Origin of the sequence: Sphingosinicella ginsenosidimutans, assembly GCF_007995055.1 — a bacterium.
Lineage (GTDB): Bacteria > Pseudomonadota > Alphaproteobacteria > Sphingomonadales > Sphingomonadaceae > Allosphingosinicella > Allosphingosinicella ginsenosidimutans.
In genome coordinates this window covers 55347-272294 of the sequence record NZ_VOQQ01000001.1, presented here as the reverse complement: position 1 = coordinate 272294, position 216948 = coordinate 55347, and the positions used below count along the sequence as shown (strand labels likewise).

Annotated in this window: 231 protein-coding genes, 3 tRNA genes, 2 pseudogenes and 1 riboswitch (2 of these 237 running past the window's edge); of the genes and pseudogenes, 110 read left to right on the top strand and 126 right to left on the bottom strand. The window is 68.2% G+C overall.

Annotated elements, in window-relative coordinates:
• The 4 genes from FRZ32_RS01450 to FRZ32_RS01435 all read right to left on the bottom strand — a co-directional run.
• Positions 1-1977, bottom strand: the 5' portion of a protein-coding gene (locus FRZ32_RS01450) for a membrane-bound PQQ-dependent dehydrogenase, glucose/quinate/shikimate family (RefSeq protein ID WP_147041823.1). 426 nt of this gene lie to the left of the window's left edge; only the first 1977 of its 2403 coding nucleotides appear in the window; the start codon lies at positions 1975-1977; its stop codon lies beyond the left edge, outside the window.
• Between the two features lie 130 nt (positions 1978-2107).
• On the bottom strand, positions 2108-3520 hold the full coding sequence (gene glnA, locus FRZ32_RS01445; protein WP_147041822.1) for a type I glutamate--ammonia ligase: 1413 nt from the start codon (positions 3518-3520) through the stop codon (positions 2108-2110).
• Positions 3521-3672: 152 nt separating this feature from the next.
• Entirely contained in the window at positions 3673-3882 is a 210-nt protein-coding gene (locus FRZ32_RS01440) for a transcriptional regulator (protein WP_147041821.1), read from the bottom strand.
• Between the two features lie 20 nt (positions 3883-3902).
• Entirely contained in the window at positions 3903-4241 is a 339-nt protein-coding gene (locus tag FRZ32_RS01435) for a P-II family nitrogen regulator (protein WP_147041820.1), read from the bottom strand.
• A 146-nt stretch (positions 4242-4387) separates the two neighbouring features.
• Here FRZ32_RS01435 and FRZ32_RS01430 point away from each other — a divergent pair, with 146 nt between their 5' ends.
• Positions 4388-4789: a hypothetical protein gene (locus tag FRZ32_RS01430; RefSeq protein ID WP_147041819.1), complete on the top strand. Its 402-nt coding sequence runs from the start codon at positions 4388-4390 to the stop codon at positions 4787-4789.
• Between the two features lie 103 nt (positions 4790-4892).
• Positions 4893-6170 carry an HD-GYP domain-containing protein gene (locus tag FRZ32_RS01425; RefSeq protein ID WP_147041818.1) on the top strand — a complete coding sequence of 426 codons (1278 nt, stop codon included), beginning with the start codon at positions 4893-4895 and terminating at the stop codon, positions 6168-6170.
• 16 nt (positions 6171-6186) lie between these two features.
• Here the strand turns inward: FRZ32_RS01425 and FRZ32_RS01420 are convergent, their stop codons facing one another.
• Together FRZ32_RS01420 and map are read right to left on the bottom strand one after the other, a co-directional pair.
• Positions 6187-6624 carry a PilZ domain-containing protein gene (locus FRZ32_RS01420; RefSeq protein WP_158635787.1) on the bottom strand — a complete coding sequence of 146 codons (438 nt, stop codon included), beginning with the start codon at positions 6622-6624 and terminating at the stop codon, positions 6187-6189.
• 83 nt (positions 6625-6707) lie between these two features.
• Entirely contained in the window at positions 6708-7532 is an 825-nt protein-coding gene (map, locus tag FRZ32_RS01415) for a type I methionyl aminopeptidase (RefSeq protein ID WP_147041816.1), read from the bottom strand.
• Between the two features lie 143 nt (positions 7533-7675).
• On the opposite strand from map, the gene FRZ32_RS01410 reads away from it, so the two are divergent.
• The 3 genes from FRZ32_RS01410 to FRZ32_RS01400 are packed head-to-tail and all read left to right on the top strand — an operon-like array spanning position 7676 to position 10082.
• Entirely contained in the window at positions 7676-8440 is a 765-nt protein-coding gene (locus FRZ32_RS01410) for a competence/damage-inducible protein A (protein ID WP_243445156.1), read from the top strand.
• Positions 8441-9610, top strand: coding sequence for a glycosyltransferase (locus tag FRZ32_RS01405; RefSeq protein ID WP_147041814.1), 1170 nt, complete (start codon positions 8441-8443; stop codon positions 9608-9610).
• Positions 9611-9665: 55 nt separating this feature from the next.
• A complete protein-coding gene (locus FRZ32_RS01400; protein WP_147041813.1) occupies positions 9666-10082 on the top strand; it encodes a low affinity iron permease family protein in 417 nt (138 codons plus the stop codon).
• Positions 10083-10218: 136 nt separating this feature from the next.
• Here the strand turns inward: FRZ32_RS01400 and FRZ32_RS01395 are convergent, their stop codons facing one another.
• A complete protein-coding gene (locus tag FRZ32_RS01395) occupies positions 10219-10539 on the bottom strand; it encodes a nuclear transport factor 2 family protein (protein ID WP_147041812.1) in 321 nt (106 codons plus the stop codon).
• Positions 10540-10600: 61 nt separating this feature from the next.
• A complete protein-coding gene (locus FRZ32_RS01390) occupies positions 10601-10930 on the bottom strand; it encodes a hypothetical protein (RefSeq protein WP_147041811.1) in 330 nt (109 codons plus the stop codon).
• A gap of 678 nt (positions 10931-11608) precedes the next feature.
• Here FRZ32_RS01390 and FRZ32_RS15630 point away from each other — a divergent pair.
• On the top strand, positions 11609-11737 hold the full coding sequence (locus FRZ32_RS15630) for a hypothetical protein (RefSeq protein ID WP_279379210.1): 129 nt from the start codon (positions 11609-11611) through the stop codon (positions 11735-11737).
• Between the two features lie 162 nt (positions 11738-11899).
• Here FRZ32_RS15630 and FRZ32_RS01380 read toward each other — a convergent pair whose 3' ends face one another.
• Both FRZ32_RS01380 and FRZ32_RS01375 read right to left on the bottom strand, forming a co-directional pair.
• The gene (locus tag FRZ32_RS01380; protein WP_147041810.1) at positions 11900-12895 is read right to left on the bottom strand and encodes an amidohydrolase family protein; all 996 of its coding nucleotides are present in this window, start codon (positions 12893-12895) and stop codon (positions 11900-11902) included.
• A complete protein-coding gene (locus FRZ32_RS01375) occupies positions 12895-13095 on the bottom strand; it encodes an RraA family protein (RefSeq protein ID WP_158635786.1) in 201 nt (66 codons plus the stop codon). Before FRZ32_RS01375 ends, FRZ32_RS01380 begins: the two co-directional genes overlap by 1 nt.
• A gap of 62 nt (positions 13096-13157) precedes the next feature.
• Between FRZ32_RS01375 and FRZ32_RS01370 the strand changes: the two genes are divergently transcribed.
• The gene (locus FRZ32_RS01370; protein WP_158635785.1) at positions 13158-13514 is read left to right on the top strand and encodes an alpha/beta fold hydrolase; all 357 of its coding nucleotides are present in this window, start codon (positions 13158-13160) and stop codon (positions 13512-13514) included.
• A gap of 28 nt (positions 13515-13542) precedes the next feature.
• Here FRZ32_RS01370 and FRZ32_RS01365 read toward each other — a convergent pair whose 3' ends face one another.
• Genes FRZ32_RS01365 through FRZ32_RS01335 form a run of 7 tightly spaced genes read right to left on the bottom strand, consistent with a single transcriptional unit; the run spans position 13543 to position 19917 of the window.
• A complete protein-coding gene (locus FRZ32_RS01365; RefSeq protein WP_147041807.1) occupies positions 13543-14541 on the bottom strand; it encodes an aldo/keto reductase in 999 nt (332 codons plus the stop codon).
• A 1-nt stretch (position 14542) separates the two neighbouring features.
• Positions 14543-15487: a Gfo/Idh/MocA family oxidoreductase gene (locus FRZ32_RS01360; protein WP_147041806.1), complete on the bottom strand. Its 945-nt coding sequence runs from the start codon at positions 15485-15487 to the stop codon at positions 14543-14545.
• A gap of 19 nt (positions 15488-15506) precedes the next feature.
• Entirely contained in the window at positions 15507-16346 is an 840-nt protein-coding gene (locus FRZ32_RS01355; protein ID WP_147041805.1) for a class III extradiol dioxygenase subunit beta, read from the bottom strand.
• Position 16347: 1 nt separating this feature from the next.
• Positions 16348-16758, bottom strand: a complete 411-nt coding sequence (gene ligA / locus FRZ32_RS01350; protein ID WP_147041804.1) for a protocatechuate 4,5-dioxygenase subunit alpha — start codon at positions 16756-16758, stop codon at positions 16348-16350.
• Positions 16755-17774, bottom strand: a complete 1020-nt coding sequence (locus tag FRZ32_RS01345) for an amidohydrolase family protein (RefSeq protein WP_147041803.1) — start codon at positions 17772-17774, stop codon at positions 16755-16757. The genes ligA and FRZ32_RS01345 overlap by 4 nt, the downstream gene beginning before the upstream one ends.
• A gap of 1 nt (position 17775) precedes the next feature.
• Entirely contained in the window at positions 17776-18648 is an 873-nt protein-coding gene (locus FRZ32_RS01340) for an NAD(P)-dependent oxidoreductase (RefSeq protein WP_147044281.1), read from the bottom strand.
• Positions 18649-18684: 36 nt separating this feature from the next.
• A complete protein-coding gene (locus FRZ32_RS01335; protein ID WP_147041802.1) occupies positions 18685-19917 on the bottom strand; it encodes a LysR family transcriptional regulator in 1233 nt (410 codons plus the stop codon).
• Positions 19918-20017: 100 nt separating this feature from the next.
• Between FRZ32_RS01335 and FRZ32_RS01330 the strand changes: the two genes are divergently transcribed.
• The 4 genes from FRZ32_RS01330 (at position 20018) to FRZ32_RS01315 (ending at position 23047) form a co-directional block, all read left to right on the top strand.
• A complete protein-coding gene (locus FRZ32_RS01330; RefSeq protein ID WP_147041801.1) occupies positions 20018-20692 on the top strand; it encodes a 4-carboxy-4-hydroxy-2-oxoadipate aldolase/oxaloacetate decarboxylase in 675 nt (224 codons plus the stop codon).
• Positions 20685-21740, top strand: coding sequence for a 4-oxalomesaconate tautomerase (locus FRZ32_RS01325; protein ID WP_279379209.1), 1056 nt, complete (start codon positions 20685-20687; stop codon positions 21738-21740). Before FRZ32_RS01330 ends, FRZ32_RS01325 begins: the two co-directional genes overlap by 8 nt.
• Positions 21737-22609: an amidohydrolase family protein gene (locus tag FRZ32_RS01320; RefSeq protein ID WP_147041799.1), complete on the top strand. Its 873-nt coding sequence runs from the start codon at positions 21737-21739 to the stop codon at positions 22607-22609. Before FRZ32_RS01325 ends, FRZ32_RS01320 begins: the two co-directional genes overlap by 4 nt.
• Before the next feature lie 72 nt (positions 22610-22681).
• Complete coding sequence (locus tag FRZ32_RS01315; RefSeq protein WP_147041798.1) at positions 22682-23047, top strand: hypothetical protein; 366 nt, start codon at positions 22682-22684, stop codon at positions 23045-23047.
• Here the strand turns inward: FRZ32_RS01315 and FRZ32_RS01310 are convergent.
• From FRZ32_RS01310 to FRZ32_RS01280, 7 genes are all read right to left on the bottom strand, one after another.
• Positions 23013-23086, bottom strand: a tRNA-Gly gene (locus tag FRZ32_RS01310). The two genes, FRZ32_RS01315 and FRZ32_RS01310, sit on opposite strands and share 35 nt — an antisense overlap.
• A 46-nt stretch (positions 23087-23132) precedes the next feature.
• Positions 23133-25832: a putative bifunctional diguanylate cyclase/phosphodiesterase gene (locus tag FRZ32_RS01305; protein ID WP_147041797.1), complete on the bottom strand. Its 2700-nt coding sequence runs from the start codon at positions 25830-25832 to the stop codon at positions 23133-23135.
• Positions 25833-25882: 50 nt separating this feature from the next.
• A complete protein-coding gene (locus FRZ32_RS01300; RefSeq protein WP_147041796.1) occupies positions 25883-26143 on the bottom strand; it encodes a hypothetical protein in 261 nt (86 codons plus the stop codon).
• 180 nt (positions 26144-26323) lie between these two features.
• Positions 26324-26902: a 30S ribosomal protein S9 gene (rpsI, locus tag FRZ32_RS01295; RefSeq protein WP_147041795.1), complete on the bottom strand. Its 579-nt coding sequence runs from the start codon at positions 26900-26902 to the stop codon at positions 26324-26326.
• A complete protein-coding gene (rplM, locus tag FRZ32_RS01290) occupies positions 26902-27381 on the bottom strand; it encodes a 50S ribosomal protein L13 (protein WP_147041794.1) in 480 nt (159 codons plus the stop codon). Before rplM ends, rpsI begins: the two co-directional genes overlap by 1 nt.
• A 114-nt stretch (positions 27382-27495) precedes the next feature.
• Positions 27496-27822, bottom strand: a complete 327-nt coding sequence (cutA, locus tag FRZ32_RS01285) for a divalent-cation tolerance protein CutA (RefSeq protein WP_147041793.1) — start codon at positions 27820-27822, stop codon at positions 27496-27498.
• Positions 27819-28838: a COX15/CtaA family protein gene (locus FRZ32_RS01280; protein WP_147041792.1), complete on the bottom strand. Its 1020-nt coding sequence runs from the start codon at positions 28836-28838 to the stop codon at positions 27819-27821. Before FRZ32_RS01280 ends, cutA begins: the two co-directional genes overlap by 4 nt.
• A gap of 129 nt (positions 28839-28967) precedes the next feature.
• Here FRZ32_RS01280 and FRZ32_RS01275 point away from each other — a divergent pair, with 129 nt between their 5' ends.
• From FRZ32_RS01275 to FRZ32_RS01260, 4 genes are all read left to right on the top strand, one after another.
• Entirely contained in the window at positions 28968-29336 is a 369-nt protein-coding gene (locus tag FRZ32_RS01275; RefSeq protein WP_147041791.1) for a MerC domain-containing protein, read from the top strand.
• A gap of 187 nt (positions 29337-29523) precedes the next feature.
• On the top strand, positions 29524-29985 hold the full coding sequence (locus FRZ32_RS01270) for a Fur family transcriptional regulator (protein WP_147041790.1): 462 nt from the start codon (positions 29524-29526) through the stop codon (positions 29983-29985).
• 124 nt (positions 29986-30109) lie between these two features.
• On the top strand, positions 30110-30679 hold the full coding sequence (gene pnuC / locus FRZ32_RS01265) for a nicotinamide riboside transporter PnuC (RefSeq protein WP_147041789.1): 570 nt from the start codon (positions 30110-30112) through the stop codon (positions 30677-30679).
• The gene (locus FRZ32_RS01260) at positions 30676-31668 is read left to right on the top strand and encodes an AAA family ATPase (protein ID WP_147041788.1); all 993 of its coding nucleotides are present in this window, start codon (positions 30676-30678) and stop codon (positions 31666-31668) included. The genes pnuC and FRZ32_RS01260 overlap by 4 nt, the downstream gene beginning before the upstream one ends.
• A 159-nt stretch (positions 31669-31827) precedes the next feature.
• Here FRZ32_RS01260 and FRZ32_RS01255 read toward each other — a convergent pair whose 3' ends face one another.
• The 5 genes and pseudogenes from FRZ32_RS01255 to FRZ32_RS01235 all read right to left on the bottom strand — a co-directional run bounded on the left by FRZ32_RS01255 (position 31828) and on the right by FRZ32_RS01235 (position 34663).
• Positions 31828-32127, bottom strand: coding sequence for a HigA family addiction module antitoxin (locus FRZ32_RS01255; protein WP_147041787.1), 300 nt, complete (start codon positions 32125-32127; stop codon positions 31828-31830).
• Positions 32128-32140: 13 nt separating this feature from the next.
• Positions 32141-32416, bottom strand: a complete 276-nt coding sequence (locus FRZ32_RS01250; protein ID WP_147041786.1) for a type II toxin-antitoxin system RelE/ParE family toxin — start codon at positions 32414-32416, stop codon at positions 32141-32143.
• A gap of 51 nt (positions 32417-32467) precedes the next feature.
• Positions 32468-34180: pseudogene (locus FRZ32_RS01245) on the bottom strand (thiamine pyrophosphate-dependent enzyme).
• A gap of 97 nt (positions 34181-34277) precedes the next feature.
• Entirely contained in the window at positions 34278-34424 is a 147-nt protein-coding gene (locus FRZ32_RS15390; RefSeq protein WP_192901864.1) for a hypothetical protein, read from the bottom strand.
• On the bottom strand, positions 34421-34663 hold the full coding sequence (locus FRZ32_RS01235; protein WP_147041785.1) for a hypothetical protein: 243 nt from the start codon (positions 34661-34663) through the stop codon (positions 34421-34423). Before FRZ32_RS01235 ends, FRZ32_RS15390 begins: the two co-directional genes overlap by 4 nt.
• Before the next feature lie 146 nt (positions 34664-34809).
• On the opposite strand from FRZ32_RS01235, the gene dxs reads away from it, so the two are divergent.
• The 20 genes from dxs to FRZ32_RS01135 all read left to right on the top strand — a co-directional run bounded on the left by dxs (position 34810) and on the right by FRZ32_RS01135 (position 54762).
• A complete protein-coding gene (gene dxs, locus FRZ32_RS01230; RefSeq protein WP_147041784.1) occupies positions 34810-36738 on the top strand; it encodes a 1-deoxy-D-xylulose-5-phosphate synthase in 1929 nt (642 codons plus the stop codon).
• A gap of 65 nt (positions 36739-36803) precedes the next feature.
• Positions 36804-37208 carry a hypothetical protein gene (locus FRZ32_RS01225; protein WP_147041783.1) on the top strand — a complete coding sequence of 135 codons (405 nt, stop codon included), beginning with the start codon at positions 36804-36806 and terminating at the stop codon, positions 37206-37208.
• Between the two features lie 4 nt (positions 37209-37212).
• Positions 37213-37947: a TlyA family RNA methyltransferase gene (locus tag FRZ32_RS01220; RefSeq protein ID WP_147041782.1), complete on the top strand. Its 735-nt coding sequence runs from the start codon at positions 37213-37215 to the stop codon at positions 37945-37947.
• Between the two features lie 32 nt (positions 37948-37979).
• Positions 37980-38534 (top strand): TspO/MBR family protein, encoded by a 555-nt coding sequence (locus FRZ32_RS01215; protein ID WP_147041781.1) that lies wholly within the window; start codon positions 37980-37982, stop codon positions 38532-38534.
• Between the two features lie 15 nt (positions 38535-38549).
• Entirely contained in the window at positions 38550-38846 is a 297-nt protein-coding gene (locus FRZ32_RS01210; RefSeq protein WP_147041780.1) for an accessory factor UbiK family protein, read from the top strand.
• A gap of 108 nt (positions 38847-38954) precedes the next feature.
• Positions 38955-39464, top strand: a complete 510-nt coding sequence (locus tag FRZ32_RS01205) for a type III secretion system chaperone family protein (protein ID WP_147041779.1) — start codon at positions 38955-38957, stop codon at positions 39462-39464.
• Between the two features lie 9 nt (positions 39465-39473).
• Positions 39474-40292 carry a pyrroline-5-carboxylate reductase family protein gene (locus FRZ32_RS01200; protein WP_147041778.1) on the top strand — a complete coding sequence of 273 codons (819 nt, stop codon included), beginning with the start codon at positions 39474-39476 and terminating at the stop codon, positions 40290-40292.
• Between the two features lie 75 nt (positions 40293-40367).
• Positions 40368-41450, top strand: coding sequence for a branched-chain amino acid aminotransferase (locus FRZ32_RS01195; protein WP_205008231.1), 1083 nt, complete (start codon positions 40368-40370; stop codon positions 41448-41450).
• Between the two features lie 76 nt (positions 41451-41526).
• Positions 41527-41601, top strand: a tRNA-Gln gene (locus FRZ32_RS01190).
• Positions 41602-41726: 125 nt separating this feature from the next.
• Positions 41727-42431 carry a class II aldolase/adducin family protein gene (locus tag FRZ32_RS01185; RefSeq protein ID WP_147041776.1) on the top strand — a complete coding sequence of 235 codons (705 nt, stop codon included), beginning with the start codon at positions 41727-41729 and terminating at the stop codon, positions 42429-42431.
• A 119-nt stretch (positions 42432-42550) separates the two neighbouring features.
• The gene (locus FRZ32_RS01180) at positions 42551-43486 is read left to right on the top strand and encodes a LysR family transcriptional regulator (protein WP_158635784.1); all 936 of its coding nucleotides are present in this window, start codon (positions 42551-42553) and stop codon (positions 43484-43486) included.
• A 109-nt stretch (positions 43487-43595) separates the two neighbouring features.
• Positions 43596-44879: a flavin-dependent oxidoreductase gene (locus FRZ32_RS01175; protein ID WP_243445326.1), complete on the top strand. Its 1284-nt coding sequence runs from the start codon at positions 43596-43598 to the stop codon at positions 44877-44879.
• A gap of 221 nt (positions 44880-45100) precedes the next feature.
• Positions 45101-45724: a TetR/AcrR family transcriptional regulator gene (locus FRZ32_RS01170; RefSeq protein WP_158635783.1), complete on the top strand. Its 624-nt coding sequence runs from the start codon at positions 45101-45103 to the stop codon at positions 45722-45724.
• A 1-nt stretch (position 45725) separates the two neighbouring features.
• Positions 45726-46589 (top strand): fumarylacetoacetate hydrolase family protein, encoded by an 864-nt coding sequence (locus FRZ32_RS01165; RefSeq protein WP_147041773.1) that lies wholly within the window; start codon positions 45726-45728, stop codon positions 46587-46589.
• On the top strand, positions 46573-47562 hold the full coding sequence (locus tag FRZ32_RS01160) for an ornithine cyclodeaminase family protein (RefSeq protein ID WP_147041772.1): 990 nt from the start codon (positions 46573-46575) through the stop codon (positions 47560-47562). The genes FRZ32_RS01165 and FRZ32_RS01160 overlap by 17 nt, the downstream gene beginning before the upstream one ends.
• Positions 47563-47591: 29 nt before the next feature.
• Entirely contained in the window at positions 47592-50585 is a 2994-nt protein-coding gene (locus FRZ32_RS01155; protein WP_158635782.1) for a TonB-dependent receptor domain-containing protein, read from the top strand.
• A gap of 30 nt (positions 50586-50615) precedes the next feature.
• Complete coding sequence (locus FRZ32_RS01150; protein ID WP_147041770.1) at positions 50616-51959, top strand: MFS transporter; 1344 nt, start codon at positions 50616-50618, stop codon at positions 51957-51959.
• A complete protein-coding gene (gene hpaH / locus FRZ32_RS01145; RefSeq protein ID WP_147041769.1) occupies positions 51952-52752 on the top strand; it encodes a 2-oxo-hept-4-ene-1,7-dioate hydratase in 801 nt (266 codons plus the stop codon). The genes FRZ32_RS01150 and hpaH overlap by 8 nt, the downstream gene beginning before the upstream one ends.
• Positions 52749-53555: an HpcH/HpaI aldolase family protein gene (locus FRZ32_RS01140; RefSeq protein ID WP_147041768.1), complete on the top strand. Its 807-nt coding sequence runs from the start codon at positions 52749-52751 to the stop codon at positions 53553-53555. Before hpaH ends, FRZ32_RS01140 begins: the two co-directional genes overlap by 4 nt.
• A gap of 85 nt (positions 53556-53640) precedes the next feature.
• Positions 53641-54762: a cupin domain-containing protein gene (locus FRZ32_RS01135; protein WP_147041767.1), complete on the top strand. Its 1122-nt coding sequence runs from the start codon at positions 53641-53643 to the stop codon at positions 54760-54762.
• A 120-nt stretch (positions 54763-54882) separates the two neighbouring features.
• On the opposite strand, the gene FRZ32_RS01130 is transcribed toward FRZ32_RS01135, so the two are convergent.
• The 3 genes from FRZ32_RS01130 to FRZ32_RS01120 form a co-directional block, all read right to left on the bottom strand.
• Positions 54883-56214: a glycoside hydrolase family 1 protein gene (locus tag FRZ32_RS01130; RefSeq protein WP_243445155.1), complete on the bottom strand. Its 1332-nt coding sequence runs from the start codon at positions 56212-56214 to the stop codon at positions 54883-54885.
• Positions 56211-57104, bottom strand: coding sequence for an SDR family NAD(P)-dependent oxidoreductase (locus tag FRZ32_RS01125; RefSeq protein ID WP_147041766.1), 894 nt, complete (start codon positions 57102-57104; stop codon positions 56211-56213). Before FRZ32_RS01125 ends, FRZ32_RS01130 begins: the two co-directional genes overlap by 4 nt.
• Before the next feature lie 66 nt (positions 57105-57170).
• Positions 57171-57809 carry a TetR/AcrR family transcriptional regulator gene (locus tag FRZ32_RS01120; protein WP_147041765.1) on the bottom strand — a complete coding sequence of 213 codons (639 nt, stop codon included), beginning with the start codon at positions 57807-57809 and terminating at the stop codon, positions 57171-57173.
• A gap of 196 nt (positions 57810-58005) precedes the next feature.
• On the opposite strand from FRZ32_RS01120, the gene FRZ32_RS01115 reads away from it, so the two are divergent.
• On the top strand, positions 58006-59340 hold the full coding sequence (locus FRZ32_RS01115; protein WP_243445154.1) for a spinster family MFS transporter: 1335 nt from the start codon (positions 58006-58008) through the stop codon (positions 59338-59340).
• Positions 59337-60995 carry a carboxylesterase/lipase family protein gene (locus FRZ32_RS01110; protein ID WP_147041764.1) on the top strand — a complete coding sequence of 553 codons (1659 nt, stop codon included), beginning with the start codon at positions 59337-59339 and terminating at the stop codon, positions 60993-60995. The genes FRZ32_RS01115 and FRZ32_RS01110 overlap by 4 nt, the downstream gene beginning before the upstream one ends.
• Here FRZ32_RS01110 and FRZ32_RS01105 read toward each other — a convergent pair.
• From FRZ32_RS01105 to aceA, 5 genes are all read right to left on the bottom strand, one after another.
• A complete protein-coding gene (locus tag FRZ32_RS01105) occupies positions 60992-62581 on the bottom strand; it encodes a long-chain-fatty-acid--CoA ligase (protein WP_147041763.1) in 1590 nt (529 codons plus the stop codon). The two genes, FRZ32_RS01110 and FRZ32_RS01105, sit on opposite strands and share 4 nt — an antisense overlap.
• Before the next feature lie 74 nt (positions 62582-62655).
• Positions 62656-64899, bottom strand: coding sequence for a TonB-dependent receptor (locus tag FRZ32_RS01100; RefSeq protein WP_147041762.1), 2244 nt, complete (start codon positions 64897-64899; stop codon positions 62656-62658).
• 179 nt (positions 64900-65078) lie between these two features.
• A complete protein-coding gene (gene aceB, locus FRZ32_RS01095; protein ID WP_147041761.1) occupies positions 65079-66647 on the bottom strand; it encodes a malate synthase A in 1569 nt (522 codons plus the stop codon).
• Positions 66644-66841 carry a DUF4170 domain-containing protein gene (locus FRZ32_RS01090; RefSeq protein WP_147041760.1) on the bottom strand — a complete coding sequence of 66 codons (198 nt, stop codon included), beginning with the start codon at positions 66839-66841 and terminating at the stop codon, positions 66644-66646. Before FRZ32_RS01090 ends, aceB begins: the two co-directional genes overlap by 4 nt.
• Positions 66842-66852: 11 nt before the next feature.
• Positions 66853-68130 carry an isocitrate lyase gene (gene aceA, locus FRZ32_RS01085; RefSeq protein ID WP_147041759.1) on the bottom strand — a complete coding sequence of 426 codons (1278 nt, stop codon included), beginning with the start codon at positions 68128-68130 and terminating at the stop codon, positions 66853-66855.
• Between the two features lie 126 nt (positions 68131-68256).
• Here aceA and FRZ32_RS01080 point away from each other — a divergent pair, with 126 nt between their 5' ends.
• From FRZ32_RS01080 to FRZ32_RS01065, 4 genes are all read left to right on the top strand, one after another.
• The gene (locus FRZ32_RS01080) at positions 68257-69654 is read left to right on the top strand and encodes a helix-turn-helix domain-containing protein (RefSeq protein ID WP_147041758.1); all 1398 of its coding nucleotides are present in this window, start codon (positions 68257-68259) and stop codon (positions 69652-69654) included.
• Positions 69655-69713: 59 nt separating this feature from the next.
• On the top strand, positions 69714-70508 hold the full coding sequence (locus FRZ32_RS01075) for a DUF72 domain-containing protein (RefSeq protein ID WP_147041757.1): 795 nt from the start codon (positions 69714-69716) through the stop codon (positions 70506-70508).
• Complete coding sequence (amaB, locus tag FRZ32_RS01070) at positions 70505-72004, top strand: L-piperidine-6-carboxylate dehydrogenase (RefSeq protein ID WP_147041756.1); 1500 nt, start codon at positions 70505-70507, stop codon at positions 72002-72004. Before FRZ32_RS01075 ends, amaB begins: the two co-directional genes overlap by 4 nt.
• A gap of 69 nt (positions 72005-72073) precedes the next feature.
• Positions 72074-73612 (top strand): putative bifunctional diguanylate cyclase/phosphodiesterase, encoded by a 1539-nt coding sequence (locus tag FRZ32_RS01065; protein ID WP_147041755.1) that lies wholly within the window; start codon positions 72074-72076, stop codon positions 73610-73612.
• 37 nt (positions 73613-73649) lie between these two features.
• Here FRZ32_RS01065 and FRZ32_RS01060 read toward each other — a convergent pair.
• The 4 genes and pseudogenes from FRZ32_RS01060 to FRZ32_RS01045 all read right to left on the bottom strand — a co-directional run.
• Positions 73650-74309, bottom strand: a pseudogene (locus FRZ32_RS01060) (NnrU family protein); the annotation flags it as partial.
• 1 nt (position 74310) lies between these two features.
• Positions 74311-75678, bottom strand: coding sequence for an amidohydrolase family protein (locus FRZ32_RS01055; RefSeq protein WP_147041754.1), 1368 nt, complete (start codon positions 75676-75678; stop codon positions 74311-74313).
• Positions 75675-77057: an amidohydrolase gene (locus FRZ32_RS01050; protein ID WP_147041753.1), complete on the bottom strand. Its 1383-nt coding sequence runs from the start codon at positions 77055-77057 to the stop codon at positions 75675-75677. The genes FRZ32_RS01055 and FRZ32_RS01050 overlap by 4 nt, the downstream gene beginning before the upstream one ends.
• Before the next feature lie 22 nt (positions 77058-77079).
• A complete protein-coding gene (locus FRZ32_RS01045; protein ID WP_147041752.1) occupies positions 77080-79098 on the bottom strand; it encodes a peptide MFS transporter in 2019 nt (672 codons plus the stop codon).
• Positions 79099-79224: 126 nt separating this feature from the next.
• On the opposite strand from FRZ32_RS01045, the gene FRZ32_RS01040 reads away from it, so the two are divergent.
• From FRZ32_RS01040 to FRZ32_RS01025, 5 genes are all read left to right on the top strand, one after another.
• Positions 79225-79818 (top strand): nitroreductase family protein, encoded by a 594-nt coding sequence (locus FRZ32_RS01040; protein ID WP_147041751.1) that lies wholly within the window; start codon positions 79225-79227, stop codon positions 79816-79818.
• Positions 79819-79850: 32 nt separating this feature from the next.
• The gene (locus FRZ32_RS01035) at positions 79851-80195 is read left to right on the top strand and encodes a GntR family transcriptional regulator (RefSeq protein ID WP_192901863.1); all 345 of its coding nucleotides are present in this window, start codon (positions 79851-79853) and stop codon (positions 80193-80195) included.
• Positions 80196-80295: 100 nt separating this feature from the next.
• Positions 80296-80445, top strand: coding sequence for a hypothetical protein (locus FRZ32_RS15150; protein WP_158635781.1), 150 nt, complete (start codon positions 80296-80298; stop codon positions 80443-80445).
• 52 nt (positions 80446-80497) lie between these two features.
• Positions 80498-80908, top strand: a complete 411-nt coding sequence (locus tag FRZ32_RS01030) for an MliC family protein (protein ID WP_147041750.1) — start codon at positions 80498-80500, stop codon at positions 80906-80908.
• 128 nt (positions 80909-81036) lie between these two features.
• Complete coding sequence (locus FRZ32_RS01025; RefSeq protein ID WP_158635780.1) at positions 81037-82320, top strand: LPXTG cell wall anchor domain-containing protein; 1284 nt, start codon at positions 81037-81039, stop codon at positions 82318-82320.
• Between the two features lie 25 nt (positions 82321-82345).
• On the opposite strand, the gene FRZ32_RS01020 is transcribed toward FRZ32_RS01025, so the two are convergent.
• The gene (locus FRZ32_RS01020) at positions 82346-84052 is read right to left on the bottom strand and encodes an acyl-CoA dehydrogenase family protein (RefSeq protein WP_147041748.1); all 1707 of its coding nucleotides are present in this window, start codon (positions 84050-84052) and stop codon (positions 82346-82348) included.
• A gap of 54 nt (positions 84053-84106) precedes the next feature.
• Here FRZ32_RS01020 and FRZ32_RS01015 point away from each other — a divergent pair, with 54 nt between their 5' ends.
• The 3 genes from FRZ32_RS01015 (at position 84107) to aqpZ (ending at position 87092) form a co-directional block, all read left to right on the top strand.
• Positions 84107-85039, top strand: coding sequence for an L-threonylcarbamoyladenylate synthase (locus FRZ32_RS01015; RefSeq protein ID WP_147041747.1), 933 nt, complete (start codon positions 84107-84109; stop codon positions 85037-85039).
• On the top strand, positions 85036-86277 hold the full coding sequence (locus FRZ32_RS01010) for a threonine synthase (protein WP_147041746.1): 1242 nt from the start codon (positions 85036-85038) through the stop codon (positions 86275-86277). Before FRZ32_RS01015 ends, FRZ32_RS01010 begins: the two co-directional genes overlap by 4 nt.
• A gap of 83 nt (positions 86278-86360) precedes the next feature.
• On the top strand, positions 86361-87092 hold the full coding sequence (aqpZ, locus tag FRZ32_RS01005; protein ID WP_147041745.1) for an aquaporin Z: 732 nt from the start codon (positions 86361-86363) through the stop codon (positions 87090-87092).
• Positions 87093-87174: 82 nt separating this feature from the next.
• On the opposite strand, the gene msrA is transcribed toward aqpZ, so the two are convergent.
• Positions 87175-87720: a peptide-methionine (S)-S-oxide reductase MsrA gene (gene msrA / locus FRZ32_RS01000; RefSeq protein ID WP_147041744.1), complete on the bottom strand. Its 546-nt coding sequence runs from the start codon at positions 87718-87720 to the stop codon at positions 87175-87177.
• Positions 87721-87748: 28 nt separating this feature from the next.
• A complete protein-coding gene (locus FRZ32_RS00995) occupies positions 87749-88417 on the bottom strand; it encodes a response regulator transcription factor (RefSeq protein ID WP_243445152.1) in 669 nt (222 codons plus the stop codon).
• Between the two features lie 284 nt (positions 88418-88701).
• On the opposite strand from FRZ32_RS00995, the gene FRZ32_RS00990 reads away from it, so the two are divergent.
• Positions 88702-89412, top strand: coding sequence for a murein L,D-transpeptidase catalytic domain family protein (locus tag FRZ32_RS00990; RefSeq protein ID WP_158635779.1), 711 nt, complete (start codon positions 88702-88704; stop codon positions 89410-89412).
• A 6-nt stretch (positions 89413-89418) separates the two neighbouring features.
• Here FRZ32_RS00990 and FRZ32_RS00985 read toward each other — a convergent pair whose 3' ends face one another.
• The 4 genes from FRZ32_RS00985 to FRZ32_RS00970 all read right to left on the bottom strand — a co-directional run bounded on the left by FRZ32_RS00985 (position 89419) and on the right by FRZ32_RS00970 (position 93387).
• Positions 89419-90279 (bottom strand): DUF4440 domain-containing protein, encoded by an 861-nt coding sequence (locus FRZ32_RS00985; protein ID WP_158635778.1) that lies wholly within the window; start codon positions 90277-90279, stop codon positions 89419-89421.
• A 98-nt stretch (positions 90280-90377) separates the two neighbouring features.
• Entirely contained in the window at positions 90378-91622 is a 1245-nt protein-coding gene (locus FRZ32_RS00980; protein ID WP_158635777.1) for a L,D-transpeptidase family protein, read from the bottom strand.
• A gap of 77 nt (positions 91623-91699) precedes the next feature.
• The gene (locus FRZ32_RS00975; protein WP_147041739.1) at positions 91700-92134 is read right to left on the bottom strand and encodes a DUF4383 domain-containing protein; all 435 of its coding nucleotides are present in this window, start codon (positions 92132-92134) and stop codon (positions 91700-91702) included.
• Positions 92131-93387, bottom strand: coding sequence for a dicarboxylate/amino acid:cation symporter (locus tag FRZ32_RS00970; RefSeq protein WP_147041738.1), 1257 nt, complete (start codon positions 93385-93387; stop codon positions 92131-92133). Before FRZ32_RS00970 ends, FRZ32_RS00975 begins: the two co-directional genes overlap by 4 nt.
• 118 nt (positions 93388-93505) lie before the next feature.
• On the opposite strand from FRZ32_RS00970, the gene glmM reads away from it, so the two are divergent.
• The 8 genes from glmM to FRZ32_RS00930 all read left to right on the top strand — a co-directional run bounded on the left by glmM (position 93506) and on the right by FRZ32_RS00930 (position 101416).
• A complete protein-coding gene (glmM, locus tag FRZ32_RS00965; RefSeq protein ID WP_147041737.1) occupies positions 93506-94840 on the top strand; it encodes a phosphoglucosamine mutase in 1335 nt (444 codons plus the stop codon).
• The gene (locus FRZ32_RS00960; RefSeq protein ID WP_147041736.1) at positions 94840-95067 is read left to right on the top strand and encodes a DUF1272 domain-containing protein; all 228 of its coding nucleotides are present in this window, start codon (positions 94840-94842) and stop codon (positions 95065-95067) included. Before glmM ends, FRZ32_RS00960 begins: the two co-directional genes overlap by 1 nt.
• Positions 95064-96314 (top strand): bifunctional hydroxymethylpyrimidine kinase/phosphomethylpyrimidine kinase, encoded by a 1251-nt coding sequence (thiD, locus tag FRZ32_RS00955; protein ID WP_243445151.1) that lies wholly within the window; start codon positions 95064-95066, stop codon positions 96312-96314. Before FRZ32_RS00960 ends, thiD begins: the two co-directional genes overlap by 4 nt.
• A gap of 71 nt (positions 96315-96385) precedes the next feature.
• Positions 96386-96988 (top strand): ribonuclease HII, encoded by a 603-nt coding sequence (locus FRZ32_RS00950; protein ID WP_147041735.1) that lies wholly within the window; start codon positions 96386-96388, stop codon positions 96986-96988.
• Between the two features lie 218 nt (positions 96989-97206).
• Positions 97207-98337, top strand: a complete 1131-nt coding sequence (locus tag FRZ32_RS00945; protein ID WP_147041734.1) for a site-specific DNA-methyltransferase — start codon at positions 97207-97209, stop codon at positions 98335-98337.
• A gap of 6 nt (positions 98338-98343) precedes the next feature.
• Positions 98344-99414 (top strand): dihydropteroate synthase, encoded by a 1071-nt coding sequence (gene folP, locus FRZ32_RS00940; protein WP_147041733.1) that lies wholly within the window; start codon positions 98344-98346, stop codon positions 99412-99414.
• Positions 99415-99449: 35 nt separating this feature from the next.
• Entirely contained in the window at positions 99450-100370 is a 921-nt protein-coding gene (locus FRZ32_RS00935; protein ID WP_147041732.1) for an ATP-grasp domain-containing protein, read from the top strand.
• Positions 100367-101416: an LLM class flavin-dependent oxidoreductase gene (locus FRZ32_RS00930; protein ID WP_147041731.1), complete on the top strand. Its 1050-nt coding sequence runs from the start codon at positions 100367-100369 to the stop codon at positions 101414-101416. The genes FRZ32_RS00935 and FRZ32_RS00930 overlap by 4 nt, the downstream gene beginning before the upstream one ends.
• On the opposite strand, the gene FRZ32_RS00925 is transcribed toward FRZ32_RS00930, so the two are convergent.
• The 3 genes from FRZ32_RS00925 to FRZ32_RS00915 all read right to left on the bottom strand — a co-directional run bounded on the left by FRZ32_RS00925 (position 101413) and on the right by FRZ32_RS00915 (position 105033).
• The gene (locus tag FRZ32_RS00925; RefSeq protein ID WP_147041730.1) at positions 101413-102828 is read right to left on the bottom strand and encodes a L,D-transpeptidase family protein; all 1416 of its coding nucleotides are present in this window, start codon (positions 102826-102828) and stop codon (positions 101413-101415) included. The two genes, FRZ32_RS00930 and FRZ32_RS00925, sit on opposite strands and share 4 nt — an antisense overlap.
• A 183-nt stretch (positions 102829-103011) precedes the next feature.
• Positions 103012-104472 (bottom strand): sigma-54-dependent transcriptional regulator, encoded by a 1461-nt coding sequence (locus FRZ32_RS00920; protein ID WP_147041729.1) that lies wholly within the window; start codon positions 104470-104472, stop codon positions 103012-103014.
• Between the two features lie 57 nt (positions 104473-104529).
• Positions 104530-105033: a DUF6456 domain-containing protein gene (locus FRZ32_RS00915; RefSeq protein ID WP_147041728.1), complete on the bottom strand. Its 504-nt coding sequence runs from the start codon at positions 105031-105033 to the stop codon at positions 104530-104532.
• Between the two features lie 95 nt (positions 105034-105128).
• Between FRZ32_RS00915 and FRZ32_RS00910 the strand changes: the two genes are divergently transcribed.
• Complete coding sequence (locus tag FRZ32_RS00910) at positions 105129-105692, top strand: helix-turn-helix domain-containing protein (protein WP_147041727.1); 564 nt, start codon at positions 105129-105131, stop codon at positions 105690-105692.
• Between the two features lie 86 nt (positions 105693-105778).
• Positions 105779-105854: transfer RNA gene (locus FRZ32_RS00905), tRNA-Val, on the top strand.
• A gap of 37 nt (positions 105855-105891) precedes the next feature.
• On the opposite strand, the gene FRZ32_RS00900 is transcribed toward FRZ32_RS00905, so the two are convergent.
• The 14 genes from FRZ32_RS00900 to FRZ32_RS00835 all read right to left on the bottom strand — a co-directional run bounded on the left by FRZ32_RS00900 (position 105892) and on the right by FRZ32_RS00835 (position 117545).
• A complete protein-coding gene (locus FRZ32_RS00900) occupies positions 105892-106797 on the bottom strand; it encodes a helix-turn-helix domain-containing protein (protein ID WP_147041726.1) in 906 nt (301 codons plus the stop codon).
• 327 nt (positions 106798-107124) lie between these two features.
• The gene (locus tag FRZ32_RS00895; protein WP_147041725.1) at positions 107125-108039 is read right to left on the bottom strand and encodes a hypothetical protein; all 915 of its coding nucleotides are present in this window, start codon (positions 108037-108039) and stop codon (positions 107125-107127) included.
• A gap of 7 nt (positions 108040-108046) precedes the next feature.
• Complete coding sequence (locus FRZ32_RS00890; protein WP_147041724.1) at positions 108047-109507, bottom strand: NAD(P)(+) transhydrogenase (Re/Si-specific) subunit beta; 1461 nt, start codon at positions 109505-109507, stop codon at positions 108047-108049.
• Positions 109507-109791 (bottom strand): proton-translocating transhydrogenase family protein, encoded by a 285-nt coding sequence (locus FRZ32_RS00885; RefSeq protein ID WP_147041723.1) that lies wholly within the window; start codon positions 109789-109791, stop codon positions 109507-109509. Before FRZ32_RS00885 ends, FRZ32_RS00890 begins: the two co-directional genes overlap by 1 nt.
• A gap of 91 nt (positions 109792-109882) precedes the next feature.
• On the bottom strand, positions 109883-110311 hold the full coding sequence (locus FRZ32_RS00880; RefSeq protein WP_147041722.1) for a hypothetical protein: 429 nt from the start codon (positions 110309-110311) through the stop codon (positions 109883-109885).
• Positions 110308-110667, bottom strand: coding sequence for a hypothetical protein (locus tag FRZ32_RS00875; protein WP_147041721.1), 360 nt, complete (start codon positions 110665-110667; stop codon positions 110308-110310). Before FRZ32_RS00875 ends, FRZ32_RS00880 begins: the two co-directional genes overlap by 4 nt.
• A gap of 185 nt (positions 110668-110852) precedes the next feature.
• A complete protein-coding gene (locus tag FRZ32_RS00870) occupies positions 110853-111980 on the bottom strand; it encodes an NAD(P) transhydrogenase subunit alpha (protein WP_147041720.1) in 1128 nt (375 codons plus the stop codon).
• 25 nt (positions 111981-112005) lie between these two features.
• Positions 112006-112140, bottom strand: coding sequence for an aa3-type cytochrome c oxidase subunit IV (locus FRZ32_RS00865; RefSeq protein ID WP_147041719.1), 135 nt, complete (start codon positions 112138-112140; stop codon positions 112006-112008).
• An 85-nt stretch (positions 112141-112225) separates the two neighbouring features.
• A complete protein-coding gene (locus FRZ32_RS00860) occupies positions 112226-112486 on the bottom strand; it encodes an ATP synthase F1 subunit epsilon (RefSeq protein ID WP_147041718.1) in 261 nt (86 codons plus the stop codon).
• 118 nt (positions 112487-112604) lie between these two features.
• Complete coding sequence (atpD, locus tag FRZ32_RS00855) at positions 112605-114128, bottom strand: F0F1 ATP synthase subunit beta (protein ID WP_243445150.1); 1524 nt, start codon at positions 114126-114128, stop codon at positions 112605-112607.
• Positions 114129-114189: 61 nt separating this feature from the next.
• A complete protein-coding gene (locus FRZ32_RS00850; protein WP_147041717.1) occupies positions 114190-114483 on the bottom strand; it encodes a hypothetical protein in 294 nt (97 codons plus the stop codon).
• A complete protein-coding gene (locus tag FRZ32_RS00845) occupies positions 114480-115358 on the bottom strand; it encodes a F0F1 ATP synthase subunit gamma (protein ID WP_147041716.1) in 879 nt (292 codons plus the stop codon). The genes FRZ32_RS00850 and FRZ32_RS00845 overlap by 4 nt, the downstream gene beginning before the upstream one ends.
• Positions 115359-115458: 100 nt before the next feature.
• Entirely contained in the window at positions 115459-116988 is a 1530-nt protein-coding gene (atpA, locus tag FRZ32_RS00840; RefSeq protein WP_147041715.1) for a F0F1 ATP synthase subunit alpha, read from the bottom strand.
• A 2-nt stretch (positions 116989-116990) separates the two neighbouring features.
• On the bottom strand, positions 116991-117545 hold the full coding sequence (locus FRZ32_RS00835; RefSeq protein ID WP_147041714.1) for a F0F1 ATP synthase subunit delta: 555 nt from the start codon (positions 117543-117545) through the stop codon (positions 116991-116993).
• A gap of 196 nt (positions 117546-117741) precedes the next feature.
• On the opposite strand from FRZ32_RS00835, the gene FRZ32_RS00830 reads away from it, so the two are divergent.
• The 3 genes from FRZ32_RS00830 (at position 117742) to ada (ending at position 119841) form a co-directional block, all read left to right on the top strand.
• The gene (locus FRZ32_RS00830) at positions 117742-118194 is read left to right on the top strand and encodes a hypothetical protein (protein ID WP_147041713.1); all 453 of its coding nucleotides are present in this window, start codon (positions 117742-117744) and stop codon (positions 118192-118194) included.
• Positions 118195-118285: 91 nt separating this feature from the next.
• A complete protein-coding gene (locus FRZ32_RS00825; protein WP_147041712.1) occupies positions 118286-118753 on the top strand; it encodes a DUF1203 domain-containing protein in 468 nt (155 codons plus the stop codon).
• Between the two features lie 2 nt (positions 118754-118755).
• A complete protein-coding gene (ada, locus tag FRZ32_RS00820) occupies positions 118756-119841 on the top strand; it encodes a bifunctional DNA-binding transcriptional regulator/O6-methylguanine-DNA methyltransferase Ada (protein WP_147041711.1) in 1086 nt (361 codons plus the stop codon).
• On the opposite strand, the gene FRZ32_RS00815 is transcribed toward ada, so the two are convergent.
• From FRZ32_RS00815 to FRZ32_RS00805, 3 genes are all read right to left on the bottom strand, one after another.
• A complete protein-coding gene (locus FRZ32_RS00815; protein WP_192901862.1) occupies positions 119838-121376 on the bottom strand; it encodes a trypsin-like peptidase domain-containing protein in 1539 nt (512 codons plus the stop codon). The genes ada and FRZ32_RS00815 overlap by 4 nt on opposite strands.
• Before the next feature lie 32 nt (positions 121377-121408).
• Positions 121409-122920, bottom strand: coding sequence for a hypothetical protein (locus tag FRZ32_RS00810; RefSeq protein ID WP_147041710.1), 1512 nt, complete (start codon positions 122918-122920; stop codon positions 121409-121411).
• A gap of 110 nt (positions 122921-123030) precedes the next feature.
• Positions 123031-125202, bottom strand: coding sequence for a primosomal protein N' (locus FRZ32_RS00805; protein WP_147041709.1), 2172 nt, complete (start codon positions 125200-125202; stop codon positions 123031-123033).
• Positions 125203-125275: 73 nt separating this feature from the next.
• Here FRZ32_RS00805 and FRZ32_RS00800 point away from each other — a divergent pair, with 73 nt between their 5' ends.
• Entirely contained in the window at positions 125276-126517 is a 1242-nt protein-coding gene (locus FRZ32_RS00800) for a DUF418 domain-containing protein (protein WP_158635776.1), read from the top strand.
• 1 nt (position 126518) lies between these two features.
• Here FRZ32_RS00800 and FRZ32_RS00795 read toward each other — a convergent pair whose 3' ends face one another.
• Both FRZ32_RS00795 and FRZ32_RS00790 read right to left on the bottom strand, forming a co-directional pair.
• Complete coding sequence (locus FRZ32_RS00795) at positions 126519-127025, bottom strand: CcdC protein domain-containing protein (protein ID WP_147041707.1); 507 nt, start codon at positions 127023-127025, stop codon at positions 126519-126521.
• 61 nt (positions 127026-127086) lie between these two features.
• Complete coding sequence (locus tag FRZ32_RS00790; protein WP_205008229.1) at positions 127087-128409, bottom strand: acetamidase/formamidase family protein; 1323 nt, start codon at positions 128407-128409, stop codon at positions 127087-127089.
• A 180-nt stretch (positions 128410-128589) separates the two neighbouring features.
• Here FRZ32_RS00790 and fsa point away from each other — a divergent pair, with 180 nt between their 5' ends.
• The 3 genes from fsa to FRZ32_RS00775 all read left to right on the top strand — a co-directional run bounded on the left by fsa (position 128590) and on the right by FRZ32_RS00775 (position 130832).
• The gene (gene fsa, locus FRZ32_RS00785; protein ID WP_147041706.1) at positions 128590-129243 is read left to right on the top strand and encodes a fructose-6-phosphate aldolase; all 654 of its coding nucleotides are present in this window, start codon (positions 128590-128592) and stop codon (positions 129241-129243) included.
• A gap of 108 nt (positions 129244-129351) precedes the next feature.
• On the top strand, positions 129352-129912 hold the full coding sequence (locus FRZ32_RS00780; protein WP_147041705.1) for a DUF484 family protein: 561 nt from the start codon (positions 129352-129354) through the stop codon (positions 129910-129912).
• Entirely contained in the window at positions 129897-130832 is a 936-nt protein-coding gene (locus FRZ32_RS00775; protein ID WP_147041704.1) for a tyrosine recombinase XerC, read from the top strand. The genes FRZ32_RS00780 and FRZ32_RS00775 overlap by 16 nt, the downstream gene beginning before the upstream one ends.
• A 1-nt stretch (position 130833) precedes the next feature.
• On the opposite strand, the gene FRZ32_RS00770 is transcribed toward FRZ32_RS00775, so the two are convergent.
• From FRZ32_RS00770 to rsmI, 6 genes are all read right to left on the bottom strand, one after another.
• The gene (locus FRZ32_RS00770; RefSeq protein WP_147041703.1) at positions 130834-131232 is read right to left on the bottom strand and encodes a hypothetical protein; all 399 of its coding nucleotides are present in this window, start codon (positions 131230-131232) and stop codon (positions 130834-130836) included.
• On the bottom strand, positions 131183-131575 hold the full coding sequence (locus tag FRZ32_RS00765) for a hypothetical protein (protein ID WP_147041702.1): 393 nt from the start codon (positions 131573-131575) through the stop codon (positions 131183-131185). The genes FRZ32_RS00770 and FRZ32_RS00765 overlap by 50 nt, the downstream gene beginning before the upstream one ends.
• On the bottom strand, positions 131572-132033 hold the full coding sequence (locus FRZ32_RS00760; RefSeq protein ID WP_147041701.1) for a hypothetical protein: 462 nt from the start codon (positions 132031-132033) through the stop codon (positions 131572-131574). Before FRZ32_RS00760 ends, FRZ32_RS00765 begins: the two co-directional genes overlap by 4 nt.
• Positions 132034-132153: 120 nt before the next feature.
• Complete coding sequence (gene gshB / locus FRZ32_RS00755; protein ID WP_147041700.1) at positions 132154-133107, bottom strand: glutathione synthase; 954 nt, start codon at positions 133105-133107, stop codon at positions 132154-132156.
• Positions 133108-133164: 57 nt separating this feature from the next.
• Positions 133165-133515 carry a YraN family protein gene (locus tag FRZ32_RS00750; RefSeq protein WP_147041699.1) on the bottom strand — a complete coding sequence of 117 codons (351 nt, stop codon included), beginning with the start codon at positions 133513-133515 and terminating at the stop codon, positions 133165-133167.
• On the bottom strand, positions 133512-134342 hold the full coding sequence (rsmI, locus tag FRZ32_RS00745; RefSeq protein ID WP_147041698.1) for a 16S rRNA (cytidine(1402)-2'-O)-methyltransferase: 831 nt from the start codon (positions 134340-134342) through the stop codon (positions 133512-133514). The genes FRZ32_RS00750 and rsmI overlap by 4 nt, the downstream gene beginning before the upstream one ends.
• 14 nt (positions 134343-134356) lie before the next feature.
• On the opposite strand from rsmI, the gene FRZ32_RS00740 reads away from it, so the two are divergent.
• On the top strand, positions 134357-135532 hold the full coding sequence (locus FRZ32_RS00740; RefSeq protein ID WP_147041697.1) for a penicillin-binding protein activator: 1176 nt from the start codon (positions 134357-134359) through the stop codon (positions 135530-135532).
• On the opposite strand, the gene hemW is transcribed toward FRZ32_RS00740, so the two are convergent.
• From hemW to rph, 3 genes are read right to left on the bottom strand one after another with little or no spacing between them, the layout of a single operon-like run.
• Positions 135525-136688 carry a radical SAM family heme chaperone HemW gene (hemW, locus tag FRZ32_RS00735; protein ID WP_147041696.1) on the bottom strand — a complete coding sequence of 388 codons (1164 nt, stop codon included), beginning with the start codon at positions 136686-136688 and terminating at the stop codon, positions 135525-135527. The two genes, FRZ32_RS00740 and hemW, sit on opposite strands and share 8 nt — an antisense overlap.
• A gap of 56 nt (positions 136689-136744) precedes the next feature.
• Entirely contained in the window at positions 136745-137395 is a 651-nt protein-coding gene (gene rdgB / locus FRZ32_RS00730) for an RdgB/HAM1 family non-canonical purine NTP pyrophosphatase (RefSeq protein WP_147041695.1), read from the bottom strand.
• Positions 137392-138108, bottom strand: coding sequence for a ribonuclease PH (gene rph, locus FRZ32_RS00725; RefSeq protein WP_147041694.1), 717 nt, complete (start codon positions 138106-138108; stop codon positions 137392-137394). The genes rdgB and rph overlap by 4 nt, the downstream gene beginning before the upstream one ends.
• An 89-nt stretch (positions 138109-138197) precedes the next feature.
• On the opposite strand from rph, the gene FRZ32_RS00720 reads away from it, so the two are divergent.
• From FRZ32_RS00720 to grpE, 4 genes are read left to right on the top strand one after another with little or no spacing between them, the layout of a single operon-like run.
• Positions 138198-138389: a hypothetical protein gene (locus FRZ32_RS00720; protein ID WP_147041693.1), complete on the top strand. Its 192-nt coding sequence runs from the start codon at positions 138198-138200 to the stop codon at positions 138387-138389.
• A gap of 52 nt (positions 138390-138441) precedes the next feature.
• On the top strand, positions 138442-138930 hold the full coding sequence (locus FRZ32_RS00715) for a DUF6438 domain-containing protein (protein ID WP_147041692.1): 489 nt from the start codon (positions 138442-138444) through the stop codon (positions 138928-138930).
• Between the two features lie 14 nt (positions 138931-138944).
• Entirely contained in the window at positions 138945-139985 is a 1041-nt protein-coding gene (hrcA, locus tag FRZ32_RS00710; protein WP_243445149.1) for a heat-inducible transcriptional repressor HrcA, read from the top strand.
• Complete coding sequence (gene grpE, locus FRZ32_RS00705; RefSeq protein WP_147041691.1) at positions 139982-140521, top strand: nucleotide exchange factor GrpE; 540 nt, start codon at positions 139982-139984, stop codon at positions 140519-140521. The genes hrcA and grpE overlap by 4 nt, the downstream gene beginning before the upstream one ends.
• A 36-nt stretch (positions 140522-140557) precedes the next feature.
• On the opposite strand, the gene FRZ32_RS00700 is transcribed toward grpE, so the two are convergent.
• Genes FRZ32_RS00700 through FRZ32_RS00690 form a run of 3 tightly spaced genes read right to left on the bottom strand, consistent with a single transcriptional unit; the run spans position 140558 to position 142568 of the window.
• Positions 140558-141070: a PH domain-containing protein gene (locus FRZ32_RS00700; RefSeq protein WP_147041690.1), complete on the bottom strand. Its 513-nt coding sequence runs from the start codon at positions 141068-141070 to the stop codon at positions 140558-140560.
• Between the two features lie 59 nt (positions 141071-141129).
• Positions 141130-141921 carry an NIPSNAP family protein gene (locus FRZ32_RS00695; protein WP_147041689.1) on the bottom strand — a complete coding sequence of 264 codons (792 nt, stop codon included), beginning with the start codon at positions 141919-141921 and terminating at the stop codon, positions 141130-141132.
• A complete protein-coding gene (locus FRZ32_RS00690) occupies positions 141918-142568 on the bottom strand; it encodes a LysE family translocator (RefSeq protein WP_147041688.1) in 651 nt (216 codons plus the stop codon). Before FRZ32_RS00690 ends, FRZ32_RS00695 begins: the two co-directional genes overlap by 4 nt.
• An 80-nt stretch (positions 142569-142648) precedes the next feature.
• On the opposite strand from FRZ32_RS00690, the gene FRZ32_RS00685 reads away from it, so the two are divergent.
• A complete protein-coding gene (locus FRZ32_RS00685; RefSeq protein WP_147041687.1) occupies positions 142649-143617 on the top strand; it encodes a helix-turn-helix transcriptional regulator in 969 nt (322 codons plus the stop codon).
• Between the two features lie 209 nt (positions 143618-143826).
• On the opposite strand, the gene FRZ32_RS00680 is transcribed toward FRZ32_RS00685, so the two are convergent.
• Positions 143827-144297 (bottom strand): vgr related protein, encoded by a 471-nt coding sequence (locus FRZ32_RS00680; protein WP_147041686.1) that lies wholly within the window; start codon positions 144295-144297, stop codon positions 143827-143829.
• 30 nt (positions 144298-144327) lie between these two features.
• Positions 144328-144774, bottom strand: a complete 447-nt coding sequence (locus FRZ32_RS00675; protein WP_147041685.1) for a copper chaperone PCu(A)C — start codon at positions 144772-144774, stop codon at positions 144328-144330.
• 133 nt (positions 144775-144907) lie between these two features.
• Here FRZ32_RS00675 and dnaK point away from each other — a divergent pair, with 133 nt between their 5' ends.
• Together dnaK and dnaJ are read left to right on the top strand one after the other, a co-directional pair.
• Positions 144908-146836, top strand: coding sequence for a molecular chaperone DnaK (gene dnaK, locus FRZ32_RS00670; RefSeq protein WP_147041684.1), 1929 nt, complete (start codon positions 144908-144910; stop codon positions 146834-146836).
• A 149-nt stretch (positions 146837-146985) separates the two neighbouring features.
• The gene (gene dnaJ, locus FRZ32_RS00665; protein WP_147041683.1) at positions 146986-148110 is read left to right on the top strand and encodes a molecular chaperone DnaJ; all 1125 of its coding nucleotides are present in this window, start codon (positions 146986-146988) and stop codon (positions 148108-148110) included.
• 28 nt (positions 148111-148138) lie between these two features.
• On the opposite strand, the gene FRZ32_RS00660 is transcribed toward dnaJ, so the two are convergent.
• From FRZ32_RS00660 to radC, 5 genes are all read right to left on the bottom strand, one after another.
• Entirely contained in the window at positions 148139-148843 is a 705-nt protein-coding gene (locus FRZ32_RS00660) for a glutathione S-transferase N-terminal domain-containing protein (protein WP_147041682.1), read from the bottom strand.
• A gap of 92 nt (positions 148844-148935) precedes the next feature.
• Positions 148936-151512: an HWE histidine kinase domain-containing protein gene (locus FRZ32_RS00655; protein ID WP_147041681.1), complete on the bottom strand. Its 2577-nt coding sequence runs from the start codon at positions 151510-151512 to the stop codon at positions 148936-148938.
• Positions 151509-152057 (bottom strand): biliverdin-producing heme oxygenase, encoded by a 549-nt coding sequence (locus FRZ32_RS00650; protein ID WP_147041680.1) that lies wholly within the window; start codon positions 152055-152057, stop codon positions 151509-151511. The genes FRZ32_RS00655 and FRZ32_RS00650 overlap by 4 nt, the downstream gene beginning before the upstream one ends.
• Positions 152054-153367 carry an adenylosuccinate lyase gene (purB, locus tag FRZ32_RS00645; protein ID WP_147041679.1) on the bottom strand — a complete coding sequence of 438 codons (1314 nt, stop codon included), beginning with the start codon at positions 153365-153367 and terminating at the stop codon, positions 152054-152056. The genes FRZ32_RS00650 and purB overlap by 4 nt, the downstream gene beginning before the upstream one ends.
• 50 nt (positions 153368-153417) lie before the next feature.
• Positions 153418-154098, bottom strand: a complete 681-nt coding sequence (gene radC / locus FRZ32_RS00640) for a RadC family protein (RefSeq protein WP_147041678.1) — start codon at positions 154096-154098, stop codon at positions 153418-153420.
• Positions 154099-154271: 173 nt separating this feature from the next.
• Between radC and FRZ32_RS00635 the strand changes: the two genes are divergently transcribed.
• The 5 genes from FRZ32_RS00635 to FRZ32_RS00615 are packed head-to-tail and all read left to right on the top strand — an operon-like array spanning position 154272 to position 156734.
• A complete protein-coding gene (locus tag FRZ32_RS00635) occupies positions 154272-154592 on the top strand; it encodes an AtpZ/AtpI family protein (protein WP_147041677.1) in 321 nt (106 codons plus the stop codon).
• A 22-nt stretch (positions 154593-154614) separates the two neighbouring features.
• Entirely contained in the window at positions 154615-155388 is a 774-nt protein-coding gene (locus FRZ32_RS00630) for a F0F1 ATP synthase subunit A (RefSeq protein WP_147041676.1), read from the top strand.
• Positions 155389-155416: 28 nt separating this feature from the next.
• Entirely contained in the window at positions 155417-155647 is a 231-nt protein-coding gene (locus tag FRZ32_RS00625) for a F0F1 ATP synthase subunit C (protein ID WP_147041675.1), read from the top strand.
• A 57-nt stretch (positions 155648-155704) separates the two neighbouring features.
• Complete coding sequence (locus FRZ32_RS00620; RefSeq protein ID WP_147041674.1) at positions 155705-156196, top strand: F0F1 ATP synthase subunit B family protein; 492 nt, start codon at positions 155705-155707, stop codon at positions 156194-156196.
• Positions 156189-156734 carry a F0F1 ATP synthase subunit B family protein gene (locus FRZ32_RS00615; protein ID WP_147041673.1) on the top strand — a complete coding sequence of 182 codons (546 nt, stop codon included), beginning with the start codon at positions 156189-156191 and terminating at the stop codon, positions 156732-156734. The genes FRZ32_RS00620 and FRZ32_RS00615 overlap by 8 nt, the downstream gene beginning before the upstream one ends.
• Before the next feature lie 136 nt (positions 156735-156870).
• Here the strand turns inward: FRZ32_RS00615 and FRZ32_RS00610 are convergent, their stop codons facing one another.
• Positions 156871-157191, bottom strand: a complete 321-nt coding sequence (locus tag FRZ32_RS00610) for an MmcQ/YjbR family DNA-binding protein (protein ID WP_147041672.1) — start codon at positions 157189-157191, stop codon at positions 156871-156873.
• A 6-nt stretch (positions 157192-157197) separates the two neighbouring features.
• A complete protein-coding gene (locus tag FRZ32_RS00605) occupies positions 157198-157920 on the bottom strand; it encodes an SDR family oxidoreductase (RefSeq protein WP_147041671.1) in 723 nt (240 codons plus the stop codon).
• Between the two features lie 228 nt (positions 157921-158148).
• Here FRZ32_RS00605 and uvrC point away from each other — a divergent pair, with 228 nt between their 5' ends.
• Entirely contained in the window at positions 158149-160074 is a 1926-nt protein-coding gene (uvrC, locus tag FRZ32_RS00600) for an excinuclease ABC subunit UvrC (RefSeq protein ID WP_147041670.1), read from the top strand.
• Positions 160075-160256: 182 nt separating this feature from the next.
• Here the strand turns inward: uvrC and FRZ32_RS00595 are convergent, their stop codons facing one another.
• A complete protein-coding gene (locus FRZ32_RS00595) occupies positions 160257-161105 on the bottom strand; it encodes a cupin domain-containing protein (RefSeq protein ID WP_147041669.1) in 849 nt (282 codons plus the stop codon).
• A 129-nt stretch (positions 161106-161234) separates the two neighbouring features.
• On the opposite strand from FRZ32_RS00595, the gene recO reads away from it, so the two are divergent.
• Positions 161235-161870: a DNA repair protein RecO gene (gene recO / locus FRZ32_RS00590; protein ID WP_147041668.1), complete on the top strand. Its 636-nt coding sequence runs from the start codon at positions 161235-161237 to the stop codon at positions 161868-161870.
• A 31-nt stretch (positions 161871-161901) separates the two neighbouring features.
• Positions 161902-162300, top strand: coding sequence for a Co2+/Mg2+ efflux protein ApaG (gene apaG, locus FRZ32_RS00585; protein WP_147041667.1), 399 nt, complete (start codon positions 161902-161904; stop codon positions 162298-162300).
• On the opposite strand, the gene FRZ32_RS00580 is transcribed toward apaG, so the two are convergent.
• From FRZ32_RS00580 to parE, 6 genes are read right to left on the bottom strand one after another with little or no spacing between them, the layout of a single operon-like run.
• The gene (locus FRZ32_RS00580; RefSeq protein ID WP_147041666.1) at positions 162297-162794 is read right to left on the bottom strand and encodes a TM2 domain-containing protein; all 498 of its coding nucleotides are present in this window, start codon (positions 162792-162794) and stop codon (positions 162297-162299) included. The two genes, apaG and FRZ32_RS00580, sit on opposite strands and share 4 nt — an antisense overlap.
• Positions 162795-162828: 34 nt before the next feature.
• A complete protein-coding gene (locus FRZ32_RS00575) occupies positions 162829-164157 on the bottom strand; it encodes a serine hydrolase (protein WP_147041665.1) in 1329 nt (442 codons plus the stop codon).
• Between the two features lie 3 nt (positions 164158-164160).
• Entirely contained in the window at positions 164161-164733 is a 573-nt protein-coding gene (locus FRZ32_RS00570) for a hypothetical protein (protein WP_147041664.1), read from the bottom strand.
• Entirely contained in the window at positions 164730-165251 is a 522-nt protein-coding gene (locus FRZ32_RS00565; protein WP_147041663.1) for an RNA polymerase sigma factor, read from the bottom strand. The genes FRZ32_RS00570 and FRZ32_RS00565 overlap by 4 nt, the downstream gene beginning before the upstream one ends.
• Positions 165252-165295: 44 nt before the next feature.
• Positions 165296-165628, bottom strand: coding sequence for a hypothetical protein (locus tag FRZ32_RS00560; protein ID WP_147041662.1), 333 nt, complete (start codon positions 165626-165628; stop codon positions 165296-165298).
• A 55-nt stretch (positions 165629-165683) separates the two neighbouring features.
• On the bottom strand, positions 165684-167660 hold the full coding sequence (parE, locus tag FRZ32_RS00555; protein WP_147041661.1) for a DNA topoisomerase IV subunit B: 1977 nt from the start codon (positions 167658-167660) through the stop codon (positions 165684-165686).
• 242 nt (positions 167661-167902) lie between these two features.
• On the opposite strand from parE, the gene FRZ32_RS15145 reads away from it, so the two are divergent.
• Positions 167903-168637: a hypothetical protein gene (locus FRZ32_RS15145; RefSeq protein ID WP_158635775.1), complete on the top strand. Its 735-nt coding sequence runs from the start codon at positions 167903-167905 to the stop codon at positions 168635-168637.
• A 30-nt stretch (positions 168638-168667) separates the two neighbouring features.
• Here FRZ32_RS15145 and FRZ32_RS15385 read toward each other — a convergent pair whose 3' ends face one another.
• Both FRZ32_RS15385 and FRZ32_RS00540 read right to left on the bottom strand, forming a co-directional pair.
• A complete protein-coding gene (locus FRZ32_RS15385) occupies positions 168668-168823 on the bottom strand; it encodes a hypothetical protein (RefSeq protein ID WP_192901861.1) in 156 nt (51 codons plus the stop codon).
• Positions 168824-168969: 146 nt separating this feature from the next.
• Positions 168970-169638 (bottom strand): GcrA family cell cycle regulator, encoded by a 669-nt coding sequence (locus FRZ32_RS00540; RefSeq protein ID WP_147044271.1) that lies wholly within the window; start codon positions 169636-169638, stop codon positions 168970-168972.
• Between the two features lie 60 nt (positions 169639-169698).
• Between FRZ32_RS00540 and FRZ32_RS00535 the strand changes: the two genes are divergently transcribed.
• The 7 genes from FRZ32_RS00535 (at position 169699) to queE (ending at position 175291) form a co-directional block, all read left to right on the top strand.
• Complete coding sequence (locus FRZ32_RS00535; RefSeq protein WP_147041658.1) at positions 169699-170526, top strand: ABC transporter permease; 828 nt, start codon at positions 169699-169701, stop codon at positions 170524-170526.
• A gap of 126 nt (positions 170527-170652) precedes the next feature.
• A complete protein-coding gene (locus tag FRZ32_RS00530) occupies positions 170653-171003 on the top strand; it encodes a hypothetical protein (protein ID WP_147041657.1) in 351 nt (116 codons plus the stop codon).
• A gap of 122 nt (positions 171004-171125) precedes the next feature.
• Complete coding sequence (locus FRZ32_RS00525) at positions 171126-172310, top strand: aspartate aminotransferase family protein (RefSeq protein WP_147041656.1); 1185 nt, start codon at positions 171126-171128, stop codon at positions 172308-172310.
• 89 nt (positions 172311-172399) lie between these two features.
• Positions 172400-173317 carry an Hsp33 family molecular chaperone HslO gene (hslO, locus tag FRZ32_RS00520; RefSeq protein ID WP_147041655.1) on the top strand — a complete coding sequence of 306 codons (918 nt, stop codon included), beginning with the start codon at positions 172400-172402 and terminating at the stop codon, positions 173315-173317.
• A 94-nt stretch (positions 173318-173411) separates the two neighbouring features.
• Positions 173412-173813 carry a DUF3617 domain-containing protein gene (locus FRZ32_RS00515; protein ID WP_147041654.1) on the top strand — a complete coding sequence of 134 codons (402 nt, stop codon included), beginning with the start codon at positions 173412-173414 and terminating at the stop codon, positions 173811-173813.
• A gap of 159 nt (positions 173814-173972) precedes the next feature.
• On the top strand, positions 173973-174668 hold the full coding sequence (queC, locus tag FRZ32_RS00510; RefSeq protein WP_147041653.1) for a 7-cyano-7-deazaguanine synthase QueC: 696 nt from the start codon (positions 173973-173975) through the stop codon (positions 174666-174668).
• The gene (gene queE, locus FRZ32_RS00505) at positions 174665-175291 is read left to right on the top strand and encodes a 7-carboxy-7-deazaguanine synthase (protein WP_147041652.1); all 627 of its coding nucleotides are present in this window, start codon (positions 174665-174667) and stop codon (positions 175289-175291) included. The genes queC and queE overlap by 4 nt, the downstream gene beginning before the upstream one ends.
• Positions 175292-175294: 3 nt before the next feature.
• Here queE and FRZ32_RS00500 read toward each other — a convergent pair whose 3' ends face one another.
• The 4 genes from FRZ32_RS00500 to lipB all read right to left on the bottom strand — a co-directional run bounded on the left by FRZ32_RS00500 (position 175295) and on the right by lipB (position 177564).
• Positions 175295-175951, bottom strand: a complete 657-nt coding sequence (locus FRZ32_RS00500) for a hypothetical protein (protein WP_147041651.1) — start codon at positions 175949-175951, stop codon at positions 175295-175297.
• A gap of 122 nt (positions 175952-176073) precedes the next feature.
• On the bottom strand, positions 176074-176364 hold the full coding sequence (locus FRZ32_RS00495) for a hypothetical protein (RefSeq protein ID WP_147041650.1): 291 nt from the start codon (positions 176362-176364) through the stop codon (positions 176074-176076).
• 134 nt (positions 176365-176498) lie between these two features.
• A complete protein-coding gene (locus FRZ32_RS00490) occupies positions 176499-176774 on the bottom strand; it encodes a hypothetical protein (RefSeq protein WP_147041649.1) in 276 nt (91 codons plus the stop codon).
• Positions 176775-176865: 91 nt separating this feature from the next.
• Positions 176866-177564 (bottom strand): lipoyl(octanoyl) transferase LipB, encoded by a 699-nt coding sequence (gene lipB / locus FRZ32_RS00485; RefSeq protein ID WP_147041648.1) that lies wholly within the window; start codon positions 177562-177564, stop codon positions 176866-176868.
• A 46-nt stretch (positions 177565-177610) separates the two neighbouring features.
• On the opposite strand from lipB, the gene FRZ32_RS00480 reads away from it, so the two are divergent.
• Complete coding sequence (locus tag FRZ32_RS00480; protein WP_147041647.1) at positions 177611-178414, top strand: glycerophosphoryl diester phosphodiesterase membrane domain-containing protein; 804 nt, start codon at positions 177611-177613, stop codon at positions 178412-178414.
• On the opposite strand, the gene FRZ32_RS00475 is transcribed toward FRZ32_RS00480, so the two are convergent.
• The 3 genes from FRZ32_RS00475 to FRZ32_RS00465 all read right to left on the bottom strand — a co-directional run bounded on the left by FRZ32_RS00475 (position 178411) and on the right by FRZ32_RS00465 (position 180403).
• Positions 178411-178986 carry a GNAT family N-acetyltransferase gene (locus FRZ32_RS00475; protein WP_147041646.1) on the bottom strand — a complete coding sequence of 192 codons (576 nt, stop codon included), beginning with the start codon at positions 178984-178986 and terminating at the stop codon, positions 178411-178413. The genes FRZ32_RS00480 and FRZ32_RS00475 overlap by 4 nt on opposite strands.
• Complete coding sequence (gene hemF, locus FRZ32_RS00470) at positions 178983-179846, bottom strand: oxygen-dependent coproporphyrinogen oxidase (RefSeq protein WP_147041645.1); 864 nt, start codon at positions 179844-179846, stop codon at positions 178983-178985. Before hemF ends, FRZ32_RS00475 begins: the two co-directional genes overlap by 4 nt.
• A 110-nt stretch (positions 179847-179956) precedes the next feature.
• Positions 179957-180403 carry a tRNA (cytidine(34)-2'-O)-methyltransferase gene (locus FRZ32_RS00465; RefSeq protein WP_147041644.1) on the bottom strand — a complete coding sequence of 149 codons (447 nt, stop codon included), beginning with the start codon at positions 180401-180403 and terminating at the stop codon, positions 179957-179959.
• A gap of 166 nt (positions 180404-180569) precedes the next feature.
• Between FRZ32_RS00465 and petA the strand changes: the two genes are divergently transcribed.
• The 3 genes from petA to FRZ32_RS00450 are packed head-to-tail and all read left to right on the top strand — an operon-like array spanning position 180570 to position 183364.
• Positions 180570-181136: a ubiquinol-cytochrome c reductase iron-sulfur subunit gene (gene petA / locus FRZ32_RS00460; protein ID WP_147041643.1), complete on the top strand. Its 567-nt coding sequence runs from the start codon at positions 180570-180572 to the stop codon at positions 181134-181136.
• Positions 181137-181147: 11 nt separating this feature from the next.
• Positions 181148-182437 (top strand): cytochrome b, encoded by a 1290-nt coding sequence (locus FRZ32_RS00455; RefSeq protein ID WP_147041642.1) that lies wholly within the window; start codon positions 181148-181150, stop codon positions 182435-182437.
• 18 nt (positions 182438-182455) lie between these two features.
• Positions 182456-183364 (top strand): cytochrome c1, encoded by a 909-nt coding sequence (locus tag FRZ32_RS00450; RefSeq protein ID WP_147041641.1) that lies wholly within the window; start codon positions 182456-182458, stop codon positions 183362-183364.
• A gap of 66 nt (positions 183365-183430) precedes the next feature.
• Here FRZ32_RS00450 and FRZ32_RS15490 read toward each other — a convergent pair whose 3' ends face one another.
• From FRZ32_RS15490 to FRZ32_RS00440, 3 genes are read right to left on the bottom strand one after another with little or no spacing between them, the layout of a single operon-like run.
• Entirely contained in the window at positions 183431-183820 is a 390-nt protein-coding gene (locus tag FRZ32_RS15490; protein ID WP_243445148.1) for a glutathione S-transferase C-terminal domain-containing protein, read from the bottom strand.
• Positions 183820-184077: a thioredoxin domain-containing protein gene (locus tag FRZ32_RS15485; protein WP_243445147.1), complete on the bottom strand. Its 258-nt coding sequence runs from the start codon at positions 184075-184077 to the stop codon at positions 183820-183822. The genes FRZ32_RS15490 and FRZ32_RS15485 overlap by 1 nt, the downstream gene beginning before the upstream one ends.
• Before the next feature lie 28 nt (positions 184078-184105).
• On the bottom strand, positions 184106-184552 hold the full coding sequence (locus FRZ32_RS00440; protein ID WP_147041640.1) for a MaoC family dehydratase: 447 nt from the start codon (positions 184550-184552) through the stop codon (positions 184106-184108).
• A gap of 136 nt (positions 184553-184688) precedes the next feature.
• Here FRZ32_RS00440 and FRZ32_RS00435 point away from each other — a divergent pair, with 136 nt between their 5' ends.
• Positions 184689-185048, top strand: a complete 360-nt coding sequence (locus tag FRZ32_RS00435) for a hypothetical protein (RefSeq protein ID WP_147041639.1) — start codon at positions 184689-184691, stop codon at positions 185046-185048.
• Here the strand turns inward: FRZ32_RS00435 and FRZ32_RS00430 are convergent, their stop codons facing one another.
• A complete protein-coding gene (locus FRZ32_RS00430; protein ID WP_147041638.1) occupies positions 185049-186305 on the bottom strand; it encodes an alkaline phosphatase family protein in 1257 nt (418 codons plus the stop codon). It lies immediately after the preceding gene.
• 118 nt (positions 186306-186423) lie between these two features.
• Here FRZ32_RS00430 and FRZ32_RS00425 point away from each other — a divergent pair, with 118 nt between their 5' ends.
• Both FRZ32_RS00425 and FRZ32_RS00420 read left to right on the top strand, forming a co-directional pair.
• Complete coding sequence (locus FRZ32_RS00425; protein WP_158635774.1) at positions 186424-186918, top strand: DUF4019 domain-containing protein; 495 nt, start codon at positions 186424-186426, stop codon at positions 186916-186918.
• A gap of 101 nt (positions 186919-187019) precedes the next feature.
• Entirely contained in the window at positions 187020-187538 is a 519-nt protein-coding gene (locus FRZ32_RS00420; RefSeq protein WP_147041636.1) for a hypothetical protein, read from the top strand.
• On the opposite strand, the gene ychF is transcribed toward FRZ32_RS00420, so the two are convergent.
• Complete coding sequence (gene ychF / locus FRZ32_RS00415) at positions 187528-188628, bottom strand: redox-regulated ATPase YchF (protein WP_147041635.1); 1101 nt, start codon at positions 188626-188628, stop codon at positions 187528-187530. The genes FRZ32_RS00420 and ychF overlap by 11 nt on opposite strands.
• A gap of 119 nt (positions 188629-188747) precedes the next feature.
• Here ychF and FRZ32_RS00410 point away from each other — a divergent pair, with 119 nt between their 5' ends.
• On the top strand, positions 188748-191207 hold the full coding sequence (locus FRZ32_RS00410) for a zinc-dependent metalloprotease (protein WP_147041634.1): 2460 nt from the start codon (positions 188748-188750) through the stop codon (positions 191205-191207).
• 42 nt (positions 191208-191249) lie between these two features.
• Here FRZ32_RS00410 and FRZ32_RS00405 read toward each other — a convergent pair whose 3' ends face one another.
• The 4 genes from FRZ32_RS00405 to FRZ32_RS00390 all read right to left on the bottom strand — a co-directional run bounded on the left by FRZ32_RS00405 (position 191250) and on the right by FRZ32_RS00390 (position 194087).
• A complete protein-coding gene (locus FRZ32_RS00405; protein ID WP_147041633.1) occupies positions 191250-191579 on the bottom strand; it encodes an RcnB family protein in 330 nt (109 codons plus the stop codon).
• A gap of 135 nt (positions 191580-191714) precedes the next feature.
• On the bottom strand, positions 191715-192290 hold the full coding sequence (pth, locus tag FRZ32_RS00400; RefSeq protein WP_147041632.1) for an aminoacyl-tRNA hydrolase: 576 nt from the start codon (positions 192288-192290) through the stop codon (positions 191715-191717).
• A gap of 60 nt (positions 192291-192350) precedes the next feature.
• A complete protein-coding gene (locus tag FRZ32_RS00395; RefSeq protein ID WP_147041631.1) occupies positions 192351-193019 on the bottom strand; it encodes a 50S ribosomal protein L25/general stress protein Ctc in 669 nt (222 codons plus the stop codon).
• 105 nt (positions 193020-193124) lie between these two features.
• Entirely contained in the window at positions 193125-194087 is a 963-nt protein-coding gene (locus FRZ32_RS00390) for a TraB/GumN family protein (protein WP_147041630.1), read from the bottom strand.
• Positions 194088-194164: 77 nt separating this feature from the next.
• Between FRZ32_RS00390 and FRZ32_RS00385 the strand changes: the two genes are divergently transcribed.
• From FRZ32_RS00385 to ppdK, 3 genes are all read left to right on the top strand, one after another.
• A complete protein-coding gene (locus tag FRZ32_RS00385) occupies positions 194165-195034 on the top strand; it encodes a glycine--tRNA ligase subunit alpha (RefSeq protein WP_147041629.1) in 870 nt (289 codons plus the stop codon).
• A gap of 148 nt (positions 195035-195182) precedes the next feature.
• Entirely contained in the window at positions 195183-197627 is a 2445-nt protein-coding gene (gene glyS / locus FRZ32_RS00380) for a glycine--tRNA ligase subunit beta (RefSeq protein ID WP_147041628.1), read from the top strand.
• A 75-nt stretch (positions 197628-197702) separates the two neighbouring features.
• Positions 197703-200369, top strand: a complete 2667-nt coding sequence (gene ppdK / locus FRZ32_RS00375; RefSeq protein WP_147041627.1) for a pyruvate, phosphate dikinase — start codon at positions 197703-197705, stop codon at positions 200367-200369.
• Here the strand turns inward: ppdK and FRZ32_RS00370 are convergent.
• From FRZ32_RS00370 to FRZ32_RS00335, 8 genes are all read right to left on the bottom strand, one after another.
• Positions 200366-200749, bottom strand: coding sequence for a hypothetical protein (locus tag FRZ32_RS00370; protein WP_147041626.1), 384 nt, complete (start codon positions 200747-200749; stop codon positions 200366-200368). The two genes, ppdK and FRZ32_RS00370, sit on opposite strands and share 4 nt — an antisense overlap.
• A 69-nt stretch (positions 200750-200818) precedes the next feature.
• A complete protein-coding gene (locus FRZ32_RS00365) occupies positions 200819-201817 on the bottom strand; it encodes a type II secretion system F family protein (RefSeq protein WP_147041625.1) in 999 nt (332 codons plus the stop codon).
• An 18-nt stretch (positions 201818-201835) separates the two neighbouring features.
• On the bottom strand, positions 201836-202813 hold the full coding sequence (locus FRZ32_RS00360; RefSeq protein WP_147041624.1) for a type II secretion system F family protein: 978 nt from the start codon (positions 202811-202813) through the stop codon (positions 201836-201838).
• 37 nt (positions 202814-202850) lie between these two features.
• The gene (locus FRZ32_RS00355) at positions 202851-204134 is read right to left on the bottom strand and encodes a pilus assembly protein CpaE (protein WP_147041623.1); all 1284 of its coding nucleotides are present in this window, start codon (positions 204132-204134) and stop codon (positions 202851-202853) included.
• 3 nt (positions 204135-204137) lie between these two features.
• Positions 204138-204800 carry a CpaD family pilus assembly protein gene (locus tag FRZ32_RS00350; RefSeq protein ID WP_158635773.1) on the bottom strand — a complete coding sequence of 221 codons (663 nt, stop codon included), beginning with the start codon at positions 204798-204800 and terminating at the stop codon, positions 204138-204140.
• A gap of 29 nt (positions 204801-204829) precedes the next feature.
• On the bottom strand, positions 204830-206428 hold the full coding sequence (locus tag FRZ32_RS00345) for a type II and III secretion system protein family protein (RefSeq protein ID WP_147041621.1): 1599 nt from the start codon (positions 206426-206428) through the stop codon (positions 204830-204832).
• Between the two features lies 1 nt (position 206429).
• Positions 206430-207446 carry a Flp pilus assembly protein CpaB gene (cpaB, locus tag FRZ32_RS00340; RefSeq protein WP_147041620.1) on the bottom strand — a complete coding sequence of 339 codons (1017 nt, stop codon included), beginning with the start codon at positions 207444-207446 and terminating at the stop codon, positions 206430-206432.
• Positions 207447-207498: 52 nt separating this feature from the next.
• Positions 207499-207969: an A24 family peptidase gene (locus tag FRZ32_RS00335; protein ID WP_147041619.1), complete on the bottom strand. Its 471-nt coding sequence runs from the start codon at positions 207967-207969 to the stop codon at positions 207499-207501.
• A 47-nt stretch (positions 207970-208016) separates the two neighbouring features.
• On the opposite strand from FRZ32_RS00335, the gene FRZ32_RS00330 reads away from it, so the two are divergent.
• Entirely contained in the window at positions 208017-208949 is a 933-nt protein-coding gene (locus tag FRZ32_RS00330) for an alpha/beta hydrolase (protein ID WP_147041618.1), read from the top strand.
• The gene (locus FRZ32_RS00325; protein WP_147041617.1) at positions 208946-210055 is read left to right on the top strand and encodes an NAD(P)/FAD-dependent oxidoreductase; all 1110 of its coding nucleotides are present in this window, start codon (positions 208946-208948) and stop codon (positions 210053-210055) included. The genes FRZ32_RS00330 and FRZ32_RS00325 overlap by 4 nt, the downstream gene beginning before the upstream one ends.
• Here the strand turns inward: FRZ32_RS00325 and rnhA are convergent.
• Both rnhA and ispH read right to left on the bottom strand, forming a co-directional pair.
• On the bottom strand, positions 210028-210480 hold the full coding sequence (rnhA, locus tag FRZ32_RS00320) for a ribonuclease HI (protein WP_147041616.1): 453 nt from the start codon (positions 210478-210480) through the stop codon (positions 210028-210030). The genes FRZ32_RS00325 and rnhA overlap by 28 nt on opposite strands.
• Before the next feature lie 10 nt (positions 210481-210490).
• Positions 210491-211438 carry a 4-hydroxy-3-methylbut-2-enyl diphosphate reductase gene (gene ispH, locus FRZ32_RS00315; protein ID WP_147041615.1) on the bottom strand — a complete coding sequence of 316 codons (948 nt, stop codon included), beginning with the start codon at positions 211436-211438 and terminating at the stop codon, positions 210491-210493.
• A 114-nt stretch (positions 211439-211552) separates the two neighbouring features.
• Here ispH and FRZ32_RS00310 point away from each other — a divergent pair, with 114 nt between their 5' ends.
• The 6 genes from FRZ32_RS00310 to gcvPB all read left to right on the top strand — a co-directional run.
• Positions 211553-212200 (top strand): hypothetical protein, encoded by a 648-nt coding sequence (locus FRZ32_RS00310; RefSeq protein WP_147041614.1) that lies wholly within the window; start codon positions 211553-211555, stop codon positions 212198-212200.
• A 74-nt stretch (positions 212201-212274) separates the two neighbouring features.
• Positions 212275-212372: riboswitch (glycine riboswitch) on the top strand.
• Between the two features lie 169 nt (positions 212373-212541).
• Positions 212542-213648, top strand: a complete 1107-nt coding sequence (gene gcvT, locus FRZ32_RS00305; protein WP_147041613.1) for a glycine cleavage system aminomethyltransferase GcvT — start codon at positions 212542-212544, stop codon at positions 213646-213648.
• Complete coding sequence (gene gcvH, locus FRZ32_RS00300) at positions 213645-214016, top strand: glycine cleavage system protein GcvH (RefSeq protein WP_147041612.1); 372 nt, start codon at positions 213645-213647, stop codon at positions 214014-214016. Before gcvT ends, gcvH begins: the two co-directional genes overlap by 4 nt.
• A gap of 40 nt (positions 214017-214056) precedes the next feature.
• Entirely contained in the window at positions 214057-214839 is a 783-nt protein-coding gene (locus tag FRZ32_RS00295) for a class I SAM-dependent methyltransferase (protein WP_147041611.1), read from the top strand.
• Positions 214840-214993: 154 nt separating this feature from the next.
• The gene (gene gcvPA, locus FRZ32_RS00290) at positions 214994-216352 is read left to right on the top strand and encodes an aminomethyl-transferring glycine dehydrogenase subunit GcvPA (protein WP_147041610.1); all 1359 of its coding nucleotides are present in this window, start codon (positions 214994-214996) and stop codon (positions 216350-216352) included.
• On the top strand, positions 216349-216948 hold the beginning of the coding sequence (gcvPB, locus tag FRZ32_RS00285) for an aminomethyl-transferring glycine dehydrogenase subunit GcvPB (RefSeq protein WP_147041609.1). 972 nt of this gene lie beyond the right edge of the window; the window shows 600 of its 1572 coding nt (coding positions 1-600); the start codon lies at positions 216349-216351; the stop codon falls past the right edge of the window. The genes gcvPA and gcvPB overlap by 4 nt, the downstream gene beginning before the upstream one ends.

The window sequence follows — 216948 nt, the reverse complement described above, 5'->3', positions numbered from 1 at the left end:
GCCGGCGTTGACGCTGATCGCATAAGGCGCGCCCCATTGCGGATCGCCGGCGCCTTCCGCCCCGCCGCCCATGCTGCCGCCGCGTTCCTCGCCGCGCGGCGCCCAGCCGCGCCGGTTCGCCTCGGCGCGCGGCACCAGCCGGTTGTAATTGGGCATGTCGTTGTAATTGGCGACGATGATCCCGCGCCGCGGATCGACGGCGATGCCGCCCCAATCGGTGCCGCCATTATAGCCCGGATATTCGATATAGCGCCGGTCCGTCTCGGGCGGCGTGAAATAGCCCCGATAGGCGGCGCGGCGGAACTGGATTCGGCAGATCATCTGATCGATCGGCGACATCCCCCACATCTGCCGCTCGGTGAGATCGGGCCGCCGCAACGTGTGATAGGTCGAAAAAGGCTGCGTCCGGCTGCGCTGCTGCGGCTCGACGCCGCCCTGCGGCACCGGTCGCTCGACGACCGGCACGAGCGGGCGGCCGGTGCGCCGGTCGAGGACGAAGAGGTCGCCCTGCTTGCTCGGCAGGATCAGCGCGGGAACCGCGCCGCCGGCTGTGGGGAAATCGACCAGGGTCGCCTGCGCCCCGAAATCATAGTCCCAGACGTCGCGATGCACCGCCTGGAACCGCCAGCGCGGCCGCCCGGTCGTGACATCCAGCGCGACCAGCGAGGTCGCGAATTCATTCTCGACCGGCCGCCGGCTCGAGCTCCAGTAATCGACCGCCGAATTGCCCATCGGAAGATAGACGAGGCCGAGCTGCTCGTCGCCGCTCGCGGTCGTCCACATGTTCGGCGTGCCGCGCTCATAGGTCTGGCCGGCGGGCGGATCGCCCTGCCAATCAGGGTGCATCATGTCCCAGGCCCAACGCTTCTGGCCGGTCACCGCGTCGAAGCCCTGGATGACGCCCGAGGGCGCATCCCGCCGCTGGCCGTCGAGAATCTCGGCGCCGGTGACGACGACTCCGCGAACGATGGTCGGCGAGGATGAGATGGAGAACATGCCCGGCGCCATCGGGCCGAGGCCGATCTTGGCATCGACCTGGCCGTTGGTTCCGAAATCGGGGCAGGGGCGCCCGCTCGGCGCGTCGACGGCGATCAATCGCCCATCGAGCGTGCCTTCGATGACCCGGGCCGCGCAAAGCTGGTTCCCCGGCGCGTTCGGCACCGCATAATAAGCGACGCCTCGGCAGGCGGCGGTGTAGGGAATCCAGGCGTCGGGAACCTGGGGATCATAACGCCATCTTTGCCGGCCGGAGGCGGCGTCGACCGCGATCATGATGTTGCGCGCCGAACAGAGATAGAGCGTGTTGCCGATCTTCAGCGGCGTCGTCTCGGCGCCATATTGCTTCGCCGCCGCCGCGGTGCGCGGCATGTCGCCGGTGTGGAAGATCCAGGCACGCTGGAGTTGGGCGACATTGTCCGGCGTGATCTGGGCGAGCGGCGAATAGCGCCGCGCGGCGAAGGTGCCGCCATAAGCCGGCCAGTCGGCGCCGGCCTGCAGCGGCGAGGGATCGGCCATGGCGAGCGCGACGGGCGGAAGCGCGCCCGGCGCCGCGTCGCTCGACCGGCCGGCCACGACGCCGAGGCCGACGCCGAGCACCACCAGGACGGCGATGCTCGCGAAGGCGCTGCGCCAGCGGGCGGCGCCGAACGTCGGCAGCACCAGCACGACCAGCAGCAAGAGGACGAACGGACCGACGAGGCGCGGGACGAGGCCCCAGGCATCGAGCCCGACCTCCCAGAATGCCCAGAGCAGGGTCGCGACGAAGATCGCGACATAGAGCCAGGCCCCGGCCGCCCGCCGCAGAATGAGCAGGACGCCAGAGACGATCAGGGCGATGCCGGCGATCAGGTAATAGAGCGAGCCGCCGAGCAGGGCGAGCCAGGCGCCGCCGCCGGCAAGCACCAGGCCGATGAGCGCGATGACGATGCCGAGCGGGACGGCGGCCCAGCCGCCTCCGGGCCGAGAGGACGTCGCCATCGCAAATCTCCCGTTGTTGCGGGAGGTTAACGGCTCCGCCCGGTACCGGTTCCGGCCGGGCGCCCAGAGTTAATGTTGGGAAAATCCTCCCCCCGGGGGAGGGGAGGATCGAACGGCCGGGTGCGCGTCGTCAGGCGCTGTAGTACATGTCGTATTCGACGGGGCTCGGCGTGGTTTCCCAGCGCAGCTGCTCTTCCCACTTCAGCTCCGCATAGGCCTCGATCTGGTCGACGCTGAAGACGTCGCCCTTGGTGAGGAAGTCGTGATCGTGGTGCAGCGCGAGCAGCGCCTCGCGCAGCGAGCCGCAGACGGTCGGAACGTCGGCCAGCTCCTGCGGCGGCAGATCGTAGAGGTTCTTGTCGATCGGATCGCCCGGATGGATGCGGTTCTGGATGCCGTCGAGGCCGGCCATGAGCAGCGCCGAATAAGCGAGATAGGGATTCGCCATCGCGTCCGGGAAGCGGAACTCGACGCGCTTCGCCTTCTCGCCTGCGCCATAGGGGATGCGACACGAGGCGGAGCGGTTGCGGCTCGAATAAGCGAGCAGCACCGGCGCCTCGAAACCCGGCACCAGCCGCTTGTAGCTGTTGGTCGTCGGGTTGGTGAAGGCGTTGAGCGCCTTGGCGTGCTTGATGACGCCGCCGATGAAATAGAGGCAGGTTTCGGACAGGCCCGCATAGCCGTTGCCGGCGAAGAGCGGCTTGCCGCCCTTCCAGATCGACATGTGGGTGTGCATGCCCGATCCGTTATCGGACTTGATCGGCTTGGGCATGAAGGTCGCAGTCTTGCCGTAGGCGTTGGCGACCATGTGGACGACATATTTGTAGATCTGCATCCGGTCGGCGGTCTCGACCAGCTTGCCGTAGGTGAGGCCGAGCTCATGCTGCGCGGCGGCGACCTCGTGATGATGCTTGTCCATCGGCAGGCCCATCTCGATCATGGTCGAGACCATCTCGGCGCGGATGTCGACGGCGCTGTCGACGGGCGCGACCGGGAAGTAGCCGCCCTTGGCGCGCGGGCGGTGGGCGAGATTGCCGCCTTCATATTTGGTGGCGGTGTTGGTCGGCAGCTCGACATCGTCCAGGCTGAAGCCGGAGGCGCTGTAGCCGTCCTCGAAGCGGACATCGTCGAACATGAAGAATTCGGCCTCGGGGCCGACGAAGACGGTGTCGCCGATGCCGGTCGCCTTCAGATAGGCCTCGGCGCGCTTGGCGGTCGAGCGCGGATCGCGCGCATAAAGCTCGCCGGTGCCGGGCTCGACGATGTCACAGAAAAGCACGCCCATCGGCGTCGCGCTGAACGGATCGACATACCAGGCATCGAGATCGGGCTTCAGGATCATGTCCGATTCGTTGATCGCCTTCCACCCGGCGATCGAGGAGCCGTCGAACATCAGCCCGTCGGTGAGCTCGTCCTCCCCGAGGACGCTGGCGCACATCGAAAGGTGCTGCCACTTGCCCTTGGGGTCGGTGAACCTGAGGTCCACCCATTCGATCTCGCCGTCCTTGATGCGCTTCAGGATCGCCGCCGCGTCATTCGCCATCTTTGCTCTAACCCTCGCTCCGCCCGCGGACCGGAATCGCCGCAGTGCACAAATCCGTCATTCCAAGCCGGGCGCGGGCCGTCCAGCATTCGCCCGGCGCATGTGAATATTTCACGCTCTCCGGGCCGGTCGCGGCGGGGAAGGGCAGGGGATCAGAACTGGCGCCGCTGCGCCGCGACCAGCATTCGCAGCAGCATCGCAACAGGGCGTGGCACGCCGACCTTGCCGTCGAGCCAGAGACTGACCGCGGAGCGGCTCACGCCGATCGCATTGGCAACATCGTTCTGGGTCTTGTAGCCGAGCGTCCGCATCGCGGCGCGCAGCTCATCGGGCGACATCGAGGCGAGGCGGGGATCATCCATGGCCCTGTCCCCGCCGCGGCCTAGATCGCGTCCACGCCCCGTTCACCGGTGCGGATGCGAAGCGCCTCGTCGATCGTGGACACGAAAATCTTGCCATCGCCGATCCGCCCGGTCCGCGCCGCGGCCGCGATCGCCTCGACGACTCGTTCCGCGAGATTATCGTCGACCACGACCTCGAGCTTCACCTTGGGCAGGAAATCGACGACATATTCGGCGCCGCGATAGAGCTCGGTATGACCCTTCTGCCGGCCGAACCCCTTGGCCTCGGTCACGGTGATGCCGGAGACGCCGACCTCGTGCAGCGCTTCCTTCACCTCGTCGAGCTTGAACGGCTTGATCACCGCTTCGATCTTCTTCACGGGCCTGGCCTTTCGCTGTTGCGTTGCAGCATATTCGCATCGCGCGCGGTGGCAAGCGCTTAAACTCGCGGTCAAGTCATCCTATATTCAGCACACGGGGCGTAACGTTCCTGCGATTGCGGGAAAGTTGAACGAAAGACGGACCCATGCACAAACTCATCTCACTCATCCTTGCGGGCGCGGCGATCGCCGCGACCCCGGCCGCGGCGGCCGACCGGCGCACCCCGGAGCAGCAGCTTGCCCATGCGCTTGAAGGGCGGGTTGCCGGCGATCCGGTCGATTGCGTCAACCTGCCGCAGGTGCGCTCGACGCAGATCATCCCGGGCACGGCGATCATCTACGACGCCGGCGGCACGCTCTATGTGAACCGTCCGCGCTCGGGCGCCGAGCAGCTCAACAACTGGAACACGCTGGTGACCCGGCTCAGCACGACGCAATTGTGCAGTATCGACACCATCCAGCTTGTCGATCGCAGCAGCCACATGCTGAGCGGCATCGTCTTCCTCGGCGAATTCGTGCCCTATCGGCGGCCGCAGGACGCGCATTAAGGATCCCGCACCGGACGGGGCCGGCCAATTCCCGGCCCCGTTCGTAAGAAATTGACAATATTCGCAACGTTATCGCTGTCGGCGGGGTCAGGGGAACGCGCCGATGCAAAGGTTGACCAAGGACGAAATTCGTCTTGGCATGTATATCCACCGGCTCGAAGGGCCGTGGTTGAAGCACCCGTTCTGGCGGCAAAGCTTTCTTTTGACCGACCCGGACGATCTCGAACTGATCCGGAATGGCGAATTCACCGCCATCGTCATCGACGAGACGAAAAGCCTCAGCCCGACCCCGGTCGGAGTCGCCGAGTCGGCTCCGCTTCCCGAGCCGGTCGAGCGCGCGGAGCCGCCTGCCGCCGCATCGGCGAAGGCGAGGCCGGCGCCGCCGCGCCCGCCCGCGCCGCCCCGGCGGGTCAGTACCGCAGAAGAGATCGACCGCGCCGAAGCGACCGCCGAAAAGGCGAAGCGCACGGTCGCCCAGCTGCTCGCCCAGGCAAGGCTCGGGCGCGCCGTCGACATCGCGCGCGTGATCCCGGTGGTGGAGGATATCGCCGCCTCGGTCGATCGAAACCCGTCGGCGCTCATCAGCATCACGCGGATGCGCGACAAGGACGAATATATCTACGTTCATTCAGTCGCGGTCTGCGCGCTGATGGTCAATCTCGCGCGGCAGCTCGGCTTCGCGGAGCGCGACGTGCGCGAGGCGGGGCTGGCCGGCCTGCTCCTCGATTTCGGCAAGGTCGTGGTGCCAGAGATGCTGCTGCGCAAGCCGAGCAAGCTCAGCGAGGTCGAATTCGGGCTGGTGCGCCAGCATGTCGAGCGCGGCTACCAGATCCTCAAATCCAACGGCTATCCGGATGTGATTGCCGATGCGGCGCTGCATCATCACGAGCGGATCGACGGATCGGGCTATCCGCACCGGTTGAAGGGCGATGAAATCTCGCTGATCGCCAAGATGGCGGCGGTGTGCGACGTCTATGACGCAATCACCTCGCGCCGCCCCTACAGGCCCGCGGCGGCGCCGGCGGATTCGCTTGCGACAATGTTCGGCTGGGCCGGCCAGTTCGACGAGAAGGTGCTCGCCGCCTTTGTCCGCAGCCTCGGCATCTACCCGGTCGGCAGTCTCGTGCGGCTGAAATCCAACCGGCTCGCGCTCGTCATCGATCAGGCGGAGAACGACAGCCTGCGCCCGCTGGTCCGCGTGTTCTATTGCGTTGGCACGCGGCGCCGGGTGCCGGCGTGCGATCTCGATCTGTCGGCCGGGGACGAGGGCGACGCGATCGTCTCGCGCGAGGATCCAGTGAAATGGGGCTTCACCAACTGGGAGAGCCAGTGGACCAATGTGATCCGGGCCGGCCCGGCCTCGACGGCGGCCGCGGCCTGATCGTGCCCACGCCTTTCTAGTTTTTCGACTGGGCGGGCTCGTCCAGTGCGAAGGCGGCCCACATCGCGGCTTCCTCGCGCGCGCGTTCGTTGCGGCTGGCGAGGTGGGAGGCGTGGAGCCGCTCGACCAGCTCGGGCTCGAGCGGGCGATAGAATTCCAGGCCGATCATGAAATTGCGGACCCAACGCACCTCGGCGGCGAAGAAGCGCGGCTTCTTGAGCTGCACGAAGACCGTCGCGCCGACCGCGAACGGCGTGTCGCTGATCCCGGCCGCGCCGTGACGGGAGACGTCCTTGAGGTGGAGCACGGCCTGGGTTCTGCGCGACCGGATCGCGACGTCGCGGCCGATGAAGTCGCACCGCTCGCAGTGCCGGCGATCGGCGAGCGGCGCCTCGTCCTCGGGACCCAACCCGACGACGGACCGAAGCTCGTTCGCCCAATCGCGCAATCCCACCGATCGATGATCCTGCAGCCCAAAGATACGCCGCTACATGCCACGCAGAGTGTTAGCGAAGCCTTAGCGCGCGGCCTTCGGGATCAGGAATAGGGCGGCTTATCAAAGCCTTTGGGGCTCAGGGTGAAGATCTCGCAGCCGTCTTCGGTGATCCCGATTGAATGTTCGAACTGCGCCGACAGGGATCGATCGCGGGTCACGGCCGTCCAGCCGTCCTCCAGGATCTTGCAGTCCGGGCGTCCGATATTGATCATCGGCTCGATGGTGAAGAACATTCCCGGCCGAAGCTCGGGGCCGGTGCCGGGCGCTGCGGCATGGACGATCTCCGGCGCGTCGTGGAAGACCCGGCCGACGCCGTGGCCACAGAAATCGCGCACCACCCCATAGCGATGCTTGCGTGCATGGGCCTGGATCGCCGCGCCGATATCGCCCAGCCGGTTGCCCGGCCTGGCCTGCTCAATGCCCAGCATCATGCATTCCCAGGTGACATCGACCAGCTTGCGCGCCTTCAACGGCACGTCGCCCACCAGATACATGCGGCTCGAATCGCCATGCCAGCCATCGACGATCGGCGTCACGTCCACATTGACGATGTCGCCATCGCGAAGCACGCGGTCGCTCGCCGGGATGCCGTGGCAAACGACGTGGTTGATCGAGGTGCAGCAGCTCTTGGTGTAGCCCCGATAGTTGAGCGTCGCCGGGATCGCGCCGCGCGCCTTGCCCTCGGCGAAGACGATGTCGTCGATCTCCTGCGTGGTGACGCCGGGCACGATATGCGGGACGAGCGCGTCCAGGATCTCGGCGGCAACGCGTCCAGCCGCGCGCATCCCGGCAAATCCGGCGGGGCCATGCAGCTTGATGGCGCCGTGGCGCCCGATCACGGCATCATCGATCATCAGGTCGGTCATGGCCCCCATATAGCGATCGCCCGCCTTCGGAGCAATGAATGCGCGGGCCGCTGGTCGTCGAAGCGCTTCCCTTCTTCGTCCGGTGGGTTAAGTCAGGGGCCCAAAGGGCCTCGCAGGGCCCGGTCCGAGAGGAGGGTCCCGCATTGACTCGCGAGCGCATCTGGACAGCGGCGCTGGTGGTGATCGGCGACGAAATCCTCTCCGGGCGCACGCAGGACCGCAACGTCGCGCAGCTCGCCACCTGGCTCAACCTGCAGGGCATCCGCCTCACGGAAGTCCGCATCGTCGCCGACGATATGGCGCGGATCGGGGAGGCGGTGACCGCGCTGGCAGGCGCCAACGACTATCTCTTCACCACTGGCGGCATCGGGCCGACGCATGACGACATCACCGTCGACGCGATCGCGGCGGCGCTCGGCCTGCCGGTGATCGTCCATCCGCGTGCCCGCGAAATCCTCGAAGCTTATTATGCGACCCGCGGCGGGCTGACGGAGGCGCGGCTGCGCATGGCCCGCACGCCCGAAGGCGCCGAACTGATCGAGAATCGCATGTCCGGCGCGCCGGGCATCCGCGTCGGCAACATCTTCATCCTCGCCGGCATCCCCCATATCGCCGGGATGATGCTCGAAGGCCTGACCGGCCGCATCGAGGGCGGCCGGCCGCTGCTTTCCAGGACGATCGGCTGCTGGACCGCGGAAAGCGAGGTCGCCGATCTGTTGCGCGAGACCGAGGCCGCCCATGCCGGCTGCCAGATCGGGTCGTATCCCTTTTTCAAGGAGGGCCGGGTCGGCGCGAACTTCGTGATCCGCTCGGCTGACCATCGCGCGCTGGAAGCGTGCGTCGACGATCTTGCGCGCCGGCTCGCCGCGGCGGGGCGGGAGACGGTGGCGGGCGGGATATCGACCTAGATGGCGCGCGTCCTGCTCGGCTGGGAGCTCGGCGCCAATCGCGGCCACAGCGTGCGCCTGGCGCGCCTCGCCAGCGCGCTCCGCGCGGCCGGGCATGAGGTGAGCTTCGCGCTCCAGCGTATCGATTCCTTCGCGCCGGACACGGTTCACGAGGACTCCGTCTGGCAGGCACCGGTGACGCCCCGCTTCCTGATCAGTACCGCACGCCCCGTCGCGGCGCCGCCCGTGAGCATGGCGGACGTGCTCGCCCGCGTCGGAATGGACGATCCGGCGTTGATCGCGGCGATGATCCGCGGCTGGGAACGGTTGTTCGATGCGATTCGTCCCGACGTCGTGCTCGGCGATTTCGCGCCGTTCCTCCATCTCGCCGCGCGCGGCCGGGTGCCGATGATCGCGATCGGCACCGGTTACAGCCTTCCGCCCGCGCAGTTGCGCGCCTTTCCGGGGTTCATCGAAGCCACGCAGGGCAGCGACGAAGGCCCCTTGCTGGCCGCAGTCAATTCGGCGCTGAAGCAGGTCGGACGCGCGCCGCTCGACGCGGTGCCGGCGATCTGGAGCGCCGATCGCGCGATCCCGGCGACCCTGGCAGAGCTCGATCCCTATGCCGCCCATCGCGGCGATGATTATGCGTCGCCGCTCGATCCCGGCTTCGACGCGCGCGCCGGCGGCGGCGAAGAAGTCTTCGTCTACGCGCCCGAACGGATGAGCGCGCAGGCGCCGATCTGGCCCGCGCTCGCCGCAAGCGGCCTCAAGGTGCGCGTTCATCTCGCGCGTGCGGGCGCCGATCTGCAGGCGGAACTCGCCCGCTTCGGCTTCATCGTCGAGCCTGATCCGCTGCCCTTCACGCTGATCGCCCAGCGATCGCGGCTCCTCGTGTCGCATGGCGGCCATGGCTTCGTCAGCGCGGGCCTCCAGGCCGGCCTGCCCCAGGTGGTCGTCCACTTCGATCTGGAAAAGCTCCTCCACGGCCTCGCCGTCGCCAGAGCCGGGGTCGGCGGGCACGCCTCGCTTGGCACGCTCGATCGGGAGCGGTTCGGCGCCGATCTCGCGGCGATGCACCGGGACGAGGCGCTCGCATCTCGCGCGCGCGCCCTTGCCGAGGAAATTCGCGCCCGCGGGCAGCCGCCGCTGGATCCGCTCGTTCTCGACGCGGTCGCGGCCCTCTCATGACGCGGAACAAGGATCGCACCGCCGAGGTAGGGCGCGTGCAGCAAGGGAGATGAACATGGATCGGCTGTTCACCGCATTCGCAACGCGGATCGCCTCCATCGTCGGTCAGCCGGCGATGTTCGTAACGGCGGTGTTCGTGGTTGTCGTCTGGGCCGCCTGCGGTCCGATCTTCGCCTTCTCGGACACCTGGCAGCTCGTCATCAATACCTCGACGACGATCGTCACGTTCCTGATGGTGTTCGTGATCCAGAACAGCCAGAATCGCGACGGCGCGGCGATGCAGGCCAAGCTCGACGAACTGCTTCGCGCGGTGGAGAAAGCGCGCGGCCAGTTCATCGGCATCGAGCATCTGACGGATGCCCAGATCGGCCAGATCCGGGCCGCGCTCGAGCGCGAAAGCGGCGGCCACTGCGAGCCGGGCAAGGCCGGGACCACCCACGAGACGGTCGATCGGCTCCTCAGGCGATTCTGATTGCCACGAGAGCCGCAGCGCCCTTCCCGGTTGCCGCGCTAGGGCGCTCCCGATCGCAGCACCCTGAGCTGCCGACGCTGGGTGGCCCGGGAACCTTCGGTGATAGGCTCAGCGGCGTAAAGGTCCCGGCGAGCGCTTACTGTCCCATCGTCAGGTTCGCGATCCGCTCTCCGTCGAGCGTGAATATGAACCGGGTCGGCCCGGTGTAGAAGTTGCTTTCCCACCAGCCGACGATCGTCACCTTCTGGCCGTCGGTCTGAACCTTCTTCGGCGTCAGTCGTCCATTGGCACCGACGAATGCCTGTTCGTTCCAATGCGAGATTTCCTCGCGGCCGACAAATCGCCGTCCGGCATCCACCACGACGCCAGTATCGGGGTCGAAGAATTCCAATATGGCGGAGGCGTCGCCGCGATTGACGGCGTCGATAAATCGCGTGACCAGCGGGGGTGTCTTCATGGCCTGGTGGTCGGGTCCAGAAGATGCAGGGACGCGCTTCCCTTGATGGGGCCATAGGCCTTCAGCAGCTCCTGGTGCACGACTTCCCTGCTGGGCATCGTTGGATCGATGACCTCTGCAAGCAGCACGGCGCCGTGCCGCCGGCCGCGGCGCTCATCAGGATGACGGCTGGGCCGCCAATCAAACCGATGATGCCGCCGATCAGGCCCGCCATCACCGCACTGTGGGCCCCGGGTGTCTTTCCATGATGCTTGGTGATCTCTCCATCCGCATCCTTGGTGATCACCACCGATGATGCGAGCTTGATCACCCCCTGGTCCGCAAAGGCCTCGATCCTGCGCTGCCCCGCCTCGGCAAGAGCCAGATCCCGAAACATCGTTGCGAAAAACATGGTCCTTCCCCTTGTTCATGGTCTGCCCATGCAGGCTGGGCAGACAGCGCGTGGCCGCTTGCTCCAAAAGCCCGCACTGCAGGCGGGGAGGTCGTGCGGACCTTTTCTGTCGTCGGCGGCGCCCTGCCGGATCCGCAAGCAATCAGCGCGAATTTCAGGGGTTCTTCTCCGGTGCCTTCCGATCGCTGGGTTCCGCTGTCCATTCCGACGGGAGCATCACGCCTGCGCCGGAAACGGGCAAATCCGGAAATCCGAAAATCTTGCCTGTTTGTCCAAAACAAGACGCTCAAAGGCAGGGGAAGCGTGACATTCCGGGAGGCGATCCTATGGGGTCCACGCTCGATATCGATTGTGCCGGGTTCGCCGGGCAGCGTCCCCGTTCACCGCGGCTTGTGTGATGCCGGACCGAAGGAAGGAGCCTATGCCGGGAAAGAGTGTCTTGCTCGTAGGTCTTGATCCGACGACCATTGATTATTCGGGTTTGGGATATCAGCCGTTCTCGAAACTGCGGCCGGAGCTCGTCCAGGCCGGCCTTGACGGCGACGTCGAGGAATTGACCCGCAAGGGATATGATGCGGAGCTTTGCCTTGACTCCGCGGCTGACTTGCCCGGGACCCTGGAAAGACGCCTTGGCGACAAGACCTATGATTGCATCTTGGTCGGCGCCGGCGTTCGATTGTGCCGAAGAATTTCCTTCTCTTCGAGAAGGTCGTGAACATCATCCATGGGCGAGCGCCCAAGGCGAGCATCTGCTTCAACACGAGGCCGGATGACAGCACGGAAGCCGTGGAGCGCTGGCTGGCCTGAAAATCGTGACGGGGCGCATCCATGCCGGCCGGACAATGAGCCGGCCGGCGGCGCGGACGCCCTCGGGGCTGGACCCGCGTCGCAATCTAACGCAGCGCGTCTCCGCAATCATTCTGCATGCATTCAGCACGAACCCCGTGAAGGCGCCGTACCTGTGCGGCACTATGGAAGGTTGAAGACTTTTTTTGCGTTGGTTTCGAAGATGGCCTTTTTGTCATCTGGAGTGAGCCACTCGAAATTGTGGATGCACGGGGCGATGTCGTCCATCTGGCGCCCGGTCCCGGGATGGACGTGGGAGCCGACGCCCGGGCATTCGGAGCCGAACAGGCAGCGATCGACGCCGACGGTTTTGATGAGCAGTTCGAGCGCTTCGGGGGTGTAGAGCACGGTGTCGAAATAGAGCTTGCGCATGCGTTCGGCGAAATTGAGCTTCTGACGCAGTGAGCCAGCCTCGAAGCGGCCGAACTGATAGGGCATGGCGCCACCGCCATGGCTGACGACGATCTTGAGGTCTGGGAAATCGTCGAAGACGGGGGACGTGCACAGATTGTGGACGGCGATCGTCTCCTCGTTGATGAAATGGAGTGAATAGGGGACGCGCTCGGACTGCGACCCGGTGGCGTGGATGTGTGCGGGCATGTCAAGCTCGCACAATTTCTCGTAGAGAGGATACCAGTAGCGCTCGCCGAGGCCGGGCGCTTCAACGCCCGAATTCTCATACGGATCAGGGTTGAGCAGGAAGCCCTTGAAGCCGAGCGCGACGCAGCGGTCGATTTCGGCGAAGCTGTTTTCGATCGGCTCGCCGGCGGCCTGAGGGAGACCGGCGATCGGCACGAAGCGGTCGGGGATGAGCTGGCACTGGCGGTGGATGATCGTGTTCACCTCTTCGCAGAACCAGTGGACGAGCCGGGCCGGCTTGGCCGAATGCATCATCTGGAAGGGGCGCGGCGAGATCAGCTGCAGGTCGGTGCCGTGCTGATCGAGCAGCGGGATATGGCCCTTGGGGAATGCCTCCTTCTTCCATGCCGCGGCGATGATCTGCTCGTCGCTGACGCGCACCCCGCCGCGCCCGTGCGAGCCGCGATGCGACAGGATGTTGGCCTTGTAGGCCCACAATTCCGCCGGGGCGCTGACATGGCCGTGGCAATCGATGATCATCAGGCATCCTTCCGGGTCTGGAGACGATGGTACCCAAGCGCGGCGCGCGCCTCGTCGAGGCGCCGGCCGCCGCGGACCGCCGCGCGGATCGATTCCTCCACCGCGTGAATTTCCTCCGCCGCAGCCAGGATGGCTTCCTCGTGCGCGCGCGGCAGGACGAGCACGCCGTCGGCATCGCCGATCATGAGATCGCCTGACATGACGCGCGCCTCGCCGATGGTGACCGGCACATCCGATGCCTCGACCTGGACGCGAGGAGGGCATGGCCGCGCTCGCCAGCGCGTGGCTACCGCCAATGCTGGGCTGCGGAGCTGAAGACGCGGCTCTGGTCGGTGCGTTGACGGCGATGATCGAGCGGCAGACGGCGGAGAGCTTCGCGCGCCAGATCGCGGCCTTGCTGAAACGCCCAGATGCCCGCCCGGCGCTCGCCGGCGTCGCGGTGCCGATCCTGCTGATCAGCGCGGCGCGCGACAATTGGAGTCCGGTCTCCCAGCACGAGGCCATGCGCGCACTGGCGCCGTCGGCGCGGCTCGTGGCGATCCCGGAGGCGGGTCATATGGCGCCGATCGAGGCGCCGAAAGCGATTGCCGACGCGCTGCGGGTCTGGCTGGCCGGTTGAGCCAGGGCCGGGTCTCCGGCGCGCCAACTCATTCCCCTGGAAATCGCTCCGTGTCGATCTGCGCCTGGGCGGCGGCGGAATAGCGGGCGCCGCGGATTGCGTCGCCGGTGAACAGCGCGTCGATCCTCGCGGTCGCTTCGTCGTCGAGCGCGATCGTGGCGGCGACCAGATTCTCCTCCAGATGCGCGATCCGTCGCGTGCCTGGGATCGGCACGATGAAGGGGGCCTTGGCGAGCACCCAGGCAAGCGACAATTGCGCCGGCGTGATCCCGCATTCTTGGGCGATGGCGTTGAAGGCGGCGCCGACGCGCAGATTGTGCGCCAGATTTTCGCCGGTGAAGCGGGGCATCGTGCGGCGCAGGTCGCCCGCCGCCCAAGCATCGTCGCGGATCGCATCGGCGAGCAGGCCCCGCGCCGTCGGCGAAAAGGCGACGAAGCCGATGCCAAGCTCGCGGCATGTATCGAGCACGGCGATCTCGACGTTGCGGGAAAAGGGCGAATATTCGCTCTGCACCGCGGCGATCGGATGCACAGCATGAGCGCGCCGGATCGTCGCTGCCGACATTTCCGACAGGCCGATCGCGCCGATCTTGCCAGCCTCGCGGGCGCGGACGAGCGCGCCGACGGACTCTTCGACCGGCACGTTCGGATCGAGCCTGTGAAGGTAATAGAGGTCGATGAAATCGGTGCACAACCTTGCCAGCGCGGCGTCGAGCGTGCGCGCGATTGCGGCGGGCGATCCGTCGAGGACGCGCTTGCCGTCCACCATGTCCAGCACGCACTTGCTGGCGAGGGTGAATTCACTGCGCCGGTGCATGACCGCGCCCCCGAGCAGCCGCTCGTTTGCGCCGCCGCCATAGAGCGCGGCGGTGTCGAGCATGGTGACGCCGAGGTCGAGCGCGCGATTGAGCAGGCGCGCGCTCTCCTCGGCCGACGGAATCACGTCATATCCGTGGCTCAGTCCCATGCAGCCGAGGCCGACGGCGGAGACCGTGAGCGAACCGAGCCTGCGGGTCGGCAGCGCCATTTCAGGCGCCTTTGAGCTGGCGCTCGAGCCGATCGAGGACCCGATAGCAGGGCATCACCTGGGCGACGCTCGCATTGGGCTCCCGACCCTCGCGGATCGCGGCGATGAACTCACGATCCTGCAACTCTATGCCGTTCATCGAAACGTCGACATTACTGACGTCGACCGGCTCCTCGCGGCCGGTGACGAGGTCGTCATAGCGCGCGACCCAAGTGCCATTGTCGCAGATATAACGGAAGAAGGTGCCCAGCGGCCCGTCATTGTTGAACGACAGCGACAAGGTGCAGATCGCGCCGCTCTCGCTTTTGAGTTGGATCGACATGTCCATCGCGATGCCAAGCTCGGGATGGATCGGCCCCTGGATCGCATTGGCCTCGACGATCGGCCCCGCCTGCCAGGCGAATAGGTCGACGCTGTGGGCGGCGTGGTGCCAAAGCAGGTGATCGGTCCAGGAACGCGGCTCGCCCTTGGCGTTGATGTTGCTGCGCCGGAAGAAATAGGTCTGGACGTCCATCTGCTGCACGGCGAGTTCGCCGGCGGCGATCTTTCTGTGCAGATATTGGTGGCTGGGATTGAAGCGCCGGGTATGGCCGACCATGGCGACGAGGCCGGCTTCCTGCTGCTTCTTCAGGACGGCCTCCCCGTCCGCCAAGCTGTCGCAGAGCGGTATTTCGACCTGGACATGCTTGCCCGCGTCCAGGCATTGCAGGGCCTGCGCGGCGTGCATCTGGGTCGGCGTGCACAGGATCACCGCGTCGAGGCCGGGCTGGCCCAGCGCCTCGGCAAGCTCGGTGGTGGCGTGGCCGATACCGTATTTCTGGGCGACGGCCAGGGTCGGATCGAGCCGGCCGCCTACCAGTGACACGACCTCGACGCCGTCGATGTTCTTGAGGCCGTCGAGATGCTTCTCGCCAAAGGCGCCGGCGCCGGCGAGCGCGATTTTCATCGGTCTTCCTTCCATGGGATCAGCCGTTTTCGAGGACGATGTGGCCGACTGCGGTGTTGCTCGCCGGCACGTGGTAATGGCGATGGAGCTCGCGCGCGCCAGGTCCGAGCGCGCCCCGCATGATCAGCCACATGACCAGTTCGATCCCCTCGCTGCCGGCCTCGCGCAGATATTCGATGTGCGGAATGCCGCGCAGTGCTTCGGGATCGGCGGTCAGCCGGTCGAGGAAGGCGGTGTCCCACGGCTTGTTGATGAGGCCGGCGCGCGAGCCCTGGAGCTGGTGGCTCATCCCGCCTGTCCCCCAGATCTGGACGTTGAGATCCTCGGGGAAGCTGGCAACGGCGCGAGCGATCGCCTCGCCGAGGAGCCAGCAGCGGTTGCCCGACGGCGGCGGATAGGTAACGACGTTTACCGCGAGCGGGATGATCCTGGCCGGCCATTGCGCGGGCTGGCCGAACATGAGGGACAGCGGCACGGTGAGCCCGTGATCCACCGCCATGTCGTTGATGATCGTCATGTCGAATTCGTCGAGGATGCAGCATTGCGCGATGTGCCAGGCGAGATCGGCATGGCCGATCACGTCCGGCACGGGGCGCGGCCCCCAGCCTTCGTCCGCGGAGACGTAGCGCTCCGCGCAGCCGATCGCGAAGGTCGGGATGACGTTCATGTCGAACGCGGAGGCATGGTCGTTATAGACCAGGACGATCACATCGGGCGCTTGCTCGGACTCCCAGCGGCGCGTCCATTCGTAGCCGGCGAAGCAATCGGCCCAATAGGGCTCCCGCGTCTTGCCGAGGTCGATCGCCGCGCCGAGCGCCGGGACATGGCTGGTCGCGACTCCGGCGGTGATCCGCGCCATCTCAGCGGCCCTCCCGGATCGAGCGCTGGCCCTCCGGCGAGCGGCCGCCGGCGATCATCATCGCCTGATAATCGTCCGCGGTCATCCCGGTCATCGTCCCCACCGCCTGAAGGAAACTCTTGCCGTCGGTGAAGAAGAGCTTGGCCAGGAAATAGACGTTCGCGCCGAGATCGATCGCGCGGTTGTAGTCGCGGTCGAGCAGCGCCTGCTTCTGCGCCTCGGTCATCGGCCATTCGTCCAGATAGGCCCGCTCGTCCGCGCGGAATCGGCGGCGGTTCTCGTCCTTCATCAGGCTCATGCAGAACTGGTTCAGCCAATAGCCCTGGCGCGCCCGCGCCGCGGTGAACACTCGCGTTCCGGGGATATCGTCGAACTCCGCGAGATAGGCCTGGATGTCGCGCGGCGCGGTCACAGCCCCCTCGCTTTCAATGCCGCGTCCAGGCGCGGAAAGACGCGCCGCGCGTTGCCCTCGAAGATGGCGGCGCGCTGTTCGGGCGTGATGTCGAGCGCATCGACATAGCGTTTGGTATCGTCGAAATAATGGCCCGTCTGGGGGTCGATGCCACGCACGGCGCCGACCATCTCGCTGCCGAACAGGATATTCTTCGTGTCGATCACCTCGGCGAGCAGGTTCACGCCGGGTTGATGATAGACGCAGGTGTCGAAATAGACATTGTTCATCACATGGCCGTCCAGCGCCGGCTGCTTCAGCATGTCGGCGAGGCCGCGATAGCGCCCCCAGTGATAGGGCACCGCACCGCCGCCATGCGGAACGATGAAGCGCAAGGTCGGGAAATCCCTGAACAGGTCGCCCTGGATCAGCTGCATGAAGGCGATCGTGTCCGCGGCGATATAGTAGGCCCCGGTGGCGTGCAGGCCGGGATTGCATGATCCGGAGACGTGGATCATCGCCGGCACGTCAAGTTCCGCCATCTTCTCGTAGAACGGATACCAGAAGCGGTCGGTGAGCGGCGGCGAGGCGAAATGGCCGCCGCCCGGATCGGGATTGAGATTGCAGCCGACGAAGCCAAGCTCGACCACGCAGCGTTCGAGCTCCTCGATCGACCCCTTCATGTCGGCCTTCGGACTTTGGGGCAGCATGCAGACACCGGCGAAAATCTCGGGATAGAGATCGACGCAGCGTTTGATGAGGTCGTTGTTGACCCGCGCCCAGGCGATCGCGACGGACTCGTCGCCGACATGAGGCGCCATCGCGGAGGCGCGCGGCGAGAAAATCGTCATGTCGGCCCCGCGCTCGCGCAGCAGGCGCAGCTGGTTGGCCTCCAGCGTCTCGCGGATCTCGTCGTCCGAGATAGCGGGGTAGGGCGGCGCCGCCGCGCCGGCCGCGAACGCCGCCTTCTGCGTCTCGCGCCAGTCGGTGTGGGACGGCGGGGCGGTGGTGTAATGGCCGTGGCAGTCGATGATCATCTCACGCGGCCCCTTGCGTGGCGCATCGCGCGATCAGGGCAAGCTTGCCATCGAGCCCGCCCGGCACGGCGCCGCCGATCGCGCCGATGCGGCGCTGGCTGGCGGCGGCGGCGCGGGCCAGCGAGGTTCCCGTCCCGAGTGCGTCCAACGTCTTCACGACTTCGTCCAGTTCCGCCGCACGACGGCGGCCGTGGGCGATCATGCGCCCGAGATTGTAGTCGGCGCTGTCGCGCCACGGCCCGCGCGGCCAGCTCGCGTCGAGCGAGGCGACGACCTCGTCGGTGACCCCGGCGGCTTCGGCCGCAAGCAGGCATTCGGCGGTCAGCGCCTCGATCCCCTTCACCATGACCGAGCGGATCATCTTGATCGCGGACGCCGCGCCGATCCGGTCGCCGACAACCCGCACGCTTTCGAATCCCAGCTCCCGCAGCAGGACTGCGCCGCGCGCCGCTTCCGGTCCGGCCAGCAGCAGCGGCACGGCGCGCTTTGCGGGATGGACCGGCGCCATGACCGCGACGTCGAGAAAATGCGCGCCAGCCGCCTCTACGGCCGCGGCCGCCGCCCGCTTCGTGTCCGGCGCGACGCTGTTCATGTCGAACCAGAAGGCACCGGCGGCGAGGAAGGCCGCATCGTCCTGCGCGGCTGCGAGAGCCTGGTCTGCGGTGACCAATGAGACCGCGATCTTGGCACCGGCGAGCGCCGAGCGGGCGCTTGCCGCTCCTTCGATCCCGGCTTCGGCATAGTCGGCCTCCTTGGCCGCGCGTTCGGCGGGATCGTCCGTCTTGATGTCGTGGGCCCGCGCGCGCCATCCCGCGCCTCGCGCGAAGGCGCTCGCGGCCTCGCCGAAGCCGATGAGGGCGATCGTCCGGTCCATCGCGGCGGGGTGGACCGTCGGCGTCGCGACGGCCAATCAGATTGGTTGCCCGGCTATTGGATTTCCGGAATCCTGGAGAGATTCGGCAACGTCGCGCAGCAACTGGACGAAGCGTGCCTGGAGGAGGGTCGGGCGGCTGTCCCGCCGGGTCGTGACGCCGATAGTGCGTCGACTCGCCGGCACCGGTCCGCCGATCGCCGCGAGCACGCCGCCCTCGACCTCGAGCGCGACCTGATCCGGCGACAACAGCGTCAGAAAATCGGATTCGCACAAGATGCCTCGGATCGTCATCACCGATCCGCATTCGATCGGTGCCCGGGGCAGCGTCCCGCCGTCGAACAGCCGATGCCAGTGGCGCCGCAACGGCGTGCCGCTGCGCGCGACGATCCACGGAAAGCTAGCGAGCCCGCGAGCATCCGGCGCCGGCTCGCGGCTCAACGGATGGCCGGCGCGCGCGATCACGACGAGATGGTCGTCGAACAGCGGAAGCTGATCGAGATCGGCGGGAGTCGGATCGCGCAACGCGCCGATGGTGAGATCGATACGCCCGTCGCGCAGCGGCTCGATCAGCTCGCGCCATGATCCTTCGAGCACCTCGACACGCACGTCCGGCGCCTCCTCGGCGAAGCGGGCGATCGCCATCGGCAGCAACCGCGCGCGGCAGAGCGGCATCGCGCCCACGGCCAGCCGCCCGGTCATCGTACCGGTCGGCGCCGCTTCGGCGATGGCGGCGGCGATCTCCGTTTCGGCGAGGCGCGCGCCCCGCGCCAGGCGTCGGCCGGCGGCGGTCAGGGCGACGCCGCGGCCGCGCCGTTCCAGGAGCGGCGTCGCGCTGAGCTGCTCGAGATCGCGCACGGCGCGATGGATGGCCGGCTGCGAAATCCCGGTCGCCTGCGCGGCGCCGAGAAAGCTGCCGACATTGGCGAGGCCTAGAAAGGCCCGCAATTGCGTCGCCGTCATCAAATGGTCGGGCCGGGCGAAGCCACGCGCGCCATCGCCGGTCATCGGCCGCGACGCGGTTCGCAAATGGGCGAGCGCGGATCGCACACGCCGCGCGACGGTGCGTCCGGCATCGGTCGCCGCCATACCGTCGAACCGCCTGACGAACAGTGTCGTACCCAATTGCCGTTCCAGCTTGGCGAGCCCCTGCGTCAGCGCCGGCTGGGACAGGCTGACCTCCTCGGCCGCCGCGTTGATGCTCCCGTGCCGCATGATCGCAGGTAACGCGCGCAAATGTCTCAGGTTGAGGTCGAACGGCTCGGGACTCATGCCATCTATCGTAAAAACTTATTGCCCGCCCGCAATTGTGAATTGCGCGTCGCCGCCCGCCGCCACACGCAAGGACCGAAGGGAAGCCCGGAGGAACGCCATGTCCGCGATCGTCGTTCAGAATATCGAGCGTGCCGACCGTGCCGTGATCGACGCGCTCGGCGCGTGCGGCGTCGCGACGGTTCACGAGGCGCAGGGCCGGACCGGGCTGATGGCATCCCGGTTGCGACCGGTATGGCCGGGAGCGCGCATCGCCGGGTCCGCCGTTACCGCTTCGGTTCCGCCCGGCGACAACTGGATGGTCCATGTCGCGATCGAGCAGCTTCAGGCCGGCGACATCCTGGTCGTCGCGCCGACATCGCCGTGCGAGGACGGTTATTTCGGTGATCTGCTGGCGACCTCCGCGATGGCGCGCGGATGCCGCGGCCTGGTGATCGACGCCGGCGTGCGCGATGCCCGCGACCTCACCGAAATGGGTTTCCCGGTCTGGTCGAAGGCGATCTTCGCGCAAGGGACGGTCAAGGCAACGCTCGGATCGGTAAACGTGCCGCTGGTCTGCGCGGGCGTGCCGGTCCAGCCCGGCGACGTGATCGTCGCCGATGACGACGGCATTTGCGTGGTCGCGCGCGCCGAGGCCGCCGCCGTGCTCGAAAAATCGCGGGCGCGCGAGGCCAGCGAGGCCGACAAGCGCACCAGGCTCAAGGCGGGAGAGCTCGGGTTGGATCTCTACGACATGCGCGAGAAGCTCGCCGCCGCCGGTCTCAAATATGTCTAGCGGCATCCGCTGCATGTGGATGCGCGGCGGCACGTCCAAGGGCGGCTATTTCCTCGCCGAGGACCTGCCATCGGACAAGGGCGCGCGAGACGCGGCCCTGCTGCGGATCGTGGGGTCGCCCGATCCGCGCCAGATCGACGGCATGGGCGGCGCCGACCCGCTGACCTCGAAGGTCGCTGTCGTCGCCAGGTCGGAACGGCCGGGAATCGATGTCGATTATCTGTTCCTCCAGGTGTTCGTCGACCGTCCGCTGGTCAGCGATCAGCAGAATTGCGGCAATATCCTTGCGGGGGTCGGCCCGTTTGCGATCGAGCGCGGGCTGGTCGCGGCCGAAAATGGTGAGACCCGGGTGGCGATCTTCATGGAGAATACTGGGCAGGTTGCTGTCGCCACCGTGCAGACGCCGAGCGGCAGGGTCACTTATGCCGGCGAGGCGGCGATCGACGGTGTTCCCGGCCTGCACGCGCCTGTCTCCATCGAGTTTCGCGACACCGCCGGATCGAGCTGCGGCGCTCTGCTGCCGAGTGGCAATGCGGTCGACTTCGTGGAGGGGGTGCCGGTGACGCTGATCGACAACGGGATGCCATGCGTCGTGATGAAGGCGCGCGATCTCGGCGTCACCGGCTACGAGGACCGCGAGACGCTGGACGCCGATACGGCGCTCAAGGCGAGGATCGAGGCGATCCGCCTTGCCGTCGGCGAGCGGATGAATCTCGGCGACGTGCGCGAGAAATCGGTACCCAAGATGATGCTGGTCGCGCCGCCGCGACAGGGCGGCGCGATCTGCGTGCGCAGCTTCATCCCGCACCGTGCCCACGCCACGGTCGGCGTGCTCAGCGCGGTCAGTGTCGCCACCGCCTGCCTGATCCCCGGTACTCCGGCGGCCGAGATCGCGATGATTCCGGCTGGGCGACGCAAGACGCTGGCGGTCGAGCATCCGACCGGCGCGCTCAGTTGCGTCGTCGATCTGGACGAGGATGGTGGGGTCGCCTCGGCCGCGCTTGTGCGCACGGCGCGCAAGCTGATGGACGGGGAGGTGTTCGCATGAGCCGGAGCAAGACCTGGGTGGATCGGCCCTCGAAGCCGCGTTGGACGCCGCCGCCGGGCGCCGTCGACGCGCATGTCCACGTCTTCGGCCCGGAAGCGGAATTTCCCTTCAGCCCCAAGGCCAAATATCATCCCGAGGACGCGACGCCGGAAATGCTGTTCGCGCTGCGCGATCATCTCGGTATCTCGCGCAACATCATCGTCCAGGCGAGCTGCCACGGCACGGACAATGCCGCGACGCTGAATGGCATCGCCCGTTCGGCCGGCAAGGCGCGGGGCGTCGCGGTGGTCGATCCCGCGATCGGCGACGCCGAGATCGAACGCCTGCACGAGGGTGGCATCCGCGGCGTTCGGTTCAACTTCCTCAAGCGGCTCGTCGACGATGCACCCAAAGACAAGTTCCTCGACATCGCCCGACGCATCGCGCCGCTCGGCTGGCACGTCGTCGTCTATTTCGAGGCGGACATCCTGGAAGAGCTGGAGCCGTTCCTCGCCGCGATCCCGACCACGATCGTGGTGGATCATCTCGGCCGTCCCGACATCGCGCAGGGGCCGGAAGGGCGCGACATCGCCCGCTTCAAGCGCCTGCTGGACGAGCATCCCAACATCTGGACGAAGGTGTCGGGCGCGGAGCGGCTTTCCGTTTCAGGCCCTCCCTTCGACGATTTCGTGGAGGTGATCCGGCCGGTGGTCGAGAGGTTCCCGGATCGCGTTCTGTGGGGCACGGATTGGCCCCATCCGAACATGGAACACCGCGTTCCCGACGACGGCACGCTGGTCGACGTCATTCCGCGCATCGCCCCGACGCCGGAATTGCAGCGCAAGCTTCTCGTCGACAATCCGATGCGGCTCTATTGGCCCGAGCAATAGGCCGCCGCAGCCGGTTCCGCATCTTCGCATTGTCGATGACCAGCTGCGGGAGAAGGTCCAGTTACAGCCCCAATGTCGAACTCGGGCCGTGGCCGGATTTACGAAGCGAAAGCTGAGATCGAATCGCTCGAGGAGGACCTCGAGGCTCTGGAGGGCGAAAAGGTCATCGCCCTGCACCCAAAGATCGTTGAGGGCATTATGGCGCTCGACGAGACGTTGGCGAAGAATGACATGCCGGAGATGCGGGACGACACGATCGCTCGGGTTCGCGCGCTAATCCACTCGCTCGGCGTCACCCCGGCCACCGGCGGGCGGGGCCTCGAGATCGAGATCACAGGACGTCTCGCCAAGATGATCGAACTGGCCACTGGGAAGCCGCTTTCCGGCCCAGGTAGGTTAACGTTGGAGCGGGTGAAGGGAATCGAACCCTCGTCGTAAGCTTGGGAAGCTTCTGCTCTGCCATTGAGCTACACCCGCCCGGGCGCGCTATCTAGGTCAGCGGCGCGGCCTTGTCGAGGGCTGGTCAGACGCGCTTCGCGGCGGATCGCGTTGGCCGGGCCGCCTCGTCCGCATAGCGGAAGTCGGGGTAGAGCGCCCCCGCCGTGCGCGTGTGCTTTGGCTGCGAAGGCTTGCGTGGGGCGAGGCGGCGCAGGTCGAATTCCTCGTCGAACTGAAGCCCCGTGCGCGATCCTTCGGACCAGCGCACCTGCGCGCCGAGCGGGCCGCAGCCGGGAAGGTCGAGCTGCGCGCTCGCGCCGACCGGAAGCCCGCGCCCGCATTCGACAAGGGCGCCCCCGCTTGAGAGATTGCGGACCTTCACCGGCATGGTCACGCCGTTCCATTGCAGCCGCGCGATCTTGAGCAGCCCCTGGCGCGCGGGCCGGTTGAACTGGAAGCCGTCGGCGGCGACCGCGCCATTCTGGCGGGCGAGCGCGGCGGCCTCGTCGGCGGGCATCGGCCGGCCGAAGATGAAGCCCTGGACGTGCGAGCAGCCGAGCGAACGGATGAGCGCCAGCTCGTCATGCGTCTCCGCGCCCTCCGCCGTGGTGTCCATGCCGAGGCTTTCCGCGAGCGTGACGATGGCGCGGACGATCGCGGCGTTGCGGCTGTCGCGCTTGGCCGCGCCGCGCACGAAGCTCTGGTCGATCTTGATCTTGTCGAACGGTGTCTTCTTCAGATAGCCGAGGCTCGAATAACCGGTGCCGAAATCGTCGAGCGCGAGCCGCACGCCCATTCCCTTCAGCGTGGCGAACATGTCGTCGGTCGCTTCGCTTTCGACCAGGAACACGCCTTCGGTGATTTCGAGCTCGAGCTGGCGCGGGGGCAGCTGGCTCGCGGCGAGCGCGGAGAGGATCGTTCCGGGAAGGCTCGGATCCGTGAACTGGGTCGGCGACAGGTTCACCGCGACGCGGATATTCTCGGGCCAGCGCGCGGCCTCGGCGCAGGCCTGGCGGAGCACCCATTCGCCGATCTGGAGGATCAGCCCCGCCTCTTCGGCCAGGGGGACGAAGAGGGCAGGCGAAATGCTTCCGCGCGTCGGATGGTTCCAGCGGACGAGCGCCTCGAACCCGGCCAGCGCTTCGCTCTGGGCATGGACCACCGGCTGGAAGAACAGCTCGAGCTCGCCGCGACCGATCGCCTTGCGGAGATCGTTCTCGATCAGCTGGCGGTCCTGCGCCTCGCTATGCATCTCCGGCGCGAAGAAGGCGAAGGTGCCGCGGCCGGCGGCCTTGGCGGAATAGAGCGCGAGATCCGCGTTGCGGACCAGCGCGTCGCCGCTTTCGCCGCCGCCGGCCACGGCGATGCCGATCGACGCGCCGATGGAGATATTGTGGCCCTCGATCATGTAGGGCATCGATACCTGCTGAATCAGGCGCTCTGCGAGAAGGGCCAGGCTCGCCTGGTCCTGGCCGAGCAGCACCGCCTTGAACTCGTCGCCGCCGAGCCGGCCGATCTGCCCCCGCTCACCGATCGCGCTCTGCAAGCGGTGGGCCACCTGCTTCAGCAGCCCATCGCCGACCGGATGACCGAGCGTGTCGTTGACGTTCTTGAAGCGGTCGAGGTCGATCAGGAACAACGCGCAATCGTCGGGCCGTGCGACATTGGCGAGGGCCTCGTCAAGCGTCCGGCGCATCAGCGCGCGGTTCGGCAGGCCGGTCAGCGAATCATAGCGAGCAAGACGGTTGATCTCCGCCTCGGTCTGGTGCTGCCGGGTCAGATCCGTGCCGATGCCGCGAAAGCCGAGGAACCGACCGTGATCATCGAAGCTCGGCGTGCCGGACAGCGACCATGCGATTTCGGGAATGCCCGCCGCGCGGACCCGTATATCGGTGAAGGGCAGGCGCGCGGAAAGGTGGAAGCCGAGCGTCCGTTCCGATCCGGCCGCGCCGCTCGCGTCGATAAGATCGGTGAACACTCGACCGATCAACTGGTCCGCCGGCACGCGGAAATCCGCGGCAAGCTGGTCCGAGACATAGGTGAGGGCGCCGCGCGGGCTCGTCTCCCAGAACCACCCGTGGCGCGCCTGCTCAAATTCCTCGACGAAGCGGGTGGCGCGCTGGGCTTGCCACTCGCTCTCAAGCCGGCGACGGATTTGATCGTGCCGCGCTTCGGCGCGCTGGAGGCTCAGGGCGACGAACGCGAGCGAGAGCAGAGCCGCGGCCGCGGCGCTCCCGGCGTCCCCCCAGATGAGGTAGAAGGCGACGACGCAGGAGAGACTGCCGAGCCCGACCAGGGCGGGGAAGCTCAGAAATCCGACCGGCACGGCGAGCGTCCCGCACACGAGGGCCAGATCGATCATCGTCGCCGCGCTTGGATGGCCGCCGCTCGCGAACGTGATCACCGCGCACCATGCGGCATTTGCGAACAGCGCGTAGAGCGCGGCGCAGCGGACCGCGACGTGCGGTCGCCATGTCGAGAAGGGGCGCCGCCTCACCCATGCCCACAGCGCGAGATCGCCGGCAAGGAGGCATCCGAGCGGGGCGAGCAGGCCGAGCGCCGCGGTCGTCCCGGGTCGGAGCGCCGACAACAGCGCGGTCCCGCAAATGAGGTGGACGGCAAGGAAGAAGCCCGGCACCGGATCGAGCGCGCGAACCCGCTCGCGCGCGGCCCCTTCGGCGCGGCCGTCATCGAACCGGGTGAAGTCACGAAACAGCAATTGCCAGAGCGTCGGCCCCGATTCGGCATTCGCGCCCCGGGGCACGCTGGACTTCCATCGCGTCATGCGCGCGATTTAGGGCGCCGGCCCTTAAGAATCGGTTTTATCGGACCGGTTCAGCGCTCGAAATCCGGGGGTGGCGCCGCATCATGCGCGCGTCGCTCCTCGCGCGCGCGGCGCCGGTCCTCGCGGCGCTGGCGTTCCTCCTCCTTGCGCATATGCCGGCCGCGATTGCGGTCCGCCTCGGCCTGGCTGGTCGTCACGGCATCGCCAACCGCGCCGGCGGCGCGCACGGGAAGAGTGGCGACGCTCACGGCGGTGCGGGCGAGGCAGCCGGAGAGGGTGCCCGCCACGGCAAGGAGGACAAGAATGCGCACGAGATTTTCCTTTTGCTCGCGTAGCTTGCTCGTCCTTTTAGCCGGAACGGGCGCGGTCCGCATCCCCCCGCGGGTCCGGCCGCTTCGAGCGCCGGGGAGAGCCGGCGGCACCGTCATGCGAAATGGGCGGCCCGGAGAGATCCGGACCGCCCATCAGATCGCTGGCGAGGATCGCCGGCCTTAGCGCTTCGAGAACTGGAAGCTGCGGCGGGCCTTGGCGCGGCCATATTTCTTGCGCTCGACCACGCGCGGATCGCGGGTGAGGAAGCCGGCCTGCTTGACGACGCTGCGAAGCGCCGGCTCGTAGCGGGTCAGCGCCTGGCTGATGCCGTGCTTGACGGCGCCGGCCTGGCCGGAAAGGCCGCCGCCGGAGACCGTGGCGACGACGTCATACTGGCCCTCGCGGCCGGCGACGCCGAACGGCTGGTTGATGACGAGGCGGAGCGTCGGACGGGCGAAATAGACCTCCTGGTCACGGCCGTTGACGACGATCTTGCCGCTGCCCGGCTTCAGCCAGACGCGGGCGACCGCATCCTTGCGGCGGCCGGTGGCATAAGCGCGGCCCTGCTTGTCGAGCTGCTGCTCGCGAAGCGGCGTCGCGGGCGCCTGCGGCTGAACGGGGGCAGGGGCCTCCGCGGCTTCGGCCGCCTCGGCCGGCGCCGCGGTCTCGGCGACGGTCGCGGTCTCCGCCGCCGGGGCCTGCGCGGCCTCCTCGGTCAGCTTGGCGAGATCGGAAAGGGACTGGCGATTGTCGGACATCAGGCGCCCACCTTGTTCTTGCGGTTCATGCCCGCGATGTCGAGAGGCTCGGGATTCTGGCCGCCATGCGGATGCTCCGAACCCGAATAGAGGTGAAGGGCGCGCATCTGATCGCGCCCGAGCGGGCCGCGCGGGATCATCCGCTCGACCGCCTTTTCAAGCACGCGCTCCGGGAAACGACCCTCGAGCACCTTGCCCGCGGTCACGCCCTTGATGCCGCCCGGATAGCCGGTGTGCTTGTAATAGACCTTGTCGGCGAGCTTGTTGCCGGTGAACTTCACCTTGTCGGCATTGATGATGACGACATGATCGCCGCAATCGACATGCGGGGTGAAGCTCGGCTTGTGCTTGCCGCGCAGGATGTTGGCGACGATCGTGGCGAGCCGCCCGACCACCAGCCCGTCGGCATCGATCAGATGCCATTTCTTCTCCACCTCGGCCGGCTTGACCGACTTGGTGGTCTTCATCAGCGCCTTCATGGCTCGAACCTCTTGAAATGAGCAGCGCCGCCCGGCGAGGAGCGGCGCGATGCGCGGCCAAATGGCGGAGAGGCCCGTGAAAGTCAAGGAAAAGCGCGGGATTCGTGAGTGGTATTATATTACCGTGTCGCGAACCCAGGCCGCATAGTCCGGCCATGCCTCGTCGATCGGGCAGACCGCGATCGCCGGCACCTCATAGCTGTGGAGCTCAGCGATCCGGGCGATGAGGGCGGATGCCGCGTCTGCGCGGGTCTTGAACAGGGCGGGCGCCTCCTCCGCTTCCTCGACGGTTCCGCGCCAGCGGTAGATCGAGCGGCAGGGACCGAGGATGTTGACGCAGGCGGCGAGGCCTTCCTCCACCATCGCCCATCCGATCCGCCGCGCCTCATCCTCGCTGCCGAAGACGGCATAGACGGTGGCGATGGCGGCAGCGCCGGTCATGCGGCGGGTCTTGGCTCGCCGATCCGGTGCGCGGCGGCCAGCATCGCGGCGAGGAGCAGCGCCGCCATGCCCTGGTGCGCGACGGCAATGTCGATCTTCACCCCCGAAAGCAGGGTGAGGATGCCGAGCATGATCTGGATGCAGACCGCGCCGACGAGAGCGGTCGCCTCCAGCCGGAGGCCGCGCAGCCATGCCTTCATTGCGAGCCAGATCGAGAAAATGGCGACGACGAACGCGAGCCAGCGGTGGACGAACTGGACCACGATGGGGTTGTCGACGAGATTGCGGGTGAATGGCTCCATCATCGGCGCGGCCGCCGGAAACCATTCGTCGCCCATCATCGGCCAGGTGTTGAACGCATAGCCGGCGCGCAGACCGGCCACATAGGCGCCGAACATGAGCTGCAGTGCGAGGGCGCACAGCGCCCAGATGCCGACGAGCGGCAGCCGCGCCCGGGCCAGCCTCAGATCGAGCGCCACCCAGATGCACGCCGAATAGATCGCGAGTGCGGTCAGCAGGTGGATGGCGAGCCGGACATGGCTCACCTCCGTGCGATCGACCAGGCCCGAGACGACCATCCACCAGCCGATGACGCCCTGAAGCCCGCCGAGGCAGAGAATGCCGACCAGCTTCCAGCCATAGCCCTGCGGAATCGCCCGTCGCCACCAGAACCAGAGCAGCGGCAGCGCGAAGGCGAGGCCGATCAGCCGCCCGAGCAGCCGGTGGACATATTCCCAGAAGAAGATGGTCTTGAAATCCGCCAGGCTCATGCCGCTGTTGACCTGGGCATATTGCGGGGTCGCGCGATAGGCATCGAATTGCGCCTGCCAGTCGGCCTCGGTCAGCGGCGGGATCGCGCCGGAAATCGGATCCCAGTGTACGATCGACAGGCCCGATTCGGTGAGCCGCGTGATCCCGCCGACCATCACCATCGCCAGGATGAGGAGGGCGACGAAGATCAGCCAGTTGGAAATGGCGCGCGGGCGCGGCGCGGGCGCGGCGGGGCGTTGCAGCATCGCTGCCCTATGGCGAAGCGCGCGGCGAAAGCCAATGGACTCGATGGGATGAGGGGGCGCATCTTTTTCAATGTTATATTGTAACTCCGCAGCCAAATGCTTATAGGAGCGCCACGGCAAGGGAATCGGATGTTCGAAGGCACGGTCAGGAATGGGACGATCGATCGACTGGCCATCGGCCTGTCGGGCCTTTGCCTCGTCCATTGCGTGGCGAGTGCGGTGTTCGTGGCGCTGCTGGCCTCGGCGGGCGGCTTCCTGCTCAACCCTGTCTTCCACGAAGTCGGGCTTACGCTCGCGATCCTGCTCGGCATGATCGGGCTCGGCCGCGGCCTCCTGCAGCATGGCTTCATGCTCCCGGCGGCGATCGGGAGCCTCGGGCTCGGCATGATGGCGGGCGCGCTGACGCTCGGCCATGATGGCGGCGAGGTGCTCTATTCGATCCTCGGGGTGCTCATCCTCGCGCTCGGCCACGATCTCAACCGACGGGCGGTGGTCTAGGCCGTCCCCGACATAGCGCCCCGGACGCGAAGCGGCCCCGATGCTATGCGGGAGTCGGCCAGACCGGCCGACAGGTCGCTCCCAGGGAGCGAACCTGATCGACGTCACGGGACATGGTCCCGCGACGGCCAGGCCTGCCCCCCTCCACCGCTTGTCCGCGCCGTGCCAAAAGCCTACATTCCTGCCCATGGAACATCATCACCACTCGCATTCCGGTGCCGGCCTCGCCGAGGCCGCGCAGGTCGCGATGGAGCGCGCCGGCGAGCAGTGGACGCCGATGCGCGCCGCCGTGTTCGGCGCGCTGGCGAGCTTCGAGAAGCCGGCGTCGGCCTATGACATCGCCGAGAAGGTGAGCCAGGACCAGGGCCGCCGCGTCGCGGCGAACAGCGTCTATCGAATCCTCGATCTCTTCGTCGGATCCAACCTCGCCCGCCGCGTCGAGAGCGCCAACGCCTATGTCGCGAACGACCATCCCGATTGCGTTCACGACTGCATCTTCCTGATCTGCGACGAATGCGGCCAGGCGACGCACATGGATGACGACAGCCTGTCGAAGAACGTCCGCGCCGCGGCGAAGAAGGCCGGCTTCGCGCCGGTCCGCCCGGTGATCGAGGTCCACGGCCGCTGCGAGGATTGCGCGGGGGACTAGCCCGTAGACATCGACAAGAGTTTTTCCTTTTGCCTGCTGGCAGGAAGGGGATTCCGTCCGGGAATGCGGGGTGAATTGATGCGGTCGCTTGGCGTCGCCCGCGCGCTAAGCTAGCCTTCTTTCCATGAACTGGACCGAGCTTGCGGCGGCCGGGCTCGGCCTCGTCAACGTGGCGCTCGTCGTGCGCCGATCGATCTGGAACTATCCGTTCGGCGTCGCGATGGTCGCGCTCTATTTCTTCGTCTTCGCCGAGGCGCGCCTCTACAGCGATGCGCTGCTCCAGATCTTCTTCCTCGTCATCCAGCTCTACGGCTGGTGGAACTGGCACAAGCATGAGAGCGAGGACGGCATCGCGGTCGAGGCGCTGTCGAATCGCCAGCGTCTCGCCTGGCTGATCGGCGCCGGCGCCGCCTCCACGCTGTGGGGCTATGGCATGGCGCGCTACACCAATGCGGCGATGCCGGTCGCCGACGCCTTCATCGCGGGGATGAGCGTTTCGGCGCAGTGCCTTCAATCGCTGCGGAAAGTCGAAAGCTGGGTGCTGTGGATCGCGGTCGACGCCCTGGCGATCGGGGTCTATCTGATCCGCGGGCTCGAGGTGACCGCGGGGCTCTACGCGGTGTTCCTCGTCATGTGCGTCTTCGGCCTCGTCGGATGGCTCAGGAAGCTGCGCGCCGAAGCGCGTCCCGCATGACGACGCGCGGCTTCGTTCTCGGCAAGTTCATGCCGCCCCACGCCGGCCACCAGCTCCTGTGCGGCACCGCGGGGCGCATGGTGGACGAGCTCACCATCCTCGTCTGCTCGCTTCCGGGCGATCCGATCCCCGGCGAACTGCGCCTCGCCTGGATGCGCGCGCTGTTCCCGCACGCCCGGGTGATCGGGCATGACGCCATCGTCCCGCAGGCGGCGGAGGACAGCGCGGACTTCTGGCCGATCTGGCGCGCCATCGTGAAGGCCGCCCATCCCGAGCCGATCGATTACGTCTTCGCCGGGGAAGCCTATGGCCTGCGCCTCGCCGAGGAGGTGGGCGGCACCTTCGTCCCCGTCGGCGCGCGGATCATGGGGCAAGATCCGCGCGGCCTCGGCGGCCTCTCGGGAAGCGCCGTGCGCGCCGATCCCTGGGCGCACTGGCCGCATTTGCCGCCGCCGGTGCGCGGCTATTACGCGAAATCCATCTGCCTTCACGGCGTCGAGAGCACCGGCAAGTCGGTGATGTCCGATCGGCTGGCGCGGCATTTCGGCACGATCTGGGTCCCCGAATATGGCCGCGCCCATTGCGAGACGCACGGGCTGGAGCTGACCGAGGCGGACCTGCTCCTCATCGGCCGCGCCCAGGCAGCGATGGTGGAGGCGGCGCGGCCGCTCTGCGACAGGCGCCTCATCGTCGACACCGACGCCCTGATGACCGCCGCCTGGTGCGAGATGCTGTTCGATCGCATCCCGGAGCCGCTCCTCGCCTACCCCAAGGCCGATCTCTACCTCCTGCTCGAGCCCGATGTCGAATGGGTGGACGACGGCACCCGCTTCTTCGGCACCCCGGATCGCCGCGCCCGCTTCGCCGCCATCTGCCGGCGATTGCTGGAGGAAGCGGGGGTGACGTGGGTGTCGATCGGGGGGAGATGGGAGGACAGGTTCGAACAGGCGGTGGCGGCGATCGAGGGGATGGATGGCGCGCATGTGTGACCGGCGCGACGAAAAGCTGTCAGCCAGGACCTTCCCGGGGCTGAACGCCTTCGAACGATAAGCCGCAACGTTGCGAAACCGCCCGGTTGGCCCGGCTCAGCAGCGCATTACTTTCGCTCGCTCGTCATCCGGCACATTCGACCGGATAGCCCAACATGCTCACGCCGCCTCGCGCGCCGGGATGAGGTCCAGCTCCTCCGGCACCTGCGTCGCGAGATCGTAGCGCATCTGCATCGCCGCCCACAGCTCGGGCGAGGTGCCGGTGAGCTTGCCGATCCGATGCGCCATTTGCGGGGTGACCGGCTTCTTTTCGCCCAGGATGTCGTAAAGCTGCTGGCGCGAGATGCGCAGGTCGCTCGCCGCCTTGGACTTCGAGATGCCGAGCGCGGGCAGCACGTCCTCGCGCAGGATTTCGCCGGGATGGGTGGGCCTCAGGCCCTTGAGCAGCGGGTTGGTCATCTTTCGTCGTCCCTCAATGATAGTCTTCCAGATCGACCTCGATCGCGTCCGGCGCCTCCCATTCCCAGGTGACCCGGTAATTGCCGCTCGCATCGACCGCATAGCGTTTCGGCGACCCCTTGAGGCCGTGGAAGCGATAGCCCGGCAGGTTCATGTCCTCGGGCACCGTCGCCGCGTCCAGCGCCACGAGGATGCGGCGCACGCGGTCGTGATTGCGCACCGGCAATTTCGATCCGTCGCCCTCCTCGGCGAACCTTCGAAGCGGCTTGCTGCGGAATGAGCGGATCATTGAGACATGTAAGCTATTACCATACTATTTGTCAATATATGGCTTACATTCTCACTCGATGGCTCCCTTCACCAATCCCACCACATCGCTCCCGCGCCCGGCCAGCACCGCCTTTACCGAATAGAGCGCCGTCCCGAAGACCTGCCCCGCCTCCACCTTGGGGGGCATCACCAGCTCGAACCTGTCCGTCACCACGTCGAGCAAAGCGGGTCCCGGCGCGTCGAGCCAGTCGCGCACGGCGGCGGGGAGGTCGCTGCTCTACTCCACGCGGCGCGCCCACAGGCCCATTGCTTCGGCGACGCGGGCGAAATCGGGGTTCCTGAGATCGGTATAGGCGTCGAGAAGGCCTTCCACCTTCTGCTCCAGCTCGACGAAGTTGAGCGAGCTGTTGTCGTAGATGCAGACCTTGATCGCGAGATTTTCCTGCACCGCGGTCAGGAGGTCGCCGAGCAGCATCGCGATGCCGCCGTCGCCGGAAAGCGAGATCACCTGCCGCTCCGGGAAGGCGGCCTTGGCGCCCAATGCCTGCGGCATCGCGTTCGCCATCGTGCCGTGGGTCAGCGAGACGATCGTGCGGTTGCGCCCGGTGGAGGCGACATGGCGCAGGGACCAGACCATCGGCGATCCGCCGTCGGCGGTATAGATCGCGTCCGGCTCCGCGGCGGCGGAGATGGTCGCGGTCAGATATTGCGGATGGATGGCGTGATCGTCGTCGGCCACGGCATGCTTGTCCTGCGATTCCTTCGCCTTGCGTCGATGTTCGAGGCATTGGTCGAGAAAGGCGCGCTCGCCGCGCGGCTCGACCAGGGGCAGCAATGCCTCGAGCGTGTCGCGAACGTCGCCGACCGCGCCGATATCGACCGGATGGCGTCGCCCGAGATGGGTGCCGTCGATGTCGATCTGGATGATCGTCGCGTCGTCCGGATAATATTGCCGCCAGGCGAAGTCGCAGCCGAGCAGCAGCAGGGTGTCGCACGCGGTGAGTGCGTGGAATCCGCCCTCCGATCCGAAAATGCCCGTCATCCCGACGTCGAACGGATTGTCATATTCGAGGAAATCCTTGGCGCGCGACGTGTGCGCGACCGGCGCGGCGAGCCTGTCCGCGAGCGCCACCACCTGATCATGCGCGCCCTGGCACCCGGAGCCGCCGTAGATCGCGACCCTCTTGCCCTTGTTCAGCGCCTCGGCGATGCGCGCCAGTTCCCCGTCCGAAGGGCGGATGCGGGGGCTCGCGCGGTGGACGGTGAAGGCCGGCTGGTCCGGCGCCTTCGCCTTCGCGACGTCGGCCGGCACGATCAGCACCGCGACCCCTTTCTTCGCCAGCGCTGCCTGCGCCGCCATTGCGGTGCGTCGGCGCGCCTGCTCGGGCGTCGCGATCTCCTCGCAGAAGACCGAGCAGGCCGAATAGACCGACTTGTAATCCACCTCCTGCGGGAAATCGAAGCCGAGCTCATCGCGCACGATCTGGCTCGCGATCAGCACCACCGGCGCGCGGTTGCGGTGGCTTTCGAACAGGCCGTTGATGAAATGCAGGCTGCCGGGCCCGCACGATCCGGCGCAGGCCGCGAGCTCCCCGGTCAGCAGCGCATCCGCCCCGGCGGCGAACCCGCCCGCCTCCTCATGCCGGACATGGACCCAGCGGATGGAGCTGCGCCGGATAGCGTCGGTGACATGGTTCAGCGTATCGCCCGGCACGCCGTAGCAGCGTTTCACGCCTGCCTGCTCCAGCGTCTCGATGACGATTTCGGCGACGGTCTGGCTCATGGCGTGGCTCCTTGTCCGGCGAAGGCGAAAGCGCCCAACCCTGCCACGGTTCCACGGCGGTATCACCCGGTTTCGCTTTGGCCCCGAATATGAAGGGTCAGGGCGTGGTTCCGGGTGGCGCCGCGATTCCCAGCGCCGGAAGCACCTGATCGGTAATCAGGGAATCGCTGATGCCGTGCGGGTTGCGGACGTTGAAATTCTCGGTCGTGACGACGACGACCAGGTCGAGCGCCGGAAAGATCACCACCTTGTTCCCGCCGGTGCCGGCCATCTGCGCCCCGGCAAAGGTCTGGCCGCCCGCGCGGAAGGCGCGGTGAGATAGGAATCGTCGATCGCGAGCACGATATGCGCCTCCGCGTGGCTGTGCTCCTCGACCAGATCGGGCGGGACGGTCGCCCGGCGAAGGGCAGCGACGAAGCCCTCGCCGCCATGCTCGCGCTTGCGGCTGCCGAGATATTGGCCGGGACCAAGTGTATTGCTCATGCTATACACTAGCCTCGGGACGGGAGGACGATCAACCGTCATTTGGCGCTCTCCGTCGTGAACCGCTTTCATGCTGACTTCGCATCGTTCCATGTTCGACTCCGCGCCGCGCATCCCCTATGTGGGGGAATTGCATTGGGGACTGTATGAACGATCGACCCGAAACGCCGCTTCTCGATCGCGTGGCGACGCCCGAGGATCTGCGCAAACTTGACCGTGGCGAGCTGCGCCAGTTGGCCGATGAGCTCCGCGCCGAGACGATCTCGGCGGTTTCGAGCACCGGGGGGCATCTGGGCGCCGGGCTTGGCGTCGTCGAGCTCACCGTGGCCCTCCATTATGTCTTCGACACCCCCGATGATCGGCTCATCTGGGACGTCGGCCACCAGGCCTATCCGCACAAGATCATCACCGGCCGTCGCGACCGGATCCGCACGCTGCGGCAGGGCGGGGGCCTCTCCGGCTTCACCAAGCGCTCGGAGAGCGAGTACGACCCGTTCGGGGCGGCGCACAGCTCGACGTCGATCTCGGCCGCGCTCGGCTTTGCGGTCGCCAACAAGCTGTCCGGCGCGCCCGGCAAGGCGATCGCGGTCATCGGGGACGGCGCGATGAGCGCCGGCATGGCCTATGAGGCGATGAACAATGCGGCGCAGGCCGGCAACCGCCTGATCGTCATCCTCAACGACAACGACATGTCGATCGCGCCGCCGGTCGGCGGGCTCTCGCACTATCTCGCGCGCCTCGTCAGCTCGAACAAATATCTCTCGGTCCGCCATCTCGCCCAGCGCTTCGCCCGCAAGCTGCCCGAGCCGCTGCACAAGGCGGCGCGCAAGGCCGAGGAATATGCGCGAACGATGGTGACCGGCGGAACGCTGTTCGAGGAACTGGGCTTCTATTATGTCGGCCCCGTGGACGGGCACGATGTCGAGCGGCTCGTCGACATCCTCGAAAATGTCCGCGATGCCGAGGTCGGGCCGATGCTGGTCCATGTCGTCACCAAGAAGGGCAAGGGCTATGCCCCGGCCGAGGCGGCGGCCGACAAATATCACGGCGTCGTCAAGTTCGATGTCGTCACCGGCAAGCAGGACAAGGGCCCGGGCGGCGGCCCGCCGGCCTATCAGAACGTCTTCGGCGAGACGCTGGCGAAACTCGCCGAGAGCGACCCGAAGATCTGCGCGGTCACCGCGGCGATGCCGTCCGGAACCGGGGTGGACAAGTTCGCGGCTGCCCATCCCGACCGCGCCTTCGACGTCGGCATCGCCGAGCAGCATGCCGTCACCTTCGCGGCGGGGCTGGCGGCGCAGGGGATGCGCCCGTTCGTCGCGATCTATTCGACCTTCCTGCAGCGCGCCTATGACCAGGTCGTCCACGACGTCGCGATCCAGAACCTGCCGGTGCGCTTCGCGATGGATCGCGCCGGGCTGGTCGGCGCCGACGGCGCGACCCATGCCGGAAGCTTCGATCTCGCTTATCTGTGCACATTGCCCAATTTCACCGTAATGGCTGCCGCCGATGAGGCCGAGCTCGCCCATATGGTGAAAACCATGGAGGAGCATGACAGCGGCCCGATCGCGGTCCGTTACCCTCGCGGCAATGGCGTCGGGGTCCCCCTGCCAGAGACGCCCGAAGTGCTGGAAATCGGCAAGGGACGTGTCGTCCGCGAGGGCAGACAAGTCGCGATCCTGTCGCTCGGCACCCGCCTTGCCGAGGCGCTCAAGGCGGCCGACCGGCTCGACGCGCAGGGCCTGTCGACCACCGTCGCGGACCTGCGCTTCGCCAAGCCGCTGGACGAGGAGCTGATCCGTCGCCTGCTCGCGACCCACGAGGTCGCCGTGACGATCGAGGAGGCCGCGATCGGCGGCTTCGGCGCCCACGTCCTGACGCTCGCCAGCGACGCCGGCCTGATCGACGCCGGCCTCAAGCTGCGCACGATGCGCCTGCCCGACACGTTCCAGGACCAGGACAAGCCCGAGAAGCAATATGCCGAAGCGGGGCTCGACGCGGACGGCATCGTCGAGACCGTTCTCAAGGCATTGCGGCACAACAGCGCCGGCGTGGTCGAAGGGGCGCGCGCCTGAGCGACGAGGGGGAATTGTCGCCGGACGGTCTCACGCGGGTGCGCTGGGAGGTGAACCCACAGCGGATGAGCCACGAGACCTGGACCCCGACGATCGAGGACGCAGCGACGGGAAAGGCGATCCTGAGCCTCGCCGACAACGGCTTCGACGGGCGACCCGCCTGGACGAAGGGCGGTGGCTTTCGCATGTATCTGCGCCACTATTGGCGCGCCGGCGCGCTTGACCTGACCGTCGATCGCGCCGCCGGGAGCTTCCGTTTCGGCGACGGACCGGCCGAACCGCTCGATATGCTGAGCGCGCGTGTCGAGGCCGAATTCGTCCGGATGGACGCCGAGGCGCGTCGTAACCCGCCGGTGCGCCCCACGATCGGCCCTTCAAGATCGACGCTGCTGTGGCGCTGGATCGCCATCTTCTGCGGAGTCGCGGCCTTTTTCGTTGCTTTTGTGTCTTTCGCTTTCTGGCGGCGGTGATCCCATGGCGAAGGCGCGCGCCGATCAGCTGCTCGTCGATCGCGGCCTCGCCGAGAGCCGCGCGAAGGCGCAGGCGCTGATCCTCGCCGGGCTGGTCTTTTCGGGCGAGCGCAAGATCGAGAAGGCGGGGCAGTCGCTCGCGCCGGATGCGCCGCTGGAGGTGCGCGGTCGCGATCATCCCTGGGTCTCGCGCGGGGGGATCAAGCTGGCGCACGGGCTCGAACATTTCGGTTGGGACGTGACCGGCGCGGTGGCGCTCGATGTCGGCAGCTCGACCGGCGGCTTCACCGACGTCCTGCTCCAGCGCGGCGCTGCGAAGGTGTTCGCGGTCGATGTCGGCACCAATCAGCTCGCCTGGAAGCTCCGCCAGGATTCGCGTGTCGTCGTCCACGAACAGACCAATGCACGCTATCTCACCGATGCGATCGTCACCGAGCCGGTGGATATCATCGTGTGCGACGCGAGCTTCATCAGTCTGGCAAAGGTGCTCGATACCGCACTCGATTTCGCGAAGCCCGGCGGCCGGCTCCTCGCCCTCGTCAAGCCGCAGTTTGAGGCCGAGCGGGGCGAGATCGGCAAGGGCGGCGTGGTCCGCGATCCGGCGGTGCACGAACGGGTCTGCGCCGCCTTCGCCGCCTGGCTGGAGGGACGCGGCTGGTCGGTGGCGGGGGTCACCCCAAGTCCCATCACGGGACCGGAGGGCAATGTCGAATTCCTCATCGCCGCGACGCGCGCTTGATCGCGGTCGCGCGAAGCCCTAGCCCGGGTGTCATGACCGGGATCGCCTCCAAATCGCAGCTGCGGATGAGCTTCCTGCGCTATGCCCTGATCTGCGTGCCGGCGCTCCTGCTGCTCGGCGCGCTTTCGGCGGCGTTCTCGGGGTCGAGCGCCGACAATAGCTGGTACATGGCGCTGCGAAAGCCGCCGCTGACCCCGCCGGGCTGGGTGTTCGGCGTCGTATGGACCTGTCTCTACATCCTGCTCGGCCTCGCCTTTGCGATGCTGCTCCACGCGAGGGGCGCCCACAAGCGCGGCCGGCTGATCGTCCTCTTCGTCGTCGGACTCCTCCTCAATTTCGCCTGGTCGCCGCTCTTCTTCCGTTTCCACGAGGTCACGGCCGCCCTGGTCGTCATCGCCGCGATGATCGTCATCACCATCGTTCTGGCGCATCGGCTCTGGACGATCCGCAAGCTCGCGGCGGCGATGATGCTGGTCTATCTCGCCTGGCTGATGTTCGCCGCGGCGCTCAACGAGGAGCTGCTGCGACTCAATCCCGGCGCGGAGGCGGTTGCGCCGGCGGCCTCGGCCACCAATATCCCGCTTTGAGAAGGAGGGCTTGCGATGCAATCCCAGAACAGGCTGTTCGACGATTTCGTCAAGGTGATGAACGGCGCGGCGGGCACGATCGCCGGCATGACCCGCGAGGCGCAGGCTTCGATGCAGGAGCGCGCGCGCGAGTGGATCGGCGGCCTAGACATGGTGAGCCGCGAGGAGTTCGAGGCGACGAAGGCGATCGCCGTGGCCGCCCGCGAGGAGGCCGAGGCGCTGAAGGCGCGGATCGCCGCACTGGAGGCCGCCGCGCGGGCGCCGTCCGCGCCAGCTGGAAAGGGCCGCGCCCGAAAAGGCGAGGGCGCCTGAAGACGCCCTGATTATCCACAATTTTCTGACCGGCCGTCACGGGCCTTCCTTGCGCTTTTTCCGGCGGAAAGGCAGTTAACGTGAACGAAAGCGGGCCGGGGACGCTTTATGCATATGGACGAATATGAGCTCGAACGGGAGGCCAGCGCCCCCATCGACATGCTCGAAACCTACTACCGGGCGCTCGGTTGGGAATATGAGCGCAGCGGCGAGGACGAGATCGTCTCGACCTTCCAGGGCAGCTGGACCCAGTATGAGCTGCGTAGCATCTGGCGCGCCGAGGATCAGGTGCTCCAGTTCCTCGCCCTTCCCGACATTCGCGTCGCCACGGAGAAGCGCGACGCCATTTACGAGACGATCGGCCTGATCAACGAACAGCTCTGGCTCGGCCATTTCGAGCTCTGGTCGGCCTCTGGCCTCGTCCTCTTCCGTCACGCGGCCCTGCTCGAAGGCGAGGATGGGGCGACGCTGAGCCTTCAGCAGGCGGAAACGCTGGTCGAAGCCGCGATCGAGGAATGCGAGCGCTTCTACCCGGTGTTCCAGTTCGTCCTGTGGGCCGACAAGACGCCGCAGGAAGCAATTGCCGCGGCGCTGATCGAAACCCAGGGCGAGGCTTAGGCCTTTCCGATGGCGGATCCGCTGCTGCCGGGGCCGCTCTGGTTCGTCGGTTGCGGCAATATGGGTTCGGCGATGCTCGACGGCTGGATCGCCGCCGGGATCGATCCGGCGCACGTGACCGTCATCCGGCCGAGCGGCCGGCCCGTCGGCCATGATGTGCGCGTCCTCACTGATTATCCCGAGGACGAGGTGCCGGCGATCGTGCTGCTGGCGATGAAGCCTTACCAGCTCGATGCGGTCGCGCCCGTGCTGACGCCGATCCTCGAGCCCGAGACGCTGCTCCTGTCGATCCTCGCTGGCGTCGAGATCGCGTCGCTGCGGACCCGCTTCGCTGCGCCGCGGACGATCCTTCGCGCGATGCCGAACCTTCCCGTCCGGTTGGGAAAGGGCGTGGTCAACCTCGCGGGGGAGGGCGCCGATCAGACGGCCCGCGCGCTCGCGACCGGGCTGATGGCGGCGCTCGGCCATGCCGAATGGTTCGACGACGAATCGCAGTTCGCGCTCGCCGGTCACCTGACGGGCGCGGGGCCGGCCTTCCTGTTTCGCTTCATCGACGCGCTGGCGGCCGCGGCCGAGACGCTCGGCCTGCCTTATGATCAGGCGGCCCGGCTCGCGCTCAGGATGGTCGAGGGCGCCGCGGCGCTGGCCGCCGCCTCGCCCGACGATCCCGAAGCGCTCGCGCGGCGGGTCGCAAGCCCGGGCGGCACCACCGAGGCGGGATTGAAGGTGCTCGACGAGGATCGCGCGCTCGCGGACCTGATGCTGCGCACGCTCGAGGCTTCGCGGCTTCGCGGGATCGAGATGGCGTTGGCGGCCCGCGAGGGATGACGCCAGGCATTTGACGCGCGCCTCGCGGCTGCCTAGTCGCTCTCGAAAATCTCTCGAATGACGCAGGACGTGACGATGTCGCTGACTTTCGTGGTCGAACCGAATGCCCATCCGCTCTCCGCCGCGCAGCGCGCGGACTTGCTCGTCGATCCCGGTTTCGGGCGGGTCTTCACCGATCATATGGCGATCGTGCGCTACAGCACCGACAAGGGCTGGCACGACGCACGCATCACGGCGCGCAGCCCGGTGACGCTCGAGCCGGCGGCCTCGGTCCTTCATTATGCGCAGGAAATTTTCGAAGGGCTGAAGGCCTATCGGCGCCCACAGGGCGCGGCGCTGTTCCGGCCGGACGCCAATGCGCGCCGCTTCCGTGCCTCGGCGCGCCGCCTGGCGATGCCGGAATTGCCGGAGGAGCTGTTCCTCGAATCGGTTCGTGCGCTCGTCAAGGCGGATATCGACTGGATCCCGCAGGACGAGGACGGCGCTCTCTACCTGCGCCCGTTCATGTTCGCGAGCGAGGTCTTCCTCGGCGTGAAGCCGGCCTCCGAATATCTCTACATCGTCATGGCCTCGTCGGTCGGCCGTTATTTCAAGGGTGGGCCGCGCGCCGTCTCCCTCTGGGTGACGCGCGAATATACCCGCGCGGCGCCGGGCGGGACCGGCGCGGCCAAATGCGGCGGCAATTACGCCGCGAGCCTTGCCGCGCAGGCCGATGCGATCAGCCGCGGCTGCGATCAGGTGGTCTTCCTCGACGCGGCGGAGCGCCGCTGGATCGAGGAACTCGGCGGCATGAACATCTTCTTCGTGTTCGACGACGGATCGATCGCGACACCGCCCCTCGACGGGACGATCCTTCCCGGCGTCACTCGCGATTCGATCCTCACCCTCGCGCGCGACGCCGGCATCGCCGCGCGCGAGGAGCGTTATTCGATTGAACAGTGGCAGGCAGATGCCGCCAGCGGCCGACTGACCGAAGCCTTTGCCTGCGGCACCGCCGCGGTCGTCACGCCGATCGGCAGGGTCCAGGGCGAGGGGATCGATTTCACGATCAACGGCGAGAGGGTGGGGCCGACGACGCAGCGCATTCGCGAGGCTTTGGTCGCGATCCAGCGCGGCACCGCCCCCGATCCGCACGACTGGGTCGAGGAGTTGGCCTGAAACCGCGGACGGAGAGGGGAATCTCCCCCTTCCCAGGATTGCGGGCAAGGCTATAAGCCCGCCCTTCACCGCCTGCTGGGGCGTCGCCAAGTGGTAAGGCACCGGTTTTTGGTACCGGCATTCGCAGGTTCGAATCCTGCCGCCCCAGCCAGCGCGGGTGTCTTGTGATCTTCGGTCGGTGCTGATCGAGGCCGACGCCTTCCCAGCTCAATAAAAAAAGCCTTGGCGGAGACTCGCCATCGGGGAAACGATGGGCCGCAACGAAGGGCATCGCGAATGCATGACGAGTTGGTTCTCGCGAACCGGATTCTGGCCCATGAGGGGATTGTCGATGCCTATGGGCATGTGAGCCTGCGCTGCCCGGGAGAGAGGACTTTCCTCCTCGCCCGCTCGCGCAGTCCGGCTTTGGTCTCTTCCGAGGATTTCATCGAATATGATTTCAACGGGACCCCGCTGAACGGCGACACCCGCGCCGGCTATGTCGAGCGGATGATCCATGCCGCCATCTATGCGGCGCGGGAGGATGTCGGCTCTATCGTCCACAGCCATGCGGCGCAGATCCTGCCCTTCACCATCGTCGACCGGCCTTTGGTGCCGGTGATCCATGTCGCCGGCATGATCGGCCCCAGCGTTCCCAAATGGGATATTGCCGACCGTTTCGGTGAGACCGACCTTCTCGTCCGGACGATCGAACAGGGCGCGGACCTCGCCCGGCGACTGGGCGAAGGGAATTGCGCGCTGATGCGCGGCCATGGCGCGGTGGTCACCGGCCGGTCGCTCAAGGAAGCGGTGCTTCGGTCGATCTTCCTCCACATGAACGCCGCTGCCCAGCTTCAGGCGGCGAGCCTCGGCGCCTGCAAGGCGCTGAGCGAGGCGGAGGCGCGCCTGTCGGAAGAGGCCCATGTGGCCGGGCATGTCCTCGATCGGGCCTGGGACTATTTCGCCGCCCGGGCCCAGGGGGGCGAGGGGACGGCGAGCTAGACGCAAATTGTCTAGCTCGCCGTCGATACGGCCCAAAGTTTCTCTCGATCTTCCGCCGTGGCTGCGCGACAATGGCGGCAGGCCACGGCATCAATGCCGGCCGTGATGGAGAGGCTCTGATGCGCATTCGGGATCTCGAATGCTATATCCGCGTCTGCGAGGTCGGCAGCATCAATCGCGCCGCCAGCGATCTCAACATCGCCCAGCCGGCCCTCGGGCTGATCCTGAAGCGGATGGAACATGAATTCGGCGCGCAGCTCTTCGTGCGCCACGCGCGCGGCGTCACGACCACTGGCCAGGGCGATGAGGTGTGCCGCTGGGCGCGCGAAGTGATCGAGGGCCATCGCCGGATGCGCGAGCGGCTCGCCCATCACTGGCCCCGCGAGCTGCGCATCGGCCTGCCGCCGAGCGCGGCTTCGCTGCTTGCGGTGAACCTGCCCGCGGCCTCGCAGCGCTGGATGCCGGGGACGGAGGTCCACCTGCTCGAGGAATCGAGCCATGTGCTCGTCGAATATGTCGCCTCGAACGCGCTCGATCTCGCGCTCACCTTCCAGACGCCGGGCGGGGAGGGGCTCGAATCGCAGCCGGTGCTCGATCAGGCGCTTTACCTTGTCGGCGGCCCGGACGCCTTCGGCCCGCACGAGACGATCCGCTTCGCCAAGGCGCTCGATCGCGATCTGGTGATGAGCGCGATGCCGGCCTCGGTCCGCTTCGTCGTGGAGCGCGAGGCGGAAAAGATCGGGCTTCGGCCGCGCATCGTTCATGAGCTCAAGAGCCTGTCGCTGCTCAAGGAATTCGTCAGCCACGGCATGGGCGCCGCGATCCTCCCGCTGGGATCGATCGCGGAGGACCTGCGCGCCCGCAAGATTTCCGCCGCGCGCATCATCGATCCGGAGATCAGGCGCACGCTCTCGATCGTCCGCCGCCGCGCCGCCGCGTCCGACGATGCCGTCGAGGTCGCCGAGGCGCCGCTGCTGCGCTGCATCCGCAGCACCCTTCCAAAGGCGCTGCCCGAGGGGCTGATGGCGCCGCGCGCCGGCGACGCCATCCACTGATCCCCGGCGCCGCGCGCGCTCAAACGAAATTGTCTTGGACAGGCCGGGCCCGCCTGCCGATCCTTTCCGCAGATCACGACGGAGTGGAGAGGATCGCGTTTTGAACGGGGTGACGGGCAACGGACTGGATTCGGGCAATGACAACGGCGCGGCCGATGTGGTGATCATCGGCGGCGGCATCGGCGGCCTGACGCTTGCTCTGATGCTCCACCGCGCCGGCATTGCGTTTCGCGTCTATGAAGCCGTTCCCGAGCTTCGCGAGGTCGGCGTCGGCATCAATCTCCTGCCCCACGCCTCGCGCGAACTGATCGCGCTCGGGCTTGAGGCCGATCTGGCCCGGCACGCCATCATCACCCGCGAATCCTGCTTCTTCAATCGCTTCGGCCAGTTCATCCATCGCGAGCCGGTGGGCCGATATGCCGGCTATCCCTGGCCGCAATTCTCGATCCACCGGGCGGACCTGCACGATACGCTGCTGAAGGCGGTGATCGATCGCGTCGGCCCGGATCGCGTGCGCACCGGCTGGGCGTGCACTGGCGTCGAGCAGGACGAGGACGGAGTCACCGTCCATTTCAAGGATCGGCCCTCGCAGCGCGGCGCGATCGCGGTGGCCTGCGACGGCACGAAATCGGTCGTCCGCCGGCAATTCTTCCCCGATGAGGGCGCGCCCCTTTATTCGGGAATCAACATGTGGCGGGGCGTGACCGTCCAGGCGCCGTTCCTGACCGGGGCGAGCATGGTCAGGATCGGCTGGCTCAACACCGCCAAGCTGCTCGTCTATCCGATCCGCGACAATGTGGACGGCCAGGGCAACCAGCTCATCAACTGGGTCATGGACGTTGCCACCGCCGATTATCCGGCCGAGCAGGACTGGAACCAGGCAGGCGAGATCGGCGATTTCATCGACCGCGTCCGCGACTGGCGCTTCGGATGGCTCGACGTGCCGGAGATGTGCCGCAATGCCGAGCGCGTGCTTGAATATCCGATGGTCGACCGCGATCCGCTGCCGCGCTGGAGCCACGGACGGATCAGCCTGCTCGGCGATGCCGCGCATCCAATGTATCCGCGCGGGGCAAACGGATCGGCGCAGGCGATCCTCGATTGCGTCGCTCTTTCTCGCGAGCTCGGCAAGGGCGGCGATCCGGTCCAGGCGCTGGCCCGCTATGAGGCCGAGCGGCTGCCGGCCACGGCCAAGGTCGTCTTGACCAACCGCACCTCGCCGCCCGACGCGATCCTTCGCGAGGTGGCCGTCCGCACCGGCGACGCGCCCTTCCGCCGGATCGGCGACGTCATCAGCGAGCAGGAGATCCTGGAGCTTTCGTCGAGCTACGAGCGCGTCGCCGGCTATGACAAGGACACGCTCCGCGCCAAGGAAGAGGCGCCGACATGGTGAGGCCGGGCCGGGTGATTTCCCGCCAAGGCGTGCGCCTCGCCGCGCCTCTCCGCGTGCCGCCGCGTCGGCGCCGCTGGTCTGGGCAGATACATTCCATCCGGCCTGAACGTGTGGACAGGCAAGCGATTGATTCCTACGCTCTTCTCTTCGGCGGGCCGGACTGCGCGGCACAGTGCATCCCGAACCCCGCCGGGGGGAGAGGGAAGATGGAAAAAACAGGGATGAAGCGCGCTCGCCGCACGCAGGACGAGCGCAGCACCGCAACGCGTGAAGCGCTCGTCGCGGCCGCGATCGAGGTCGTCGCGGAGGTCGGCTATGCGAGCGCCACGACCAGCCTCATCGCTCGCCGCGCCAAGGTCTCGCGCGGGGCGCTCCAATATCATTTCGCATCGAAGGCGGATCTGACGGTCGCGATCATGGAGGCGATCGCGCTCGAGCTCAATTTCCGCTTCGATCTGGAGGCGTTGCGCCAGGCGCCGCTGCGCCGCCGGATCGAGGCGATGATCGAACATTATTGGGATGTGTTCCAGGGCCGGATGTTCCGCGCCGGTCTCAGCATCTGGGTGGTGCTCGCCGGCGATCCGGAGCTCGCCCGGCGGATCGAGGCGAGCATGCGGCTGGTGCGCGAGGGTATCGGATCGGTCTGGCACGACCTGTTCAGCGACGTCCGCTGCGCGCAGCGCGATCTCGACACGATCCTCCACATCGTGATGGCGACGATGCGCGGATCGGCGATCGCCTTCCTCGCCGGTCGTGCGGGCACCGATTTCGGCGCCGAGCGCCGCCAGCTCGCGGACATGGCGCTCCACGCCATGGAACGGCTGGTCGAGACGGAGGCCCGCTGACATGCGTCTTGCGACCATCCTCCACGCCGGAACGCAGCGCTGGGGCGTCGTCGACGGTCAGCAATTGTGGCCGCTCGACCATGTCTGGCCGGACCTTCGGACCGCGCTCGGCGATGGGCTCGATGCGATCCGCGCGGCGCTCGTTCAGGTGTCGGATGCGCTGCCGCTCGAAGAGGCGCGGCTTCTCCCGCCGATCCCGAACCCGGAAAAGATCCTGGCCATCGGCGTCAATTATCGCAGCCACCGCGAGGAAACGGGTCGCGAGGCGACGCCTTATCCGGCGATCTTCGTCCGCTTCCCCGATGCCCAGGTCGGCGACGGCGAGGCGATCGTGAAGCCGTTCCTTTCCGATCGGTTCGATTTCGAGGCCGAGCTTGCCGTGGTGATCGGGCGGGCGGGGCGGCACATTGCCGCTGCCGACGCCCTGGATCATGTCGCCGGCTATTCCTGTTTCGCCGACAATGCGGTCCGCGATTTCCAGCGTCACACCAACCAGGCGACGCCGGGCAAGAATTTCGATCGTAGCGGCGCATTCGGCCCGTGGCTGGTCACTGCCGATGAGATCGGCGATCCGGCGCAGCTTGAGCTGGTCGGCCGACTGAACGGCGAGGAGGTGCAGCGCAGCTCGGTCGGCCTGCTGATCTTCTCGGTGCCCGAGCTCATCGCCTATATCAGCAGCTTCACGACCCTGAAGCCGGGCGACGTGATCGCGACCGGGACGCCGGCGGGCGTCGGCATGAAGCGAACGCCGCCCTTGTTCATGAAGGCCGGCGACGTCTTCCAGGTCGAGATTTCCGGGATCGGCACGCTCACCACCCCCGTCATCGACGAGCAGAAGGGGGGCGCCGATGCTGTGGATCTCTGAGCCCGAAGTCTCCGAGTTGATCGACCTCGAAGATGCGATCGCGGCCGAGGAAAAGATGCTCGCGCTCGAGGCAAAAGGCGAGGCGACGAGCCTCCCCAAGGCGCTCGGCCAGTGGGAACGCCGGTCGATGCACGCGCTCGGATCGTTCGCGCCATCGGCGGGCCGCGCCGGTTTCAAGACATGGCTGCACACGCCCAACGGGGCGGGCACGATCTTCTCGCTGTTCAACACCGAAACCGGGGTGGTCGAGGCGGTGATCGAATCGGCGGTGATGAGCCAGCTGAGGACCGCCGCGATCTCCGGTGTCGCGACGAAGTGGCTGGCGCCCGCGATCGCCGATGAAATGGCGCTGGTCGGCACCGGCAAGCAGGCGATGCTGCAGGTCGCGGCGGTGGCCGCCGTCCGCCCGATCCGGCGGTTGCGGGTGTTCAGCCGGACCGAGGAGAATCGCAGGGCCTTCGTCGAGCGCGCCGCCAGCCTGTTCACCTTCGATGTCGAAGAGGCGCGCAGCATCGAGGCGGCAACCGACGGCGCCCAGATCGTGACCATCGTCACCCGCGCCAGGGAGCCCTTCTTTCCGGCGAGCGCGCTTTCGACCGGCGTCCATGTCAACGCCGTCGGGGCGATCCTTCGCGGCTTCGCGGAATTCCATCAGGACCTGTTCGATCGCGCGGGCCTCGTCGTCGTCGACAACATCGCCAACGCGCAATCGATCTCGACCGAGTTCATCGAGCGCTTCGGGCCCGGGCCGGACGGCTGGGACGAGGTGCGAAGCCTGAGCGACATCGTTGCCGCCGGCCGGCCGCGGCCGGCCGATCTCGACGTGTCGCTGTTCAAGTCGCTCGGCATGGGGGTCGCCGATCTCGCGCTTGCCAGCCTGATTTTCGAGCGCGCCGTGGCGCGCGGCGTTGGCCGTGAGATCGAGCGGATGGGACGCTCGACCGCGCGATGGCGCAGCGCGCGGCGACACTGACAAAAGACAAGAATCCAAGGAGAGGAAGAATGACGATCGCCAAGGGAGATATCCGGACCGGGTTCAGGGCCTGCGCATCCGTGCCCGCGCTTGCGCTCATGCTCGCCGCGACCGCCGCTCATGCGCAGGAGGCGCAGGCTCCGCAGGACGCGCCAGCCGCGCCGCCCGTGGAGGCGAACAGCGAGGATTCCGCCACGGCCATCGTCGTCACCGGCACCCGCATCCAGGCGAACGGCTATACCCAGCCGACCCCGGTCACCACCGTGTCGGGCGATCAGCTTACCCTGTCGTCGCCCGGATCGCTCAGCCAGAGCCTCGCGCCGCTGCCGGCGTTGCGCCTCTCGAGCAATCCGCAGGGCGGGCAGGTCTCGTCCGGCAACCAGGGCGCGATCTCGCAGCTCAACCTGCGCGGCCTCGGCGTCAACCGGACGCTCGTCCTGCTCGACGGGCATCGACTGACCCCGGCCAATACCGGCAGCGCGCCGGACATCAACATGCTGCCGCAAATGCTGATCCAGCGCGTCGACGTCGTCACCGGCGGCGCATCGGCGGCCTATGGATCGGACGCGGTGTCCGGCGTCGTGAACTTCATTCTCAACCGCAATTTCCGCGGCTTCCGGGTGGAAGGCAGCGCCGGTGTCTCCAGCCGAGGCGACGGGGCGAGCCAACGGCTCGGCGCGGCCTTCGGCGTCCACCTGCTCGACAATCGGCTGCACATCATCGGCAGCGCCGAATATTATAATCGCGGCGCGGTCTATCCCTCGCCCCAGCGCGGCTGGACGACCGGCCACTATCTCCCGCTCACCAATCCGGCGGTGAACGCGAACAACCCGGCGTCTCCGGACAACCCGACCTTCATCATCGCGCCCGACGCGACGGTGGCGAGCGGCACGCCCGGCGGCCTCATCACCTCCGGACCGCTCGCCAATACGCAGTTCATCAACGGACAGCCGGTGCCCTTCGTCGGCGGCAACCTGCGCACCGCCGGCTTCATGCAGGGCGGGGACGGCGTGTGGTCCGGCAATATCGCCGCGCTGTCGCTGCCGCTGCGCCGCAACGTCGAATTCCTTCAGGCGAGCTTCGACGTCACCGATCATGTCGAGCTGTTCGTGTCGGGGTCGCACGGCTATCAGGACGCGCCGTCGCTCACCCAGATCACCAGCCAGAACTTCACGATCTTTGCCGGCAATCCATTCATTCCGGCCGGATTGAACGTTGGCGGCCTCGCTTCCTTCCCGCTCAGCAAGTTCAACCTGGATGTCGGCGGATCGCAGATCGACGACACCGGCACGAACTGGGAGTTCACCGCCGGCGCGCGCGGCGACTTCATGGCCGGAAGCCATCGCTGGCGCTGGGACGTGACCTACCAGAACGGCCGTTCCACCTACCAGCGGCGGCTGCTCAACAACATCAACCAGGTCAACGTCTACAATGCGGCAGACTCGGTCACGGTGACGCCGCAGAATGTCGGCAGCTCCGGCTTCGCGATCGGATCGATCGTCTGCCGCACGTCGCTGACCAATCCGACCAACGGCTGCGTGCCGATCAACCCCTTCATCCCGCTGTCGCAGAATTCGCCCGAGGCGCTCGACTACATCTTCTTCGAGGCGTGGTTCAAGCAGGCCATCCGCCAGCAATCGGTCCAGGCCAACATCTCCGGCGATCTGGCCCAGGGCTGGGCGGGACCGATCTCGGTCGCGTTCGGCGCCGAATATCGCCGGATCAACACGACGGTGACGTCCGATCCGCTCTCTCAGACCCTGCCCGCGGATTATATCGCGCAGACCGCGGCCGGCATTCGCGGCCTGCCAAGCTCCGCCAACTCGCCCAATCGCGGGCTCGGCGCCTTCGGCAATTTCCAGCCACTCGACGGCGGCTACAACGTCAAGGAGGTGTTCGCCGAGCTCAACCTGCCGCTGCTCGATCATTCGGCGATCGGCTCGGCCGAGCTCAACGGCGCCTATCGCTATACCGACTACAGCACCAGCGGCGGCGTCAGCAGCTGGAAGGTCGGGCTGGTGTGGGATCCGGTCAACGAACTTCGCCTTCGCGCCACCCGCTCGCGCGACATCCGCGCGCCCAATATCGTCGAGCTCCTCTCCCCCAGCCGGCAGCAGGGGACGACGATCACCGATCCGTTCCTCGGCAACGCCGCCTTCGCGACGGCGCGCTTCGATCAGGGCAATCCGAACCTGACGCCGGAGCGGGCCGACACCTGGACCGCGGGCATCGTCTTCCGCCCGCGCGGATCCAGCGGCTTCAGCGCGTCGATCGATGCCTATGACATCAAGATCCACGATGCGATCGTGCTGCTTGTCGCGCAGGACGTGGTGAACAACTGCTTCAACGGCCTGCAGGATTATTGCAGCCTGATCACCCGCGCCAACAACTCGCCCACCGGGGTCATCACCGGCATCAACACGACCTATTTCAACGGGCAGGAAATCCACCAGCGCGGGATCGATTTCGAGGCGTCCTACCGGACGTCGCTGAGCGCGATCTCATCGGGCCTGAACGGCAATCTCACGCTTCGCGGCCTGCTCAACTATGTCGACAAATATTCGCTGTCGCAGGGCCCCGGCGTGCCTGCGATCGACAAGGCGGGCGAGGTCGGCGCGCCGGCCAGCGGCAGCAGCGGCATCTACGGCATCCCGCACTGGAGCGGCACGATCAGCGCGACCTATGCCAATCGCGGCTTCACCGCCTATCTCCAGGGGCGCTATGTCGGCGGCGGCAATTACGACAACACGTTCAACACCGGCCGATACAACGCGCCGGGCCAGCCGATCACCTATATCAACGACAATCACATCAGCGGCCGGTTCTACACCGATCTCACGCTCCGCCACGATTTCAGCGGGAGCCTGAGCGGGCTTCAGATCTTCGGCACGGTCGAAAATCTGTTCGACGTCGATCCGCCGATCGATCCGAGCCGCGCCTCGACGCTGCCGACGCAGACCAACGGCTATCTCTATGACACGATCGGACGCCGCTTTACGATGGGCGCCAGGATCAACTTCTAGCCCACGCGGCCAGGCAGACAGGAACCGGAAATGAGCTTGCGATCGGGCGCCATGGTCCAGGAGGCCGCAGAGGCCGGCTTCGAAGGCCAGACGCAGTGGCGCATGATCGTGGCGCTCACCATGATCTTCTCGATCAGCAGCATCGATCGAAATATCATCTCGCTGCTGGTCGAGCCGATCCGCCACGATCTCGGGCTCACCGACGTGCAGATGAGCCTCCTGCTCGGCTTCTCGTTCGTGTTCCTGTTCACCGTCTGCGCCTTCCCGGCGGGCTATCTTGCCGACCGGATGAGCCGGCGGTTGCTGATCGCGATCGCGTCGATCTTCTGGTCGATCATGGGCCTCGTGTGCGCGCTCGCGACCGGGTTCTGGCAGCTCTTTCTCGGCCGGCTCGGCCTCGGCGCGGGGGAGGCGGCGCTGCCGCCGTCCGCCTTCGCCCTGATGCGCGACGGCATCCGGCCCGAACACCGCGCCCGCGCCTTCGGCATCTACTATATGTCGCCGATCCTCGGGCGGGGCCTCGGCAATTGGGGCGGCGCGCTGATCCTGTCGCTCGCCGCCGCGGGGACCTTTGCGGGCGTGCCGCTGCTCGGCCGGCTGCATCCCTGGCAGATCGCGATCGCGACGCCGGCGCTCATCGGCATCCCGCTCGCGGCGCTGCTCTTCACCTTCCGCGAACCGAAGCGGCAGGAGCGCACGCCGCAGCGCGGCGCGGCGACCTTCGGCGAGCTTTTCCGCCATATCGGCGCCAACCGGCGAGTCTATCTGCTGATCTACGGCGCGATGTTCCTGGCCCAGATCGGCAATGGCTGGAACCAGTGGCTCCCGGCGGCGATCGGGCGGACCTGGCACCTGACGCCGGGGGAGATCGGCCGGGTGCTCGGGCCGATCGCGCTTGTCACCGGGCCGGTCGTGCTGTTCAGCCTCGGCTACATCATGGACCGGCTCGGCAAGAAATCGCCCGACGCGGTCATGCGCGTCGCCTTCATCGGCACCGCGCTCCATATCCTGCCGACCTTGTTCATCCTGCTCGCGCCGTCCATCCCGGTGATGTGGGGCAGCGTCTTCTTCTCGCTGCTGTTCGACGGTGGCGTGCTGATCGCGACCAGCGCCGCTTTGTCCTTCGTCACGCCGACCCGGCTGATGGGGAAGGCGACCGCCTTCTACGCGGTGGCGACCAACACCGGCTCGGCGATCGGCCCGACGATCTTCGCGCTCGTCGGGAAATATTTCTTCACCGGCCCGCTCGCGCTGCCCTCAGCCATGCTCGCCTGCTATCCGGTCATCATGATCGCGAGCATGGTCGCGCTGTGGTTCGGGGGACGCGAGCTGCTGCGCCGCGCGGCGGTGGAAGCCGAGGCCGCGAATGGATAGGGCGCTCGTCACCGAACTCGCCGGCCGTCTCCACGAGGCGGAGCGCACGCGCACCCAGATCGGCCATTTCTCGCGCGAGCATCCCGGCATGGCGATCGAGGATGCCTATGCGATCCAGCGGGAATGGATGGCGCTGAAGCTCGCCGAGGGGCGCGTGGCGAAAGGCCGCAAGATCGGCCTTACGTCGCGCGCCATGCAGCGCTCCTCGAACATCACCGAGCCCGATTACGGCCTCCTTCTCGACGACATGTTCTTCGCCGACGGCGGGGACATTCCGTTCACGCGCTTCATCGTCCCGCGCGTCGAGGTCGAGATCGCCTTCTTCCTCAAATCGGACCTCGAGGGCCCCGACTGCACGATCCGCGACGTCCTCAACGCGACCGATTTCATCCAGCCGGCGATCGAGATCATCGATGCGCGCATCCGCCAGGTCGATCCGGAGACGGGCCGCACCCGCACCGTCATGGACACCATCTCGGACAATGCCGCCAACGCGGGCATCGTGCTCGGCGGGCGGCCGACGCGGCCCGATCAGACGGACCTGCGCTGGATCTCGGCTCTGCTGTCGCGCAACGGGGTGATCGAGGAATCGGGGGTGGCCGCCGCGGTCCTCAACCACCCCGCCAACGGGCCCGCCTGGCTCGCCAACAAGCTGTTCGCGCATGGCGAGAAGCTGTCGGCTGGCGAGGTGATCCTGGGCGGCTCCTTCACCGCGCCGGTGCCCGCCGGAGAGGGCGACGTGTTCAGTGCGGATTATGGCCCGCTCGGCACGATCGCGTTCCGGTTCGCATGAGCGCGCTCCGCCCCAATCGCATCGCCGAGGCCCTGCGCGCGGGCCGTCCGCAGATCGGGCTGTGGCAGGCGCTGACGAGCCCGGCCGCGGCCGAAATCTGCGCCGGCTGTGGGTTTGACTGGCTGTTGTTCGACGGCGAACATGCGCCGAACACGCTGCAGACCCTGCTCGCGCAGCTCCAGGCGGTCGCCGCCTCCGGCATCGAGTCGGTCGCCCGACCGCCGAGTCAGGACCGCGCGGTCATCGCGCAATATCTCGATCTCGGCGTGCGTACCCTTTTGGTGCCGATGGTGGAAAGCGCGGCCCAGGCCCGGGCGATCGTCGCGGCGACCCGCTACCCGCCCGTGGGAACGCGCGGCGTCGCCAGCAGCACCAGCCGCGCTTCGGGCTTCGGGACGGCGCCCGATTATCTCGCGCGCGCCCATGAACAGATCTGCGTCATTCTCCAGATCGAGAGCCGTCCCGGGCTCGACGCGATCGAGGAGATTGCCGCGGTCGAGGGCGTCGATGCGCTGTTCATCGGGCCGAGCGACCTTGCCGCCTCGCTCGGCCATCTCGGCGATCCGCGCCATGGTGAGGTGCAGGCGGCGATCGCCGACGCGCTTCGCCGGATCGCCGCCTGCGGCAAGCCCGCCGGAATTTTCGCGCTCGATCCCGAGGATGCGCGAGCGCGGCTGGGGCAGGGCGTGCTTTTCGTGTCGGTCGGGACCGATATCGGCCTGCTGCGCGCGGGCGCGACGCGGCTGCTCGCGCAGGTCCGTCCCGACGCTGGCGACCGGCGAACCGACGCCGTGCCGACTTGACGAGCGCCGGAACAAAAACAATCATGTGTGATTGAATGTTGGTGTCCGCACAAGAAGGCGGCACAGGAGTCGAAAGGCAGGACAGGTGACCGAACTCACGCCCCAATTTCTCGATCGCAGCGGCGCACAACCGTCGGGCCCGGAAATCTGGCCCGCGCTCGTCGTTCCGCGCGCCTCGATCGAGCGCGAGATCGAGCGGCTGGCCGATCTCGATCGCCCGGACAACGGCCGTCGCGCCAGCGCGGTCGTCCATCCCTATGCGAAGGCGCCGGGGCTCGGCCTTGCGCCGGGAACCGATGTCACGATCAACGTGCTGAAGCCCGGTGAGGAGAGCGCGCCGATCCGCCGCAACTCCAACCAGCTCGAAATGTGCGTTCGCGGGACCGGCGTGGTCGAAGTGAGCGGCGAGCAGATCCGGCTCGAAAAGTGGGATGTGTGCAACATCCCGTCCATGCAGGTCTATCGCCACCGCAACACCGGCGACGACCTGTTCGTGTGCTTCACCTATTCGAACGCGCCGGTGCTCGAAAAGCTCGGCGTTCATTATGTCGAGGAGGATCCCGACCCCTCCATCATCCGCCGTCCCCGCCCGACCGAGCCGTGGAAGCCACAGGAATCCGCGTTCGAGGTCGATCTGGAAACCGGCGGCGCGAAGATGCGCAGCTACGAATATCTGGTCGATATCGATGTCGTCGAATCGAAGGCGCTGCACTGGCCCTGGGCAAAGGTGCGCGAGAACCTGCCGTTTGCGCCGCGCACCAACAATCGCGGGATCATGCTGCTCTACAATCCGGCGACGGAGCGCCGCAACGGCACCACGCACAGCTTCTTCGCTACCATGTCCGGCGGCACCCGCAGCAACCGGCCGCCCGAGGTCAAGCGGGGCCATCGTCACAGCTCCTCGTCGATCAATTATTATTTCCTGGGCAATGGCGGGAAGAGCGTCGTCGACGGGCAGACCTACGAATGGGGCGTCGGCGATCTCATGCTGTCGGCGCCCGGCTGGTCGGAACATGCCCATTATATGGGTTCGCCGGACGGCTCCCCCGTCGACCAGGGGACGCTGACCGTCCAGGATCACCCGATGCACATCGCGATCGAATCGCTGATCTGGCAGGAGGAGATGGACGGCCGCATCCATGCGCTCGGATCGGAAGCCGGGGTAAAGAACTATATCGGTCCGCGCCGGAAGATCGTGCAGCCCTGAGGGAGCGGCGTCGCGATAAAGAGAGGAGACGCTGATGCTCCTCGCCGTCTATGCTGGGGTTCCCGCCGCCAATACCGGCTTTGCCGAGGCGGCCGAGGAAATCGCGAAGCGCGCCGAGGCCTAGATCCGGTTTGCCCGCGCAAGGGCGCCGAAATGGAGCGCGCTCGGCTTCAGCGTGCGCCGAAACGTGCTGCGGTCGACGGCGACGAGGCCGAAATGGACCCCATATCCCGACGTCCACTCGAAATTGTCGAGCAGCGACCAGTAGAGATAGGAGTGGACCGGAATCCCCTCGTCCAGGCATTGCCGCACGCCGTCGAGCGCGCGATCGATATAGGCGATGCGCCGCCGGTCGTTGTCGGTCGCAATGCCGCTTTCGGTGACGTAGATCGGCTTGCCGATCGTCGCATGGGCCCAGCGGATCGTCGCCGCGAGCGCCTCCGGATAGAATTCATAGCCGCTCGCGGTGAGTTCGGCCCCGGGCGGCGGCGGGACGATGCCGTTCGCATCGACCCGGAAGCGCGTATAGGTCTGGACGCCGAAGAAATCGGCATGGCTGCGCGCGACGCCGGGCCAGCTACCGTACAGGCGGTCGCGGAAGCGGGCGACCGGCGCATCGGGCGTCGCGGCCTGGATGTCCTGCGTGGTGAGCGTGAGGCCGACCGGCAGGTCGGGCCGCGCCGCCTTGATCGCCCGATAGCCTTGCCGGTGCGCCTCCTGCATGATCGGGGTCACGATCTCCGGATCGGCATAAGCGAGGCGCGAGAAGCGGGGCGATCCGGTCGCTCGCGCCGCCGCCTCATTGGCCGCGCGAACCCCGGCGCGCGCCTCGTCGGAGGGGGCGAGGAGGCGGACGAGCAGCTGGATGTTCGCCTCGTTGAAGGTGGTCGCGAGGTGCATCGGCCCGCCCAGATGCTCGGCCGCGCGGCGGCAGTAGCGGGCGAAGAGAGCGGGTGAATCCTCGACCTCGAAGCCGCCGCGCGCGGCGAACCAGAGCGGGGTCGTGAAATGGTTGAACGTGACGACGGGCGCGAGGCCGTGGGCCCGGCACGTCTCCAGCACCCGCGCATAATGATCGAGCTCGGCGTTCGAGAACTGGCCCTCGCTCGGCTCGATCCGCGACCATTCGATGCCGAGCCGGTAGCAGTTGAGGCCAAGCCTCGCGGCGATTTCGATGTCCTCGGCATAGCGATGATAGCTGTCGCAGGCATCGCCCGATCGTTCGCGGAACAGCGTCGGACGGATATTCTCGGCGAGCCAGGCGTCGCTGTTGGTGTTGTTGCCCTCGCTCTGATGAGCCGAGATGGCGGTGCCCCAAAGGAAGCCCGGCGGCGCGGGGCGGCGTCCGCGCGAACCGGTGGAAGGGGAGGCGAGGGCGCTCGCACCGATCGCAGCGCCGGCGCCGGCAAGCAGCGCCCGTCGCGAGATCGGGCCCGCGCCCCCTCGTGTCACCGCGCCGCCGCCATCACCGGCGCGTCCATTCCGGCACTCGCGAGTTCGCGCTCCGCCTGCATGAAGCCGTAAGGGGGGACGATCTCGCCGCTCCGGTCGGAGATCTGGGCCCAGTGCCACATCACCTGCTCGCCGGCATCGTCGCGCGCGCCGACGAAGCGCCCTTCGGTCAGGGTGACGTTCGCCGCCGCGAAATGGCCGGCGCCCGCGGCGAGGATCGCGCGCGTCGGCGCCTCATCGCTGGTGAGCAGCAGCAGGCCGGGGCTGACGAGCGCCGGATCGAGTGCGGCGAGGCTGGCGTCGGAAAGCACGCCCTCGGTCATGCCGGTCGCCGCCGTCGGCGCGAGGCAGTTCACCCTGATCCCGTATTTCTCGCCCTCGATCGCAAGCGTCTGCATCAAGCCGACGAGCGCCATCTTGGCGGCGCCGTAATTGGCCTGACCGAAATTGCCGTAGAGGCCGGAGGAGGAGGTGGTCATGACGATGCGGCCATAGGCCTGCCGACGCATGATCTCCCACACCGCCTTGGTGCAGATCGCAGCGCCCATCAGGTGGACATCGACGATCAGCCTGAAATCGTCCATCGTCATCTTCGCGAAGCTCCGATCGCGAAGAATGCCCGCATTGTTGACGAGGATGTCGATGCGGCCCCAGCGCGCCATCGCCGCATCGACCATCGCCGCCACCGCGGCTTCGTCGGTCACCGAGGCCGCGGCCGCGATCGCCTCGCCACCGGCCACGCGAATCTCCGCGGCGACCCGTTCGGCCGGTTCGGCGGCCAGATCGTTGACGACGACCCGCGCTCCCTGGCGGGCAAGATAGAGGGCGTGGCAACGGCCAAGGCCGCTCCCGGCGCCGGTGACGATCGCGACGCGATCCTGGAGAGTCATTCATCGCTCCTTGCCTGTTTGAGGCAGGCATAACGTGCGAGATATTAACTCACAAGATAGCGAAGGTTATCGGCCGCGTTTCCCGGCGCGTTCCCGGCATACGGCGATGAAGCCGGCGGCCATGAAGGTCGCCATGCGTTCCTTGACCGCGCTGAAATCCTCGGACCGGCACAAGCCGCCCGACAGCTTGTCGATGCGTCCGGTGCGGGCGAGCGTCAGCATCAGCGCGCCGGTGACAAAATGATAGCCCCAGAAAATGTCTTCATCGGCGCATTCGGGGAGCGCCTTGCGAAGCAGATCGATGAGCCGCAGGACGACGGGGTCGAAATTGGTGTCCATCAGCTCCGCGCCCCATTCCGGCGCGTTCGCGACCTGCGCGCCGAGCTGCGCGTAATTCTTCCAGCCCTCGCCGCCCTCGATATAGAGATCGAGATCCGTGTCCAGAAAGGCGCGCAGCGCGCCTTCGACCGTCGGCCGGCCCGCAGTGGCCGCGTCATAATCGTCGAGGGCCTTCATGCGCCGTTCGCTCGTCACGACGGCCCGGCGCGCGAACACGGCGTCGAACAAGGTCTTCTTGTCCGAGAAATAATAGTTGAGAAGGGTATGATGAACGCCGACCTGCTTGGCCACGTCCTTCAGCGTGACTCCGTACAGGCCGTGTTGTGCGAACAGGCCTTCGGCGGCGTCGAGGATCTTCTCGATCATCTCTGCCCGCTGCTCGGCCTTTTTCGATGGTCGGCGGGGGCGGGTGGTCGCGGTCACACAATGGCTTTTGAACGTCGGGCCCCTAACGTCAACCCACTTCCGGGCCGCAAATAATATTCACGCACGTGATAGTGTATGTTGACGCGCTCCCGGCTTCGGCCCATTGTCAGGAGAAAAGATATGGGAGAGCAATGAGGTGAGCGCGACGACCGGCGCCCCCGAATCGGGGAGCGCAGCCGCCGAAGGGATCGCCGCGCAGGCTGCGAAGCCCGCCCGGCAGTGGCTCGTATTGTGGATGCTGTGCGGCATCTATGTGCTCAACTTCCTCGACCGGCAGCTGCTGTCGATCCTTGCCAAGCCGATCCAGGACGAACTGCACATCACCGATGGGCAGCTGGGGCGGATCGGCGGGCTCTATTTCGCCTTGTTCTACTGTTTCATCGCGATCCCGATCGGCTGGCTCGCCGACAAGACCAACCGGGTGACGATCCTTTCGATCGCCTGCGCGATCTGGAGCGCGGCCACGGCCGCCTGCGGGCTTGCCGCCAATTACGGCCAGCTCGTCGCCGCGCGCATGGCGGTGGGCTTCGGCGAGGCGGGCGGGGTTCCGCCCTCCTATGCGATCATCACCGACACCTTCCCGCCGGGGCGGCGCGGCATCGCCTTCGGCATCTACAATCTGGGTCCGCCGCTTGGCGCCGCGGCCGGGATCGCGTTCGGCGCGTCGATCGCGGCGGCCTTCGACTGGCGCGACGCCTTTCTCGTCATCGGGGGCGTCGGAATCGTGGCCGCGATCGCAGTGAAGCTGATCGTTCGCGAACCGCCGCGCGGCGCGTTCGACCGCGCGTCCGGCGAAGCGGCCCCGGGCGCGGGTTTCTGGGAAACGGCCGGCATGTTCTTCTCGCGCCTGCCGCTGATGCTGATGGCGCTCGGATCGGGCGCCACCCAGTTCATCACCTACGGGCTTGGAAATTTCACCGTCCTCTTCCTGATGCGCGAAAAGGGGATGGGCCTCGATCAGGTCGCGATCTGGTATGCCCTCACGGTTCTTGTCGGGATGGGCGGCGGGATGATCGTCTCGGGCCGGCTGATCGACCGGATGACGTCGCGGCGGCGCAGCGCCTATGCCTCGATCCCGGCGGTATCTCTGATCGCCGCCTTGCCGCTCTATCTCGGCTTCCTGCTGGCGCCGTCCTGGCCGGTCGCGCTGGTCTGCCTGACCGGTGCGATGGCGCTCAACTATTTCTATCTCTCCTCCGCCGTCGCCTTCGTCCAGGAGGAGGTGCGGCCGGACCAGCGCGTCATGTCGGGTGCGCTGCTGCTCCTCATCATGAACTTCATCGGTCTTGGCCTCGGCCCGACCTATGTCGGCGCGGCGAGCGACTGGTTCGCGGGGCAGGGGGTCGACCACGCGCTTCAGGTCGCGTTGCTGACGCTGACGCCTTTCTACCTTATCGCCGCCGTCCTTTTCTTCTGGCTGGCGCGGATCCTTGGCCGGGGCCGCGCCGAATCGCACGGAGCCACGCCATGATTCGTCGACTGATTGCCGTTGGAAGCGCCGCCGGGATGCTTGCGGGGGCGCCGGCGCCGGCCGCCGCGCAGCAGCCGCCCGTCGTCGATGCGCCGGCCGGCACCCTCGCCGGCGAGGCCCAGGGCGATCTGCGCGTCTTCCGCGGCATCCCCTACGCGCTCCCGCCCGTCGGAGAGCGGCGCTGGCGGCCGCCCGCGCCGATGCCGCGCTGGCAGGGGACGCGGGCGGCGACCGCGTTCGGCCCCGCCTGCATCCAGCCGCCGCAGGGCTCGCTCCACACCATCTATTCGGTCGACACGCCACTGCCGCAGAGCGAGGATTGCCTGACGCTCAACATCTGGACGCCCGCCCATGCGGAGCATGCGCCGGTGATCGTGTGGATCCATGGCGGCGCGCTGTGGACCGGTTCGAGCCGCGAGACGATGTATGACGGCGCCCGGCTCGCCGAGCGCGGCGTCATCGTGGTGTCGATCAACTACCGGCTCGGCGTGCTGGGCTATCTCGCCCATCCAGGGCTCAGCCGGGAATCGCCGGATCATGTTTCGGGCAATTATGGCCTGCTCGATCAGATCGCGGCGCTGCGCTGGGTCAGGGACAATATCGGCGCGTTCGGCGGCGACGCTTCGAACGTCACCATCGCCGGCGAATCGGCGGGCGCGCTCAGCGTGCTCTACCTGATGGTCGCGCCGGATGCGCGCGGGCTGTTCAGCAAGGCGATCTCAGAAAGCGGCTACATGATTTCGATGCCGGCGCTGAAGCGCGGCGTCCATGGCTGGCCGGCGGCGGAGGAAGCCGGCGCGCTGCTCGGCGCGGCGGTCCAGGCGCCGGATATCGCGGCGCTCAGGCGGATGGACGCGGCGACGCTCAACGCCGCCGCCAGCGCCGCCCATTTCGCGCCGTTCGCCGCGGTCGACGGTCATGTCCTTCCCGAGCAGATGGTCGATGCCTTCAATGCGGGGCGCCAGGCGAACGTGCCCGTCCTCATCGGTTTCAACGCCGGCGAAATCCGCTCGCTACGCGTCCTCGCGCCCGCCCAGCCGCCGGCAAGCGCGGCCGATTATGAGGCGCAGATCCGCCGGACCTACGGCGATCTGGCCGATGCGTTCCTGCGGCTCTATCCGTCGAGCGACATGATGGAATCGATCCTCGCGACGACCCGCGACCAGCTTTACGGCTGGACATCGGAGAAGGTCGCGCGGGCGCAGACGGCGTTGGGCGTGCCCTCCTATCTCTACCTGTTCGATCACGCCTATCCGGCGGCCGACCAGGCTGGCCTCCACGCCTTCCACGCGAGCGAGCTTCCCTTCGTCTTCGGCACGTTCGACGGCACGCCGCCTTATTGGCCGAACCCGCCGCGCACCGCCGGCGAGACCGCGCTTTCCGATGCGATGATCGGCTATTGGACCAGCTTCGCGCGCGATGGCCGCCCGCGCGCCGCCAACGCGCCCGATTGGGCGCCCTATGGCACCGAGCGCGCCTACATGCACTTCACCGACACGCCGCACCTTTCGGCGAACCTCATGCCCGGCATGTACGAGCTGAACGAGGAAGTGGTGTGCCGCCGCAACGCGGCCGGAGGGATCGGCTGGAACTGGAATGTCGGCCTCTGGTCCCCCCGCAACCCGCCGGCGACGGAGGCGTGCCGCCAGCGTTAGCGGGCGAGCGGCTCGCCGTTCAGCCGGCCTTCGGCGAAGTCCTCGCGCAGGCGGTTCTTGTCGATTTTCCCGGACGCGGCGAGCGGCATGGCCGCCACCCGCGCCATCCGGTCCGGAATCCACCAATCCGCGACCTCGCCGCGCAGCGCGTGGACGAGCCGGTCGCGATCGATCTGCTTGCCCTGTCGCGGCTCGACGACCAGGATCGGGCGTTCGCCCCATTTGGGATCGGGCGAGGCGATGACGGCGACCTGGCCGACCGCCGGATCGCGCCCGACGATTGCCTCGATCTCGACCGGGTTGATCCATTCGCCGCCCGACTTGATGAGGTCCTTCGCGCGGCCGCGGATGGACAGGTTCCCCTCGGCGTCGATGGTCGCGAGATCGCCGGTCTCGAACCAGCCGTCGGCATCGAGCGCATCCGATGTCTCGCCGAAATAGCGATCGACCACGCTCGGCCCGCGCACGTAGAGCCGACCGACGACGCCGCGCTGCTCGGGCAGGATGACGCCGTCCTCGTCGGTCAGCTTGAGATCGAGCCCCATCGGCACCTGGCCGGCATCGTCGCCGGGCCGCTGCGTGCCGACCGGCGGCGCGATCGTGCCCACGGGCGACAATTCGGTCATGCCCCAACTGGTCTGGACATGCGCGCCGAGCCGCGATTCCATCCGCCTGATCTGCGCCTCGGGGCAGGGTGATCCGCCGATCAGGACGCGCTCGAGGTCGGGCAGCGTCTCGCCGGTCACGTCGAGATGGTCGACCAGGCCCAGCCACACGGTCTGGACGCCGATGCCCACCGTGACGCGCTCTTCGCGCATCAGCCGCGCCAGGCTCGCCCCGTCGAGGTGACGGCCGGGCAGGACGAGCCTTGCGCCCGCCGCCGGTGCCGCGAAGGGGATGCCCCAGCCATTGGCGTGGAACATCGGCACGGCGGGGAGCACCGTGTCGCGCGCCGTCAGCGCGATCGCGTCCGCCTGAAGCGCGCGCAGCGTGTGCAGGTAGTTTGAGCGGTGGGTATAGACGACGCCCTTGGGCCGCCCGGTCGTCCCCGACGTATAGCACAGGCCCGCTGGCGTCTCCTCCTCGAAGCCGCCCCAATCGACCGGTGCGCCGCGCTCGGCCAGCAGGCTTTCATACTCCAGCGCGCCCGGCAGGTCCGCGTCGGTGCCGCCGTCGAGCAGGATGATGTGATCGAGCGTCGGGCAGAGCGGCGCCAGCTGCGCGGCCAGCGGCGCGAGATCGGCCGAAACCGCGAGGACTCGATCCTCGGCCTCGCCGATGATGGCGGCGAGATGCGCGACCGTCAGCCGCGGATTGAGCGTGTGGCAGACCAGCCCCATGCCCATCGTTGCGTAATAGAGCTCGAAATGGTGCTGGGTGTTCCAGGCGAGGGTGCCGACCCTTTGCCCGAACGCCAGCCCGAGCGAGCGAAGCGCCCCCGACAGGCGCACGGCGCGCTCGCGCAGCGCCGCATAACCGATGCGCGTGGTGCCGCCCCCGGCGGTCGCCTGCACCACCTCGCGATCGCCATGCCATTTTGCGGCATGATCGAGGAACTTGTCGATCGTCAGGGCATAGGCTTGCATGAACTTGTCGGTACGCACTCTAAAAGACGGCGGCCGCCCGATCCGCGGATCGGAGCGGCCCGCCGGAGGGTCGTTCAGAAGAGGCGCAGCACGCTGATACCGTACTGCCGCGGCGGTCCGGCGAAATCGAGGCCGGAGTTGAGTGCGCCGACATAGTGCTGGTTGGTGAGGTTGGTGCCGTAGAGCGTCACCGTCCACGGCCCCTTCGTCCACGCCAGCTGGGCGCCCAGGATGTTGCGATCCTCGAGCCGGTCCCCGAGCGCGGGGTTCTCGAACAAGGTCGCCCATTGTGCGGCGACGTGGCCGAAATTGACCCGCGGCGTCAGCGTGCCCGCATTGCCAAGGTTGAACACATATTGGGCGCCGGCATTGAAGGTGAAGTTCGGCGCATAGGTCTGTTCGCGGCCCTTGAGATTGAGGCAGGTCGCGCTCGCCGGGCCCGTATTCGGATCGCACGGCAGGACGCTGGGGAGGCGCGGGTCGGTGGCGAAGAACTGGCCCAGCGAGCTGTGGATCGCGCTCACCCCGAAATCGAACGAGAAGCGCCCGAGATGCGCCTCGGCCTCGAACTCGGCGCCATAGATGCGGGTGGTATCGGGAACATTCACCTCGATGCCGAAGGTCGGGAACAGCGGATAGCCGATGATCACCTGGAAGTTGCGGTAATTGTTATAGAAGCCGTTGAGCGTCGTGCGGATGTGGCCGCCGAGGAAATTGGCGCGCCAGCCGGCTTCGAAGGAGGTCACCTTCTCAGGCTCGAAGGGATCTGGCAGGCCGAGGCCGACCGGCACGTTGAGCCCGCCGGCGCGGAAGCCGGTCGCCGCGAAGGCGTAGAGATACTGGTTGCGGTTGATCTCCCAGCCGAGCGAGGCCTTCCACGAAAAATCGTTCGCCCGCGCGCTCTGCTGGTCGTCGATCGGGACGCCATATTGGATGACTTGCACGTCGTTGCGCGTGTGGCTCCAGGTGTAGCGGCCGCCAAGTTCGAGCTTGAGCTGCGGGGTGATCCGGAAGCCGACCTGGCCGAAGAAGGCGAGATCGCGCTGCGGATTGGTGCCCTCCAGCCTGTATTCGGTGGCCGGATTGCCCTCGGGGACGCCGATCACGAACTGGAAGGGGCGCCGGAAATAGTAGGTGTTCCACTGGCCATAGGCGCCGAGCAGCCAGGTGAAGCGCTGGTCGTCCGGCGAGATCAGGTTGATTTCCTGCGACCAGATGCGCTCGCCGACATTGTCGAAGAAGGTCTGGTTCGCATTGGGCGTGAAGACGGTCGGCGCGGCGAGGCCGTCGAGATCGGCGCGATATTTGGTGGTGCCGTTCTGGTAGCCGCTGATCGAACGCAGCCGCACGCCGCCATCGAACTCATAGTCGATCCGGAGCGTGGAGCGGACGAACGAGTCCTTCGCGCCCTGTGGCGAATTCAGGCTGATGTCGAACAGGTCGTTATAATAGGGATTGGGCGTGGACGTGCCCGGCAGGACGCGGAACCGCGCATAATAGGGATCGGCCGGATAGGCGCCGTAATCGAGATAATCGACGTCGGTCTTCGACAGGATCGAGAGCCGGTCCGTCGGGCGCCACAGGAAGCTGATCCGGCCCGCGGCCTCGCGCAGGTCGCCGTTGTTGCCGGTATAGGGCGTCCCGCCCGGGCCGGTGATGTCATAGAAGCCCCCGCGGCGCTCGGTGAACCAGGCGATGCGGGCGGCGAAGGTGTCGCTGATCGGCAGGTTGATCGCGCCCTGGAGACCGGCATCCGAATAGGAGCCGAACTGTCCCTGCAAATAGCCGTGGGCGCCGCCGCCGATGATCGGATCGTTGGTGGTGACGAACACCGCGCCGCCGGTCGAGTTCTGGCCGGCGATCGTGCCCTGCGGCCCGCGCAGCACCTCGACCCGGGCGATGTCGAAATAAGGCTCGCCCTGGAAATAGCCGGGGAAGGTGGCAACGCCGTCGCGATACGTGATGACCCCGGTCAGCGTCTGGGTGTTGTGCTCGGCCTTGCCGATGCCGCGGATGTTGAATTCGAGGCCCTGGCCGAAATTGTCCACCGCGACGCTCGGCATCGCGAACTGGAGCTGATCGACATTGACGATATTGCGGTTGGCGAGATCCGCGCCGGTCAGCACCGAGGCGGCGATCGGCGTCGTCTGCAGCCGCTCGTTGCGGCGCTGGGCAGTAACGACGATGTCCTGGCCGGACTGATCCTGGTCGGCATTGCTGCTCTGCGACGTGCCACTGTCGGACGTCGTCTGCGCTCCGGCCTGTCCGCACCATGCGATCGAAATCAGCGACGCGCCAATCAGGACGACACTCTTCATAACCCCTCCCATCTGCGACGTTCTAGGACGTCTTGCATGGGGGAGTGCCGCAAATCGACGCCGATTTCAATACTAATTCACGCGCTAGTGAATATCTTGATCGACTGTGCTTTTCATGCACGACCGATGGGGCCGCGCATCGGCGGCCCCGTGCCGGAGCGGCGGTGCGACTCCTCGGGTCAGAGCAGCCGATAGGCGGGAAGCGTCAGGAACTCCTCCAGCGTCGCGGAGGTGACCAGCTCGGTAAAGATGGTTGCCGCCTCCTCGATATGCGGCTCACCCAGAGCACGCAGTGCCGCAAGCTCATCGGCCAGGATCGCGTCGAACAATTTGTGCCCGAGCGGCCGGCCGTCGTCCAGCGGGGCCTCGAAACGAAGCCAATGCCACAGCTGCGTGCGGCAGATCTCGGCGGTCGCGGCGTCCTCCATCAGATTGTAGAGGGGGACGGCGCCGCGCCCGCCGATCCAGGCGGCGATGTAGCGGATTGCGACGCGGATATTGCCGCGCACGCCAGCCTCGGTGCGCGGCCCCTCATGGAGCCGAAGCATGTCCTCGCGGGTGACGCCGCTGTCGATCCGGCGGTGGAGCTGGTTCGGGCCGGGAAAGGCGTTTTCGAACACCTCCATCGCGACCGGGACGAGGGCCGGGTGCGCGACCCAGGTGCCGTCATGGCCGTTCGCCGCCTCGCGCCTTTTGTCGGCGCGCACCTTGTCGAATGCGGCCTCGTTGGCGGCCTCGTCGCCCTTGACCGGGATCTGCGCGGCCATCCCGCCCATCGCGAAAGCACCGCGCCGGTGGCAGGTTTCGATGAGCTTCAGCGAATAGGCGGCAAGGAAGGCCTTATCCATCTTCATCGCCGCGCGATCGGGGGTCAGCCGCTCCGGCGTCCGGCCGAGCCGCTTGATGTAGGAGAAAATATAGTCCCAGCGGCCGCAATTCAGGCCGACGATATTCTCCTTCAGAGCGTGGAGAATCTCGTCCATCTCGAAGGCGGCGGTGATCGTTTCGATCAGCACCGTCGCCTTGATCGTCCCGCGCGCCAGGCCGAGCTTCTGCTCAGCGAAGGCGAAGACGTCGCTCCACAACGCGGCCTCCTCCATGCTCTCGAGCTTGGGGAGGTAGAAATAGGGGCCTGAGCCCGCCTCGATCGAGGCCGCGGCATTGTGCCAGACGTAAAGGCCGAAATCGAACAGGCCGCCGGCGATCGCGGCGCCGTCCACCGTGAAGTGGCGCTCGTCGAGGTGCCAGCCGCGCGGGCGGACCATCAGCACGGCGGGATCGGGGGCGAGTGCATAATGGCGGCCGGAGGCGGGGTCGTCGAAATCGAGCGATCCGCGCCAGCGATCGCGCAGGTTCGCCTGGCCCGCGAGCATGTTCGCGAAGGTCGGCGCGGTCGCATCCTCGAAATCCGCCATGAAGACGCGCGCGCCGGAATTGAGCGCGTTGACGATCATCTTGCGATCGGTCGGCCCGGTGATCTCGACGCGGCGATCGAGCAGGTCCGGCGGGATCGCGCCAACGCTCCAGTCGGACTCGCGGATGGCGCGCGTGTCGGATCGGAAATCGGGCAGCTCGCCGGCGTCGAAGCGGCGCTGGCGCTCCTGGCGCTCGGCGAGCAGCGCGCGCCGCCGGGCATCGAAGCGGCGGTGAAGCGCCTCCAGGAAGGCGCGCGCTTCCGGGGTGAGGATATCGTCCATGCCGGCCGTTTCAGCCGGCGCGGCCCGCTCGGTCAACGCCAGATCGCTCATCGGCCGCGCCCGTCGGCGACGATGCTGTATTGCATCGTCGCGGGGGCGGTTCCGGGGCGGCAGGTCAGCCGCACCCATTCGTCATGCGCCCGCCGCTCGTCCTCGAATGGTCCCGCGAGCGTCTCGGTGCCGGGGACGAGCCGGCGGAATGCGGCATCCTCATATTCGCCGCCGACGACCCAATAGCGTTTCATCGCTTCTCTCCTCATGCGGCACGTTCGAACTGGGCGGTTTCGGTCGATCCGGCGAGCGCCACTGTCGAGGCTTCGGGGCCCGCGATGGTCTGCGCGACCAGATCGAAATAGCCGGTGCCGACTTCGCGCTGGTGCCGGGTCGCGCTGTAGCCGGCGGCCTCGCTCGCGAATTCGGCCTGCTGGAGATCGGAATAGGCGGCCATGCCGCGGTCCCGATAGCCCCGCGCAAGCTCGAACATCGCGTGGTTGAGGCTGTGGAAGCCCGCCAGGGTGACGAACTGGAACTTGTAGCCCATCGCCCCGAGCTCGCGCTGGAAGCGTGCGATGGTGTCCTTGTCGAGCTTCGCCTCCCAGTTGAAGCTCGGCGAGCAATTATAGGCCATCATCTTGCCCGGGCAGGCCTTCTGCACCGCCTCGGCGAAGCGGCGCGCATCCTCGAGATTGGGATGGCTCGTCTCCCACCACAGGAGATCGGCGTGCGGGGCGAAGGCGATGCCCCGCTTGATGCAATGATCGATGCCGGTGCCGTCCTTCAGCCGGAAGAAGCCTTCGGCCGTGCGCTCGCCGGTGAGGAACTCATGGTCGCGCTCGTCGATGTCGGACGTGATCAGGCGCGCGCTTTCCGCATCGGTTCGCGCGACGAGGATCGTCGGCACGCCGCAGACGTCCGCCGCCAGCCGCGCCGCGTCGAGGTTGCGGATATGCGCCTGGGTCGGGATCAGCACCTTGCCCCCCAGATGCCCGCACTTCTTCTCGCTCGCGAGCTGGTCCTCGAAATGGACGCCGGCCGCGCCCGCCTCGATATAGGCCTTCATGATCTCGAAGCAGTTGAGCGGTCCGCCGAAGCCGGCCTCGGCATCGGCGACAATCGGCACGAACCAGTCGCGCGTCGCGCCGCCCTCCATATGCTCGATCTGGTCGGCGCGCTGGAGCGTGCGGTTGATCCGGCGGCAGAGCTCCGGACCGGCATTGGCGGGATAGAGCGACTGATCCGGGTACATGGCGCCGGCGGTGTTCGCGTCCGCCGCGACCTGCCAGCCGGACAGGTAGATGGCTTCAAGCCCCGCGCGCACCATCTGCATCGCCTGGTTGCCGGTGACGGCGCCGAGCGCGCGCACCGGCTCCTCGCGCTTGAGCATCGCCCACAGCCGCTCGGCGCCGCGCCGCGCGAGGCTGTATTCGACCGGGACGGAGCCGCGCAGGCGGGCCACGTCCTCAGGCGTGTAGGCGCGCGCGATACCGTCGAAGCGGTCGGCGGGGGCGGGGATCAGATCAGCGAAATCGGTCATGGCGGCCTCGCAGCAGGAACGGTGGTGCCATCGAAATCACCGATCCGGGCGTCCCGCATCCCCGAAAAAGGTCGCTGCGTCACGATACGACTTGCGTGTATTGTATAAAGTTGACAGATTTGCAGGATGGCGGAACGCAAACTCCACCTTGGCGGTCGAATGCGCCGGTTGCGCCGCGAGCTCGGCCTCAACCAGGCCGCCATGGCGGCCGAGATCGGCATTTCGCCCTCCTATCTGAACCATATCGAACGCAACCAGCGGCCGGTCACAGCGACCGTGCTGCTGCGCCTCGCCGAAGCCTATGACGTCGATCTGAAGAGCTTTGCGGCCGAGGGCGGCGATGCGGTCGGCCCCGCCCAGCTCGGCGAGATTTTCGCCGATCCGCTGTTCTCCGACCTCGCCGTGCCGCGCTACGAGCTGGTCGAGATCGCCGACAATGCGCCCGCCGCGGCCGAGGGCATCGCACGACTCTATGCCGCGCTCGGCGAACTGCGCCAGCGGCCCGCGGGAGAGAGCGAGGAGAATGCCGCGCTCAGCCCGACCAAATGGGTGCGCGACTATATTCAGTCGCAGCGCAACCATTTCCCGGCGATCGAGGAGGCTGCGGAGACGCTGGCCGGCGCGCTCGGCGATCCACTCGCCATCGCCGAGACGCTGCGGCGCCGGCTCAGGGAGGCATTCGGCATCGACGTGCGCGTCGTTGCGCCCGAGTTGATTGAAGGAGCCAGCCAGCATTACGATATCCATCGCAAGCGGCTGCTCCTCTCCCAGCTGCTCCGGAGCGAGAGCCGGACGTTCGCGCTCGCCTACCAGCTCGTGCTGGTGGAGTTCCGCGCGCTGCTCGACAGGATGGTGGTGTCCGCCGCGCCGCCCGACGCGCCGACCCGCAGGCTGCTTCACATGAGCCTCGCCAATTATGCGGCGGCGGCGGCCATGATGCCCTACCAGTCATTTCTCGAGGCGGCGGAGCGCCATCGCTACGATCTGGACCGGCTGTGCGCCGAGTTCGGCGTCAGCGCGGAGCAGGCGGCGCATCGGCTGACGACGCTCAACCGGGCCGGCGCGCGCGGCGTCCCCTTCTTCATGCTGAGGGTCGATGCCGCGGGCAACGTTTCCAAGCGCTTCGCCGGCGAGAGCTTTCCGTTCAGCCGCTTCGGCGGCACCTGCCCGCGCTGGAACCTCCATTCGGCTTTCCAGACGCCGGGCCGGGTCGTCACGCAGGTTGTCGAGACTCCGGACGGCGAGCGCTATTTCACGATCGGACGAACGGTGTCGCGCGCCATCCGCCTCGATCCGGCGGAGGACAGCCAGCTTGCCATCGGCCTCGGCTGCGATGTTCGCCACGCCGCGCGCATCGCCTATGCCGACGGGCTGGACCTCGCCCATCCGCGGGTCACCCCGATCGGCCCGGCCTGCGCGCTCTGCCCGCGCGCCGGCTGTCCCCAGCGCGCCACCGCCCCCGTGGGTCGCACCCTGGCGGTGAGCGAGCTCAGGAAATCAGTCTCGCCATTCCCGTTCGTGTAAGTCCGCCGGCGCGAACGCGCTTATTGCCCGCCACCGGTGCGAACCTTAGGAAGCGGGGCATGGCATCCATTCATATCGGCGTCGGCGGCTGGGATTATGAGCCGTGGCGGGAGACCTTCTATCCGCCGAAGCTCGCCAAGGCGAAGCAGCTCGAATATGTCGGCGCGCACCTGACTGCGACCGAGGTCAACGCGACCTATTACAGAAGCCAGAAACCGGAAACATTCGCGCGCTGGGCACAGACGGTGCCGGACGGCTTCCGCTTCGCGCTCAAGGCGTCGCGCTTCTGCACCAATCGTCGCGTGCTCGGCGAGGCGGGGGAGTCGATCGCCCGCTTCTGCGGGCAGGGGCTGACCGAGCTCGGTGACAAGCTGGGCCCGATCCTGTGGCAGCTCGCCCCGACCAAGAAATATGATCCCGACGACATCAGCGCGTTTCTCGCCCTCTTGCCGACGCGGCAGGACGGGATCGCGCTCCGGCACGCGATCGAGGTAAGGCACGAGAGCTTCCGGTCGGCGGACTTCGTGGCCCAGGCGCGCGCGGCAGGGGTGGCGATCGTCTTCGCGCATCACGACACCTATCCCGAGATCGCCGATCAGACCGCCGGATTCGTCTATGCGCGGCTCCAGTCCACGCGCGCGGAGGAGCCCACCGGCTATACGTCGGCCGAGCTGGATGGCTGGGCGGAGGTGATCCGCGGCTGGGCGAGCGGCGAACGCCCGGCTGGGCGCGCTTATGCGTCGAACGTGCCGGCGTCGGCAGAACCCCGCGAGGTCTTCGCCTTCATCATCTCCGGCGCCAAGGAGCGCAATCCGGCCGCCGCCATGGCCCTCATCGAACGGACCGCAAGATGAGCTTTTCTTCCGAAGCCGAAGCGGCGCGGTTGTTCGACCGGCTCGGGATCACGCCGGGCGCCGGCGATCTCGGCTCGACCTCGCCGATCGACGGCGGCCTGATCGGCAAGGTGGCCACCGCCTCGCCGGCCGATGTCGCCGCCGCCGTCGGTCGCGCGCAGGCCGCCTTCCAGCACTGGCGCATGGTGCCGGCCCCGCGCCGCGGCGAGCTCGTCCGCAGGTTCGGGGAGGCGCTGCGGGCGCACAAGGAGCCGCTCGGCCGCCTCGTCACGCTCGAATGCGGCAAGATCCTCTCCGAGGGGCTCGGCGAGGTCCAGGAGATGATCGACATCTGCGATTTCGCGGTCGGCCTCTCGCGGCAATTGCACGGCCTGACCATCGCGACCGAGCGGCGTGACCATCGGATGATGGAAACCTGGCATCCGCTCGGGCCGGTCGGCGTGATCTCGGCGTTCAACTTTCCGGTTGCCGTGTGGGCCTGGAACGCCTGCCTCGCCCTGGTGTGCGGCGATACAGTGGTGTGGAAGCCGTCCGAGAAGACTCCGCTCTGCGCGGCGGCGGTCGCCGCGATCTTCGCCGGCGTCGCCATCGAGTTCGAGGAGGCGCCTGAGGGCCTGCTCGAGCTGGTCCAGGGCGGGCGCGAGGCGGGCGAGGCGCTGGCGGACGATCCGCGCGTGCCGCTGGTGTCGGCGACCGGATCGACCCGCATGGGCCGCGCGCTTGCGCCGCGCGTCGCCGTGCGCTTCGGCCGCACCTTGCTTGAGCTTGGCGGCAACAATGCGATGATCGTCGCGCCCTCGGCGGATCTCGCGCTCGCGGAGCGTGCGATCGCCTTCGCCGCGGTCGGCACCGCGGGGCAGCGCTGCACGAGCCTCAGGCGGCTCATCGTCCACGACGATATCTACGATCATCTGGTCGGCCGCCTGAAGGCGATCTGGCCTGGTCTTTCGATCGGCAATCCGTTTGAGAGCGGCACCCTGGTCGGCCCGCTGATCGACGAGGATGCGGTCGCGGCCATGCAGGCGGCGCTCGCGCGGGCGAAAGGGCAGGGGGGCGCCATCCAGGGCGGTGAGCCGATCGGAGGCTGCTATGTCCGGCCGGCGCTCGCGGAAATGCCGGCGCAGTCGGGCGTCGTGATCGAAGAGACGTTCGCGCCGATCCTCTACATCCTGCGCTATCGCACGCTGGACGAGGCGATCGCCCTCCAGAACGGCGTGCCGCAGGGCCTGTCTTCGTCGATCTTCACCACCGATCTGCGCGAGGCGGAGACCTTCCTGTCGGCGGCCGGCTCGGATTGCGGCATCGCCAACGTCAATCTCGGCCCCTCGGGCGCCGAGATCGGCGGGGCGTTCGGCGGCGAGAAGGAGACCGGCGGCGGGCGCGAGAGCGGATCCGATTCCTGGCGCGCCTATATGCGCCGCGCCACGAACGTCGTGAATTACGGCCGCGATCTGCCGCTCGCGCAGGGCGTGGATTTCGATCTGCCGACAGAATGACCCACGAAAATCCAAGCGATTTGTTAACCGCTCCTCCGTTATTTCCGTGTCGCCTCGGGGGAGAGACACGTGGGTTATTCGCGCAGGGTCGGCCCGCCGATCGTTTCGGCAGCGGTGGCGACACTTGTCCTGACCAATTTCGCGACGGTGAGCATCATCCGCGACAGCGCGAGCTCGCGGCTGGAGCTGTTCGCGACGATCTGGCCGATCGCGCTCACCTCCGCGGTCGCGATCATCCTCGTCATGTCCGTCCTCTATCGCTCACTCGTCGACGTGGTTCAGGAGCTGGAGGCGCGGCAGGAAGCCGTGCAGCATCAGGCGCTGCATGACCGGCTGACCGGCCTCGCCAACCGGGCTCTGCTCGAGGATCGACTGGCCCAGGCGCTGACGCGCTACCGCCGAAGCGGCGAGCAGGTCGCGCTGCTCATGCTCGATCTGGACCGGTTCAAGCAGGTGAATGACACGCTCGGCCACAATGCCGGCGACATCCTTGTCGCCGAGGTCGCGGATCGCCTGCGCGGCCTTGCCCGCGAGACCGACACGGTGGCACGCATCGGCGGCGACGAATTCGCGATCGTCCAGGTCGGCGCAAAGGGTGAGGCCGACGTCCGCCGCCTGTGCGAACGGATCATCGCCGTCATCCGCCAGCCCTTCTTCATCGGCGAGCGCGAGGCGCGGGTCGGCGTTTCGATCGGCGCGGTGTTCGCGAGCGCGGAAGTGGCCGAGGCGGCCGAACTGCTCCGCAAGGCGGACATCACCATGTACCGCGCCAAGGCGGCGGGCCGCGACTGTTTCCGAATCTTCACCGAGGCGATGGATGCCGACGTCCAGCGTCGCGACCGGATCGAAAGCGCGCTTCGCGCCGAGCTGCGCGGGACCGGCGACGCGCTGAAGCTCCATTACCAGCCGGTCATCGGGCGCGGCGGCGAGGTGACGGGGCTCGAAGGGCTGCTGCGTTGGGCCCATCCGACCCTCGGCCAGCTCGCCCCGGCCGAGATCGTGCCGATCGCCGAGGAATGCGGACTGATCGACGAAGTGGGCCTGCTCGCCTTTCGCGACGCCTGCCGCATGGCGCGCCGCTGGCCGACCCTGTCGATCTGCGTGAACCTGTCGCCGCTCCAGTTTCGCGATCCGGCCTTCCCCGCGGTGCTCCGCGGCATCGCGGCGGGAGAGGGCGTTGAGCCGCGCCAGTTCGATCTGGAGATCACCGAGACCTTGTTCATCGAGCATGGCGCGCTGTGTGCCCAGGCGATCGAGGAGTTGCGGCGCGACGGCTTCCGCATCGCGCTCGATGATTTCGGCACCGGCTATTCCTCGCTTTCCTGCCTGCGCCGCTTCCCGGTCGACCGGATCAAGCTCGATCGTTCCTTCATCGACGTCGCGGCGCGCGACCAGAGCGTCGCCATCATCCGCGCCGCGGTGACCCTGGGCCACGCCATGAAGGTCGATGTGGTCGCAGAGGGGATTTCGAGCGTCGATGAGGAGCAGATCGCGATCGAGGCGGGGTGCGATGCGCTCCAGGGCCATCTCTATGCGCCGGCGATGACACCGGACCAACTCGCCCTTTTCCTCGCCCAGCACCGGGCCGGGGTGTCGAACGCCGCCTAGCCTGCCAGCCGCCGAGCGGTGACACGATCGGCGCATGCCACGACGTCACCAGCGCCCACAGGACCATCCCGCCGACGACGGCGACCCATCCGGGCGCAGCCGAGCGCCAGGAGGCGCGGCCAGCGATCAGCGCGCCGAACGGGACCACGGAGGTCGCCGCCGCCCAGCCATGCCAGGCAGGGCCGAGCTGGCGCTGCTTGCGCAGGTCCTGTCCGATCGACCCGAACAGGGCGAGCACGAAGATGCCGCCGGCGACGATCAGGTTGCGCGGGCTTCCCGATGTCGACGCATGGACGAACGCCCACAGCATGAAGGCGGTGTTCATCGGGTGGCGGGTGATCGCGAACACGCCCCTGGGCGTGCCGATCGCCGCGGGCCCCGCGCCGGGATGGGGAAAGGCGGGATTGCGCCGGAGCGAGCCGATGAAGAGGATCGAGGCGACAAGCATCAGCGCCGATCCGATCGGCCACCAACCGGCAGGCGCGACCCACAGCGGAGCGAGATCGTCGCCGGCGCGGTAGGCGAGGATCATCCAGATGAAGGTCGCCAGCGAGACGAGCGAATAGAGGCCCAGGAAGCCACGTTCGGTCAGCGCGCGCACCAGGGGCGCGCGCAGCGGGTGGGACATCAGGAAGTGGAGCCCGACGAAGGCGAGCGTCGCGATCGCGAGGCTCGCCAACGGCGTCAGGCTCGCCATCCTATTGCCTCGGATTATAGGCGTGCGGCAGCGCGCCTTCCTGGGGCTGGCGATAGCGGTCGCGAAGCTCGGTCTGATGGTTGGTCAGCGACTGGCGCACCCCGTCGATCCAGACCGCGTCGACTCCGGTCGACAGTTCGAGCGGATCGCCGTCCCAGATGACCACATCGGCCCGGCGGCCCGGACGAAGCGTCCCGATCTGGTCGCCCATCCCGACGATATCGGCGGGACCGCCGCTGATCGATTCGAACGCGGCGTTCCAGTCGAGGCCCGTCGCGCCGGGGATGCGGGTGAGTGCGACGAGGTTGCCCGCATATTGCGTCTCGACCCGGATGTTGCGGCCGTCCTCGTCGTTCAGCATCCCGATCGCGACCTCGACGCCGGCGGCGTGCATCCGGCCGATATTGGATTGGGTCGCGGCGAGCTGCTCGAACGTCGCCGGAAGATCGTTGAGCGCGTTGGCCAGGACCGGGACATGCGCGGCGGCGATCCGGTCGGCCACGCGCCAGCCTTCGGCCGCGCCGACCAGCACGAGCTTCAGGCGCGGGAACTCCTGCTTCAGCGCGAGCACCTGGAGGATGTCGCTGGCGCGCTCGACATGAACGAAGAGCTGCTGCGTGCCATCGAGCACGGGGACCAGGGCGGCGGCGTCGAAGCGGGTCAGCAACACGTCGTCGGGCCGGCCGGTGCTGCCCTGGATATAGGGATTCTCCGGCGATCCGTCGGGGCCGTTCGGCCGGCGTGCGGAGGCCGGCAGGCGAAGGTCGCGCGCCTCGCGAAGGGCGTTGCGGAGCATCACATAAGCAGCCGCGCGGCTGCCGCCGGCATTGCTCGCCCCGTCCTCGCCAAGCTCGATGAACTGGAAGGCGCGGGGGCGGGTGATCGGCTCCATGTCGCCACCGAGGTCGATGATCGCGCCCTGGCCAGCAAAGATCGTGTTGCGGCCGGTGCCGGGCGAAACGATGGCGCGGGTGATGCCGGCGGCACGATTGACCGCGATCGCCGTCGCCAACGGGTTGATCGCTGGCGCGACGTCGATCGCCGCGTTGAACGGTGAATTCGGCGCACGCACGTCGTTGGTCTCGTCGACCGCATCGACCTCGAGCAGGCCGAGCCGCGAGAAGCCGGCGACGAGGCCCGGCGTCACCCATTTTCCGCGGGCGTCGACCGCTGTGGCGCCGGCCGGGACGGGCACATTGGCGCCGGCGGCGACGACACGGCCGTCGCGGATGACGACCGTGCCATTGTCGATCGGGGCGGTGCCGTCGCCGATGACGAGACGGCCGCCGGTGATCGCGACGGTTTCCGCCTGCGCGGGGGCCGCCGCGAGAGCCGCGATGCCGGCAAGGAGGAGGGCGAGCCTCTTCATTTCGTGTCTCCCTCGCCGGGCTGGCCGAGCTCGAAGTCGGTGACCGGCCGCATCCTGGGATTGTTCATGTCATACATCAGCGCGCCATCGATCCACACCTCCTGCGGGCGGGTGTAGACGCTGAACGGATTGCCGTTCCAAAGCACGACGTCGGCGCGCTTGCCGGGGCGCAGCGACCCGGTCTGGTTGTCGATGCCGAGGGCGTGGGCCGGATTGATCGCGAGCCACCGCCAGGCGACCTCGTCGGGAATATTGATTCCCATTCGGCGTCCGTCGGCCAGCGCTTCGGCCGCGGCCTGGTTCAATCGCTGGATGCCGTTGGGATCGTCGGAATGGACGATCGCGCAGGCGCCCGCATTGTGGACCATCGGGATATTCTCGTTGATCGCGTCATAGGCTTCCATCTTGAAGCCCCACCAATCGGCCCACATCGACGCGCAGGTATCGTTCTCGCGCAGGAGGTCGGCGATCTTGTAGGCTTCCACGGCGTGGTGGAAGCTCGCGATGTGGTAGCCGAACTCGCGCGCCATATCGAGCATGTTGGCCATCTCGTCGGCGCGGTAGCAGTGGTTGTGGACGAGGATCCGGCCCTCCAGCACCTCGACCAGCGTGTCGAGCGCGAAGTCGCGCGGGGTGTTGGGATCGCGGGCGCGCCGCTCGCGATATTCGATCGCGCGCTGCCAGGTCTGGCGCGCAAGCGCGATATTGCCCATCCGCGTGGAGGGCATCTGGTTGCGCCGGCCGTACACACGCTTCGGATTTTCGCCGCACGCCATCTTGAGCCCGCGCGGCGCGCCGGGGAAACGCATCGCCTGCACGGTGCGCGCCGGCACGTTGCGAAGCGTCACGCCGCGTCCGCCGAACAGATTGGCCGATCCGGGCAGGATCTGCAGCGTCGTGATGCCGCCATTGACGAGCGCGCGGGTGAAGCCTGGATCCTGCGGCCACACGCTATGTTCGGCCCACACTTCCGGCCGCACCGGGCTGGTCGCCTCGTTGCCGTCGGAAAGCGCATCGACGCCGGGGCTCGGATAGTCGCCGAGATGGGAGTGGACGTCGATCACGCCCGGCGTCACCCACAGTCCGTGGCCGTCGATCCGGGTGGCGCCGTCGGGGATCGGCGTATCGGGCCCGCCGACCGCCTGGATCTGGCCGCCCGCCATGACCACGGTGCCGTTCTCGATCCGTCCGCCCTCGCCATCATAGATGGTCGCGCCGGTGATCGCTGTCGGGACGGACGGATAGGGGCGGTAGGTGGACGGGTAAGGATCCTCCGGCGGCACATAATGCGGCACGGACGCGCGCGACGGCGATGCGGCCGACGCGCTCTGCGGCGGTGCCTGCCCCGCGCAGGCGGCCATCGCCGCCGCGCCGATCATGGTTGCGAATATGGGGCGCAGCTTATTGAACACCGTGCATCCACTTCTTGATGAGCGGGGAAAGGAGAAGGAGGAACAGGCCGATGCCGGCGGCGATCAGGCCGATGTGCCAGAACACCCCGACATAGGTTTCGAGGCTGACCTGTCGGTTGGTGACCTGGCCACCCACCGTCTCGACGCTCGCCACCTGGGCGACGACGCCGGCGACATATTGGGCACAGGAGATCGACAGGAACCACACGCCCATCATCAGGCCGACGATGCGGGTGATCGACAGCTTGGTGATCATCGACAGGCCAACCGGCGAGATGCACAGCTCGGCAAGGCTGTGGAGCAGATAGAGGCCGGCGAGCCACCAGAGGGCGACCCGGAAGTCCGGCCCGGCGAAATTCGTGCCCCAGACCAGAAACAGGAAGCCGGCGCCGACCCCGACCAAGGCGATCGCGAACTTGACCGGGATCGACGGCTCGAGGATCGTCGCCTCCTTCCAGTCCGAAACCTGCTTTGCCCAGGCGAGCGCCGCGACGATGGTGAGGACCGCCAGGATGAGCGCCACGATCAAGCCGCCGACCGGATTCGCGAAGGCGCCGTAGAGGCCCCAGGCGATGTAGAGCCCGGCGAGCGCCAGCACCGCCGTCCAGACATAGCCGAGCGCCTTGAGTCCGGCCCCCGGCGCCACGCTGCGGCGGGCCAGCGCGCTCCACAAGATGCTCATGATCGGCGCGAAGATGACGATGGAGAGCGGGTTGAAATTCTGGGTCTGCGGCGCCGAAAGCGAGAAGAGGCCGAAGACGGACAGGTCGGTGTTGCGATCGGCGAACAGCGTGAGCGAGGAGCCCGCCTGTTCGAACAACGTCCAGAAGACGACGTTGAAGGTGACGAGGATCATCGCCACCACCATCATCTGGAATTCCTGGCGGCTGCCTTTCACGTACGACCAGACGAGGATCGCAGGCACGCCGATCAGGAAGGACCCGAACAGCAATTTGCCCATCAGCGGCAGCGAGGCGACATAGCCGACGATGCCGCTTCCCGGCTCCGGCTCCGGCGCGTTCATCAGGTTGGTGAACAGGAAATAGAGCACCGGCACCGCGACGATCGCGAGCACGTAGATCAGCAGGCCGCGGTCCTTCCCGGCCTGCTCAGGCGTCTCGCCGATGCCGTTCAGGACGCCACCGTCGAAGCGGATCAGGCAATAGGAGAACAGCATGCCGGCGGCGGCGAGGCCGAAGCCGGCCCACCAGCCGAACATGTCGGCAAGGATCGGGCACAGGAGCTGCGAGAAGATCGAGCCGAGGTTGATGCCCATGTAGAAGATGGTGAAGCCGGCGTCGCGGCGGCGGTCGCCCTGCGCGTAGAGCGATCCCACCATCGTCGAGATATTCGGCTTGAAGAAGCCGTTGCCGACCGAAACGAGGCTCAGCGCGATCAGCATCAGCGCCACGTAGAAGGCGTTGCGCTCGCCGCCCGACACGAAATGGCCGGTCGGGACGGTGCGCGCGACGCTCTGGTCGGCGTTGAGCAGCGAGACGCTGCCGTCTTCATTGCCCTTGATCTCGAAGCGCTGGCCGGCGTCGATCAGGAAGCGCTGCTCGTTCGGCTGACTGGTCGGCCCGTCGCTGAAATTGTCGACCTGCACCTCGTATCGTGTGCCGTCGATCATTGCATAAGGTCGCGCGGTCTCGCCGCCGAAGCAGAGGAGGAAATAGCCGAGCGCCATCACGATCGCGCCGAACTTCACCGCCCGTTTCGAGCCGAGATATTGGTCGGCGAGGAAGCCGCCGATCAGCGGCGTCAGATAGACGAGCGCGGTATAGCCGCCGTAGAGGCCGGTCGCCTCGCGATCGCCGAAGACGAAATGCTTGGTGAGATAGAGCGTCAGCAGCGCCCGCATGCCGTAATAGCCGAACCGCTCCCACGCTTCGGTCGAGAACAGCCGGGCCAGCGGCCGCGGATGGCCGAACCAGGTCTTTTCCGCCGCCGGATTGACGTGGCTGATGTCCGGTTCGCGCGGGGAATCCGCGGTGGGCGTGTCTACCATCGAAGCTGCTCCCCCAAACTGGTTCGGCGGTTTGCGCCCGCCGCTATATGACCCGCAGACTAAAGGCAAAATTTCGCGTGTGAAGCCGGATTGTTAGTCAAGGCTTCGCCTGTTAGCGCCTTCGCCATGTTCAACGACACGTCCTCGCTGCCCGCCTATCTCGCGAGCCGCCGATCGGCGCGGCCGCGCGATCTCGTCGCGCCCGGGCCGGACGCGGACCAGCTCGCGCGCATCCTCGAGCTCGCCGCCCGCTCGCCCGATCACGGCAAGCTTCATCCGTGGCGCTTCGTCCATGTCGCGCAGGATCAGCGCGCCGATTTCGCCGTGCTTCTGGAGCGCGCCTATCGCGCAGCCAATCCCGATCCCAAGCGGCTCGAGATCGAGGCGGTGGCGCGCTTCGCCAGTCAGGCGCCGGAGCTTGTGGTCGTGCTGTCGAGCCCGATCCCCGGTCACAAGATCCCGGTGTGGGAGCAGGAATTGTCCTGCGGCGCCGCCTGCATGAATCTGCTCCATGCCGCGACCGCGCTCGGCTTCGCCGGCGGCTGGGTGACGGGCTGGGCGGCCTATTCGGACACGGTTCGCGAGGCCTTTGGAGGGCCGGGTGAGCGGATCGCCGGGTTCATCTTCCTGGGTAGTCTCGGCGCCCCGCTGGAAGAGCGCTTGCGCCCTGTGCCGGACGACGTGGCCTTCGAATGGGTCCCGCCCGCAACTTTTCCTTGACCCCGGGACTGTATTACTTCACCATCACGGCCATGAACAACGAGCGGCCCGTCTATCTCCGCCTGCGCGACACGATCGCGGCGATGATTCTGGAGGGGCGGGTGCGCGACGGCGATCCGTTGCCGTCGGTCCGCAGCCTCGCCGCCGATTTCGGCGCCAATCCGCTGACCGTCGCCAAGGCCTACCAGACCTTTCAGGAGGAGGGGCTGGTGACGGTGAAGCGCGGGGTCGGCATGTTCGTCGCCGCCGGCGCCGCCGATCGGCTGCGCGCGACCGAGCGGCAGGATTTCCTCGATCGCCGCTGGCCGGCCATCGTCACGCACATGCGCCGCCTGGGCCTCGATCCGGCGGATCTGGTCGAGCGCGCCGGCGCCTGACCCTTTTTGCGACGAAGGCGTCGCGCCATCGACGAACATGTCCGATCCTGCGACCGGGATTGTTGCCCCGTAACGATCGCATCCCCATATCGGGCACATCATGACGAACCGCCCGTTTCGCGCCTTCATGTTCTCGTTCGCCGGCAGCCTCGTGCTGCTGTTCGCGGCCTATGGCGTCGCGGCGCAGCTGATGCGCGTCCCCGTCGAAATGCCGCGCGGCCCGCTGCCGTCGCCAAGCGCGCCCGCTTGATTTTGCGCGGCGCGTGCCGCACCATCGCAGCGACTGCGGACGGAGGGGTGTGATGCGCTCTTTTCCACTTCGTGTTCTCATTCTGGGCGGCGGACTTTTCGGGCTTGCCGGCAATGCGCCGGTCCATAGCGGACCCGCGATCGTGCCTTATCAGTGCGGCGACGGGCGCATCGCCAACGTCGTCTATGATTCCGGCAACGATTATGTCCACGCCAGCGCCCGCGTGACCCTGGACGGGCGGACCATCGACATGAAGGCCGCGCCGACGCTCTACGGCGTCCGCTATCGGAGCGAGGCCGCGCCCGGCGCAACGGCGCTCGCCTGGTCGCTGCGCGGCGAGGAGGGCGTGCTGAGCGAGGCGCCGACCGACATGTCCTATGTCTCGGCGGAGCATGAGCTCGCGCGCTGCACACGCGTGCGCGTCGGCGCGGCCGATGACGGCGCCACCGCAGCGCACCGATAGTGTGACCCTTTTGCCGCAGTCGGGCGGCGGTTCGGCGTCGCGGCGTTGACTCGCCGCTGAACTTTTGCGTTTGGCCGCTTATGTGGAGCCGATCGCGGATCGGCGGGCGGGGTTTGAATCGGGTTTACATGACGAAGGGCAGATCGAGCCTGTGGATCGGCGGCGCCGCCGCGCTCCTTTGCGCATCCGCGGCCGGGGCGCAGACTGAGGGCAACAGCACGGCTCCGGTCGTCGCGCCGCAACTCCAGAATTTCCAGCTTCCATCCGGAAACCGGACTGCGGAGCCGACGACGCAGGGCCCGCCCGCGCCTGTCGGAGCGGGAACGACCGGACCGGCGCCGACGACCGAGCGTCCGGACCGCGGGCCGCCGATCGTCGCAGTGCCGGCGGCGCCGGTCATGCCAAGCCTGCGCCTGCCGCCGAATCTCGCGCCGCAGCAGCGCGGCCCGGTTATCCCCGGCGGCCAGCGTCCGGGAGCCCCCCGGCCGGCGACGGGGCCGGCCGCGCCTTCGCAAGCACCGCAGCCGCAGGCCGCCGCTCCAGCACAGGCCGGTCCGGCCGCGTCACCGACGCCCGAGCCGAGCGCCCCGGCGGACACGGCGCCCGAGACCGCGCCGGCGCCGGCCCCCGAATCGACGCCGATCTCAATTCCCGGCGAGCCGATGACTCCGTCTACCGGCGGCACGCTGCCGATCTGGCTGGAAATCGCCGGTGGCGCGGCGCTGGCGCTGCTGCTCGGATTCCTGCTGTGGCGGCGCGGGCGGCCGAAGCGACTGCTTCGCGCGGCGGCGCTGGCGGAGGCGGAGGCCGCGTCCGCCGCCGCTGCGTCCCGACCCTCGCCGCCCCCCGCTCCCGCGCCGGCCGCGCCTGCCGCCGCCCCGGCCCCGAAAGCGGATCCGTCGGCGCGGCCCTGGCTGGAGATCGATCTTCGCGCCGAGCGGGCGACGTTCAACACCGCCGAGGCGCTTGTCCAGTTCGAGCTCGATATCGCCAATGTCGGCGAGGCGCCGGCGCGCAACGTGCGGATCGACGTCAAGCTGTTCAACGCCGGCGCCGAGCAGGACAAGGAGATCGGCGCCTTCTTCCGCACCGCCGGCCGCGAAAGCGCGCGGGTGACGCTGCCGGGGGTCGAGCCCGGCGTCAGCGGCACGATCCGCGGCGAGGTCAGCATCGCGCGCGAGGAGATGAAGGCGCTGCGGCTCGACGAACGGCTGCTCTACATCCCGGTGATCGCCGTCAACGTCCTCTACGATCATGGCGAGGGGCGGACGGGCCAGACCTCGAAATCCTATGTCGTCGGGCGCGAGCTGCAGCAGCCGAGCGAGAAGATGGGCGCCTTCCGCGTCGATCAGGGGCCGCGCGTGTGGCGCACCATCGGCCAGCGCCAGCACAAGCTCGCGCGGCGGCTCTAGGCCGCGGTCCGGGCCTCCGCTCGGGTCACGCCGAAAGCATGTCCTCGTCGACGCTGTAGAGCAGGTCCGCGCCGCCGGTGACATGCGCCTTGAGGCCAAGCGCCTCCGGCACGATCCGGTCGAGATAGTAGCGCGCCGCCGTCCGCTTCATCGCGAGGAAGCGGGGATCGCCCTCGGCCTGCTCCGCGGCGCGGGCCTGGCGCGCCATAAGCCAGCCGGCGGTCGCGACCGAGACCATCGTCAGGAACGGGTAGCTCGCCGCCAGCGCATCGTCGCCGCGCGCGCCGGCCAGACCCTGGCCCAGCGAGAGGATGTCGTCGGCGAGGTCCTTGAGGCCTTCCTCGCCGCGTTCCTGCGCGTCGGCGCGGATGTCCGCGACGAGCCTCGCGAAGACCTGTCCCCCCTCCAGGCCGAGCTTGCGGCCGACCAGGTCGGCGGCCTGGATGCCGTTCGTCCCCTCGTAGATCGGCGAGATACGGGAATCGCGATAATGCTGGGCGGCGCCGGTCTCCTCGATATAGCCCATGCCGCCATGGACCTGGAGCGCGAGGCTGGACACCTCGACGCCGACATCGGTGCCATAGGCCTTGACGAGCGGCGTCAGCAGATCGGCGCGCGCCTGCGCGGCGGCATCGCCAAGGCTCGCCCGGTCGGTCTGCCCCGCGCAATAATAAGCGAGCGCACGCGCCGCCTGGGTCAGCGCCTTCATCCGCAGCAACATCCGCCGCACGTCCGGATGCTCGATAATCCGCGCCGGCTGCCCGGCCCGGCTGCCCTGCACGCGCTCGCGGGCATAATCGATCGCCTGCTGCATCGCACGCTCGGCGATCGAGACGCCCTGCAGGCCGACATTGAGGCGGGCATTGTTCATCATCGTGAACATCGCGCGCATCCCCGCATTCTCGGCGCCGATCAGCCAGCCGGTCGCGCCCCCATTGTCGCCATAGGACATGACGCAGGTCGGCGAGGCGTGGATGCCGAGCTTGTGCTCGATCGACACGCAGCGAAGATCGTTCGGCGTCCCATCGGGCAGGACCTTGGGGACGATGAACAACGAAATTCCCTTCGTGCCGCCCGGCGCGTCGGGGAGGCGGGCGAGGACGAGGTGGACGATATTGTCGGCAAGATCGTGCTCGCCAAAGGTGATGAAGATCTTCTGGCCCCTGATCCGGTAGCTGCCGTCCGCGGCCGGCTCGGCGCGGGTCTTGAGCGCCCCGACATCGGACCCGGCCTGCGGCTCGGTGAGGTTCATCGTCCCGGTCCATTCGCCGGTGACGAGCTTCGGCAGCCACATCTCCTGCTGCGCGCCGGTGCCGTGATGCTTCAGCGCCTCGACCGCCGCCGGGGTCAGCATCATGCACAGCGAAAAGCCCATGTTCGCCGAGCCCAGATCCTCCATGACGACGCTGGCAAGGCTGAGCGGGAGGCCCTGACCGCCGAAGGCGGCCGGCCCCGCGATCGTGCCCCAGCCGCCCTCGACATAGGCGCGATAGGCCTCGCGGAAGCCCGCCGGCATCGTCACCTTGCCGTCGTCCCACCGCGCGCCGACCTCGTCCCCGATCCGGTTGAGCGGGGCGAACTCGCCGGCCGCGAAGGCGCCGGCACCCTCGACGATCGCGTCGACGGTCTCGGGCGTGGCTTCGGCGAAGGCGTCGGAGGTTGCCAGCTCCGCCATGCCGACGACATGGCGCAGCAGGAACTTCTGCTCCTCGACCGGTGGCGCATAGGTCATCTTCGCTAGTCCCCCAATGTTGCGCTGGCGTCGCCGCGGCTATAGCGCGGCAGCGTGCAGCCCGGAAACACCCGCGTCCTTCCTCTCGGTCCCCAAGCGATCGACGAGGCCGCGCGCCTGATCGCCGAAGGTTGGCCGGTCGCGGTGCCGACGGAGACTGTCTACGGCCTCGCGGCCGACGCGACCAGCGGGGCCGCGGTTGCACGCATCTACGAAGCGAAGGGAAGGCCGAGCTTCAACCCGTTGATCGTCCATGTTCCCGGTCTCGATGCAGCGCGCCGGATCGCGCATTTCGATCCGATGGCGGAGCGGCTTGCGGCCGCGCACTGGCCGGGGCCGCTGACGCTGGTCCTGCCGCTGCGCGAGGCGGCGGGGATCGCATCTTTGGTGACCGCCGGGCTTTCGACCGTGGCGCTGCGCGTGCCGGCGCATCGGGCGATGCGCGCGCTGCTCGCGGCGGTCGGGAGGCCGCTCGCGGCGCCTTCGGCCAATGCGAGCGGGCGGATCAGCCCGACGCGCGCCGAGCATGTGCTGGCCAGCCTTGGCGGGCGGATACCGCTGATCCTCGATGGTGGGCTGACCGCGCTCGGCCTCGAATCGACGATCGTGGCGGTCGACGGGGAGGGGCTTCGGCTGCTTCGTCCGGGGCCGATCGATCTCGGGCTCGAACCGACTGCGCGCGGGCGGATCGAGGCGCCGGGACAGCTCGCCAGCCATTACGCCCCGGCCAAGCCGGTCCGCCTCGACGCGACCGAGGCGGCCGCGGATGAATGGCTGATCGGCTTCGGGGAGGTGACCGGCGACGCGAGCCTCAGCCCGTCGGGCGATCTCGTCGAGGCCGCCGCGCGCCTGTTCGACGCGCTCCACCAGGCCGAGGCCGCGCCGCGCGCGCGAATCGCGGTGGCACCCATTCCCGACACCGGCCTGGGGGCCGCGATCAACGACCGACTGCGCCGGGCCGCGGCGCCACGACCGGAGACGACATGAAGACCAACGACAACCTCACTGCGGAGCGCCCTACCTTCGTCACCCATCTCGAATGCTCGATGACCGGCGAGCGTTATGAGGCCGATCGGCTCCACAATCTTTCGGCGGGCGGCTGGCCGCTTCTGGTGCGCTACGATCTCGTCGCCGCCGGCGCAGCGCTCACCAGGGAGGCGCTTGCAGCGCGGCCGATGGACCTGTGGCGTTGGCGCGAGTTGCTGCCGGTGCGCCGCACGGAAAACGTCGTGAGCCTCGGCGAGACCGCCACCCCGATCGTGCCGCTGCCGGCGACCGGCGCGCGAATCGGCATCGGCGATCTTTCGGTGAAGGACGAGGGTCGCCTGCCGACGGGATCGTTCAAGGCGCGCGGGCTGGTCATGGCGCTGTCGATGGCGAAGGAACTCGGCACGACCAAGATCGCGATGCCGACCAACGGCAATGCCGGCGCCGCGCTCGCCGCTTATGCCAGCCGGGCCGGGATCGAGACGGTGGTGCTGTGCCCCGCCGACACGCCCGAGGTGAACGTGCGCGAGATCGCCGCGCAGGGCGCCCGCGTCTATCGGGTGAACGGCCTCATCGACCAATGCGGCGCGATCGTCGCCGAGGGGGCGAAGAAGGGCGAATGGTTCGATTTCTCGACGCTCAAGGAACCCTACCGGATCGAGGGCAAGAAGACGATGGGGCTGGAGCTGATCGAACAGCTCGGCTGGGACGTGCCCGACGTCATCTTCTATCCCACCGGCGGCGGCACCGGCCTCATCGGCATGTGGAAGGCGTTCGACGAGCTGGAGGCGCTCGGCTTCATCGGAACGAAGCGGCCGCGCATGGTCGCGGTGCAGGCAGAAGGCTGCGCGCCGATCGTCCGGGCGTTCGAGGCCGGCGAGGATCACGCGCCGCGCTGGGAAGACGCGCACACGATCGCCTCCGGCATCCGCGTGCCCAAGGCGATCGGCGATTTCCTGATCCTTCGCGCTGTCCGGGACAGCGGCGGCTTTGCCATCGCCGTCTCCGACGCCGAGATCGCGGCGGCGCTGGACGAGTCGGCGACGGCGGACGGGCTGCTGCTCTGCCCAGAAGGCGCCGCGACGCTGGCGGCGGCGAAGAAGGCGCGCGCCGAAGGACGGATCGACGCGAACGACAAGGTCGTCCTGTTCAACTGCGCGACCGGGCTCAAATATCCGCTGCCCGATCTGTCGCGCACGCTCGACCGGACCGGGCCGATCGATCACGCGCTTCTGTAGCAGGCGCGAACTTTACTCGCCCGATCCGTCACTTATCCTTCGTTTCGGCCGCGCGAGTCGCGGTCGAACAGGGAGAATGAGTCATGACGAACACGCAGCGCGGGCTTGCCGAATTCTTCGGCACCTTCTGGCTGGTCTTCGGCGGTTGCGGAAGCGCGGTGCTCGCGGCCGGGGTGCCCGATCTCGGTATCGGCTATGCGGGCGTTGCGCTTGCTTTCGGCCTGACCGTGCTCACCATGTGCTACACGATCGGCCACATTTCCGGCTGCCATCTCAACCCGGCGGTGACGATCGGGCTATGGGCCGGCCGGCGCTTTCCCGCCCGCGACATCCCGCTCTACGTCGTCGCCCAGCTCCTCGGCGCGATCGTCGCCGCGGCGGTGCTATACGAAATCGCGCGCGGCAATCCGGATTGGTCGCTGGCCGCCAACGGCCTCGCCCAGAACGGCTTCGGCGATCATTCGCCGAACGGCTTCTCGCTGGAATCGGGCCTCATCATCGAGGTGGTGCTGACCTTCTTCTTCCTGATGATCATCATGGGCGCCACGGACACGCGCGCGCCGGCCGGTTTCGCGCCGATTGCGATCGGCCTCGCGTTGACGCTGATCCACCTCATCTCGATCCCGGTCACCAACACGTCGGTCAATCCGGCGCGCTCGACCGGGCCGGCGATCATCGCTGGCGGCTGGGCGCTCCAGCAGCTCTGGCTGTTCTGGGTCGCGCCGATCGCCGGCGGGCTCATCGGCGGGATCGTCTATCGCGCGATCGGCGGCGAAGCCGAGGTGCGCCCGCCGATCGAGGGAGAGGCGCTTTAGGGAACGATTCGCTTCGGAAGCGTGACAGGAGCCGTCATCCCGGCGGCGGGGTCGGGATGACGGACATTCGCTGGTCCGGCCTCTAGGCGGCGGTTTCGCTCTTCACGCGGGCGGCGAAGCTCTTGCGGAGCTTCTGGAGCTTGGGCGGGATGACGGCGAGGCAATAGGGGCTGCGCTGTCCTTCGCCTTCCCAATAGGCCTGGTGATAATCCTCCGCCGGCCACCACGTGCCGAGCGGCTCGATCGTCGTCGCGATCGGCGCGGGCCAGTTCGCCTGGTTGCGCGCGATCGCCTGCTTCGCGGCCTCTTCCTGTTCGGGCGAGTTCGGGAAGATGGCGGACCGGTATTGCGTCCCGATATCGTTGCCCTGGCGATTGAGCTGCGTCGGATCGTGGGTCGCGAAGAAGATGTCGAGCAGATCGTCATAGGACAGCTGATCGGGATCGAAGGTCACCCGGATCGCCTCGGCGTGGCCGGTGTCGCCGCCGCAGACCTGGCGGTAGGTCGGGCTCGTCACGGTGCCGCCGGTATAGCCGCTTTCAACCTTCGAGACGCCGATCACGTCGTTGAACACGGCCTCGGTGCACCAGAAGCATCCGCCGGCAAGGATCGCCTGCTGTTCGGCCATTCGCCTTCTCCCGCTATGTTGGAAGCCGTCAGGCGGGCTGCCGGGCGGCTCCTTCCGAAGTGGCGACGGGATCGGCCGGCTTCAAGCCCGCCTCCATCGCCAGCGTCAGCGCCTCCGCAAGATTGGCGACGGCGAGCCGGTCCATCATGTTGCCGCGATGCATCTCGACCGTGCGAAGCGAGATGCCGAGGCGGCCGGCGAGCTGCTTGTTCGATTCGCCCGCGAGCAGGCCTTCGAGAACCTCTGTCTCGCGCGCGGTGAGCTGATCGACCCGTTCGCGGGCGACGCGGCGGCGCTGGCCGGCCTCGAGCCGTTCGGCGAGCAGCTTGAAGCCGGTTTCCAGGCAGCCGCTCAACGCCTCTTCGGCGAACGGCTTCTGGATGAAATCGATCGCGCCCTGCTTCATCGCGCGCACGGCGATCGAAATCTCGCCATGGCCGGTCATCACGATCACCGGCCAGTCGACGCCGCGCCTGGCCAGCGCCTCCATCACCGCGAAGCCGTCCATCACCGGCATGCGAAGATCGAGCAGGATGCAGCCGGGCTGGAGATCGTCGAGCGAGTCGAGGAAATCCTGCCCCGATCCGAACGGCCGGGACGGCGTGTCCGACGCGCTCAACATATAGCTCAATGATCGGCGAACGTCGCGATTGTCGTCGACGACGTAGACGTTGCGTTGGTCGGTCTGTCTGGTCACGGAAATGCTCACCCTCGATGCGCAAAATGGGCGCAGGGGACGCAAAGCGCAACAGCTTTGCCCGCTTTTGACCGCGAGTCGGGGGCAGGAGACCGCAGCGCACGCCTTCGCCGCGCTTGCGGCACGGTTCGTCGCCGACCCCAAAATCTTGTTTACCATTGCGCGCGAGGCTTGCGGCGAACGGCGCCCTCGTCACGGCGAAGCGACCGCGCGGAACCCCCGCTCGGATTGAGGCGAGGGGGCGAAGTTCTTACGTTCCCGTCATGCCGGGGAGGATTGAACCCATGTTGTCGCGAAGGCAGATCGTCGAGGCTGGATGCGCCGCCGGCGTGCTTTCCCTGACGGCGGGATCGCCGCTGATCGCCGCCGTCGTCGATCCATCGACGCTCCGCCGCCGGCCGGATGCCCAGCCGGCCTCGCCCTATGAAAACCCGGTGACGCCCGATGCGGTTCCCGCCCGTCCGCGCGTCCTGGTCGATCCGTCGATAGATCCGCAGCTCGTGACCCGCGCGCGCGCCGCCTTCGATCGGCACCGCGGCGCGCTGACCCGGACGGAGACGGTCGCGATCGTCGACTTCGCCAAGTCATCGAGCGAGCCGCGTTTCTACCTGCTCGACACGAATACGGGCCGGGTGACCCGTCACCTCGTCGCCCATGGCCGCGGTTCGGATCCGGCGCATACCGGCTTCCTGCAGCGCTTTTCGAACGCGATCGGATCGGAGGCGAGCTCCAGCGGCGGCTATGTCGTCAGCACCTATTATGACGGCAAATATGGCCGATCGATGCGGGTGCGCGGGCTCGATCCTTCGAACAGCAATGCCGAGGCACGCTCGATCGTCGTCCACACCGCCTGGTATGCAGAGCCGGGCATCGTCGCCGAAATGGGCCGGCTCGGCCGCAGCGAGGGCTGCTTCGCCTTGCCGCGCGCGAGCCTTCAGGAGGCGATGGCGCGGCTCGGGCCCGGCCATTTTCTCTACGCGGATCGCATCGCCTGAGGCCGATCACTCGGCCGGCGGTTCGCCCTCGGCCTTGAGCTGAAGGTCCGCGACCATCCGCCAGCCGTCCGGCTGCTTCTGCCACATTCGCGCATAATGGCCCCAGCGCGGCGAATCGCCGTCGCGCCAGCGCGCTTCTCCCCAGGTGAAAGCGAGATCGCCGTCGCGGCTGGCGACGCCGCCCTGCCGGCGAAGCGACACCCGCGCCGGCCAGCGCGCAAGCTCGGCCTCGTGATCCGCGGTGCGGGGCAGCGTCGCCACCGGCGATCCCGCGATCAGCGCATCCGCCGCGAGCCACGCGCGATGGGCGGCGGCTGAATCCTCGGCGGCGGCCTCGGCGAGCTGGTTTTCGATCCGCGCGAGTTCGGCGAGCGCCAGCTCCGGCGAGCCCGCGCCCCCGGCGGCCGGAGCGAGGCGGACGACCGGATCGGTCGGGCTTCCGGGCAATGGCGCGGCAAGATCGACGCCGCCGTCATAGACCCAGCGCCAGCGTCCGTCCTCCTGGCGCAGCCAGACGGTGAAGTAGCGGGTCGGCCCGTTGACGCCGCCGCTGGTGAAGCCGAGGTCCCCCGAATTGGCGACGCCAGCATAAAGCGGCCACCAGCGCAGCGGTTCACCGGGCGGAACCGCATCCGGCATCGCCTGAAGACGCGGGCGGATCGGCGTCGGGCCGGGCCGGAAGCTGAATGCCTGATCCGCGGCATAAGCGAGGAAGCCGCGCTTTATGCCGTTCGCGGCGGTATAATCGGCGAAGGCCCGCTCGGCGGCGATCAGGCTGTCCAGGGCCGATGGCGGCTGCGCCCGCGCACCGGCAAGGGCGGCGAGCGACATCGCTGCGCCGAGCATCGACCGCACCATCCATCCCATCGGCAAGCTCCTCATGCACGGACCTGCCACGACGGTGGCGGCGCTGGACGGATTTTCGGCGAAAGGCGCCGGCCGTTCGACCGGCGCCCCCTGAAGGATCAGTTGCGGCTCGCCTGCTGGGTGGCGGCGCTCGCCCGGTTCAGCGCCTGCCGGACCGGCGCGTCGCGCCCGTAAATGTCCGGATAGGTCACGATATTGCCGTCGGTCGTCGCGGCGGCCGTGAAATAGGAGATGTAGACCGGCACCGGCTGGGCGAGGGTGATCGAGCGCGTATCGCCGCGTGCGATCGCCGCATCGATCGCCGCACGATCCCACTGGCCGTTCCCCGGAGCGAGCAGATCGGCCGCGAAATCCCGCACATATTGGGTCCGGATGCAGCCGTGGCTGAACGCACGCACCGGCCGATCGAACAGCGCCTGGGCCGGGGTGTCGTGGAGGTAGATCGCCCATTCGTTGGGCATCTCGATCTTCAATCGGCCGAGCGCATTGCGCGGCCCCGGCGGCTGCCGGATCAACCGCGTGCCGTTGACCTCCCGCACCTGATAGCCGGCGGTGCTCCGCATCGTCGATGCGATGCTCTGCGGTACGTTCCACCAGGGATTGACGGTGACGGCGGAGATGCGCGCGGAAAGCTGCGGCGTCGGGGTCCGCCGGGCGCCGACCACGCCGCGATGGCGCGTCACCACCCGCCCGTCCTGGACGAGCGCGACGGTGAAGGCGGGGACGTTGACGATGACGTGCCGGGCGCCGAGATCGCGCGGCATCCAGCGCCAGCGCTCCATGTTGGCGCGGATGATGTCGCGGCGGGCGATATCGTCGGGCGGCGTGTTGGCAAGCGCCTGCTTAAGCCCGAGATATTGCGGATGGGTGGGCAGCAGCGCGTTCAGCGTCGCGGCAACGTCGCCCTGGCTCGCGCGGACCAGCATCGCCTGCTGGCTCGCGGCATCGATCGTATTCATCGGCATGTGCCAGTCGACGCGTGAATCGCCGCGCACATAGCCGCCGGCAAGATCGCTCGCGAGACGGGTGAAGATCGGCGTCGCGACCGCGCCGAGCATGACGTCGTCGCCGCTGTCGATCGCCGCGCGCAGCCGATCCGGATTGTAGATCGCCGGATCGAGCCCTTCCTGGCCGATCGCCTGAATATATTGGTAGAGCGCCTCGGCGGCGCGGCGTTGCCACACGATCTGGACCGGCGCGGGCGTCGCCGTCGCTGGCGGAGGCGGGAGCAGGTTGACCGGGGGCTGCGCGGCGTTCTGCGCCAGTGCCGCGGACTGGATGGCGCCGGGCATGGTCGGCGAGGCGAGGGCGATCGCGAGAAGCGACAGGCGAGCGTGTCTCATCATGTTTCGCCTTTTAAAGGGCGGGCCGCCCTGACGCTAGAGGATCGCTCAAATTCTCCTCACGAAGAGGATGGCGGTCAGATTTCCCGTTCCGCCTCCGGCGCCGGGGGCGGGGGATTGTGGTGGAGCCAGCCGAAATAGGCGCACAGCAGCCAGAGCAGGCCGTTCAGCCAGATATCGTTGCCGTAGAGCGGCATCAGCCCGAACATCGTGTCGAGATGGGGCACGACGCCGCACAGCATCAGCACGAAGAAGGCGAGGCCCGCGCGGCGGCACCAGCTCACCGCGCCGGTCAGGCTGCGGCTCCCGACGATCCCGGCGACGCCGATCGCGGCATAGACGACATTGTGCAGCGCAGTGGCGCCGAACCAGCCGAACAAGAGAGGGCGCCCGGCATCGAGAGACAGGCCGTGGACGCCTCCGGCCGGGCGGATCAGCTGGGGGACGAAGCCGGCAAGGCCCATCAGGACCAGCAGGACCCCGAGCGCGAGCGCGAAACCGCGGCTCGTCACGCCGTCTCCTCCGGCGTCGGCGCACGGCCGAGATCGCTGTTGCGCGTGACCGTCGCGGTCACCGCGACGTCCATGCTGACATTGCCGAGCGTACGCATGAGATCCGGCAGGGTCTCGACCGCGATCAGCAGGCCCAGCGGCTCGATCGGAACTCCCATGGAGATGCAGATCGGGGCGATCGAGGTGATGAAGCTCGCCTGGCCCGGAATGCCGACCGCGCCCATCGTCGTCACCGCTGCGGCGGCGACCCCGGCGGCAAGGCGCATCGGCGTCAGATCGACGCCGAACCAGTAAGCGACATAGATGGCGACAGCGAGGTTCATCACCGGCCCGGTCGCGCGGAAGATCGCGACCGCCATCGGCAGCACGATGCCGGCAGGCGCGACAGGGATGCCGAGCCGATCCGTCGCCTTCAGCATCGCCGGCAGGGTTGCCAGCGAGCTTTGCGTGGACAGCGCGACCGCCTGGCTCGGCAGCAGGGCGCGGGTGAAGCGGCCGAGAGGGATGCGCGCGCCGAACAAGGCGAGCGGCCAGGCGGCGAGCCAGACGATCGTGCCGGTCGCGGTCACGATGAGGACATAATGGAGCAGGGCGCCGAAGGCGGCGCTGCCGGCACGGACGCCGACGACATAAGCGAGCGCGAGGACGCCGACGGGGCCGATCCACAAGACCCAGTTGATGACGATCAGCATCGCATTTTCGATCGCCTTGAAGAAATCGACGATCAGCCGTCGCTGCGTGGGTCCGAGACGGATGACGGCGAAGGCGAAAACGAGGGTGAATACGATCAGCGGCAGGATCGCGTCGCTCGCGGCCGCGGTCACCGGATTGGTCGGCACGATGCCGCGCACGAAATCCCCGAAACCCGGCACCTGGCCGACCGGCGCGGTCGTCGTCAGCGCCTGGCGAAGCGCCGTCGCGGCGGCGGCGGGCAGCGGGAAGAGATCGAGCAGGAGCGGTGTCATCACCGCCGCGACCAGTGCGGAAGACCAGAGCAGGATCACGAAGAGAACCAGCGCCTTGACCGCCAGCCGACCGGCCTTGGCCGCCTCGGCCGATGCAGCGATGCCGGTGACGAGGAGGGCGACGACCAGCGGCACGATCGTCATCTGGAGCGCATTGAGCCAAAGAGCGCCGATCGGCTCGGCGACCGTGGCTGCGCCCGCCGCGAGGCCGGGCGCCACGCGGGCTGCGACAATGCCGAGCACGAGGCCGGCGACGAGGGCGAAGAGGATGCGTCCGGCCTTTGACATGCGGCTTGCTTAGCCGCCCTCCATCCGGCGGAAAAGCACCCTGTGACGCCGCGCCGCGCGGAACGCGGGCCAGCCGCATACTCGCCCTTAATCATCCATCGCGCTATTGGGCCTTGTCATGACCCGCAAATTCTTCGGCACGGACGGGATCCGCGGCCGCACCAACCAGATGCCGATGACCGCCGAAATGGCGCTGAAGGTCGGCCAGGCCGCCGGCGCGCACTTCCTGCGCGGGAGCCACCGGCACCGAGTCGTCATCGGCAAGGACACGCGCCTGTCCGGCTACATGATGGAAACGGCGCTCGTCGCCGGCTTCACCAGCGTCGGCATGGACGTGGTGATGGTCGGCCCGGTGCCGACGCCGGCGGTGGCGATGCTGACCCAGTCGATGCGCGCGGACATCGGCGTGATGATCTCCGCCAGCCACAACAAGTTCGCGGACAACGGCATCAAGCTTTTCGGCCCCGACGGCTACAAGCTGTCCGACGAGGACGAAGCGGCGATCGAGGCGCTGCTCGAGGCGCAGCCCCTCCTGGTGCCGCCCGAGCAGATCGGTCGCGCCAAGCGCATCGAGGACGCGCGCGGGCGCTACATCCACGCCGCGAAGGCGACCTTTCCGGCCGATCTCAGGCTCGATGGCCTCAAGGTCGTTGTCGATTGCGCGAACGGCGCGGCCTACCAGGTCGCGCCGTCGGCCCTGTGGGAGCTTGGCGCGGAGGTGGTCGCGATCGGGGTCGAGCCCAACGGGCTCAACATCAATGAGGAATGCGGATCGACCGACACGGGCCTGCTGAGGCGAACGGTTGTGGAGACCGGCGCCGATATCGGCATTGCGCTCGATGGCGATGCCGACCGGCTGATCGTCGTGGACGAGACCGGCACGATCATCGACGGCGACCAGCTGATGGCCCTGATCGCCACGGCCTGGCACCAGCGCGGGGCGCTGCGCGGCGGCGGGCTGGTCGCAACGGTGATGTCCAACCTCGGCCTTGAGCGCTACCTTGAGGGGCAGGGGATCGCCCTCGTCCGCGCCCCGGTGGGCGATCGCTATGTGCTGGAGCAGATGCGCGCCGGCGGGTTCAATGTCGGCGGCGAGCAATCGGGGCACATCATCCTTTCCGATTATGGCACCACCGGCGACGGCCTTGTCGCCGCGCTCCAGGTGCTGGCCGAGCTGGTCCAGGCCGGGCGCCCGGCGAGCGAAGTGCTGAACCTGTTCCAGCCTCTGCCGCAGCTGCTGAAGAACGTTCGTTTCGAGGGCGGCGCACCGCTCGAGACCGCCGCGGTCCGGGACGCCATCGCAGCGGGCGAAGCGCGCCTTTCGGGGCGCGGCCGCCTGCTCATCCGCAAGTCGGGAACAGAGCCGGTGATCCGCGTGATGGCCGAAGGCGAGGATGAGGCACTGGTTGCGGACGTGGTCGATTCGATCTGCGCGGCGGTGCAGGCGGCCTGATGCTGGAGCTTCGGCCCGATTGCGAGCGCTGCGGACGCGATCTGCCGCCGGAAAGCGCCGACGCGCGGATCTGCACCTTCGAATGCACCTTCTGCGCCCCCTGCGCCGACGGGCCGCTCGGCGGCATCTGCCCCAATTGCGGCGGCAATTTCGAGCGGCGGCCGATCCGACCGGCGCATCTGCTCGCGAAACATCCCGCCTCCACCCAGCGCAAAGGGCCGGCATGACCCGCTTCCGATCGCTCAGCGACATGGTGCGGCGGACCACGCCCTTCGCTCCGCCGACGGCCGTGCTCGAAGACGGCGCGGCGCTGCTTGAGACGCCCCGAATCCTCGTCATCGCCGGCTCCGATTCCGGCGGCGGGGCGGGCATCCAGGCGGACATCAAGACGGTGACGATGCTCGGCGGCCACGCGATGACCGCGATCACCGCGATCACCGCGCAGAACACGATCGGTGTCCAGCAGGTCGCGACCGTGCCCACCGATCTCGTCGTCGCGCAGATCGATTCGATCGTGAACGACCTCGGCGTCGATGCGGTGAAGATCGGCATGATCGGATCGGCCGAGATCGCCGATGCGGTCGCCGATTATCTGCCCGATGACCGATCGGTTCCGATCGTCTTCGATCCGGTGATGGTCGCGACCAGCGGGGGCGTGCTCGCGGATGCGGGCACAATCGCCGCCTTTCGCCGGCTGATGGACATCGCCACCGTCGTCACGCCCAACCTGCCCGAGCTTCAGCGCCTGTCGCCCGGCGACGATCCGGTGGCATCGGCGCTCCGCCTCGTCTCCGATCATCGCTGCGCCGTGCTGATCAAGGGCGGCCATGACAGCGGCGAGGCGCTGGTCGACGCGCTGATCGAGGAAGACAATATGACAAGCTGGCAGGACCGGCGGATCGCCACGGGCGACACGCACGGCACCGGCTGCACGCTCGCCAGCGCCATTGCCCTGTTCCTCGCCCGCGGCCTGCCGCTCCCCGAGGCGGTCGATCGCGCACGCCGCTTCGTTCGCCTGGCGCTGCGTGACGCGCCGGGGCTCGGCCAGGGGCACGGCCCGATGGGGCAGGGGGCGGTGCGGCTCGACGTCGGCGGCGAGATGCGATTGAACCAGGTCACCCTGGGCCTCGACGATTATGAAGCGAGCTTCGCCTTCTATGAGTCGCTCGGTCTCATGCCGATCGTCGCCAACCCGCCCGATTATGCGCGCTTCGAGGCGCCGGGCGGCGCGACCCTCTCGATCCACCGGGCCGCCGACGATGCCGGGCCGGGGGGCGCGACGGTCTATTTCGAGTGCGACGATCTCGACGGCACGGTGGAGCGGCTGGCCCGCGCGGGCCTGCGCTTCGAACATGGGCCAACCGACCAGCCGTGGATGTGGCGCGAGGCGCGGCTGCGCGATCCGCACGGCAACCTGATCTGCCTCTACCGCGCCGGTGAGAACCGCCGCTACCCGCCGTGGCGGATCGGGTAATCCACAGGAAATGAAGCCTCCTTCCAGCTTTCACTGGAATGGCGAGGGGCGGCGCGGTTAGGCTGGGGCGAATGGCGCGGCCCGATTTCAAGCTTGAGAAGATCCATCCCGAACCGGTCGCCGGCGTCGACGAGGCAGGCTGCGCGCCGCTGGCCGGGCCGGTCGTCGCCGCGGCGGTGGTGCTCGATCGCACCCGCTTCCCGCGCGGCATCGATGATTCGAAGGCGATCCCCGAAAAGGAGCGTGAGGCGATCTATGCCCGGCTCACCCGGGTCTGCGCCTGGGGCGTCGGCATTGCCTCGGTCGAGGAGATTGACGAGCTCAACATCTATTGGGCGCGGATGCTCGCGATGACGCGGGCGGTGGACGCGCTCGGCATCGAACCCGCGATGGTCCTGGTCGACGGCAATCGCTGCCCCAAATGGGATCGCCCGAGCCTGGCCATCGTCGGCGGGGACGCGAAGTGCCGGTCGATCGCGGCCGCCTCGATCATCGCCAAGGTCACGCGCGACCGGATCATGGCCGAACATGCGCGCGCCCATCCCGGCTATGGCTGGGAGCGCAACAAGGGCTACCCGACCCCCGAGCACCAGCGCGCGCTCGCCGAACTCGGCCCGACGCCGCTTCACCGCCGGAGCTTCGCGCCGGTGAGGCAGTTGACTCTGGGCCTCTGATTCCTCGCGCCTGGAGGAGGATTTTGGCGGCTTGAGTCCTCGCGGCCACACCACCTTGGGTTGAGTCCGCCGCGGGCCCCGAGCCACCACATCTAGCAGGGGACTCCTTTCGTTCGCGCGGCGTGACGCGGTCTCAATCCGCGCGGCCAAGGCTTTGAACTTGACCGCGGAGTCCGGCTGACTCACCATGATCGTCCGTCTGGTGGGGGTTATGAAAGATGAACATGGCGACACGGATCGCGACCGCGGAGCGTCGCGCGCAAAGGGCGCTTCCGATCGATCTGCCGGTCGGCCAGATCCTCCAGCGCGACTGTGTCGAGGCGATGGCGGCGCTCCCCGACGCATGTGTCGACATGATCTTCGCCGATCCCCCCTACAATCTCCAGCTCGGCGGCGACCTGTTCAGGCCCGAGGGGAGCCGGGTCGACGCGGTGGACGACGATTGGGACAAGTTCGACACGTTCGAGGCCTATGACCGCTTCACCCGCGCCTGGCTCAGGGAAGCGCGGCGCATCCTGAAGCCGAACGGAACGCTCTGGGTGATCGGTTCCTACCACAACATCTTCCGGGTCGGCGCGGCGCTCCAGGACATCGGCTACTGGATCCTGAACGACATCATCTGGCGCAAGTCGAACCCGATGCCGAACTTTCGCGGCACGCGCTTCACCAACGCGCACGAGACGCTGATCTGGGCGTCGCGCAGCGAGGACAGCCGCTACACGTTCAACTATCGCGCGATGAAGGCGCTCAACGACGAACTCCAGATGCGCTCGGACTGGGTGATCCCGATCTGCTCGGGCGGCGAGCGGGCGAAGGACGGCGAAGGCGGCAAGGCGCATCCGACGCAAAAGCCCGAGGCGCTCCTCTACCGGGTCCTGCTCGCCTGCACGAACAAGGGCGATGTCGTCCTCGATCCCTTTTTCGGCACCGGCACCACCGGCGCGGTGGCCCGGCGGCTGGGGCGGCAGTGGATCGGGATCGAGCGCGAGAGCCGCTACGTGAAGGTCGCCCGCGCGCGGATCGATTCGACGCTCGAGCTCGACGAAAGCGCGATGAAGATCATGCCGTCGCGCGCCGCCCAGCCCAAGGTGCCGTTCGGCGCGCTCGTCGAAAGCGGGCTCATCGTGCCGGGCACCACCGTCACCGACGCCCGCCGCCGCTGGACCGCCCGGGTACGCGCCGATGCGACGATCGATGCGATCGGGCAGCAGGGGTCGATCCACAAGATCGGCGCCGCCGTGCAGGGCGCGCCGAGCTGCAACGGATGGACGTTCTGGCACATGGAGGATGCGGGCCGGCTGGTGCCGCTCGACGCGCTCCGCCAGCAATATCTCGCCGCGCTCGGATAGGCGGCGATGGCCGCCAGGACCTATCTTCGCCCCACCGGCTTCGTCGATGCGCCGTTCGGGCATGACGGCAAGGTCGCGCGGCTCGCCGGCGGCCTGCTCTGGTTCGCGGCGGTCGAGATCGTCCGCGACGATGGGGTCGAGCTTGTGCCGGTCGACGGGTTCGAGGCGCGGCTCGACTCGCTGGGTGAGGATGCGCGCGTCGCCTGGACGAATCTCACCACGTCGCGCGCGCCGCTACGGCTCGGGGAACGGGTGATCCGGCTCGATCAGCCACAGGTCGCCGCCATCCTCAACGTGACGCCCGACAGCTTTTCCGGCGACGGCCAGGGCGGCGATGTCGAGGCGGCGATCGAAGCCGGCTTCGCAATGGCCGCCGCTGGCGCCGCGCTGATCGATGTCGGCGGCGAATCGACCCGCCCCGGATCGCAGACCGTCTGGGAGGGCGACGAGATCGCGCGCATCGAGCCGGTGGTCCGCCGCCTCGCCGGCGGGGGCACCGCCGTCAGCGTGGACACGCGCAAGGCCGCGGTGATGGAAGCCGCGCTCGCCGCGGGCGCACGGATGATCAACGATGTCTCGGCGTTGACCTTCGATCCGCGTGCGGCCGAGGTCGCCGCCGCGGCCCGCTGCCCGGTCGTTCTGATGCACCACAAGGGCGATCCGGCGACGATGCAGGACGATCCGCGCTACGATCGGCCGGTCCTCCTGGAAATCTACGACTGGCTGGAGGCACGGATCGCGGCGGCGATCGAAGCCGGCGTGGATCGCGCGAACATCCTGGTCGATCCCGGCTTCGGCTTCGGCAAGACGGTGCAGCATAACCTCGCGATCATGAACGGGCTCGCCATGCTCCACGGCCTCGGCTGCCCGATCATGCTCGGCGCGAGCCGCAAGCGGACCATCGGCGCGCTTTCGAACGCGGCGCCGGTCGATCAAAGGCTTGCGGGATCGATCGCTTTCGCGTTGAAGGCGGCCGAGCAGGGCGCCCAGCTGCTTCGGGTCCATGACGTGCCGGCAACGCTTCAGGCGTTGCGCGTCTGGCGGGGCATGAGGGACGCCGCGCTCACCCCGGCCTGAGGGCCGTTCCCCGCCCGCCATGCGAATGGACAAAGGTGACGCCCGAACTCGCCATTCTCTATGAGCATCCGGAATGGTTCCGGCCGCTCTTCGCAGCGCTCGACCGGCGCGGCATCGCCTATGCGCCGATTCATCTTTCCGGCCATCATTTCGATCCGGCCGACCGGACGATCCCGGCCCCGGTGGTGTTGAGCCGGGTCGCGATGTCGAGCTTCCTTCGCGATCCCGAGCACGGCATCTTCTACGCCTCGGCCCTGCTTGCGCACTGGCGGGCCAATGGCGCGACCGTGCTGAACGGGCCGGAGGTGCTCGCGATCGACACGTCCAAGGCGCGCCAGCTTTCGCTGATCGCGGGCCTCGGCCTCGCCATTCCCGAGACCCGCATCGTCCACCGCCGCGAGGACATCGTCGCCGCTGCCGAGGGCATGGCCTATCCTTTGGTGCTCAAGGTCAATATCGGCGGGTCGGGCGCCGGCATCGTTCGCTATGACAGCGCGGCCGAGCTGCGCGAGGGGGTGGCGGAGCGGTTCCTCCCTGACAGCGTCGACAAGGTGCTGCTCGTCCAGGATTATGTGCCGGCGCGGGGCGGCACGATCCTGCGGCTGGAGACGCTGGCCGGACGCTTCCTCTATGCGATCGAGGTCGAAAGCGGCGGAGGCTTCGATCTCTGCCCAGCGGACGCCTGCGTCGCCGCGCCGGGCCGGGCGGCGGTCGCGATGACGGCGGTCGATCCCGGTCCCGAGCTGATCGCTGCGGCCGAGCGGATCGCAGCGGCGGCGGGGCTGGATGTCGGCGGGATCGAGGTGCTGATCGACGATCGAGACGGCGTGCCGCGCTTCTACGATATCAATGCCTTGTCCAATTTTGTGGCCAAGCCGCTCGAAGTCCTGGGATGGGACCCGCACGAGCGGCTGGTCGACCTGCTGGAGACGAAGATCGCGGAGGCGCGGCAATGAGGTTCGGTTACTGGATGCCGGTGTTCGGCGGCTGGCTTCGGAACATCCCCGACGAAGGGATGGAGGCGAGCTGGGAGTATGTGAAGCGCCTCACCCAGCGCAGCGAGGAGACGGGCTGGGATCTCAGCCTGATCGCCGAGCTCAATCTCAACGACATCAAGGGCGTGGAGCAGCCGGCGCTCGACGCCTGGTCCACCGCCGCCGCGCTCGCCGCGGTCACACGGCGGATCGACCTCATGGTCGCCGTCCGCCCCAATTTCCACCATCCGGCCTTGTTCGCCAAGGCGGCGGCGAACATCGACAATATCGCCGGCGGGCGGCTCGCACTCAACGTCGTCTCCTCCTGGTGGGCCGACGAGGCGCGGCAATATGGCCTGCAGTTCGACGAACATGACGATCGCTATGGCCGCACCAGCGAATGGCTCGACGTGGTCGACGGGCTGTGGACGCAGGCGCGATTCACCCATGAGGGCGCGCGCTACCGGCTGGAGAATGCGATCTGCGAGCCCAAGCCGGTCGCGAAGCCGCGCCCCACCATCTATGCCGGCGGCGAGAGCGAGGCGGCCAAGACAATGATCGCCACTAAGTGCGACGCCTATGTGATGCACGGCGATCCGGTCGAGGCGATCGCGCTCAAGATCGCCGACATGGCGGCGCGGCGTGCGAACGTGGGTCAGGAAACCCCGCTCAAGTTCGGCATGGCCGCCTATGCGATCGTCCGCGACAGCGAGGCGGAGGCGCAGGGGGAGCTGGAGCGGATCAGCCAGCTTCCGCCCGAGCCGCCGCCGGGCTTCGCCAATTTCGACCAGTGGCTGTCCGGCACGCAATTGGAGCGCGAACTGAAGGTGCGCGAATATAGCGTCTCCAATCGTGGCCTGCGCCCGAACCTGGTCGGCACGCCCGAGCAGATTCGCGAACGGATCGAGGAATATGAGGCGGCCGGGCTCGACCTCCTTCTGCTGCAGATGAGCCCGCAGGCGGAGGAAATGGACCGCTTCGCCGAACAGGTGATCGCGCCGATGAAGGCGCAGGGAGAGAGAGGTTAAGAGACCGCCCGGTCCCGCCGGTAGACATCCCGCTGGAAGCGTACGCCGTCGCGGGTCGGGATCGCGGTCAGGTAGATGATATAGACCGGCACCGGATCGGGCAGGTCGACGCGCTGCTCGGCCGCGCCGGTCGGCGCCGGCGGCCGGCCACGGAACAGCCAGCGGCCGAGCCGCGCCGCATCCTCCAGCCTGACGCAGCCCGAGCTTTCGCGCCGGTCGGCCCGATCGAACAACTCCCGAAGCGGCGTATCGTGAAGATAGACGCCATAGGGGTTGTCGAACATGAATTTGATCCGCCCCATCATGTTCCAGGGACCGGGGCTCTGGCGCAGGTTCACGTAGCGGCGGCCCGACGCGACCGCGCGCCAATCGACCCGCCGCGGATCCAGCCGCCGCGCGCCCGGCGACCAGTCCGACAGCACCTCCAGATGCTCGGCCGCGATCACGCCCGGGCCGCGGCGCAACGCCCCCTGTGCGCGCTTGCGAATGAGATCGGGCGGCACGTTCCAATAGGGGTTGAGCGCGGCATAGCGGATCGTCGAGGCGAAGGCTGGGGTCGCCATCCCCTCCTTGCCGACGATCACCCGCATCGATCCGGCGATGCGGCCGTCCTCGATCATCCACAGCCGCGCGCCGGCGGTGTCGACCAGCACCATCCGCCCGCCGGGCCGCGCCGGGATCGCGCGGGCGCGCGCGATATTCGCCTCAATCAGCCGCTCGTAATGCGCGGCGCCGCGGTTGAGCGCGGCGATGGTCGCGGGATCGGCGCGGCCGGTGACGGGCAGGGCATGGATGTCCTGAAAGGCGCGGAGCCGGGCAGTGACTTCGGCATCGCTGGCCGCGCCGAGACGGCGGCGAAGCGCCTCGCCCGGCCCGGTCACCCGCGTCTGCGGCAGCCGCCCCCAGCTCGCGCGATAGCGCGCGAGGCCGCGCACCAGCCCGTCATAAGCCGGGTTGCGGCGCAGCGCCGAGGCGGGGGAGGCCGCCGCCGCCTCGAGCAATGCGCGCGGCGATCTGGCGACCGGAGCGAGGCCAGGCTCGACATAGCGCATGTCGGCTTGCGCGGGCGCGCGGTCCTGCGCGGCGGCATAAGCGACATAGGCCTTCGAGAGCAGCAGATCGGCACGCACCAGCGCCGCCGTCTCGCCGCCGCGCGCCGCCGCGACGGCCCGATCGAGCGCGGGCGATCGGGCCTGGCGGGCGAGCTGATAGGCTTCAGGCCGAAGTGTCCGCCCGTCCGTCCAGAGCGGCCGGAAATCGCGGCCGCGGTAGAAGGCGGCGATCTCCGGCCCAACCTCGACGCGGCCCGTCTCCGCGGCCGGCTTGGGCGCGAGCGGAACCGTGCAGGTCGCCGTCAGCGCCAGCGCGAGGCCGAGCAACGCGCCGCGGGCGGAAAGGGCAAGAGGAGGCACGCGGCGCAGGATACCGGCCCGATCCCTGCACGATCAACCGCCCCGGACAGGTCGTCCCGTGCCCGGACGATCGCGCGCCAAATCCTGCCGCCGCCGGCCGGCCGACCGATCGACTCGCAGCCCCCAATCCTCCCCATGGCCTGCGGCGACACGGAGGATTGGTTGGCGCCGTGCTTCGAGCGCTCAGGCCGCAATATCGCCGATGCCAAGCTCGCCCAATTTGCGATACAAGGTCGACCGCCCGATCCCCAGCCGGCGCGCCACCTCGGTCATCCTCCCGCGATAATGGCCGATGGCCAGGCGGATGACGTCGGCTTCGATCTCCTCGAGCAGGCGCAGATTGCCGTCGGGCCGATAGAGCGTGATGCCGGGACCGTGCGCCAGCGCCGCCGTCTGCGACTGCCCGTTCAGCGGCTTGGCGTGATAATCGTCGGCGCGCTTGCCGTAGGTCGCCTCGGTCGCGATGTGCGGGAAATCCGCGGACGTGAGCGCATCGCCTTCGCACAGTACGGCCGCGCGGAAGAGCGCGTTCTGGAGCTGGCGGACATTGCCGGGCCAGCCGAAGCTCATCAGCACCGCCAGCGCATCGTCGGTGATCGACAGATGGCGCATCCCCGGCTGCTCGGCGATCCGGCTCAGCAGATGGCGGGCAAGCGCGGGAAGGTCGCTGATCCGGTCGCGAAGCGGCGGGATCGGGACGTGAACGACGTTGAGCCGGTAGTAGAGATCCTCGCGGAACCGGCCGGCGGCTACTTCGTCGGCGAGCCGGCGGTTGGTGGCGGCGATGATCCGCACGTCCACGGTCTGCGTGATGCGGCTGCCGAGGCGCTGGAACTCGCCGGTCTCGAGCACGCGTAGCAGCTTCACCTGCGTGTCGAGCGGAAGATCGCCGATCTCGTCGAGGAAGAGGGTCGAGCCGTCGGCATCCTCGAACCGACCGATATGGCGATCGAACGCGCCGGTGAAGGCGCCCTTTTCGTGCCCGAACAGCACCGATTCGACGAGATTGGCGGGGATCGCGCCGCAATTCACCGTGTGCAGCGACTTCTTGCCCCGGGGGGAGGCGGCGTGGATCGCCTGGGCGATGATTTCCTTGCCCGCGCCGCTTTCGCCTTCGATGAGGACCGACACCCGCGCGCGGGCCGCCTTGGCGGCGATGGCGAGCGCCGAACGGAAGGCGGGGGCGGAGCCGACGATCTCCTCGAAACCGAGGGTCTTGGCGATCTTTTCCGAAAGCGGGCGCAGCTCCCCGGAGCGCTTGCGCCGATCCGTTGCGGTATTGAGCGCCGCGAGCAGCCGATCGGGCGCGAGCGGCTTCACCAGGAAGTCGGAGGCGCCGGCCCGCATCGCCTCGACCGCGGCGGCGACACCGGTCTGCGCGGTGAGGACGAGGAGCGGAAGGGCCGGGTTCAGCGCACGTACTTCGCGCACGAGCGCCTCGCCCTCAGCCCCGGTCAGCCAGTGATCGAGTAGGATCGCATCGAAATCCGGCTCCTGCGGATCGGCGATCATCGCGCGCGCCGCCTCCACATCGTTCGCGCCGCGAACCCACCAGCCGGCGCGCGCGCCGATCGCGGTGATCAGCCGCCGCTGGGCGGGCTCATCATCGATGAGCAGCAGGCAACGTGTCGGATCCGGCCGCATGACTTCCCCTCATTCGTGTCGAAGCCATGGCCTTAATCCGATCGGGTAAAAGCGACCTTAAGAGCGCGGAATCCGGTAATGATCGGCGAGCCGGTCGAGCGCGATGCCAAGGACGAGGCGGCCCGCGCGCGCCGGCCAGCCGAGCGCGCGCTCGGCCTCGCGCATCCCTTCGCCGGCGCAGACGATCCGCCAGAGGATGTCGCCAAGCCCGGCGCCCACGGCTTCGGCGGCGGCCTCGAAGCGGCGTTTCGCGGCAAGCTGGGCATCGGTCGCGGCGGCGGGATCGCGCGCGGCCCCGCGCCGGCCCTTGGGCGAGGCATCCCAGCGCATCGTCACCGCCGGGTCGAGCTGGGCGCGCTCCCAATCCGCCCGCAACGTCTCGCCGGCGTCGAACTGGCGCCGGCTCACCAGCCCGCGCGCCCTCAGCCAGCCCAGCGGCGATTCGGCAAGATTGACGGTGACGGTGCGCGGCGCCGACGGGGAAAGGCGCGCCCCGCGCCCGGTACGCCTCGCACCGTCGCGGGGCAGGGGCCGTTCGACCAGGATCCGGTTGCGGCTCATCGTCATCCTTTCAAGGGAGAATCGGGATGAGGGCTATTGCCATCCCGGCGCGAATGTAGGAAAGATGATTAACCCAAACGGTTAGAGAATCGACGATGATCACCCGCATCCGCGACGTTCGCCGCGCCCGCAAGATGACTCTCCAGGATGTTGCGGACCGCTGCGATCCGCCGACAACGCCCCAGACGATCGGCCGGCTTGAAACGGGCACGCGAACCGTTTCGGTGGCCTGGCTGAACAGGATTGCGGGGGCGCTCGGCGTGGAGGCGGCCGATCTCGTCCGCCTGCCGGACCGCGCCGACGTACCGGTGGCCGCGATCCTCGACCATGACGGTGTCCATGCGCCGCGCCGCGAGGGCGTGGTCGTGCCGCCGCAGCCTTCGCCGGGGCTGGTCGCGATCACCGTCTCCTCGGGAAGCGGTGACTATCGCAGCGGCGACGAGATCTGGCTTGATCGACTGGAGCCGGAACGGTTCGCATCGGCCCTCAATCGCGACATATTGGTTCCCCGCCCGGCCGGGCGCTTCCTGTTCGGGCGGTTGATCGGGCGCGAGGACAACAAGCTACACATCCTGCCGCTCGGCGCCGGCGGCCGCCAGACGGTGGTCACCGATCCGCCCTGGGCAGCGGTTACGGTGCGTCTGATCCGCAGCCTTTGAGCGAGGGCAGGATGCCGCGGCGGCCGGCCTGCGCGGTCGCGCGCGGGCTTGCTCCATCGGCGCGAAACTGCCACTTGGCCGGCGAAGGGCGCTTAGCTCAGTTGGTAGAGCAGCACGTTTACACCGTGCGGGTCGGCGGTTCGAGCCCGTCAGCGCCCACCAGTCTTCGCCACCGCCGTTCAGGTGCAGGTTCGCGCGGTCAGATCACCGCCGGGGCGATGCGCTGGATCGCGCGCAGATAGGCATTGAGCGCGCGGGCAGCCTCGTCGGACAGCTCGATATAGACCCGCCGGCCGTCGCGCGGATCGGCGGAGCGGATGAAGATGTCGCGATCGGTGAGCGCCTTGATCCACCGCAGCGCCGTCGTCGCCGGCACCGCGGCCGCGATGCACAGGCTCGATACCGCGACCCGGCTCTGTTCCAGCCGCGCGGCCATGAGATCGAGCAGCATATCCCACGCCGGATCGGCGAACAGCTCGCCGCGGAAGAACTGGTCGCGCATCCGCCGGGCGCGGATGATCGCGCGGATCTGCGGCGCGCTCATCGCCGGCTCGTCCTCCTCGGCCGGCGCGGGCTCCGTCTCGCCGCCGGCCTCGTCGCCCGAAAGGTTCGCCAGGATATTGGCGATCCGCGCGGCTTCCTCCGACAATTGATGGAGGAGGGCGTTGCCTTGCCGGCTCACATCGTTGAGCCGCGCCGCCGGCGGGTGGCTTGCGATCGAGAGCGCGGCGGCGCGCTCCGCCTCGTCGGGATCGGGCAGCAGATCGACCCCGGAATGCCAGGCCCGCGCAGCCGCGAGATCGAGCAGGGCTCCGGGGAGGGCGATCACGCTGCGTCGGCCGGCCCCCGCCTCCGCGACGAGGCGATCGAGCAGCGGCGCGATCCACGCCTCGTCGCCGCCCTCGGCAATCTCCGCATAGACGACGTCGGCGGCGCATCGATCGAGCTGCGTCAACGCCTCGGCAGGCCCCATCATCGCCGCAATCCGGCAATCGGCGGCGGCGACCGCCTCGCGCGCGCGCGCCTGGGCTTGGTCACTATCCGCGAAGACCAGGATCGACGGCTGGTCGCGATATTCGATCATTGCCAGGACATCTTCCCGCATTTGCTGCGTCATATGCTCCCCCCCACCGGCATGGCTCCGAATTGGAGGATTGCCGTTCGGGGAAAGGCGATGAACAGATTTCCGCTCCGAACCGGAACGGCTTTCACAAGGATGGCATGGCGCGAGAGTCGTTTTTATCGCGCCCGGGGCCGTACCGGTCGCTTCGCGCGCCGGTCTGCGTCTCTTCTTCGTTCGTGTGCGCACAACGACCCCCAAATCACTCCAGTCTCGCGCCCGGTCGGAAAGCTGTCGCTCGATTGCATCCGTTTCGGATGAAATTCGGCGGCGTTTCGGAGGAGGCCGGCCGGCGCGACATTGCGGGGCCGATCAGGAGAATTGGCGCACCAGTTCCTCTTCGTCGCCCGTGAGATCGCGCACCGCCGTCGCGGTGGCGCCGCCATTGAGCCCGATGAAGATGCCGCCGATGGCGCCGCTCAGAAGCCACCCGATCACCTTCAGCGGCGTGATCGCCGTGAAATCCCGGATCAACGCGGCCTGCCGCACGGCTTCTCCCTTGGCGCCCGGCGCATAGGCTCCGCTGGTCATCAGCGCCGACATGTAGGAGGCGGTCGTAAGGCTGGAGACCACCAGGGCGCAGACAAAGTAGAGCACGGCGACGACGATGAAGGCGGCGAACAGCGTCCAGAAATGGCCGCGGCTCAGTTGCCAGGCCTCACCGATGGCAAAGCTGCGGCGAAGGACCATGAGCGGGAAGGCCAGGCACAGCCGCACCGCGAGCCAGATGCACAGGCAGGTGAAGGCGATGCCGAGCGGGATGGCGATGATCACGCCGGCCACGGCTCCCGCAGTGCCGGCGGTTGCCACGAATCCGACTCCGAACCCGAGCGCGACGAAGCCGAGGATCAACAGCGCATAGAAGCCGACGACCATCACGATCGCGAGGACGATCTGCCGGATCTCGTCCATCCCGAAACGAAGGAAGGCAAAGCTGCTTTCCCCCGGCCGAAGCACGGCGCGATAGGCGGCGGTGATCAGGACCATCTGGATCGCGAGCGCGAAGATCCCGAATAGCCCGAACGCGGCGAACAGCGGCGCCGCGTCCTGGAACGCCCGCTCCGGGGTCGAAGCCGGGGCCAGAATTTGCATCTGGAACGGCATCCAGACGAGCGTGGTGCCGATCGACACCGCGAGATAGAGCGCTGCCCAGACCGCCACCGCCCTGGGATAACGGCGGACCAGCCCGAAGGCGCCGTTCAGGATCGAGCTGACGCTGGTCGACATGGCGCGCTCAGCCCATCGATTTCACGATTTCCTCGGCCATCTTCTTGGCATCGCCGAGCAGCATCATCGTATTGTCGCGGTAGAAAAGGTCGTTATCGACCCCGGCATAGCCGACGCCGCCCATCGACCGCTTCACGAAGAGCACGGTCTTGGCCTTCTCCACGTCGAGCACCGGCATGCCATAGATCGGCGAGCTCTTGTCGGTCTTGGCGGCCGGGTTGGTGACGTCGTTGGCGCCGATCACGAAGGCGACGTCGGCGCGCGCGAATTCGGCGTTGATGTCCTCGAGCTCGAACACCTCGTCATAGGGCACGTTCGCCTCGGCGAGCAGCACATTCATGTGGCCGGGCATGCGGCCCGCGACCGGGTGGATCGCATATTTGACCGTGACGCCCTCATGCTTGAGCTGGTCGGCCATCTCGCGCACCGCGTGCTGCGCCTGCGCGACCGCCATGCCGTAGCCGGGGACGATGATGACGAGCTCGGCCTGTTTCATCAGGAAGGCGGCATCCTCGGCGCTGCCGCGCTTCCACGGACGATCCGTGGCTGCCCCCGCCCCGCCTGCGGCCGCATCGCCGCCGCCAAAGCCGCCGGCAATCACCGAGATGAAGTTGCGGTTCATCGCGCGGCACATGATGTAGCTGAGGATCGCGCCCGACGAGCCGACCAGCGCGCCGGTGATGATCATCGCCGAGTTCTGGAGCGTGAAGCCCATCGCCGCCGCCGCCCAGCCCGAATAGCTGTTCAGCATCGAGACGACGACCGGCATGTCCGCGCCGCCGATCGGGATGATGAGCAGGAAGCCGATCGCGAAGGAAAGGCCCATCACGGTGAAGAACACCCAGGGCGCCTCGTCGCTGACGAAATAGCCGATGAGGATCAGGATCGCGGCCAGCGTGCCCAGGTTGATGACATGGCGGCCGGGGAGCATGATCGGCTTGCCCGACATGTTGCCGTTCAACTTAAGGAACGCGATCACCGATCCCGAGAAGGTGATCGCGCCGATCGCGACGCCCAGGCCCATCTCGACCCGGCTGCCCGGATGGATCAGCCCGCTCGCCTCGGCGATGCCGAACGCGGCCGGATTGAGATAGGCCGCCGCGCCGACGCACACCGCGGCGAGGCCGACCAGGGAGTGGAAGGCGGCGACCAGCTGCGGCATCGCCGTCATCGCGATCCGTCGCGCCGTCACCACGCCGATCACCGCGCCGATCGCGATGGCGGCGAGGATTTCGGCGAATAAAGTCGCGTCGAGATCGGAGACCAGATCGGTCCCGCCAACGGCGGTCACCGGCCGGTAATAGGCAAGTGTCGTGCCGACGGCGACGACCATGCCGAGGATCCCGAGCCGGTTGCCGCTGCGCGAGCTTTCCGGACTCGACAGGCCCCGGAGCGCGAGGATGAAGCAGACGCCCGCGAACAGGTAGGCGAGCATCACCCAGGCGGGGGTGTGAGCGACCTCGTGCATCAGCGCCGCTCCTTCTTCTTGTACATGGCGAGCATTCGGGCCGTGACCGCGAAGCCGCCGAAGATGTTGATGCTTGCCATGACCACGGCGGCGAGGCCGAGCCATTTCGATCCGGTGGAGCCGGCGGCGGCCGCGGCGATCAGCGCGCCGACGACGATGACGGAGGAAATGGCATTGGTCACGCTCATCAGCGGTGTGTGCAGCGCGGGCGTCACCGACCAGACGACGAAATAGCCGACGAAGCAGGCGAGCACGAAAATCGACAGGATGGTGATGAAGTCCATCGCTCTCCCCCTGTTGAGCCGTGTCGCCCCTGACTCGGCCCCTGTCCTTGCGGGCCGCACCTTGCCCCCGCCGCGCGCTGCTGTCGAGTGGTTAGTCCGGCGCCCCTAACCGGCGTGGCGCGAGGCCTGGCCAGGCCGGATCCATGCGGCTTTCGAGCAGCCGTAGCAGGCGGGAATAGCGCCGCTCCCAATGGCCGTCGGGAAGCGGCCGGCAAGGCTCGCGGAGCGCGCGCGGATCGCCCGCCCGGCGGACCGCCTCGGCGCCGTGCCGCGCCGCGAGCGCGTCGCGCAGCGCCGCCTCGCGCGCGCCATAGCGCTCGTCCCACCGCGCGGCGACCCGGGCGGGCGCGAAGCCGGCGCACAGCACCTGCTGTTCGCGCGCGATGCCGCCGTAAAGGCGCATCGCCGAATAAGCCGAAAGGTCGCTCGCCCGGCTCCAGCCGGTGCCGGCCGCGGCGGGGGCGGGGGGGACGAGGGCCAGCATCGCGCCGGCCAGGAACGGAAGGGACCATCTGATCATTGCCGAACCTCCGCGATCGCGCGCGCCAGCCCGTCCAACGCGCCGGAATAGGCCGCCAGCGCCTGATTATACGCATCGCCGCCGCTTGTGCACCGCTCGCGCGGGCCCTGGCGTGCGATCGCGGCATAATCATTGGCTCCCGCCCAGATCGGATAATCCGCTCCCTTGCGCGCCGCGAGCTGGACGAGCTCGTCGAACCGCCGCGCCTGGGCGGCGACCTCGGCCCGGCCGGACGCGCCGGGGCAGGTGAGAAGGAATGCCTTGGCGGAAGCTTCACGGAAGGCCGCCTGGCGGAGAGGCTGTGAATTGGGAGGATTCGGCGTCGAGCCGCACGCGGCGCAGAGAAGGGCCAGCAAGGCCGCCCTCACAAATCCTCCACGCCACAGGGAGGTGCGACGCGCCCCATCGAGGACTTCGGGAAGGGACACAGCCTTCCGGAGTTTGCGCGCTCTGCCGATCGTGGCGCCAGGACCTCTCAGCACCGTGCCAGCCCTTCCACCGCGCTTCGTGCGGTCCCTCTCCTCGTGCCGGGGGAGGATTGTTACGCCAGCAGTCTCTCGTTCACCACCTTGCCGCCTTGCGTGAGGCGGACGCCCTTCACGATCTCGTCGTCGTCGGGAAGGACGGGGGCCTTGGTGTCCGCATCCCAGAAGGCGGACAGGAAATTGTAGAGATTCCGCGAGAAGAGCGCCGACGCATCGGCAGCGAGCCGGCTCGGCACGTTCTTGTGGCCGACGATCTTGACGCCGTGCCGCTCGACCACCTCGCCGGCGACCGCGCCCTCGACATTGCCGCCCTGCTCGACGGCGAGATCGACGATCACGCTTCCCGGCCGCATCGTCGCGACCTGCGCGTCGCTGATCAGGCGCGGCGCGGGCCGTCCAGGGATCAAGGCGGTGGTGATGACGATGTCCTGCTTGGCGATATGGCTGGAGACCAGCTCCGCCTGGGCGGCCTTATATTCGTCGGACATTTCGGTGGCATAGCCGCCGGCGCCCTCGCCCTCGATGCCTGCGACCTTCTCGACGAAGATCGGCTTCGCGCCGAGGCTCTCGATCTGCTCGCGGGTCGCGGCGCGCACGTCGGTGGCGGAAACCTGGGCGCCGAGCCGGCGCGCGGTCGCGATCGCCTGCAGGCCGGCGACGCCGACGCCCATGACGAACAGCTTGGCGGCCGGGATGGTGCCGGCGGCGGTCATCATCATCGGCAGCGCGCGGCCATATTCGGCGACCGCATCGAGCACCGCCTTGTAGCCGGCGAGGTTCGCCTGGCTGGAAAGGATGTCCATGCTCTGGGCGCGGGTGATGCGCGGGGCGAATTCCATCGCCAGCGCTTCGATCCCGGCGGCGGCATAGGCATCAACCTCGGCCCGGCGACCGAACGGGTTGAGCGCACCGATCAGCAACGCGCCCGCCTTGACGCCGTTCAGAGCCTTGGTCTCCGGACCCTGGACGACCAGGATCGCGTCCGCGTCCTTCAGCGTCGCGGCGCGCGCGCCGACGCTGGCGCCGGCCGCTTCGTAATCCGCATCCGCGATGGTCGAGGCTTCGCCGGCCCCCTTCTCGACAGCGACGCTGGCGCCGAGCGCGATATATTTCTTCACCGTTTCCGGCGTTGCGGCGACCCGGCGCTCGCCGGGGGCGCTTTCCTTCAGAACCGCGATCTTCATCCCCCCGACCCCCCTTCGCGCCAGTTCAGTTGCGGATGATCAGAACGACGAGGATGGCGACGATGAAACAGATCACCGCGCCATATTTCATGAGGCCGGTGAATCGCTGGTAGGTGCCCTCATGCGCCTTCAGCGCGCGTTCGCTCTCGTCCGCAGCCATGATCGATCCCTGTAAGAAGCCTGTTGGGCCGCGTTCTTATCAAGGGTGCGGCGCGAAGGGCAACCGGCAAACGCGTCGGCGGCGCTTAAGCCGAAGCCTTCTCGGCGAGCACGGTCAGCCCGCGATCGCCGACCTCCGCGAAGCCGCCTTCGATCGCGATCCGCTCGGGCTCGGCGCCGGCGGTGCGATAAACCGAAAGCTCGCCGTCGCGGATCGTCGACATGACCGGGGCATGGCCCGCGAGCACGCCGAAATCGCCCTCGGTGCCGGGGACGACGACCATGTAGACGTCCTCGGAACGGACCAGCTTCTCGGGGGTGACGAGCTCGAAGTGAAGGTCTGCCATTTCTTCTTCTCTCTCCCTCCCGCTTGCGGGAGGGGTCGGGGGAGGGCCTGTTTTACAAGGGAGAGGCCTCGACGGGCACTCTCCCGGCCCCTCCCGCACGCGGGAGGGGGATGTCCGATTACGCCTCCTGCGCCAGCTTCTCGGCCTTGGCGACCGCTTCCTCGATGCCGCCGACCATGTAGAAGGCCGCCTCGGGGAGGTGGTCATATTCGCCGTCGACGACCGCCTTGAACGAGCGGACCGTATCCTCGATCTGCACGAACTTGCCGGGGATGCCGGTGAAGACCTCGGCGACGTGGAAGGGCTGCGACAGGAAGCGCTGGATCTTGCGGGCGCGCTGGACGGTGAGCTTATCCTCTTCGCTGAGCTCGTCCATGCCGAGGATCGCGATGATGTCCTGAAGCGACTTGTACTTCTGGAGGATCGCCTGGACGGCGCGGGCCGTCTCGTAATGCTCCTGGCCGACGGTCCGCGGCTCCAGCACGCGGCTGGTCGAATCGAGCGGGTCGACGGCCGGATAGATGCCGAGCTCCGAAATGGCGCGCGACAGCGTGGTGGTGGCGTCGAGGTGGGCGAAGGAGGTGGCCGGCGCCGGATCGGTCAAGTCGTCCGCCGGCACGTAGATCGCCTGCACCGAGGTGATCGAGCCCTTGGTCGTCGAGGTGATCCGCTCCTGGAGCGCGCCCATGTCGGTGGCGAGCGTCGGCTGATAGCCCACGGCGGAAGGGATGCGGCCGAGCAGCGCCGACACTTCCGAACCCGCCTGGGTGAAGCGGAAGATGTTGTCGACGAAGAAGAGCACGTCCTGGCCCTCCTGGTCGCGGAAATATTCGGCCATGGTGAGGCCCGACAGGGCGACCCGCGAGCGGGCCCCCGGCGGCTCGTTCATCTGGCCGAAGACCAGGGCGACCTTGGAGCCTTCCGACGTCGGATTGCCGTCGGCGTCCTTGGCGATGACGCCCGCGTCGAGGAACTCGTGATAGAGATCGTTGCCTTCGCGGGTGCGCTCGCCGACGCCGGCGAACACGCTGACGCCGCCATGGCCCTTGGCGATGTTGTTGATCAGCTCCTGGATGAGCACGGTCTTGCCGACGCCGGCGCCGCCGAACAGGCCGATCTTGCCGCCCTTCGCATAAGGCGCCAGCAGATCGATGACCTTGATGCCGGTGACGAGGATGCTGCTCTCCGTCGACTGGTCGACGAACAAGGGCGCCTCGGCATGGATCGGGGCGGTCATGTCGCTGTCGATCGGGCCGCGCTCGTCGATCGGTTCGCCGACGACGTTGACGATCCGGCCGAGCGTCTTCGGGCCGACGGGGACGCGGATCTGCGAGCCGGTGGCGCGCACTTCCTGGCCGCGGGTCAGGCCGTCGGTCGAATCCATCGCGATCGTGCGGACGGTGTTCTCGCCGAGGTGCTGGGCAACCTCGAGTACAAGCCGCTGGCCGCCATTGTCGGTCTCAAGAGCCGACAGGATTTCCGGGAGATCGCCGTCGAAGGCGACGTCGACGACGGCGCCGATCACCTGGGCGACGCGGCCGGTGATGTTCGTGCTCGGCGCCGCGGCGGCCGGAGTCTCGGCCTTGGCGGTCTTCGCCCGGCTGGCCCGGGGCTTGGCGGCGGTCTTAGCGGCGGTGGCCATTCTTTTCCTCTTTGCTCTCTTCACTCGCCGCCCCGGATAAGCCCGGTCGGCGCTGGGGTCCTTAGTTCAAACTCGGGTCGTCGCCGGTGTCGCAGGGCGTCGCGCCGTCCATCCACACCCATTCATGCTCGGACAAGGTGAGGGTGGCGGTCTGCGGCGTCCAGCGGCTGCCGGTCTGCAGCTGATACGTGCAGCGATATTCCACGGCGTCCGGATCGGGCTTCGTGCAGGAAATGTTGCGCGTGACCAGCCGGTGGCCGGGGCATTGTGCGTTGAGCGCATGGTTGAACTGCGCGGGCGTCGGGCCGGCCTGGGCGGCGGCGGCGAGGGCGGCGATCAGTGCGATGTTGTTCATAGGGCCTCCGCTCCGGAGATGATCTCGATCAGCTCCTTGGTGATGGCCGCCTGACGCGTACGATTATATTCGATGGTGAGCCGGTTGATCATGTCGCCGGCGTTGCGCGTCGCATTGTCCATGGCGGTCATCCGGCTACCCTGCTCAGAAGCCGCGTTCTCCAGCAAGGCCCGGTAGATCTGCACCGCGACGTTGCGTGGCAAAAGCTCGGCGAGGATTTCCTCCTCGTCCGGCTCATAATCCACGGCGGCGCCGGCGGCGGCCGCGGGCGCGCCCTCGATCGCCTGGACCGGGATGATCTGCTGCGCCACCGGTTCCTGGACCAGGGCCGACTGGAACTTGGCGTAGAAGAGGTGAACGACGTCGATGCCGTCGGTCTGGTAGCGCTCGACCAGGTCGTTCGCGATCGCCTGCGCGTCCGCGAAGGCGACCTGCTTGATCTCGCTCGTATCGTGCTGATGGATGATCTGCTTGGGGAAGAAGCGCTGGATCACCGCGCGACCCTTGCGGCCGACCAGGTAGAAATAGACGTTCTTGCCCTGGCCCGTCAGCTCCTCGGCCTTGCGCCGCGCCGCGCGCACGATGTTCGTGTTGAACGCGCCTGCAAGGCCGCGGTCGGAGGTGCACACGACGAGCAGGTGCGTCTGATCCTTGCCGGTGCCGGCGAGGAGCTTGGGGCTCTGCGGGCCGACGGCGACTTTCGAGGCGAGGCTCGCCATCACGCTCGCCATCCGCTCGGAATAGGGGCGCGCGGCCTCGGCCGCCGCCTGGGCGCGGCGGAGCTTGGCGGCGGCGACCATCTTCATCGCCTTGGTGATCTTCTGGGTCGACTTGACCGAGGAGATCCGGATCTTGAGCGCCTTGAGGCTGGCCATTTATTCCTCTGTCGTTCCCCGGCGAGGGCCGGGGCCCAGTCCTAAACAAAAAACGGCGCGGGAGCACCGCCCGGTCCCCGGCCTGAGCCGGGGAACAGGATCAGGCAAACGTCTTCGCGAAATCGCCGACGATGGCCTTGAGCTTGTCCGAGGTCGCATCGTCGAGCGCCTTCGTGTCGCGGATCGTGCCGAGCACATCGGCATGGTCCGAACGCATGTGGCTCAGAAGGGCGCTCTCGAAGCGCGTGACCTGATCGGTCGGAACGCCGTCGATGAAGCCGTTCACGCCGGCGAAGATCGACACGACCTGCTCTTCGACCGGCATCGGATTGAACTGCGGCTGCTTCAACAGCTCGGTGAGCCGCGCGCCGCGGTTCAGCAGGCGCTGGGTCGAGGCGTCGAGGTCCGATCCGAACTGCGCGAAGGCCGCCATCTCGCGATACTGGGCGAGCTCCAGCTTGATCGAGCCGGCGACCTTCTTCATCGCCTTGGTCTGCGCCGACGAGCCGACGCGGCTGACCGAAAGGCCGACGTTGATCGCCGGGCGGATGCCCTGGAAGAACAGCTCGGTCTCGAGGAAGATCTGGCCGTCGGTGATCGAGATCACGTTGGTCGGGATGTAGGCGGACACGTCGCCGGCCTGGGTCTCGATGATCGGCAGCGCGGTCAGCGAGCCGTTGCCGTTGGCATCGTTCATCTTCGCCGCGCGCTCGAGCAGGCGGCTGTGCAGATAGAAGACGTCGCCCGGATAGGCCTCGCGGCCCGGCGGACGGCGCAGCAGCAGCGACATCTGGCGATAGGCGACGGCCTGCTTCGAAAGATCGTCATAGACGATGACGGCGTGCATCCCGTTGTCGCGGAAATATTCGCCCATCGTGCAGCCCGTATAGGGCGCCAGGAACTGCAGCGGCGCCGGCTCCGACGCGGTCGCGGCGACGACGATGGAATATTCCATCGCGCCATTCTCTTCGAGCTGGCGGACGATCTGGGCGACCGTCGAGCGCTTCTGGCCGACCGCGACGTAGATGCAATAGAGCTTCTGGCTCTCGTCGTCGCCGGAATTGGCCTGCTTCTGGTTGATGAAGGTGTCGATCGCGACGGCGGTCTTGCCGGTCTGCCGATCGCCGATGATCAGCTCGCGCTGGCCGCGGCCGACCGGGACGAGCGCGTCGAGCGCCTTGAGGCCGGTCTGCACCGGCTCGTGGACCGACTTGCGCGGGATGATGCCGGGCGCCTTCACCTCGACGCGGCGGCGCTCGGTGGCGACGATCGGGCCCTTGCCGTCGATCGGATTGCCGAGGCCGTCGACGACGCGGCCGAGCAGGCCCTTGCCGACCGGCACGTCGACGATCGTCTGGGTGCGCTTGACGGTCGATCCTTCGGTGATCTCGGCGTCCGATCCGAAGATCACGACGCCGACATTGTCCGCCTCGAGGTTCAGCGCCATCCCCTGGATGCCGCCATGGAACTCGACCATCTCGCCCGCCTGGACGTTGTCGAGGCCGTGGACGCGGGCGATGCCGTCGCCGACCGACAGCACGGTTCCCACTTCGGAGACTTCGGCCTCGGTGCCGAAATTCGCGATCTGATCGCGAATGACCTTGGAGATTTCAGCGGCGCGGATGTCCATTTCTAGCCTTTCATCGCTTGCGCGAGGGTGTTGAGTTTGGTGCGGACGGAGCCATCGATCATGCGGCTGCCGACCTTGACGACGAGGCCGCCCAGGATCGCGGGATCGACGTTGAGGTCGACCGCAATGTCCGATCCGAAGCGGCTCTTGAGATTGGCCTTGAGCGCGTCGACCTGGCCGGCGTCGAGTGGCCGCGCCGACGTCACCTCGGCGGTGATCTCGCCGCGGTGGCGGGCGGCAAGCGTGCCGAACGCGCGGATGATCGCGCCGAGCTGCGAGAGCCGGCGATTCTTCGCGAGCACGCCGGTGAAGTTGCGGGTCAGCGGATCGAGCCGCATCGTCTCGGCGATCGCGGCGATGCTCTGCGCGCTCTCCTTGCGGCCGATCAGCGGGCTGGTGACGAGCGTTCGGAAATCGTCCGATTCGTCGATCGCGCGCCGGAGCGCGGCGAGGCTCTGCGACACCGCGTCGAGCTTGCCTTCATCGCGGGCCAGCTCGAACAGGGCGAGGGCATAACGCCCTGCCAGGCTAGCCTGAATACCGCCGGAAATATCCACGCGCGTCGCAACTCCCCGAATCTGATTTCGACCCATGCGCGAATGCGGGCGCGCGGGGGCGCCTCCCATGGGTCGCGGGCGCCGTAGCAGGGGCCTTGCTGCGATGCAAGATGGATGGGCCAGGGCGTGGACGCTGCCTTTCGCGCTGGCAAATCGGCATGTCTCTGTTATCCAGATCGTTGGGGGAGGAACGATCATGGCTTATGAAGGGGGTGGGCTGCGCCAAATCTGGCAGCCGGATCTTACAACAAGGGCCGGCGCGCAATCCGCGATGGATTCGGCCAAGCTATGCTTCCTGATCGTCGCGGGCCTGCGTACACTCCTCTACGGGTTCTTCGCATTGACCAGCGGCCTTTCTTTCCGCGGTCTGGGCGGTGGCAGGGTGGCGGCGTCCTTGCTGGCGGTCGCGGTCCTGACCGACATCATATTGCCGTTGGTGGCCGCGTGGCGACTCCACATTTATAAGGGCGCGTTCGTGGTTCCGCTCGCGACCGCCCTCTATGTGCTGGGCATCGTTCTCGCGCCGAGTATCGGGGGAGTCATTATCGGTGCCATTTTCATCGGCGCGTTCGTCGGCGGCGTCCGCGGCGCGTGGGCGCTTCGTCGCGGCACCGGCTTTGCCGAGGATCATTACGCGACCTTCGGCTGAGCCCCGCCTTCCTCCGGTTTGACCGCAAGCCGCGGGACGCAGTCTGCCTGTGAACGCGGCAAATCGGCCTTCGACAAGAAGGAGACCCATGATGGCTTACCGGATCGAAGGACTGGCGCGGCAGGCGTTCGAGGGCCTGTTCGAAATGACCGACGCGGAGCTTGCGGCGCGCGGGGCGATGCGGGTGACCGCGGACGCGCCGCGCGGCTATCCCTGCCGGGTGAGCCTGCGCGATGCGGACGAGGGCGAGGAGCTGATCCTGCTCAACCATGTCTCGCACGATGTCGATGGGCCGTTCCGCACGACCTATGCGATCTACGTGCGTAGGGATGCCGACGCGCCGGCCAGCTTCACGGACGAGGTGCCGGGCTGTCTCGACAGCCGCACGCTTTCGCTTCGCGGCTTCGGGGCCGATGGCCTGCTGAAGCACGGCCTGCTCGCCGTGCCGGGCGAGGCGGATGCGAGGATTCGCGAGCTGCTCTCGCGGCCCGACGTCGCGGCCGTCCACGCCCACGCGGCGACCTATGGCTGCTTCCTCGCGCGGATCGAGAGGAATTGAGCATGGCGAGCATTGCACATCTGCCGCGCGCGAATAGGTCAGGGGCGGTGAACGACGCGCAGCCTGTTTCGGACGAGGCCGCCTGGGCGGCGGTGATGCGGCGCGACCGGAGGATGGACGGACGCTTCGTCACCGGCGTGCTCACCACCGGCATCTATTGCCGTCCGTCCTGCGCCGCGCGGCACCCGCGGCGCGAGAATGTCCGTTTCTTCGCGACCGGCGCCGAGGCCGAGGCGGCGGGGCTGCGGCCCTGCCTCCGGTGCAAGCCGGACGAGGTCGCGCGCGACGATGCGGCGCTTGAGCAGGCCTATCGCCTGATCGCCGACGCGCAGGACGCGCTGTCGCTGGAGGCGCTGGCCGGGGCGGTCGGCTATTCACCGCATCATTTCCACCGCCTGTTCAAGCGCGCGACCGGGGTCACGCCGGCGGCCTATTACCGGACGCTGCGCGCGAAGCGGGCCGAGGCGGCGCTGGCGGACAATGCGCGGATCACCGACGCCATCTACGATGCGGGCTACTCCGGCCCCGCCCGCTTCTATGCCGAATCGAAGCGCCGGCTCGGCATGACCCCGTCGGCCTGGCGCGACGGTGGGCGCGGCGAGACGATCCGCTGGGCGACCGCCGAAACCGATCTCGGCACCATGCTCGTCGCGGCGACCGGCAAGGGCATTTGCCGCCTCTCCTTCGACGAGGACGAGGGCGCGCTTCGGCGGCGCTTCCCGAATGCGACGATCGAGCCGGGCGGCGCGGCGATGGCCGATCTGGTGCGCCGGACGGTGGCCGCGGTGAACGCGCCGGAAAAGCCGCATGATCTTCCGCTCGACGTGCGCGGGACGGCCTTCCAGGAGGCGGTGTGGCGCGAGCTCCAGCGCATCCCGGCGGGCGAGACGCGAAGCTACGCGCAGATCGCCGCCGCGGTCGGGCGGCCGGCGGCGGTGCGCGCGGCCGGGTCGGCGAACGGCGACAATGCGATCGCTGTGCTGATCCCCTGCCACCGCGTCATCCGCACCGACGGCACGCTCGGCGGCTATGCCTATGGGCTGGAGCGCAAGGCCAGGCTGCTGGCGCGGGAGCGGGCGCGGCCCTAATGCGCCCCGGCCGGCGTCGCCGCGCCCTCGCGCTCGCAGGCATAGACCAGCCGCTCGTTCGGCAGGCGGGGCAGCTGCGCGGCAAGCTCGCGCTGGCGGTCCGCGAGGATGGTTCTGGCCTCCTCGTTCGGCGAGCAGCTCTTGTCGCTGTCGCCCTGCAACGCCCGCAGCCGCGTCATCGCCTGGCCATCGAGCAGGTAGCGGGTGACCACATATTCGCCGGTCGATGGGTTGAAGCTGGTTGCGGCGACCGCCGCGTCGTCCTCGGGCACGATGATGCGGGTCCACACCTCGCCCTGCCGCGCATATTGGGTGTGCCCGTCGGCGCAGCCGCCGACGCTCCAGTCGATGGTGACCGGGTCGGTCGAGGAAACGGTGACTCGGCTTCGTTCCGGGACGATCCGGCACAGGTTCCGGCCGACGAAGCGGGTCGGCGGCGGCGTCGCGACCGGCGGCGCGGCGGGGCGCTCGGCGAGCGCGGCCTGGATGCTCGGCCGGGTCGCGAAGACGATGATCGCTGCAAGGATAAGGAGCGCGCCCGCCGCAGCGACGGGGATCAGATATTTCCGCTGGTCCTTCACGTAGAGGATGCCGGCGGCTTCGAACGCGAGCAGCGACAAGGCGAGCAGCAGGGCGGCGATGCCGAGCCTGGTGTCGCGCCGGTCCTCGATCTCGGCGAGCGTCCGGGCGCGTTCGTCGGCCGCCCGGCGGGCGCGCTGATCGGCGGCTTCGTCGGCGGCGCGGGCGGCGGCATCGGCGCGCTCCTGGTCGGCCCGCAACTGGTCGGCCATGGAGACGCAGGGCGTGTCGATCGCCTGGAACGGCTGGTTCGCCTGGCGCAGGAACTGCGTCAGCTCGCGGTTGGAGACGGCGAAGGCGAAGCTCGAATCGCCCTCGTCATTATGGGTGATGAGCGTGTTGACGCCGATCACCCGGCCGCACTGATCGAGCAGCGGCCCGCCGCTGTTGCCGCGCGCGATCTGGGCGGTGTGGAGCAGCAGCGTGATGCCGTTGATCGTGCGCAGGTTGGAAAAGATGCCGACCGAGCGCGTCGAGGGGAGGGGGCGGATATAATCCTCCGCCGAACGCGCGGTCGCGAGATCGACATTGCCCGGATAGCCCAGCGCCGCCACCGACGTCCCGTCGTCGATCGGCCCGACATAGAGCGGGATCGAGGGGATCGAGCCCTGCGGCAGCTCGAGCAGCGCGAGATCGCGGGCCGGATCCACGGTCACGACCCGCGCCCGATAGGCCTGGTTCCCTTCCGACGGGACGACGCCGACGGTGACGCTGCCGCCCTCCTGCGCCTGCGTCATCGCGACGACATGGGCATTGGTGACGATCCGGTTGGGCGCGATCGCGAAGCCGCTGCCATGGCCGAAATCGACGACCTCGCCGTCCTCGCCGAACGCGATGACGACGACACGCACGACGCTTCGCCCGGCCGCCGATATGTCGTCGGCATGCGCCGGCGTCGCGACGGCGAGCAGCGCGAGCAGCAGCGCGGCCCAGCAGCGGGCGATCATACGTCCCATCGGCGCGCTTCTCCCCGCCGCGCGGGGCCGCGTCAATGGGTGCGATCTCGGCCGTCGTCGGTTGAGGGAGCATCGAGCCGGGCGAGCGCGGCCGCCGGTCCGTCGCTGGCGAGAACGGCCAGCACGTCGGCGATCCGCGGCCCCAGCCTTCCTGAGTGTCCGTCGCTGGTCAGCGGCGTCAGCACCCCCCGCGCCCCGGCGGCATTGCCAGCAACCAGCAGCTGACGCCCGGCGAGCAGCCGCAGGTCCCGATCCTCGGGCGCGAGCTCGAACGCCGTGTACAGGCCCTCGATCGCATTCTGGGTCGGCGGGATTCCTTCTGCCGCGAAGCTCTTGAAAAACAGTTCGAGCGGCTGAGGCGCGTCGGGATCGAGATGGTTGGCGGCCGACAGCCGGCGCCGAACCTCCTGCCACTGCGCCGGGGTGGCGTCGCCGGAGGCGGCGATGCGGCCCCACATCGCCCATGCCCGGTAGACTGCCGCGTCGACCGAATGCGGATCGACGGCCAGCGCCCGATCCGCCGCCGCCTCGGATTCGGCGAAATTGCGGGCATCATGTTCGGCCTCGGCAAGCGCCACCTGGACGCGCGCGTCATCCGGGAAGCGGGCGGCGATCCGTCGCGCTTCGGGGATCAAGCTGTTGGCCTCGCGAGAATCGACGCCGCGCTTGGAGTGGAGCTTCACATACATCATCGCGGTTTCGCCGGCCGTGAGCGGACGGATCGCGACGGGACGGATCGGAACCTGCGCGGCCGGGACCAAGGCGTAAGTGAAGTGCCGCTGATCGAAATAGCGGCGGAGGTCACGGTCGAGCTGGTCGAGATCGCCGAACACATGCGTCGCCTGTTCGGCGGACTGCCCCTCGCTCAGGGCACGCAGGTAGGCATCGAGCTGGCCGCGACGGCTTTCGTCGAAGCTCAGATAGTGGCTGAGCAGCCAGCCCCGCCCATAGACAACGGCCAGCGTCTCGCCGTCGCTGATCGGGTAACGGAGCGTCAGCAGCTCGCGCACGCTCATCGCCCGCGCGAGGGTCAATTCGATGTTTCTGTGCATTGCGGGAAGGCCGATTTGGACGCTGCCGTCCTCGGTGAAGCGCACGGTGGACCAGAATTCGGGATAGCCCTCGCTGAACCACAAGGGTGCTCCGAAACCGAAATTATTGAACAGGAAATGATGCGTATATTCGTGGAAGAGCACGGTCTGCGGATCAAGCCCTCCATCGGTGGGGACACGAGACACCTGGGATGTGAATGCAACCGATCCACTGGCCCGGCCGAAATAAATGCCGGCGACGCCGCGAGCGCCGAGCAGGGCGTCCAGCCGCCCCTGATCCGCGAGAACATAGACGGTGAGGCGCGTCTGCGGACTCCGGTCGAGATCGGCGCGGTGAAGCTGGAAGCGCAGCGTCGCATCGAACCGTTCGAGGTTTTCGGCGAAGCTCCGCAACTCCGCTTCGGTCTGCTCCGAATAAATGACGAAATGCCGCCCGCTCGCTTCCAGCCACCGCGCCTGCGCCGGCGCCGGCCAGGAAAGCAAGACAAGCAATCCAACGATAAAGGTCCTCACCGGTCAGCCCCCTGAAAAACGGCGAATAATCGTCGTAATGTTCCACAACCGTATAGGCACGGCAACTGGCCGGATGGAGCAGCTCTCGTTTAGAGAAAGCTATAGGGATCGACATCCACTGAAACGCGCACGCTCGCGCGCCAGGAAAGGGCGCCGAGCCAGTCGCGGATGATGTCCTGCACCGGCACCGGGCGCGCGGCGTGGACGAGGAGGCGGTAGCGGTGGCGGCCGCGCAGCATGGCGAGCGGCGCCGGCGCGGGGCCGAACACCGCCATATTCTCGTGAGTCGGGGCGGCGCGGCCGATCATCCGCGCGGTCTCCATCGCCTCCGCCTGGTCCTCCGACGAGACGATGATCGCTGCAAGGCGGCCGAAGGGGGGCATCCCGGCCTCGCGCCGCGCGTCGGTCTCGGCGGCGTAGAAGCCCTCCGCATCGCCGCTCACCAGCGCCTGGATCACACGCGCGCCGGGCTCGTGCGTCTGGACGAGCACCCGCCCCGGCTTGTCGCCACGGCCCGCGCGGCCGGAAACCTGCCGGATCTGCTGGAAGGTGCGCTCGGCGGCGCGAAGATCGCCGCCGGCGAGGCCGAGATCGGCATCGACGACGCCGACCAGCGTCAGGTTCGGGAAATGATAGCCCTTGGTGACAAGCTGGGTGCCGATGACGATGTCGATCTCGCCCGCCTCCATCCGCGCGACGAACTCGGCCGCCTTGGCCGGCGACCAGATCGTGTCGGAGGTGACGATCGCGGTCCGCGCGTCGGGGAAAAGCGCGGCGACCTCGTCGGCGATCCGCTCGACGCCCGGGCCGCAGGGGACGAGGCTGTCCTCCGCCCGGCATTCGGGGCAGGCCTGCGGGGTCGGCATGACATGGCCGCAATGGTGGCAGGCGAGCCGGCGGGTGAAGCGATGCTCGACCATCCAGGCGGTGCAGTTCGGGCATTGGAAACGGTAGCCGCAATGGCGGCACAGGGTGAGCGGCGCATAGCCGCGCCGGTTGAGGAACAGGAGCGATTGCTCCTCCGCCTCCAGATTGGCCTCCAGCGCGGCGACCAGTTCCGGTGCCAGCCAGCGCCCGCGTGGCGGCGGATCGGCGAGAAGATCGAGCGCCTTCATGTCGGGCAGCCGCGCCCCGCCATAGCGATCGGGCAGTTTCAATTCGGCATAGGTGCCGCTTTCCGCCATATGCCGCGTCTCGATCGCCGGCGTCGCGGAGGCGAGGACGACCGGAATCTGCTCGAACGATCCGCGCATCACCGCGACGTCGCGGGCATGATAGGGGACGCCGTCCTCCTGCTTGAAGCTCGCCTCGTGCGCCTCGTCGACGACGATGAGGCCGAGCTTCGGATAGGGAAGGAACAGCGCCGATCGCGCGCCGACCACAACCTCCGCCTCGCCGCTCGCGATCGCGCGCCAGGCGCGGCGCCGCTGCGACTGCCGCAGGCCGGAATGCCACGCCACCGGCTCGCAGCCGAAGCGGGCGGCGAAGCGCTTCAGGAACGGCTCGGTGAGCGCGATCTCGGGGAGCAGGATCAGCGTCTGGCGACCCTGTCGGAGCGCCTCGGCGATCGCTTCGAAATAGACTTCGGTCTTGCCGGAGCCGGTCACGCCGTCGAGCAGGATCGGGGCGAAAGCGGCGGCGTCGACGGCGCGGCGCAGCGCGTCAGCCGCCTCGGCCTGCGCGGGCTCCAGTGCCGGTGGATCGTGGTCCGGATCGGGCACCGGCCAGGGATCGTCGACCGTCACCTCGACCGCCTCGATCGCCCCGGCCTTGACGAGGCCGCGGATCACGCCGTCCGAAACGCCGCCGATGATCGCGAGCTCGCGGATCAGGCCCATGCGCTCGCCGATCCGCTCCAGAGCCTGCTCGCGCTGCGGCGTCATCCGGTCGGGGACGTGGCCGGTCGCTCGATATTCGGTGATCGATCGCGCGCCCTCCAGCGCGCCGGCGGAGGGCAGCGCCATGCGAAGCACCGCCCCCATGGGCGCGAGATAATAATCCGACGTCCATTCGATCAGCCGCCTGAGCGCCGCCGGGATCGGTGGCACGTCATAAGCGTGGAGGAGCGGGCGAAGGCGATTGTCGCCGACGCTCTCGGCCCGCGCGCGTTCCGGTTCCCAGACGACGCCGACCAGCTGGCGCGGCCCGAGCGGCGCGACGACGACCGAGCCAGGCGCCACCGTCATGCCCTGCGGCACGCGATAGTCGAGCGGGCCCAATGCGGCGTTGAGGAGGATCAGGCGGGCGCGATCGCGGGTCATGCGCGCCCCATATGGCGATTTGCGCGGCGCCGGGGAACGGCGTATCGATCGGCAAGCCGCGAAGGGGGAGCGGATGAGCGAGGCCACATCTGCCGGACCGGTCGCCCAGCGTGAGCGGATCGCCGATATCGACGTGCTTCGCGGCGCTGCCCTGTTCGGGGTCTTCCTGGTCAATCTCACCGGCTTCGGCGCCGCCGGAATCATGGCGACGGAGGGAGAGCTCGCCGCGCTTCCCACCGCTCCGGTCGATCGCGCCGTCGCCTTCGCGATCGACTGGCTGGTTGCGGACAAGGCGAACACGATCTTCGCCTTCCTGTTCGGCCTCGGCTTCTACATCCAGATGGAGCGCGGCCTCGCCCGCGATCCCGGCTTCGCGCGCGTCTATGCGCGGCGGATCGCGATCCTCGCCCTGTTCGGCTGGGCCCATCTCGTCTTCCTGTGGACCTGGGACATTTTGCACCTCTACGGCATGGTCGGATTCGCCTTGCTCGCGATGCGGCGCGTGTCGGATCGGGCGCTGCTCGCGATCGGCCTGCCGCTGCTCTTGATCGACGGCCACCTGCTCGAATGGGGGCTCGGCGCGCTTGGCATCGGCGGGGGCGGCGCGGACTTCTACGCCGACGCCGCCGTGCTGGCGCGTCAGGCGGCCGATTATCCTCAGGAGCTCGCCCTCACCTGGCGCTGGACCTGGATCGATTACATCGTCAACGGGCAGCTCGTGGCGTGGATGATCTACGCCCTCGGTCGCTTCGCCATGGGCGCCTGGGTGGGGCGCAAGGGATGGATCCAGCGCCCCGACGCGGCGATGCCCGGCTTTCGACGCGCGCTCGTCCTGTGCCTCCCGCTCGGCCTCGCCCTGTCGCTGCTCGCGCGGCTGCTCGAGGCGAAGTTGCTCGGCCCGGCCTTCGCTGGCGAGGCATGGGGCCATCTCGGCTCGGCGCTGCGGCCGGCCGCCGCGGCGCTGCTTGCGGCGGGCTATCTCTGCGGCGTCATGGTCGCGCTTCGCAGCGCCGCCGGACGGGCTCTGCTCGCCCCGCTGCGCCATGTCGGCCAGATGGCGCTGACCAATTATGTGACGCAGAGTTTCGTCATCGCCTTCGTGCTGTTCGGGATCGGGCCGGGCCTCGGCCTCGCCGGGCGGATCGGAACCGCCTGGCTGGCGGCCATCGCGGTGGCGGGGTTCGTCGCGCAGGTGGCGCTGAGCCGGCTGTGGCTCTCGCGCTTCGCCTTCGGTCCGCTCGAATGGGCGTGGCGCGCGCTGACCTATGGCCGCCGGCCGCGCTTCCGGCGGGCGGCTGCGCTCGCGGCGGCCTAGACTAGCCCCGACGCGCCTCGGCGAGCAGGCGTGAGCCGCGCAGGTACATTTCGAGCCGGGTCATGCTCAGCAGGCCGAGCGCGAAGGCGACCAGGCAATCGGTGCCGAGCGCGACGACATCCGCCCCGCCGAAGCTCGCCGCCTCGCGAAGCGCGTAGCGAAGCGCGATGATGGCGAGGATGAAGGCCATCGCGGCCGGCGAGCTGCGCTGGTTCAGCGCATGGGTTTCGGGATCGACCTCGATCCGCATCGTCTTGCCGCGCTGCCACCCGATCGCCGCTCCGGCAATGAGCGCGAGCAGGCTCCACACCCAGCCGAGCCCGTGCGGCGTCATCGTCGCGAACAGCAGGGCGGCGAGCGCGGTATAGATGGCCGGGACCACCCAGAGATATTCGAGCCGAAGTCGGCGCGCCCGGCCCATGTTGCGGAAGCGCAGCGCCATCACCACCGCGATGACCAGGACCGGAATGATCCAGGAGTATGGCGAGTGCGAAGGCTGGGCGTGCATCGCGCGTGGATAGCCGGCGGCCCGCGCCCTTGCAACGCGGGCCGAATGCAGCGCCTTCGTGCTATTCGCGAGCCTGGTTCGGCCGGGTTCGCGGTGTCAGGCCCGCGAGCAGCGCCTTCGGAAATTTCGCGACCATGCCGATGTCGCGCCCGGCCAGCGTGACGATCGAGAATTGCGCGCCGGAGCCGAGCAGTTGCGCGGTCTCCGACAGTGTCAGGCCGTAGTCCTGAATGAGCCACTGGGTGAGGTTGGAACTGGCGAGCCGCGTCGCCTCCTCCATCGTGCCCGCCTGGCCGATGGCCATCAGGTGGGTCGGCGATTCGACGCGTGGGCCGACGATCGAGCGGCCCTGGATCAGATCGATCGTGATCGTCACGTCCATCGAGGTTTCGAGCGCGAACTGGCTCGTCTCGCCTTCGCCCTGCGCGGCATGGGCGTCGCCGACATAGAGGAGCGCGCCCGGCTGCTGGACCGGAAGATAGACGATATTGCCCTCGATCACCTCGTTGAAATCCATGTTGCCGCCATAGCGGCCGCTGTCCCCGGTCGAAGGCGGGGCGAAGCCGAAGCCCGGCGCGACCGCGATCCCGCCGAGCATCGGCCGCAGCGGCACCGAATAATCGTGCAGCCGTTCGGGCGGATCGGCGGGCCGCGCGCGGCTGTGCGCGCGATCGATCGTCCAGCGAACCGGGCGGCCGAGCTCGCGATCGGCCAGGATCATCGCGCGGCTCTGAAGGCGGTTGACGATCATGTCGAGGCTGTCCGCCCAGTCGCGATTGGGACGGAGCCGATCGATCCGGACGACGAGCGTGTCGCCGGGCGCGGCGCCGGCGATGAAGAAGGGGCCGGTCTGCGGATTGCCGTACAACGCCCGCGTCGCCCCGTTCGCGTCGACGCCGCCGGAATCGATTGTCTGCGTCCGGATCGTGTCGCCCGGCCAGACGGTCAGCACCGGCGCGCGATCAGCGGTGAACAGGTTGGAAAAATCGGTCGGCGCGAAATCATAAGTGCGCGGTCCGCCCGCCGGCCGCTCGGGCAGCCGGCGCGCGGTGAAATCGTGGCGCGCGCGCGTGTCATTGGCCGGTCGATCGACGTCTCCGCGCAGCGTGTCGCCGGCGAGGGTGCCGGTGAAATGCAGCGTGCCGCCGCTCGCGCCCGTCACCGTGAAGTCGAGCGTGTCGCCGCGCATCGTCCCGGCCAGCGGATCGCCGTCGACGTCGCCGGTCAGCGACTCCCCGTCGCGCCGCAAGGTCATCGCCTCGTAGAGCCGGTTGCCCCACATGTCGGTGGTGATGAGCCAATGCTCGGCGGCCGCGCCTGGCGGCGTATCGGCAGGCGGTGCCGCGGCGGGCTGGAGCAGAAGCGCGGCGAGCCAGTATTTCAAGGATCCATCTCCCCCGTTACATTTGTAGCACCTGGCTGAGGTGGACCTGCGCAGCTGTCAAACAGGCGCGCGGCGAGCCGCGCCTGCCCTGCGACAGGTTGTGCCAGTCTCCGGCGGCGCGTCGTGGCGCGGAACCGGCTATAGGCTCGCATTGCCGATTCGCTTGAGGGGCCATTTCCGATGAAATTCTTCGCCGACACCGCCGACACCGCCGAGATTCGCGACCTGGCCGAGGCCGGGCTTGTCGACGGGGTCACCACCAATCCCTCGCTGATCCACAAATCCGGGCGCGATTTCGTCGAGGTCACGCGCGAGATTTGCGGGATCGTCTCCGGCCCGGTGTCCGCCGAGGTGGTCGCGACCGAGCATGATCAGATGATGCGCGAGGCCGAGGTGCTGCGGAAGATCGCCGACAATATCGCGATCAAGGTGCCGCTCACCATCGACGGCCTCAAGACCTGCCGCAAGCTCACCGGCGACGGCACGATGGTGAACGTCACCCTGTGCTTTTCGGCCAACCAGGCGTTGCTCGCGGCCAAGGCCGGCGCGACCTTCGTCTCTCCCTTCGTCGGCCGGCATGACGATGTCGGCTATCCCGGCATGGAGCTGATCGCCGACATCCGTCTCATCTACGACAATTACGATTTCGCGACCGAGATCCTGGTCGCGAGCGTTCGCAACCCCATCCATGTCCACGATGCGGCCAAGCTCGGCGCCGACGTGATGACGGCGCCGCCGGCGGTGATCCGCCAGCTCGTCAAGCATCCGCTGACCGACAACGGCCTCAAGGCCTTCCTCGCCGACTGGGAAAAGACCGGACAGAAGATCGTCTGACATGGTCCTCCCCGTCGCCTTCGGCGACAGGGAGGATCGCGATAGCCCTCCGTCCGGAATAATCATTTCGCCATCGCTTCTTAACCATATCCGCTGTAGGCTCGGGCGATGGGCAGGGTGATCAGCTTCGAGGACCGGGCGGTGGCGACGCTGCGGGCCCGCGTCGCGGCGGCGGAGGAGGCCAATCAGGACCTCATCGCCTTCGCGCGCGGCCATTCGGGCGCGGTCGCCTCGATCCACGCCGCCGTCCTCGCCGCGATCGAGGCCGAGGGGCTCGATCATCTGATCCATATCGTCACCCAGGAATGGCCGCATCTGCTCGGGCTCGATGCGGTCGCGATCGCGCTCTGGGCGGGGACGACCGGCGTCCGCGCCGACGCGTCGGGCCTGCAGTTCGTCGATCCGCGCCTGCTGGAACGATCGGTGCGTGCGTTCGACGGGGTCGCCCTTCGCGGTGTCGAGCGTGGCCATCCGCTGTTCGGCCCCGCCTGCTCGCTGATCCGCGCCGAGGCGCTGATCCGGCTGGAGAACGATCCGCCGCTGCCCTCGGGCCTGCTCGCGCTCGGCCAGCGCGGGTCCCAGCGGTTCGAAACGCCGCACGGATCGGAACTGCTCCTCTTTCTCGGGCGGGTTCTCGCCCGCTGCATGGGCCGGTGGCTGATCCCCTAGCGGACGGGCCGGACGCGCATCCGGCGAGCCGGCTGGCGCTCCGCTGGCACGATCACCTGCTGAAGGAACGACGCCGGTCGGACCATACGGTGCGGGCCTATGTCGCGACCGCGCATCGGCTCGTGGCCTTTCTCGGCCCGCATCTCGGCGGCACGGTCGACGGCGCGGCGCTGCTTTCGCTGAAGCCTGCGGACCTTCGCGCCTATCTGACGAGGCGGCGGGCGGCGGGCCTCTCGAATGCCTCGGCGGCGCGCGAGCTTTCGGCGATTCGCGGCTTCCTCGCCTTCGCCGCGGCGCAGGAAGGGCGCGAGGCGGCTCTGCCCCGGATCAAGGGGCCGAAGAAGCCGCGCAGCGTCCCGCGCCCGATCTCGCCGGACCAGGCGGTCGCGCTTGCCGAAGAGGCGGCGGACGAGGCGAGCCAGCCCTGGATCGCGGCGCGCGACCTGGCGTTGCTGACCTTGCTCTACGGCGCCGGCCTGCGCGTCGCCGAGGCGCTTGCGCTCACCGGCGCGGCGCTGCCGATGGGAGAGACGATCGCGGTCACCGGCAAGCGCAACAAGACGCGGATCGTCCCGCTGCTGGCGACGGTGCGCGAGGCGATCGAGGCCTATCTCGCGCTCTGCCCTTATCCGGTGAACCGTGAGGCGCCGCTGTTCCGGGGGGCGCGCGGCGGCCCCCTGCGCGGGGAGATCGTCCGCCGCGCCGTCCGCAAGGCGCGCCGCGCGCTCGGGCTTCCGGAGCGCACGACACCGCATGCGCTTCGCCACAGCTTCGCGACCCACCTGCTCGGCCGAGGCGCAGACCTTCGCGCGCTGCAGGAGCTGCTCGGCCATGCGAGCCTCAGCTCGACCCAGATCTACACCGCCGTCGATGCGGCCCACCTGATGGACGTCTATCGGCACGCCCATCCCCGGGCCTGAGCTATTCGGCGTTCATCCGCAGCAGCTCGATCTCGCGCCGCAGCCGCTGGATTTCGAGCTGATAGACCTCGTTGCAGTCGATCCGCTGCGGCCGCCGGCCGATCGGGATGGTGAGCCGGACATAGGCCATCGCCTCCCGGTCGCGCTGGTCGGTGACGAATTGCCGCGCGACATCGCCGATCGGGCTCGCCGCGGTGCCGGTGGCGCCGAGATCGAGATAGGGGCCGGAATTGTTGATGCTCTGCCGACAGCGCGTGCCGCCCGGCGTCTCGATCGAATCCTCGCCGCCCGGGCCGCTCGGCGGTGGCGGGAGATAGACGCCATAGGTGTCGGCGAGCGCCGGCGCCGCTTCAAGCAGCAGGCAGGCGGCGAGCGGAAAGACGCGAGCAAACGCGCGCATGAAGAAGCTCCTCGGGGTTTTGCGCCCGCTCGGCACAGACGCGGAACGCATAGGTCTCGCCGGGCCGAAGCCCGGTCGCGATCACGAGTATGCGGCGGTTGGACCGGGCGGGCAGGGTGGTCGCGGCGGGCAGGATTCGCACGCGCACCTGTTCGGTCTCGTCCTCCGGCCCGATCGCATAGGCGTGGAAGGCGGTCGCGGTCGGATAGGGATTGATGAGGGTCAGGTAGAAACCCTTCCGGTCCGTGTCCGTGACTCCGGACTTTGCGAGCGGGCCGAGCCCGACCGCGAAGGCGGGCGCGGACGCCAGCGCCGCGAGTGCGAGGAGAGGCGCGCGCTTCATTGCGAGCAGGTCGTCGTCGTGTGGACGACATAGTCGCCGGCACCGAATCCGTTGCTGCTCGTCACCCGGGCGTTGATCGTGAACGTGTCGAGCAGGCGCACCTGCGAGCTCGACGAGCTCGAGCTCGTATAGGGCTGGTTGGAGCCGCCGAGCGAGGTGTAGCGGATTTGCGCCTGGGCACCGCTCGGGGCGCCGGATGGGGCGTCGACGGTCGGCGCCGAGAAGGTGACGGTCGGCGTCGCGCCGATCGCGACCACGGCCATCAGCGCGGCATTGCCGCCCGATTCCTCCGAGCCGACGATGGTCGGATCGCTCGATGCGGCGAGCCGCCCTTCGGTGCTGAGCGTCAGGATGCAGCTGGAGATGAGCGACCCCCGGAGGGTCACGTCCGCCGCCTGCGCCGGCGCGGCGAGCGCAAGCAGCGGCACGATGGGAACAAGCGTCTTGGCGTTGGGCATATCGGGCCTCCTTGATGGGGAGGCGATAGCTGCGCGTCCGTCAGAAAATGGTTAACGACCGCCAGATAAACATAAGAAAATCAGCAAGTTATATCCATAATGACGCCAGTTCGGACCGATCTAGCGCGCCGCCAGCTTCGCCTCGATCGCATCCCAGATGCGCGCCGGCGTGTCGGTCCCGTTGAAACGGTCGATGGCGACGATGCCGGTGGGGGAGGTGACGTTGATCTCGGTCAGCCACTGGCCGCCGATCACGTCGATGCCGACGAAGAGCAGGCCGCGCTTCTTGAGCTCCGGCCCGATCGCGGCGCAGATTTCGAGCTCGCGCGGCGTCAGGTCGGTCTTCGCGGCGGTGCCGCCGACCGCGAGGTTGGAGCGAATCTCGCCCGCGCCGGGGATCCGGTTCACCGCGCCGGCAACCTCGCCGTCGACCAGGACGATCCGCTTGTCCCCCTTGGCGACGCCGGGAAGGAAGGCCTGGACGACATGCGGCTCGCGGTAGGCGGTGTTGAACAACTCGATCAGCGAGGCGAGGTTCTGGCCGTCGCGGCCGATGCGGAAGACCGAGCCGCCGGCGAAGCCGTGGAGCGGCTTCACGACGATCTCGCCATGCTCCTCGAGGAATTCGCGGGCGCGATCGAGCGAGCGGGTGACGAGCGTCGGCGGCATGAAGCGCGCGAAATCCAGCACCCAGACCTTCTCGGGCGCGTTGCGAACGCTCACCGGATCGTTGACCACCAGGGTTTCGCCCCGGATGCGCTCCAGCAGGTGGGTCGCGGTGATGTAGCCGAGATCGAAGGGCGGGTCCTGCCGCATCAGCACGACGTCGACGTCGCGGCCGAGGTCGATCAGCTCAGGATCGCCGAAGCGGAAATGATCGCCGGCGACGCGCTGGACCGTGACCGGATGCGCTTCCGCCCAAAGGCGCCCGTCCCGCCAGCTCAGCGCTTCGGGCGCATAATGCCACAGACGATGCCCGCGCGCGGCCGCGCCGAGCATGATCGCGAAGGTCGAATCGCCCTCGATATTGATGCTCTCCAGCGGGTCCATCTGGACGGCGACGCGCAACGACATGAAGCTCATTCCTCCGGGCGAAATCGCGGCGAGGAATAGGCCCGACCGTGCGGCCTGTCACCCGTGCCAGACATTTTCGAGATGGCGCGGCAGGCGGCCCGGGACGATGAAGATGGCGTCGATGCGGATCGTGTCGCCCGGCCGGGCGTGCCGGGCGGCGAGCGCTTCGGCGGCGCGCGCGACACGGCGCAGCCGCCACTCGTCGAGCGATTGCGCCGCTTCGGCCTCGCCCGCGCGCGCCTTGACCTCGACGAAGGCGAGGGTGCGGCCGCGCCGGGCGACGATATCGACCTCGCCGACGGGGGTGCGCGCCCGCATCGCCAGGATTCGCCAGCCTTTCAGCCGCAGCCACCAGGCCGCGATCCGCTCTGCCCGACGCCCGCCGCGCTCGGCCTGCTGGCGCGTCACTTGAGCGTCTGCGCACGCTCATAGGCGAGGCGCCTGGGCACGCCGAGCGCCGCCGCCACCTCGGCCGCCGCGCGCGAAGGGGAGAGGCGGGTCAGCGCCTCGGCGAGCGCGGCATCGATCGCGGCCTCGTCGGCCGGCGCCGCCTCGCCGGGCGGCCCGACGACGATCACGATCTCGCCCTTGGGCGGCGCTTCGGCATAGCGATCGGCGAGCGCGGCGAGCGTGCCCGTCACCGTCTCCTCGAACGCCTTGCTGATCTCGCGCACCACGGCGGCGTCGCGTCTGCCAAGGCCGTCGCGCAGCGCCGCCAGCGCCCCGCCGAGCCTCGGCCCGCTTTCATAGAAGACCAAAGTCCCGTCGAACGCGGCCGCATCGGCGATCGCCGTGGCGCGCGCGCCTGCTTTTGAAGGAAGGAAGCCCAGGAAGGCGAATCGGTCGGTCGGCAGGCCGGCGAGGGTGAGCGCGGCGATGACGGCGCTCGGGCCGGGGATCGTCGTCACCTTCACCCCCGCCGCCCGCGCGTCGCGGACGAGCTTGTAGCCGGGATCGGAGATGAGCGGCGTTCCGGCGTCGCTGACCAAAGCCACCGCCTCGGCCGCCATCCGCGCGATCAGGCCGGGCCGGACCTTGTCGGCATTGTGATCGTGATAGGGGATCATCGGCCGCCGGGCACCGATATGGCGCAGCAGCTTGGCGGTCACGCGGCTGTCTTCGACCGCGATCAGATCGGCGCCGGCGAGAATCGCGGCGGCGCGCGGCGCCAGATCGGAAAGATTGCCGATCGGGGTCGCCACGATATAGAGGCCGGGTTCGAGCTTGTCGTCCATCCGAGGGTCACGTCATGGCATCGCTGTCGCTTCGTCCGCAAGGAAACCCTTTCAAGCTGATCGGGCTTGCGCTGCTCGCGGTGACGATCGCCGGCTGCGTGCCGCGGCCGAGCGGGCCCGCCACGCCACCGCCGCCCGAGATCCGGCCGACCACGCCGGAGGGGCCCTCGCGGCTCCCGCCGGATGAGACCCGCAATCGCGTCGCGGTGCTGGTGCCGCTGTCCGGCCCCAATGCGGCGCTCGGCCAATCGCTTCTCAATGCCGCCAATCTCGCCTTGTTCGACACTGGCGGCCAGCGCATCCGCATCACCGCTTATGATACCAGCCACGGCGCTGCCGCCGCCGCCAACGATGCGCTGGCCGACGGCAGTGGCCTGATCCTCGGGCCGCTGCTCGCGGAGGACGTGCGCGTCGTCGCCCCGATCGCGGCGCGCGAGACCGTGCCGGTGATCGCCTTTTCCAACGATGTCAGCGTCGCCGGATCGGGCGTCTACCTGATGGGGATCACCCCGGGGCAGTCGATCGATCGGGTGGTCGCGTTCGCCCGGTCGCGCGGGGTGCAGCGGTTCGGGGCGCTGGTGCCGCAGGGCGTTTATGGAGATCGCGCCCGCCGCGCGTTGACCCAGGCGGTCGAGGGTGCGGGTGGCAGCCTCACGGGGATCGAAACCTATGATCGCAGCGCCGCCGGCCTGCGGCAGGCGGCGGCGCGGCTCAACGCGCGCGGGCGCTCCGATGCGGTGCTGATCGCCGATGGCGCGCAGGTCGCGGTGCAGCTTGCCCCGTCGATCCGCGCGGTTTCGCCGCAGCCCCAAATCCTTGGCACCGAATTGTGGGCGACCGAAACCAATCTCGGCGCCGCCACCGGCCTTCGCGGCGCCTGGTTCGCGGCGCCGACGGACGGCAATTTCGCCGCTTTCCGCCAGCGCTACCGTGCCCGTTACAATGCCGTGCCGTTCCGGCTCTCGACGCTCGGCTATGATGCGGTGCTGCTCGCCAGCCGGATCGCGGCGGATTGGCCGATCGGCCGGCGTTTCCCCGAGCGCGCGCTGCACGATGCCGGTGGCTTTGCGGGCGTCGACGGGGCCTTCCGCTTCGGCCGCGACGGCGTCGCCGAACGCGCGCTCGAGGTGCGGGAAGTGTCGGCTGGGGGCGCGAACGTGGTGTCGCCGGCCCCACGGGGTTTCAACTGACGATCTCGGCGAGGATCGCGTCGAGCAGGAGGAAGCCGGCCGGGGTGGCGCCGAGGCGCGCGCCGTCGGCCCAGAGCAGGCCCTGATCGGCGAGGCGGCGCACGGCGGCGGCATCGATCGCCTCCGCCCCGATCCGGCCGAGATCGACGCCTTCGCGAAGCCTGAGGCCCATCAGCAGCGCCTCGATCGTCGCGTCGGCGGGCGCGATCGCGCGCTCTTCGGCAATGCCGTGGCCGTTGCGGGTGAGGGCCGCGATCCAGTTTTCGGGTTTTTTGTGCCGCTGCGTCGCGACGCCCCCGCGCCGGCCGTGCGCGCCGGGGCCGATGCCGGCATAGCTTCGGTAGCGCCAGTAAGCGAGATTGTGCCGGCTCTCCTCGCCCGGCCGCGCATGGTTGGAGATTTCGTAGGCGGGGAGGCCCGCGGCCCCGGTAAGCGCCTGGGTGAGTTCGTAGAGCGCCGCGCCTTCTTCGGGATCGGCGGGGGCAAGCGCGCCCTTCGCCGCCAGCGTCGCGAATCGCGTGCCTGGCTCGATGGTGAGCTGGTAGAGCGAGAGGTGGCCGGTGCCGAAGGAGAGCGCGCTTGAAAGCTCGGCTTCCCACGCGGCGGCGCTCTGGCCGGGAAGGGCGTAGATGAGGTCGAAGCTCACCCGGGTGAAGGCGGACTGCGCGATGTCCAGCGCCGCCAGTCCCTCCGCCTTATCATGCGCGCGGCCGAGGAACCGCAGCGCCGCATCGTCGAGCGACTGGAGGCCGAGCGAGACCCGGTTCACGCCGGCCGCGGCGAGATCGGCGAAGCGCGCCGCCTCGGCCGAATTGGGATTGGCCTCCAGCGTGATCTCGATGCCGGGCGCGAACCCCCACTGCGCCTCCGCCGCATCGATGAGCGCGGCGACCGTCGCCGGCGGCATCAGCGATGGGGTGCCGCCGCCGAAGAAGATCGAGGTCAGGCGTCGGCCGCGGGTCTGGCGAGCTTCATAAGCCAGGTCGGCGAGCAGCGCCTCGCGCCAAGCGTCCTGATCGATCGATTCGCGGACGTGGCTGTTGAAGTCGCAATAAGGGCATTTCGAAACGCAGAACGGCCAGTGGATGTAGAGGGCAAGGTCGTGCGAATCCGCCGGCCTCCGTTCGTCCCGAGCGAAGTCGAGGGGCGCCGGCAAAGAGTCTGAGAAACGCCCCTCGACTTCGCTCGGGACGAACGAGGTGGGGGCGTGGCTCAAGCGAAAAGCGCCGCAACCAGCTTGCGGAAGGCGTCCGCGCGGTGGCTGATCGCGTGCTTTTCGGCCGGGTCCATCTCGCCGAAGGTCACGTCGCGGCCGGCCGCGACGAAGATCGGATCATAGCCGAAGCCGTTGTCCCCGCGCGGCGGCCAGACCAGGCTTCCGTCCACCCGGCCCTCGAACCATTCGCTATGCCCGTCGGGCCACACGACCGCGAGCGCGCAGACGAAGTGGGCGGCGCGGCTCGCGTCGGGGCCGAGCGCTTCCAGCTCGTCCTCGACGCGGCGCATGGCGCGGCCGAAATCGCGCTCGCCCTCGACACGGCCTGGATCGGCGGCCGGATCGACATGCGGATCGACCAGCGCCCAGCGCGCCGAGAAGATGCCGGGCCGGTCGCCGAGCGCCTCGACGCACAGGCCGCTGTCGTCGGCGAGCGCGGGGAGGCCGGAAAGATCGGCGGCGGCGCGCGCCTTGAGATCGGCATTGTCCATGAAGGTGACGCCGGTCTCCTCGGGCTCGGGCAGGTCGAGCTCGGCGGCCGAGACCGGCTCGATCCCATAGGGGCCGAGCAGGTCGCGAATCTCGCGCACCTTGCCTTCATTGTGACTGGCGATGACCAGCCTGCCGGGCGCGAGCTTGCGAGTCATCGTCCGGTCGCCCGGTCCTGCGCCGCGAAAATCTCGCCGCAGCCGATGCGGGCGAGGCGGAGCAGGCGCAGCAGCCCTTCCTCGTCGAACACGTCGCCCTCCGCGCTCACCTGCGCCTCGACGATCTGGCCGCGGCCGGTCAGCACGAAATTGCCGTCCGACCCGGCCGAGGAATCCTCGACATAATCGAGATCGAGCACCGGCGTTCCGTCATGGATGCCGCAGCTCACCGCCGCGACCTTGTCGCGAATGGGGTCGGCGGCGAGGAGCTGCTTTTCGATCAGGCCGTCCACGGCAAGCCTCAGCGCCACCCAGGCACCGGAAATGGAGGCGGTGCGGGTGCCGCCATCGGCCTGGATCACGTCGCAATCGAGCGTGATCTGCCGCTCGCCGAGCGCCTCGAGATCGACCACCGCGCGAAGCGAACGGCCGATCAGCCGCTGGATCTCCTGCGTGCGCCCCGATTGCTTGCCGCTCGCCGCCTCGCGCCGCCCGCGCGTGTGGGTCGCGCGCGGCAACATGCCATATTCCGCCGTGACCCAGCCCTTGCCCTTGCCGCGCAGCCAGGGCGGCAGGTTGGTCTCGACCGATGCGGTGCACAGCACCCGGGTCTCGCCGAAGCTGACGAGGCAGCTCCCTTCGGCATGGCGGGTGAAGCCCGCCTCCATCGTGATGGCGCGCATCTGGTCTGGCGCGCGGCCCGAAGGGCGCATAATGATCTCCCAAGGATTAGAGGCGGCGGCCTTACCGAAGGCGGCGCGGCGGCGCCAGCCTCTTGGGACAGCCGGGGGAGGCGACGCGCATGAAAGCCCTGCTCACCATCATCGGCATCGTGATCTTCTGCTGCGGGCTCCTGTTCATGGGCCAGGGCGGCGGCTGGATCCGCTGGCCGGCCGAAAGCTTCATGGTCGATTCGTCGAGCTGGATTTGGAGAGGCGCGATCGTCGCGGTGATTGGTCTCGTCATCCTCGGCCTCGGCGTCCGGCGGCGCTGAGACAGGCGCGGTTCAGCCGCCCGGGGCAAGGGGCGGCGGCAAGGAGCGACCAATGAACCCGAACCGCCTTCGCCTGCTCGCCGCACTGTCCCTGCTCGCCGCCGCGTCGGCCTGCGCGACCATTCCCGCGCGGCCTGTCCCGGCCAGCATCAGCTATGAAACCGGACCGTGCTTCGGCGCCTGCCCGGTCTATCGAGTGACGGTCCGCGCCGATCTCACCGGCACGTTCGAAGGCGAGCGCTTCACCGCAGTGACCGGCGAGCGCAGGTTTCGCGTGTCGCCGCAGCAATGGCGGGCGTTCGTCGCGAAGCTGGCGCCGCTGCGCGCCTCCGGCGTCCGTCAGGTGACTCCGGGCCATGCCGAATGCGGCTCCGTCATCACCGATCAGCCGAGCGTCACGGTGCGCTGGTCGGGATCGTCGGAGGACCGGCTCGATTATTATTACGGGTGCCGCGGCCCGGCGAACCAGGCGCTTGGGGAGACGCTTCGCGCCGCGCCCGGCCTGTTGCCGATCGGGGATTTCATCGGCCGGCGCGGCTGACTACATTCGCGTCGATGGCGACGAGTATCGGCGAAATGGGCGATCGCGCCCGCGATGTCTTCCGGCTGGTGGTCGAGGCCTATATCGAGAGCGGCCAGCCGGTCGGATCGCGGACCATCTCGCGCACCTCGACGCTCAATCTCTCGCCCGCATCGATCCGCAATGTGATGCAGGACCTGGAGGAGACCGGCCTCCTCGCCGCGCCGCACACCTCCGCCGGGCGGGTGCCGACGGAAACCGGCCTGCGCCTGTTCGTCGATGCGATCATGCAGGTGGCGGAGCCGCGGGCCGAAGACCGCGCGGCGATCGAATCGCTGATCGGCAGGGGCGGCCCGATCGAGGAGGCGATCGGCAATGCGACGGCGGCGCTTTCCGGCCTTTCCGCCTGCGCCGGCATCGTGCTGGTCCCGCGCGAGGAGCCGGCGCTCAAGCAGCTTGCCTTCGTGCCGCTTTCGGATCGGCAGGCCGTGGCGGTCGTGGTCGGCGGCGACGGCAGCATCGAAAACCGGGTCATCGACATTCCGCCCGAGGTGACGCCCTCGATGCTGACCGAGGTCGGCAATTATGTGAGCGCGCGGCTTTCCGGCCTCACCCTGCGCGAGGCGCAGGCGCGGCTCGCGGGCGAGATCAGGGAGGGCAAGGCCGCGCTCGACAAGGCGGCGCAGGCGCTGATCGCCCGCGGCCTCGCGCTCTGGTCTGAGGATATGGCGCGCCGCCCGGTGCTGATCGTGCGCGGCCAGGCGAACCTGATCGACGACAGCGCCGCGGCCGATCTCGAACGGGTGCGCCAGCTGCTCGAAGAACTGGAGGGCAAGGAGGAGATCGCCCGTCTGCTCGATCGCGCCCGCGACGGCGAGGCGATGAAGATCTTCATCGGATCGGAGAATGAGTTGTTCGCTTTGTCCGGCTCGTCGGTTATTGCCGCGCCCTATCGCGGTGCGGACGGCCGGCTGGTCGGCGTCGTCGGCGTGATCGGGCCCACCCGGTTGAACTATGCGCGGGTGGTTCCCATCGTGGATTTCACCGCCAAGGCACTTTCGAGATTGATGGCATGAGCGAGAACGAAACGAACATCGAAGAAACCGGCGCCGAAGAGGCGCCCGAGGCGGCCGCGGAAAGCAGCCTCGATCGGCTGAGCGCACTGGAGGCCGAACTGGAGGAGGTCCGCCAGAACGTCCTTTATGCCCAGGCCGAGACGCAGAACGTCCGCCGGCGGCTGGAGCAGGAGAAGGTCAACGCGGCCGCCTATGCCGCCACCGCCTTCGCGCGCGACGTGCTTTCGGTGAAGGACAATCTGGAGCGCGCTTTGTCCGCGATCCCCGCCGAGCTTCGCGAGGACGACAAGCTGAAGGGCCTCGTCGCGGGCTTGGAAGCAACCGGCCGCGAGATCGACAATGTCTTCCAGCGCCACGGCATCGCCCGCGTCCCCGCCATGGGCGAGAAGCTCGACCCGCATCTCCACCAGGCGATGATCGAGGTGCCGAGCGACACCGCCGAGCCCGGTACCATCGTCCAGGAGATGCAGGCCGGCTACACGATCAAGGACCGGCTGCTCAGGCCAGCGCTGGTGGGTGTGGCGAAGAAGCCCTAGCCTTCACGTCCTCCCTGTCGCCGAAGGCGATGGGGTTCAACGGTCGTCGTGCATGTCGAATTCGCGCACCCGCCGCCTTTGCCTCGCCGTGTCGACGAGGCGGCGCAGCGTCTCGCGGCGCTCGCGGGCCTGGGCGACGTCGGGGATGACGAGGTCGCCGCTCCGGGTGGTCTCGTCGCTCGACGCGATGCCAAGCGTGCCGATGTCCGCGATCTGGTTCACCAGGCTGAAATTGAGTCGGATGTCCTTGATCCGGTAGAGCTCGATCTCGTCGATGCTTTTCATGAAGATGCCGCGGCGGATGATCAGCCGCTCCTCGGTGATCTCGTAGGTCGCGGCGAGATAGCGCAGCCACACGCTGGCGATGATCGCGAGCGCGATGACGGTGAGCAGCAGCGGCAGCCAGCGCATCCCGGTCTGGGCGGCGCCGATGCCGGCGGCGGTGAGGATGAGGCCGGCGAGCGCCAGGATCACCGTCCCCCAGCCGGCGAGCGATCCCCTCAGCCAGCCGACCGTCGAGGAGCGAAACGTGTCGATCGGCGCATCCATGAGTCTCTCCCAACCCCAAGAGCGCGCGACGCTAGCATGCGCGTCGGGGAAGGAAAGACTCAGCGAAGCGCGGATCGCGGCGTCGGCTCGAGTCGAAGCACCTGCGGCGCGCGCTCGATCCTGTCGGCAAGGCCGGGGGCGAGCCGGCGCCACGCCGGCGAGGCGTCCAGCCGGCGCATGGCGGCGGCGCGGTCGGCCTCGCTGTCGAAGCGGGTGATCCAGACGAACAGCTTCTCGCCCCGGCGGACGGGAAGGCGCGGGAAATTGTTCTGTGCGCTTTCCGGCGCCAGGCTCGCGAGGACGGGAATGCCGGCGGCGGCGATCGCGGGGCGCATCGTCTCGTCGAAGAAGCGGCTGAAATCTTCGTCGGGCGCCTTCCAGAGATAGTAGATGGTGGCGACGACGAGGCCGTGCGGGGTTGGCGGCGCGCGGTGGGCAGAGCGCGCCGCCGCCGGCGGGAAATCGCCGGTTGGGGAGGAGGGGTGGAGGAGCAGGACATTGTCATTGTCGAACAGCATCGGGTTCGCCTCGTCCCGATGCGCCTGCCACACCGGGCCGAAATAGAAGGCGTTGAGCGATCGGGCGCGCGAGTCCATGTCGGGGAAGCTGCGGATCCACACGAAGCGGTCCGGATCGTCGAGATCGCGGAACTGGCCGACGATTCGCATCCCATCCGCCTCCTGCGGCTCGACGAATTCGCGATCGAACAAGGCGACGAAGGCGTCGCGCTGGCCGTGATTGATCTTGTACTGTCGCAGCTCGACGATGCTCGCCGCGGCGGCACCGGCGAGGCCGATGCCGAGAGCGAGGCCGATCATTGCGATGCGGAAGCTGCGCGCGAACGCCTTCATTTCAGTCCCTCCAGAGTTTCGATGGCCTGCCCCGCGGCGAGCGCGAGGCCGAGCGCGACGAGCACCAGCCCGGCACCGCGATTGATGATCCGTCCGGTCTCGGGCCGGCGGACCAGCGCCTGTCCGGCCTGCGCGGCGGCGAGGGCGAGGCCGCTGTAGATCGGCACCGCGATGGCAAGCAGCAGCGCGCCGAGCACCAGCGCCTGCACGCCGGCCGGCCAGCCGCCCGCGCGGATGAACTGCGGAAAGACGACCAGCATGAAGAGATAGGCCTTGGGATTGAGCAGGTTGGTCGTGACCCCTCGGCGCCACGCCTCGGCCGGGGCGATCCGGCCGGCGGCCGCGAGCGGGAGCGCCGCGCCGCTGCTCCTCAGGAAGCCGGCGCCGAGCCAGACGATATAGGCCGCGCCGGCCCAGCCGAGCAGCGCCAGCGCGACCGGGCTGGCGGCGACCAGCGCGCTGATCCCGATCGCGCTGAAGGCGATGTGCGTCGCCGCGCCCATGCAGATCCCGCCGACCGCGGCGAGGCCCGCCGCGCGGCCGCCGCCGAGCGCGCTCGTCAGGATGATCGCCATGTCGGCGCCGGGCACGATGACGATCGCCACCGCCGCCGCGGCGAAGGCCCACAGGATCAGCGGATCGCTCATTGTCCTCCCTCGAGTCGGGAGACCTTCTAAAGCCGATAAACTGACATCCTTTGTCAGTTATATTGCGCTATGGGAGAAAAATGCGCGCGTCCCGCCTGCTTTCGATCCTGATCACGCTGCAGACCCACGGGCGCGTCACCGCCGCGGCGCTGGCCGAGCGGTTCGAGGTGTCGCAGCGGACCATCTACCGCGATGTCGACGCGCTGAGCGCAGCGGGCGTGCCGGTCTATGCCGATCGCGGGCCGGGCGGCGGCTTCGCTCTGCTCGACGGCTATCGCACGCGGCTCACCGGGCTGACCGCCGCCGAGGCCGAGGCGGTGCTGCTGATGGGGCTCGGCGGGCCGATGGAGGAATTGGGGATCGGCGAGGCAGCGTCGGCGGCGCGGCTGAAGCTGCTCGCCGCGCTGCCGCCGGGCGCGGGCGATGCGGCGCTGCGGGTCGCCGATCGCTTCCATCTCGATCCGGCCGACTGGTATCGCCGGCCGATGCCGGCGGAGCGGCTCGGCGAGGTCGCCTCGGCGGTCTGGGCGCAGCGGCGGATCGCGATCCGCTACGAAAGCTGGGCCGGCGAGCGGCGCCGCACACTCGATCCGCTCGGCCTCGTCCTGAAGGGCGGGCGCTGGTATCTGGTGGCGCGCGCGGGCGAAGCGCTTCGCACCTATCGCCTCGCCGGCATCCGCGATTTCGAGCTGCTCGACGAGACGTTCGATCGGCCGGCCGGTTTCGATATCGCCGCCCACTGGACCGCCGAGGTCGCCCGCTTCGAGCGCAGCCTCCAGCAGGGAACGGCGGACCTGATCGTCCATCCCGAGGCGATGTCGACGATCGACCGCCTCGGCGCCGACGCGGCGGAGGCCATCCACGCCGCGACTCCCGACGACCGGGGCCGCCGCCGCGCGACGATCCCGATCGAGAGCATCGCCCACGCCGCCGGGCTCCTGCTCGGCTTTCGAGACCGGATCGAAGTGCTCGCTCCGGATGAATTGCGGGCGGAGCTCCGCGCATCGGCGGCGCGGATCGCGACGCTTTATTCGCAGTCCGGGACGTAGAATCCCCACACCCCGTTCGATAGCTCGCCGGCGGCGAAGCGGACGGGGCGGTCCAGGGCGGATCGACAGTCGGTTTTTTCTCCTCTCCCTCAAGGGAGAGGGCAGGGTGAGGGTGTCGGGCGTTTGGGATTGTTCTCGACCGCCGAGCCCCCTCACCCCAGCCCTCTCCCCGCCGGGGAGAGGGAGCGAAGTTGTGAATTTCGTCCGCCCTAAGGCCCGCCGAAGCGTGGCCGCACGATCCGCTCCAATTCCTCGCGGCTCGCCATGCCGGGAAGCGTCCGGCCGTTGCGGGCGAAGAAGAGGTGGCGGACGAGTTCGCCCTGCTGCTCGATCCCGTAGCGGTCGAACGGGCGTCCCGGCACGATCCGGTAGCCGTAGCGGCAGAAGGGATGGCGCATCAGCGGCAGGTAGAAGCGCCCGCGCTCCTGCGCCTGGAGGACGTGGGTGAGCTCGTGCATCAGCAGGCCCTGGAGCTCGATCCTCTCGGCCGAATAATCCTCGCTCCACAGCGTGCTCGCCGGGTGGACGTGGACATGGCCGCACGGGCTCATCAGCGTCTCGCGCGGCTGGAATGGCCACCATTTGCGCCTGGCGATCCGCACCGGCGCATAGTCGATCGAATCGCCGAAGACGGAGCGGGCGATCTTGATCTCGCCCTGGGTGAGGGGACGCCCTGTCACCTCTTCCCCCGAAACGGGGGGAGCGCCGGATCAGTGCCCGGCATGGCCCGCGCCGAAATCGCGAACCTCGGCATCGACGCTGACCGGGGGCAGCCCGTCGAACGTGAAGGTGAGGCGCACTGTGCCCCCGGCGCGGACGCTGGGCGCGATGTCGTAGAGCATGGCGTGCTTGCCCCCCGGCGCGAAGGCGGTCGGCGTGCCGGGCGTCACCGGCACGGCGGCGAGCGGGCGCATCGTCGACATGTTCCCCTGCATCATCGATTCGTGGAGCTCGATGCGGCCGATCGCGGGGCTTGCGATGCCCGTCAGTCGGGTCGGCTGCGTCGTCTCGGCCATGAAATAGGCGACGCCCGGCCGGTCCGGAATCGGCGGCAGGGTGACGACCGCGCCGGTCACGGTGGCATGCGGGGTTTCGGGCGCCCCGTGGCAGGCGGCGAGGGCGAGGGAAACGGCCAGGGCCGGGACAAGCGAGCGCATGGCCTGCCCTTAGGACAAGCAAGCTTCTTGTCGCAACAGAATCGCCCCCTATATCCCGGTCACGACAGGACCTGCGCGTCGCTTTGGAAGGGCCGTGGGCCGGCAGTCTATTGAGAGGCAAGAGGAAAAAAGCATGGCAAGAGTGATCGGCATCGATCTCGGCACCACCAACAGCGCGGTTGCCGTGATGGAGGGGGGCAAGCCCAAGGTCATCGAGAATGCGGAAGGCGCGCGCACGACGCCGAGCGTCATCGCATTCACCAAGGACGGCGAGCGCCTGATCGGCCAGCCGGCCAAGCGCCAGGCGGTCACCAATCCCGACAACACCATCTTCGCGGTGAAGCGCCTGATCGGCCGCCGCTTCGACGATCCGGTGACCAAGAAGGACACCGAACTCGTCCCCTATCACATCGTCAAGGGCGCCAATGGCGACGCCTGGGTCCAGGCCGGGGGGAAGGATTATTCCCCGTCGCAGATTTCCGCCTTCATCCTCCAGAAGATGAAGGAAACCGCCGAGGCCTATCTCGGCGAGACAGTCACCCAGGCGGTGATCACCGTTCCCGCTTATTTCAACGACGCGCAGCGCCAGGCGACCAAGGATGCCGGCCAGATCGCGGGGCTCGAGGTGCTTCGCATCATCAACGAGCCGACCGCGGCCGCGCTCGCCTACGGGCTCGAGAAGCAGGACGGCAAGACGATCGCCGTCTATGACCTTGGCGGCGGCACGTTCGACATCTCGATCCTCGAGATCGGCGACGGCGTCTTCGAGGTGAAGTCCACGAACGGCGACACCTTCCTCGGCGGCGAGGATTTCGACGCCAAGCTGGTCGACACGCTGGCCGACAAGTTCAAGGCGAAGGAGAATATCGACCTTCGCACCGATCGCCTCGCGCTCCAGCGGCTGAAGGAAGCCGCCGAGAAGGCGAAGATCGAGCTGTCGTCCGCGCAGACCACCGAGGTGAACCTGCCGTTCATCACCGCGCGCATGGAGGGCGGCGCTTCGACCCCGCTCCATCTCGTCGAGACGATCAGCCGCGCCGATCTGGAAAAGATCGTCGGCGATCTCATCAAGCGCACGCTCGAGCCCTGCAAGAAGGCGCTCAAGGATGCGGGCGTCGAGGCCAAGGACATTGACGAGGTCGTCCTCGTCGGCGGCATGACCCGCATGCCCAAGGTCCGCGAGACCGTGAAGGACTTCTTCGGCAAGGAGCCGCACACCGGCGTCAACCCGGACGAGGTCGTCGCGATGGGCGCCGCGATCCAGGCCGGCGTGCTGCAGGGCGAGGTCAAGGACGTCCTGCTGCTCGACGTCACCCCGCTCAGCCTCGGCATCGAGACGCTCGGCGGCGTCTTCACCCGGATGATCGATCGCAACACGACGATCCCGACCAAGAAGGCGCAGACATTCTCGACCGCCGAGGACAATCAGAATGCGGTGACGATCCGCGTCTTCCAGGGCGAGCGCGAGATGGCGGCGGACAACAAGCTGCTTGGCCAGTTCGATCTGGTCGGCATCCCGCCGGCGCCGCGCGGCGTGCCGCAGATCGAGGTCACCTTCGACATCGACGCCAACGGCATCGTCAACGTCTCGGCCAAGGACAAGGGCACCGGCAAGGAGCAGCAGATCCGGATCCAGGCCTCCGGCGGCCTGTCCGATTCCGACATCGAGAAGATGGTCCAGGAAGCCGAGCAGTTCGCCGACGAGGACAAGAAGCGCCGCGAGGGCGCGGAGGCCCGCAACCAGGCCGACAGCCTCGTCCATTCGACCGAGCAGCAGCTCAAGGAGCATGGCGACAAGGTCGATGCCGGCCTCAAGTCAGAGATCGAGACGGCGATCGCCGAGGCGCGTACCGCGCTTGAGGGCGGCGACACCGACACGATCAAGGCCAAGGCGGAGGCGCTCGCGCAGGTCGCGATGAAGCTCGGCCAGGCGATCTACGAGAAGGAGCAGCAGGCGGCCGCCTCGCCGGGCGCCGATGCGTCCTCCGCGGGTGGCGATGCCGGCGGCGAGGAGGTCGTCGACGCCGAATTCTCCGAGGTCGACGAAGACAATAAGGGCTGAACGGACGGACCCTCCCTCTCCCCTCCGGGGGAGAGGGCTGGGGAGAGGGGGAGCCCGAGAGGATGAGCAGATGGTAGAGAGTCCGGCACTGCCCCTCTCCCTTCGCCGCTTCGCGGCTCTACCCTCTCCCCTGAAGGGGCGAGGGAAAAATGGTTGAAACCGATTATTACGAGCTGCTCCAGGTCGATCGGAGCGCGGACGACAAGACGATCAAATCCGCCTATCGCCGGCTCGCGATGGAATGCCATCCCGACCGCAATGGCGGGTGCCCGGATGCCGAGGCGCGGTTCAAGGCGATCAGCCAGGCCTATGACTGCCTGAAGGATCCGCAGAAGCGCGCCGCCTATGATCGGTTCGGCCATGCCGCCTTCCAGAATGGCGGCTTCGGCGGTGGTCCTGCGGGTGGCGCCCAGGATTTCGGGTCCTTCGCCGACATTTTCGACAATATCTTCGGCGAGTTCATGGGCGGCGCCCAGGGCCGCCAGCGCGACGTCCGGCGCGGATCGGACCTGCGCTACGATCTCGAAATCCGGCTCGAGGATGCGTTCGAGGGCCGCGAGGTCGAGCTTTCGATCGACACCACCGCGACGTGCGAGCCATGCGGCGGTTCGGGCGCCAAGCCGGGCACCTCCGCCCGGACCTGCAACACCTGCGGCGGCCACGGCCAGGTCCGCGCGCGCCAGGGTTTCTTCGTGGTCGAGCAGACCTGCCCGGTCTGCCGCGGCGTCGGCGAGATGATCGCCGATCCCTGCCGCTCCTGCCGGGGCGAGGGCCGTGTGGAGAAGCGCAAGACGCTGACCGTCAACATCCCCGCCGGCGTCGACGAGGGCACCCGCATCCGCCTGGCCGGGGAAGGCGAGGCGGGCGTGCGCGGCGGGCCGGCGGGCGATCTCTACATCTTCGTCCACCTCGCCCGGCACGCCATCTTCCAGCGTGACGGCACGACCCTGTTCTGCCGCGCGCCGATCAGCTTCACGACCGCGGCGCTCGGCGGCTGCATCGAGGTGCCGGGGCTCGATCGCGCGCCGAACGAAGTCCGTATCCCGGCCGGGATCCAGTCGGGCAAGCAGCTGCGCCTGCGCGGCGCGGGGATGCCCGCGTTGAACGCCCGTGGCCGCGGCGACATGGTGATCGAGATCGAGGTCGAGACCCCGACCAGGCTCAGCGCAAGGCAACGCGAGTTGCTCGAAGCCTTCCGCGAGACCGAGACCGGGGACGAATGCCCCAATTCTCGCACCTTCTTCCAGAAACTGAAGGACGCGATCACCGGCTGACGGCAGTCGCGCCCCCCGGCGCGAACGTCTAGGTCCGCGCCGGAATCGTGATCCCGCGCTGGACGGCGGGACGCGCAAGCCCGCGCTCCAGCCAGGCGGGCACGTGCCTCAGGCTCGCATAATCGACCAGCTCGGCGGCCTCGTAGAAGCCGATGAGGTTGCGGACCCAGCCGAGCATCGAGATGTCGGCGATCGTATAATCGTCGCCCATGATCCACGTCCGATCCGCCAACCGGCTTTCAAGGACGCCGAGCAAGCGTTTGCTTTCATTGGCATAGCGATCGCGAGGGCGCTTGTCCTCATAGTCGCGGCCGGCGAATTTGTGGAAGAAGCCCAATTGGCCGAACATCGGCCCAAGGCCGCCCATCTGCCACATCACCCACTGGATCGTCTCGTAGCGCCGCGCCGGATCGGCGGGCAGGAACTTGCCGCTCTTTTCGGCGAGGTAGATCAGGATCGCGCCCGATTCCCACAACCCCATCGGCTTGCCGCCGGGCCCGTCGGGATCGAGGATCGCCGGGATCTTCCCATTGGGGTTGAGCGACAGGAATTCCGGCGTCCAGCTCTCGTTCTTCATGATGTCGACGAGGTGCGGCTCATAGGGAAGGCCGGTCTCCTCCAGCATGATCGATACCTTCACGCCGTTGGGCGTCGGCAGCGAATAGAGCTGGATGCGATCCGGGTGCTGCGCGGGCCAGCGCGTGGTGATCGGGAAAGTGGACAAATCGGTCATGCTAGGATCCTCCGGGTGGTCACAGGCAAGATAGGGGGAAGTCCGGCGCTTGAAAGCCCCTTCGGCGCCCGCATTTCGAACCGCGCGGCAGGTCAGGCTTGCGCCGTGCCGATCAGCTCGGCGAGGGCGCGGGCCACATTCTCGATCGTATAGGGTTTCTGCACCACCCGGCGGTGCTTGTGGTCGGCCGGCAGATCGGCCTGCTCGCCATAACCGGTGGCGAAGAGGAAGGGGATGCCGAGCTCGGCGAGCCGGTCGGCCACGGCGTAGCTGGTCTGGTCGCCGAGATTGATGTCGAGCAGCGCCAGCGTCGGCCGGGCCGCGCGGATCATATCCAGCGCCCCTTCGACGGTCGCGCCGGTGGCGACATGGGCGGCGCCGAGGCGCTTCAATATGTCCTCGGCGTCGAGCGCGATGATCAGGCTGTCCTCGACCAGGAGCACGTTCGCGCCCTTGATCACCTGGTCGGGGACGGGCCCATTTTTGGCGGGCGCCGGCCGCGGGAAGCGGATCGCCGGTCCGCTATGGTCCTTCGGAGCGGAAACATGGCGCGCGGGGATCCGGAATCGCGCCTCCACGCCCTCGCGCTTGTAATCGATGCTGGAGTCGCCGCCCAGGTCATAGGGCACCGAGCGGTCGATGATCGTCGAGCCGAAGCCCTTGCGCGAGGGTGGCTTGACCGGCGGGCCGCCGCTTTCGCGCCATTCGAGCAGCAGGTCTCCAGCCTCGTTGAGACGCCAGGAGATGTGCGCCTTTCCGCTGTCGGAAAGCCCGCCATATTTGGCCGAATTGGTCACCAGCTCGTGGATCACCAGCGCCATGGTCGAATAGGCCTGCGGGTTGAGCAGGAAGTCCGGCCCGTCGACGATGATGCGTTCGGTCTGGTCGGCGAGGAAGGCGGCTGCCTCGGCGTCGATCAGTGCGCGGATCGGCGCCGGGCCCCAGTGGTCGTCGGTGATCTGGTTATGTGCGCGGGCGAGCGCATGGATCCGGCCGTCGACGAGCCGGACGAAATCCTCGATGCTCGATCCCGATTTGGGCTGCGATTGCCGGATCAGGCCGCGGATCACGGCAAGGATGTTGCGGACCCGGTGGTTGAGCTCGGCGATCAGCAATTCCTGGCGCTCGTTCGCCGCCTGCCGCTCGGCGCTGGCCTCGTCGGCGAGCCGCAGCACGACTTCGATCAGGGTCGCGCGCAGGGTTTCCGCGACACGGCATTCGGAAGTCGTGAAGGGGCGGGAGCGGCCGACCACCGTCTCCTTCCACTCCTCGAAGCTCTCGCGCGGCGTGAGGCGCGGTCCGTTGGGGCCATATTCGACCGGCTTGTGGGGATCGCCGCCCCACCGCACCGAGCGGACCAGCTCGGAGCGAAACAGCACGACATAGTCGCGCGGGGCCCGGCTGATCGGGATGGCGAGCATCCCGGCGACCGTATCGGCGAAATCCTCGGCGCCGGCGACGATGCTCGCGATCCGGTCGGTCGCGTAGACCTTGCCGGCGGCGGTTCCGTTCAGCGCCTTGATGATCCGCGCGAACTGGTCGGTGTCCGGGGTCGTCCCGGAAAAGGCATGGCTGCCGTTGATCCACACGCCGACGCCGTCCGCCGGAATGGCGTGGGTCAGGATGTTGCTCAGCCAGTCCGGGTCCTTCAGCAGCGTCTCGTCGGTGGCGACGGCGCCCAGCAGCTGGTCCGAAATGTCGCGCGCCCGGCGCTCGAACTCGACGATCAGCTGGCGCTCCCGGCTTTCGAGCCGCATCGCGAACATCTGCGCGAACAATTCCGCCACCGATCGCCGCTCGAACGGGATGACGCGCGGCGAATAATGGTGGCAGGCGAAGAGACCCCACAGCCGTCCCTCGACGACGATCGAGATCGACATCGAGGCCTGGACGCCCATGTTCTTCAGATATTCGATGTGGATCGGCGACACGGCGCGCAGCACCGAGAGCGAGAGATCGAGCGGCGCGCCGTTCTCGTCCAGCGCCGGCACGATCCCGACCGGCTCGGCGTTCACGTCGGTGATGATCCTGAGCAGGTTGCGCTTGTAGAGCGCGCGTGCCTGCACCGGGATGTCGGTCGCCGGATAGTGCAGCCCGAGGAACGAACCGATGCCGCGCCGGCAGGATTCGGCGGCGACCTCGCCCGAGCCGTCCGCGGCGAAGCGGTATACCATCACCCGGTCGTAGCCGGTCAGCGCGCGAACCTGCCGCGCGCCCTCGTGCAGGAAATCGGGAATGGACCCTGTCTGGTCCAGGCGCGCGATCATCGATCGCACGGTCCCGGTCGCATCGCCGGTGTCGGTCGATCCGGGCTCCGCCTCGATGACGATCTGGCCACCGGACACATGGACGGCGATGTCGAACGGCTCGCCGCCCTGGCGGATCGGGCATCCGAACAGCCGTTCCACCGCGTCGGGGCCCCGCAGCATGGCGACGCGGTTGCGCAGGGCATGGATCGTGCCCGCCGGGAGCAGCCCGGCGAGGGGGCGTCCCAGCAATGCCTCGCTGTCGCCCGTGCCGAGGAAGGCGCCCGCATTGGCGGACACCCGGGCGATCATCCAGTCCGAGGACAGGGCGATCAGAAAGCCGATCGGCTGGATGGCGCCCAGGATGTGGATGGGCTCGCGGTCGCAATTGGTCAGATCGACCTGTGGATGGACGTCACTCACGCGGCCTTGTTCTCCAACTGCGCTCCCGCCTCCGCCTCGAAGCGCGCGAAAACCTCCTTCGCCGCCCGCACGGCGGCGTCGAGATCATCGGGCCGGATCAGCAAGTCGTCGAGCGCCTGGAGGAGCTTGCGCCAGCCGCCGGCCACGTGCCGGGCCTCCAGGAATCGCCGGGGAAAGTGGCCGGGCACGGCCTGCTTCAGCACCGCACCCCCCAGCCTCGATCCCTCCAGCACGTAGATCGCGCCGAGTATCGACGCCTCCCCGGAAAAAAAGTCCGGGCGGAAAAAAAGTTCCGGGGGCGTGACTTCGAGCTCTTCGAGGTCGGCGCGCAGAAGCGTGCCGCGGCGGCGCTGCGGCCAATCGTCGAGCACGTCGGCCGCGCCCGCCTCGTCGAGCGCGCGTTCGATCGGAAGGAAGCCGCCCGCCTGCGCCAGAAGGAACCGCCGGTAGCCGCTGGCGGTGGCGAGATCGAAGCGGGAAAAGGCGGCGTCGACCCTGTGGTGATTCTCGGCGGTCGCACTCCTCAGCGCCGCCCGCGCACTCATTGGCCGAACACCCGGTCGAAGATGGTGTCGACATGCTTCAGATGATAGTCGAGGTCGAACTTCTCCTCGAGCTCGGCCGGGGAGAGGAGGGCGGTGACCTCGGGATCGGCCTTCAGAAGGTCGAGCAGCGACAATTTTCCGTCCGATTCCCATACCTTCATCGCGTTTCTTTGGACAAGGCGATAGGAATCCTCGCGGCTCGCGCCGGCCTGGGTGAGCGCGAGCAGCACGCGCTGCGAATGGACGAGGCCGCCCATCCGGTCGAGATTCTTCTGCATCCGCTCGGGATAGACGAGCAGCTTGTCGATGACGCCGGTGAGGCGCGCCAGCGCGAAATCGAGCGTGATCGTCGCGTCCGGTCCGATATAGCGCTCGACCGACGAGTGGCTGATGTCGCGCTCGTGCCACAGCGCCACATTCTCGAGCGCCGGCGTCACCGCCGAGCGAACGACCCGGGCGAGGCCGGTCAGATTCTCGGTCAGCACGGGGTTGCGCTTGTGCGGCATGGCGGACGAGCCTTTCTGGCCCGGCGCGAAATATTCCTCCGCCTCAAGCACCTCGGTGCGCTGGAGGTGCCGGACCTCGGTCGCCAGCCGCTCGATCGACGAGGCGATCACGCCAAGCGTCGCGAAGAACATCGCGTGGCGATCGCGCGGGATCACCTGGGTCGAAACCGGCTCGATCGAAAGTCCCATCTTCTCCGCGACATGCGCCTCGATCCTGGGATCGATATTCGCGAAGGTGCCGACCGCGCCGGAAATCGCGCAGGTCGCGACATCGTCGCGCGCGGCGACCAGCCGGGCGCGGCCCCGCGCGAACTCCGCATAAGCCTGGGCGAGCTTGAGCCCGAATGTCACCGGCTCGGCATGGATGCCGTGGCTGCGGCCGATCGTCGGCGTCAGCTTGTGCTCGTACGCGCGGCGCTTCAGCACGTCGAGCAAGGCGTCGAGATCGGCGATCAGAAGGTCCGCCGCGCGCTTCAGCTGCACCGCGAGGCAGGTGTCCAGCACGTCCGAACTGGTCATGCCCTGGTGGAGGAATCTCGCCTGCGGCCCCACTTCCTCGGCGACCCAGGTGAGGAAGGCGATCACGTCATGCTTCGTCACCGCCTCGATCGCGTCGATCCGCTCGACGTCGATCGCCGGATTCGTCGCCCACCAGCCCCAGACCGCCTCGGCCGACTCCTTCGGGACGACGCCGAGCGCCGCCATCGCATCGAGCGCATGGGCCTCGATCTCGAACCAGATTCGATAGCGCGTCTCGGGCGACCAGAGCGCGGCCATGTCGGGGCGTGAATAGCGGGGGATCATGCCGGCGCTTTATGGTGGCGGCGCGGCGCGATCAATCCTTCCGGGAAAGATCAGATCAGCCCCAGGCCTTTCAGGCTGGCATGGCTGTTGGTGCCGATGATGACGTGATCGTGGACGGTGATCTTGAGGTGGCGGCCGGCCTCGATGATGTTGCGGGTGATGCGGATGTCCTGCGGGCTGGGGGATGGATCGCCCGAGGGGTGGTTGTGGACGAGGATCAGGGCGGTCGCATGGAGATCCATGGCGCGGCGCATGATCTCGCGGACGTGGACCGCCGATTCGTCGATCGATCCCTCCCACATCGCCTCGTCGGCGATCAGCATGTTCCTGGCGTTGAGGAAGAGGACCCGCACCCGCTCGATCCCCTCGTGCGCCATGTCCGCGTGGAGATAGTCGAGCAGGGCCTGCCACGAGCCGAGCACCGGGCGGGCCGCCACCTTGTCCTTGAGCAGGCGAAGCGCCGCGGCATGGGCGGTCTTGAGCGCCGCCGCCGCCGTCTCGCTGATCCCGCCGGCGCGCATGATCGCCGAGGCATCCGCCGTCATCAGCGCGCCGAAGCCGCCGAACTCCTTGAGCAGCTTTCGCGCGAGCGGCTTGGTGTCGCGGCGGGGAATGGCCAGCGCGAGGAGATATTCGACCAGCTCGTGATCGAGCAGCGCATCGGGTCCGCCCTCGAACAGGCGCTGTCTCAGGCGGGCGCGGTGCCCGCTGCCGTCCCCCGTATCGGCCATGGCCAGGGATTAGGCGAGGGCGCGGCTTCCCGCAACAAGCCCGCGCCTGCTGCATTGCACCATTCGTGTTGACTTGACTTGCCGGCCTTCCTAAGGGAACCGCGCCTTGGCGGGCTGGTCCGCCGGCATGCCCTGTCCGGCGCCCGCATGGGGGCCATTTTGGGGAGAGCGGCATGGCGGAAGACGAGCCCCGGCAGGACCCAGGCCTTCCTGAAGATGCGCGGCTGAGATCGCTCGATCGGCGATTGAAGCAGGCGCAAGCGCAGGAATCGGCTCGGACGGGAACGAATGCGGGCGCGCAAGGCAAGGGCCAGGCCCAGGGCATGCGCATCCTTTCCGACCTGTTCGGGATGCCGCTCGGCGGCGCCCTTGTCGGGTGGCTGCTCGATCGGTGGTTCGGGACCCGGCCGGTCTTCCTCTTGGCGCTGCTGTTCCTCGGGTTCTGCGGCGCCATCTGGAACGTGTACAAGATTTCGAAACAGCGCCCCGAATAGGGCGCGAGGGGAAAAGACAAGCGTGGCGGCCGAATCCAAGATCGACCCGATGCACCAGTTCGCGATCAGCAAGATCGCGGACCTCAACATCGCCGGCTACGACATCAGCTTCACCACCTCGGCGCTGTGGATGCTGATCGTCCTCGGCGCGCTGTGGGTCTTCATGCTCGGCGGGATGAAGCGCCAGCTCGTCCCCGGCCGCTGGCAGGCGATGGTCGAGGGGGTGACGGGGTTCGTCGACAACATGGTCTCGACGAGCATCGGGCCGGAAGGGCGCAAGTTCATGCCCTGGGTCTTCTCGATCTTCATGTTCATCCTGTTCGCCAACCTGATGGGCATGATGCCGTTTGCGATCGCGGGCGTGCATCCGTTCACCGTCACCAGCCAGTTCACCGTGACCGGGCTGCTCGCCATCGTCAGCTTCTCGATCGTGCTGATCGTCGGCTTCTGGCGGCACGGCTTCCATTTCTTCTCGCTGTTCGTGCCGCACGGCACGCCGCTCGTGCTGCTGCCGCTCATCTTCCTTGTCGAGCTGATCTCGTTCATGGTGCGTCCGTTCAGCCTCGCGCTTCGTTTGTTCGTCGCGATGATCGCCGGCCACATCCTGGTCGAGGTGTTCGGCAATTTCGTCGTCAGCGGGCTCAACGCCGGCGGCGCGGGCACGGCGATCAGCCTCTTGTCGTTCGTGTTCATCGCCGGCGTGCTCGCGCTCGAGCTGCTGGTCGCGGCGATCCAGGCCTATGTTTTCGCGCTGCTGACGTCGCTCTACATCAACGACGCGGTCAATCTTCACTAAGTCACGGTTTCACGAAGGAGTTCACATCATGGAAAGTCTTGAAGCAGCCAAGGTCATCGGCGCCGGTCTCGCCGCCATCGGCGTTGGCGCCGCCGGCATCGGCGTCGGCATCGTGTTCGGCCAGTTCCTCCAGGGCGCGCTTCGCAACCCGGCGGCGGCCGACGGCCAGCAGGGCCGCCTGTTCATCGGCTTCGCCGCGGCGGAGCTTCTCGGCCTGATCGCGTTCGCGGTCGCGATGATCATCCTCTACGCGATCTAAGCGACAGGGCGGCGGGCACGTTCGCGTCCCGCCGCCGTTCAGGACGAAGGCCCCGAAATGCCTCAGCTTACCCAGCTCGGCGAAGTCATCTGGTCGCAGCTTTTCTGGCTCGTGGTCACGATGGCGCTCGTCTATTTCGGCATCGCCAAGGGCATGGTGCCGAAGATCCAGGCGACGGTCGATGCCCGCGAGGGGCGGATCACGTCCGATCTCGCCGCTGCCGAGCAGGCGCGCGCCGCCGCCGATTCGACCGAGGAGGCCTATAGCGCCCGGATCGCGGAGAGCCGCGCCGAGGCGTTGAAGGTCACCGCCGCGGCGCGCCAGGACAGCGCCAAGGCTGCCGAGGCGCAGGTCCGCGCCGCGGATGAAGGGCTCCGGGCGAAGATCGAGGCGGCCGAAGCGCGGCTCGCCGAGCAGGCGTCAGCGGCGGCGGCCGATGTCGAAAGGATCGCGGCGGAAGCGGCGCGCGAAATGGTGTCGCGGCTCGCCGGCCTCTCGGTCAGCGAGGCCGATGCCGCCAATGCGGTGAAGGCGGTGGTCAATGGCTGAGCATGCGATGACCGAGGCGCCGGGCGGCGCCGCCCACGCCGAGGTCGAACCGTCGGCCTTCGGGCTCACCCCGCCCGCATGGATCGCGCTGGCGATGCTCGCCGTCTTCGCGCTGCTCCTGTGGAAGAAGGTTCCGGCCGCGATCGGCCGCGCGCTCGACGCCAAGATCGCGACGATCCGCCAGCAGCTGGACGAGGCCGCGCAGCTTCGCGCCGAGGCGGAATCGCTCAAGGCCGAATATGAGGCCAAGGCCGCCCAGGCCGATGCCGAGGCCGCGACCATGGTCGAGCGCGCCCGCACCGAGGCCGCCGGCATCGTCGCCCAGGCGGAAGCCGACGCCGCCGCCCTGGTCGAGCGCCGCACCCGCATGGCCGAGGACAAGATCGCCGCCGCCGAGCGCGCCGCGATCGATGAGGTCCGCAGCCGCGCCGCCACCGCCGCCGCCGCCGCCGCCGAACGGCTGCTCCGCGACAAGCTCGACGCCAAGGCCGACAAGGCGATGGTCGACGCCACCATCGGGGGCCTGGCAAGGCGCTGATCCAAATATCCTCCCTGTCCGCGAAGCGGATGGGGAGGGGACCATCCGAAGGATGGTGGAGGGGCCTCCGGCGCCGAAAGCCCCACCACCGCGTTTCACGCGGTCCCCTCCCCATCGCCTTCCGCGGCGGGGAGGATTATTTCGTCGGCGCCCGCTTGCGCCACGCCCATTCGAGCGTGCGCTCCAGCCATTCGTGGGACACGGCCTCCAGCCGCACCAGCGTCGAGCCGCCGCGGCCCCAGGCGCCGCTGGCAGCGCGGAACGCCGCCGGTTCCGCTTCGATCGCCAGCGCCTGCTGCTCGGGCATGAGCTGGACCATGCCGTGCGCGGCATCGGGCGATCCGAGCGTCGCGAAGATCTTGCCGCCGACCCTGAAATCCGGATGGGCCATATGCGCCCGTTCTTCCGCGCCGGCAAAGGAGAGGGCGATGCGCCGGAAGTCCTCGGGCGTGGCCATGTCCGATCAGTAGCGAAGCATCAGCCGGCGGGCGAGGGCGGGGGACAGGCTGTAGAGCAGCCTGAGCCACCGCACCGCGCCGACATTGGCCTCGTCTCGCCCCGCCTCCATCGCCGCGACGATCTGGCGGGCGCATTCGGCGGCCGGCATCTTGGCGTGGCGCTGGTTGGCGGCGGTCATCGCCGTGTCGACCAGCGGCGGCAGCGCCTCCAGCACATGCACGGTCGTGCCGGCGAGCTGGCGACGCAGCGTCAGCGTGAAGCTGCGAAGGCCCGCCTTGGTCGCGCAATAGACCGGGCTTCCGGCGCGCGGCGCGATGGCGAGGCCCGAGGTGACGTTGACGATCATCGCGCCCGGACGCGCCCTCAGCTGGGGCAGCAGCCGCGTCGCGAGGTGGATCGGCGCGTGGAGGTTGAGGAAGAGGCAGCGGTCCACCGCGTCGAGATCGATCGCCGCGTTCACGTCATAGGCCGCGCCCATGCCGGCATTGTTGACCAGGATGTCCAGCGTCCGGCCCTGAATGGCGGCGACCAGCGCCTCGATCCCCGCCGGGGTCGACAGGTCCGTCGCGATCGTCTCGAACCCATCCGCCTGCGCCGCCGCGATCCGCTCCGGATTGCGCCCGTGGACGATCATGCTCGCTCCCTTGGCGCGAAGCTGGCGCGCGATCTCCCGCCCGATGCCGTCGGTGCCGCCGGTGACGAGCGCGGTCTTGCCGGTGAGCTTCATGCTTCTTCCCTTTCAACCTGGGACGCAATCGACAGTCGGCGCCGACATCCCTCTTCTTTCCCTCTCCCTTGAGGGAGAGGGCAGGGTGAGGGTGTCGGGCGTCTGGGATTATTCTCGACCGCCGAGCCCCCTCACCCCAACCCTCTCCCCTCCGGGGAGAGGGAGATACAAGTTGAATGTCGATTGGTCCTAGTGCGTTGCGCGCGGGGAATGCCTAAATCAACCGCGATGACCGATCCGACGACGAGCCCCGGCCGATTCAACGAGGAAAAGGCGACCTACACCGTTCGCGGCGCCGACGCGCCCGATCTGGAGGCCGGGATCGCCGCGATCCGCAAGGTGGTGAAGACGCTGCCGGTGCGGCCGGGCGTCTACCGGATGCTCGATGCGCGCGGCGACGTGCTCTATGTCGGCAAGGCGCGCGCGCTGAAGAACCGGGTGACGAGCTACACCCAGGTTCCCCGCCTCACCAAGAGGCTCCAGCGCATGGTCGCGCAGACCCGGTCCATGCAGATCGTCACCACCCATACCGAGGCGGAGGCGCTGCTGCTCGAGGCGCAGCTCATCAAGCGCTACCGGCCGCCCTACAATGTGCTGCTTCGCGACGACAAAAGCTTCCCCTTCATCCTGCTTCGCGAGGATCACGATTTCCCGCGCGTCCAGCTCCATCGCGGCGCGCGGCGCTTCAAGGGGCAGTATTACGGGCCCTTCGCCAGCGCCGGATCGGTGCGCGAGACGCTGAACGCGCTGCAGAAGCTGTTCCTCCTTCGCAGCTGCACCGACAGCTTCTTCGCCAATCGCTCGCGCCCTTGCCTGCTTTACCAGATCCGCCGCTGCTCGGCGCCGTGCGTCGGCCGGATCGACGAGGCCGCCTATGACGAGCTGGTCCGCGACGCGAAGGATTTCCTCTCCGGTCGATCGACCAAGATCCAGCAGAAGCTGGGCAAGCTGATGTCTGAGGCGGCGGAGAAGCAGGATTACGAGCTCGCCGCCGTCTATCGCGATCGGCTGCGCGCGCTCACCTTCATCCAGGGCGCGCAGGCGATCCACGCCGAAAAGCTCGGCGATGCCGATCTCTTCGCGCTCGCCGCGAAGGGCGGGCAGATGTGCATCCAGGCCTTCTTCATCCGCGGCGGCCAGAATTGGGGCCATCGCAGCTTCTTCCCGGCGCACACCAGCGACGTGCCGGAGGAAGAGGTGCTGCAGAGCTTCCTCGCCCAGTTCTACGAGGAGGTGCCGCCGGCGCGGCTGGTGCTGACCGATCGGCCGCTGCCCGAGGCGGAGCTGCTCGCCGAGGCCTTTTCGGAGCGCGCCGCGCGCAAGGTGCGGCTTCAGGCGCCGCAGCGCGGGGAGACCGCCCGGATGGTCCGCCAGGCCGCGCGCAACGCCGAGGAGGAGCTCGATCGCCGCCTCGCCGAAAGCTCGACCACCGCGAGGAACCTGCGCGAGATCGCCGACCTGTTCGAGCTGCCCGAGCCGCCCGAGCGGATCGAGGTCTATGACAACAGCCATGTGATGGGCACCAATGCGGTCGGCGCGATGATCGTCGCGGGGCCGGAGGGCTTCCGCAAGAACGCCTATCGCAAGTTCAACATCAAGCGGCCGGAGACCGCGCCCGGCGACGATTTCGCGATGATGCGCGAGGTGCTCGGCCGCCGCTTCGCCCGGCTGGAGAAGGAGGATCCGGATCGGTCGCGCGGCGAATGGCCCGATCTGCTGCTGATCGACGGCGGCAAGGGCCAGCTCTCGGCGGTGTGCGAAGTGCTTGAGGATGCCGGCGTCCACGACGTGCCCGTGGTTGGCGTCTCCAAGGGGCCGGATCGCAATGCCGGGCGCGAGACCTTCCACCTGCCGGGCGGGCGCGAATTCACCCTGCCGGCGAATGCGCCGGTGCTCTTCTATCTCCAGCGGCTGCGCGACGAGGCGCATCGCTTCGCGATCGGCGCGCACCGCCAGAAGCGGGCGAAGAGCCTGGTCACCAGCCCGCTCGACGACGTTCCCGGCATCGGCCCGGGCCGCAAGCGCGCGCTGCTCATGCATTTCGGCACGGCCCGCGCGGTGAAAGGTGCGGCGCTGGAGGATCTGGAAAAAGTCCCCGGCATCAGCCGCGCGACCGCACAGGGCATCTACGATTATTTCCACCCGCGCGGGTGAGGCTGGCGATGGGCTCTTCGAGGCTTCCGATACGCCCTTCGATACGCCGGTTCGACAAGCTCACCGGCCAGTCAGGATGAGCGCCGTGCTGCCACCATTCCAGCCACCTGGCCCGCTCATCCTGAGTAGGGGCTGAGCCCGGCGAAGGCCCGTATCGAAGGACGTCAGCGCATCGGGGCTGATCAGGCGGTTCGGCCCAGCGTGCGCGCCTTCCTGATCGCGCGATAGGCATAGGCCTTGCCGGCATTGGCGCGCGGGAAGGGGGCCGGGGCGGCGGGCTGCAGGCCCCATTTGCGGATCAGCCGGTTCATGCCGCGCGCGTCGGCCTCCTGATAGGACCAGTGCGAGCGCCAGGTGATCGAGAAGCTGATCGACGGCTCGGCCCCGTTGCGGACCCAGTGCGGCCGCTTCACCGGCACGTGAACGGCATCGCCCGGCGCCAGCTCGAAGCCGACGCCGAGCGCGGCAAAATCGGCGCGCCACGGCAGGTTGCGGTGGCTTCCGGCGTGATAGGCCTCGTGCAGCTCGTCGGGCACCACGCTGGCATCGCCGGGGAAGATGTTCATCGTCTTGCGGCCGCGGATCTGGAGCAGGATATTATGCTCCGGATCCATGTGGAACGGCGTCACCGCGCCGGGCGACGAGATGAAGATGAAACCCTGGTGGGTCAGCATCTCGCCGGTCGCCGGTTCGACCACCGGGGCGATCTCGCCGAGCACCGCCTCGAGCAGCGCCGCATAGGCCGGCACCCGCTCGACATGCTTCAGCACCATCCAGCTGCCGCATTCCTCGATCCCGCGGATCGTCTCCTCGATCGACAGGCCGGTCGCGCCGATCGCGCCGGGGTCGACCCCGATCGGCAGGTCGCCCGCATTATATTCGACGCTGGCCGGCGGCATCTGTCGCCCCAGCTCGACCAGCGCCTCCAGCGTCAGCAATTCGTGGCCGACGAGCCGGTGATTCAGCAGGCCCGGCTGTCCCGGATAGAAGGATCGCAGGCGGGCAAGATCGGCTTTGCCGAAGACGGACATCGGGACTCCTTCGCGCTTTCCGCGGCGGGTAGCGCAAAGTGGTATTCAGTGGGTTACCGTGCCCCCTCGCGCGCGGCCGCTGTATCGATTCGGGTCACCGCCGGGCGATTTCCTTGCTAGGCTCGATCCATGCACCTTCTGACCGAAGCCGTGATCGTCGCCGTGCGGGCGCATGGCGAGCATGGCGCGATCGTCCGCGCGCTGACGCCGGGCGCCGGCATCCAGGCCGGCTATGTGCGCGGCGGTCGATCGCGGCGGCTTCGGCCCGTGCTCGTGCCCGGCAACCGCGTCCAGGCCGAATATCGCGCCCGCACCGACGAGCAGCTCGCCCACCTGACGGCCGAGCTGGCCCACAGCCGCGCCTTCCTGCTCTCCGAGCCGCTGGCGGCGGCCGGGATCGAATGGGCGACGGCGCTGACCGCCGCCGCGCTCCCCGAAGCGCAGCCTTATCCGCAGGTCTATCTGGGCCTCGAAGGCCTGCTCGGTGCGATCGAGGCGGCGCCGAGCGCGCGCGGCTGGGCGGCGGCGCTGATCCGCTACGAGCTGCTGATGCTCGACGAGCTCGGCTTCGGGCTCGACGAGACCGCCCTGCTCGCGCTGCCGCCGGCGCTGCGCGCGCCCGGCACGCCGCCCTGGGTCGCGATTCGCGAGGGGCTCGGCGTCACCGGCCATTTCCTCGCGCGCGACCTCTTGGTGGATCGGCAGGCCGAGGTGCTGGCCGGGCGCGGCCGGCTGATCGACCGGCTGAAGCGGATCGCAGGTTGACCTGCCGGGCGCCGCGCCTCACATTTCCCCTGTGAAAGAGCTCTTCGCCCACTCCGCGACCACCGACGGCGTCACCGTCCGCGTGTCGGTCAGCTTCCTTCCCGAACAGTCGGAGCCTGCCAAGGGCCGCTGGTTCTGGGCCTATCATATCCGCATCGAGAACGGCTCCGCGCGCACCATCCAGCTGATCAGCCGCGAATGGACGATCAGCGACGGGCGCGGCGTCACACATGAGGTGCAGGGCGAGGGCGTGGTCGGCGAGCAGCCGGTGATGCAGCCCGGCGAATCGTTCGACTATGTCTCGGGCTGCCCGCTCCAGACCCCGACCGGGGCGATGTCGGGCCGCTATTTCATGGTCGCCGAGGACGGGGCCAGCTTTCCGGTCGATATCCCGCGATTCCCGCTGGTCGCGCCGGCGGTGACGAGCTAGCGGCGGCGCGCCTTGCTCATCCGCCCGATCAGGCGGCCGTCGGCGAGCATCCCCAGGGTACAGGCGACGAGGCCGAGGAAGGCGGGGTAATAGCCCGTCGCGAGGAGTCCCACGCTCACCGTGAACATGGCGGCGAGGATGCCGCCGCTGATCCGGCGGCCGAGATAGAGCCGGTGCGCGCCGGCGACGCCGAGCAGCATCCACAGCAGGAAGGCGACCGGATAGGATTTGCCCTCGAACGTCTCCGGCGGGCGGGGCGTCAGCGCGCGCGCGAGCCGCTCGATCTTCTGCTGCTGGACCTGCGTCGCGGCGGGGGCGGCGGCGCCGCCGTTTCGCGCGCGCTCGGCGGCGAGGAAGGCCTCGCGGCGCGCCGCCATCTCCTCGTCCGGCGAGAGCGGCCGCTGCGCCGGCGCCGCGGCGCCGAAAGCGGGCGCGTGGCGGGGTGCGGCGATGCCGCCGGCCAATCCCTTGCGTCCGAATGTCGCGCCGCTCATCCGGCCATTGTAGCGCCAGGCGGCAAATAGAGGGTTAAGAGCCCTGCACGAGGGTGGCGACGCGCGTCATCAGGCCGAGGAAGCGCGCCTCGTCCACCGCGGCCGCCGGATTGTTCCAGGCGCCGGTCACCACGAACCAGGCGCCCTCGCGGTCGCGCAGCAGCCAGGTGAGATCGATCACGCCCGGCTCCGATCCGCCCTTGTAGCCGACATAGGCGAAGCGCCCGCGCAGCGCCGGGCCGCCGGGATTGACCGCCAGGATGGCCCGCGCGGTCTCGCTGCCCTCGCGCCGCAGCCAGTCCATGGTTCGCGCCAGGTCCATCGGCGAGGCGAACCATTCCAGCGTGTCGATCCGCGACGGCGGCCCGGCGAGCAGGTCCGCCGGCAGCTGCGCCGCATCGAGCGCCGCATAATCGCGCGCGAGCAGGCGGCGGCGCCCGGCCTCGTCGGCATTGCGCCAGGCGTCGTAGGCCGGCTGCGGCGCCGCCTTGAGCGCGAAGAGTTCGAGCGTCGAGAGCAAGGGGCGGTTGCGCGGCGCGGCGGCGACGCCGATCGTCGTCATCATCCGCTCGACATTCTCGCGCCCGGCGATGTGGAGCAACGTATCGGTGGCGGTGTTGTCGCTGATCGAGATCATCAGCGTGGCGAGCGTCTGCAGCGTCATCGGCGTCCCCGCCGGCCAGGCCTGGAGGATGCCCGATGGCGCGGAGCGGCGGTCGAGCGGCACCACGTCGGCCCAGTGGCGCTGGCCGGCGCGCACCTGCCGGTCGAGCTCGGCGAGGATGAAGAGCTTGAACGCCGATCCGATCGCCATCGCCCGATCGGGCTCGATCCCGGCCATCGGCTGCGGCGGGCCGTCACCGAGCCGCGCGACCACCATTGAAGCGGTGCCGGGAAGCGCGCGGATTTCCGCCGTCACCGCGTCCATCGTGTCGCCGCTGAGCTCGGCGCCGGTGACGAGCAAGGTCTCGATCCGGTGCGGCGGATCGGCGGCGACGCCGATCAGGATGTGCAGCGTCCCGCGCTCGGTCGCGATGTCGATCGTGCCGGACCTGGCGTCGCGCGGCGCGATCCCGGTCACCCGTTCGGCCCGTCCATATTGCTGGACGATCTGGGCGGAGATGGCGCGCATCCGTTCCGCCGGCACCTGGGCGAGGAAGGCCGGCGCGAACAAGGCGTCGGGATCGCCGCCGCCGTTCAGCAGGGCGACGACATCGTCCGCGCGCTGCGTCAGGGCGGCGCTGGCCGATGCGTGGTTTGCGGTGGTTTGCGGGGTCGCCTGCGCGGCAACCGGTGCGGGCATCGCGAGCATGGCGGCGATGGCGGTGGCGACGGCAGAAATGGCGGGGCGGGAACGGGGCATGGATCAATCCTCCTGATCGGATTCGTCGAGCTTTGCGATCTCGCCATCGAGCCGGCGCGCACCGACACGGTTCAGCCAATGGATTCCACCGAAAACCACGATAGTCACCACAATCGCCGGCAGAATCCTCGCATTTGCCGCGCCGATCCCCGCATCGCCCGCCACCTCACGCCAGCGCGCGGCGAACAGGAGGGCGAGGCCGGGGACGAGCGGCGCGAGATACCAGCGCCACACGCTCGCGAGCGCATCGCGCTGCCGCGAAAGCTCGGCGCGATAATGATCGCGGACCGGGGCGGCGCCGTCCGGGCGATGTGCCGCCCCGCGCCGCCTGAGGCTGAAGAGGACGGCGACGACTCCCAGCACGATCGCCGCGCAGGCGATGCGGAACAGGCCGTCCTGCGCCCGCGCGCCGATCGCGCCGAACAGCGCGATGAGCACGCCGCCGGCGACATATTCGACGAGGTTGCGCCGTCGCACCCGGCGACGAAAGCGCGCGTCGCGGCCGCGCAGGTCTGCCGGCGACAGCGGCGGCAGGTGGGCATCGTCCGCCGCCCAGATCGAGCGCGGATCGGTCATGTCGGGTCTCCCGTCTGGAAATGGCGCGCGAGCAACGCCCTGATGCGATGCGTCTTCACCGCGACATTGGCTGGCGACAGTCCGGTCACTTCGGCGATCGCGGCGGCATCGAGCCCTTCGAGCCAGAGCAGGATCACCGATCGGTCGGCGGGCTTCAGCTGCTGGACGAGGCGGCGCAGGCGCGCGAGCGCATGGGCCTCGCCGGCGTCGCGTTCGGGATCGGCGGTGCCGGCGAGCGCCTCCGCCTCGTCGAGCCCGACCAGCTTCATCGATCGCGCGCCGCCGCGCCGGTGGGCGGCGGCGATGTTGTGCGTCACCCGAAAGGTCCAGGTGCCGATCGCGCAGCGGCCGTCATAGCCGGCGAAGCTTCGCCACAGGCCCAGGTGCATGTCCTGTTCGAGATCGAGGGCGCGATCGGCATCGGCCTCGACGGCGCGCGCCAGCCTGGCGAGCGCTGGCCCGTGCGCGGCGATGGCCTGCGCATAAAGTCCGTCCTGGTCGTGCTGGTCCCGCGCCATGATCCTTTAGTCGGCGGCGGCCGGCGTTTCTTACAGAAGAATCCTCAAACCCCCGGCCAGGCCAGGTTCAGCGCATAGCCCGCGATGACGAGGAGGACCAAACCGACCGCGATGTCGAAGCCGCGCACCGGGCGCATCAGATGGCTGGTGCCGCGCCGCCGCATGTCGATCGCGGTGATCCACAGCAGCGACAAGGCGCAGGCGACGGTGAGGACGAGCAGCCCGACGTAGCAGAGGAAAAGCCAGCGCCGCTCCTCCCCGAACAGCGCCTGGATCAGCAGCGCGGCGGCGCCGAAGGCGATCCCGAAATTCGTCGCGCGCTGGATCGTCCAGAGCGGCCGAGGGCGCGGCGGCTGGCGATGGCTCTTCCTCGTCATCGCGCCCCCACGCCCCGGCAGGTCGCTGCCTCCATTGCTCCCCCCTCCGCCATGATCAGGCGTCGATCTCCTCTTCGTCGAGCTGCGCCGCATGATCCTGGATGAAGCGGAAACGGTGCTCCGGGTTGCGGCCCATCAGCCGGTCGACCAAATCCTTCACCGCGGCGCGATCCTCATAATCGGCGGGAAGGGTGATGCGGATGAGGCTGCGCGTCCTGGGGTCCATCGTGGTTTCGCGAAGCTGCGCCGGGTTCATCTCGCCGAGGCCCTTGAACCGCGAGACCTCGACCTTCTTGCCCTTGAACATCGTCGCCTCGAGCTCGGCGCGATGCGCGTCGTCGCGGGCATAAGCGACGCTGGTGCCGGCGGAGAGGCGATAGAGCGGCGGCTGGGCGAGGAAGAGGTGCCCCCGCTTCACCAGCTCGGGCATCTCCTGGAAGAAGAAGGTCATCAGCAGCGTCGCGATATGCGCGCCGTCGACATCGGCGTCGGTCATGATGACGATCCGTTCGTAGCGAAGATCGTCCGGCTTGCAGCGATCGCGCACCCCGCAGCCGAGCGCCAGCGCGAGATCGGCGATCTCCTGGTTGGCGCGGATCTTGTCGGCGGTCGCCGACGCGACGTTCAGGATCTTGCCGCGGATCGGGAGGATCGCCTGCGTCTTGCGGTCGCGCGCCTGCTTGGCGGAGCCGCCGGCGCTGTCGCCTTCGACGATGAAGAGCTCGGTCCCCTCCGGATCGTCGTTCGCGCAATCGGTGAGCTTGCCGGGAAGCCTCAGCTTTCGCCCGGAGGTGGCCGTCTTGCGCTTGATCTCGCGCTCGGCGCGGCGCTTCAGCCGCTCGTCCATCCGATCGAGCACGAAGCCCAGAAGCGCGCGGCCGCGCTCCATATGATCGGCGAGGAAATGGTCGAAATGGTCGCGCACCGCATTTTCGACCAGACGCGCCGCATCGGGCGAGGTCAGCCGGTCCTTGGTCTGGCTCTGGAACTGCGGGTCGCGGATGAAGACCGAAAGCATGATCTCCGCGCCGGCGAGCAGGTCTTCGGACTGGATGTCCTTGGCCTTTTTTTGCCCGACCAGCTCACCGAAGGCGCGGATGCCCTTGGTCAGCGCGGTGCGCAGGCCCTGTTCGTGGGTGCCGCCGTCGGGCGTGGGGATGGTGTTGCAATAATAGGATTGCGCGCCTTCGCCCCAGATCGGCCAGGCGACCGCCCATTCGGCCGAGCCCTTCGCATCGGGGAAATCGTGCCGGCCGGCGAAGGGGGCGCTGGTCGCGGTCTCCTTGCCCTCGATCTGCTCCTTGAGATGATCGGCGAGGCCGCCCGGAAACTGGAACACCGCTTCGGCCGGCGTGTCGTCGTCGATCAGCGTCGGATCGCATTTCCAGCGTATCTCGACGCCGGCGAACAGATAGGCCTTGGACCGCGCGAGCCGGTAGAGCCGTTTCGGGCTGAAATGCGCGCCTTCGCCGAAGATTTCGGGATCGGGGGTGAAGGTGGTGCTGGTGCCGCGCCGGTTCTGGGTCGGGCCGACCTCGATCAGCTTCGACGTCGGCAGGCCGCGCGCGAAGGTCTGGCGATGGAGCTGCCGGTCGCGCGCGACCTCGACAATCGTCTCGGTCGACAAGGCGTTGACGACGCTGACGCCGACGCCGTGGAGGCCGCCCGAGGTCGCATAGGCCGTGTCGGAGAATTTGCCGCCCGAATGGAGGGTGGTGAGGATCACCTCCAGCGCCGACTTGCCCGGAAAGCGGGGATGCTCGTCGATCGGGATGCCGCGGCCATTGTCTGAAATGGTCAGCCGGTTGCCCGGCTCCAGCGTCATCTCGATCCTGGAGGCATGGCCGGCCACGGCCTCGTCCATCGAATTGTCGAGCACCTCGGCGGCGAGATGGTGCAGCGCGCGATCGTCCGTCCCGCCGATATACATGCCCGGGCGGCGGCGGACTGGCTCGAGCCCCTCCAGAACCTCGATCGCGGAGGCATCGTAATCGGCGGAGGTGCGGGAGGCGGAGGCGAACAGATCGGACATGAGCGAGGGTATAGGAGGGGCGGAGTCGCCCGGGCAAGGTTCTTGGGCTGTTCTATCCACAGGCGGAAGATGGGGCGGCCCGACGCAACGGCGCGGCGGCATGCGCTTGTCACGCGGCCGGGGCGGGCTTATCGCAAGCGACCCCAGCCGCGGGCATCCGGATCCGCGGACAATGCCACCGGAACCAGGTGTTTCTGACCAGGCCCATTCCTGCCTTCGCGTTCGTCCGGCGGGCTCGTGCCTTGACCGGGGGGCGTGCGCTCAGCGTCGGGCTCGCGCTGCTGATGGAGCTGTTGCTGCTGCTCCTCCTGCTGACGCTCGGCACGGCCCGGTCGCCCGGGGTCAAGGAATCGCGCACGACCTTGCTCAGTTTCCGGGCGGAAGAGGTCTCGCAGGACGACCGGACCGAGCAGCGGGCGCAGACACGCCGGCGAACGACGCGCGAACAGCCGGCGCCGCAGCCGGACCGGCCGGCGCCGCCATCGCAACCGCCCGCGGTTCCGGCCCAGCCGGCGCTCGTGGCGCCCGCGGCGCCGCCGGTGACGATCGTGCCAATGGCGTTCAATCTGACCCCGGGACTGCGCCGCCGCCCCGATCGGCCGGCGGCCGCGCCCTATGGGCCGCCGGCGCCGCCCAGTTCCGCGCCCGGCGATTCGGAGCGGGTCGGGACGGCGCCCAATGGCGAACCGCTCTACGCGGCCCAATGGTATGAGGAGCCGCGCGCGGAGATGTTGCGCTCTTACCTCTCGACCGCGCGCGGCCCCGGCTGGGGCCTCATCGCCTGCCGCACGGCGCCGGATTTCCGGGTCGAGGATTGCGTCCCGCTCGATGAATATCCGCAAGGATCGCAGATCAACCGGTCGGTGCTCGCCGCCGCGTGGGAGTTCAGGGTGCGCCCGCCGCGTCGTGGCGGGGAATCGCTGGTCGGGGCCTGGGTCCGGATCAGGATCGATTACGACCTGCGGCGTCAGCCCTAGGCGGCGGCGACGGATCACCCACGGCCCGGCTCAGGCGGCTTCCTCCACGGCGCCGTAAATCTGGTCGAGATAGGCCTGGGCGAGCTCGTAATGGGCCTGCACGACACGCGGGTCGCGGGCCTTCTGGGCCAGTTCCAATTGCGTCTCGGCGCGCTGCTCAAGATAATCGACATCGTCGGGCGACATGCGTCCGTTTCTCCATTCATGACTTTCCCGGAGACTCTTCGCCCCCTCCGGTAACCCTATAAGAATACGCGAAAAGGCCCGCGGTTCCCGGTAGAAACCGCAGGTCGTCGCATTCGCGATCAATTCATCGTGGCGCGGCGGTCCGCTTAACGGACGCGCGGGCCACCGAAGGGCAGGGGGGGCGGCGGCTTGCGGTCGCGGCGGGGCAGCTGCGCCTGATAGGCGACGCCGCAATGCTGGACGCAATAAGGGAAGCCTGGATTGGCCGGCGCGCCGCAGAAATGGAAATCGGGCTCCCCCGGATGGCCGATCGGCCACTTGCAGATGCGATCGTTGAGATCGAGCAGGCTGGTCTTGTCGGCGATCTCCGGGCTCGGCTTGGCCGGGACGAGCCGCCGCGGCGGCGCGGGCGGGATCGGCGCCTGCTGGTCGCCCGGACCCTGGCGGACGAAGCCGCCCGGGCCGATCGACCGGACCACCGGCTGGGCCGGCTGCTGCGGCGCCGTGGGCTGGGCCTGCGCCACCCCGGCCTTGGGCTCGGGCGCGGCGGCGGCGACCGGCGCGGGCCTCGGCTCGGGCGCCGGGCGCGGCGCCTTTTCCGATCGCTCGGGCTTGGCCTTCGTTGCCGGCGCGGCCGGCGCCTCGCCCTCGTTCGGCTTGACGGGCGACGGACGCGACTGGAGGCCAAGCCGGTGCGCCTTGCCGATCACGGCATTGCGGGAGACCCCGCCCAGTTCGTCCGCAATCTGGCTGGCGGTGATCCCCTGGCTCCACAGCTCCTTCAGCCGTTCGATCCGCTCGTCCGTCCACGACATCGTCATTTGCTTCCTTGCTAGGCTTGCCCGGCACGGCCTGCGCGACTAGCGGAGGCGATCATGAACGAGCAGGCTTCGAATTGGGTTCGCACCGCCCCCGGCGTTCCCGTGATCCGGAACGTCAATTGGGGCGGCCTCAAGACGCTCTATGTGAAGGAGGTGCGGCGTTTCTTCAAGGTCCAGCTGCAGACGGTGTGGGCGCCCGCGGTCACGACCATGCTGTTCCTCGTCATCTTCACCGTCGCATTGGGCCGCGCCGGGCGCACCGTGATGGGCGTGCCCTTCGCCGATTTCATCGCCCCCGGCCTGATCGTCATGGGCATGATCCAGAACGCCTTCGCCAATGCGAGCTTCTCGCTGCTGGTCGGCAAGATGCAGGGCACGATCGTCGACTATCTGATGCCGCCGCTATCGACCGGGGAGCTGATCGCCGGGCTGATCGGCGCGGCGGTGACGCGGGCCTTCCTGGTCGGCTTCGCGGTGTGGGCGGCGATGCTGCTGTGGCCCGGGGTCCATGTGATGCCGAGCCATCCGGCCGTGGTGTTCTGGTTCGGGCTGATGGGCGCATCGATGCTCGGCTTCCTCGGCCTCGTCACCTCGATCTGGGCCGAGAAGTTCGATCATGCCGCGGCGGTGACCAATTTCGTGGTCGCCCCGCTCTCGCTCCTCTCCGGCACCTTCTATTCGATCGAATCGCTCGCGCCCGCCTTCCGCGCGGTGAGCCATGCCAACCCGTTCTTCTATGTGATCTCCGGCTTTCGCTACGGCTTCCTCGGCACCGCCGATTCGCCGGTCCTGCTTGGCGGCATCCTGCTGCTGGGGATCAACATCGCGCTCGGATCATTGTGCTACGGCCTGCTGCGGAGCGGATGGAAGATCAAGGCCTGACACCTCGTTCCGTTCATACAAATCGCGACAATTATGAACGGATTCTGTCGTGGCCGTTCAGCCGTTTCGCAGCGCACGGTTTCTAGAACCGGTTCTGCCAAAGTGCACCAACGAGGAGTTGTTTCGATGCGTAAGTTGCTCATTTCCGCCGCGCTCGCCGGCGCCGCGCTCACCGCAGCCGCGCCGGCTTCGGCGCAGCCCTGGCGGCTCACCCCGGTCGTGTCGGCGCAGATCCGGCAGGACATCAACCAGCTCGACATGCAGATCAACCGTGCCCAGCAGCGTCGCACGATTTCGCCGCGCGAGGCCGCCAGCCTGCGCCGCGAGGCGTTGCAGCTCCGCCGCACCTACCAGATCTACCAGCGCGGCGGGCTCAACCGGGCCGAGGTCCGCACCCTGCAGAACGGCATCAACCGGCTGCACATGCGCCTGCGCCTCGAGCAGCGCGACTGGGATCGCGTCCCCGGCCGCCGCTAAGGCCAACCAAAGGGCGCCGCGTTCGTTGACGCGGCGCCCCCGAAATCTCTATAGCGAGAGTTGAGAAGGCGGCCTGTTACAGGCCGCCTTTTTCCCTTGGACACCTCGCCTGGAGAGCTTCGATGACCATCACCCCGCTCATGCCCGTCTATCCGCGCTCGCCGGTGCGGCCGGTGCGAGGCGAGGGGGTGTATCTCTATGGCGAGGGCGGCGAGAAATATCTCGATTTCGCCAGCGGCATCGCCGTCAACCTGCTCGGCCACGGCCATCCGGTGCTTACCAAGGCGATCCAGAAGCAGGCGGAGACGCTGATCCACGTCTCCAACCTCTATGGCAGCCCGCAGGGCGAATCCTTCGCGACCCGGCTCACCAAGCTGACCTTCGCCGACACCGTCTTCCTCACCAATTCCGGCGCCGAGGCGGTGGAATGCGCGATCAAGACCGCGCGGCGTTACCACCATCATCACGGGCGCCCGGAAAAGCATGAGCTGATCACGTTCAGCAGCGCCTTCCACGGCCGCACGCTGGGCACGATCAGCGCGACCAACCAGGAGAAGCTGCGCGACGGCTTCGCACCGCTGCTGCCCGGCTTCCACGTCGTCGAGTTCGACAATCTCGAGGCCGCGAAGGCCGCGATGAACGAGCATACGGCCGGGTTCCTGGTCGAGCCGGTCCAGGGCGAAGGCGGCATCCGCCCGGCGAGCCAGGAATTCCTGCGTGGCCTGCGCCAGCTCGCCGACGAGAACGACCTGATGCTCGTCCTCGACGAGGTCCAGTGCGGCTATGCGCGCACCGGCAAGCTCTTCGCCCATGAACATTACGGGATCACGCCGGACATCATGGCCGCGGCCAAGGGCATCGGCGGCGGCTTCCCGATGGGCGCCTGCCTCGCGACCGAAAAGGCGGCGGCCGGCATGACGATCGGCACGCACGGATCGACCTATGGCGGCAACCCGCTCGCCTGCGCGGCGGGCGAGGCCGTGCTCGATGTCGTCGCCAATGACGAATTCCTCGACCATGTCACGCGCATGGGCGAGCGGCTCAAGGGCGCGCTCGAGCAGATGATCCCCAATCACGATCACCTGTTCGAAGGCGTACGCGGGCTCGGCCTGATGCTCGGCGTCAAGATGAAGACCGACAGCCGCGCCTTCGTCACCTATCTGCGCGAACATGGCCTGCTGACGGTCGCCGCCGGCGACAATGTGGTGCGCGTGCTGCCGCCGCTGATCATCGAGGACGCCCATATCACCGAATTCGTCGAGCGGCTTTCGAAGGCCGCGGCGCAATATGAGGTGCCGGCGGCCTGAGTGCCGATAGCCCCGCTCGTCCATGACGATCGAGGGGGACGCGCGCGGGGACGGGCGCGGCCTATTGACGGCGCGCTCTTCGTCGCCACATGTCCCCCATGGCTACAATTTCCGAACTTCGCCCCGCGGCGATCGATGTCGCGGTCGGTTTCACCCTGCCGGGGCGTCACGCGCGCGGGCGGCTCGTCCGGCTCGGGCCGGTGCTTGGGGAGATCCTGTCCGCCCACGCCTATCCCGCGCCGATCGCTCGGCTCCTCGGGGAGGCGCTGGTGCTCGCCGGGCTTCTGGGCGCGATGCTCAAGGATGCCGACGGCCAGCTGACCCTCCAGGCGCAGACCGAGGCGGGGATCGTCGATCTGCTGGTGTGCGATTATAAGGGCGGCGAGCTGCGCGGCTATGTGCGCTTCGACGCCGATCGCCTCGCCGCGGCGCCGCGGCCGACCCTCGCGGACCTGTTCGGCAAGGGCTATCTCGCCATCACCTTCGATCAGGCGGCGACGGGCGAGCGCTACCAGGGGATCGTTCCGCTGGAGGGCGGAAGCCTCGCCGAGGCGGCGCAGCATTATTTCGCCCAGTCTGAGCAGATTCCGAGCTTCGTCAGGCTCGCGGTCGACGATAGCGGCCATGTCGCCGGCGGCCTGCTCGTCCAGCATCTTCCGGAAGGCGAGGAGGGGCGCGACCGGCTCCACACCCGCCTCGATCATCCCGAATGGGATCATGTCCGCATCCTCGCGGAAACGGTCCGCGACGGCGAGCTCACCGATGCCGAGCTCCCGCTCGAGACCCTGTTGTGGCGGTTGTTTCACGAGGAAGAGGAGGTGCGCGTGCTCGGCGCGGTCGGGCTGTCCCGCGGCTGTCGCTGCAATGCGGAGCATATCCGATCGGTGCTGTCGCGCTTTTCGGCCGAGGAGCGGGCCACGATGGCTGACGCCGACGGGATGATCGCCGTCGATTGCGAATTCTGTTCGCGCGCCTTTCCGGTTGCGATTGGCGACCTTGCCGACTGATCCGCCGCATGGCGGTCGATTTTCGGCCCCAATTCCGGGCGACACTGCACGTTCTGGACCGAGGGGGATTCGGTCGCATCGACGTGGTGACCGCATGGGCAAGTTCCTGTCTGGCCGGGTGTCAGCGCTCGGCGCCATCTTTCTCGGTCTCGCCGCGATGCAGGCCGTGCCCGCAGCGCTGCCGCTGCTCGGCACGCTCGAGCCTGGCCGGTGGGAGCTGCGCGACGAGGGCAACCGGCTGATCTCGTCGATCTGCCTGGGCGATCCGGCGCAGCTGGTCCAGATCCAGCATGCCGGCCGGAACTGCTCCCGCAGCCTGATCTCGGCCGATTCGCGCAGCCTGACGCTTCGCTATTCCTGTCCGGCATCGGGATCGGGCCGCACCACGATCCTGGTCGAAACGCCGCGACTGGTTCAGATCGACAGCCAGGGCCTGTTCAACGGCGCCCCCTTCGCGCTCCACGTCCAGGGTCGCAAAGTGGGTCCATGTTCCTGAAAAAACAGCATTAACGCGTTGTTTACCATCGCGCCGGTAGAAGGAGGGCGTGCCGGGATTTGGCACGCTTTCCTCCCTAGCAGGCTTCAAGCCTGAACTGGGCCGCTCCGAAACGGGCGGCCCATTCTTTTTCCCGGCGCGCGGCCTATATGCGCGCGCATGGCTCAGGCATCCAAAGCACCGCTTGGCGTCGTCCTGCTTTCGGGCGGCATGGATTCGATGGTCGTCGCGGGGCTCGCGCGCGAAGCCGGCTATCGGTTGGCCGCGCTCACCATAGACTATAACCAGCGGCATCGGGTCGAACTCCAGGCGGCGGCGCGGATCGCCGCGCATCTCGACGCCGAACGGCATGTCGTGCTGCCGCTCGATCTCACGCGATTCGGCGGATCGGCGCTGACCGCCGACATCGCCGTCCCGAAAGGCGGGGTGGGCGAGGGCATACCGGTGACCTATGTTCCGGCGCGCAACACCATCTTCCTTTCTCTGTGCCTCGGATGGGCGGAGGCGATCGGCGCGCGGGACCTGTTCATCGGCGTCAACGCGCTCGATTATTCGGGCTATCCCGATTGCCGGCCCGAATTCGTTCGCGCGTTCGAAGACATGGCGAACCTTGCCACCAAGGCTGGAGTGGAAGGCGATCGCTTCACCGTCCACACGCCGCTCATGGCGATGACCAAGGCCGACATTTCGCGCGAGGCCGCGCGACTCGGGCTCGACGCGGCGATGAGCTGGACCTGCTACGATCCGACTCCGGCCGGCGAACATTGCGGCGCCTGCGATTCGTGCCGCCTGCGCGCCCGCGGCTTTGCTGAGGCGGGCCTGCCCGATCCGACCGTCTACGCGGCGCGGTCGTGACCTACGCGGTCAAGGAAATGTTCCTGACCCTCCAGGGGGAGGGGATGCAGGCGGGCCGACGCGCGGTCTTCCTGCGCATGGCCGGGTGCAATTTGTGGAGCGGGCGCGAGATCGATCGACCGACCGCGCAATGCCGCTTTTGCGACACCGACTTCGTCGGCACGGATGGCGAGAATGGCGGCCGCTATGCGGCCGGCGCGCTGGCGGACAGGGCGGCGGCGCTGTGGGGAGAGGGAGACCGTCCGCTGGTCGTCATCACCGGAGGCGAGCCGACGCTCCAGCTCGACGCCGCGCTCATCGACGCGCTGCACGCCGCCGGGTTCGAGATCGCGATCGAGACCAATGGGACGCTCCCGGCGCCGGCGGGGCTCGACTGGATCTGCGTCAGCCCGAAGGCGGGAACCGAGATCGTCCAGCGCCGGGGCAATGAGCTCAAGCTCGTCTGGCCGCAGACGGGAATCGATCCGGCCGCGCTGCTCGGCTGGGACTTCGATCATTTCCTGATCCAGCCGATGGACTGCGCCGACGCCGTGGCCGCACGCGCGGCAGCGATCGATTATGTGATGAGACACCCGCGCTGGGCGCTCAGCCTGCAGACCCACAAGCTGCTCGGGCTTCCCTGAACGTCAGCCGCCGCGCTGGCACTCGCGCCGCTCCCGGCCGCGCAGTCGCGAGCAATCGGGCGGGTCGAGCTGGATCGGGGCGAGGCGCACCGGCATCCGCATGAAGGCGTAACTGTCGTAGAACGGCGTCAGGCTGCCGCGCAGCTCGCGCAGCCGTTCGGTCGCGAGCGTGTGGAATTCGCCCTGGCGGCGGGTGAGCGCGTCCTTGGCGATCCGCGCCGCCGCCTGGCAGAAGCCGAGCTGGGCATTCAGCGTCGAAAAGCCGTTATAGGTGCGCGTCGAATAATCGTCGAAGCGGCGCGGCCCCTGGGCGCCGGCGGTGCGACGGAAATAGCCTTCGAGCGTCTGATAGGCGCGGTTGAGCTCGCCCGAATGCTGGCCGAGCACCGCGTTGTAATTGTCGACCGCGCGCAGATAGGGCGAGAACTGGCATTGCAGGGCGGCCACGTTGAGGCCGGAGCGCAGGTTCCAGATCATGCCCGCCTGCGCCTCCGCCGGCGTCGCGCCGGGCAGCGGGATGCCGACCAGCGGATCATCGGGGGTCATCGGGCCGCTGGGGATCTGTGGATCGTAGAGGAAAAGCTGCGCGGAGGCCGGCGCCCCCGGGGCGGCCGCGGCCAGCGCCAGCATCGCCGTCGCGATGATCCTTGCTTTCGTCATCCACTCCTCCGCCACGATCATCCTAAGGGACGGTGGGCGGCCCTGTCACCACGACCGGCGCTCGCGGCGCGGCGCGGATGCGCCACGCCTTGCGGCGCCGGCGGCGGGCCGCCCGTCGCCGCTCACATCCCCGCGACGTTGCTGTCGACCGTGTCGCCGGCCGCGGTGCCGGCGCCCGTGTCGGTGGCTGCTTCGTTGGACATCGTCGTGTCGTTCACGATCGGCGCCGGGGCCGGCGCATTGGCGACGCTTTCCATCGCGCTCGAGTCATTCCCGGCCTGGTCGATCATCAAATTGCTGTCGAGATCGCTGGCGGTGTTGTTCGCGGCCTCGCCGCCATGACCGCCGCAGGCCGCGACGAACAGCGCCGAAGCGGCGACCATCGAGACGCGCAGGGTGGAAATGAAACGCATGGTAAAGCTCCCTTTGGCTTGAAACGCCTCGCCTTATCCCTCCCCGGCGGCGCGGGCGCAAGCCGGCGGAAGGCGCAAAAAAAGAAGGCCGCCGGAAACCGGCGGCCTTCCGTCGATAGCGTAGAACGCCTGGCTTACTGGCCGTTGGTGGCCGCAGCGTTCGCGTCGGTCGCCGTCGCGTTGGCGTCGGTCGCCGTCGCGTCGGTCATCGCATTGGCGTCGGTCATCGCGTTGGCGTCGGTCATGTTCGCGTCCATGCCGGTATCGGTCGCGTTCATGTCGTACATGGAATCGTTGCCCATCTCGGTGTTCGCGGTGGTGTTGGTGCTGTTGCCGCCGCAAGCCGCAACGAACAGGGCCGCGCCGGCAATCATCGAACCGGTGGCGATTTTCTTGAGAATGTCACGCATTAAAAGGTCTCCCTAGATTGATGATTTGGTCGGGTAGGCCCCCTCGTTGTCCCAAATCGGTTGTGCACATTATACGCAAAGGAAGCGGCCCTCAACCCTCCCGTGCCTCGCCCTCCAGCGAGGACAGAAAGGTATCGAGCCCGTCACGGAGCGCCAGATCGAAGCGGGCCCCGACATCGCGTACGCCCATCGCTTCGAGACTGGTCACCGGGAATTCCGCGATACCGCAGGGCACGATGCCTGAGAAGTGCGAAAGTTCGGGCGCGACGTTGACCGCGAATCCGTGCATCGTCACCCAGCGCTTCACGCGCACGCCGATCGCGCCGATCTTCGCTTCCGTCCCATGCTGGTCCACCCAGATGCCGATCCGACCGGGCGCCCGGCGCGCGGTGACGCCGATCCGGGCGAGGGCGTCGATCACCCAGCCTTCGAGGCCGTGGACGAATCGCCTGAGATCGCGCCCGCGCCGATCGAGATCGAGCATCACATAGCCGATCCGCTGGCCAGGCCCGTGATAGGTGTAGCGCCCGCCACGGCCGGCATCGAAGACCGGGAAGCCCTGCGGATTGAACAATTCGGCCGGATCCGCACTGGTCCCGGCGGTGTAGAGCGGCGGGTGCTGGAGCAGCCAGACGAGCTCGCCCGCGGTCCCGTCACGGATCGCGGCGGCGCGCGCCTCCATTTCGGCGAGCGCTTCGGGGTAGGGCACCGTCCCTTCGCTGACCCGCCATTCGACCGGCGAATCCGCGCGCGGGACGGAGGCGCGTCGAGGGTGCGTTGCGCGGTCCATCGCCCTCGCGCATAAGCCGTGGCAAAGCGAAGGGAAAGCGTAGGCAATGGCAAATCTGTCGATCACGGCGGCCTGGGAGGAGTCGGTCGCGTTCGTCCGCCGCGAGGGCCGGCTGCTGTTCCCGGTCTCGTTCATGCTGATCGCCCTCCCGGTCGCGGTCACCGAAGCGCTGACGCCGGCGAGTGCCGCGGGTCAGCCGCCCGCGAGCGGCGCCTGGCTGGTCCTGTTCCCGGTCGCGTTGCTGCTGAGCGCGATCGGCAATGTCGCGATCACAAGCCTCGCGCTTCGGCCGGGAATCTCGGTGGGAGAAGCGCTACGCCACGGGGCGGCGCGGCTGCCCGCGCTGCTTGGCGTCGCGCTCATCGCCGGCATCGCAAGCTTCATCCTGTTCATGCTGATCGTCACCGTCGCGGTGTCGGCCGTGCCGGGCGCGGTCGAGGCGGCCAAGGCCGGCGCCCCCAACGCGGCATTCACCAAGGCGGTGGTCCTGGCCATGGTCGCGCTGCTGCCACTTGCCGCCTATTTCGGGGCGCGGCTCCTGCTCATCACGCCGCTCGCGGCGGGCGAGGAAGGCGGCCCGTTCCGCCTGATCGCCCGCAGCTGGACACTGACGAAAGGCCATGTGCTGAGGCTGATCGGGCTCGTCCTGCTCGTCACCGTTGCCTATGGGACGCTGCTGATCGCGATCCAGAGCGTGGTCGGGCTCGCGGTCATCGCGCTTGTCGGGCCGCCGGTGCCGGGCAGCATCGGCGCCTTCATCGTCACGCTTGTGGGGGCGGGCGTGACGACACTCGCCTCGCCTTATCTCGCGACGCTGATCGCACGCGTCTACGCGCAGCTGGCGGCCTAGAGAATCGGGATTTGAGGCGCTGCCTCGCGCGGCAGCAGGCCGGCGAGGCGCGGGTCGGGGAAGCTCTCGAACGCGCGCGCATAGGGCCGGAAGCCGGCGCGCAGATAGGAGGGCAGGGCGGCTGGATGATCGAGGCTGCACGTGTGCACGCGGACCCGGCTGACCCCATCGCGCCAGGCCAGGCGCAGCGTCTCGGCGAACAGCCACTTGCCATGGCCCTTGCCAGCGAGCTCGGGGGCGAGGCCGAGGAAGCGGATCAGGCATTCGCCCCTGGTCCGGAAATCGAGCTCGAGCAGGCCGACATCGTCGCCCGATTCGTCGATCACCGAATGGACTTCGGCCATCGCCGCGCGGAGCGCCGCTTCGTCCATCGCCAGCCGCGAGAACCACAGCCAGCGCGAACCCACGCGCTCGAACAGCGCCCGGTAACGCGCAGGATCGGCGAACGTCCACCGGGCGAGGCGGAGGCCGCGGTCCGGAACCGGCGTCAAATCGGGCCGGGCGGTCATTTCGAGATAGGTCACGACGGCGGCGACCATGCCGGCGGGAACGTCGATGAGCTGGCCGTTCATGACCAGGTGGCGAGCGGGGGGAGGCTCATCAGGATGGCGTCGACATTGCCGCCGGTCTTGAGCCCGAAAAGCGTGCCCCGGTCGTAGATCAGGTTGAATTCGGCATAGCGGCCGCGCCACTCGAGCTGGCGGGCCCGGTCGGCCTCGTCGAAGGGAGTCGCCATCCGTCGCCGCACCAGCCTGGGGAAGATGTCGAGGAATGCCTCGCCGACGTCGCGGGTGAAGGCGAAATTCTCATCGAAGCTCGCGCCCTTGCCCGGCGCCATGCACTCGAGATGATCGTAGAAGATGCCGCCGACGCCGCGATGCACGCCGCGATGGGGGATGTAGAAATAATCCTCCGCCCATTTCGAGAAGCGGCCGTAATAGGTCTGATCGTGCGCGGCGCAGGCGGCGCGCAGCCGCGCGTGGAAATCGGCGGTGTCCTCCTCATAGGGAATCGGCGGATTGAGGTCCGCGCCGCCGCCGAACCAGCGCTTCGTGGTGCACAGGAAGCGCGTGTTCATGTGGACCGCGGGGACATGCGGATTGGCCATGTGGGCGACCAGGCTGATCCCGGTCGCGAAGAAGCGCGGATCCTCGGCGGCGCCGTTGATCGTCTTGGCGAACTCCTCGGAAAAGCGCCCGGCGACGGTCGAGACGTTGACCCCGACCTTTTCGAACACCTTGCCCTTCATCAGGCCGCGGACCCCGCCGCCGCCCGGCGATCCGTCGGGATCGGCGCGGTCCCACGGCAGGTAGGCGAAGCGCGCGTCGCTTCCCGCTTCCGATTCGATCGCCTCGAATTCGGCGCAGATCCGGTCCCGCAGCGATTCGAACCAATCGCGCGTCGCCTGTTGCTGGTGGTCCAGTTCGATCATGGCCGCGCGCTAGCCCTCCTGCGCGCCCGCTGGCAAGCCCGTGCCATGCTCAGGCCGGTTGCGGCGCCCCTGCTGCGGGCCGCGCCGGCCGCTGCCCGCCTCGACGGGCGCTAGGGCAACGCGCCCACCTGGCGCAGCGCCTCGGCGATGCCGATCCCCGCCGCCACCGCAAGGTTCAACGACCGCGTGCCCTGAACCTGCGGGATCCTCACGCGCAGGTCCGCACGCTCATGCACCGCCTCCGGCACGCCCGCGCTTTCGGAGCCGAACAGCAGCACGTCTTTCGACTCGAAGCGCGCCTCCGGCAGCCGCACCGCGGCCTGCGTCGTGAACAGCACCAGCCGTCCCGTCAGCGCCGAATCGAATCGCGCCCAATCGGCATGGCGAGTCACGTTGGCGATCTCGGCATAATCCATCCCGGCGCGCCTCAGCGCGCGATCGCCCCAGGGAAAGCCGCACGGCTCGATCACGTCGAGCGGAACGCCCAGGCAGGCGGCGAGCCGCATGATCGTGCCGACATTGCCGGCCTGGTCGGGCTGATGGAGAGCGAGCCGCATGGGCCGGGCTTAGCGGAGATGGACGGCCGCGTCACAGGCGGGTCAAATTCGATGTTGGCAAAGCCCGCACCCTGCGTCTATCAGGCCCGCGAACCGCCACGGCCGTACGGCCACAATGGGGGGCGGTGTCCGGGCCCACAGGCGGCCCGCACGAGGCAAGGACGATATGGCTGCGGTCGAATATAGCGAGCATATGGACGCGCATGGCGAAGACGGTATGCGCCGGCGTGATTTTCTCAATCTCGGCGCGGTCGCCTTTCCGGCGGCCGGCGCGGTTGCGCTGCTCTATCCGCTGATCAACCAGATGAACCCGTCGGCGGACGTGCTCGCGCTCGCGCAGATCGACGTCGATATTTCGCACATCCAGCCGGGCCAGGCGATCAAGACGATCTGGCGCAAGCAGCCCGTGTTCCTGCGCAACCTGACGCCGCGCGAGATCCAGGAGGCCAATGCGGTCGACGTCTCGACGCTGCGCGATCCGCAGACGCTGGCGGAGCGGACCAAGCCGGGCAAGGAAAACTGGCTGATCACCATGGGCGTGTGCACCCATCTGGGCTGCGTGCCGCTTGGCGCCGGCGAAGGCGAGAATCGCGGGCCGTTCGGCGGCTATTTCTGCCCCTGCCACGGCTCGATGTACGATACCGCCGCGCGCATCCGTCAGGGCCCGGCGCCGAAGAATCTCGAAGTGCCGGAATATGCCTTCACGTCGCCCACCACGGTTCGCATCGGCTGAGGTAGAATAAGATGAGCTTTCCCTGGGCTGAGAAATACACGCCGAAGCACCCGTTCATGCGCTGGCTCGATCAGCGCCTGCCGCTGCCGCGGCTGGCTTATGGCGCGGTCGGCGGCGGCTATCCGGTGCCGCGCAACCTCAATTATTTCTGGAACTTCGGCGTCCTCGCCGGGCTCGCGCTGACGCTCCAGATCGTCACCGGCATCATCCTTGCGATGCACTACCAGGCCGGCGATGCGACCGCGTTCAATTCGGTCGAGCACATCATGCGCGATGTGAACCAGGGCTGGTTCCTTCGCTACGCCCACGCCAACGGCGCCTCGATGTTCTTCATCGTGACCTATATCCACATCTTCCGCGGCCTTTATTACGGCTCCTACAAGGCGCCGCGCGAGATGGTGTGGATGCTCGGCCTCGTCATCTTCCTTTTGATGATGGCGACCGCGTTCATGGGCTATGTCCTTCCCTGGGGGCAGATGAGCTTCTGGGGTGCGAAGGTGATCACCGGCCTGTTCGGCGCGATCCCCCTCGTCGGCGATCCGATCCAGCATTGGCTGCTCGGCGGCTATGCGCCCGACCAGCCGACGCTGACCCGCTTCTTCTCGCTCCACTATCTGCTGCCGTTCGTGATCGCGGGGGTCATCGTCCTCCACATCTGGGCGCTGCACATCCCGGGATCGGGCAACCCGACCGGCGTCGACGTGAAGAGCCCGCAGGACACCCTGCCGTTCCATCCCTATTATACGGCGAAGGACGGCTTCGGGGTCGGCATCTTCTTCATCGTCTTCGCGCTGCTGCTCTTCTTCGCCCCGAATGCGTTCGGGCACCCGGTCAACTATGTCGAGGCCAACCCGCTTTCGACGCCGGCGCACATCGTTCCCGAATGGTATTTCTGGCCGTTCTACGCGATCCTTCGCGCCTTCACGTCGGACTTCATCCTGGAAGCGAAGCTGTGGGGCGTGCTGGCGATGTTCGGCTCGATCCTGCTGCTCTTCTTCCTGCCCTGGCTCGACAAGTCGCCGGTGCGCTCGGGGAGCTACAGGCCGACCTTCCGGATCTTCTTCTGGATCCTCGTCGCCGACGTGCTCGTGCTCGGCTATTGCGGCGGATCGCCGGCCGAAGAGCCCTATGTCATGATCTCGCAGATCGCGACGGCTTACTATTTCATCCATTTCCTCATCGTCCTGCCGCTCCTCTCGATGTTCGAGAAGACGCTGCCGCTGCCGAACTCGATCTCGGAAAGCGTGCTGCATGGCGAAGAGGCGGAAGCTGCGCCGATCGGCGTCACGACGACGGCTTAAAGGGGGACGTAAGACAAAATGGTTCGCGGTCTGGGCATCCTCGTCGGGCTCGTCTTCGCCTTCGTCGTCCTGTGGGCGTTCGGCCACGGCGCCTACACCTATGTCACCAATCCGCCCGAGCAGACGGCCGAGGCGCGGTACCACCTGCCGCCGCGCGAGGAGGTCCGCTTCTCGTTCGACGGCCCGCTGGGCCGCTTCGATGAGCAGCAGCTGCAGCGGGGCTTCCAGGTCTATCGCGAGGTCTGCTCGACCTGCCACGGCCTCGGCCAGGTGGCGTTCCGCAGCCTGCGTGACATCGGCTATTCCGAAGCCGAAGTCCGCGCGATCGCCGATCAGTGGCCCCATCAGGTCCCGTCGATCAATCCGGACACCGGCGAAGCCGCGACGCGCAAGGCGATCCCGGCGGATCATATCCCGGGCCCCTATGCCAACGACACGATGGCGCGCGCCGCGAACAACAATGCGCTGCCGCCGGACCTGTCGCTGATGGCGAAGGCGCGCGAGGGCGGGCCGCACTATATCTATTCGATCCTGACCGGCTTCCGGAACCCGCCGGCTGGCTATGAGGTGCCGCAGGGGCTGCACTACAACCCCTATTTCCCGAACCTCAACATCGCGATGCCGCCGCCGCTGACCGCGGACGGGCAGGTCACCTACGCGCCGGGCAATCCGCGCCCGACGGTGGACCAGATGGCGCAGGACGTGTCGGCGTTCCTGATGTGGGCGGCCGAGCCGAACCTCACCACCCGCCATGCGGTGGGCCTGCCGGTGCTCGTCTTCCTGCTGATCGCGACGATCCTCGCCTATCTCTCCTACCAGAACATCTGGCATGGCGGCGATCGGCGGGTGCGGGCGACCGGCGCGCTCGATCCAGAGAATATGGAAAAGCGCCAGCAGGCGAGCCGCGAGGCGGGCGTCACCGAATAAGCGGCGAACGGGCAGCCCGGCCGGCATCCGTCGCGGCGGATGCCCGCCGGCCCGCGCCGATGTCGCTCAGCCCGCCTTCGGGGCGTTGACGGCAAGCTGGGCGGCGAAGGCCCGTTTGTAGGCGGGCCGCGCCTCGCCGCGGGCCACATAGGCTGCCAGCCCCGGATATTCGTCAAGCAGCCCCGACCGGCGCAGCCTGAGCAGCACCGACACCATCATCAGATCGCCGGCACTGAAGGCGCCATCGAGCCAGTCGGCGTCGCCGAGGCGCGCGGCGAGCGAGTCGAGCCGGGCGCGGACGCGATCCTTGACCAAAGGCAGGCGCGCCTCGCTCCAGGGCTTGTCGGCCTCGAATATCCGGGCCGTCACGAGGTCGAGGATCGGCGGCTCCACCGTGTTGCTCGCCGCGAACATCCAGGCGATCGCGCGGGCTCGTGCGTCGGCATCCGCCGGCATCAGGCCCGCGTGATGATCGGCGATGTGGAGGACGATCGCACCCGTTTCGAACAGGACGAGATCGCCCTCTTCATAGGTCGGGATCTGGCCGAACGGATGACGGGCAGGTGCGCGGGCTCCTTCATCGCGGCAAAGGAAAGCAGGCGGACCTCGTAAGGCTGCCCCACCTCCTCGAGCGCCCAGCGTACCCGCGTGTCGCGCGCGAGGCCTTGTCCCCCATCGGGCGAGCGTTCGAAGGCGGTGATGGTGATCGTCATGGCGAGGTCTCCTCTCCGCTTCGGGCGCTCAGGCGGGCCGTCGGCGGATGAGCACGATCGAGGTGAAGCGCATCACGGGCACGCCATCCTGGTTTGTCACCACCGTTTCGGTGCGGAACGATCCGATCTCGGGCCGGCTGCGCGACGGCGTCTTGTCGACGATCGTGCCGGACACGTGGATCGTGTCGCCCGGATAGACCGGCTTCAGCCAGCGCAATTCGTCGATGCCGGGCGATCCGAGGCCCGCTTGCTCGTGGCCGACGACATAGCGGGCGATCACCGCCATCGTCATCGCGCAGCTGTGCCAGCCGCTGGCGGCGATGCGGCCGAAATGGGTCTTGGCGGCCTCCTCATCGGAAAGATGGAAGGGCTGCGGATCATATTTGCGCGCGAATTCGAGGACTTCCTCGCGAGTCACCTCGTAGCTGCCGAACTCGGTCCGTGCGCCAACCTCAAGGTCTTCGAAATAGATCATATGCGCCTCCGCCGGTTGCGGAGCGCGGGATCGGCGGTCGCGCCAACGATGTCAAATCCGGAACCGTCCGCCGACGCCGCTCGTTGCGCCCCAGTCCCGATCGGCCCCCACCGGTCGGCCATCGAGGAGATTCATCATGCCTACGCCCCGCCTTGTCGTCGCGCTTTCCATGTCGGCTGCCGCGGCCGCACTTTCCGGCTGCGTCGGCGACGGCGGGTTCGGCTATGGCGGGCCCGGCTTCGCCTATGAGGCGTCCTATGGCGATCCTTATTGGGGCTGGTACGGCGACTATTATTATCCCGGGACCGGAATCTACGTTTACGACGCGCAGCGGCGGCGTCACCGTTGGAACGACGATCAGCGTCGCCATTGGGAAGGCCGCCGCGGCAGCTGGCATGGCCCGCGAAACACGGCCGGACGCTCCAACTGGCACGATTTCAATCGCGACGGGAACAGGAGCGCGCCGCCGCGTCGCGGCCGACGCCCACACGGCTGATCAGCGCGTCCGCAAGGCGGGCTCCAGCGGCGAAATCGTCCCGTCCGACGGGCGCGGCGTGATCCCGATCAAGCCCGCGAGCAGCGGATAGACATCGACATTGTCGAACGCCTCGAGCCGGACGCCGGCCCGGAAGGCGGGGCCGGCGGCAACGAACAGCGCCCGCATTTCCGGCGCGGCATTGTCATAGCCGTGGGTCCCGCCGGGATGGATCTCGACATCCGGCTTGACGATCAGCCAGCCGGTCTCGGCCAGGCAGTAGAAATCCGGGACGCGCGGATTCGTCCCGTAATGCAGGCGCGTTGGGATGTCCGTCTTGCGCCAGCATTGGACATGGTCGTGCGGGCGAAGCAGGGCCGCCGCCACCTCGGTCTCGTGGCCGGGCAGCGCATCCATGCCGGCATAGGGCCCGTCGGTGACGAGATGAACGGTGTCCGGATCGACGAGGTCGGGGAGCCGGACCACCCGGTCCGGGCTGGTCGCGGCCATGCCGTGATCCGCGACGACGACCAGGTTCGCCGGCTGGCGAAGCTCGGCAAGGTCGTGGACGAGTTCGCCGATCCGCGCATCGACATCGCGGATGGCGGCATCGGTTTCCGGCGCGTCCGGCCCATATTGGTGCCCGGCCGTATCGACCGTGTCGAAATAGACGGTGAGGAAGCGCGGCCGGATCGCCGCCGGCCGCCGCAGCCAATCGATCACGCCGCGCACCCGCTGCTGCCCGGTCACGTTCATGTCGAAATGCTGCCAGTCGGACGGACGCAGCCCGTCATGCGCGACTTCCGCGCCGGGCCAGAACATCGTCGCGGTGCGTACATGCTGGCGTTCGGCGGTGATCCAGATCGGCTCCGCCTCATCCCACCAGAAGGGATCGAGCGCCTGATCGTTGCTGATCTTGAAGGTGATGCCGGGCCGGCGCGGATCCTCCATCGTATTGTCGACGATGCCGTTATGGTCGGGGCGCAGGCCCGTCACCAGCGCATAATGGTTGGGAAATGTCTTGCTCGGGAAGGACGGCCGCATCGCCGCGCGCGCGCCTTCGGCGGCGAGCCGGGAGAGGTTCGGCGTCTCGCCCCTGTCGAGATAGTCGGCGCGAAATCCGTCGATCGAGACGAGGATGGTGACCGGCTCGCGCGCCTCGGCGGGCGCAGCCTGCACGGCGACCGGCGGCGACAATGGCTGGGCGGCGCATCCGGGCAGGAGGGCGGCGAGGGCGGCGGCGAGGATGGCGAGGCCGGAACGTGTGCGGACTGTCATGTTTGCCGCGCTAAACGGCATCTGTGTCGCTTTGGTGTCGCCCGATCCCATGCCTTCGCGCTCCTTCTTTCAGCCTGGCAGGTTTGTTAGCGTGCGTCCGCACGGAGGGGAAAGAGCGATGATTCGAAACATGATCCTGGCCGCCGCTGGCGGGCTTGCGCTGGCCGGCTGCTCGGCCGGCGCCGAAAAGACCGCGGCCGAAGCCGCCGTGACGCAGTTCCACCAATTGCTCGATCAGGCGCGCTACAGCGACATCTACGCCGCGACCGCGCCCGATTTCCGGCAGGCGACCAGCGAGGCCCAGTTCACCGACCTCCTCCAGCGCGTCCACGCGCTCGGCAACGTCCGCGCCGCCAACCAGTCGGGCTGGCAGGTCAATTATACGGGCAGCGGGCATCTGGTGACGTTGCACTACACGACCCAATATGCCGCCGCCCAGGCGCGCGAGGACTTCATCTACCGCGTCGCGGACGGCGCCGCCGCTTTGGTCAATTACAGCGTGAGCTCCGACGGCGCCGGCGCCGGCCAGGCGCAGGCGGAAGATCCGAACACGGCGCCTGCGCCCGACCAGGGCGGGAAGGGGGCGGGGGACGACGGGGCCGGCGGCAAATAGGCCGGAGCCCGCGCGGCGGCCTTCGGGCCGGACGCATGTCCCCGGTCGGTTGAGCCGCGCCGCCCGGCGGCTCTATGCTCGGGAGCGGGAAAGGGGGCGATATGAAGGCACTCATCGTCCAGCCGCTTGTCCTGCTCGCGATTGCCGGATGCTCCGCCGGACAGGATCGGGCGGTTGCCGAACGGGCGGTGACGGAATTTCACCATCGCCTCGATGCCGGGCAGTTCCACGAAATCTATGCGTCGGCCAGCGACGATTTCCGGGCCGCTGGCACGGAAGCCGCTGCCCTTCGGCTGCTCGGCGCCATCCACAACCGCCTCGGCCTTTACGAAGATGCGACGCCGCGCGGATGGCGGATCAATTATGGCGGTGGCGGTTCGACAGTCTCGCTGAGCTATGTATCGCACTTCATGCGCGGCAATCTCGGCGAGGACTTCACCTTCCGCGTCGCCGGCGGCACCGCGTCGCTGGTCGGCTATCACGTGACGTCCGACGCGGTCATGGCCGCGCTTCAGGGCCCGGCGCAGCGCGCGGCGGACGCGCCGCACCCCCGAGTCGTCGTCGAAGAGGGGGACGGCGAGGCCGCCGCCGCGCCGCCGCCGGCCGCCGCTACACGTTGAATCGGAACAGCATCACGTCGCCGTCCTGGACGACATAGTCCTTGCCCTCGGCGCGCATCTTGCCGGCTTCCTTCGCACCGGTCTCGCCGCCGAGCGCGACATAATCGTCATAGGCGATCGTCTCGGCGCGGATGAAGCCGCGTTCGAAGTCCGAATGGATGACGCCCGCGGCCTGTGGCGCCTTCGCCCCTTTCTCAACCGTCCAGGCGCGCGCCTCCTTGGGGCCGCAGGTGAAGAAGGTGATGAGGTGCAGGAGATCGTAGCCGGCGCGGATGATGCGGGCGAGGCCGGTCTCCTGAAGGCCCAGATCGGCGAGGAATTCGGCGCGATCCTCCGTCGGCATGGTCGCAATCTCCGCCTCGATCGCCGCCGAGATGATGACTGCCTTCGCGCCTTCCTCAGCCGCCTTCTCGAACACCCGGGCGCTGTGGGCGTTGCCGGTGGCGGCGTCGCCTTCGTCGACATTGCACACGTAGAGGACCGGCTTGGCGGTGAGCAGCTGGGCGCGATCCAGCGCCAGTTTCTCCTCGTGGTCCTTGGGCTGGGTGAGCCGCGCAGGCTTCGAATCGCGGAGCAGATCGAGCGCCTGGCCGAGGACGCTGGCCTGGATCTTCGCCTCCTTGTCCCCCTGCTGCGCCTTCTTGACGAGATTGGGCACGCGCTTTTCCAGGCTCTCGAGATCGGCGAGCATCAACTCGGTCTCGACCGTCTCGGCATCGGCGACGGGATCGACCCGGCCTTCGACATGGGTGACGTCGCCGCCCTCGAAACAGCGCAGGACATGGACGATCGCGTCGACCTCGCGGATATTGCCGAGGAACTGGTTGCCGAGCCCCTCGCCGGTCGAAGCGCCGCGCACCAGCCCGGCGATGTCGACGAACTCGAGCTGCGTTTCGATCACCTGCGCCGACTTCGCGACCTCGGCGAGCCGGCGCAGGCGCGGATCGGGAACCGCGACGCGGCCGACATTGGGCTCGATCGTGCAGAATGGATAATTGGCCGCCTGCGCCGCCGCCGTTTCGGTCAGCGCATTGAACAAGGTGGACTTGCCGACATTCGGCAGCCCGACGATCCCGCAACGAAAGCCCATGAACGCCCTTTCCACATCCTCCCGCGACCGGCGGCGACAGGAGGAAAAATCAGCGGCCCCGTTAGCGGTTGCGCTCCGGCTTTGCCAGCTTAGTGTCGGCGCACGACAAAGGGGGTAGCATGAAGCCGTACCTTGCATTCCTGATCGCCACCACGCTTGCCGCGCCCGCGCTTGCCGCCGATCCGCCGGCGCTCCGCCCGGCCGCGCAGGTGCTTGCGGGGACGAGCGCGCAGCAGGGCCTGCTTCCGGTCCATGTCGATCGCGAAAACGGGCATATCTACCTGACGCTGCCGGCCCCCGACGCGGACGGGATTTCCGGGCGCTTCATCTACCTCACCGCGCTGGAAACCGGGCTCGGCTCGGCGCCGCTCGGCCTCGATCACGCGCAGAGCCGCGAGGCGCGCCTCCTGATCTTCCGCCGCGTGGGCCGCAAGGTGCTCGCCGAGATCGAAAATCCCCGCTTCCGGGCGGAGGGCGGCGATCCGGACATGATCGAGGGCGTGCGCCACAGCTTCGCCTATTCGACGATCTGGATGGGAGACATCGCTGCCGTCGGCGATGGCGGATCGCTGATCGTCGATGTCGCACCGTTCCTGGTGCGCGACGACATGAACATCGCGCGGGCACTGCGCGAGGAGCAGAATGGCGATTACAAGCTGCGGCCGGAACTCAGCGTCGCCGACGTCAATTTCGTTCGCGATTTCCCGCGCAACCTGGAGCTGTCCGCAAGGCTCACCTTCACGAGCGAGCGGCCCGGGGCGGACGTCGCCAACATCGTTCCCGAACGCGGCAATGCGAGCTTCGTCGTGCGCCATTCGCTGGTCGCGCTGCCGGAGCCGGGCTATCAGCCGCGCCGCTTCGATCCGCGCGCCGGCAGCTTCGGGATGCAGGTGGTGGATTATAACGCGCCGCTCGGCCGCCCGCTGGTCTACGAACTGGCAACGCGGTTCCGGCTGGAGAAGACCGATCCGGCCGCGCCGCGAAGCCCCGTGCGGCGCCCGATCGTCTTCTACATCGATCGCGCGGCGCCGGAGCCGATCCGCACCGCGCTGGTCGAAGGCGTGAACTGGTGGCGGCAGGCGTTCGACGCGGCCGGCTATGTCGATGCCTTCCGGGCCGAGGTGCTGCCCGAGGGCGCCGACCCGCTCGATGTTCGTTACAATGTCGTCAACTGGGTGAACCGGGCGACGCGCGGCTGGTCCTATGGCCAGCCGATCACCGATCCGCGCACGGGCGAGATCATCCGCGGACAGGTGCTGCTCGGCTCGCTTCGGGTGCGGCAGGATCTGATGATCTTCCAGGCCCTGGTCGGCGCGGGGCTGACCGGCACCGGCGATCCCAACGATCCGATCACCGCCGCCCTGGCGCGCATCCGCCAGCTCGGCGCGCATGAGGTCGGCCACGCGCTCGGCTTCGCCCACAATTTCGCGGCGAGCACGCAGGGCCGCTATTCGGTGATGGACTATCCGGCGCCGCGCATCGGCCTGTCCGCGGGCGCTCCGACGCTGACCGACGCTTATGGCAGCGGCGTCGGGCGGTGGGACATGTTCGCGGTCGACTGGCTCTATGGCGCGCGGACCGATGCGGAGGGCGACCAGCGCATGGCGGCGGCGCTGCGCGACGGGCTGCGCTTCGTTTCCGACGACGATTCGCGCGCGGCCGATTCCCCGCATCCGCTCGGAAGCCTGTGGGACGACGGGGCCGATCCGGTGGAAGAGCTGCGGCGGATGATGGCGGTGCGGACCGCCGCCCTCCAGCGCTTCGGACCGGCGGCGCTTCATCCCGGCGATCCGCAGTCCCAGCTTCGTCGGGTCTTTGTGCCGATCTGGTTGATCGATCGCTACCAGATCGAAGCAGCCGCCAAGATGCTCGGCGGATTCGATTTCACCTATGCGGTGATCGGCGACGACCATGGCGAGGCCCGTGCCGTGCCCGCGGCGGACCAACGGCGCGCGCTGGACGCGCTGCTCGATACGCTGGCGCCTGACCGGCTGACGGTCCCGCCGGCGTTGCTGCCGCAGCTCAGCGCGGGTTGGGCAGGGGATCGTGATCGGCAGACGGACATCGAACTCATCCCCACCGCCGGCGGCCCGGTCTTCGATCCGCTGGCGGCGACCGAGACGGGAGCGGCCGTGACCCTCACCGATCTTGTCGCGCCGACTCGCCTCAACCGGCTGGAGATTCAGAGCCAGGCCGATCCGGCCTTCCCGAGCGCGCACGAAGTGATCGACCGCCTGATCGAGCGGACCTTCGCCTTCGATCGCCTCGGCGAATCGCAGGCGGCGGTGCAGCGGCGGATCGCGACGACCACGGCGCTCGCGCTGGCCCGCGCGCAACGGGATCCGGCCCTGTCGCCGACCATCGCCCTGGCGCTGTCGGATCGGCTCCAGCGGCTCGCCGCGAGCCTCGCCCGAACGACCGGCACAGGCGTTCAGGCGGACTGGAGCCGCGGCCTCGCCCGGCTGCTCGGCGATCGCGAGGCGCTCGCCGCGGCCGTGGCCGATCAGCGCCGCCTGCCGACCATCCCGCCCGGCATGCCGATCGGCGGCGCCGAGGGCGAGGACTGGCCGGGGCTGTAGATGAAAGCCCCTCTCCATCGTGGGAGAGGGGCTCGATCATGCTTATTGCGAGGCGAGGATGCTCGCGATGAGGCCGGTGGCCGCCGCGACGAGGAGATAGTCGCCGCTATTGTTGTTCTCGCGCACCCAATAATAGCCGCGCGGCGGCGCGCGAAGGCCGCGGCGCTGCCAATCGTTCACCCGCCAGCGGCGCTGGGCGATGCTGAGACGCTGGCCCCGGCGCCAGTGGTGGCCGCGCGAGCTCTGCATCTCGCGCCAGTTGTGATGCGGGGCAGGGCGATGCGGGGCCGGGCGGCGATGCTGGGCGAGCGCGGGCATTGCGGTCGAGCCGAGCAGGCCGGCGAGAATGGCGGCGGAAATCATCTTACGCATGGACTTCTCCCTTACTGGAACGGCCCCGCTACGATCCGTTCGCGACGCTTGTTCCGGGTCCGGGACGAACGTCGCCCAGACGCGACGAACGCCGCGCGGCCGATTCCGAATTGGGCGCAGGGATCGGAAGGCTGCTCAATCGCCCTGTCGCAGGCGCAGCGCGATCTCGTTCATGAAGCGGGCATCGTCGCCCTTCGCCAGCCACCCGGCTTCGGCCGCGATCGCGCCGAGCATGTCGGTCAGCGGCTCGATCTCGGCCTTGGCGTAATTGCCGAGGACATGGCGCAGCACCCTGTCCTTGTGGCCCGGATGGCCGATGCCGATCCGCACCCGGCGGAAGGCGTTGCCGATATGCGCTTCTGTCGAGCGCAGGCCGTTATGGCCCGCGGTGCCGCCGCCGGTCTTCACCTTGACGCGGAACGGGGCGAGATCGAGCTCGTCGTGGAAGACGGTGACGTCGCCGATGTCGGCCTTGTAGAAATCGAGCGCGGCGCGGATGGCGCGGCCCGAATCGTTCATATAGGTGGCGGGCTTGAGCAGGAGGATGCGCTCACCGCCGATCCGGCCGAGCCGCGCCCAGCCGGAAAAGGCCCTCTTCTCGGGATCGAAGGACCAGGTCTCGGCGACCGCGTCCACCGCCATGAAGCCGACATTGTGCCGCTGCATGGCGTGTTCAGCGCCGGGATTGCCGAGGCCGACCCAGATCTGCATGGGAATGGAATGCCCGGTTCGTCACCCCGGCGAAAGCCGGAATGACGAACCGTATCGGGCTTATTCCTCGCCGCCCTCGGCCGGCTCTTCGCCGACCAGCGGGACATCGGCGGCGGCCGGAGCCTCGCCGCCCTCACCGCCCTCGGTGGTTTCGGACTTGGCGCCCGACGAGGCGACGATCGTCGCGATCGTGAAGTCGCGATCGGTGATCGCGCTCTCCGTGCCCTTGGGCAGAGTCACGTGGCTGACGTGGATCGAATCGCCGATGTCGGTGCCGGCGAGGCTGATCACCACCTCTTCGGGAATCTCGGCCGCGTCGCAGACGAGATCGAGCTCGTGGCGGACGGCGTTGAGCACGCCGCCGCGCTTCAGGCCCTTCGACTTCTCGTCGTCGACGAAGCGGATCGGCACCGCGACGGTGACCTTGGCATGTTCGGAAATGCGCAGGAAATCGACATGCAGCGGCCGATCGGTGACCGGGTGGAACTGGACGTCCTTCGGCAGGGTCCGCACGGGCTTGCCGCCCGCGTCGATCATCACCACCGAATTCATGAAGTGGCCGGTGTTGAGGTGCTTGATCAGCGCCTTCTCTTCCAGGTGGATCGAAAGCGGCTCTTCATTGTTGCCGTACACGACGGCGGGGACGCGGCCTTGGTTGCGCAGTGCGCGGGAGGCTCCCTTGCCAGCCCGTTCGCGCGCTTCGGCCGACAGCGTAAGCTGTTCGCTCATTGCATGTCTCCTGATGCGGGTTACGTTGCGTTCCCGCGCACGCCTCCAGGGATGACCATGAGCGGGGGACGCGCGCCTATAGGGGAGCGCGCCACCGAAGGCAAGTCACTGGACCCGCTCGACCCGCAGGCCGCGCGCCTCCAGATCCGCGATCACCGAGTCCGGGCCGGCGAGATGGCCGGCGCCGACCGCGATGAACACCGTGCCTGGCCGCGCCAGCCGCTGCTCGATCCAGCCCGCCCATCGCGCATTGCGCTGCGTCAGCAGGACGCGCCGAAGCTCGGGCGTCATCGTCTCGTCGGTGTTGAAGGTGCGCGCGATCCCCGCCACGTCGCCGCGGCTCCAGGCGTTGAGCATCGCGTCGAATTCCTCGCGGCCCTGGCTGTCGTCGTCGGTCGCCGAGGCGAGAAGGGCGCGCTGCGATTCCTCGGAGAGGCTGTCGAGGAAGCCGAGCTGCTCGCGCGCGGTCTCGAGCCCCGTGGCCGGGCGATCCCCGGCGGCGGAGGCGAGGCTGGTCTCGATGCCCCGATCGGCGGCAAGGCCCATGCGCTGGAAGCCGGCCGAGATCAGGGCGATCGCCGCCGCCCAGGTCTTGAGCCGGTCGAATATCGGCGCGGGCAGCCCCGATTGCCGGATGAGCTCCGCCAGCCGGGCACGCCGATCGGCGGGGACCCGTTCGAGGATCGGCGGCAGGTTCTGCGCAAGGCCGACGCTCTGCATCGCCTGGATCGCGCCGGCGTTGAGATCGGCGGGCGAGACCTCCATCACGATCTCGTCGGCGGCGGCGAGCGCGCGATCGAGGGGGCGCGTGTGCCAGCGCAGATTCTCCGGCAGCGCGTGGATCGTCCCGAACAGATAGATGGTCGTGTCGCGGTCGCGCAGACGCCAGAGCGCCGGGCGGGCGAGGCGGACCACCGGCGCCGGCGCTGGCGCGGTGCGCGCCGATGGCTGCGGTTGCGGCTGCGGCTGGGCATTGGCGGCGGACAGCGTCAGCGCGGTGGCGGCAAGGCCCTTCAGCAGGCGCGTCACCTGGCGCTTCAAAGCGACGAACAAAGCAGACCCTTGCATCGATTCCCTTTCCTTGACCGCCCCGGCTCCATCGGCCAAAGCGAAACCCGATTTGTTGCACCCGCGAAGAGGACGCATTGGGCACCGCGCCGCTCTCTTTCCAGCAGCTCATATTGACGCTCCATGACTATTGGAGCGGCCATGGCTGCGTCATCCTCCAGCCCTATGACATGGAGATGGGCGCGGGAACCTTCCACCCCGCGACCACGCTTCGCGCGCTCGGGCCGACGCCGTGGAAGGCGGCCTTCGTCCAGCCATCGCGCCGGCCGACCGACGGCCGCTATGGCGAAAATCCGAACCGGCTCCAGCATTATTATCAATATCAGGTGGTGCTGAAGCCGAGCCCGCCCGACCTTCAGGACCTCTATCTCGGCAGCCTCGCCGCGATCGGCATCGATTTTTCGAAGCACGACATCCGCTTCGTCGAGGACGATTGGGAAAGCCCGACGCTCGGCGCGTGGGGCCTCGGCTGGGAAGTGTGGTGCGACGGGATGGAGGTGACCCAGTTCACCTATTTCCAGCAGATGGGCGGCTTCGATTGCAAGCCGGTCGCGGGCGAGCTCACCTACGGGCTCGAGCGGCTGGCGATGTACATCCAGAACAAGGACAATGTGTACGATCTCGCGTTCAACGACGCCGGCGTCACCTATGGCGACGTCTTCCTTGAGAACGAGCGCGAGATGAGCGCGTGGAACTTCGAGGTTGCGAATACCGAGGCGCTCTTCGATCTGTTCCGCAAGGCGGAGGCGGAATGCCGCAACTGCCTCGACGCCAAGCTGCCGATCCCCGCTTACGAGCAGGCGATCAAGGCGAGCCACGTCTTCAACCTCCTCAATGCCCGGGGCGTCATCTCGGTCGCCGAGCGCCAGGCCTATATCGGCCGCGTCCGCGATCTCGCGAAGGGCAGCTGCCAGGCCTGGATGGACAAGAACGGATGGGCGGCGTGAGGAGCGCTTGGCCGCAACGAACGACCGCTCGTCCCGAGCGAAGTCGAGGGGCGCCGGCACTGATTCATCACATGCGCCCCTCGACTGCGCTCGGGACGAACGAGGTGGTGCGCGGCGGTCCCCCTCCCCGTCCCGGGGAGGATCGGCGATGAGCGATTTCCTCCTCGAACTCCTTTCGGAGGAAATTCCGGCGCGGATGCAGGCGAAGGCGCGGGCGGATCTTGCGCGGCTGTTCGGGGAACAGCTCGCGGCTGCCGGGCTCGCCGCGCAGGCCGTGGAGACCTATGCGACCCCGCGCCGGCTCGCGCTCATCGCGCGCGGCCTGCCGGCCGAGACCGAGGCGGTGAGCGAGGAGCTGAAAGGGCCGCGCACGTCCGCGCCGCCGCAGGCGCTGGAGGGCTTCCTGCGCAAGACGGGGCTGGAGCGCGACCAACTCGTCGAGCGCGACGGAATCTGGTTCGCAGTCATCGAGAAACCCGGCCGCTCGACCGCCGCGGTGCTGGCCGAGGCGATCCCGGCCATCGTGCGCGCCTTCCCCTGGCCCAAATCGATGCGCTGGGGAGACGCATCCGCGTCGACCGAGAGCCTTCGCTGGGTGCGGCCGCTGCAGGGGATCGTCGCCCTGCTCGGCGGCGAGGTCGTTCCGTTCGAGATCGCCGGCATCGCCAGCGGCTCCGCGACGGCCGGCCATCGTTTCCACCATCCCGGCGCGATCACGATCGGCTCGGCCGCCGATTATGTCGAAAAGCTGCGCGCCTGCCACGTCATCGTCGACCAGGACGAGCGCGCGCGCATCGTCCGGGAGGGCGCGGCGAAGCTTGCCGCCGAAGCCGGCCTCGAGCTGATCGAGGACGAAGGGCTGATTGCGGAAAATGCCGGCCTCACCGAATGGCCGGTGCCGCTCCTCGGCCGTTTCGACGCCGCGTTCCTCGACGTCCCGCCGGAGGTGATCCAGCTCACCGCGCGGGTGAACCAGAAATATTTCGTCTGCCGCGACAAGGCGGGCAAGCTCGCCAACGCCTTCATCTGCACCGCCAACATCGCGGCCTCGGATGGCGGCGCGGCGATCGTCGAGGGCAACCGCAAGGTCCTCGCCGCGCGGCTCGCGGACGCGCGCTTCTTCTGGGAGCAGGACCTCAAGGTCCCGCTGGAGGAACAGGCGAAGAAGCTCTCCGGCATCGTCTTCCACGAAAAGCTCGGCACGGTGGCGGACAAGGTCGAGCGTGTGGCGAAGCTGGCCCGCTGGCTGGTCGAGGAAGGGATCGTCACATCCTCCCCGGAACGGGGAGGGGGACCGGCCGCGCAGCGGACGGTGGAGGGGGCTCTCCACCCGCGCGATGGGTCTCGCGACCCCCTCCACCACCAGCCTCCGGCTGGCGGTCCCCCTCCCCGTACCGGGGAGGAACTGGCCGCCCTCGCCGAACGCGCCGCGCGGCTCGCCAAGGCCGATCTCGTCACCGGCATGGTCGGCGAGTTTCCCGAGTTGCAGGGCCTGATGGGCGGCTATTACGCCGCCGCGCAGGGCGAGCCCCCAGAGGTCGCCGAGGCGATCCGCGATCACTACAAGCCGGTCGGCCAGGGCGACGACGTCCCCACCGCGCCGGTGACGGTGGCGGTGAGTTTGGCGGACAAGCTGGATACGATGCTCTGCTTTTTCGCAGCGAAGCTTCCGCCGACGGGCTCTCGGGACCCGTTTGCCTTACGTAGATCGTGTTTAGCTGCCATCCAGCTAATCACATTGAATCAGCTTCGGCTTAGCCTAGGGCGAGTGTTTTCTCGCTCTTCGTTCGAGCTGTTTTTGCAACTCTACAAGCCCATGCACGCGGCTATTAGCGAAATTAGGAAAGATTACGGCAAACTCGACTTCATCGCCGAGACAGAGATCATGGCCGCGCGAGTTGGCGAGAAATTGCCAGATTGGGATTCGGTCGATCCAAGGGGAGTCACATCGGACCTCCTCGACTTCTTCGCCGACCGCCTCAAGGTCCAGCAGCGCGAGGCGGGCGTCCGGCATGACCTGATCGACGCGGTGTTCGCGCTGGGCGGGGAGGACGATCTCGTCCGCCTGCTCGCCCGGGTGAAGGCGCTGCAATCCTTCGTCGAGACGAAGGAAGGCGCCGATCTCCTCGCCGGCTACAAGCGCGCCGCGAACATCCTGAAGAAGGAAGGCTGGTCTGCGCCAACTCCCTCTCCCCAGCGGGGAGAGGGTCGGGGTGAGGGGGCTCGGCCTTCGAGTGAACCCGCCGGCGCGGTACACCCTCACCCTGCCCTCTCCCTCAAGGGAGAGGGGAAGGAAAGCGAAGGAGAACGGGAGGGGAACGAGCCCCTTTCCTACACGCCCGAAAAAGAGGAAGCTGCTCTCATCGCCGCCCTCGACGCGGCCGAGCCGGCCGCCGCGGAAGCGCTGAAGCGTGAGGATTATCAGGGGGCAATGAAGGTGCTGGCGGGCCTGCGCGCGCCGGTCGATGCGTTCTTTGATAATGTGACGGTGAACGATGTCGATCCGCACAAGCGGGAAACCCGGCTGATCCTGCTGTCGCGTCTCCAGCACGCGGTCGATGCAGTCGCCGATTTCTCGCGGATCGAGGGTTAGCCATTACGACATCGGAACGAGAATGCTGCGTTCTTGGACTGACTTTTGTGTGACTTTTGGACGGGTGGACCGGGCATGAGCCAATATGTGTACCGCTTCGGCGGCGGCGTCTCGGATGGCGGGGCGGGCGACAAGAATCTGCTCGGGGGCAAGGGCGCGAACCTTGCCGAAATGGCTTCGATCGGCCTGCCGGTGCCGCCGGGCTTCACCATCTCGACCGAGATGTGCGATCGCTATTACCGCGAGGGCGAGCGCATCCCCGACGATGTGCGCGACGAAATCGCGGGCGGCATCGCGCACATCGAGGCGGTCGTCGGCAAGCGCTTCGGCGATCCCGCCGATCCGCTGCTCGTCTCGGTCCGCTCGGGCGCGCGGGTGTCGATGCCGGGCATGATGGACACGGTCCTCAACCTCGGCCTCAACGACGAGACGGTCGCCGGCCTTGCCGCGACCTCGGGCGACGAGCGCTTCGCCTGGGACAGCTATCGCCGCTTCATCCAGATGTATGCCGACGTCGTCATGGGCGTCGATCACGGCCTGTTCGAGGAAGCGCTTGAGATCGCCAAGGAGGACAAGGGCGTCCATCTCGACACCGATCTGGATGCCGAGGACTGGCGGCGGCTGGTCGGGCGCTACAAGGAGATCGTCGCCGAGGAGCTCGGCCGCGATTTCCCCACCGATCCGCACGACCAATTGTGGGGCGCGATCGGCGCGGTGTTCGGATCGTGGCAGTCGGAGCGCGCCAAGGTCTATCGCCGGCTCAACGACATTCCCGGAGACTGGGGCACCGCGGTCAACGTCCAGGCGATGGTGTTCGGCAATCTCGGCGAAACCAGCGCGACCGGGGTCGCCTTCACCCGCGATCCATCGACCGGCGAGCGGGCCTATTATGGCGAATATCTGATCAACGCGCAGGGCGAGGATGTCGTGGCCGGTATCCGCACGCCGCAATATCTGACCAGGGCGGCGCGCGAGAAAGCGGGCGCCAAGGCCGCGTCGATGGAAGAGGCGCTGCCCGAAGTCTATGGCCAGCTCGCGCAAGTGTTCGAGACGCTCGAGCGCCATTATCGCGACATGCAGGACATCGAGTTCACCGTCGAGCGCGGCAAATTGTGGATGCTGCAGACGCGCAGCGGCAAGCGTACCGCCAAGGCCGCGCTCAAGGTCGCGGTGGACATGGCGAACGAAGGCCTGATCACCCGCGAGGAAGCGGTGCTTCGCGTCGATCCGGCGGCGCTCGATCAGCTGCTCCACCCGACGCTCGATCCGGCCGCGCCGCGCGAGGTGATTGCCAAGGGCCTGCACGCCTCGCCCGGCGCCGCCTGCGGCAAGGCGGTGTTCGATGCCGACACCGCCGAGAAATGGGCCGAGGGCGGGGAGAAAGTGATCCTCGTGCGCGTCGAGACGAGCCCGGAGGACATTCACGGGATGCACGCGGCGCAGGGCATCCTGACGGCGCGCGGCGGCATGACCAGCCACGCGGCGGTGGTCGCCCGGGGCATGGGCCGCCCCTGCGTCTCGGGCGCCGGCGGGCTTTCGATCGATTATCGCGCCGGGCTGATGCGGATCGGCGCGCGCGAGGTGAAGCAGGGCGACGTCATCACGCTCGACGGGTCGACCGGCGAGGTGATGCTCGGCGAGGTGCCGACCGTCCAGCCCGAGCTGGTCGGCGATTTCGGCGCGCTGATGGCCTGGGCCGATGCGATGCGGCGGCTCAGCATCCGCGCCAATGCCGAAACCCCGGCCGATTGCCGCACCGCGCGCGAATTCGGCGCGGAAGGGATCGGCCTGTGTCGGACCGAACACATGTTCTTCGATGCCGAGCGGATCGCCAATGTCCGCCAGATGATCCTCGCGCCCGACGAGGCCGGCCGCCGCGCGGCGCTCGACAAACTGCTCCCGGCCCAGCGCGACGATTTCGCGGAGATTTTCCGGATCATGGCGGGCCTTCCCGTCACGATCCGCCTGCTCGATCCGCCGCTCCATGAATTCCTGCCGCATCAGGAGGAGGAATTCGCCGAGGTGGCGCGCGCCTCCGGCCTTGCGGTCGAGACGCTTCGTGCCCGCGCGCAGGATCTGGCGGAATCGAACCCGATGCTCGGCCATCGCGGCTGCCGGCTCGGGATCACCTATCCCGAAATCTACGAGATGCAGACCCGCGCCATTTTCGAGGCCGCGGTCGCGGTGGCCGGCGAGGGGGGCGAGGCGCCGATCCCCGAGGTCATGGTGCCGCTGGTCGCTACGAAGGCGGAGCTCGCGATCATCAAGGCGCTGATCGAGCGGACGGCCGAGGCGGTGTTCGCCGAAACCGGCAAGCGGATCGACTATCTGGTCGGGACGATGATCGAGCTGCCGCGCGCCGCCCTTCGGGCCGGCGAGATCGCCGATGAGGCGGAATTCTTCAGCTTCGGCACCAACGATCTCACCCAGACGACGCTGGGCGTCAGCCGCGACGATGCCGGGCGCTTCCTGGGCATTTACGTCGATAAGGGCATCTTCGCGCGCGACCCGTTCGTCAGCATCGACGTGGAGGGCGTTGGCGAGTTGATCCGGCTCGCGGCCGAGCGGGGCAGGGCGACGCGCCCGGCGATCAAGCTCGGCATCTGCGGCGAGCATGGCGGCGATCCGGCGAGCATCGCCTTCTGCGAGAGCGTCGGCCTCGATTATGTCAGCGCATCGCCCTATCGCGTGCCGATCGCGCGGCTCGCGGCGGCGCAGGCGGCGCTGAAGGCGAAAGCCTAGAGCGGGCCGCGCGGCCCGTCGCGGCGGCGGAGCTCGTCTTCCTCCGCGCGCAGGCGTTCGCTGCGAACCAGGTCGTCCTCGGCGGCGGCGCGATCCGCCGCTCGGCGATCGGCGACCCGGCGCTCGACCTCGACATCGCTCTCGGCCGCGGCCTCGCGGCGGCGCGCCTCATCGCGGGCGGCGGCGCCGCGCAGCGAGGCCATCTCGTCCGCCTCTCGCCGAAGACGCGCATTGTCGGCCTCCAACGCCTCGCGCCGGGCGACCTCCTCGCGATAGCGGTGCTTCCACTTTGGGCTGGCCATCAGCGCGAGGCCGAGGAAGAGGCCAAGCAGGAAGACAAGCAGCAGGATCAGCCACTGATCGGGGGTGAAGGCGGGCATGTCGCGCGCTCCTTTCGGCGTACCGTCGCCGAAACAAGCGCGCCGCGCCGCTTTAGGTTCCCGCCCCGATCAGTGGGTCGCGAGCAGCGAGTCGTGGATCGAGCAGGAGGCCGGGCCGAGGATGACGACGAACAGCACCGGCAGGATGAAAAGAATCAGCGGCACCGTCATGATCGCCGGGAGGCGCGCCGCCTTTTCCTCCGCGCGCATCATGCGTTCGTTGCGGAATTCGGCCGAAAGGACGCGAAGCGCGCTGGCGAGCGGGGTGCCGTATTTTTCGGTCTGGATCATGGTCGTCACCACGCCGCGCACCGATTCGAGATTGATGCGCTTGGCGAGATTCTCGAACGCAAGGCGGCGATCGGTGAGGAAGCCCAATTCGATCGAGGTCAGCGCGAATTCGTCGCCGAGCTCGGGATAGGCCTTGCCGAGCTCGCGCGCGACGCGGCCGAAGGCGGCATCGACGGTGAGGCCGGCTTCGGCGCAGATGACGAGCAGGTCGAGCGCGTCGGGCAGGCCCTTGCGGATCGCATGGGTGCGCTTGTCGACGCGGTTCTTGATGTAGAGATCGGGCGCCTTGTAGGCGAGCAGGAAGGCGCCGGCGACGAAGCCGTATTTCTTGAGCGGTCCCCAATCGGGGAAATAGTCGATCCCGTAGATCAGCAGCAGCGCGAGGCCGCCGAGCACCACCGGCAGCACGAAGCGCGCGAAGATGACGACGAAGGCCATGTCCTTCGAACGGATGCCGGCCTGCATCAGCCGGGCCTGCGCCTTTTCGACCTGCTCGGCCTGGAGCATCTTCATCGAGGCGAGGACGTTCCTCACCTTGTCCGCCATCTCGTTGCGGTTGGAGATGTTGCGGCGGCGCTTCGAGGTCGAGGCGACGATGCCCGCCTTCAATTGCTCGCGGCGCTCGTTCAGCGCCTTGACCCGCTTGGCCATCGGATCGCGCACCGTCGTCGCGGCATAGATGGCGAGGAGCACGGCGAAGGTCGCGACGGCGGAGAGGATGCTCCCCACCATCACCATGTCGATCCCCATGAAGGTTGGGCCGTGCGCCGGAGTCATGTCGCTGGTCGTCCTCGCTCAGATCTCGAAATTGATCATCTTGGCCATGATGAATGCGCCGATGCTCATCCACACAAGGCCGCCGCCGCCCGCGATCATCAGGCGGGAATCGACGAAGAAATTCTGCATGTAGGTGCCGTTGATGAACCAGATCAGCCCGAAGACGATGAAGGGCAGGGCGCCGATGATATAGGCCGACGCCTTCGATTCCGACGACATCGCCTTGATCTTGAGCTTCATCGCGGCGCGCTGGCGAAGGACGGTTGCGAGGTTCGACAGCGTTTCGGCAAGGTTGCCGCCGGTCTCCCGCTGGATCGCGAGGCTGATCACGAAGAACTGGAATTCCGGCGTGCCGAGCCGATCGCTGACGTCCTGGAGCGCGGCTTCCATCGTCCGGCCGATCTTCATCTTGTCGGCGACGTTGCGGAATTCGACGCCGACCGGGCCGGGAACCTCGCTCGCGACGATCCCGATCGTCTCGGAGATCGGAAGGCCGGAGCGAAGGCCGCGCACCGCGAGCTCGATCGCGTCCGGGAAGCGCTGGGTGAACTTGTTGATCCTGCGCTTGATCAGCTGGCCGACGATGAAGTGCGGCACGGCGACGCCCGCGAACAGCCCGAGTGACAGCGCGAGCAGCAGCGGCATCCCCTTGAACAGCAGCAGCGCCAGGACGACGACCCCGAGCCCGGCCGAGGCCATCGCATATTGGCCGAGCGACCAGGTCCGCCCCGTCTGCTCGAGCCGCCGGCGAAGGAGCGCCGGATTGGGAATGAAGCGCTGGGCGAAATCGTCGACGGCGCGGTTCTGGCGCTGGGCGTAGATGCGGCGCATCTGCGCCTGCGCGGCGACCTCGGTGGAGCGGCTGTGCCGCTCGCGCACCAGCTCCAGCCGCTTCGCCTTCGCCTTGTCGGCCGAAGGACCGCCGAACGCGGCGGCGAGCAGGAGCAGCGTGAAGCCCGCGCCCCCGGCCAGCAGGAGAATCGAAACACCCGGCACGCTATCCTCCTCCTGTGCGACGCGACGCGCGGCCCGGTCAGGCCGCCGCCGACGCCTCCTTGGGCTTCTTGGCGACGAGCGACTTGAAATTGCCGAGCTTGCCGAGCAGCGATCCGTTCTTCGCAGCGCCCGCCTCGGCCTCCTCGCCACTGGACTGCTCCAGGGCAAGGGTCAGGAGCTGATCGAGCGGCTGGGCGATCTTGCCTGCCTTCACCGTCTTGGCGAGCGGCTGGCCGAGCTTGGCCGCCTGCGACGCGGCCTTGGGATCGAACGGGATCACCACGTCGACCTTGCGCTCGATCGAATGTTCGAAATCCTTGCGCGTCACTTCCTGCGGGCCTGGCGCCACCTTGTTGGCGACGACGATCACGCGGGCCTGCGGCGCGTTCGCTTTCAGCCAGGACAGGATCCGGATCGCGTCGCGGGTCGCGGCGAGGGTGAACTCGACGACGACGACGGCCACCTGGATATCGTTCACGAGATGCGGGAAGTGGACCAGCATCGGGCGCGGAAGATCGATCACCGTGCCTTCGAAGGCGTGGCGGATCTCTTCCTGAAGCTGGAAGAAGGCGGAGCCGTCGTTCAGCATCTGCTGGTTGATCGGCGCCTCCGCCGACAGCACGCACAGGCGATCATTGGCGCGCACCATCGCGCGCTCGATGAACAGTCCGTCGATGCGGCTCGGATTCTCGATCGCGTCGGTGAGGCCGCGGCCGGGCTCGAGATCGAGCGCGAGCGCGCCGGTCCCGAAATGGATGTCGAGATCGAGCAAGGCAGTCGAGCGCGCTGCCTTCTCGCCCATCAGCCAGGCGAGCGAGGAGGCGACGGTCGAGGCGCCGACGCCGCCGCGAACGCCGATCACGGCCGCCATCACATTGGGCTTCTCGCTCACGGCCTCGTTGAGCCGCGGGCCGGAAATGGTGAGCTGGGCATTGGCGAAGGCGTCGCGCAGCTGGTCCGCGGTGAACGGCTTCAGGAGATAGTCCTGGATGCCGCTCGCGACGAGATCGCGGTACAGGCGCACGTCGTTGACCTGGCCGGCGGCGATCACCACCGTGCCCGGCTCGCACACTTCGGCGAGCGCGTTGATGTCGTTCAGCGGATCGCCGCTCTCCGACAGGTCGACGAACAGGATGCTCGGGCTCGCCGAAACGGACAGAGTCTGGACGGCGTTGCGCAGCCCGCCCTTGTTGACCTTCTCCGGGGACCAGCCATGCTCGACCGCGACCGGGCGAAGCAGATCAGCCGTCGCCTCGTCGCAGACGAAGGCGGTAAACGGATCGCGCAGCGCCGCCGCGCGGGCGTTGAAGGGCGCATTCATGGTCTAGTGGCCTCCGCTGGTCGTGCTGGTGGTCGGCAGCGCCTGGTTGCTGGTCGCGGGCCGTGTCCGATAGCTGCGGATCGCGCGCGTCGCCGTGTCGGTATTGCCTTCGACCGAACCTTCGCGGCCGAGCACCAGATCGTTGGGATCGGCGATCATCGCGGCGAGGTTGGAATTGACCGCGCAGCCATAGTTGCTCGAGGTCGTCGTGCGTTCGACCATGCCGCGATCGCTCCAGGTCGGGCAATCGGGGACGCTGGCATGGGCGCGGCTGGCAATGACGCGCACCGTGCCGGGCGCGATCGCCCCTTCGGTGACCGGCGCGCCGTCGGCGAGCAGCAGGCCATAGCGGCCGGCGACTCCGGCGACGTCGCGGACGACGCCTTCGGACGGCTCGCCGCCCGGCGCGTCGATCGACACGCGATCGCCGTAGCGCAGGTCGATCGAGCCGAACCATGCGTCGAGCCGGCCCCGCTCATAATCCGAAAGCCCGTCGCCGTTCGACTGGACATCGAACACATAATCGGTGCGCTCGACGACCGGCTGGTGCAGCGAATAGAGCCCGGTGTTGTTCTGCGCGGTCAGCGGGCCCTGCGGCGCCGTCGTGCAGCCCGACGCGGCGAGGGCGACGGCGGAAACCGCGGCGATGGTGAGGAGGCGTTGCATGAGCGTCGTGTCCTTTTCCTCGCGGGGCATCAGAAGTTGAAGCCGGGCTGGGCTGCGGCGCTGCCGCTGGCGGGGGCGATCGCGCCGGGGCGCGGGGCAGGCGTGGCGGTGGCGGTGCGCACCGGCGCGGCGCCGGGCCGGGCCGCGGCGGCCGCCGATCCCGCATCGCCGGTGACGCCGACGCCCGGCCCGACCGTCTGGGCCGGCGCGGAGACCGGTCCGGGCCGCTGCTCGCCGGTCAGGCTGTTATGTTCCTGGCCAAGCAGCACGCGCGATGGATCGTCCGCGTTGCGATAGCCGTCCGTCGGCAACGCGATGCGGTTGGCCGAGACCGGATTGACCAGATAGGGCGTCACGATGACGACCAGCTCGGTCTCGTTGCGCTGGAAGCTGTTCGACCGGAACAGGGCGCCGATGATCGGCAGGTTGCCGAGCCAGGGCGCGCGATTGACCGAATTGCTGTTGGTGTTGTTGAGCAGGCCGGCGATCATGAAGCTCTGGCCCGAACCCATCTCGACCGTGGTCTCGACCCGGCGGGTGGTGAGGGCGGGCACGTTATAGCCGTTGAGGCGGATGCTGCCCTGATCGCTGAGCTGCGACACTTCCGGACGCACGCGCATCGAGATGCGGCCGTCGGCAAGCACGGTCGGCGTGAAGGCGAGGCCGACGCCATATTGCTTGTATTCGACGGTCACCGCGCCGAGCGACTGCGAGATCGGGATCGGGAATTCGCCGCCGGCAAGGAAGCTCGCGGTCTCGCCCGACAGCGCGGCGAGCGTCGGCTCGGCGAGCGTGGTGACGAGGCCGGTCGTCTCGTTGAGGTTGAGCGTGCCGAGCAGGTCCATGCCGAGCAGCCGGCCGGCGGCGCCGAGCGTGGTGCCGTTGGCCGGATTGTTGAAGGTGAACGACGTCGAACCTTCCGGCAGGCCGGTGTCCGAATTGCCGTCGGTGATCGTGGTGATCGTGCCCGGATTGCCCTGGCCGATGCCGAACAGGAAGCCGCCGCTATTGTCGCGGCTGAGCAGGTTGGCGCCGATCTGGCGGACCAGCGAGCGGCTGACCTCGGCGATGCGGACCTGCAGCATCACCTGCTGCGGAGTCGCGCTGCGCAGGCGGGTGATGACCTGGGTATCGGTGCCGACATAGGCCTGGACGATGCGCTCGGCCTCCTCGGCGTCGGCCGGCTGGGCGACCGTGCCGGTGAGCAGGACGGTGCCGTTCATCGGCGTCGCCTGGATATCGGCCTCGGGCATCGCGGTGCGCAAGAGCTGCCCGACCGCGGCGAGATTCTGGCCGACCCGGACATTGGCCGAATAGACGACATGGCCGGCGCGATCGGTCGCATAGACGGTCGTGCTGCCCGCCGCCTTGCCGAAGATGTAGATCTGGTTCGGCGAGCGGACCTGGACGTCGGCGATGCTGTCATTGGCGACGAACAGGTCGCTCATCGTGCCCGTGAGGCGGACCATCCGCCCGGTGCCGATCGACAGGGTGATGTCGTTGGCGGGCGCGGCGGCGCCGGCGGGCTGGGCGATCGCCGGGCCCGTCGAGACCGCGGCGAGGCCCGCCAGCGCGGCGGCAAGGGCCGTGCCCAGGCCGAGGCGCCTGATCTTCTCGATCTTCGTCATCTTAACGTGCTCCCACCGGAACGAGCGTGACGTTGTTGCCGCGCGCCACCCGGACGACCGGCCCGACGGGCTGGCCGTTCAGGGCATTGGGCGCGGGCGCGCCACCATTGTTATTGTTGTTGTCGCGCGGACGGCCGGGGACGGTGCTGCGCTGGAAGCGCGAGACGTCGGCACCCGTCGTGAAGCTCGTGTTCGAATCGATCGGCTGGCTCTGGACCGCGAGCAGCATCCGGCGTTCCGCATTGGGATCGTCGCTGCGCGGCACGGTGACCTCGCCGGACGCGATCGCGCGCTCGAGCTCGGCATTGTTGTCGGCAAGGCTGCGCAGCGAAAGCGAGAGCTGGCCGATCGTCTGGGCGACCGCGATCTTCTCGGCGATCTTCGGGGTCGCCTCGAACGTCACCGTCGAGCTGTGCTGCGGGACCTGGTTGCCATCCTCGTCGCGCGCGTTGATCCGCTGGTCGACGGCAAGCACCCGGATGTTGCGAACGATCGTCTCGGAGGCGTGGAGGGGCGGGCCGTCGCCGCCGCCCTGGACTTCCTGCGACAGGACGAGATCGACCCGGTCGCCAGGGAAGACGAAGCCGGCGACGCCGCTGGTCGCGGAAACCGCGACGGTGACGGCGCGCATCCCCGGCCCGAGCGCCGCGGCAAGGAAGCCGCGCTCGCCCGGACGGACCAGCGCGCCTTGCGTCACCGGCTGGCCGGCCGCGATCTCGGTACGGACCACGGTGCCGACCAGGCTCTGCGGATCGGCGCCCTGCTCGCCACGGGTGAAATAGGCGTCCTGCACGAGGCCCTGCGGCCAGGGCTGGTAGCGCAGCGCATCGGCCTCGATGATCGTGCCGACCGGAAGCGGCCGCACGGCGACGAGCACTTGCGGCCCGGCAGGAACGGTCGCCGGTCCGGCAACGGCCTGGGGCGCGGACGCGCCGGTGAACATGTTCTTCGCCATGATGGCGGTGACCGCCGCAATGACGAGCGCGCCAACCAGCAGCGCGATTTTCCTGACGTCCATGGCGCTTGTCGCCTCCCCCGATGGGACCGATGGTAAACTCGGCCCCTAGTCATCATCCAAATTGGTAAAGAAACCGTTCGCTAAGGACCCACAAACCGCCAAATGCGATGGCGAGCCCGTAAGGGATTTCGGGCCGTTCCGTGCGCCCGGCGATCCGCCCGGCGACGACGAAGCCGAGCGTCAGGACCCCGCCGGCGATCGACATGATGACGAGCATGGCGAGCAGCGCCTGCCACGGCAGCCAGAGCGCGAGCGCGCCGAGCAGCTTCACGTCGCCGCCGCCCATGGCGCCGATCGCGAAGGCCAGCGCAAAGATGGCGAAGACCGCGACCGCCAGGCCGATCTGGAGCGCGATGTCCGGCCAGAGCGCGAGGCCCGCCGCCCACCAGAAGGGAATGGCGAGCAGCGCGATCGCGGCGTTGAGGCCGTTGGGAATGATCCGCGAGCGCCAGTCGAACCAGCAGCACGCCAGCAGCAACGCCGCCAGCAGCATGAGCAGGAAGGTGGAAAGACCGGCGGACATGCGTCGCCCTCTAGACGGCAAAGCTTTCGAGACCGTAACCGGGGCGCATGGCCGACAGCGACGACTCGCGCCGTGTCCACCCGCCCGGCGCGGTCTTCTCGACCTTCGCCGCGCCCGATGGCTGGCCGCTGCGACGGATGGACTGGCTCCAGCCGGCGCCGGAGGCCGCGCGCGGCGATCTCCTGTTCGTCGGCGGGCGCGGCGACTTCATCGAGAAATATCTGGAAATCTACCATTGGTGGCACGAGCGGGGATGGAACGTCACCGCCTTCGATTGGCGCGGCCAGGGCCTGTCGCGTCGGCCTGACGATGCGGGATCCGCGGATTTCGCATTGCGAACCGGCGACCTGATCGCGCTGCTCGCAAACTGGCGCGCGGCGCGGCCGGGGCCGCATGTCGCGGTCGCCCATTCGCTCGGCGGCCATTTGCTCCTGCGCGCCATGATCGAGGCGCGGCCGGCGCTCGACGCCGCCGTGCTGGTCGCGCCGATGCTGCTGGTCAACAGCGCCCCGGTGCCGGCCTGGCTGGCGCCGGCGCTCGCCGCGGCGGCGACCCGGGGCGGGCGCGGCGAGCGGCGGGTGTGGAAGACGCCGGCCGCCGCCCCGGTTGGATCGCAGCGCCAGCGCTTCCTCACCCGCTCGGTCGATCGCTACGCCGACGAACTGTGGTGGTGGGGCCAGCACCCCGAATTCAACATCGGCACGCCGAGCTGGGGTTGGATCGACCAGTCCTATCGATCGGCCCGCGCCACCTTCACGCCGGCGCGGCTCGGCGCGGTCGAAACCCCGGTGCTGCTGCTCGCCACCGATGCGGACCGGCTGGTCAGCACCGCCGCGATCCGGCGCGCCGCGCGCCTGCTGCCGCACGCGACGCTCCACGTCTACCCGGATGCCGCGCACGAAATCCTTCGCGAACCCGATGACGTGCGGCTCGATGCGCTGGCGCGGATCGATGCCTTCCTCGACGAGCACGCCCGATGAGCCGCTACGACGTTGCGGTCATCGGTGCTGGCATGGCCGGCGCCAGCCTCGCTGCCGAGATTGCGGACGCGCGAACCGTCATCCTGATCGAGGCGGAGGCGCACCCGGGCTATCACAGCACCGGACGCTCCGCCGCCTTCTGGTCCGAAACCTATGGCGGCCCGGCGATCCAGCCGCTCACCACCGCCTCGGGCGGCTTCCTCGCCGCGCCCCCCGGAGACTTTGCCGACGCGCCGTTCCTGTTGCCGCGCGGCGCGGTCCATATCGCGCGGGAGGAAGGACGCCGCGCGCTCGACGCGCTTGCGGACTCCTTCGCCGTCTCAGGCGTGCCGCTGCGGAAACTCGGACGCGGCGCGCTCGCGATCCACGGCCTGAGACCGGGCTGGCACTTCGGTCTGGCCGAGCCGAGCTGTGCCGATATCGACGTGGCGCGTCTGCACGCGGCCTATCTCAAGCGCGCGCGCACGCGCGGGGCGGCGCTCGCCACGGACGCGCGGGTTGTCGGGGTTCGGCGTGGTAAAATGTGGCGGATCGAGACGAAGGCGGGGACGATCGAGGCCGCGACGCTGGTCAACGCGGCCGGTGCGTGGGCGGACGAGGTGGCCGCGATGGCAGGGGTGCGGCCGATCGGGATCCAGCCCTATCGCCGCACGGTGGCGCAGCTTCGGGTCGATCCGCCGGCGCCGGCCGACCTGCCGCTGATCGTCGACGCGCTCGGCCGATTCTACTTCAAGCCCGAGGCGGGCGGGCGATTGTGGGTCAGCCCGCATGACGAGACCCCCTGTCCCGCCGGCGATTGCGCGGCCGAGGAGATCGATGTCGCGATCGCCATCGATCGGCTGCAGCAGGTGGTCGATTGGCGGGTGGGGCGGGTCGAGCGCGCCTGGGCGGGGTTGAGGAGCTTCGCGCCGGACCGGCGCCCCGTCTACGGACCCGATCCCGGCGACCCCGGCTTCTTCTGGTGTGCGGGGCAGGGCGGCTTCGGCATCCAGACCGCCCCGGCGGCGGCGAAGCTCGCCGCGGCGCTGCTGCTTGGCGAGGCGGGCGATCCGATGATCGCCGCGGTCGATCCTTCGCCCTATCTGGCGACGCGGTTCGACGCCTGAGCGACGGCCGCGGCGGAGGCCAGCGCGTCGGCACGCTCGTTTTCCGGATGGCCCGCATGGCCCTTCACCCAATGCCATTCGATGCGATGCGGCGCTTCGGCGGCGATCAGAGCCTGCCACAGATCGGCATTCTTGACCGGCTTCCGGTCCGCAGTCTTCCAGCCGTTGCGGATCCAGCCGCGGGTCCATTTGGTGATGCCGTCGCGGACATAGTTGCTGTCGGTGTAGAGCGCGACCCGGCACGGGCGGGTCAGCGCCTGCAGGCCCTTGATCGCGGCCATCAGCTCCATGCGGTTGTTCGTCGTCAGCGGCTCGCCGCCGGACAGTTCCTTCTCGCGCGTGCCGGCGCGGATGACGACGCCCCAGCCCCCGGGCCCCGGATTGCCCTTGCAGGCACCGTCGGTGAAGATTTCGACCTCGGTCACGCGGGTGGCGTCAGGCGGCCTGGAGCGCGGCCGGGAGCTTGAACGTCATCCGTTCCTCGACCCCGGCCATTTCCTCTTCGGTGACATCGAAGCGGGCGGCGAGCGCATCGACCACTTCGCGCACCAGCAGCTCAGGCGCCGAGGCGCCGGCGGTGATGCCGAGCGTCGCAACCCCATCAAGCCAGGCGATATCGATGTCGGCGGCACGTGCGACGAGCCGGGCGCGCGCGCCCTCCCGCTCGGCGACCTCGACCAGTCGCACCGAATTGGAGCTGTTCGACGCGCCGATGACGAGCACCGCATCGCAGCGTTTCGCGATCGCCTTCACCGCCGCCTGGCGGTTCGAGGTCGCGTAGCAGATGTCCTCGCTGCGCGGCGCCTCGATCTCGGGAAACCGGCGCTTCAGGATCGCGACGATGGCGGCGGTATCGTCCACCGAAAGCGTCGTCTGGGTGAGGAAGGCGAGCCGTTCGCCGGCCGGCGGCACCACGGCTTCGGCCTCAGCGGCGTCCTCGATCAGGGTCATCCGCCCCGGCGGAACCTGGCCGAACGTGCCGATCACCTCGGGATGGCCGGCATGGCCGACGAAGAGGATGTGATGGCCGCTTTCGATCAGCCGCTCGGCCTGGCGATGGACCTTGGAGACGAGCGGGCAGGTGGCGTCGAGATAGTCGAGCCCGCGCTCTTCCGCTTTCGCCGGAACCGCCTTGGGCACGCCGTGGGCGGAAAAGACCACGGGGACGCCGTCAGGCACCTCGTCGAGCTCGCGTACGAAGATCGCGCCGCGCGCCTTCAGGCTTTCGACGACGAACTTGTTGTGGACGATTTCGTGGCGGACATAGACCGGCGCGCCATAGCGCTCGATGGCGAGCTCGACGATGCGGATCGCCCGATCGACGCCGGCGCAGAAGCCGCGCGGCGCCGCGATGAGCAGGTGGAGAGGGGGCCTGGTCGCCATTTGCGGGCCTCTTAGGGCGAAGCGGCCGCCGCGTCCACTGGAGGCCGTTGCGGATCGGGGGTGCAGGCCCTAAGGCTAGGGCCACAGAGCCATTCCACAGCGTTCGAGGATCCCTTGCGCCCCACCCTCTCCAAAGCGGCTATCGTCGCGCTTCTGACCCTCGGCCTTGGCGCCTGCGCCCGCGAGGGCGACATTTTCGAAAGCGGCATCCTCACCAGCTATACCGCCTGCCCGGCGGTCGCGATTCCCGCCCCGGCCGGCGACATCACGCTGTTCGATCCGGCGACCAGCCGGGATGCGAGCGCGATCGACGTGGTCGCGACGATGACCGACCTTCGCGGCAATTGCGACCAGACCGCGACCGAGAACATTGTCACCAGCATCACCTTCAATGTCGAAGCGATCCGCCGCGACAATCACGGCGCCCGCGATGTCGTGCTGCCCTATTTCACCAGCGTCGTGCAGGGGAACGGCAACGTCGTCGCCAAGCGGCTCAGCCGGATCGCGCTCCACTTCGCCGACGGCGAGTATCGCGCCCAGGCGAGTGGGGTCACGGGTGCGCAGGTGCTTCGTTCGGCCGCGACCCTGCCGGAAGACGTGCGCGATCAGATCACCCGCGTGCGGCGCGCCGGCGATCCGCAGGCGGCGCTCGATCCGCTCGCCGACCCGGCGGTACGCGCGGCGGTCGATCGCGCGCATTTCGAGGTGTTGGTGGGCTTCGCGCTCGATCCGGACCAGCTTCGCTACAACGCGACGCGCTGACACGCCGCGCCGAAGCCTGGCGATTGACTCGGGCGAGGCGACCCTCCACAGCGAGGTGTCCGGCGGTTCGCCGCCAGGGACGCGCGGGAGAGGGCGGCAAGGCTTCGGCCGGGCCGCCGCCGAAGGAGCAACCGCCCCGGAATCTCTCAGGCAGAAGGACCGCGCGCTCGAGGACGCTCTGGAAAGCGCCCGCTGCCGCCACGGCTGCGACGGGCCACCGAAGGGGTAACCCGCGCCGCCGCGGCGGCGATGGGGAAAGCTCTCAGGTTCCGTGACAGAGGGGGCATTGGAATTCGGCGGGGAAACGCGCCGATGACGCCGATGCAGACCGGAGCGGATCGATGAGCGAGCAGATTCTTCCCCTCGATGCCTGGCACCGTCGCCTTGGCGCGCGCATGGTCGAATTCGCCGGCTACCAGATGCCGATCCAGTATGAAGGCATCATCGCCGAGCACAAATGGACACGCGAATCGGCCGGCCTGTTCGACGTCAGCCATATGGGCCAGCTCATCATCGCCGGAAGCGAGGCCGAGAAGGGGCTCGCGACGCTGCTCCCGACCGATTTCTCGATCCTGAAGGAAGGCCGGCCCAAATATTCGCTGCTGCTGACCATCGAAGGCGGGATCATCGACGATCTGATGGTGACCCGGCGCGGCGATCATTTCTACATGGTCGTCAACGGCGCGACCAAGGCCGGCGATATCGAGCATCTCCAGGCAAGGCTGCCGAACGGCGCCTTTCTCGATCATATGAAGGAGCAGGCGCTGCTCGCGCTCCAGGGGCCGAAGGCGGTCGACGCGCTGGCGCGGCTTGCGCCGGGCGTCGAGGCGCTGACCTTCATGACCGGCGGCGTCTTCATGCTCGACGGCGTCACCTCGTGGATCAGCCGTTCGGGCTATACCGGCGAGGACGGGTTCGAAATTTCGCTGCCCGCTTATGCCGCCGAGCGGATCGCCGACCTGATCGTCGAGCAGCCGGAAGTGAAGCCGATCGGCCTCGGCGCGCGCGATTCGCTGCGGCTGGAGGCGGGGCTGCCCCTCTACGGGCACGATCTCGATATTTCGACGACGCCGGTCGAAGCCGACCTCGTCTTCGCGCTTTCGAAGCGGCGGCGCGAGGAGGGGGGCTTTCCCGGCTGGGAACGGATCGCGGCGGAGCTGGTTCAGGGGCCGATCCGCAAGCGCGTTGGCGTGCTCGTCGAGGGACGCCAGCCGGTGCGCGAGGGCGCGATGGTGGTGGACGGCGAGGGCAATGAGGTCGGCAAGGTCACGTCCGGCGGTTTTTCGCCAAGCCTCGAAGCGCCGATCGCCATGGCCTATGTGCCGCTCGCCTCGGCCGAGCCCGGCGCCCGCATCGAAATGGCCCAGCGCGGCCGCATCTATCAGGGCGTCGTCACCGCGATGCCTTTCGTCCCCCACCGCTATCACCGCAAGGGAGCGCCCCAATGAGCGTCTATTACACCAAGGAGCATGAGTGGGTCCGCGTCGAGGGCGATACCGCCACGGTCGGCATCACCGATTTCGCGCAAGGGCAGCTCGGCGACGTCGTCTTCGTCGAGGTGCCGGAGGCCGGCAAGGCGCTGACCAAGGGCGGCGAGGCCGCGGTGGTCGAATCGGTGAAGGCGGCGAGCGACGTCTATGCGCCGGTTTCGGGCACGGTGATCGAGGGCAACCAGGCGGTCGTCGACGAGCCGTCGCTGGTCAACACCGATCCGGAAAATGCCGGCTGGTTCTTCAAGCTGACGCTGAGCGACGATCACCAGATCAACGACCTGATGAGCGAGGAGCAATACAAGGCCTATTGCGAGAGCCTGTGAGCACGGCATCGATCCTGACTGAGCCGAGGCGCGCGCGGCCATGGTGAATGAAAGCTCGCGCTGGTCGCCGGCGGATTATGCGCGCAACGCCGCCTTCGTGCCGGCGCTTGGCGCGGCGGCGCTCTCGCTGCTCGATCCCAAGCCCGGCGAGATGATCCTCGATCTCGGCTGCGGCGACGGCGTGCTGACCGAGAAGATCGTCGCGGCCGGCGCGGTCGTGATCGGCTTCGACAGCTCGCCGGAGATGGTCGAGGCGGCGCGCTCGCGCGGCATCGATGCGTTCGTCGTCGATGCCGAGGCGCTGGCCAGCCCCGAGCAGGCGGAGCGGTTCGGGCAGTTCGACGCGGTCTTTTCCAATGCGGCGCTCCACTGGATGCTCGATGCCGATGCGGTGGCGAGCGGCGTGTTCGCGATGCTGAAGGCCGGCGGCCGCTTCGCCGGCGAGATGGGCGGCGCGGGCAATATCGCGGTCCTGCGCGGCGCGATCCGGGCGGAGCTGATCGAACGCGGCTACACTTTGCCCGAGGCCGATCCGCAATGGTATCCGAGCGTGGAGGAGTTCACGCGGCTCTATGCGACGGCCGGGTTCGGCCAGATCCAGGCCGAGCTGATCGACCGGCCGACGCCGCTGCCCGCCGGCATTTCCGCCTGGGTGAAGACCTTCCGCGCCGGCTGGCTCGACCAGGCGATGGTGCCCGAATGGGAGCGCGACGAGATCGGTCGCGGGGTGGAGAAACGGGTCGAGGCCACGCTTCGCAATCCCGACGGCAGCTGGTTCGCGGATTATGTCCGGCTGCGCTTCTGGATGCGGAAGCCGGAATGAGTTTTTCCTCCCTGTCCGCGCAGCGGATGGGGAGGGGGACCGCCTGAAAGGCGGTGGAGGGACTCTCCGGCGCCGAAAGCCCCTCCACCGCTCTTCGAGCGGTCCCCCTCCCCATCGCCGGCGGCGACAGGGAGGATTTAAGAGGAAGAAACGAATGCGTTACCTGCCTTTGTCCGATACCGACCGGCGCGAGATGCTGGCGGCGGTCGGCGCCAAGTCGATCGACGATCTGTTCGTGGACGTGCCGGAGGCGGCGCGGCTTTCCGGGACGATCGAAGGGCTTCCCGATCATGCCAGCGAAATGGCGGTCGAGCGGCACATGCGCGCGCTCGCGCAGAAGAACATGGTCGCGGGCGACGTCCCTTTCTTCCTCGGCGCGGGGGCATATCGGCATCACATCCCGGCCAGCGTCGATCACATCATCCAGCGCGGCGAATTCCTGACCAGCTACACGCCCTATCAGCCGGAGATCGCGCAGGGCACGCTCCAGGCTCTGTTCGAATTCCAGACGCAGGTCGCGCGGCTCTATGGCTGTGAGGTCGCCAACGCCTCGATGTATGACGGATCGACCGCCTGCTGGGAGGCGATCGCGATGGCGCGGCGGATCACGCGGCGGACGAAGACGATCCTCTCCGGCGGCCTTCACCCGCACTATGTCTCGACCGCCAGGACGATGGCGCGCTTCACCGGCGACGTGCTCGAGGCGGCGCTGCCGGACCTGTCGGCGGACACCGATTTCGATCGGATCGTCGGCGCGATCGATGGCGAGACCAGCGCGGTCGTGGTGCAATATCCGGACATCCTCGGCCGGATCGACGATCTTTCGGAGCTCGCGGCGCGCTGCCACGAGCAGGGCGCGCTGCTGATCGCGGTCGTCACCGAGCCGGTGGCGCTGGGGGCGATCCGCTCGCCCGGCGAGATGGGCGCGGACATCGTCGTCGGCGAGGGCCAGTCGATCGGCGTCGGCCTCAATTTCGGCGGCCCTTATGTCGGCCTCTTCGCCACCCGCGAGAAATATGTCCGCCAGATGCCGGGCCGCCTCGCCGGCGAGACCGTGGATGCGCAGGGCAAGCGCGGCTTCGTCCTTACCCTGTCGACCCGCGAGCAGCATATCCGGCGCGAGAAGGCGACCAGCAATATCTGCACCAATGCCGGCCTGTGCGCGCTCGCTTTCTCGGTGCACATGACCCTGCTCGGCGAGAAGGGGCTGCGGCAGCTCGCCGCGGTCAATCACGCCCGCGCCGTGGCGGCGGCGGAGGCCCTGACACAGGTGCCCGGCGTCAGCCTGGTCAACCGGACCTTCTTCAACGAATTCACCCTGACCTTGCCGAAGGAGGCGCGGCCGGTGGTGCGCGCGCTGGCGGAGGCCGGCGTGCTCGGCGGGGTCTCGCTCGGCCGCCTCTATCCGGGTGTGGCGGGCCTCGAGAACGGGCTGGTCGTGGCGGTCACCGAGACCGTGACGGACGAGGATATCGGCGCCTTTGCCAAGGCGCTGGCAGGAGTGCTGGCATGACGATCAACCAGAGCGGCTGGCGGCCCGAATTGGGCGAGGCTTCGAACGACGATGGCGGCGCGACCTATACCGGCAACAAGGCGCTGATGCTGGAGGAGCCGCTGCTCTTCGAGATCGGCGACACGCGGACGACCGGCGTGGATTTCGACGCGCCGGCGGCTGGCTCATCACGCCTCGGCGGGCTCGACCGCAACCGGGAGATCGGGCTGGCCGGGCTGACCGAGCCGCAGGCGGTGCGCCATTATACGCGGCTCAGCCGCCAGAATTACGCGATCGACCTCGGGCTCTTCCCGCTCGGCTCGTGCACGATGAAGCACAATCCGCGGCTGAACGAGAAGGTCGCGCGGATGCCGGGCTTCGCCGATGTTCACCCGCTCCAGCCGGTCGATACGATCCAGGGCGCGCTCGCGGTCATCAACGAGCTTGCGGTGTGGCTGATCGAGCTCACCGGGATGCATGGCGTGGCGATGACGCCAAAGGCGGGGGCGCACGGGGAATTGTGCGGCATCCTGTGCATCAAGGCGGCGCTCGACGCGCGCGGCGAGGATCGCAAGGTGATCCTGGTGCCCGAAAGCGCGCACGGCACCAATCCCGCC

What these genes read in the sequence shown, in the direction of transcription:
- glnA (WP_147041822.1), bottom strand. Translation starts at nt 3,520, where the DNA reads ATGGCGAATGACGCGGCGGCGATCCTGAAGCGCATCAAGGACGGCGAG.
- FRZ32_RS01440 (WP_147041821.1), bottom strand. Translation starts at nt 3,882, where the DNA reads ATGGATGATCCCCGCCTCGCCTCGATGTCGCCCGATGAGCTGCGCGCC.
- FRZ32_RS01430 (WP_147041819.1), top strand. Translation starts at nt 4,388, where the DNA reads ATGCACAAACTCATCTCACTCATCCTTGCGGGCGCGGCGATCGCCGCG.
- FRZ32_RS01425 (WP_147041818.1), top strand. Translation starts at nt 4,893, where the DNA reads ATGCAAAGGTTGACCAAGGACGAAATTCGTCTTGGCATGTATATCCAC.
- map (WP_147041816.1), bottom strand. Translation starts at nt 7,532, where the DNA reads ATGACCGACCTGATGATCGATGATGCCGTGATCGGGCGCCACGGCGCC.
- FRZ32_RS01405 (WP_147041814.1), top strand. Translation starts at nt 8,441, where the DNA reads ATGGCGCGCGTCCTGCTCGGCTGGGAGCTCGGCGCCAATCGCGGCCAC.
- FRZ32_RS01400 (WP_147041813.1), top strand. Translation starts at nt 9,666, where the DNA reads ATGGATCGGCTGTTCACCGCATTCGCAACGCGGATCGCCTCCATCGTC.
- FRZ32_RS01395 (WP_147041812.1), bottom strand. Translation starts at nt 10,539, where the DNA reads ATGAAGACACCCCCGCTGGTCACGCGATTTATCGACGCCGTCAATCGC.
- FRZ32_RS01390 (WP_147041811.1), bottom strand. Translation starts at nt 10,930, where the DNA reads ATGTTTTTCGCAACGATGTTTCGGGATCTGGCTCTTGCCGAGGCGGGG.
- FRZ32_RS01380 (WP_147041810.1), bottom strand. Translation starts at nt 12,895, where the DNA reads ATGATCATCGATTGCCACGGCCATGTCAGCGCCCCGGCGGAATTGTGG.
- FRZ32_RS01375 (WP_158635786.1), bottom strand. Translation starts at nt 13,095, where the DNA reads ATGTCAGGCGATCTCATGATCGGCGATGCCGACGGCGTGCTCGTCCTG.
- FRZ32_RS01370 (WP_158635785.1), top strand. Translation starts at nt 13,158, where the DNA reads ATGGCCGCGCTCGCCAGCGCGTGGCTACCGCCAATGCTGGGCTGCGGA.
- FRZ32_RS01365 (WP_147041807.1), bottom strand. Translation starts at nt 14,541, where the DNA reads ATGGCGCTGCCGACCCGCAGGCTCGGTTCGCTCACGGTCTCCGCCGTC.
- FRZ32_RS01360 (WP_147041806.1), bottom strand. Translation starts at nt 15,487, where the DNA reads ATGAAAATCGCGCTCGCCGGCGCCGGCGCCTTTGGCGAGAAGCATCTC.
- FRZ32_RS01355 (WP_147041805.1), bottom strand. Translation starts at nt 16,346, where the DNA reads ATGGCGCGGATCACCGCCGGAGTCGCGACCAGCCATGTCCCGGCGCTC.
- FRZ32_RS01345 (WP_147041803.1), bottom strand. Translation starts at nt 17,774, where the DNA reads ATGATCATCGACTGCCACGGCCATTACACCACCGCCCCGCCGTCCCAC.
- FRZ32_RS01340 (WP_147044281.1), bottom strand. Translation starts at nt 18,648, where the DNA reads ATGGACCGGACGATCGCCCTCATCGGCTTCGGCGAGGCCGCGAGCGCC.
- FRZ32_RS01335 (WP_147041802.1), bottom strand. Translation starts at nt 19,917, where the DNA reads ATGAGTCCCGAGCCGTTCGACCTCAACCTGAGACATTTGCGCGCGTTA.
- FRZ32_RS01330 (WP_147041801.1), top strand. Translation starts at nt 20,018, where the DNA reads ATGTCCGCGATCGTCGTTCAGAATATCGAGCGTGCCGACCGTGCCGTG.
- FRZ32_RS01325 (WP_279379209.1), top strand. Translation starts at nt 20,685, where the DNA reads ATGTCTAGCGGCATCCGCTGCATGTGGATGCGCGGCGGCACGTCCAAG.
- FRZ32_RS01320 (WP_147041799.1), top strand. Translation starts at nt 21,737, where the DNA reads ATGAGCCGGAGCAAGACCTGGGTGGATCGGCCCTCGAAGCCGCGTTGG.
- FRZ32_RS01315 (WP_147041798.1), top strand. Translation starts at nt 22,682, where the DNA reads ATGTCGAACTCGGGCCGTGGCCGGATTTACGAAGCGAAAGCTGAGATC.
- FRZ32_RS01305 (WP_147041797.1), bottom strand. Translation starts at nt 25,832, where the DNA reads ATGACGCGATGGAAGTCCAGCGTGCCCCGGGGCGCGAATGCCGAATCG.
- rpsI (WP_147041795.1), bottom strand. Translation starts at nt 26,902, where the DNA reads ATGTCCGACAATCGCCAGTCCCTTTCCGATCTCGCCAAGCTGACCGAG.
- rplM (WP_147041794.1), bottom strand. Translation starts at nt 27,381, where the DNA reads ATGAAGGCGCTGATGAAGACCACCAAGTCGGTCAAGCCGGCCGAGGTG.
- cutA (WP_147041793.1), bottom strand. Translation starts at nt 27,822, where the DNA reads ATGACCGGCGCTGCCGCCATCGCCACCGTCTATGCCGTCTTCGGCAGC.
- FRZ32_RS01280 (WP_147041792.1), bottom strand. Translation starts at nt 28,838, where the DNA reads ATGCTGCAACGCCCCGCCGCGCCCGCGCCGCGCCCGCGCGCCATTTCC.
- FRZ32_RS01275 (WP_147041791.1), top strand. Translation starts at nt 28,968, where the DNA reads ATGTTCGAAGGCACGGTCAGGAATGGGACGATCGATCGACTGGCCATC.
- FRZ32_RS01270 (WP_147041790.1), top strand. Translation starts at nt 29,524, where the DNA reads ATGGAACATCATCACCACTCGCATTCCGGTGCCGGCCTCGCCGAGGCC.
- pnuC (WP_147041789.1), top strand. Translation starts at nt 30,110, where the DNA reads ATGAACTGGACCGAGCTTGCGGCGGCCGGGCTCGGCCTCGTCAACGTG.
- FRZ32_RS01260 (WP_147041788.1), top strand. Translation starts at nt 30,676, where the DNA reads ATGACGACGCGCGGCTTCGTTCTCGGCAAGTTCATGCCGCCCCACGCC.
- FRZ32_RS01255 (WP_147041787.1), bottom strand. Translation starts at nt 32,127, where the DNA reads ATGACCAACCCGCTGCTCAAGGGCCTGAGGCCCACCCATCCCGGCGAA.
- FRZ32_RS01250 (WP_147041786.1), bottom strand. Translation starts at nt 32,416, where the DNA reads ATGATCCGCTCATTCCGCAGCAAGCCGCTTCGAAGGTTCGCCGAGGAG.
- FRZ32_RS01235 (WP_147041785.1), bottom strand. Translation starts at nt 34,663, where the DNA reads ATGAGCAATACACTTGGTCCCGGCCAATATCTCGGCAGCCGCAAGCGC.
- dxs (WP_147041784.1), top strand. Translation starts at nt 34,810, where the DNA reads ATGAACGATCGACCCGAAACGCCGCTTCTCGATCGCGTGGCGACGCCC.
- FRZ32_RS01225 (WP_147041783.1), top strand. Translation starts at nt 36,804, where the DNA reads ATGAGCCACGAGACCTGGACCCCGACGATCGAGGACGCAGCGACGGGA.
- FRZ32_RS01220 (WP_147041782.1), top strand. Translation starts at nt 37,213, where the DNA reads ATGGCGAAGGCGCGCGCCGATCAGCTGCTCGTCGATCGCGGCCTCGCC.
- FRZ32_RS01215 (WP_147041781.1), top strand. Translation starts at nt 37,980, where the DNA reads ATGACCGGGATCGCCTCCAAATCGCAGCTGCGGATGAGCTTCCTGCGC.
- FRZ32_RS01210 (WP_147041780.1), top strand. Translation starts at nt 38,550, where the DNA reads ATGCAATCCCAGAACAGGCTGTTCGACGATTTCGTCAAGGTGATGAAC.
- FRZ32_RS01205 (WP_147041779.1), top strand. Translation starts at nt 38,955, where the DNA reads ATGCATATGGACGAATATGAGCTCGAACGGGAGGCCAGCGCCCCCATC.
- FRZ32_RS01200 (WP_147041778.1), top strand. Translation starts at nt 39,474, where the DNA reads ATGGCGGATCCGCTGCTGCCGGGGCCGCTCTGGTTCGTCGGTTGCGGC.
- FRZ32_RS01195 (WP_205008231.1), top strand. Translation starts at nt 40,368, where the DNA reads ATGTCGCTGACTTTCGTGGTCGAACCGAATGCCCATCCGCTCTCCGCC.
- FRZ32_RS01185 (WP_147041776.1), top strand. Translation starts at nt 41,727, where the DNA reads ATGCATGACGAGTTGGTTCTCGCGAACCGGATTCTGGCCCATGAGGGG.
- FRZ32_RS01180 (WP_158635784.1), top strand. Translation starts at nt 42,551, where the DNA reads ATGCGCATTCGGGATCTCGAATGCTATATCCGCGTCTGCGAGGTCGGC.
- FRZ32_RS01170 (WP_158635783.1), top strand. Translation starts at nt 45,101, where the DNA reads ATGAAGCGCGCTCGCCGCACGCAGGACGAGCGCAGCACCGCAACGCGT.
- FRZ32_RS01165 (WP_147041773.1), top strand. Translation starts at nt 45,726, where the DNA reads ATGCGTCTTGCGACCATCCTCCACGCCGGAACGCAGCGCTGGGGCGTC.
- FRZ32_RS01160 (WP_147041772.1), top strand. Translation starts at nt 46,573, where the DNA reads ATGCTGTGGATCTCTGAGCCCGAAGTCTCCGAGTTGATCGACCTCGAA.
- FRZ32_RS01155 (WP_158635782.1), top strand. Translation starts at nt 47,592, where the DNA reads ATGACGATCGCCAAGGGAGATATCCGGACCGGGTTCAGGGCCTGCGCA.
- FRZ32_RS01150 (WP_147041770.1), top strand. Translation starts at nt 50,616, where the DNA reads ATGAGCTTGCGATCGGGCGCCATGGTCCAGGAGGCCGCAGAGGCCGGC.
- hpaH (WP_147041769.1), top strand. Translation starts at nt 51,952, where the DNA reads ATGGATAGGGCGCTCGTCACCGAACTCGCCGGCCGTCTCCACGAGGCG.
- FRZ32_RS01140 (WP_147041768.1), top strand. Translation starts at nt 52,749, where the DNA reads ATGAGCGCGCTCCGCCCCAATCGCATCGCCGAGGCCCTGCGCGCGGGC.
- FRZ32_RS01125 (WP_147041766.1), bottom strand. Translation starts at nt 57,104, where the DNA reads ATGACTCTCCAGGATCGCGTCGCGATCGTCACCGGCGCCGGGAGCGGC.
- FRZ32_RS01120 (WP_147041765.1), bottom strand. Translation starts at nt 57,809, where the DNA reads ATGATCGAGAAGATCCTCGACGCCGCCGAAGGCCTGTTCGCACAACAC.
- FRZ32_RS01110 (WP_147041764.1), top strand. Translation starts at nt 59,337, where the DNA reads ATGATTCGTCGACTGATTGCCGTTGGAAGCGCCGCCGGGATGCTTGCG.
- FRZ32_RS01105 (WP_147041763.1), bottom strand. Translation starts at nt 62,581, where the DNA reads ATGCAAGCCTATGCCCTGACGATCGACAAGTTCCTCGATCATGCCGCA.
- FRZ32_RS01100 (WP_147041762.1), bottom strand. Translation starts at nt 64,899, where the DNA reads ATGAAGAGTGTCGTCCTGATTGGCGCGTCGCTGATTTCGATCGCATGG.
- aceB (WP_147041761.1), bottom strand. Translation starts at nt 66,647, where the DNA reads ATGAGCGATCTGGCGTTGACCGAGCGGGCCGCGCCGGCTGAAACGGCC.
- FRZ32_RS01090 (WP_147041760.1), bottom strand. Translation starts at nt 66,841, where the DNA reads ATGAAACGCTATTGGGTCGTCGGCGGCGAATATGAGGATGCCGCATTC.
- aceA (WP_147041759.1), bottom strand. Translation starts at nt 68,130, where the DNA reads ATGACCGATTTCGCTGATCTGATCCCCGCCCCCGCCGACCGCTTCGAC.
- FRZ32_RS01080 (WP_147041758.1), top strand. Translation starts at nt 68,257, where the DNA reads ATGGCGGAACGCAAACTCCACCTTGGCGGTCGAATGCGCCGGTTGCGC.
- FRZ32_RS01075 (WP_147041757.1), top strand. Translation starts at nt 69,714, where the DNA reads ATGGCATCCATTCATATCGGCGTCGGCGGCTGGGATTATGAGCCGTGG.
- amaB (WP_147041756.1), top strand. Translation starts at nt 70,505, where the DNA reads ATGAGCTTTTCTTCCGAAGCCGAAGCGGCGCGGTTGTTCGACCGGCTC.
- FRZ32_RS01055 (WP_147041754.1), bottom strand. Translation starts at nt 75,678, where the DNA reads ATGAAGAGGCTCGCCCTCCTCCTTGCCGGCATCGCGGCTCTCGCGGCG.
- FRZ32_RS01050 (WP_147041753.1), bottom strand. Translation starts at nt 77,057, where the DNA reads ATGATCGGCGCGGCGGCGATGGCCGCCTGCGCGGGGCAGGCACCGCCG.
- FRZ32_RS01045 (WP_147041752.1), bottom strand. Translation starts at nt 79,098, where the DNA reads ATGGTAGACACGCCCACCGCGGATTCCCCGCGCGAACCGGACATCAGC.
- FRZ32_RS01040 (WP_147041751.1), top strand. Translation starts at nt 79,225, where the DNA reads ATGTTCAACGACACGTCCTCGCTGCCCGCCTATCTCGCGAGCCGCCGA.
- FRZ32_RS01035 (WP_192901863.1), top strand. Translation starts at nt 79,851, where the DNA reads ATGAACAACGAGCGGCCCGTCTATCTCCGCCTGCGCGACACGATCGCG.
- FRZ32_RS15150 (WP_158635781.1), top strand. Translation starts at nt 80,296, where the DNA reads ATGACGAACCGCCCGTTTCGCGCCTTCATGTTCTCGTTCGCCGGCAGC.
- FRZ32_RS01030 (WP_147041750.1), top strand. Translation starts at nt 80,498, where the DNA reads ATGCGCTCTTTTCCACTTCGTGTTCTCATTCTGGGCGGCGGACTTTTC.
- FRZ32_RS01025 (WP_158635780.1), top strand. Translation starts at nt 81,037, where the DNA reads ATGACGAAGGGCAGATCGAGCCTGTGGATCGGCGGCGCCGCCGCGCTC.
- FRZ32_RS01020 (WP_147041748.1), bottom strand. Translation starts at nt 84,052, where the DNA reads ATGACCTATGCGCCACCGGTCGAGGAGCAGAAGTTCCTGCTGCGCCAT.
- FRZ32_RS01010 (WP_147041746.1), top strand. Translation starts at nt 85,036, where the DNA reads ATGAAGACCAACGACAACCTCACTGCGGAGCGCCCTACCTTCGTCACC.
- aqpZ (WP_147041745.1), top strand. Translation starts at nt 86,361, where the DNA reads ATGACGAACACGCAGCGCGGGCTTGCCGAATTCTTCGGCACCTTCTGG.
- msrA (WP_147041744.1), bottom strand. Translation starts at nt 87,720, where the DNA reads ATGGCCGAACAGCAGGCGATCCTTGCCGGCGGATGCTTCTGGTGCACC.
- FRZ32_RS00990 (WP_158635779.1), top strand. Translation starts at nt 88,702, where the DNA reads ATGTTGTCGCGAAGGCAGATCGTCGAGGCTGGATGCGCCGCCGGCGTG.
- FRZ32_RS00985 (WP_158635778.1), bottom strand. Translation starts at nt 90,279, where the DNA reads ATGGGATGGATGGTGCGGTCGATGCTCGGCGCAGCGATGTCGCTCGCC.
- FRZ32_RS00980 (WP_158635777.1), bottom strand. Translation starts at nt 91,622, where the DNA reads ATGAGACACGCTCGCCTGTCGCTTCTCGCGATCGCCCTCGCCTCGCCG.
- FRZ32_RS00970 (WP_147041738.1), bottom strand. Translation starts at nt 93,387, where the DNA reads ATGTCAAAGGCCGGACGCATCCTCTTCGCCCTCGTCGCCGGCCTCGTG.
- glmM (WP_147041737.1), top strand. Translation starts at nt 93,506, where the DNA reads ATGACCCGCAAATTCTTCGGCACGGACGGGATCCGCGGCCGCACCAAC.
- FRZ32_RS00960 (WP_147041736.1), top strand. Translation starts at nt 94,840, where the DNA reads ATGCTGGAGCTTCGGCCCGATTGCGAGCGCTGCGGACGCGATCTGCCG.
- thiD (WP_243445151.1), top strand. Translation starts at nt 95,064, where the DNA reads ATGACCCGCTTCCGATCGCTCAGCGACATGGTGCGGCGGACCACGCCC.
- FRZ32_RS00950 (WP_147041735.1), top strand. Translation starts at nt 96,386, where the DNA reads ATGGCGCGGCCCGATTTCAAGCTTGAGAAGATCCATCCCGAACCGGTC.
- FRZ32_RS00945 (WP_147041734.1), top strand. Translation starts at nt 97,207, where the DNA reads ATGAACATGGCGACACGGATCGCGACCGCGGAGCGTCGCGCGCAAAGG.
- folP (WP_147041733.1), top strand. Translation starts at nt 98,344, where the DNA reads ATGGCCGCCAGGACCTATCTTCGCCCCACCGGCTTCGTCGATGCGCCG.
- FRZ32_RS00930 (WP_147041731.1), top strand. Translation starts at nt 100,367, where the DNA reads ATGAGGTTCGGTTACTGGATGCCGGTGTTCGGCGGCTGGCTTCGGAAC.
- FRZ32_RS00920 (WP_147041729.1), bottom strand. Translation starts at nt 104,472, where the DNA reads ATGCGGCCGGATCCGACACGTTGCCTGCTGCTCATCGATGATGAGCCC.
- FRZ32_RS00915 (WP_147041728.1), bottom strand. Translation starts at nt 105,033, where the DNA reads ATGAGCCGCAACCGGATCCTGGTCGAACGGCCCCTGCCCCGCGACGGT.
- FRZ32_RS00910 (WP_147041727.1), top strand. Translation starts at nt 105,129, where the DNA reads ATGATCACCCGCATCCGCGACGTTCGCCGCGCCCGCAAGATGACTCTC.
- FRZ32_RS00900 (WP_147041726.1), bottom strand. Translation starts at nt 106,797, where the DNA reads ATGCGGGAAGATGTCCTGGCAATGATCGAATATCGCGACCAGCCGTCG.
- FRZ32_RS00895 (WP_147041725.1), bottom strand. Translation starts at nt 108,039, where the DNA reads ATGTCGACCAGCGTCAGCTCGATCCTGAACGGCGCCTTCGGGCTGGTC.
- FRZ32_RS00890 (WP_147041724.1), bottom strand. Translation starts at nt 109,507, where the DNA reads ATGCACGAGGTCGCTCACACCCCCGCCTGGGTGATGCTCGCCTACCTG.
- FRZ32_RS00885 (WP_147041723.1), bottom strand. Translation starts at nt 109,791, where the DNA reads ATGGACTTCATCACCATCCTGTCGATTTTCGTGCTCGCCTGCTTCGTC.
- FRZ32_RS00880 (WP_147041722.1), bottom strand. Translation starts at nt 110,311, where the DNA reads ATGATCAGATGGTCCCTTCCGTTCCTGGCCGGCGCGATGCTGGCCCTC.
- FRZ32_RS00870 (WP_147041720.1), bottom strand. Translation starts at nt 111,980, where the DNA reads ATGAAGATCGCGGTTCTGAAGGAAAGCGCCCCCGGCGAGCGCCGGGTC.
- FRZ32_RS00865 (WP_147041719.1), bottom strand. Translation starts at nt 112,140, where the DNA reads ATGGCTGCGGACGAGAGCGAACGCGCGCTGAAGGCGCATGAGGGCACC.
- FRZ32_RS00860 (WP_147041718.1), bottom strand. Translation starts at nt 112,486, where the DNA reads ATGGCAGACCTTCACTTCGAGCTCGTCACCCCCGAGAAGCTGGTCCGT.
- atpD (WP_243445150.1), bottom strand. Translation starts at nt 114,128, where the DNA reads ATGGCCACCGCCGCTAAGACCGCCGCCAAGCCCCGGGCCAGCCGGGCG.
- FRZ32_RS00850 (WP_147041717.1), bottom strand. Translation starts at nt 114,483, where the DNA reads ATGAACAACATCGCACTGATCGCCGCCCTCGCCGCCGCCGCCCAGGCC.
- FRZ32_RS00845 (WP_147041716.1), bottom strand. Translation starts at nt 115,358, where the DNA reads ATGGCCAGCCTCAAGGCGCTCAAGATCCGGATCTCCTCGGTCAAGTCG.
- atpA (WP_147041715.1), bottom strand. Translation starts at nt 116,988, where the DNA reads ATGGACATCCGCGCCGCTGAAATCTCCAAGGTCATTCGCGATCAGATC.
- FRZ32_RS00830 (WP_147041713.1), top strand. Translation starts at nt 117,742, where the DNA reads ATGGCTTATGAAGGGGGTGGGCTGCGCCAAATCTGGCAGCCGGATCTT.
- FRZ32_RS00825 (WP_147041712.1), top strand. Translation starts at nt 118,286, where the DNA reads ATGGCTTACCGGATCGAAGGACTGGCGCGGCAGGCGTTCGAGGGCCTG.
- ada (WP_147041711.1), top strand. Translation starts at nt 118,756, where the DNA reads ATGGCGAGCATTGCACATCTGCCGCGCGCGAATAGGTCAGGGGCGGTG.
- FRZ32_RS00815 (WP_192901862.1), bottom strand. Translation starts at nt 121,376, where the DNA reads ATGGGACGTATGATCGCCCGCTGCTGGGCCGCGCTGCTGCTCGCGCTG.
- FRZ32_RS00805 (WP_147041709.1), bottom strand. Translation starts at nt 125,202, where the DNA reads ATGACCCGCGATCGCGCCCGCCTGATCCTCCTCAACGCCGCATTGGGC.
- FRZ32_RS00800 (WP_158635776.1), top strand. Translation starts at nt 125,276, where the DNA reads ATGAGCGAGGCCACATCTGCCGGACCGGTCGCCCAGCGTGAGCGGATC.
- FRZ32_RS00795 (WP_147041707.1), bottom strand. Translation starts at nt 127,025, where the DNA reads ATGCACGCCCAGCCTTCGCACTCGCCATACTCCTGGATCATTCCGGTC.
- fsa (WP_147041706.1), top strand. Translation starts at nt 128,590, where the DNA reads ATGAAATTCTTCGCCGACACCGCCGACACCGCCGAGATTCGCGACCTG.
- FRZ32_RS00780 (WP_147041705.1), top strand. Translation starts at nt 129,352, where the DNA reads ATGGGCAGGGTGATCAGCTTCGAGGACCGGGCGGTGGCGACGCTGCGG.
- FRZ32_RS00770 (WP_147041703.1), bottom strand. Translation starts at nt 131,232, where the DNA reads ATGCGCGCGTTTGCTCGCGTCTTTCCGCTCGCCGCCTGCCTGCTGCTT.
- FRZ32_RS00765 (WP_147041702.1), bottom strand. Translation starts at nt 131,575, where the DNA reads ATGAAGCGCGCGCCTCTCCTCGCACTCGCGGCGCTGGCGTCCGCGCCC.
- FRZ32_RS00760 (WP_147041701.1), bottom strand. Translation starts at nt 132,033, where the DNA reads ATGCCCAACGCCAAGACGCTTGTTCCCATCGTGCCGCTGCTTGCGCTC.
- gshB (WP_147041700.1), bottom strand. Translation starts at nt 133,107, where the DNA reads ATGTCGTTGCGCGTCGCCGTCCAGATGGACCCGCTGGAGAGCATCAAT.
- rsmI (WP_147041698.1), bottom strand. Translation starts at nt 134,342, where the DNA reads ATGGACGACAAGCTCGAACCCGGCCTCTATATCGTGGCGACCCCGATC.
- FRZ32_RS00740 (WP_147041697.1), top strand. Translation starts at nt 134,357, where the DNA reads ATGGCATCGCTGTCGCTTCGTCCGCAAGGAAACCCTTTCAAGCTGATC.
- rdgB (WP_147041695.1), bottom strand. Translation starts at nt 137,395, where the DNA reads ATGACTCGCAAGCTCGCGCCCGGCAGGCTGGTCATCGCCAGTCACAAT.
- rph (WP_147041694.1), bottom strand. Translation starts at nt 138,108, where the DNA reads ATGCGCCCTTCGGGCCGCGCGCCAGACCAGATGCGCGCCATCACGATG.
- FRZ32_RS00720 (WP_147041693.1), top strand. Translation starts at nt 138,198, where the DNA reads ATGAAAGCCCTGCTCACCATCATCGGCATCGTGATCTTCTGCTGCGGG.
- FRZ32_RS00715 (WP_147041692.1), top strand. Translation starts at nt 138,442, where the DNA reads ATGAACCCGAACCGCCTTCGCCTGCTCGCCGCACTGTCCCTGCTCGCC.
- hrcA (WP_243445149.1), top strand. Translation starts at nt 138,945, where the DNA reads ATGGCGACGAGTATCGGCGAAATGGGCGATCGCGCCCGCGATGTCTTC.
- grpE (WP_147041691.1), top strand. Translation starts at nt 139,982, where the DNA reads ATGAGCGAGAACGAAACGAACATCGAAGAAACCGGCGCCGAAGAGGCG.
- FRZ32_RS00700 (WP_147041690.1), bottom strand. Translation starts at nt 141,070, where the DNA reads ATGGATGCGCCGATCGACACGTTTCGCTCCTCGACGGTCGGCTGGCTG.
- FRZ32_RS00695 (WP_147041689.1), bottom strand. Translation starts at nt 141,921, where the DNA reads ATGAAGGCGTTCGCGCGCAGCTTCCGCATCGCAATGATCGGCCTCGCT.
- FRZ32_RS00690 (WP_147041688.1), bottom strand. Translation starts at nt 142,568, where the DNA reads ATGAGCGATCCGCTGATCCTGTGGGCCTTCGCCGCGGCGGCGGTGGCG.
- FRZ32_RS00685 (WP_147041687.1), top strand. Translation starts at nt 142,649, where the DNA reads ATGCGCGCGTCCCGCCTGCTTTCGATCCTGATCACGCTGCAGACCCAC.
- FRZ32_RS00675 (WP_147041685.1), bottom strand. Translation starts at nt 144,774, where the DNA reads ATGCGCTCGCTTGTCCCGGCCCTGGCCGTTTCCCTCGCCCTCGCCGCC.
- dnaK (WP_147041684.1), top strand. Translation starts at nt 144,908, where the DNA reads ATGGCAAGAGTGATCGGCATCGATCTCGGCACCACCAACAGCGCGGTT.
- dnaJ (WP_147041683.1), top strand. Translation starts at nt 146,986, where the DNA reads ATGGTTGAAACCGATTATTACGAGCTGCTCCAGGTCGATCGGAGCGCG.
- FRZ32_RS00660 (WP_147041682.1), bottom strand. Translation starts at nt 148,843, where the DNA reads ATGACCGATTTGTCCACTTTCCCGATCACCACGCGCTGGCCCGCGCAG.
- FRZ32_RS00650 (WP_147041680.1), bottom strand. Translation starts at nt 152,057, where the DNA reads ATGAGTGCGCGGGCGGCGCTGAGGAGTGCGACCGCCGAGAATCACCAC.
- purB (WP_147041679.1), bottom strand. Translation starts at nt 153,367, where the DNA reads ATGATCCCCCGCTATTCACGCCCCGACATGGCCGCGCTCTGGTCGCCC.
- radC (WP_147041678.1), bottom strand. Translation starts at nt 154,098, where the DNA reads ATGGCCGATACGGGGGACGGCAGCGGGCACCGCGCCCGCCTGAGACAG.
- FRZ32_RS00635 (WP_147041677.1), top strand. Translation starts at nt 154,272, where the DNA reads ATGGCGGAAGACGAGCCCCGGCAGGACCCAGGCCTTCCTGAAGATGCG.
- FRZ32_RS00625 (WP_147041675.1), top strand. Translation starts at nt 155,417, where the DNA reads ATGGAAAGTCTTGAAGCAGCCAAGGTCATCGGCGCCGGTCTCGCCGCC.
- FRZ32_RS00620 (WP_147041674.1), top strand. Translation starts at nt 155,705, where the DNA reads ATGCCTCAGCTTACCCAGCTCGGCGAAGTCATCTGGTCGCAGCTTTTC.
- FRZ32_RS00615 (WP_147041673.1), top strand. Translation starts at nt 156,189, where the DNA reads ATGGCTGAGCATGCGATGACCGAGGCGCCGGGCGGCGCCGCCCACGCC.
- FRZ32_RS00610 (WP_147041672.1), bottom strand. Translation starts at nt 157,191, where the DNA reads ATGGCCACGCCCGAGGACTTCCGGCGCATCGCCCTCTCCTTTGCCGGC.
- FRZ32_RS00605 (WP_147041671.1), bottom strand. Translation starts at nt 157,920, where the DNA reads ATGAAGCTCACCGGCAAGACCGCGCTCGTCACCGGCGGCACCGACGGC.
- uvrC (WP_147041670.1), top strand. Translation starts at nt 158,149, where the DNA reads ATGACCGATCCGACGACGAGCCCCGGCCGATTCAACGAGGAAAAGGCG.
- FRZ32_RS00595 (WP_147041669.1), bottom strand. Translation starts at nt 161,105, where the DNA reads ATGTCCGTCTTCGGCAAAGCCGATCTTGCCCGCCTGCGATCCTTCTAT.
- recO (WP_147041668.1), top strand. Translation starts at nt 161,235, where the DNA reads ATGCACCTTCTGACCGAAGCCGTGATCGTCGCCGTGCGGGCGCATGGC.
- FRZ32_RS00580 (WP_147041666.1), bottom strand. Translation starts at nt 162,794, where the DNA reads ATGAGCGGCGCGACATTCGGACGCAAGGGATTGGCCGGCGGCATCGCC.
- FRZ32_RS00575 (WP_147041665.1), bottom strand. Translation starts at nt 164,157, where the DNA reads ATGCCCCGTTCCCGCCCCGCCATTTCTGCCGTCGCCACCGCCATCGCC.
- FRZ32_RS00570 (WP_147041664.1), bottom strand. Translation starts at nt 164,733, where the DNA reads ATGACCGATCCGCGCTCGATCTGGGCGGCGGACGATGCCCACCTGCCG.
- FRZ32_RS00565 (WP_147041663.1), bottom strand. Translation starts at nt 165,251, where the DNA reads ATGGCGCGGGACCAGCACGACCAGGACGGACTTTATGCGCAGGCCATC.
- FRZ32_RS00560 (WP_147041662.1), bottom strand. Translation starts at nt 165,628, where the DNA reads ATGACGAGGAAGAGCCATCGCCAGCCGCCGCGCCCTCGGCCGCTCTGG.
- parE (WP_147041661.1), bottom strand. Translation starts at nt 167,660, where the DNA reads ATGTCCGATCTGTTCGCCTCCGCCTCCCGCACCTCCGCCGATTACGAT.
- FRZ32_RS15385 (WP_192901861.1), bottom strand. Translation starts at nt 168,823, where the DNA reads ATGTCGCCCGACGATGTCGATTATCTTGAGCAGCGCGCCGAGACGCAA.
- FRZ32_RS00540 (WP_147044271.1), bottom strand. Translation starts at nt 169,638, where the DNA reads ATGTCGTGGACGGACGAGCGGATCGAACGGCTGAAGGAGCTGTGGAGC.
- FRZ32_RS00535 (WP_147041658.1), top strand. Translation starts at nt 169,699, where the DNA reads ATGAACGAGCAGGCTTCGAATTGGGTTCGCACCGCCCCCGGCGTTCCC.
- FRZ32_RS00530 (WP_147041657.1), top strand. Translation starts at nt 170,653, where the DNA reads ATGCGTAAGTTGCTCATTTCCGCCGCGCTCGCCGGCGCCGCGCTCACC.
- FRZ32_RS00525 (WP_147041656.1), top strand. Translation starts at nt 171,126, where the DNA reads ATGACCATCACCCCGCTCATGCCCGTCTATCCGCGCTCGCCGGTGCGG.
- hslO (WP_147041655.1), top strand. Translation starts at nt 172,400, where the DNA reads ATGTCCCCCATGGCTACAATTTCCGAACTTCGCCCCGCGGCGATCGAT.
- FRZ32_RS00515 (WP_147041654.1), top strand. Translation starts at nt 173,412, where the DNA reads ATGGGCAAGTTCCTGTCTGGCCGGGTGTCAGCGCTCGGCGCCATCTTT.
- queC (WP_147041653.1), top strand. Translation starts at nt 173,973, where the DNA reads ATGGCTCAGGCATCCAAAGCACCGCTTGGCGTCGTCCTGCTTTCGGGC.
- FRZ32_RS00500 (WP_147041651.1), bottom strand. Translation starts at nt 175,951, where the DNA reads ATGACGAAAGCAAGGATCATCGCGACGGCGATGCTGGCGCTGGCCGCG.
- FRZ32_RS00495 (WP_147041650.1), bottom strand. Translation starts at nt 176,364, where the DNA reads ATGCGTTTCATTTCCACCCTGCGCGTCTCGATGGTCGCCGCTTCGGCG.
- FRZ32_RS00490 (WP_147041649.1), bottom strand. Translation starts at nt 176,774, where the DNA reads ATGCGTGACATTCTCAAGAAAATCGCCACCGGTTCGATGATTGCCGGC.
- lipB (WP_147041648.1), bottom strand. Translation starts at nt 177,564, where the DNA reads ATGGACCGCGCAACGCACCCTCGACGCGCCTCCGTCCCGCGCGCGGAT.
- FRZ32_RS00480 (WP_147041647.1), top strand. Translation starts at nt 177,611, where the DNA reads ATGGCAAATCTGTCGATCACGGCGGCCTGGGAGGAGTCGGTCGCGTTC.
- FRZ32_RS00475 (WP_147041646.1), bottom strand. Translation starts at nt 178,986, where the DNA reads ATGAACGGCCAGCTCATCGACGTTCCCGCCGGCATGGTCGCCGCCGTC.
- hemF (WP_147041645.1), bottom strand. Translation starts at nt 179,846, where the DNA reads ATGATCGAACTGGACCACCAGCAACAGGCGACGCGCGATTGGTTCGAA.
- FRZ32_RS00465 (WP_147041644.1), bottom strand. Translation starts at nt 180,403, where the DNA reads ATGCGGCTCGCTCTCCATCAGCCCGACCAGGCCGGCAATGTCGGCACG.
- petA (WP_147041643.1), top strand. Translation starts at nt 180,570, where the DNA reads ATGGCTGCGGTCGAATATAGCGAGCATATGGACGCGCATGGCGAAGAC.
- FRZ32_RS00455 (WP_147041642.1), top strand. Translation starts at nt 181,148, where the DNA reads ATGAGCTTTCCCTGGGCTGAGAAATACACGCCGAAGCACCCGTTCATG.
- FRZ32_RS00450 (WP_147041641.1), top strand. Translation starts at nt 182,456, where the DNA reads ATGGTTCGCGGTCTGGGCATCCTCGTCGGGCTCGTCTTCGCCTTCGTC.
- FRZ32_RS15490 (WP_243445148.1), bottom strand. Translation starts at nt 183,820, where the DNA reads ATGCCGGCGGATGCCGACGCACGAGCCCGCGCGATCGCCTGGATGTTC.
- FRZ32_RS15485 (WP_243445147.1), bottom strand. Translation starts at nt 184,077, where the DNA reads ATGACGATCACCATCACCGCCTTCGAACGCTCGCCCGATGGGGGACAA.
- FRZ32_RS00440 (WP_147041640.1), bottom strand. Translation starts at nt 184,552, where the DNA reads ATGATCTATTTCGAAGACCTTGAGGTTGGCGCACGGACCGAGTTCGGC.
- FRZ32_RS00435 (WP_147041639.1), top strand. Translation starts at nt 184,689, where the DNA reads ATGCCTACGCCCCGCCTTGTCGTCGCGCTTTCCATGTCGGCTGCCGCG.
- FRZ32_RS00430 (WP_147041638.1), bottom strand. Translation starts at nt 186,305, where the DNA reads ATGACAGTCCGCACACGTTCCGGCCTCGCCATCCTCGCCGCCGCCCTC.
- FRZ32_RS00425 (WP_158635774.1), top strand. Translation starts at nt 186,424, where the DNA reads ATGATTCGAAACATGATCCTGGCCGCCGCTGGCGGGCTTGCGCTGGCC.
- FRZ32_RS00420 (WP_147041636.1), top strand. Translation starts at nt 187,020, where the DNA reads ATGAAGGCACTCATCGTCCAGCCGCTTGTCCTGCTCGCGATTGCCGGA.
- ychF (WP_147041635.1), bottom strand. Translation starts at nt 188,628, where the DNA reads ATGGGCTTTCGTTGCGGGATCGTCGGGCTGCCGAATGTCGGCAAGTCC.
- FRZ32_RS00410 (WP_147041634.1), top strand. Translation starts at nt 188,748, where the DNA reads ATGAAGCCGTACCTTGCATTCCTGATCGCCACCACGCTTGCCGCGCCC.
- FRZ32_RS00405 (WP_147041633.1), bottom strand. Translation starts at nt 191,579, where the DNA reads ATGCGTAAGATGATTTCCGCCGCCATTCTCGCCGGCCTGCTCGGCTCG.
- pth (WP_147041632.1), bottom strand. Translation starts at nt 192,290, where the DNA reads ATGCAGATCTGGGTCGGCCTCGGCAATCCCGGCGCTGAACACGCCATG.
- FRZ32_RS00395 (WP_147041631.1), bottom strand. Translation starts at nt 193,019, where the DNA reads ATGAGCGAACAGCTTACGCTGTCGGCCGAAGCGCGCGAACGGGCTGGC.
- FRZ32_RS00390 (WP_147041630.1), bottom strand. Translation starts at nt 194,087, where the DNA reads ATGCAAGGGTCTGCTTTGTTCGTCGCTTTGAAGCGCCAGGTGACGCGC.
- glyS (WP_147041628.1), top strand. Translation starts at nt 195,183, where the DNA reads ATGAGCGATTTCCTCCTCGAACTCCTTTCGGAGGAAATTCCGGCGCGG.
- ppdK (WP_147041627.1), top strand. Translation starts at nt 197,703, where the DNA reads ATGAGCCAATATGTGTACCGCTTCGGCGGCGGCGTCTCGGATGGCGGG.
- FRZ32_RS00370 (WP_147041626.1), bottom strand. Translation starts at nt 200,749, where the DNA reads ATGCCCGCCTTCACCCCCGATCAGTGGCTGATCCTGCTGCTTGTCTTC.
- FRZ32_RS00365 (WP_147041625.1), bottom strand. Translation starts at nt 201,817, where the DNA reads ATGACTCCGGCGCACGGCCCAACCTTCATGGGGATCGACATGGTGATG.
- FRZ32_RS00355 (WP_147041623.1), bottom strand. Translation starts at nt 204,134, where the DNA reads ATGAATGCGCCCTTCAACGCCCGCGCGGCGGCGCTGCGCGATCCGTTT.
- FRZ32_RS00350 (WP_158635773.1), bottom strand. Translation starts at nt 204,800, where the DNA reads ATGCAACGCCTCCTCACCATCGCCGCGGTTTCCGCCGTCGCCCTCGCC.
- FRZ32_RS00345 (WP_147041621.1), bottom strand. Translation starts at nt 206,428, where the DNA reads ATGACGAAGATCGAGAAGATCAGGCGCCTCGGCCTGGGCACGGCCCTT.
- cpaB (WP_147041620.1), bottom strand. Translation starts at nt 207,446, where the DNA reads ATGGACGTCAGGAAAATCGCGCTGCTGGTTGGCGCGCTCGTCATTGCG.
- FRZ32_RS00335 (WP_147041619.1), bottom strand. Translation starts at nt 207,969, where the DNA reads ATGTCCGCCGGTCTTTCCACCTTCCTGCTCATGCTGCTGGCGGCGTTG.
- FRZ32_RS00330 (WP_147041618.1), top strand. Translation starts at nt 208,017, where the DNA reads ATGGCCGACAGCGACGACTCGCGCCGTGTCCACCCGCCCGGCGCGGTC.
- FRZ32_RS00325 (WP_147041617.1), top strand. Translation starts at nt 208,946, where the DNA reads ATGAGCCGCTACGACGTTGCGGTCATCGGTGCTGGCATGGCCGGCGCC.
- ispH (WP_147041615.1), bottom strand. Translation starts at nt 211,438, where the DNA reads ATGGCGACCAGGCCCCCTCTCCACCTGCTCATCGCGGCGCCGCGCGGC.
- gcvT (WP_147041613.1), top strand. Translation starts at nt 212,542, where the DNA reads ATGAGCGAGCAGATTCTTCCCCTCGATGCCTGGCACCGTCGCCTTGGC.
- gcvH (WP_147041612.1), top strand. Translation starts at nt 213,645, where the DNA reads ATGAGCGTCTATTACACCAAGGAGCATGAGTGGGTCCGCGTCGAGGGC.
- FRZ32_RS00295 (WP_147041611.1), top strand. Translation starts at nt 214,057, where the DNA reads ATGGTGAATGAAAGCTCGCGCTGGTCGCCGGCGGATTATGCGCGCAAC.
- gcvPA (WP_147041610.1), top strand. Translation starts at nt 214,994, where the DNA reads ATGCGTTACCTGCCTTTGTCCGATACCGACCGGCGCGAGATGCTGGCG.